Annotated in this window: 224 protein-coding genes (2 of these 224 cut by a window edge); 100 read left to right on the forward strand and 124 right to left on the reverse strand. The window is 57.7% G+C overall.

Annotated features, from left to right (window positions below):
• Nucleotides 1-540, forward strand: the 3' portion of a protein-coding gene (locus JIF53_RS10220; protein WP_114435461.1) for a glutathione S-transferase family protein. It extends 129 nt beyond the left edge of the window; only the last 540 of its 669 coding nucleotides appear in the window; its start codon lies off the left edge, out of view; its stop codon occupies nucleotides 538-540.
• A gap of 24 nt (nucleotides 541-564) precedes the next feature.
• Here the strand turns inward: JIF53_RS10220 and JIF53_RS10225 are convergent, their stop codons facing one another.
• The 4 genes from JIF53_RS10225 to JIF53_RS10240 all read right to left on the reverse strand — a co-directional run bounded on the left by JIF53_RS10225 (nucleotide 565) and on the right by JIF53_RS10240 (nucleotide 3,801).
• On the reverse strand, nucleotides 565-1,020 hold the full coding sequence (locus tag JIF53_RS10225) for a GatB/YqeY domain-containing protein (protein ID WP_011786390.1): 456 nt from the start codon (nucleotides 1,018-1,020) through the stop codon (nucleotides 565-567).
• Nucleotides 1,021-1,102: 82 nt separating this feature from the next.
• Complete coding sequence (locus JIF53_RS10230) at nucleotides 1,103-1,840, reverse strand: ZIP family metal transporter (protein WP_023009196.1); 738 nt, start codon at nucleotides 1,838-1,840, stop codon at nucleotides 1,103-1,105.
• Between the two features lie 26 nt (nucleotides 1,841-1,866).
• On the reverse strand, nucleotides 1,867-2,322 hold the full coding sequence (locus tag JIF53_RS10235) for a DUF4112 domain-containing protein (RefSeq protein ID WP_199452407.1): 456 nt from the start codon (nucleotides 2,320-2,322) through the stop codon (nucleotides 1,867-1,869).
• Between the two features lie 57 nt (nucleotides 2,323-2,379).
• Entirely contained in the window at nucleotides 2,380-3,801 is a 1,422-nt protein-coding gene (locus tag JIF53_RS10240; RefSeq protein ID WP_031211335.1) for a PLP-dependent aminotransferase family protein, read from the reverse strand.
• Nucleotides 3,802-4,049: 248 nt separating this feature from the next.
• Between JIF53_RS10240 and JIF53_RS10245 the strand changes: the two genes are divergently transcribed.
• Complete coding sequence (locus JIF53_RS10245; protein WP_286715653.1) at nucleotides 4,050-4,505, forward strand: pyridoxamine 5'-phosphate oxidase family protein; 456 nt, start codon at nucleotides 4,050-4,052, stop codon at nucleotides 4,503-4,505.
• A gap of 74 nt (nucleotides 4,506-4,579) precedes the next feature.
• Entirely contained in the window at nucleotides 4,580-5,032 is a 453-nt protein-coding gene (locus tag JIF53_RS10250) for an MgtC/SapB family protein (protein WP_011786395.1), read from the forward strand.
• A gap of 19 nt (nucleotides 5,033-5,051) precedes the next feature.
• Here JIF53_RS10250 and JIF53_RS10255 read toward each other — a convergent pair whose 3' ends face one another.
• Nucleotides 5,052-6,212: an AI-2E family transporter gene (locus JIF53_RS10255; RefSeq protein ID WP_023011206.1), complete on the reverse strand. Its 1,161-nt coding sequence runs from the start codon at nucleotides 6,210-6,212 to the stop codon at nucleotides 5,052-5,054.
• Nucleotides 6,213-6,571: 359 nt separating this feature from the next.
• Here JIF53_RS10255 and JIF53_RS10260 point away from each other — a divergent pair, with 359 nt between their 5' ends.
• Complete coding sequence (locus JIF53_RS10260) at nucleotides 6,572-6,778, forward strand: cold-shock protein (RefSeq protein WP_011786397.1); 207 nt, start codon at nucleotides 6,572-6,574, stop codon at nucleotides 6,776-6,778.
• 100 nt (nucleotides 6,779-6,878) lie between these two features.
• Here JIF53_RS10260 and JIF53_RS10265 read toward each other — a convergent pair whose 3' ends face one another.
• The 6 genes from JIF53_RS10265 to JIF53_RS10290 all read right to left on the reverse strand — a co-directional run bounded on the left by JIF53_RS10265 (nucleotide 6,879) and on the right by JIF53_RS10290 (nucleotide 12,357).
• Nucleotides 6,879-7,040 (reverse strand): hypothetical protein, encoded by a 162-nt coding sequence (locus JIF53_RS10265; RefSeq protein WP_023008498.1) that lies wholly within the window; start codon nucleotides 7,038-7,040, stop codon nucleotides 6,879-6,881.
• A 97-nt stretch (nucleotides 7,041-7,137) separates the two neighbouring features.
• Nucleotides 7,138-8,049, reverse strand: a complete 912-nt coding sequence (locus JIF53_RS10270) for a bifunctional transcriptional activator/DNA repair enzyme AdaA (protein ID WP_199452408.1) — start codon at nucleotides 8,047-8,049, stop codon at nucleotides 7,138-7,140.
• A 116-nt stretch (nucleotides 8,050-8,165) separates the two neighbouring features.
• Entirely contained in the window at nucleotides 8,166-8,594 is a 429-nt protein-coding gene (locus JIF53_RS10275) for a hypothetical protein (protein WP_023008500.1), read from the reverse strand.
• Nucleotides 8,595-8,616: 22 nt separating this feature from the next.
• Nucleotides 8,617-9,555: a DUF4124 domain-containing protein gene (locus tag JIF53_RS10280; protein ID WP_023008501.1), complete on the reverse strand. Its 939-nt coding sequence runs from the start codon at nucleotides 9,553-9,555 to the stop codon at nucleotides 8,617-8,619.
• A gap of 106 nt (nucleotides 9,556-9,661) precedes the next feature.
• Nucleotides 9,662-11,419 carry a DEAD/DEAH box helicase gene (locus JIF53_RS10285; RefSeq protein WP_199452409.1) on the reverse strand — a complete coding sequence of 586 codons (1,758 nt, stop codon included), beginning with the start codon at nucleotides 11,417-11,419 and terminating at the stop codon, nucleotides 9,662-9,664.
• 62 nt (nucleotides 11,420-11,481) lie between these two features.
• On the reverse strand, nucleotides 11,482-12,357 hold the full coding sequence (locus JIF53_RS10290) for a metal-dependent hydrolase (RefSeq protein WP_199452410.1): 876 nt from the start codon (nucleotides 12,355-12,357) through the stop codon (nucleotides 11,482-11,484).
• A gap of 181 nt (nucleotides 12,358-12,538) precedes the next feature.
• Here JIF53_RS10290 and JIF53_RS10295 point away from each other — a divergent pair, with 181 nt between their 5' ends.
• Nucleotides 12,539-12,817: a YebG family protein gene (locus tag JIF53_RS10295; protein WP_022992826.1), complete on the forward strand. Its 279-nt coding sequence runs from the start codon at nucleotides 12,539-12,541 to the stop codon at nucleotides 12,815-12,817.
• Between the two features lie 73 nt (nucleotides 12,818-12,890).
• On the opposite strand, the gene JIF53_RS10300 is transcribed toward JIF53_RS10295, so the two are convergent.
• Entirely contained in the window at nucleotides 12,891-13,283 is a 393-nt protein-coding gene (locus JIF53_RS10300; RefSeq protein WP_199452411.1) for a hypothetical protein, read from the reverse strand.
• Nucleotides 13,284-13,299: 16 nt separating this feature from the next.
• Nucleotides 13,300-14,655 carry a hypothetical protein gene (locus tag JIF53_RS10305; RefSeq protein ID WP_199452412.1) on the reverse strand — a complete coding sequence of 452 codons (1,356 nt, stop codon included), beginning with the start codon at nucleotides 14,653-14,655 and terminating at the stop codon, nucleotides 13,300-13,302.
• Between the two features lie 143 nt (nucleotides 14,656-14,798).
• On the opposite strand from JIF53_RS10305, the gene JIF53_RS10310 reads away from it, so the two are divergent.
• A complete protein-coding gene (locus JIF53_RS10310; protein WP_199452413.1) occupies nucleotides 14,799-15,410 on the forward strand; it encodes a DUF938 domain-containing protein in 612 nt (203 codons plus the stop codon).
• 48 nt (nucleotides 15,411-15,458) lie between these two features.
• Here the strand turns inward: JIF53_RS10310 and JIF53_RS10315 are convergent, their stop codons facing one another.
• Both JIF53_RS10315 and JIF53_RS19640 read right to left on the reverse strand, forming a co-directional pair.
• Complete coding sequence (locus tag JIF53_RS10315; RefSeq protein ID WP_022992830.1) at nucleotides 15,459-15,797, reverse strand: thioredoxin family protein; 339 nt, start codon at nucleotides 15,795-15,797, stop codon at nucleotides 15,459-15,461.
• Entirely contained in the window at nucleotides 15,797-16,429 is a 633-nt protein-coding gene (locus tag JIF53_RS19640) for a DUF1294 domain-containing protein (protein ID WP_022992831.1), read from the reverse strand. The genes JIF53_RS10315 and JIF53_RS19640 overlap by 1 nt, the downstream gene beginning before the upstream one ends.
• Nucleotides 16,430-16,543: 114 nt before the next feature.
• Here JIF53_RS19640 and JIF53_RS10325 point away from each other — a divergent pair, with 114 nt between their 5' ends.
• From JIF53_RS10325 to JIF53_RS10345, 5 genes are all read left to right on the forward strand, one after another.
• Nucleotides 16,544-16,888 carry a PBPRA1643 family SWIM/SEC-C metal-binding motif protein gene (locus JIF53_RS10325; protein ID WP_023008505.1) on the forward strand — a complete coding sequence of 115 codons (345 nt, stop codon included), beginning with the start codon at nucleotides 16,544-16,546 and terminating at the stop codon, nucleotides 16,886-16,888.
• Nucleotides 16,889-16,916: 28 nt separating this feature from the next.
• Entirely contained in the window at nucleotides 16,917-17,351 is a 435-nt protein-coding gene (locus JIF53_RS10330; RefSeq protein WP_023008506.1) for a DUF3010 family protein, read from the forward strand.
• 69 nt (nucleotides 17,352-17,420) lie between these two features.
• On the forward strand, nucleotides 17,421-17,744 hold the full coding sequence (locus JIF53_RS10335) for a type II toxin-antitoxin system RelE/ParE family toxin (protein ID WP_022992834.1): 324 nt from the start codon (nucleotides 17,421-17,423) through the stop codon (nucleotides 17,742-17,744).
• Complete coding sequence (locus tag JIF53_RS10340; RefSeq protein WP_022992835.1) at nucleotides 17,741-18,034, forward strand: helix-turn-helix domain-containing protein; 294 nt, start codon at nucleotides 17,741-17,743, stop codon at nucleotides 18,032-18,034. Before JIF53_RS10335 ends, JIF53_RS10340 begins: the two co-directional genes overlap by 4 nt.
• Nucleotides 18,035-18,098: 64 nt before the next feature.
• Complete coding sequence (locus tag JIF53_RS10345; protein WP_199452414.1) at nucleotides 18,099-18,656, forward strand: nucleoside 2-deoxyribosyltransferase; 558 nt, start codon at nucleotides 18,099-18,101, stop codon at nucleotides 18,654-18,656.
• A 350-nt stretch (nucleotides 18,657-19,006) separates the two neighbouring features.
• On the opposite strand, the gene JIF53_RS10350 is transcribed toward JIF53_RS10345, so the two are convergent.
• Together JIF53_RS10350 and JIF53_RS10355 are read right to left on the reverse strand one after the other, a co-directional pair.
• Nucleotides 19,007-19,441, reverse strand: coding sequence for a carboxymuconolactone decarboxylase family protein (locus tag JIF53_RS10350; RefSeq protein WP_199452415.1), 435 nt, complete (start codon nucleotides 19,439-19,441; stop codon nucleotides 19,007-19,009).
• Complete coding sequence (locus JIF53_RS10355) at nucleotides 19,438-20,421, reverse strand: aldo/keto reductase (RefSeq protein WP_022993462.1); 984 nt, start codon at nucleotides 20,419-20,421, stop codon at nucleotides 19,438-19,440. The genes JIF53_RS10350 and JIF53_RS10355 overlap by 4 nt, the downstream gene beginning before the upstream one ends.
• Before the next feature lie 46 nt (nucleotides 20,422-20,467).
• Here JIF53_RS10355 and JIF53_RS10360 point away from each other — a divergent pair, with 46 nt between their 5' ends.
• Complete coding sequence (locus JIF53_RS10360) at nucleotides 20,468-21,409, forward strand: LysR family transcriptional regulator (RefSeq protein ID WP_199452416.1); 942 nt, start codon at nucleotides 20,468-20,470, stop codon at nucleotides 21,407-21,409.
• Nucleotides 21,410-21,487: 78 nt separating this feature from the next.
• Here the strand turns inward: JIF53_RS10360 and JIF53_RS10365 are convergent, their stop codons facing one another.
• The 6 genes from JIF53_RS10365 to trxC all read right to left on the reverse strand — a co-directional run bounded on the left by JIF53_RS10365 (nucleotide 21,488) and on the right by trxC (nucleotide 26,239).
• Nucleotides 21,488-22,114 (reverse strand): ankyrin repeat domain-containing protein, encoded by a 627-nt coding sequence (locus JIF53_RS10365; protein ID WP_199452417.1) that lies wholly within the window; start codon nucleotides 22,112-22,114, stop codon nucleotides 21,488-21,490.
• 419 nt (nucleotides 22,115-22,533) lie between these two features.
• Nucleotides 22,534-24,027: a type VI secretion system PAAR protein gene (locus tag JIF53_RS10370; RefSeq protein WP_199452418.1), complete on the reverse strand. Its 1,494-nt coding sequence runs from the start codon at nucleotides 24,025-24,027 to the stop codon at nucleotides 22,534-22,536.
• A 369-nt stretch (nucleotides 24,028-24,396) separates the two neighbouring features.
• Nucleotides 24,397-24,726: a hypothetical protein gene (locus JIF53_RS10375; RefSeq protein WP_199452419.1), complete on the reverse strand. Its 330-nt coding sequence runs from the start codon at nucleotides 24,724-24,726 to the stop codon at nucleotides 24,397-24,399.
• A gap of 441 nt (nucleotides 24,727-25,167) precedes the next feature.
• Entirely contained in the window at nucleotides 25,168-25,434 is a 267-nt protein-coding gene (locus JIF53_RS10380; RefSeq protein WP_076657156.1) for a DksA/TraR family C4-type zinc finger protein, read from the reverse strand.
• Between the two features lie 34 nt (nucleotides 25,435-25,468).
• The gene (locus tag JIF53_RS10385) at nucleotides 25,469-25,771 is read right to left on the reverse strand and encodes a hypothetical protein (protein ID WP_199452420.1); all 303 of its coding nucleotides are present in this window, start codon (nucleotides 25,769-25,771) and stop codon (nucleotides 25,469-25,471) included.
• Between the two features lie 27 nt (nucleotides 25,772-25,798).
• Entirely contained in the window at nucleotides 25,799-26,239 is a 441-nt protein-coding gene (gene trxC / locus JIF53_RS10390; RefSeq protein WP_199452421.1) for a thioredoxin TrxC, read from the reverse strand.
• 554 nt (nucleotides 26,240-26,793) lie between these two features.
• Between trxC and JIF53_RS10395 the strand changes: the two genes are divergently transcribed.
• Entirely contained in the window at nucleotides 26,794-27,702 is a 909-nt protein-coding gene (locus JIF53_RS10395; RefSeq protein ID WP_323127169.1) for a bestrophin family protein, read from the forward strand.
• 11 nt (nucleotides 27,703-27,713) lie between these two features.
• Here the strand turns inward: JIF53_RS10395 and JIF53_RS10400 are convergent, their stop codons facing one another.
• Together JIF53_RS10400 and JIF53_RS10405 are read right to left on the reverse strand one after the other, a co-directional pair.
• A complete protein-coding gene (locus tag JIF53_RS10400) occupies nucleotides 27,714-28,091 on the reverse strand; it encodes a thiol-disulfide oxidoreductase DCC family protein (protein ID WP_199452423.1) in 378 nt (125 codons plus the stop codon).
• Between the two features lie 37 nt (nucleotides 28,092-28,128).
• The gene (locus tag JIF53_RS10405) at nucleotides 28,129-28,644 is read right to left on the reverse strand and encodes a hypothetical protein (RefSeq protein ID WP_228285521.1); all 516 of its coding nucleotides are present in this window, start codon (nucleotides 28,642-28,644) and stop codon (nucleotides 28,129-28,131) included.
• Between the two features lie 215 nt (nucleotides 28,645-28,859).
• Here JIF53_RS10405 and JIF53_RS19440 point away from each other — a divergent pair, with 215 nt between their 5' ends.
• A complete protein-coding gene (locus JIF53_RS19440; RefSeq protein WP_323127173.1) occupies nucleotides 28,860-29,099 on the forward strand; it encodes a hypothetical protein in 240 nt (79 codons plus the stop codon).
• A gap of 162 nt (nucleotides 29,100-29,261) precedes the next feature.
• On the opposite strand, the gene JIF53_RS10415 is transcribed toward JIF53_RS19440, so the two are convergent.
• The 19 genes from JIF53_RS10415 to urtA form a co-directional block, all read right to left on the reverse strand.
• Nucleotides 29,262-30,146 carry a hypothetical protein gene (locus JIF53_RS10415; protein ID WP_199452424.1) on the reverse strand — a complete coding sequence of 295 codons (885 nt, stop codon included), beginning with the start codon at nucleotides 30,144-30,146 and terminating at the stop codon, nucleotides 29,262-29,264.
• Between the two features lie 596 nt (nucleotides 30,147-30,742).
• Nucleotides 30,743-31,630 (reverse strand): Kiwa anti-phage protein KwaB-like domain-containing protein, encoded by an 888-nt coding sequence (locus tag JIF53_RS10420; RefSeq protein ID WP_199452425.1) that lies wholly within the window; start codon nucleotides 31,628-31,630, stop codon nucleotides 30,743-30,745.
• A 569-nt stretch (nucleotides 31,631-32,199) separates the two neighbouring features.
• Entirely contained in the window at nucleotides 32,200-33,330 is a 1,131-nt protein-coding gene (locus JIF53_RS10425) for a macro domain-containing protein (RefSeq protein ID WP_199452426.1), read from the reverse strand.
• Nucleotides 33,324-34,667 (reverse strand): DarT ssDNA thymidine ADP-ribosyltransferase family protein, encoded by a 1,344-nt coding sequence (locus JIF53_RS10430; RefSeq protein WP_199452427.1) that lies wholly within the window; start codon nucleotides 34,665-34,667, stop codon nucleotides 33,324-33,326. The genes JIF53_RS10425 and JIF53_RS10430 overlap by 7 nt, the downstream gene beginning before the upstream one ends.
• Nucleotides 34,668-34,712: 45 nt before the next feature.
• Nucleotides 34,713-35,726, reverse strand: a complete 1,014-nt coding sequence (locus JIF53_RS10435) for a 5'-nucleotidase (RefSeq protein WP_199452428.1) — start codon at nucleotides 35,724-35,726, stop codon at nucleotides 34,713-34,715.
• Between the two features lie 184 nt (nucleotides 35,727-35,910).
• Nucleotides 35,911-36,708, reverse strand: coding sequence for a nuclease-related domain-containing protein (locus JIF53_RS10440; protein ID WP_199452429.1), 798 nt, complete (start codon nucleotides 36,706-36,708; stop codon nucleotides 35,911-35,913).
• A gap of 161 nt (nucleotides 36,709-36,869) precedes the next feature.
• A complete protein-coding gene (locus JIF53_RS10445) occupies nucleotides 36,870-37,445 on the reverse strand; it encodes a HupE/UreJ family protein (protein ID WP_199452430.1) in 576 nt (191 codons plus the stop codon).
• A gap of 43 nt (nucleotides 37,446-37,488) precedes the next feature.
• Nucleotides 37,489-38,127, reverse strand: coding sequence for an urease accessory protein UreG (gene ureG / locus JIF53_RS10450; protein ID WP_011786432.1), 639 nt, complete (start codon nucleotides 38,125-38,127; stop codon nucleotides 37,489-37,491).
• Nucleotides 38,128-38,152: 25 nt separating this feature from the next.
• Nucleotides 38,153-38,881: an urease accessory UreF family protein gene (locus JIF53_RS10455; protein ID WP_036193865.1), complete on the reverse strand. Its 729-nt coding sequence runs from the start codon at nucleotides 38,879-38,881 to the stop codon at nucleotides 38,153-38,155.
• Nucleotides 38,853-39,416 (reverse strand): urease accessory protein UreE, encoded by a 564-nt coding sequence (gene ureE, locus JIF53_RS10460; RefSeq protein WP_014422373.1) that lies wholly within the window; start codon nucleotides 39,414-39,416, stop codon nucleotides 38,853-38,855. The genes JIF53_RS10455 and ureE overlap by 29 nt, the downstream gene beginning before the upstream one ends.
• Before the next feature lie 62 nt (nucleotides 39,417-39,478).
• On the reverse strand, nucleotides 39,479-41,182 hold the full coding sequence (gene ureC, locus JIF53_RS10465) for an urease subunit alpha (protein ID WP_199452431.1): 1,704 nt from the start codon (nucleotides 41,180-41,182) through the stop codon (nucleotides 39,479-39,481).
• Nucleotides 41,179-41,496 carry an urease subunit beta gene (locus tag JIF53_RS10470; RefSeq protein ID WP_199452432.1) on the reverse strand — a complete coding sequence of 106 codons (318 nt, stop codon included), beginning with the start codon at nucleotides 41,494-41,496 and terminating at the stop codon, nucleotides 41,179-41,181. The genes ureC and JIF53_RS10470 overlap by 4 nt, the downstream gene beginning before the upstream one ends.
• A gap of 10 nt (nucleotides 41,497-41,506) precedes the next feature.
• Nucleotides 41,507-41,809 (reverse strand): urease subunit gamma, encoded by a 303-nt coding sequence (gene ureA / locus JIF53_RS10475; protein ID WP_022992779.1) that lies wholly within the window; start codon nucleotides 41,807-41,809, stop codon nucleotides 41,507-41,509.
• A gap of 25 nt (nucleotides 41,810-41,834) precedes the next feature.
• Nucleotides 41,835-42,731, reverse strand: coding sequence for an urease accessory protein UreD (locus JIF53_RS10480; protein ID WP_199452433.1), 897 nt, complete (start codon nucleotides 42,729-42,731; stop codon nucleotides 41,835-41,837).
• Complete coding sequence (urtE, locus tag JIF53_RS10485; protein ID WP_199452434.1) at nucleotides 42,728-43,426, reverse strand: urea ABC transporter ATP-binding subunit UrtE; 699 nt, start codon at nucleotides 43,424-43,426, stop codon at nucleotides 42,728-42,730. Before urtE ends, JIF53_RS10480 begins: the two co-directional genes overlap by 4 nt.
• Complete coding sequence (gene urtD / locus JIF53_RS10490; protein ID WP_014422380.1) at nucleotides 43,426-44,250, reverse strand: urea ABC transporter ATP-binding protein UrtD; 825 nt, start codon at nucleotides 44,248-44,250, stop codon at nucleotides 43,426-43,428. Before urtD ends, urtE begins: the two co-directional genes overlap by 1 nt.
• Nucleotides 44,247-45,380 carry an urea ABC transporter permease subunit UrtC gene (gene urtC, locus JIF53_RS10495; protein WP_023008524.1) on the reverse strand — a complete coding sequence of 378 codons (1,134 nt, stop codon included), beginning with the start codon at nucleotides 45,378-45,380 and terminating at the stop codon, nucleotides 44,247-44,249. The genes urtD and urtC overlap by 4 nt, the downstream gene beginning before the upstream one ends.
• A gap of 3 nt (nucleotides 45,381-45,383) precedes the next feature.
• Nucleotides 45,384-46,988 (reverse strand): urea ABC transporter permease subunit UrtB, encoded by a 1,605-nt coding sequence (urtB, locus tag JIF53_RS10500; protein ID WP_199452435.1) that lies wholly within the window; start codon nucleotides 46,986-46,988, stop codon nucleotides 45,384-45,386.
• Nucleotides 46,989-47,066: 78 nt separating this feature from the next.
• The gene (urtA, locus tag JIF53_RS10505; protein WP_199452436.1) at nucleotides 47,067-48,380 is read right to left on the reverse strand and encodes an urea ABC transporter substrate-binding protein; all 1,314 of its coding nucleotides are present in this window, start codon (nucleotides 48,378-48,380) and stop codon (nucleotides 47,067-47,069) included.
• A gap of 704 nt (nucleotides 48,381-49,084) precedes the next feature.
• Here urtA and JIF53_RS10510 point away from each other — a divergent pair.
• Nucleotides 49,085-49,360, forward strand: a complete 276-nt coding sequence (locus tag JIF53_RS10510) for a ComEA family DNA-binding protein (RefSeq protein WP_199452437.1) — start codon at nucleotides 49,085-49,087, stop codon at nucleotides 49,358-49,360.
• 100 nt (nucleotides 49,361-49,460) lie between these two features.
• The gene (locus JIF53_RS10515) at nucleotides 49,461-50,405 is read left to right on the forward strand and encodes a DMT family transporter (protein ID WP_199452438.1); all 945 of its coding nucleotides are present in this window, start codon (nucleotides 49,461-49,463) and stop codon (nucleotides 50,403-50,405) included.
• A 27-nt stretch (nucleotides 50,406-50,432) separates the two neighbouring features.
• On the opposite strand, the gene gloA is transcribed toward JIF53_RS10515, so the two are convergent.
• Nucleotides 50,433-50,981 carry a lactoylglutathione lyase gene (gene gloA / locus JIF53_RS10520; RefSeq protein WP_199452439.1) on the reverse strand — a complete coding sequence of 183 codons (549 nt, stop codon included), beginning with the start codon at nucleotides 50,979-50,981 and terminating at the stop codon, nucleotides 50,433-50,435.
• A gap of 153 nt (nucleotides 50,982-51,134) precedes the next feature.
• Between gloA and JIF53_RS10525 the strand changes: the two genes are divergently transcribed.
• The 5 genes from JIF53_RS10525 to JIF53_RS10545 all read left to right on the forward strand — a co-directional run bounded on the left by JIF53_RS10525 (nucleotide 51,135) and on the right by JIF53_RS10545 (nucleotide 57,381).
• Nucleotides 51,135-51,791 (forward strand): GntR family transcriptional regulator, encoded by a 657-nt coding sequence (locus JIF53_RS10525; RefSeq protein ID WP_199452440.1) that lies wholly within the window; start codon nucleotides 51,135-51,137, stop codon nucleotides 51,789-51,791.
• Nucleotides 51,792-51,978: 187 nt separating this feature from the next.
• Entirely contained in the window at nucleotides 51,979-52,995 is a 1,017-nt protein-coding gene (locus JIF53_RS10530) for a DUF6160 family protein (protein WP_199452441.1), read from the forward strand.
• Between the two features lie 64 nt (nucleotides 52,996-53,059).
• Complete coding sequence (locus tag JIF53_RS10535; RefSeq protein ID WP_199452442.1) at nucleotides 53,060-54,118, forward strand: lysylphosphatidylglycerol synthase transmembrane domain-containing protein; 1,059 nt, start codon at nucleotides 53,060-53,062, stop codon at nucleotides 54,116-54,118.
• Nucleotides 54,115-56,346, forward strand: coding sequence for a glycosyltransferase (locus tag JIF53_RS10540; RefSeq protein WP_199452443.1), 2,232 nt, complete (start codon nucleotides 54,115-54,117; stop codon nucleotides 56,344-56,346). The genes JIF53_RS10535 and JIF53_RS10540 overlap by 4 nt, the downstream gene beginning before the upstream one ends.
• A gap of 87 nt (nucleotides 56,347-56,433) precedes the next feature.
• Complete coding sequence (locus JIF53_RS10545; protein ID WP_199452444.1) at nucleotides 56,434-57,381, forward strand: YbgA family protein; 948 nt, start codon at nucleotides 56,434-56,436, stop codon at nucleotides 57,379-57,381.
• Nucleotides 57,382-57,447: 66 nt separating this feature from the next.
• On the opposite strand, the gene JIF53_RS10550 is transcribed toward JIF53_RS10545, so the two are convergent.
• The 3 genes from JIF53_RS10550 to JIF53_RS10560 all read right to left on the reverse strand — a co-directional run bounded on the left by JIF53_RS10550 (nucleotide 57,448) and on the right by JIF53_RS10560 (nucleotide 60,073).
• Nucleotides 57,448-58,179 (reverse strand): DUF481 domain-containing protein, encoded by a 732-nt coding sequence (locus tag JIF53_RS10550; RefSeq protein WP_199452445.1) that lies wholly within the window; start codon nucleotides 58,177-58,179, stop codon nucleotides 57,448-57,450.
• Between the two features lie 23 nt (nucleotides 58,180-58,202).
• Complete coding sequence (locus JIF53_RS10555; protein ID WP_199452446.1) at nucleotides 58,203-59,222, reverse strand: rhodanese-related sulfurtransferase; 1,020 nt, start codon at nucleotides 59,220-59,222, stop codon at nucleotides 58,203-58,205.
• A gap of 122 nt (nucleotides 59,223-59,344) precedes the next feature.
• Entirely contained in the window at nucleotides 59,345-60,073 is a 729-nt protein-coding gene (locus tag JIF53_RS10560; RefSeq protein ID WP_011786455.1) for a DsbA family protein, read from the reverse strand.
• Nucleotides 60,074-60,196: 123 nt separating this feature from the next.
• Between JIF53_RS10560 and JIF53_RS10565 the strand changes: the two genes are divergently transcribed.
• The gene (locus JIF53_RS10565; protein WP_199452447.1) at nucleotides 60,197-61,162 is read left to right on the forward strand and encodes an NAD(P)H-dependent flavin oxidoreductase; all 966 of its coding nucleotides are present in this window, start codon (nucleotides 60,197-60,199) and stop codon (nucleotides 61,160-61,162) included.
• Here JIF53_RS10565 and JIF53_RS10570 read toward each other — a convergent pair.
• From JIF53_RS10570 to JIF53_RS10600, 7 genes are all read right to left on the reverse strand, one after another.
• Complete coding sequence (locus JIF53_RS10570) at nucleotides 61,145-61,738, reverse strand: ACP phosphodiesterase (protein WP_199452448.1); 594 nt, start codon at nucleotides 61,736-61,738, stop codon at nucleotides 61,145-61,147. The genes JIF53_RS10565 and JIF53_RS10570 overlap by 18 nt on opposite strands.
• 3 nt (nucleotides 61,739-61,741) lie before the next feature.
• Nucleotides 61,742-63,244, reverse strand: coding sequence for a DUF5666 domain-containing protein (locus JIF53_RS10575; protein ID WP_199452449.1), 1,503 nt, complete (start codon nucleotides 63,242-63,244; stop codon nucleotides 61,742-61,744).
• 39 nt (nucleotides 63,245-63,283) lie between these two features.
• Nucleotides 63,284-63,685 (reverse strand): hypothetical protein, encoded by a 402-nt coding sequence (locus tag JIF53_RS10580; protein ID WP_014422396.1) that lies wholly within the window; start codon nucleotides 63,683-63,685, stop codon nucleotides 63,284-63,286.
• Complete coding sequence (locus JIF53_RS10585) at nucleotides 63,682-64,527, reverse strand: DUF6502 family protein (protein WP_023008538.1); 846 nt, start codon at nucleotides 64,525-64,527, stop codon at nucleotides 63,682-63,684. Before JIF53_RS10585 ends, JIF53_RS10580 begins: the two co-directional genes overlap by 4 nt.
• 79 nt (nucleotides 64,528-64,606) lie before the next feature.
• Nucleotides 64,607-66,037: a DUF5666 domain-containing protein gene (locus JIF53_RS10590; protein ID WP_199452450.1), complete on the reverse strand. Its 1,431-nt coding sequence runs from the start codon at nucleotides 66,035-66,037 to the stop codon at nucleotides 64,607-64,609.
• Nucleotides 66,038-66,240: 203 nt separating this feature from the next.
• Nucleotides 66,241-66,585: a chaperone modulator CbpM gene (locus tag JIF53_RS10595; protein WP_199452451.1), complete on the reverse strand. Its 345-nt coding sequence runs from the start codon at nucleotides 66,583-66,585 to the stop codon at nucleotides 66,241-66,243.
• An 11-nt stretch (nucleotides 66,586-66,596) separates the two neighbouring features.
• Nucleotides 66,597-67,556, reverse strand: a complete 960-nt coding sequence (locus JIF53_RS10600) for a DnaJ C-terminal domain-containing protein (RefSeq protein ID WP_199452452.1) — start codon at nucleotides 67,554-67,556, stop codon at nucleotides 66,597-66,599.
• 255 nt (nucleotides 67,557-67,811) lie between these two features.
• Between JIF53_RS10600 and JIF53_RS10605 the strand changes: the two genes are divergently transcribed.
• From JIF53_RS10605 to JIF53_RS10630, 6 genes are all read left to right on the forward strand, one after another.
• Nucleotides 67,812-68,585 (forward strand): SGNH/GDSL hydrolase family protein, encoded by a 774-nt coding sequence (locus JIF53_RS10605; RefSeq protein ID WP_228285522.1) that lies wholly within the window; start codon nucleotides 67,812-67,814, stop codon nucleotides 68,583-68,585.
• A 68-nt stretch (nucleotides 68,586-68,653) separates the two neighbouring features.
• A complete protein-coding gene (locus JIF53_RS10610) occupies nucleotides 68,654-69,676 on the forward strand; it encodes a hypothetical protein (RefSeq protein WP_199452453.1) in 1,023 nt (340 codons plus the stop codon).
• Nucleotides 69,677-69,766: 90 nt separating this feature from the next.
• Nucleotides 69,767-70,453: a DUF3348 family protein gene (locus tag JIF53_RS10615; RefSeq protein ID WP_199452454.1), complete on the forward strand. Its 687-nt coding sequence runs from the start codon at nucleotides 69,767-69,769 to the stop codon at nucleotides 70,451-70,453.
• A complete protein-coding gene (locus tag JIF53_RS10620) occupies nucleotides 70,450-72,522 on the forward strand; it encodes a DUF802 domain-containing protein (RefSeq protein ID WP_199452455.1) in 2,073 nt (690 codons plus the stop codon). The genes JIF53_RS10615 and JIF53_RS10620 overlap by 4 nt, the downstream gene beginning before the upstream one ends.
• Entirely contained in the window at nucleotides 72,522-73,175 is a 654-nt protein-coding gene (locus JIF53_RS10625; RefSeq protein WP_199452456.1) for an OmpA family protein, read from the forward strand. The genes JIF53_RS10620 and JIF53_RS10625 overlap by 1 nt, the downstream gene beginning before the upstream one ends.
• A 2-nt stretch (nucleotides 73,176-73,177) precedes the next feature.
• Nucleotides 73,178-73,792 (forward strand): DUF2894 domain-containing protein, encoded by a 615-nt coding sequence (locus JIF53_RS10630; protein ID WP_199452457.1) that lies wholly within the window; start codon nucleotides 73,178-73,180, stop codon nucleotides 73,790-73,792.
• A 43-nt stretch (nucleotides 73,793-73,835) separates the two neighbouring features.
• Here JIF53_RS10630 and JIF53_RS10635 read toward each other — a convergent pair whose 3' ends face one another.
• The 10 genes from JIF53_RS10635 to tkt form a co-directional block, all read right to left on the reverse strand.
• A complete protein-coding gene (locus JIF53_RS10635; RefSeq protein ID WP_072676485.1) occupies nucleotides 73,836-74,789 on the reverse strand; it encodes a transglutaminase family protein in 954 nt (317 codons plus the stop codon).
• Nucleotides 74,790-74,799: 10 nt separating this feature from the next.
• The gene (locus JIF53_RS10640) at nucleotides 74,800-77,304 is read right to left on the reverse strand and encodes a circularly permuted type 2 ATP-grasp protein (protein WP_199452458.1); all 2,505 of its coding nucleotides are present in this window, start codon (nucleotides 77,302-77,304) and stop codon (nucleotides 74,800-74,802) included.
• Nucleotides 77,305-77,393: 89 nt separating this feature from the next.
• Nucleotides 77,394-80,696: a DUF2126 domain-containing protein gene (locus JIF53_RS10645; RefSeq protein WP_199452459.1), complete on the reverse strand. Its 3,303-nt coding sequence runs from the start codon at nucleotides 80,694-80,696 to the stop codon at nucleotides 77,394-77,396.
• 35 nt (nucleotides 80,697-80,731) lie between these two features.
• Entirely contained in the window at nucleotides 80,732-81,670 is a 939-nt protein-coding gene (locus JIF53_RS10650; protein WP_072676482.1) for an alpha-E domain-containing protein, read from the reverse strand.
• Between the two features lies 1 nt (nucleotide 81,671).
• Nucleotides 81,672-83,132, reverse strand: coding sequence for a circularly permuted type 2 ATP-grasp protein (locus JIF53_RS10655; protein WP_011786477.1), 1,461 nt, complete (start codon nucleotides 83,130-83,132; stop codon nucleotides 81,672-81,674).
• A gap of 14 nt (nucleotides 83,133-83,146) precedes the next feature.
• A complete protein-coding gene (locus JIF53_RS10660; protein WP_199452460.1) occupies nucleotides 83,147-84,196 on the reverse strand; it encodes a zinc-binding metallopeptidase family protein in 1,050 nt (349 codons plus the stop codon).
• A gap of 231 nt (nucleotides 84,197-84,427) precedes the next feature.
• Nucleotides 84,428-85,492, reverse strand: coding sequence for a class II fructose-bisphosphate aldolase (gene fba / locus JIF53_RS10665; protein ID WP_199452461.1), 1,065 nt, complete (start codon nucleotides 85,490-85,492; stop codon nucleotides 84,428-84,430).
• Between the two features lie 66 nt (nucleotides 85,493-85,558).
• Nucleotides 85,559-86,719: a phosphoglycerate kinase gene (locus JIF53_RS10670; RefSeq protein WP_023008549.1), complete on the reverse strand. Its 1,161-nt coding sequence runs from the start codon at nucleotides 86,717-86,719 to the stop codon at nucleotides 85,559-85,561.
• Nucleotides 86,720-86,810: 91 nt separating this feature from the next.
• Nucleotides 86,811-87,839: a type I glyceraldehyde-3-phosphate dehydrogenase gene (locus JIF53_RS10675; RefSeq protein WP_199452462.1), complete on the reverse strand. Its 1,029-nt coding sequence runs from the start codon at nucleotides 87,837-87,839 to the stop codon at nucleotides 86,811-86,813.
• Nucleotides 87,839-89,839 carry a transketolase gene (tkt, locus tag JIF53_RS10680; RefSeq protein WP_199452463.1) on the reverse strand — a complete coding sequence of 667 codons (2,001 nt, stop codon included), beginning with the start codon at nucleotides 89,837-89,839 and terminating at the stop codon, nucleotides 87,839-87,841. Before tkt ends, JIF53_RS10675 begins: the two co-directional genes overlap by 1 nt.
• 236 nt (nucleotides 89,840-90,075) lie before the next feature.
• Between tkt and JIF53_RS10685 the strand changes: the two genes are divergently transcribed.
• The 7 genes from JIF53_RS10685 (at nucleotide 90,076) to JIF53_RS10715 (ending at nucleotide 97,228) form a co-directional block, all read left to right on the forward strand.
• The gene (locus JIF53_RS10685; protein WP_141067290.1) at nucleotides 90,076-91,077 is read left to right on the forward strand and encodes a metalloregulator ArsR/SmtB family transcription factor; all 1,002 of its coding nucleotides are present in this window, start codon (nucleotides 90,076-90,078) and stop codon (nucleotides 91,075-91,077) included.
• Between the two features lie 143 nt (nucleotides 91,078-91,220).
• Entirely contained in the window at nucleotides 91,221-92,411 is a 1,191-nt protein-coding gene (gene metK, locus JIF53_RS10690; RefSeq protein WP_199452464.1) for a methionine adenosyltransferase, read from the forward strand.
• A 73-nt stretch (nucleotides 92,412-92,484) separates the two neighbouring features.
• Nucleotides 92,485-93,879, forward strand: a complete 1,395-nt coding sequence (gene ahcY, locus JIF53_RS10695) for an adenosylhomocysteinase (RefSeq protein ID WP_199452465.1) — start codon at nucleotides 92,485-92,487, stop codon at nucleotides 93,877-93,879.
• Nucleotides 93,880-93,891: 12 nt separating this feature from the next.
• On the forward strand, nucleotides 93,892-94,761 hold the full coding sequence (gene metF / locus JIF53_RS10700) for a methylenetetrahydrofolate reductase [NAD(P)H] (protein WP_199452466.1): 870 nt from the start codon (nucleotides 93,892-93,894) through the stop codon (nucleotides 94,759-94,761).
• A 205-nt stretch (nucleotides 94,762-94,966) separates the two neighbouring features.
• On the forward strand, nucleotides 94,967-95,725 hold the full coding sequence (locus JIF53_RS10705; protein WP_023008554.1) for a transporter substrate-binding domain-containing protein: 759 nt from the start codon (nucleotides 94,967-94,969) through the stop codon (nucleotides 95,723-95,725).
• Between the two features lie 29 nt (nucleotides 95,726-95,754).
• Complete coding sequence (locus JIF53_RS10710; RefSeq protein WP_011786488.1) at nucleotides 95,755-96,468, forward strand: amino acid ABC transporter permease; 714 nt, start codon at nucleotides 95,755-95,757, stop codon at nucleotides 96,466-96,468.
• 13 nt (nucleotides 96,469-96,481) lie between these two features.
• A complete protein-coding gene (locus tag JIF53_RS10715) occupies nucleotides 96,482-97,228 on the forward strand; it encodes an amino acid ABC transporter ATP-binding protein (RefSeq protein WP_011786489.1) in 747 nt (248 codons plus the stop codon).
• 9 nt (nucleotides 97,229-97,237) lie between these two features.
• On the opposite strand, the gene JIF53_RS10720 is transcribed toward JIF53_RS10715, so the two are convergent.
• On the reverse strand, nucleotides 97,238-97,726 hold the full coding sequence (locus JIF53_RS10720) for a DUF2505 domain-containing protein (RefSeq protein WP_011786490.1): 489 nt from the start codon (nucleotides 97,724-97,726) through the stop codon (nucleotides 97,238-97,240).
• Between the two features lie 200 nt (nucleotides 97,727-97,926).
• Here JIF53_RS10720 and JIF53_RS10725 point away from each other — a divergent pair, with 200 nt between their 5' ends.
• The 4 genes from JIF53_RS10725 (at nucleotide 97,927) to JIF53_RS10740 (ending at nucleotide 102,544) form a co-directional block, all read left to right on the forward strand.
• Nucleotides 97,927-99,276: an adenosylmethionine--8-amino-7-oxononanoate transaminase gene (locus JIF53_RS10725; RefSeq protein ID WP_199452467.1), complete on the forward strand. Its 1,350-nt coding sequence runs from the start codon at nucleotides 97,927-97,929 to the stop codon at nucleotides 99,274-99,276.
• Between the two features lie 11 nt (nucleotides 99,277-99,287).
• Complete coding sequence (locus tag JIF53_RS10730; RefSeq protein ID WP_199452468.1) at nucleotides 99,288-100,022, forward strand: 16S rRNA (uracil(1498)-N(3))-methyltransferase; 735 nt, start codon at nucleotides 99,288-99,290, stop codon at nucleotides 100,020-100,022.
• Nucleotides 100,023-100,174: 152 nt separating this feature from the next.
• Complete coding sequence (locus JIF53_RS10735) at nucleotides 100,175-101,404, forward strand: DUF445 domain-containing protein (protein ID WP_199452469.1); 1,230 nt, start codon at nucleotides 100,175-100,177, stop codon at nucleotides 101,402-101,404.
• 90 nt (nucleotides 101,405-101,494) lie between these two features.
• The gene (locus JIF53_RS10740) at nucleotides 101,495-102,544 is read left to right on the forward strand and encodes an HDOD domain-containing protein (protein WP_199452470.1); all 1,050 of its coding nucleotides are present in this window, start codon (nucleotides 101,495-101,497) and stop codon (nucleotides 102,542-102,544) included.
• Here the strand turns inward: JIF53_RS10740 and JIF53_RS10745 are convergent.
• Together JIF53_RS10745 and JIF53_RS10750 are read right to left on the reverse strand one after the other, a co-directional pair.
• Nucleotides 102,527-103,882, reverse strand: a complete 1,356-nt coding sequence (locus JIF53_RS10745) for a YihY/virulence factor BrkB family protein (protein WP_199452471.1) — start codon at nucleotides 103,880-103,882, stop codon at nucleotides 102,527-102,529. The two genes, JIF53_RS10740 and JIF53_RS10745, sit on opposite strands and share 18 nt — an antisense overlap.
• A 125-nt stretch (nucleotides 103,883-104,007) precedes the next feature.
• Nucleotides 104,008-104,943 carry a D-2-hydroxyacid dehydrogenase gene (locus JIF53_RS10750; protein WP_199452472.1) on the reverse strand — a complete coding sequence of 312 codons (936 nt, stop codon included), beginning with the start codon at nucleotides 104,941-104,943 and terminating at the stop codon, nucleotides 104,008-104,010.
• Between the two features lie 74 nt (nucleotides 104,944-105,017).
• Between JIF53_RS10750 and tmpT the strand changes: the two genes are divergently transcribed.
• The 4 genes from tmpT to JIF53_RS10770 all read left to right on the forward strand — a co-directional run bounded on the left by tmpT (nucleotide 105,018) and on the right by JIF53_RS10770 (nucleotide 110,742).
• The gene (gene tmpT / locus JIF53_RS10755; RefSeq protein ID WP_011786497.1) at nucleotides 105,018-105,677 is read left to right on the forward strand and encodes a thiopurine S-methyltransferase; all 660 of its coding nucleotides are present in this window, start codon (nucleotides 105,018-105,020) and stop codon (nucleotides 105,675-105,677) included.
• 270 nt (nucleotides 105,678-105,947) lie between these two features.
• The gene (locus JIF53_RS10760; protein WP_011786498.1) at nucleotides 105,948-107,870 is read left to right on the forward strand and encodes a PrkA family serine protein kinase; all 1,923 of its coding nucleotides are present in this window, start codon (nucleotides 105,948-105,950) and stop codon (nucleotides 107,868-107,870) included.
• Nucleotides 107,871-107,890: 20 nt separating this feature from the next.
• Nucleotides 107,891-109,186 carry a YeaH/YhbH family protein gene (locus JIF53_RS10765; RefSeq protein ID WP_023008560.1) on the forward strand — a complete coding sequence of 432 codons (1,296 nt, stop codon included), beginning with the start codon at nucleotides 107,891-107,893 and terminating at the stop codon, nucleotides 109,184-109,186.
• Complete coding sequence (locus tag JIF53_RS10770; RefSeq protein WP_023012225.1) at nucleotides 109,183-110,742, forward strand: SpoVR family protein; 1,560 nt, start codon at nucleotides 109,183-109,185, stop codon at nucleotides 110,740-110,742. The genes JIF53_RS10765 and JIF53_RS10770 overlap by 4 nt, the downstream gene beginning before the upstream one ends.
• Here JIF53_RS10770 and JIF53_RS10775 read toward each other — a convergent pair.
• Genes JIF53_RS10775 through JIF53_RS10785 form a run of 3 tightly spaced genes read right to left on the reverse strand, consistent with a single transcriptional unit; the run spans nucleotide 110,709 to nucleotide 113,127 of the window.
• Nucleotides 110,709-112,070: a sensor histidine kinase gene (locus tag JIF53_RS10775; protein ID WP_199452473.1), complete on the reverse strand. Its 1,362-nt coding sequence runs from the start codon at nucleotides 112,068-112,070 to the stop codon at nucleotides 110,709-110,711. The genes JIF53_RS10770 and JIF53_RS10775 overlap by 34 nt on opposite strands.
• Nucleotides 112,070-112,741 carry a response regulator transcription factor gene (locus JIF53_RS10780; protein ID WP_023012227.1) on the reverse strand — a complete coding sequence of 224 codons (672 nt, stop codon included), beginning with the start codon at nucleotides 112,739-112,741 and terminating at the stop codon, nucleotides 112,070-112,072. Before JIF53_RS10780 ends, JIF53_RS10775 begins: the two co-directional genes overlap by 1 nt.
• Complete coding sequence (locus tag JIF53_RS10785; RefSeq protein WP_051995655.1) at nucleotides 112,741-113,127, reverse strand: PepSY domain-containing protein; 387 nt, start codon at nucleotides 113,125-113,127, stop codon at nucleotides 112,741-112,743. Before JIF53_RS10785 ends, JIF53_RS10780 begins: the two co-directional genes overlap by 1 nt.
• Nucleotides 113,128-113,276: 149 nt before the next feature.
• On the opposite strand from JIF53_RS10785, the gene JIF53_RS10790 reads away from it, so the two are divergent.
• Nucleotides 113,277-113,741 (forward strand): hypothetical protein, encoded by a 465-nt coding sequence (locus tag JIF53_RS10790; RefSeq protein WP_014422430.1) that lies wholly within the window; start codon nucleotides 113,277-113,279, stop codon nucleotides 113,739-113,741.
• Nucleotides 113,742-113,793: 52 nt separating this feature from the next.
• Here the strand turns inward: JIF53_RS10790 and JIF53_RS10795 are convergent, their stop codons facing one another.
• The 4 genes from JIF53_RS10795 to JIF53_RS10810 all read right to left on the reverse strand — a co-directional run bounded on the left by JIF53_RS10795 (nucleotide 113,794) and on the right by JIF53_RS10810 (nucleotide 117,261).
• Complete coding sequence (locus JIF53_RS10795; protein WP_153740678.1) at nucleotides 113,794-115,152, reverse strand: TrpB-like pyridoxal phosphate-dependent enzyme; 1,359 nt, start codon at nucleotides 115,150-115,152, stop codon at nucleotides 113,794-113,796.
• A 101-nt stretch (nucleotides 115,153-115,253) separates the two neighbouring features.
• Entirely contained in the window at nucleotides 115,254-115,991 is a 738-nt protein-coding gene (locus tag JIF53_RS10800; RefSeq protein ID WP_022990872.1) for an LrgB family protein, read from the reverse strand.
• Nucleotides 115,984-116,364, reverse strand: coding sequence for a CidA/LrgA family protein (locus tag JIF53_RS10805; RefSeq protein WP_011786507.1), 381 nt, complete (start codon nucleotides 116,362-116,364; stop codon nucleotides 115,984-115,986). Before JIF53_RS10805 ends, JIF53_RS10800 begins: the two co-directional genes overlap by 8 nt.
• A gap of 3 nt (nucleotides 116,365-116,367) precedes the next feature.
• Nucleotides 116,368-117,261, reverse strand: coding sequence for a bile acid:sodium symporter family protein (locus JIF53_RS10810; protein ID WP_153740677.1), 894 nt, complete (start codon nucleotides 117,259-117,261; stop codon nucleotides 116,368-116,370).
• A gap of 215 nt (nucleotides 117,262-117,476) precedes the next feature.
• Here JIF53_RS10810 and JIF53_RS10815 point away from each other — a divergent pair, with 215 nt between their 5' ends.
• Nucleotides 117,477-118,901 (forward strand): WS/DGAT/MGAT family O-acyltransferase, encoded by a 1,425-nt coding sequence (locus tag JIF53_RS10815; RefSeq protein ID WP_153740676.1) that lies wholly within the window; start codon nucleotides 117,477-117,479, stop codon nucleotides 118,899-118,901.
• Nucleotides 118,902-118,913: 12 nt separating this feature from the next.
• Here JIF53_RS10815 and JIF53_RS10820 read toward each other — a convergent pair whose 3' ends face one another.
• Nucleotides 118,914-119,537, reverse strand: coding sequence for a TetR family transcriptional regulator (locus JIF53_RS10820; RefSeq protein ID WP_153740675.1), 624 nt, complete (start codon nucleotides 119,535-119,537; stop codon nucleotides 118,914-118,916).
• A gap of 195 nt (nucleotides 119,538-119,732) precedes the next feature.
• On the opposite strand from JIF53_RS10820, the gene JIF53_RS10825 reads away from it, so the two are divergent.
• Together JIF53_RS10825 and JIF53_RS10830 are read left to right on the forward strand one after the other, a co-directional pair.
• On the forward strand, nucleotides 119,733-120,839 hold the full coding sequence (locus JIF53_RS10825; protein WP_153740674.1) for a ferredoxin reductase: 1,107 nt from the start codon (nucleotides 119,733-119,735) through the stop codon (nucleotides 120,837-120,839).
• Between the two features lie 45 nt (nucleotides 120,840-120,884).
• Nucleotides 120,885-121,958 carry a fatty acid desaturase family protein gene (locus JIF53_RS10830; RefSeq protein ID WP_014422438.1) on the forward strand — a complete coding sequence of 358 codons (1,074 nt, stop codon included), beginning with the start codon at nucleotides 120,885-120,887 and terminating at the stop codon, nucleotides 121,956-121,958.
• Nucleotides 121,959-122,027: 69 nt separating this feature from the next.
• On the opposite strand, the gene JIF53_RS10835 is transcribed toward JIF53_RS10830, so the two are convergent.
• Together JIF53_RS10835 and JIF53_RS10840 are read right to left on the reverse strand one after the other, a co-directional pair.
• The gene (locus JIF53_RS10835) at nucleotides 122,028-122,465 is read right to left on the reverse strand and encodes an RrF2 family transcriptional regulator (RefSeq protein ID WP_011786513.1); all 438 of its coding nucleotides are present in this window, start codon (nucleotides 122,463-122,465) and stop codon (nucleotides 122,028-122,030) included.
• Between the two features lie 27 nt (nucleotides 122,466-122,492).
• Complete coding sequence (locus JIF53_RS10840; RefSeq protein WP_023012234.1) at nucleotides 122,493-122,885, reverse strand: YbaN family protein; 393 nt, start codon at nucleotides 122,883-122,885, stop codon at nucleotides 122,493-122,495.
• A gap of 466 nt (nucleotides 122,886-123,351) precedes the next feature.
• Here JIF53_RS10840 and moaA point away from each other — a divergent pair, with 466 nt between their 5' ends.
• Entirely contained in the window at nucleotides 123,352-124,344 is a 993-nt protein-coding gene (gene moaA / locus JIF53_RS10845) for a GTP 3',8-cyclase MoaA (RefSeq protein WP_023008571.1), read from the forward strand.
• 219 nt (nucleotides 124,345-124,563) lie between these two features.
• Here moaA and JIF53_RS10850 read toward each other — a convergent pair whose 3' ends face one another.
• The 14 genes from JIF53_RS10850 to JIF53_RS10915 form a co-directional block, all read right to left on the reverse strand.
• A complete protein-coding gene (locus tag JIF53_RS10850; RefSeq protein WP_199452474.1) occupies nucleotides 124,564-125,169 on the reverse strand; it encodes a nitrous oxide reductase accessory protein NosL in 606 nt (201 codons plus the stop codon).
• 22 nt (nucleotides 125,170-125,191) lie between these two features.
• Complete coding sequence (locus tag JIF53_RS10855) at nucleotides 125,192-126,022, reverse strand: ABC transporter permease (protein ID WP_011786517.1); 831 nt, start codon at nucleotides 126,020-126,022, stop codon at nucleotides 125,192-125,194.
• Entirely contained in the window at nucleotides 126,019-126,951 is a 933-nt protein-coding gene (locus JIF53_RS10860) for an ABC transporter ATP-binding protein (protein ID WP_199452475.1), read from the reverse strand. The genes JIF53_RS10855 and JIF53_RS10860 overlap by 4 nt, the downstream gene beginning before the upstream one ends.
• Entirely contained in the window at nucleotides 126,948-128,216 is a 1,269-nt protein-coding gene (locus tag JIF53_RS10865; protein ID WP_199452476.1) for a nitrous oxide reductase family maturation protein NosD, read from the reverse strand. The genes JIF53_RS10860 and JIF53_RS10865 overlap by 4 nt, the downstream gene beginning before the upstream one ends.
• A gap of 71 nt (nucleotides 128,217-128,287) precedes the next feature.
• Nucleotides 128,288-130,183 (reverse strand): TAT-dependent nitrous-oxide reductase, encoded by a 1,896-nt coding sequence (nosZ, locus tag JIF53_RS10870; RefSeq protein ID WP_199452477.1) that lies wholly within the window; start codon nucleotides 130,181-130,183, stop codon nucleotides 128,288-128,290.
• An 82-nt stretch (nucleotides 130,184-130,265) separates the two neighbouring features.
• Entirely contained in the window at nucleotides 130,266-132,371 is a 2,106-nt protein-coding gene (nosR, locus tag JIF53_RS10875; protein ID WP_199452525.1) for a transcriptional regulator NosR, read from the reverse strand.
• A 143-nt stretch (nucleotides 132,372-132,514) separates the two neighbouring features.
• Nucleotides 132,515-132,916, reverse strand: a complete 402-nt coding sequence (locus JIF53_RS10880) for a ribonucleotide reductase subunit alpha (protein WP_199452478.1) — start codon at nucleotides 132,914-132,916, stop codon at nucleotides 132,515-132,517.
• Between the two features lie 56 nt (nucleotides 132,917-132,972).
• A complete protein-coding gene (locus tag JIF53_RS10885) occupies nucleotides 132,973-133,722 on the reverse strand; it encodes a Crp/Fnr family transcriptional regulator (protein WP_014422450.1) in 750 nt (249 codons plus the stop codon).
• Nucleotides 133,723-133,874: 152 nt separating this feature from the next.
• Complete coding sequence (locus JIF53_RS10890) at nucleotides 133,875-134,681, reverse strand: peptidylprolyl isomerase (RefSeq protein ID WP_199452479.1); 807 nt, start codon at nucleotides 134,679-134,681, stop codon at nucleotides 133,875-133,877.
• Nucleotides 134,682-134,746: 65 nt separating this feature from the next.
• Nucleotides 134,747-135,427 (reverse strand): respiratory nitrate reductase subunit gamma, encoded by a 681-nt coding sequence (narI, locus tag JIF53_RS10895; RefSeq protein ID WP_011786525.1) that lies wholly within the window; start codon nucleotides 135,425-135,427, stop codon nucleotides 134,747-134,749.
• Nucleotides 135,428-135,446: 19 nt separating this feature from the next.
• On the reverse strand, nucleotides 135,447-136,187 hold the full coding sequence (narJ, locus tag JIF53_RS10900; RefSeq protein ID WP_183576818.1) for a nitrate reductase molybdenum cofactor assembly chaperone: 741 nt from the start codon (nucleotides 136,185-136,187) through the stop codon (nucleotides 135,447-135,449).
• 10 nt (nucleotides 136,188-136,197) lie between these two features.
• Nucleotides 136,198-137,775 carry a nitrate reductase subunit beta gene (gene narH, locus JIF53_RS10905; RefSeq protein WP_199452480.1) on the reverse strand — a complete coding sequence of 526 codons (1,578 nt, stop codon included), beginning with the start codon at nucleotides 137,773-137,775 and terminating at the stop codon, nucleotides 136,198-136,200.
• The gene (locus JIF53_RS10910; protein WP_199452481.1) at nucleotides 137,772-141,515 is read right to left on the reverse strand and encodes a nitrate reductase subunit alpha; all 3,744 of its coding nucleotides are present in this window, start codon (nucleotides 141,513-141,515) and stop codon (nucleotides 137,772-137,774) included. Before JIF53_RS10910 ends, narH begins: the two co-directional genes overlap by 4 nt.
• Before the next feature lie 130 nt (nucleotides 141,516-141,645).
• Nucleotides 141,646-142,905, reverse strand: coding sequence for an MFS transporter (locus JIF53_RS10915; protein WP_022990853.1), 1,260 nt, complete (start codon nucleotides 142,903-142,905; stop codon nucleotides 141,646-141,648).
• A gap of 182 nt (nucleotides 142,906-143,087) precedes the next feature.
• Between JIF53_RS10915 and JIF53_RS10920 the strand changes: the two genes are divergently transcribed.
• From JIF53_RS10920 to ubiT, 3 genes are all read left to right on the forward strand, one after another.
• Nucleotides 143,088-144,944 (forward strand): histidine kinase, encoded by a 1,857-nt coding sequence (locus JIF53_RS10920; protein ID WP_153740662.1) that lies wholly within the window; start codon nucleotides 143,088-143,090, stop codon nucleotides 144,942-144,944.
• 28 nt (nucleotides 144,945-144,972) lie between these two features.
• Nucleotides 144,973-145,632, forward strand: a complete 660-nt coding sequence (gene narL / locus JIF53_RS10925) for a two-component system response regulator NarL (RefSeq protein ID WP_011786531.1) — start codon at nucleotides 144,973-144,975, stop codon at nucleotides 145,630-145,632.
• Between the two features lie 90 nt (nucleotides 145,633-145,722).
• On the forward strand, nucleotides 145,723-146,268 hold the full coding sequence (gene ubiT / locus JIF53_RS10930) for a ubiquinone anaerobic biosynthesis accessory factor UbiT (protein WP_194841901.1): 546 nt from the start codon (nucleotides 145,723-145,725) through the stop codon (nucleotides 146,266-146,268).
• Here the strand turns inward: ubiT and JIF53_RS10935 are convergent.
• From JIF53_RS10935 to ubiU, 5 genes are all read right to left on the reverse strand, one after another.
• Nucleotides 146,243-148,231 (reverse strand): putative bifunctional diguanylate cyclase/phosphodiesterase, encoded by a 1,989-nt coding sequence (locus tag JIF53_RS10935; protein WP_199452482.1) that lies wholly within the window; start codon nucleotides 148,229-148,231, stop codon nucleotides 146,243-146,245. The two genes, ubiT and JIF53_RS10935, sit on opposite strands and share 26 nt — an antisense overlap.
• Before the next feature lie 88 nt (nucleotides 148,232-148,319).
• The gene (locus JIF53_RS10940; RefSeq protein WP_153740660.1) at nucleotides 148,320-148,682 is read right to left on the reverse strand and encodes a DUF488 domain-containing protein; all 363 of its coding nucleotides are present in this window, start codon (nucleotides 148,680-148,682) and stop codon (nucleotides 148,320-148,322) included.
• 83 nt (nucleotides 148,683-148,765) lie between these two features.
• On the reverse strand, nucleotides 148,766-150,097 hold the full coding sequence (locus JIF53_RS10945) for a ferric reductase-like transmembrane domain-containing protein (protein WP_199452483.1): 1,332 nt from the start codon (nucleotides 150,095-150,097) through the stop codon (nucleotides 148,766-148,768).
• A gap of 90 nt (nucleotides 150,098-150,187) precedes the next feature.
• Nucleotides 150,188-151,087, reverse strand: a complete 900-nt coding sequence (locus tag JIF53_RS10950; protein ID WP_199452484.1) for a U32 family peptidase — start codon at nucleotides 151,085-151,087, stop codon at nucleotides 150,188-150,190.
• 13 nt (nucleotides 151,088-151,100) lie between these two features.
• Nucleotides 151,101-152,096, reverse strand: coding sequence for a ubiquinone anaerobic biosynthesis protein UbiU (gene ubiU, locus JIF53_RS10955; RefSeq protein WP_199452485.1), 996 nt, complete (start codon nucleotides 152,094-152,096; stop codon nucleotides 151,101-151,103).
• Nucleotides 152,097-152,379: 283 nt separating this feature from the next.
• Between ubiU and JIF53_RS10960 the strand changes: the two genes are divergently transcribed.
• Nucleotides 152,380-154,398 carry a methyl-accepting chemotaxis protein gene (locus JIF53_RS10960; RefSeq protein WP_199452486.1) on the forward strand — a complete coding sequence of 673 codons (2,019 nt, stop codon included), beginning with the start codon at nucleotides 152,380-152,382 and terminating at the stop codon, nucleotides 154,396-154,398.
• A gap of 76 nt (nucleotides 154,399-154,474) precedes the next feature.
• Here the strand turns inward: JIF53_RS10960 and hemN are convergent, their stop codons facing one another.
• Nucleotides 154,475-155,884, reverse strand: a complete 1,410-nt coding sequence (gene hemN, locus JIF53_RS10965; RefSeq protein ID WP_153740655.1) for an oxygen-independent coproporphyrinogen III oxidase — start codon at nucleotides 155,882-155,884, stop codon at nucleotides 154,475-154,477.
• Nucleotides 155,885-156,061: 177 nt separating this feature from the next.
• Here hemN and JIF53_RS10970 point away from each other — a divergent pair, with 177 nt between their 5' ends.
• On the forward strand, nucleotides 156,062-157,594 hold the full coding sequence (locus JIF53_RS10970) for a cryptochrome/photolyase family protein (RefSeq protein WP_153740654.1): 1,533 nt from the start codon (nucleotides 156,062-156,064) through the stop codon (nucleotides 157,592-157,594).
• 89 nt (nucleotides 157,595-157,683) lie between these two features.
• Nucleotides 157,684-158,940 carry a hypothetical protein gene (locus JIF53_RS10975; RefSeq protein WP_153740653.1) on the forward strand — a complete coding sequence of 419 codons (1,257 nt, stop codon included), beginning with the start codon at nucleotides 157,684-157,686 and terminating at the stop codon, nucleotides 158,938-158,940.
• Between the two features lie 16 nt (nucleotides 158,941-158,956).
• Here JIF53_RS10975 and JIF53_RS10980 read toward each other — a convergent pair whose 3' ends face one another.
• Entirely contained in the window at nucleotides 158,957-160,645 is a 1,689-nt protein-coding gene (locus JIF53_RS10980) for an HAD family hydrolase (RefSeq protein ID WP_199452487.1), read from the reverse strand.
• A gap of 68 nt (nucleotides 160,646-160,713) precedes the next feature.
• On the opposite strand from JIF53_RS10980, the gene JIF53_RS10985 reads away from it, so the two are divergent.
• Together JIF53_RS10985 and JIF53_RS10990 are read left to right on the forward strand one after the other, a co-directional pair.
• Nucleotides 160,714-160,854, forward strand: coding sequence for a DUF2256 domain-containing protein (locus JIF53_RS10985; RefSeq protein ID WP_011786546.1), 141 nt, complete (start codon nucleotides 160,714-160,716; stop codon nucleotides 160,852-160,854).
• Nucleotides 160,854-162,371, forward strand: coding sequence for an FAD-binding domain-containing protein (locus tag JIF53_RS10990; RefSeq protein ID WP_199452488.1), 1,518 nt, complete (start codon nucleotides 160,854-160,856; stop codon nucleotides 162,369-162,371). The genes JIF53_RS10985 and JIF53_RS10990 overlap by 1 nt, the downstream gene beginning before the upstream one ends.
• Nucleotides 162,372-162,389: 18 nt before the next feature.
• On the opposite strand, the gene JIF53_RS10995 is transcribed toward JIF53_RS10990, so the two are convergent.
• Nucleotides 162,390-162,851 carry a universal stress protein gene (locus tag JIF53_RS10995; RefSeq protein WP_023008590.1) on the reverse strand — a complete coding sequence of 154 codons (462 nt, stop codon included), beginning with the start codon at nucleotides 162,849-162,851 and terminating at the stop codon, nucleotides 162,390-162,392.
• Nucleotides 162,823-164,442: a BCCT family transporter gene (locus tag JIF53_RS11000; RefSeq protein WP_199452489.1), complete on the reverse strand. Its 1,620-nt coding sequence runs from the start codon at nucleotides 164,440-164,442 to the stop codon at nucleotides 162,823-162,825. Before JIF53_RS11000 ends, JIF53_RS10995 begins: the two co-directional genes overlap by 29 nt.
• 104 nt (nucleotides 164,443-164,546) lie before the next feature.
• On the opposite strand from JIF53_RS11000, the gene cadR reads away from it, so the two are divergent.
• Nucleotides 164,547-165,011: a Cd(II)/Pb(II)-responsive transcriptional regulator gene (gene cadR / locus JIF53_RS11005; protein ID WP_041655025.1), complete on the forward strand. Its 465-nt coding sequence runs from the start codon at nucleotides 164,547-164,549 to the stop codon at nucleotides 165,009-165,011.
• A gap of 64 nt (nucleotides 165,012-165,075) precedes the next feature.
• A complete protein-coding gene (locus tag JIF53_RS11010) occupies nucleotides 165,076-165,717 on the forward strand; it encodes a cation transporter (protein WP_022990837.1) in 642 nt (213 codons plus the stop codon).
• A gap of 5 nt (nucleotides 165,718-165,722) precedes the next feature.
• Here the strand turns inward: JIF53_RS11010 and JIF53_RS11015 are convergent, their stop codons facing one another.
• On the reverse strand, nucleotides 165,723-166,184 hold the full coding sequence (locus tag JIF53_RS11015) for a DUF6174 domain-containing protein (protein WP_011786552.1): 462 nt from the start codon (nucleotides 166,182-166,184) through the stop codon (nucleotides 165,723-165,725).
• A complete protein-coding gene (locus JIF53_RS11020; protein WP_153740645.1) occupies nucleotides 166,169-168,316 on the reverse strand; it encodes a M12 family metallo-peptidase in 2,148 nt (715 codons plus the stop codon). The genes JIF53_RS11015 and JIF53_RS11020 overlap by 16 nt, the downstream gene beginning before the upstream one ends.
• A gap of 154 nt (nucleotides 168,317-168,470) precedes the next feature.
• Here JIF53_RS11020 and rrtA point away from each other — a divergent pair, with 154 nt between their 5' ends.
• Nucleotides 168,471-169,010 (forward strand): rhombosortase, encoded by a 540-nt coding sequence (gene rrtA, locus JIF53_RS11025; protein WP_194841899.1) that lies wholly within the window; start codon nucleotides 168,471-168,473, stop codon nucleotides 169,008-169,010.
• On the opposite strand, the gene JIF53_RS11030 is transcribed toward rrtA, so the two are convergent.
• Nucleotides 168,970-169,896, reverse strand: a complete 927-nt coding sequence (locus JIF53_RS11030; RefSeq protein WP_153740643.1) for an AEC family transporter — start codon at nucleotides 169,894-169,896, stop codon at nucleotides 168,970-168,972. The genes rrtA and JIF53_RS11030 overlap by 41 nt on opposite strands.
• Nucleotides 169,897-170,086: 190 nt before the next feature.
• On the opposite strand from JIF53_RS11030, the gene JIF53_RS11035 reads away from it, so the two are divergent.
• The 6 genes from JIF53_RS11035 (at nucleotide 170,087) to JIF53_RS11060 (ending at nucleotide 175,653) form a co-directional block, all read left to right on the forward strand.
• A complete protein-coding gene (locus JIF53_RS11035) occupies nucleotides 170,087-170,536 on the forward strand; it encodes a c-type cytochrome (protein ID WP_022990832.1) in 450 nt (149 codons plus the stop codon).
• A 10-nt stretch (nucleotides 170,537-170,546) separates the two neighbouring features.
• Nucleotides 170,547-171,962: a cbb3-type cytochrome c oxidase subunit I gene (locus tag JIF53_RS11040; protein WP_199452491.1), complete on the forward strand. Its 1,416-nt coding sequence runs from the start codon at nucleotides 170,547-170,549 to the stop codon at nucleotides 171,960-171,962.
• Nucleotides 171,963-172,023: 61 nt separating this feature from the next.
• Nucleotides 172,024-172,974: a 4Fe-4S binding protein gene (locus tag JIF53_RS11045; protein WP_153740641.1), complete on the forward strand. Its 951-nt coding sequence runs from the start codon at nucleotides 172,024-172,026 to the stop codon at nucleotides 172,972-172,974.
• Nucleotides 172,975-172,990: 16 nt separating this feature from the next.
• The gene (locus JIF53_RS11050) at nucleotides 172,991-174,814 is read left to right on the forward strand and encodes a nitric oxide reductase activation protein NorD (RefSeq protein ID WP_153740640.1); all 1,824 of its coding nucleotides are present in this window, start codon (nucleotides 172,991-172,993) and stop codon (nucleotides 174,812-174,814) included.
• An 11-nt stretch (nucleotides 174,815-174,825) separates the two neighbouring features.
• On the forward strand, nucleotides 174,826-175,401 hold the full coding sequence (locus JIF53_RS11055) for a cytochrome c oxidase subunit 3 (protein ID WP_153740639.1): 576 nt from the start codon (nucleotides 174,826-174,828) through the stop codon (nucleotides 175,399-175,401).
• A gap of 12 nt (nucleotides 175,402-175,413) precedes the next feature.
• On the forward strand, nucleotides 175,414-175,653 hold the full coding sequence (locus JIF53_RS11060; protein ID WP_011786561.1) for a cytochrome C oxidase subunit IV family protein: 240 nt from the start codon (nucleotides 175,414-175,416) through the stop codon (nucleotides 175,651-175,653).
• A gap of 168 nt (nucleotides 175,654-175,821) precedes the next feature.
• Here the strand turns inward: JIF53_RS11060 and JIF53_RS11065 are convergent, their stop codons facing one another.
• From JIF53_RS11065 to JIF53_RS11085, 5 genes are read right to left on the reverse strand one after another with little or no spacing between them, the layout of a single operon-like run.
• Nucleotides 175,822-176,133 (reverse strand): hypothetical protein, encoded by a 312-nt coding sequence (locus tag JIF53_RS11065; protein ID WP_227548881.1) that lies wholly within the window; start codon nucleotides 176,131-176,133, stop codon nucleotides 175,822-175,824.
• 34 nt (nucleotides 176,134-176,167) lie between these two features.
• Nucleotides 176,168-176,950 carry a CbbQ/NirQ/NorQ/GpvN family protein gene (locus tag JIF53_RS11070; RefSeq protein ID WP_153740637.1) on the reverse strand — a complete coding sequence of 261 codons (783 nt, stop codon included), beginning with the start codon at nucleotides 176,948-176,950 and terminating at the stop codon, nucleotides 176,168-176,170.
• Nucleotides 176,951-176,963: 13 nt separating this feature from the next.
• On the reverse strand, nucleotides 176,964-177,677 hold the full coding sequence (locus JIF53_RS11075) for a PhnD/SsuA/transferrin family substrate-binding protein (protein WP_227548880.1): 714 nt from the start codon (nucleotides 177,675-177,677) through the stop codon (nucleotides 176,964-176,966).
• Between the two features lie 31 nt (nucleotides 177,678-177,708).
• A complete protein-coding gene (locus JIF53_RS11080; RefSeq protein ID WP_153740635.1) occupies nucleotides 177,709-178,911 on the reverse strand; it encodes a cytochrome D1 domain-containing protein in 1,203 nt (400 codons plus the stop codon).
• Between the two features lie 16 nt (nucleotides 178,912-178,927).
• Nucleotides 178,928-179,293 (reverse strand): c-type cytochrome, encoded by a 366-nt coding sequence (locus JIF53_RS11085; protein WP_153740634.1) that lies wholly within the window; start codon nucleotides 179,291-179,293, stop codon nucleotides 178,928-178,930.
• A gap of 222 nt (nucleotides 179,294-179,515) precedes the next feature.
• On the opposite strand from JIF53_RS11085, the gene JIF53_RS11090 reads away from it, so the two are divergent.
• The 9 genes from JIF53_RS11090 to JIF53_RS11130 all read left to right on the forward strand — a co-directional run bounded on the left by JIF53_RS11090 (nucleotide 179,516) and on the right by JIF53_RS11130 (nucleotide 187,831).
• Nucleotides 179,516-181,240 carry a nitrite reductase gene (locus tag JIF53_RS11090; protein WP_114434501.1) on the forward strand — a complete coding sequence of 575 codons (1,725 nt, stop codon included), beginning with the start codon at nucleotides 179,516-179,518 and terminating at the stop codon, nucleotides 181,238-181,240.
• A 29-nt stretch (nucleotides 181,241-181,269) separates the two neighbouring features.
• Complete coding sequence (locus JIF53_RS11095; protein WP_011786568.1) at nucleotides 181,270-181,734, forward strand: AsnC family transcriptional regulator; 465 nt, start codon at nucleotides 181,270-181,272, stop codon at nucleotides 181,732-181,734.
• Complete coding sequence (locus JIF53_RS11100; protein WP_199452492.1) at nucleotides 181,731-182,267, forward strand: AsnC family protein; 537 nt, start codon at nucleotides 181,731-181,733, stop codon at nucleotides 182,265-182,267. The genes JIF53_RS11095 and JIF53_RS11100 overlap by 4 nt, the downstream gene beginning before the upstream one ends.
• A 22-nt stretch (nucleotides 182,268-182,289) precedes the next feature.
• Entirely contained in the window at nucleotides 182,290-182,751 is a 462-nt protein-coding gene (locus tag JIF53_RS11105; protein WP_014422490.1) for an Lrp/AsnC family transcriptional regulator, read from the forward strand.
• On the forward strand, nucleotides 182,726-183,247 hold the full coding sequence (locus JIF53_RS11110; RefSeq protein ID WP_199452493.1) for an Lrp/AsnC family transcriptional regulator: 522 nt from the start codon (nucleotides 182,726-182,728) through the stop codon (nucleotides 183,245-183,247). The genes JIF53_RS11105 and JIF53_RS11110 overlap by 26 nt, the downstream gene beginning before the upstream one ends.
• 133 nt (nucleotides 183,248-183,380) lie before the next feature.
• Entirely contained in the window at nucleotides 183,381-184,580 is a 1,200-nt protein-coding gene (gene nirJ / locus JIF53_RS11115; RefSeq protein WP_199452494.1) for a heme d1 biosynthesis radical SAM protein NirJ, read from the forward strand.
• A 10-nt stretch (nucleotides 184,581-184,590) separates the two neighbouring features.
• Nucleotides 184,591-185,451 (forward strand): uroporphyrinogen-III C-methyltransferase, encoded by an 861-nt coding sequence (gene cobA, locus JIF53_RS11120; RefSeq protein WP_022990816.1) that lies wholly within the window; start codon nucleotides 184,591-184,593, stop codon nucleotides 185,449-185,451.
• A 38-nt stretch (nucleotides 185,452-185,489) separates the two neighbouring features.
• Entirely contained in the window at nucleotides 185,490-187,004 is a 1,515-nt protein-coding gene (locus JIF53_RS11125; protein ID WP_199452495.1) for a cytochrome D1 domain-containing protein, read from the forward strand.
• 113 nt (nucleotides 187,005-187,117) lie between these two features.
• Nucleotides 187,118-187,831 carry a Crp/Fnr family transcriptional regulator gene (locus JIF53_RS11130; RefSeq protein ID WP_153740626.1) on the forward strand — a complete coding sequence of 238 codons (714 nt, stop codon included), beginning with the start codon at nucleotides 187,118-187,120 and terminating at the stop codon, nucleotides 187,829-187,831.
• A gap of 55 nt (nucleotides 187,832-187,886) precedes the next feature.
• Here the strand turns inward: JIF53_RS11130 and wrbA are convergent, their stop codons facing one another.
• The gene (wrbA, locus tag JIF53_RS11135) at nucleotides 187,887-188,486 is read right to left on the reverse strand and encodes an NAD(P)H:quinone oxidoreductase (RefSeq protein WP_011786576.1); all 600 of its coding nucleotides are present in this window, start codon (nucleotides 188,484-188,486) and stop codon (nucleotides 187,887-187,889) included.
• 208 nt (nucleotides 188,487-188,694) lie between these two features.
• Here wrbA and trhA point away from each other — a divergent pair, with 208 nt between their 5' ends.
• From trhA to JIF53_RS11150, 3 genes are all read left to right on the forward strand, one after another.
• Nucleotides 188,695-189,354: a PAQR family membrane homeostasis protein TrhA gene (gene trhA, locus JIF53_RS11140; RefSeq protein WP_199452496.1), complete on the forward strand. Its 660-nt coding sequence runs from the start codon at nucleotides 188,695-188,697 to the stop codon at nucleotides 189,352-189,354.
• A 95-nt stretch (nucleotides 189,355-189,449) separates the two neighbouring features.
• Nucleotides 189,450-190,589: an NnrS family protein gene (locus JIF53_RS11145; RefSeq protein ID WP_323127170.1), complete on the forward strand. Its 1,140-nt coding sequence runs from the start codon at nucleotides 189,450-189,452 to the stop codon at nucleotides 190,587-190,589.
• Nucleotides 190,590-190,858: 269 nt separating this feature from the next.
• On the forward strand, nucleotides 190,859-192,451 hold the full coding sequence (locus JIF53_RS11150) for an antiporter (protein WP_199452497.1): 1,593 nt from the start codon (nucleotides 190,859-190,861) through the stop codon (nucleotides 192,449-192,451).
• 82 nt (nucleotides 192,452-192,533) lie between these two features.
• Here the strand turns inward: JIF53_RS11150 and JIF53_RS11155 are convergent, their stop codons facing one another.
• From JIF53_RS11155 to JIF53_RS11165, 3 genes are all read right to left on the reverse strand, one after another.
• The gene (locus JIF53_RS11155; protein WP_199452498.1) at nucleotides 192,534-193,160 is read right to left on the reverse strand and encodes an ankyrin repeat domain-containing protein; all 627 of its coding nucleotides are present in this window, start codon (nucleotides 193,158-193,160) and stop codon (nucleotides 192,534-192,536) included.
• Between the two features lie 102 nt (nucleotides 193,161-193,262).
• On the reverse strand, nucleotides 193,263-194,768 hold the full coding sequence (locus tag JIF53_RS11160) for an MFS transporter (protein WP_153741695.1): 1,506 nt from the start codon (nucleotides 194,766-194,768) through the stop codon (nucleotides 193,263-193,265).
• A 46-nt stretch (nucleotides 194,769-194,814) separates the two neighbouring features.
• Nucleotides 194,815-195,276 carry a universal stress protein gene (locus JIF53_RS11165; protein WP_199452499.1) on the reverse strand — a complete coding sequence of 154 codons (462 nt, stop codon included), beginning with the start codon at nucleotides 195,274-195,276 and terminating at the stop codon, nucleotides 194,815-194,817.
• Between the two features lie 271 nt (nucleotides 195,277-195,547).
• Between JIF53_RS11165 and JIF53_RS11170 the strand changes: the two genes are divergently transcribed.
• The 3 genes from JIF53_RS11170 to JIF53_RS11180 all read left to right on the forward strand — a co-directional run bounded on the left by JIF53_RS11170 (nucleotide 195,548) and on the right by JIF53_RS11180 (nucleotide 198,352).
• On the forward strand, nucleotides 195,548-196,906 hold the full coding sequence (locus JIF53_RS11170) for an MFS transporter (RefSeq protein WP_199452500.1): 1,359 nt from the start codon (nucleotides 195,548-195,550) through the stop codon (nucleotides 196,904-196,906).
• 88 nt (nucleotides 196,907-196,994) lie between these two features.
• Entirely contained in the window at nucleotides 196,995-197,453 is a 459-nt protein-coding gene (locus JIF53_RS11175) for an EVE domain-containing protein (protein ID WP_011786584.1), read from the forward strand.
• Between the two features lie 77 nt (nucleotides 197,454-197,530).
• Nucleotides 197,531-198,352 carry an ion transporter gene (locus JIF53_RS11180; RefSeq protein ID WP_014422504.1) on the forward strand — a complete coding sequence of 274 codons (822 nt, stop codon included), beginning with the start codon at nucleotides 197,531-197,533 and terminating at the stop codon, nucleotides 198,350-198,352.
• 1 nt (nucleotide 198,353) lies between these two features.
• Here JIF53_RS11180 and JIF53_RS11185 read toward each other — a convergent pair whose 3' ends face one another.
• Nucleotides 198,354-198,725 (reverse strand): SirB2 family protein, encoded by a 372-nt coding sequence (locus tag JIF53_RS11185; protein ID WP_199452501.1) that lies wholly within the window; start codon nucleotides 198,723-198,725, stop codon nucleotides 198,354-198,356.
• A gap of 123 nt (nucleotides 198,726-198,848) precedes the next feature.
• Between JIF53_RS11185 and JIF53_RS11190 the strand changes: the two genes are divergently transcribed.
• A complete protein-coding gene (locus JIF53_RS11190; RefSeq protein ID WP_011786587.1) occupies nucleotides 198,849-200,033 on the forward strand; it encodes an NnrS family protein in 1,185 nt (394 codons plus the stop codon).
• Between the two features lie 72 nt (nucleotides 200,034-200,105).
• Here JIF53_RS11190 and JIF53_RS11195 read toward each other — a convergent pair whose 3' ends face one another.
• Nucleotides 200,106-200,621 (reverse strand): SRPBCC family protein, encoded by a 516-nt coding sequence (locus tag JIF53_RS11195; protein ID WP_199452502.1) that lies wholly within the window; start codon nucleotides 200,619-200,621, stop codon nucleotides 200,106-200,108.
• A gap of 201 nt (nucleotides 200,622-200,822) precedes the next feature.
• On the opposite strand from JIF53_RS11195, the gene fabA reads away from it, so the two are divergent.
• Both fabA and fabB read left to right on the forward strand, forming a co-directional pair.
• The gene (gene fabA, locus JIF53_RS11200; protein WP_011786589.1) at nucleotides 200,823-201,332 is read left to right on the forward strand and encodes a bifunctional 3-hydroxydecanoyl-ACP dehydratase/trans-2-decenoyl-ACP isomerase; all 510 of its coding nucleotides are present in this window, start codon (nucleotides 200,823-200,825) and stop codon (nucleotides 201,330-201,332) included.
• A gap of 11 nt (nucleotides 201,333-201,343) precedes the next feature.
• Nucleotides 201,344-202,555, forward strand: a complete 1,212-nt coding sequence (fabB, locus tag JIF53_RS11205) for a beta-ketoacyl-ACP synthase I (RefSeq protein WP_014422508.1) — start codon at nucleotides 201,344-201,346, stop codon at nucleotides 202,553-202,555.
• Here the strand turns inward: fabB and JIF53_RS11210 are convergent, their stop codons facing one another.
• Nucleotides 202,556-202,912 (reverse strand): helix-turn-helix domain-containing protein, encoded by a 357-nt coding sequence (locus tag JIF53_RS11210; protein ID WP_023008621.1) that lies wholly within the window; start codon nucleotides 202,910-202,912, stop codon nucleotides 202,556-202,558.
• A gap of 188 nt (nucleotides 202,913-203,100) precedes the next feature.
• On the opposite strand from JIF53_RS11210, the gene yegQ reads away from it, so the two are divergent.
• The 8 genes from yegQ to JIF53_RS11250 all read left to right on the forward strand — a co-directional run bounded on the left by yegQ (nucleotide 203,101) and on the right by JIF53_RS11250 (nucleotide 211,099).
• Entirely contained in the window at nucleotides 203,101-204,423 is a 1,323-nt protein-coding gene (gene yegQ / locus JIF53_RS11215; protein ID WP_199452503.1) for a tRNA 5-hydroxyuridine modification protein YegQ, read from the forward strand.
• A 303-nt stretch (nucleotides 204,424-204,726) separates the two neighbouring features.
• Complete coding sequence (sufB, locus tag JIF53_RS11220; protein WP_011786593.1) at nucleotides 204,727-206,175, forward strand: Fe-S cluster assembly protein SufB; 1,449 nt, start codon at nucleotides 204,727-204,729, stop codon at nucleotides 206,173-206,175.
• Nucleotides 206,176-206,384: 209 nt separating this feature from the next.
• A complete protein-coding gene (gene sufC / locus JIF53_RS11225; protein ID WP_153741703.1) occupies nucleotides 206,385-207,146 on the forward strand; it encodes a Fe-S cluster assembly ATPase SufC in 762 nt (253 codons plus the stop codon).
• Between the two features lie 15 nt (nucleotides 207,147-207,161).
• Nucleotides 207,162-208,448 carry a Fe-S cluster assembly protein SufD gene (gene sufD / locus JIF53_RS11230; RefSeq protein WP_153741704.1) on the forward strand — a complete coding sequence of 429 codons (1,287 nt, stop codon included), beginning with the start codon at nucleotides 207,162-207,164 and terminating at the stop codon, nucleotides 208,446-208,448.
• A 5-nt stretch (nucleotides 208,449-208,453) separates the two neighbouring features.
• Nucleotides 208,454-209,707: an aminotransferase class V-fold PLP-dependent enzyme gene (locus JIF53_RS11235; RefSeq protein WP_153741705.1), complete on the forward strand. Its 1,254-nt coding sequence runs from the start codon at nucleotides 208,454-208,456 to the stop codon at nucleotides 209,705-209,707.
• Between the two features lie 12 nt (nucleotides 209,708-209,719).
• Complete coding sequence (locus tag JIF53_RS11240) at nucleotides 209,720-210,076, forward strand: HesB/IscA family protein (protein ID WP_153741706.1); 357 nt, start codon at nucleotides 209,720-209,722, stop codon at nucleotides 210,074-210,076.
• A 25-nt stretch (nucleotides 210,077-210,101) separates the two neighbouring features.
• Entirely contained in the window at nucleotides 210,102-210,644 is a 543-nt protein-coding gene (gene sufT / locus JIF53_RS11245; RefSeq protein ID WP_022990808.1) for a putative Fe-S cluster assembly protein SufT, read from the forward strand.
• Nucleotides 210,641-211,099: a SufE family protein gene (locus JIF53_RS11250; RefSeq protein WP_011786599.1), complete on the forward strand. Its 459-nt coding sequence runs from the start codon at nucleotides 210,641-210,643 to the stop codon at nucleotides 211,097-211,099. Before sufT ends, JIF53_RS11250 begins: the two co-directional genes overlap by 4 nt.
• A 3-nt stretch (nucleotides 211,100-211,102) precedes the next feature.
• Here JIF53_RS11250 and JIF53_RS11255 read toward each other — a convergent pair whose 3' ends face one another.
• Both JIF53_RS11255 and JIF53_RS11260 read right to left on the reverse strand, forming a co-directional pair.
• Nucleotides 211,103-212,314: a flagellar assembly protein T N-terminal domain-containing protein gene (locus JIF53_RS11255; protein ID WP_153741707.1), complete on the reverse strand. Its 1,212-nt coding sequence runs from the start codon at nucleotides 212,312-212,314 to the stop codon at nucleotides 211,103-211,105.
• 55 nt (nucleotides 212,315-212,369) lie between these two features.
• Nucleotides 212,370-212,906: an LPP20 family lipoprotein gene (locus tag JIF53_RS11260; RefSeq protein ID WP_031210035.1), complete on the reverse strand. Its 537-nt coding sequence runs from the start codon at nucleotides 212,904-212,906 to the stop codon at nucleotides 212,370-212,372.
• Nucleotides 212,907-213,157: 251 nt separating this feature from the next.
• Between JIF53_RS11260 and traF the strand changes: the two genes are divergently transcribed.
• The 5 genes from traF (at nucleotide 213,158) to trmL (ending at nucleotide 218,195) form a co-directional block, all read left to right on the forward strand.
• Complete coding sequence (gene traF, locus JIF53_RS11265; RefSeq protein WP_227549001.1) at nucleotides 213,158-214,411, forward strand: conjugal transfer protein TraF; 1,254 nt, start codon at nucleotides 213,158-213,160, stop codon at nucleotides 214,409-214,411.
• Between the two features lie 140 nt (nucleotides 214,412-214,551).
• Entirely contained in the window at nucleotides 214,552-215,673 is a 1,122-nt protein-coding gene (locus tag JIF53_RS11270) for a multifunctional CCA tRNA nucleotidyl transferase/2'3'-cyclic phosphodiesterase/2'nucleotidase/phosphatase (protein WP_153741708.1), read from the forward strand.
• 13 nt (nucleotides 215,674-215,686) lie between these two features.
• Nucleotides 215,687-216,427, forward strand: coding sequence for a pteridine reductase (locus JIF53_RS11275; protein ID WP_153741709.1), 741 nt, complete (start codon nucleotides 215,687-215,689; stop codon nucleotides 216,425-216,427).
• Nucleotides 216,428-216,552: 125 nt separating this feature from the next.
• Nucleotides 216,553-217,731: an acetyl-CoA C-acetyltransferase gene (locus JIF53_RS11280; RefSeq protein ID WP_153741710.1), complete on the forward strand. Its 1,179-nt coding sequence runs from the start codon at nucleotides 216,553-216,555 to the stop codon at nucleotides 217,729-217,731.
• A complete protein-coding gene (trmL, locus tag JIF53_RS11285; RefSeq protein ID WP_022990802.1) occupies nucleotides 217,731-218,195 on the forward strand; it encodes a tRNA (uridine(34)/cytosine(34)/5-carboxymethylaminomethyluridine(34)-2'-O)-methyltransferase TrmL in 465 nt (154 codons plus the stop codon). Before JIF53_RS11280 ends, trmL begins: the two co-directional genes overlap by 1 nt.
• A 66-nt stretch (nucleotides 218,196-218,261) precedes the next feature.
• Here trmL and secB read toward each other — a convergent pair whose 3' ends face one another.
• Complete coding sequence (gene secB, locus JIF53_RS11290; RefSeq protein WP_011786606.1) at nucleotides 218,262-218,759, reverse strand: protein-export chaperone SecB; 498 nt, start codon at nucleotides 218,757-218,759, stop codon at nucleotides 218,262-218,264.
• Between the two features lie 132 nt (nucleotides 218,760-218,891).
• The gene (locus JIF53_RS11295; protein ID WP_023008631.1) at nucleotides 218,892-219,308 is read right to left on the reverse strand and encodes a rhodanese-like domain-containing protein; all 417 of its coding nucleotides are present in this window, start codon (nucleotides 219,306-219,308) and stop codon (nucleotides 218,892-218,894) included.
• Nucleotides 219,309-219,508: 200 nt separating this feature from the next.
• Between JIF53_RS11295 and gpmM the strand changes: the two genes are divergently transcribed.
• The 4 genes from gpmM to JIF53_RS11315 all read left to right on the forward strand — a co-directional run bounded on the left by gpmM (nucleotide 219,509) and on the right by JIF53_RS11315 (nucleotide 224,519).
• Nucleotides 219,509-221,056: a 2,3-bisphosphoglycerate-independent phosphoglycerate mutase gene (gpmM, locus tag JIF53_RS11300; protein ID WP_022990801.1), complete on the forward strand. Its 1,548-nt coding sequence runs from the start codon at nucleotides 219,509-219,511 to the stop codon at nucleotides 221,054-221,056.
• A 56-nt stretch (nucleotides 221,057-221,112) separates the two neighbouring features.
• The gene (locus tag JIF53_RS11305; protein ID WP_153741722.1) at nucleotides 221,113-222,213 is read left to right on the forward strand and encodes a murein hydrolase activator EnvC family protein; all 1,101 of its coding nucleotides are present in this window, start codon (nucleotides 221,113-221,115) and stop codon (nucleotides 222,211-222,213) included.
• 84 nt (nucleotides 222,214-222,297) lie between these two features.
• Nucleotides 222,298-223,704 (forward strand): S41 family peptidase, encoded by a 1,407-nt coding sequence (locus tag JIF53_RS11310; RefSeq protein WP_153741711.1) that lies wholly within the window; start codon nucleotides 222,298-222,300, stop codon nucleotides 223,702-223,704.
• Nucleotides 223,701-224,519, forward strand: coding sequence for a divergent polysaccharide deacetylase family protein (locus JIF53_RS11315; protein WP_153741712.1), 819 nt, complete (start codon nucleotides 223,701-223,703; stop codon nucleotides 224,517-224,519). The genes JIF53_RS11310 and JIF53_RS11315 overlap by 4 nt, the downstream gene beginning before the upstream one ends.
• On the opposite strand, the gene hisF is transcribed toward JIF53_RS11315, so the two are convergent.
• The 4 genes in view from hisF to hisB are tightly spaced (at most 27 nt apart) and all read right to left on the reverse strand, a layout consistent with a single transcriptional unit that may run on beyond the window.
• Nucleotides 224,516-225,289, reverse strand: a complete 774-nt coding sequence (gene hisF, locus JIF53_RS11320) for an imidazole glycerol phosphate synthase subunit HisF (protein ID WP_153741713.1) — start codon at nucleotides 225,287-225,289, stop codon at nucleotides 224,516-224,518. The genes JIF53_RS11315 and hisF overlap by 4 nt on opposite strands.
• A gap of 9 nt (nucleotides 225,290-225,298) precedes the next feature.
• Nucleotides 225,299-226,036, reverse strand: a complete 738-nt coding sequence (gene hisA, locus JIF53_RS11325; protein ID WP_153741714.1) for a 1-(5-phosphoribosyl)-5-[(5-phosphoribosylamino)methylideneamino]imidazole-4-carboxamide isomerase — start codon at nucleotides 226,034-226,036, stop codon at nucleotides 225,299-225,301.
• A complete protein-coding gene (gene hisH, locus JIF53_RS11330) occupies nucleotides 226,030-226,671 on the reverse strand; it encodes an imidazole glycerol phosphate synthase subunit HisH (protein ID WP_153741715.1) in 642 nt (213 codons plus the stop codon). The genes hisA and hisH overlap by 7 nt, the downstream gene beginning before the upstream one ends.
• Before the next feature lie 27 nt (nucleotides 226,672-226,698).
• Nucleotides 226,699-227,015: the 3' portion of an imidazoleglycerol-phosphate dehydratase HisB gene (hisB, locus tag JIF53_RS11335; RefSeq protein ID WP_011786615.1), read on the reverse strand. The gene runs 277 nt beyond the window's last position; the window shows 317 of its 594 coding nt (coding positions 278-594); its start codon lies beyond the right edge, outside the window; it ends in the stop codon at nucleotides 226,699-226,701.

Consider the following 227,015-nt stretch of genomic DNA (forward strand, 5'->3'; position numbering starts at 1 on the left):
CTCAAGAAGGTGCACCCGCTCGGAAAGTCGCCGGTCATCACCGACGGAAATCTGGTGGTTGCCGAATCCGGTGCCATCATCGAATATCTGGCGCACACCTATGGTAAAGACACCATGCTGCCCGAAGCCGGAGGCCAACAGTGGCTGGATTACACCTACTGGATGCACTATGCCGAGGGCTCACTGATGCCACCGCTGGTCATGCGCCTGGTGTTTGAAAAGGTGAAGACCAGCCCAATGCCGTTCTTTATCAAGCCGATCGCCAAAGGAATTTCGGACAAAACCAACCAGATTTTTATCGGCCCGATGATCAAGACCCACCTGGACTTCGTGGAGTCACAACTGGCCAAAAACACCTGGTTTCTTGGGGAACAGCTGAGTGCGGCGGATATCCAGATGAGCTTTCCTCTGGAGGCGTCCGTCGCCAGGGGCATCGTTGGTAACGACAGGCCAAACATCAAGGCATGGGTAGCGCGGGTGCATGCGCGCCCCGCGTACCAGAGAGCACTGGAGAAAGGTGGAGACTACGACTTCGCCTGACCAGGCCGCGGTCCCAGCGCTGGCTTAGCCCGCCAGCGCAGCTCGAACTTTCTTGCTCAGATGCCCCATATCCACCCGGCCGAGCACCTGAGGCTTGAGTTCATTCATCACGTTTCCCATGTCCTGCATACCGGAGGCTCCCGTCGCGTTAATGGTTTCGCGGATAAGCGCATCCAGATCGTCCTCAGACAGCGCGGCAGGCATAAACTCCTCGATGATCACCATCTCCGAGCGCTCTTTGTCTGCCAGTTCGCCCCGGCCTGCGTCATCATATTGTGCAGCGGCGTCCCGGCGCTGTTTCAACATCTTGTCCAGCACCTTCAGAACATCGTCATCAGTGAGTTCCCGGCGCTCGTCGACCTCAATCTGCTTCACCGCAGCCTGAGCCATACGTAGCGTCACCAGGCGATCTTTGTCCTTGCTCCGCATTGCGTCCTTGACTGCGCTGGAAAGTTTTTCCTTAAGTGATGTATCCGCCACGGTTAATCTCCTGTTCTGGGAAAATAAAAAGTAAACAACGCATAAAGGACAGAATGATAGCCAAACTACGCCGGAACGTCCCCTATCCGGATAACGCCACCTCTCCCATCACCCCAAGCAGGAAGCCCGCAAGCGCCCCCAATGGTGGCGCCCAGTGTTTTTTCAGGCGTACCTGAGGCGCTATGTCCTGGAAAATGATGTAGAGAATACCCCCTGCCGCAAACAGCATGATGCCGGATACCACACTCGGGGCATCCGACAGCAGAAAGTAACCAAGGGCACCGGCCACCGGCCCAAGCAACGCCATCAGCGCCAGGGCACCCACAATCTTCAATCCTCGATAATGGGTCGCGTCCACCAGTTCCCGATAGGAGTTAAAGCCCTCGGGAATATTCTGCAACGCAATGATGCCGGCCAGCAGAATTCCGCCCTCACTGGACACCGAGAAAGTGGCGCCGAGGGCCATGGCTTCCGGCACAAAATCCGAAAGCATGGCCACCAACTGGCTCGCCGGTGTGCCGTTGGCAGCCAGCCATCGATCCAGAAGCATAAAGCTGATACCGCCTCCGGCAAAACAGACAACGATGCCCACCATGGACAAGTTAGCCGTCCCTTCTGGCACCAGTACCAGCGCAACAGCCGCCAGCAGCGCGCCACCGCCAAACGCGATCACACTGTGCCGCACCTCGGTTTCCAGCCAGCGCGGGTGAATACGCTCCACCGATGCCAGTGCTGCGCCCACAGGCATTGCAAGACCGGCCATCAATGTCAGTAGTAGTATCTGCATAAGGCCATTGGCCTGAAGTGCGTCCAGCATCATGCTCTATCCATAGTCAGTTCGGGTGTTCAAAGAATGAGTGACAAACCACCGGTTATCACCGCAAACAGGATCGACAAGCCAATCAGCGTTCCCCAGGGGAACGGCGGTGGCGGTGGTTCAATCGCCAATTGCTTCTCAAGATAGTTTCTCAGCAGTCTGGTATTGCGAGTATTCGCCTTATACACGGCATCAAAGGCATCTCCCACCACCGGCAACAGGCCACCCAGGAAATCGATGACCATATTTCTGAGCATTCTTAACTTCACAGCCTTGCTGGCGCCCGCCCGTTGCGCTTCTACCAGCACATAGCCCGACAGGATCAGGCCAGCCATATCACCAACCACCGGTAACAGCCCGATGATGGCCTCTATGCCAATCCGGAACCTGGTAAATGGAAGGCCGATGTTGCTGTCCATGAGGCGACTGAACCGGTCAAGACGATTCAGAATGGCGCGCTGTCTCGCCTCGGATGGTGTTGTCATGCTGCTTCCCTTTGCTATTCCGACGGATTTTGAGTCAATTACAAGCTGCGGTTACATTCAGGTTAACGCGCTTCTGAGGATGCTGACGCAATCCTCCATTTCCCGCTCACTGGCACTGGCAAACCCCATGACCAGACCGGATGATGCGGTATCTCCGATGTAGTGCGCACTCAAGGGCGTGCTGCCAAAGCCTTGTTTCCTCAGCCATCCACTCAAGGCTGAGTCATCAAACCGGCCTTCAAGCACCAGATGCATACCCGCACTCTCGGCCACAGGGTGCACCAGATCCCCGAGTTTCCTCTGCACCGCGTCCTGGAAGTACTGCCACTTGTCCCGATACAACTGACGCATCCGGCGAACGTGTCGAACGAACTGGCCACTCTCCATAAACTCGGCAATAGTGGCCTGAATCAGCAAGGGCGTTTCGCCACCACCGACCTGTTTGGCCCAGAGCACCGGCTCCACTACTTCCTCCGGAAGAACGACATATCCCACTCTTAATGCCGGCAGCAGCGTTTTGCTGAAACTTCCCACGTACAGTACCGGCGCATTGTCGAACATACCCTGCACCGCCGCAAACGGCTTGTTGAAGAAATGAAATTCGCTGTCATAGTCGTCTTCCACTATCCAGCAATCGTTCTGCCGAGCCCACTGCACCAGGGCCATCCGTTGGGAGAGGTCCAGAATCCCCCCCATGGGATATTGATGGGTGGGGGTGCAGAACAGCAACCTGGCGGAGCCCAGATGTGGCAACGCGGTCACATCAAGAACCTGATTTTTCAGGGGAATGGGCACCAACGGATTGCCAAGGCGCCCCAACGCATTGCGGGCACCTCGATAGCCCGGATTCTCGCATAGGACACGATCGCCGGGACTCAGAAACACATCCGCCAGCAACGACAAGGCCTGCTGCGCACCATTGGTGATCACAATCTGATCGGCATGGCAACGCACGCCACGCGACGTTCGGAGGTAGTTCGCAATGGCCGTCCGCAGCGGCAGGTAGCCCTGAGTGCTGTCATAACCGCGAAGCCCCCGCCGGCTTTCCTGATGGTGCAGCACGCGGTTCCAGGCGTTGACGGGAAAGGCGTCCAGATCCGGCAGGCCGGGCTGAAATGGCAAGCAGGCATCTTCCGCTCTGCGGGGAGTCCCACGCACCCTGTCTGGCAGTGAAGGCAGTCGGAAACTCCCGCCAGAGGGTATTTTCAATTTTTTCCCAGCCGGTTCGATAGCCGACCCGATATCCTCGTGAACGAATACTCCCCTACCTGCATGGCTCTGAAGGAAGCCTTCTGCTTTCAACTGATCGTAGACCGCATTCACTGTGTTCCGACTGACGCCAAGATCCTCCGCCATTTGGCGACTGGACGGCAACCGGTATCCCGGAGGATAGCGTTGAGCCAGAATCCGATCAGCCAACTGTCGATAGAGCTGAAGCTGCAGAGATTGGTCAGCATCAAACCGAATATCATCAATCACAACCACTGGTCCTATAAAAAACACAATCTGGGTCTTTTGAGGGTATCAGAAGTGACGTGAAATAGAACGCAACTGTCCAATCCACAGCCTTGAGGACCACCGAATGAATCAGCCAAATACTCAACAAGCCTCACCTCTCACGTCCTGCCCAAGGAGCACCGTGAGGCGGGCCACCAAAAGAGCCTCGGTGAACCGCCAGGTTGCCTATACGCTGATTTGACCGACTCAAAACCGCGCACCTGGGCTTTGTGGAGGACGGCGAGCCCCGCATCATCCCGATTACCGCCTGGCGAATGGATGACCACCTGTACGTTCACACTCTTAATGGAGGCCGGTTGTCAAAACGCCTCGGCTCGGGCCAACTCCTTTGCATCTCGTTTGCCGTCACCAATGAATGGGTTTTGACCAAGTCTGCGTACCACCACAGCGCCAACTACGAATCTCTGGTGTTGTTCGGCTGCGCACAGCTCGTGGAAGACTCTGCAGAATTCGACGCCGCATTCCGGGCCATCATCAACCAGATTGAGCCAGGACGTTGGGAGCAGGTACGGGCACCGAACCAGAAGGAGCGCCGGGCAACCGCGCTGTTCCGGATACCGATTGAGGAAGGCTCATTCAAGAGCCGGACCGGTGGCCCCAACGAAGATCCCGAGGATATGGAATTGCCAATATGGCACGGAACCGTGCCGGCAGTAACCTCATAAAAGGACGATCCCGGCCTTACCTGCTAATCTGCGTGAGCAGATACAAACAAAACTGAAAGACCAGGAGACGATCTGTGCTGGAAAGCGAAATCCCCTTAATGGACATGGTCATTCGACTGCTTATGGCGGCTGGCCTGGCACTGGTGCTTGGGCTTGAACGTGAACTACGAGGGAAGCCAGCGGGACTGCGATCGCACATGCTCGTCTCCGTGGGGGCATCCGCATTCATCATGATGGGCATGCACATTTTGCTCGCCACGGCGGAAGGCGACCCTTCCGCCCGAATTGACCCCACACGCATTGTCGAAGGCGTGATTGGCGGCATTGGCTTTCTGGGCGCCGGCAGTATCATCCAGAGCCGCGGCAATGTTCAGGGCATTACCACGGGAGCCTCCATCTGGGTATCCGGCGCCATTGGCGTAGCCTGCGGCCTTGGCACCCTGGCCCTTGCCAGCATGGTGACGGTGCTTTCATTGATTATCGTGGTCGTGCTTGGCCGATTCGAGCGAGAAGTCATCAAGGATTGAAGCTGTGGTCACACCCGAATCATTTACCCAACAACTCTCCTACCGGACGAAAGTTCACCACATAATCGCACACGGATTTTGCGATCATGAGAATGGGCGTAGCCACAATCAAGCCCACTGGCCCCCACAACCAACCCCAGAACAACAACCCGATAAAAATGGCGACGGCATTCAAACTGGAGACGTAACTCGTCAGCCACGGCATCAGCAGATTCCCCTGAATACTGGTGATGACCAGCGATGTAAGCGCAACAATCACGGCAGTATTGAGCTCGCCGAACTGCAGAAATGCGGCCACCCCAGAGCCGACCAGAACCAGGAAAGGCCCCAGATACGGCACACCACTGGCAATACCAGCCACCACGCCCCACAAAGCCGCTTGCTCAACTCCTAATAGCAGGAATGCCAGCCAGGTGAGAATGCCGACAAAAAGCGCACTGATGACCATGACAAAAAGGAACCGGCGTACCTGGTGATGCAGCTCGTTCATAATTCGTGCCGCCTTGCGCATACGCCGGAACGACGGGCCGGATATTCTAACGATCTTACGCCGGTATAGCTTGCCGACGGAAAGCAGGAAAAACACCAGTAGAAGCACAGAAAACATCTGGGAAATAAGAACTATTGTGGCCGGCGAATTGCGGATGACATAGTCACGAACGTCCATCGGCTCATCCACCACCCGTACGGGTGTCACGCCGGCCTGAACAGCCGGTTCCTCCTGGCTTTTCTCGGCGGTTTCCTCAATCTGCTTGGCGGCAATCTGGGCTTTTTCCATGATGCTTTCTTCATCCTCGGACGCAGACGCATCTTCACGCTGAAGCTCCTTGATGGCCTGGGGAATCTTGTCCAGCATGGCCATGGCTTCCTGCTTGAGTGGCACACTTGCCGCCGCCAGAATCGCTATCAGTGCGCAAAGAACCAGAGCTGCACCCAATGGACGGGGTATGTGAATCCGATCCAGTGTCGCCACCAACGGATCCAGGGCGTAACTGATCAGAACTGCGACCACAAGCGGCAGCAGAACAGGCTGGGCCCAGTCGATAAAATACAGGGAGGCGATGCTGGTCAGCACAATCAACGACATGCTGCGGATATTGATGGCTTCAATCAGGGCCGTTGTTGAGTCCTGTTCGCCAGAACCCGACCCGACACCCGGGCTTTCCTCGTTGTGACTCATAACCGCAGCTATGCCTCATATCAGATCCATGATTGAGTAGAGTGTAGCCCCCAAGATGGCAACTAATGGTTACGATATTTTATGGCAAGGTTTAAGATCGATGGCAAACTCGAGAAATAATTCCAGAAATAGGTATTTTCCCGTTTCTGAAAACTTTTCTATGCAACGCCTGTTATTTAGCGTACTGTCTATTTCGTTGGAAAGATTTAGCAAAGCATTTCACGAATAAGACCTTTTGTGTTGTCAAACCTACTGTCCTGTTTTTGATCCTGCGCGTTTTTTGTTTCCCGCCTATCGCTGATTAGAGGTCACAACGACCTGCTGACGGCAACCAATTGATTAAAATCAGGATAATGATTATGTCTACTATCAAAGGCAACGTTAAGTTCTTCAATGAAGCAAAAGGTTTTGGCTTTATTACTCGTGAAAACGGCGCAGACGTTTTCGTTCATTACAGCTCGATTCAGGGTGGCGGATTCAAAACTCTGGCCGAAGGCCAGGAAGTGGAATTCACCGTGACTGAAGGCCAGAAAGGCCCGCAAGCTGAGAACGTTATTGGCCTGTAACTAACGGCCAATACGTAAAAAAGGCAGCCTCGGCTGCCTTTTTTATTGCTCAGATCCGGCCAGATTTATGTTCCCCAGCCCATCCCGCTATCGAAAACTCTTAATTACTCTTCAGATTAATCTGTTTAGGGCCGGCAGCAGTTAATTGTGCGCTTTTACCTTTAACCACATATTCAACACGCCCACCGGACTTTAAAAAGGCAGCTGTCTGCTCTTCAATCTCAGCAGACGTTAAAACAGCTTTTACGACTTTCTTGCTCATGATATTTCCCCGGTTCGCTATTGGCTTATTCGCCAATATAAGTGCTCCAGTATAACTGAAACAGGAAAAAATTGCTGTCGGAGCATTTTGGGATCGTTTATTCCCTCGTCACACTTCTCCGCTCTGCCTCCAACAACGCCCGCTTTCGCTCCAATCCCCAGCGATAACCGCCAAGCCCGCCATCGCCCCGCAATACACGATGGCAGGGAATCAACACACCAATCCGGTTCTTGCCACAAGCTGACGCCACGGCCCGCACCGCCCTGGGCTTGTCGATCTTCGCGGCCACCTCGCTGTAGCTCAGGACATCGCCCTCGCGGATACTCAACAGAAACTGCCAGACTTTTACCTGAAACGCGGTGCCTCGCATATCCAACGGCAAATCCGGCCGTGGGGCTCCCGCACTGATATGCTGATCCAGGGCTTCCATCCAGGCATCAAGTTCCGGGGCGTTCCGGGCTGGTGAGGCGGTCAGCTCAGCCTTAGGAAATTCCGACCTCAATCGGCCCACCAGCGACGCTTCATCGTCACCGAATTCCACAAAGCAAACACCCCTATCCGTGGCCGCCATCATCATCAGCCCCAGTGCGGTGGTTCGGCCGGCATAGACGATGACTTCACCCGCACCACCGGCCCGATAGGTCCTGGGCGGCATACCGATGCTACGGTTCGCTTCACCGTAGACACGACTTACCGAACCAAACCCGGAGGCGAATATCGCGTCCGTCACTTTACGCCCGTCTTTCAGGGATTGCTTGAAGCGCCGCATACGGACGGCATCCTGATAGGCTTTTGGAGAGACACCAAACGCCGCCTTGAACTGTTTCTGTAAACGGGACGGTGACAGAGCGGCCACCTTCGCCAGGCTCGAGAGCGTGAGTGCTTCATCGGCGTGCATCTCGATGTGCTGTGCCACCCTGACCAGCCTGGCTACCCGTGCACTCTCCCCTGCCGCAGAGTCGCCGACGCCTGTCGTCCAATCGCTATCCTGTTCCGGGGAGCGGGACATCTCATCACCCTTTTAATCATGGTCGTAGCGATGAGTAAAACCGACTTCGACAATGGTTTCCATCCGATTGTTGCCGCCATTGGTTTTCGGTTCTGCCCCCCTGACAATGGCAGGCCCTAGCTCGAGACGGTTTGACACACTCCCAAAGCCTGCGCCTTCACGTACTCACAAAACGCCTCGACATCCGGGTTGTGGAATTCGTCCGAGATAAACTCGCTGGGAATCAGCCCCTCATCCCAGCGCGTTGCCACCAGTGTCACCTCAGGGGTGGCGTCATCGTCTGAATAAATGCGGACCACTGCCGTGGTTTGATGAATGTACAGGTCCCGGAGTGGTCGGCTGCAACGCAGGCTGTCCGCAGGCTGATCGGCATGACACTGATACCCCGAGCCGGTGAAGAAATCGCGGGCAACCGACAACAGCTCCCCTGCTTCCTGCCCGGCAGACGAGGATAGATGAATGGAACGGGGCACGTCCCCGATCACGTTGGTGCAACCCGACAGCGCAAGTACTCCGGCAATCACCAATGATTTGAAAACCTTCACAACAACGCCCCCGCCTAAAGTGTCAGAACGCAAACCGCACCGAGCCCTCACCCTGGGCATGCAGCCAGCGTCGCCAGTCCAGGCCCAGCATGTTGACCCCGCCGATGTAGTTGTCGTCTACCAGGTAATACGAGAGTGTGCGGTCACCTCGGTTGAAGTTATGCATCAGCCGCACCAGAAAACTGCGGCGCGTGGGCTTGGCAAGCAGGAAATAGACAAACTGGCCAGCCTGGGCACGCACGCTGCCGCTACCAGACATATCGGAGTGTCGCCACTTATTGCTGGGCAGTTTCAGGAATTGGTCGATGCCGGTTAACCGCCCCTGCTCACGGGCTTTAGCGACAATCCATCGGTTTTCCGGGTGGCTCTCGAAATACAAGCCGGAATCATCCCGTTCCAGCATCTCCATCTGCTCGGCAAGCCCCTCGTTCAACCAGGCGGGAGCATAGGGGACGATGGTATCGACAACCGCATGACTGACCTCATGCTTGATGGTTCTGAAGGTGCGTTCCCTGTCCTCCTGAATATAAACCACGATCTGATGCTCAGATGGCATGTACAAACCGTAGGATGCAACCGCCCAGCCCCTGTCCCGTTGAATCAGGTAGTTCCGGTAACTGACCATATCCTTGAAAATCAGAATATTAACCGGCACCGTCCGGTACATATCGAAAGACAGCACGCGGTCGAAAAACTCGTAAACATGGTTCACGCCATCGACAATCTGCTGGTTTTCCTCGGCAGTCAGCTCCAGATCGACCGTTTCAATGCGGATATCAAAACGCGACCACTTCGAGGCCCTGGGCTTCACGTTAACCACTTCCTGCTTAACGCTATGGTCCTGGCGGTCGCTGAAGTGCACCTTGCCGTGCTCATCTACCCATTTGTAGATCTTGGCATGCCCTAACCCCGCTACAAGCAGGAGCAGCACGAGCACTGTGGTTCGAAGGGTTACCGACATGATCCGAGTAAACACCGCTTGAAAGCTGACGAGAGATTATGTCCGAATCATACAGGGCGATAGACCAGATGGCATCCAATGCGCCACCCGAGCATCGTTTAGCCAGTCAATACGCCTTACGATACTGCCCCTGATAATCAAAAACCCGCTCCTGCACCTGCCAGTAGCGCTTCTGCTTGCGAGCAATCACGAAATCCGGCGCGGGTAACAGTACCTGCATCTCCAGCACCTCATTTGCCCGGGCAAAGACTTTCGGAGCCTGACCATTGGCAAATCGTCGTCCAAACAGCTTGTTGAACACGGCTCGCTGGGCGGGCTTGCTGAAATCAAACGACTCCCGGAGTTCCTCCCCGTCTTCTCCGTGGTAAGTGATCCGAAGTTTTTGGCCTTCTACGGCAAGCGAAACCCCGGCGCAACGGATGACCATGGCATCCTTAAGCTTCAGGGCATCCCGCAGTTGATCATCCGGGTCGATAATGGCCTGGTGGCAGTGCCCGCAGTTGCGGGCAGCGATGTCGTTCTCAGCGCCACAATGTGGGCACTCCTTGAAGCGGAACCGGTAGTCACATTGCTGTGGCCGCCCTCGGTCATCGTCAGCAGGCTCCAGCAGGCCCTGGCACCGGCGGCCATAATGCTCAACGACACGCCCGTCGCTGTCGGTTTTGCCCCAGAAGATGTTGGCAAAACCGCAGCCCGGGCAGAACACCTGCACCGGTTCACTGTCGGGGTTGGGCTTCGGCTCCCCAACTTCCGGATGATGCAGATTGACATGATTGCCAGCGTAATCAATCACCAGGCAATCCCGTTTCCCCTCATCCAACCGCAAGCCTCGGCCGACAATCTGCTGATACAGGCTTACAGACTGAGTAGGCCGCAAGATGGCGATCAGGTCCACATGGGGGGCATCAAACCCGGTCGTCAGCACAGACACATTCACCAGGTACTTCAACTGCCGTTGTTTGAAGCGCTGGATCAGCTGGTCGCGATCTCGCAGATCAGTCGCGCCGGTCACCAGGGCGGTTTCCTGCTCGGGCAAGTACCCGGCAATTTCCTGCGCGTGCTGCACTGTCGCCGCGAAAATCATCACCCCCTGGCGCTCGGCCGCCATCTCCATCACCTGTTCGATGATGGCACGTGTCACCCGCTGATGTTTGCTCAACAATTGGTTGACGTCTTTCTCGGCGTATTCGCCAAAACGGTCCTGCGTCAGCGTGGAGAAATCGTATTGGGCCACGGCGGCGTTAACCAATTCAGGCCGGGTGAGGTAACCACGGTTGATCATGTAGCTCAGGGGCAATTCGTAGATGCAGTGCCGGAAAGGCTTGTCCTGTTCGTCATCAGAACCACGAACAAAACCCCGGTAGTGGTAACGATAGATCCATCCCATGGCCAGGCGGTAGGGAGTGGCGGTGAGCCCAAGCACCTTCAGGGAGTCATTCTGCTGCCGTAAAAGCTCAATGATCCGCTGGTACTGGCTGGTTTCCTCGCCACTCACCCGGTGGCACTCATCGATAATAACCAGCGAGTATTCATCCCGGAACTGGTCCAGATTCGCCGCCACCGACTGCACGCTGGCAAAGGTCACCTGATGGTGGTTCTCCTTGCGCTTTAGCCCGGCCGCAAAGATTCCCCCCGACAAACCATAACTCTGATACTTGGCGTGATTCTGCTCCACCAGTTCCTTCACATGAGTCAGCACCAGGATCTTTCGGCGCGCAAGGCGAGCCAGCTCGGCAATCACCAGGCTCTTACCGGCACCGGTCGGCAGCACAATGACCGCAGATTCATCCGATTTACGGAAGTGGTTCAGCGTGGCGTCGACCGCTTCCTGTTGGTAAGGCCGCAGCGTGAAAGGCGCATTCATCTTGCCGGACTTAGATCCTCAACCCAGTGAAAAGTCCGACATGGTAGCAAATGTGTTAGGCGTCACGCGGCCTTTTTCATCACCGGAGCGAGCCACTTCCGTTTGGCTTTCTCCACCAGATCACGGGCATCGTGATTCCATGGATGAAAGCCGGGGCTGTAGTACTTGAAGTAAGAGGGCAGGAGTTTGCGGAATACACCTGGCTTGCCCCACATGTAATTGAGACCGTTCGCCCAGGATTTCAGATTGAACAACTGGCCGTCCTCTTTCATCAGTTGAATCAGATGAATACCGCTGGAGACTGGAAACAGCACGCTCACCACCATCATCTCGGTCAACCGGACAAACTCGCTGCCTCCGATGGTCTTATACACGTCGAACGCCACGGCTTTATGCTCGGATTCCTCAATCGCGTGCCAGGCCCAGATGGGGGCCATACGCGGGTCCATCTCTTCCAGAGCGTCATATTTCAGGAGGAATTCCTCTGCCATCAGTGCCGTGAAATGCTCCACCGCCACCGTATGGGCCAATTGGCGCTCCGGGCTCAGCCGCTTGCGCAGCACATTCATCAGCCACATCACCTCGCGCTCAAGGCGTTTGAGGTTGATGCCGCGCGCCTGCATGTATCCGTTCAGGGCCTCGTGCTCTTTTGAGTGGTGCGCCTCCTGGCCGATGAACGCTCGCACTGCCGCCTTCAGTTCCGGGTCTGTAATCTCTTTCTGATAATGGCGCACGGAGTCGATAAAAAACCGCTCACCGGGCGGAAAACTCGCCGACAAGGCCGCCAGCAACAGCGTTTTGGCCGGATCGCTATCCCACCAGTACTTGGGCACATCTTCCGCCAGATCAAAATCCGGCTGACGGACTTCGGGAAGGGGCGCCTTGGTCTTGGGAGGCGGCGTGGGTTGAGTACCGGCTATGGTTGTTCTGGCGTTCATTTCAGGACTCCGGAGCTGATGTCTGACAATCCATCATACGGGGGCCAGGTCCGGCGCTGGAACAGCAAAAGAGGACAGGATGACGCAGCAAAATACTGTATAAATATACACTATTCGTGATAAGCTGTGATTTCATTAACGGTCTTACCAACCATCATTACCCCGGAGGCGATGGCATACCATGGGCGTAAAAGCACTCTACTATTCCGAGAGGGACGGACTGGACATGGCACTGAAAAACCCGGACAAAATGTTGTTTTCGTCCAAAGCAGAAGCCGATGCCCGGGACAAGGTTCTTGAACTGTCCGAAGAGATTACCACCTTCCTGCAACGTAAGGTCGGCGGCCTGTCTGAAGAGCTGGCAGAACAGTGCGCCCTGGCCATTGCGGAAGAAAAAGAATTGTTCACCAAGGCACTGAAAAAGCCGGAACTGCTGAACGAAACCGTCGAGGCCGAGTAACCCCCGCCCTTGGTCAGAGATGTTGAACGCCCTGGCCGTGAAGGTGGCCATGGGCGATCATGCTCGAAGACACTTAGTCAGGCTCATGATCCTGAATATCGAAGTGCCGTGATCGCACGGAACTCACCTCCACATGAATGTGGCGGCTGTTCAGGCCAAAATCGGACACCGCTTGCCTCACGGCATTCCGGATTTCAGCAAAGGCCCGGGCCTCGTCTTCCGGTAGCACCATCAGCATGACGGCGAACACGGACTCCTTGTGAACCTCGCCATCGTATTCGCCTTTGAAGGCATGGCCATCTTCAGCCCAGTAACCGGCGAGCCAGGAACTATCCAGCCCCCCCATCACCGTCGCCCCCCCAAACTTCCGGGAAAGCTGCCGAGCGATCTGCTCACTCGCCCGAGGGATCTGTCCCGGTTCTGCTGACAGAATTACAAGAAAACGAATTCTTTCACTGCCCGACATGGCAAACTCCTTTTCATCAACGCTTGGCGAGATAGATGTAGAACGAGATCAGCACAAGAATGGTCGTCGACAGCGCAATGGAACCATCCGGCTGGAGCCACTCAAACACATCCAGCACTCCGGGAATATCATCACGGTCCAGGCTCCGGGAAGCAGTCGTCAACGAAATAAACAGATCAATAACGGCAACGCCACCGATACCGACAAGAATCAATTCAACCGAACGATCAAGCTGGCTTTTTCGTGCCTCCAGCAGGCGGGAGATCTTGGAGCGAATCAAGCTCGTGCGCTCCAGGGAACCCTCAATCAGCTCGCCGAGATTCCAGGCCGCATACGCAGCTCTGACCACCTTGGCTCGCTCAGCCTGAACCCCGATGATGGCCTCATTGAATTCAAGGCGAGTGAATTCCAGATGGTCCAAGGTCTTCGTAATGTCGGCCATCAGCCGATGCAAATCTTTACTGCGGTGTCGCGAGCCCGCAAAGTCGTTAAGCTCCGAATAACTGGACTTCAGGATACCGCCGTATATCGACAACACGGCATTGTAAAGCTGGCAGACGGACAGGCCGCGCAGCCAGTTGTCCGCCTGAGCCTCGGCATCGTCCGCAACCGCCAGGATGTTGCCCGAGCCCACAAACTGTCTGGCCTCCAACAAAGCCTCCGTTGATCCGGTATACGACGCCCAAAGTCGCAGACTGTCTCCAAGCGGACCGTTCAGGGTGCTCGGAGGCGTCACCACGTATCGCCCTGTCCACAGCACATAGGTGTCTGGCGCTTCCGGCGAATCGAACGAAACATCCCGAAACACCGTAAGCTTCTTCGGATCTCGAAGGTACGAGACCGCGCCGGAGGCTTTGTATCGCCTGCTCTTGCGGAATCCGAGTGCGTACTGGTGAAACGCCGGGTATACCGCGTGCTCATAGACCCGTTTGGCCAGATTGGAAAGCGCGCCGTCCAGGCTATGCCCTCGGAGCAGATCACCAAGGCCAGATTCGCTGGTTTCAAAGGCCACATCCAGCTGGAGCAAGGCGACTGTGTCATCGTAAAGGTACAAACGACAGCACTCGATCGCACCTCCGTTGTTGACCAATAGTTGGCTGATATCAGAAGGCAAAGACACGTCACCCATCGCAACCGAGTAACATGCGAAGGGTTGGAAGAACGCTGGCAGGTTATCGTGCTCAAGCGTCCCGTAGCCATTGGCCCACGGCCATTCAAAGCTACTGAGGGTGTCGGTTTCAGCTAACAGATTGACCAATCCGCCGGCACTGGAGCCAGCCTCCGCCATCTGTTTCAGGGTATCCGCAGCGCGACGCTCGCTGTCTGCACTAATGGGCGATCGCACCGGCGACAGCGTTCGCACTTTTAGCATGTTGGATTTCCTATGGTTTATTTTCAGAGATTCGTCAGACATAAAACGTCCCGCAGTTTACCCTTGAATGCCACGCTTTGGTAAAACCAGTCATCGCCGACCACGCAACATGCTGTGTGCCACCCTGAAGAAGGAGAGCTCAAATGAACACCCCCTTGCCTTACTCCCAGGCCTGCGAAAACAACAAAGCCCCCATTCTGGAAAAACTGCGTGACGTCTTTATGGCACCAGGTACCGTCCTGGAAATAGGAACCGGCACCGGCCAGCACGCCGAGCACTTCGCTGCGGCTCTGCCACACCTGAAATGGCAGCCCACCGACCACCCCAGAGCGGCGCACCTGGCCGTTGCCCGACTGCAACAGGCCGCCTTGCCCAACGTCCTCCCAATCCTTGAGCTGGACGTAAACCAAATGCCATGGCCTGTGTCCGCCTGTCGATGGGCATTCTCAGCAAACACAGCTCACATCATGGCCTGGGAGGAAGTTGAAAAGATGTTTCAAGGTGTCGGCGCCTGCCTTCAAAAAGACGGTGCGTTCTGCCTGTACGGACCGTTCAAGCATAAGGGCGGGTACACCAGCGAGAGCAACAAGGCGTTTGATCAGTCGCTGAAATCCCAAGCACCCCACATGGGCATCCGAGATATTGAAGCCCTGTCTGAGCTGGCCGAGGCCGTTGGCCTGCAACTCCGGGACGATTTTGCAATGCCCGCCAATAATGAACTGCTGGTGTTTGTTAGGGGCATCTGCGAGCCGTAGCCAATCCGCACAGCGAGATTTGGGTCCTGCCACGAGTACAGAGAGGGCTCAGCACTCGATCAAAAGCCCATATGGCCGTTCAAGAGCTACCCGCACCTCGCCGATTGAAAACACCCTGGCGAATTCCGCAAATCGCTGCCCCTCAAACCATAACTGCACCACCGGCAGCGAGAAAATACCCTGAGCCGCACACAGCGCACCGGCTGATGCCTGGCAATCAATGTAGGCAGTAACCAGCTTCGGGAATTGTTCACTGGAAAGGCGCTCCAGTTGGGGCTTGATAGCCTGGCAGACGCCACAACTTGCCCCGCCATATAGCAGCAGCACCGCAGGGTTGGACTGCAGCAATGTTGAGAGCTCGTCGTCCGAGCAGACGTTTTGCATCATCAAAACCTTAGAAGCATAACCGGCCTGATCTCCAGGGCCTGCCTGACGAACTCGGCGCCCGGCCACAGTAACAACCAGCAAAGCACTGCGAGATTGAGGACGACATTGAACCAGAAAGACACCTGGTACGAGGTCTTTCGGGTTTTATGACGAAAGAATTGCTGGCCCACCAGTGCCCCCGGCCAACCGCACAGGAGTTCAAACAGATGCAACCGCCCCTCAGGGACACGCCTCTTGCCGCTCTCAGCTGCCCCCTTGTCGACGGCATACATCAAGAAGGTCACTACACTCATTACGCCATAGGCCGCCGGCAACAGCACTGGCACATAACCCTGAACGTACAACACAGAAACCGCCCCTGCGACTGCAGCGGCAATCAACAGAGCAAACCAAACGCCCGTGGCGACCGCTACGCTGTGTCTCGCCACGCCAGCGTACTGGAAACTGGACGCCCTCAGCCGCCCCTTCTCATCTTTTGTCTGTGCGTAGACCACCTTGCGGCTGGCCGAGGGCCTGCCCCGGCCCTGATAGGCGCTGATGTGGGCAAACAGACGCTCGCCACCTTTCTCTGGCGTGATAAAACCGAAACCCTTGGCGTCGTTCCATGAGGTGAGTAAGCCTTTTTGATTCACGTGGTGCTTCCTTGATTAGTCTTTTCCGATTTTCCCTATATCACTGTTTCCGCAAGCGTGCTAAAAGATTGCGCCCGGCCGTCGCCTGGGTATTCTCTCCTTCAGGATATCAGCATGTCAGATAAATTTTTCTATAAAGGTCGGCAAGATGCCCGCCAGCACCACACGGCTTACGGCGGCTTTCAGACAAACGCCAGCCAAAAGAGCGGCAGCAAGAAGTACCCACTAACGCTGGTGGTTACCAGTGAAGCACGCAGGAAAGAAGTTGAGGCCCAGGTGGCCGCGGCGAAGCTTCACGCAACCATCTCCGTTGATACCCGCGAAGGCGCCGTTGAATCCGTCAACGAGCTCACGGCTATCCTGAATAAAACGGGAACAGTCACCACAGCAAAATCTCCCTCCCGCAACGACGCCTGCACTTGCGGTAGCGGACTCAAATTCAAGAAATGCTGCGGCTGAGAGTAACCGGGGCATAGGGGGCATTATTATGATTGTATGCGGAGTAGAACTGACCGGCAGCGATGCGGTGGTGTGTATGCTGAATATGGACCGGGGCCAATTCAACCTGCCCGACTGCAAAGTACGCAAACTGTCGCTACCGAAAAACCACAGCCGGGACGACCTGAAAACGTTTCAGGCCACCTTTGCGGAGTTGATGGCCGAATACGGAGTGGCCACGGTCGCGATAAAAGAGCGGATGCAAAAAGGCAAGTTTGCCGGTGGCGCCATCAGCTTCAAAATGGAAGCCGCCATCCAGTTGATTGCCGACTCTGAGCTGAACGTGACCCTGGTGCCTCCGGCCCTGATCAAATCCACCCTGGCGTCCAACCCCGTGCCCATCACCTTTGCCGACACAGGCCTGAAAGTCTTCCAGGAAAATGCTTTTATTACCGCCTATGTGGCACAGCTTCAGGCTCGTTGAGGCGGCTATCAAGATAGTGTTCAAGCTCAGAGTTATCGTATATGATAACAAAAAGGCAAAGGAGCACCCATGGATTGGGAGATTGAATTCTACGACTCAGTAGGCGAAGAGTTGGCTAAGATGCCGCCAAAGATTCAGGCCAGAATGATTCGGCTGATGGAATTGATGGAGAAGCACGGGGCCAACCTTGGAGAGCCGCACACAAAGTCTTTAGGTGGTGAGCTGTTTGAAATCCGAGCAAAAGCCAAAGAAGGAATAGGTAGAGGAATCTTCTGCTACATGCAGGGCAAACGGATCATCATCCTGCACGTGTTTGTAAAAAAGGATCAAAAGATACCGAAGAAAGACCTAGAGCTCGCGAAAGAGCGTTTAAAGGAGGTCAAAAAATCATGAATTTCAAACAGTTCAGACAAAAGGCACTCGAAAATCCGGAAGTTCACCAGGAGTACGATGCCCTCCAGGAAGAATTCAGCCTGATCGACCAGTTGATCGCAATGAGGACTAAAGCAGGCCTTACTCAGGAAGACGTTGCGAAAAAGCTCGGAACCAACAAAAGCAACATCTCGAGGCTTGAGAGAGGCCGTAGCAACCCAAGCTGGGGAACGCTCAACAAATACGCAGCAGCCTGTGGCTTTCGGGTAAAACTGGAAGCAATTGAATACGACCCAGCCTCTCAGCATTGATCGCCAGTCCAATACGGTTTGGATTTGGGCAATTGCCAGGACTGAAGCAGGAAACGACTTCGCCATGACAAAACCCAAACGCATCTACCTGGCCGGCCCGGAGGTGTTTTTCCCACACGAAGAACACAACACTATCGTCGCCGAGAAAAAGCGCCTGCTGCGCGAAGCCGGCTATGAAGGCATAGACCCACTGGACACCGCCCTGACGTTTTCCGACGAGGAAGCGAAACCGGCGCGCGGCCACCGGATCTACCAGGCCAACCGCGAACTGATGGACAGTTGCGACGCCGTCATTGCCAACCTCACCCCCTTCCGAGGCATCAGTGCGGACCCGGGCACGGTGTTCGAAGTCGGCTACATTATCGGCCAGGGCAAAGCTGCATTCGGATTCACAATGGACCGCAGGCACTACCGTGAACGCGCGGGCGCAGCCGATCGGGATGAACTGGGCCACAGCATTGAAGACTTCGAGATGAGCGACAACCTGATGATTGAATGTGGCCTCCAGGAGTCCGGTGGCCAGCTACTCGTGGCAGAACAGCCCGGCGAACACCGGTTTTTCTCGGCTGAACTGTTCCGCCGTTGTGTTCAGGCGCTGATAGACTACTCCAACTCCAGGTAATACTCACTCGCTACCGCCAAGTTCTGCCTGAGTAATCTGATATATTTCCGGACTCTAGGCTTCCCAAAACGCTGCAAGCTCAACCACCTTAAAGCCGTGGCAGTCCCTCTCCGGCATATCACTGGGCAAGTTCGGGGCCGCCCCCTGCTCCAGCAAGGCGCGATAGAGCTGTTCCGCTCCTTGTGCGGTCGAAGTAAGCGCAGCCGGTAGAATATCTATTGTCGATAGCCTAGACCGGGTTGTTCCCAATATCGGAGAGCAATCCAATCGGTGCCAATTCCGCAGTGACAATTGTGAAGCTACCAATACCAAGTGCGGTCACGGCAACCCAATCACGCCAGGTTGTGGTTCTAGCGTACATTTTTCTCACCTCCCTGCGTTGCGCCATGAGACTGTGTGCCCAACCGGTCTTCCTTGAAGGCCAATTTTGCCGCTGTAATGGCATTCATTGCGGCAGGAATTCCCGCATATACAGCAACTTGGAGGACAATCTCGACAATTTCCTCTTGCGTCACTCCAATATGCAGCGCTGCGCGCATATGAAACTCCAATTGGCCTGGTGCCGTGCCTACGGCAGACAACATGGCGACAGTGAGCATCTCTCGTGTTCTAAGTGATAACCCCTCACGCGCCACTACATCAGCAAAGGAAAACCCGAGAAGTATTTCTACAGCCTCGCTGTGAAACTCATCAAGGCTTGCGGCAACCTTTCCCGGCGCGGCCGGGTCGAGTGATTCGAGTAGATTTAAAGCTTGAGTGCGGCGATCAGAGCCTGGAGAACTCATACATTCACCCCCTTCATGCCTTCCTCGCTGTAACGCTCACCCACTACTGGCAGTGACTCAGTGGCGGTTTCGAGCTCCCGCTGCTCCGCTACGGTAAGACTGACATCTGCTGCTGCGACATTCTCTTCTAGGTAGCGCAACTGCTTGGTACCAGGGATTGGAACGATATCGTCCCCTTGGGCTAACAGCCACGCCAATGAGAGCTGAGCTGGCGTGCACCCTTTAAGCTTGGCTTTTTCAGCTATAACATCGGCAATTCGGCGGTTCGCGCCGATTGCTCTTTCCGCAAACCGTGGGAGGTGAGCACGAAAGTCGTTATGATCGAACTCTCCAGGGTCTTGAAATCGCCCTGTCAGAAAACCTCGGCCCAGGGGGGAGTATGGAACAAAACCAATACCCAACTCACGGCATGTCGGCAGAACATCGCGCTCTACCTCTCGAGCCCAAAGTGAATACTCAGTCTGAATAGCGGTAATCGGGTGCACCGCATGAGCCCTTCGTAAGGTTTCAGCGCTCACTTCACAAAGACCAATACGGGCGATTTTCCCTGATTGAATGAGCTTCTCAAGCCCGCCAATCGTCTCCTCTATTGGCTCCTCCGGATTGACGCGATGCACGTAATACAGATCGATTTGCTCAATTCCTAACCTACGAAGAGAGGCTTCGCATGCCCTGCGCGCATAGTCGGAACCGTTCTTCAAGCTCCGCTTATATTCGCCAGGATTACGCACAATGCCGAACTTAGTCGCGACGTGAACAGGCGCCTTACTACCGGCTAGAAATCGACCGATAAGCTCCTCATTGTGGTGCGGCCCATACATGTCGGCGGTGTCGAAAAAGTCAACGCCGAGCTCCACCGCCCTTTCCATTACACGCAACGACTCACTGTCATCACGGGGCCCATAGAACTCGCTCATCCCCATGCACCCTAATCCGATCGATGAAACGGAGAAGCCTGTTCCAAGCACTCGTTTTTCCATGTCTGACTCCTTGATGTCTAGAACTAAATCGTGACAGACTCGAAAAATGGAAAATACAAACAAATTTGGCAAAAGGATTTCCATTATCGGAAACGAGATGCCGAGGGGCATGGTTTGGGATGACACCCGCGCCTTTCTGGCAGTGGCCCGTTGCGGCACGCTAAGCGCCGCAGCCCAGAACTTGAATGTAGGCATTGCGACACTTTCACGTCGCATCGAGCGGCTTGAGTCGGCACTAAAACTTCCGCTTTTCGTACGTCAGCAATCGGGATACGAGTTAACTGAGGACGGTGCTGAGTTGATAGAAAAGGCCGAAGCCTTGGAGGCTGCAGCGCACGCGTTTGCCGTAGGCGCAGACACCCAAGCGCAGATGAGTGGCCACGTGCGTCTGGCTACAGCGGAAAATGTCGCCACCGAACTCATACTGCCGGAACTCCCGGCATTTCGAGCCCAATACCCCGATCTGTTGGTTGAGCTGGTTACAGACATATCAACCGCCAACCTGCATCGACGCGATGCGGATTTAGCATTGCGAATGGTGCGGCCAGAAAGGGGCAACGTCACACTTCGTGCTCTTGGCACCTTGGGGTATGGACTCTACTGCAGCACGTCCTATGAGCTAAGACGTGAGAGCAACCCGGACCTAGGTTACTACGATACGGATGATTTCATTACCTGGGGGGAAATGTACTCACATTTGCCTGCCGCTCAGTGGATAGAGCGGATCTTGCGTGGAAGAAGACCCGCCCTGACAACCACTTCACTAGCCACCCAGGTGGCCGCAGCAAAGGCAGGGCTTGGGCTCGCACTGTTGCCACATTTCATCGCTCGGAACTCAGGACTCGTTTGTGTCGACACCGATCTTGGAGTCGATCAGCCTATCTATCTCGTCATACAAACCGACTTGGCAAAGTCTAGACGAATCAGGGCCCTGGCAGACTTTCTAATAGACGTGGTGGCCAGAAACAGTGAGCGCTTGGGCGGGTAACGTATGCCTCCATTTCTTCTAGCTACACGCAGATCTATTTCAGCGCTGCGCTGATCGTCGACTCGCATTCAAAGTAGCTCACTCGCTGCCGCCAAGTACTACCCGAATAACCTGATACATTTCCGGATTCCGGGCCTCCAAAAACACCGCAAACTCAAACGCATTGAAGCCATGGTAGTCCTTCTCCTGCATATCAATTGGCAGGTTCGGGTCCGCCCCCAGCTCCAGCAAGGCGTGAAGGTAGTCCACATTGGCATAGAGTACGGCCTCATGCACCGGCGTCAGCCCGTTGTAATAGCCATTCACCGGCTCTCCCCGTGCCGCAAAATGCCGAAGCAACCCATAGCCTCGGCGCGTCATGATCGAGTCAGGTTCGTGCGTATCCAGCGTAGTGCCCACAAAATTAACCAGAGGCTGAGAACAACCGTCCATCGCGGTCATCGCTTTACCACAGCGCTCATAAGGCCAATCGAAATTTGTCAGAAGCCAGTAGGCAACGGCAGGCCGGATCGCCAGGCTGTTGAAATCCGAAGGGCTCCAGGGCACTTCTTCGGGATCAAGAATCGCTATGACGGATAACCCCCAGGCATCGGAGCCAAACGCCCAGGTGCGATAAAACATCGGATATAACGTCAGGGCAATCACCAAGGCCCCTCCGCAAAGCGTCAGTGCCTTTTTGTGACTCAGGAAATATTTAATCAGCACGCTATTCATCCTTGAGGAAGTCAACAATGCCGACAGATGCTCCTCACAAGAGCAAGCCGACAATTAACAACACTGCAACGCAACCATACAAAAGCAACGGAGGCACTACCGCCCACAGGGTCATTCGCAAAGGCAATTGTGTGGATACATCACCAATTTTCGCCGCTGAGCGATTAAGCCGGCTTGATGGTACTGACCGAAGAACAAGAAACGTAAATACATAGCCGCTTCTCATTAATCGGCCCAGAGGGTCGTTGCCCCAGATTTTCCGGTGTTCCAGTGCAGAGGTTCCAGGGCGAGAAATTCTTTCCTCGATTGTCGACACTCGAGAGAAGGCCAACGTTAGCATGATGCATAGTGAAACCAATCCCAAAACAAGCGCTCCAGCCCCGATGAATGCAGCTGTTATCTGGAGCGTGTCATTCATCTATCGTTACCTCGTAAATTACTTCACCAACATCTTCACCGATGCCTCCAACTACTGCCCCGCCGGCGAAACCGCCAACACCCGCCATTATGATTCCGCATGCGATACCACCTGGGCCTGCTGTCGCAAGCCCTATGGCCCCACAAACTAATGGTCCAGCAAATGCACCCGCGCTGCCACCAATGGCAGAACCAGATAGTCGACCACCTTCGACGTACTTAACGCGCCTGCATTCAGACGCTTGTCCTGCTGTGCACGCCGCATGAATTTTCATTCCCGAAGCAGCAACATCGAGCCCAATCGAGAGATAGCCAACACCCTTTGCATACTTGGCGCCCGCCGCAACCCGCTCAAAATTGGTGGCGTATCCGGGTATGTCACCCACCCCAGCCTTATTCCAGTGATTAACAATACTTTTCGACGACAACCCCAGCGCTCGTTTCAGCTTGGCATCGTCATCCAGCGACATTCCCCGGCGGGCAATGCTTCCCAAAGCAAAATCCAGTTCCTTGAAAAGCGCCCGCCGTTTCTCGAAGAACTCCGAATGGTTTAGATGGCCGTGTTTGCGGTAACTCTCCTGATGAAGACGCTCAATGTTCCTCAACGTCTTCTCAATACTGCTGATCTGCTTCGACACCATCACGGCGCCTGCACCCAGCCCCGCCGAACCCGTTGAGGTAATGGCTTCCAACAAGTCATAATACTTAACGAGGAACTCCGCCTCGTCCTGCTTCAGCGACCTCACCTGAGCATTTACGCTAGCAGCCACCTCCATCAATTCGGCTTCTTTCTGGGTGCATTCCGTGCTCTCAGGGTCGCCCAATACAATCATCTCACCGGGCAACACCTGTGCGCCAAGATCCGGATTCAACCAGTCAAAGCTATTTGGTTTTGCCGAGGCATCGCCGTACAGAGCGCTCAACAATTCTGTTTTGCTCATGGGTGCCTGAACGACATGGAAGCCCGGCTCTATCTCGGGCTCTGGCTGACCATTAGTTGGAGTTGAAGTCACACCTGGCCCAGTCATACTGGATGCTACCGGCCCACCTGCCACAGGATTACTCGCACCACTCCCGGAACCATTGGTCCTTGGTGATGCAGGAATAGCGCTGCCAGAGTGAGTAGCAGGAGGTGCCGCCCGTGAAGCGATCTTTGACGGCGCGGGTGAGATCCCTGAAAACGGCGCAGGCGAATGGCTATCACCAATCACAACGCTACCAGTGCCGATCGTGACACCACCACAAGAGATTGCACTGCCAGTCACAGCGGCTGGAATGCCATTAATCAGTACCGTTGCAGAACCCGCAGCAATAGCACGAGGATGAGGAGGGTGCTTTGGTTTGGAGTGTGGCGAGAGAGGGTCGCCAACGCGGGCGACGGGCTTGCCATCAATCAACACATCGGGTGAGCCGGCAATCACCGGAGTGGGAGGGAATCCTTGGTGGTCTGTTCCCAAGTCACCCAACAGCACAACTTTCTTGCTCATTCCTGAATCCTTCTATCCTTGAAGATTTACGCAGACTTCCCTGGGCCGCCGTCAATGGCAACCAACCAAGACATGGTAAACAAAGCCGAATGATTTCCCAAGCATAGCCGGGCGCTCAATAACCATAACGTGATATCAATACGCCGAGGGGGCCAAGGATTGTCGTCGGTAGCAGCTTAAGGATTAACCGGTTTTACCACTAACTTTACTCACAAAAGCTGTGGATAACTGTGTTGGAAACCTCGGATTAAACACTCTCAAGCCCCGTGTCGCGGGGGCTCGGGAAACTTGATGCAAAAATGGACGATGCGCAGTTAGGCACACTGCCCCAGCGCAGACGCGTTACATTTCGTCAGCAACACAAGTGTCTCAGCAGTTACCCTTTTTCGCCTGGCCCGGTGGGCAGAAATGGCCGCGAGACTTCCGGTAAGACCCACGATCATCGTCATACCGACGGCGATCATAATCATAATCGCGATCGTGTTCCCTTTGGTCCCGGGTAGTCACGGCCGTTCCCGCTGCCGCACCGACAGCACCGCCAAGAATCGCTCCGTCTCTGCCACCCACCTCGTTGCCGATGGCGGCCCCCAGTGCGCCGCCAATACCTCCACCCAGCGCGGCTTCGGCGGTATCACCCGCAACGGCACCCAACGAGGTGGCACTCAGAGACAGAAAAACGAGCAGTGATTTCATATTCATGATGTAAATCCCATGGTTCAGGTGGTCTGACTTGTCCTGTATCGCGGGTGGGAGACCCTGTTCTCATCGCCCCACCAGGCACCTGTCAGTTTTGAACCATTCGAGAATAACAGAGTCACACGAGAAGCCACCCCTTACATTTTATTTATACTTCAACAGGTTACAAATCCTTAACAGCTGGCTTCCGGGTTCAGATGCACGATCAGCGGCTAGACTGGGCAGACCGGAGGCGGCAACGTCGGCCTGATTCCTGAACAGCTTTATCACGAACTTTACTCACAAAAGCTGTGGATAACTGTGTTGGAAACCTAGGGTTAACCAGGCGACAACCTTGCGCCACGGGGGCTCAGGAAAGTTGATGCAAAAACCGACGATAGCAATGAATCTGCCATAAACAGGGCGCCGAAACTCAATAGGAAACGATAGACCCCATCATCGTACTCACCTCAACTGGCTATCCTTACTGCCCCGCCGATTAAAACCGCGTGATGTCGATTGCTGCTTCTCAAGCGCAGACTGGCAGGCAATACAAAGCCGAACACCCGGAATTGCCTTACGGCGAGCTTCGGGAATCGCCCGGCCACACTCGTCACAATAGAGCGCACTCTCACCGCTACCAAGCTGACTCCGTGCCCTTTGCACTTCATCTTCAATACTCGCATCTATCTGATCCTGAACAGCGCCGTCCCGTGACCATCCACCAGCCATAGCGTTCTCCGATCATCAATTGAATTGATTCAGCCTAGGGCACAAGAGGGTAGGCCGCCCTCACCTGCCTCATCACAATCCTGGCATCTTCCGGTTTCAAACCCTGCTTTCGCAACTGCGGCATCACCATCGCGCCCACAGCCTTACACCGAGATTGATCAATGCCGTACTTTTGGAACACATCGGCAATGGCCTGCGGTTGGGCATCCGGATTGGTTTTTAGCAGCTTGCCAATGTCGATGGCACAGGCCTGCTCTTCAGGGGCAGTGTTCTGTTTACTACGCCAGATCAGGACAGCCACGATGGCGGCGAAAACACCGATGATCAGAAACTTCATGGCAAGGCACCTTTGTCCCGGCTTTTCCTAGCGAATACCCTGCGCTTGCAGCCACTGACTGATCTGGGCCTGATTCATGGCGCCACTCTGGCGCGCCACCTCCCGGCCGTTCTGGAACAGAATCAGGGTCGGTATGCTGCGAATCGCAAACTGACCGGCCGGCCCGGGGGCTTGTTCCGTATTCAGCTTGGCAAAGCGCACTTTCCCGCGCCAGGCCTTCGCGGCCTGCTCGAACTGGGGCGCCATCATTTTGCACGGGCCACACCAACTGGCCCAGAAGTCCACTAACACAGGCAGATCGCTGCGCCCGGTGTGGGTAGCAAAGGTCTGCTCCGTTAGCTCCAGAACCTGATCCGGCCAAAGCGGTTGTTTGCAGGCGCCACAATTGCCGCCGGAGGACAACTTGTCGACCGGTACGCGATTCACTTTGTGGCAATGGGGACATACCAGGTGTCGAACGTCAGTCATGATGAACGGGCCTCTGATTGGCTGATGGTAGAAATAATCGGGGCAGGAGAAGAGAAATCAAGCTGCACGAAAAATCGCATCCCACGAACACGCATCAACCGCTTTCCGCTACTATCAAAGTAAGTCGGTGTCAGAGGCTCAAGCACCATAGTACTGTCGATAAAACAATCGGAATTTACAGCCCCCGCGCCAAGCGGTCTCAATGTGTCTCGGTTTTCCGAAGTTTTTTTATAGGAATGTGCCCCAAACTATTAGGTTGCATTCCAAATAAACAATCAGAGGGAATCTTGATGACACAGATTATCGAACAGTTTCTCGAAGTTTCGAGCACTTACCTGCTATCACCCTGCGACAGTGACTGCTGCCACAAATCCGCCGCCTGAACTGGTTGCCCCTGAAGCCACAGGGTAATGCCAGGCAACGGCCAGAGTGCTGCCCCCTCGCTTAAAAAAGCTTACCCCCTTGTGTAACGAGTGGGTTCTCCGTAAAAAGGCATAGGAATCACAGCGGCCAACCCTCAGGCAAGGCCATCATCCATCCCAGGAGTGTTAACCGTGATTGTTCGCGAGCGCCCCGGCCCACTCCGGCTGTTGCTGGCCTGGAAAGGGTCTGTTGTCCCCCACATTCTGCCGCACATTCTGCTTACGGGAATGTTTGCAGCCGCCGTTACCTGGGTTTCGCGCCACCACTACCTCGACGGCATGGTCGACTACACACTTCTGCCGTTCACGATCATGGGCATCGCCCTGTCCATCTTTTTAAGCGTGCGCAACACCGCCACCTACGACCGCTGGTGGGAAGCCAGAAAACACTGGGGGCATATGGTGTACGAATTTCGCAGCCTGGCGCGGACTGGCACCATTTACCTGAGCCCGGAGCGACGCCGGGAGCTTCTGACCCGATGCCTTGCTCACGCTCACCTGCTGCGCGGCCAGTTGCGGGGAGAAGATGTACGGTCTGATCTGCCCGGGTCACTGGCGCCCGAACTCATTGACCAGGCCCTGAGCACACGCAACCCCGCCGCCTTCATGCTGCACCGGGCCGGAGACGTACTCGCCGAAGCCCACAAGGCGGGCGATCTGGATTCTGTAGCAACCGCGGCCGTAGACCAGCACCTTCATGGCCTCGCGGGCATTCAGGCGGCCTCGGAACGCATTGCCCTCACCCCGCTGCCCTTTGCCTACACCCTGCTGGCTCACCGCACGGCGTATGTGTTCTGCCACCTGCTCCCGTTCGGTCTGGTAGGCGTCGCAGGCTGGTTTACGCCGGTGTTCACCGCCATCGTGGCCTACACGTTTTTCGGGCTGGATCGCCTGTCTGAACAGCTTGAGTTTCCCTTTGGCCGACACACCAACGACCTGCCGCTGGATGCCATCTGCCGCATTCATGAAATCAGTGTTGCCGAAGCCCTGGGCTACCCGGCACCCGAACCGCTGCAGCCGGTCAAATACCAGTTGCAGTAAGGGCCCGGCGGTTACAACGGCATGCGCCCGGTTCGCTCCAGCCGCTCGCTCACCCATTTGTGATACAGCTTTGCCAGCGCTGGCCGAATTACCGGCAAGCCAATCAGCCAGGCAAGCGGTTTCAGCAGCCAGACCCGCGACATCAACAGAATATAGGCATCCAGTTCCCGGTGGATGTTGCCCTGGCCATCTTCCACATGGAGCTCCTGAAGCGCGGCTTTCGGGTCTATACCACGTTCCTCCAACTCCTCATCACGGCCGGTGATATCCACCCACTCCACCGATTCGCCGGTCCTGCCCGCGAGTCGTTCATAAAGCCTGCGATCCTTGACACAGCTTGGGCAGGCGCCATCGTAGTACACGCGAAGCTGATCGCCTGGTGCCCTCATCGCTATCCCCCCTGTTTGCATCGCATTCATCTGATGACTACACGATAAAGCACTGCGTGGCTCCCGTTAACCCTTCGGATCTCAGGCATAACCCGCGAGAGGCTGTACCATCGCCCTGAAATTCCAGGCGCGTATCGATCATTGTCTCGCTCGCATGCTTTTCGATTGCCAGGAGCCTGATCAGCAGGCCGTTCTGCATCATGTTCGGAGCCGAGGCCGCCGCGTGTTCCAGGTTTGCACGACGGTAGACCATATCGGCAATAGCCAGGAAAAAGGTCTGTACCGCGATGCCCCCAAGAGCATTACTCGCAGCCAACTCCGGGTGCCCGCGGTAGGCTGCTGTTACCGAGAGCACCGAACCACTGAGGGACGTCGCTGCCCCCAGAAGCACGGCTCCAGCGGTCGCCTCACCCAGCCCGGTCCGGTCGGCGAGCTGGTCGACCACACGTGTGATGCGTGTGCCCGCAATCGCAATGACCAGCGCACAGACGCTGAAAACCACGATGCTCTGTGACAGCGTCCAGCTGTCCAGATCCATGATCGGCAATGTCATCCTCCCGTTGCCTCTGAAGCCTACCGCGCAGCCAACGCGAAACGCGCGACAGCGGACCGTGCGAGTGGCCGGGCAGATAAGCGTCGCTATTGTGAAACAAGCCCGCTTCACGCCCATAGTGGCGACAACCAGTGCAAACGTACAACCCCATGGCTTGGGTATCCCATGCCCATTAGCACTGTCACGGTCGCGGATCTGGCTCTCTCGCCCCAGCCATCACAGCGGCCCACAACGCCCAAACCGGCGCTCCCCGGTTCTTTGCCCAGATTCTGTTTTCTGCGGCCAGTGAGGGCGACCACTTTGTGGGTGGCAGAGAGCACACCGCGCCTGAGGTCTATGAGCAAGGATTGGTGCGGGAGGGCAGAAGCAACGAGATCAAACCGGCGCTGATGAGCCAGATACTTCAAGAAATCGCACAAATCGTGGACATCTCAGCTGAAGATGTCTGGATCTAACTGCAGGACATTCCGGCCACCCAGATGATCGAGTTTGGGCGTTTTTTGCCAGCGCCGGACGATGAAGCTGAGCGGCAAAAAGGGAATGACCCCGGAAAAGCAGGCCAGCTTACCTAAATAACCGCATTAATAGATCTGTCCCGGTTTTCATTGCACAATTTTTTAGAATTCTATTTGTCCCTGAGACGGCGGACGTATTACCTCGTAAACTTTTTCAATTTCGTAGTGGCAATGCACTATCTCTTGGTCATAGCCATAAGAGGTTTCTTCGTAAAGCAGTACTCGGAGTGCGTCACCTGGACGGACATCAATTGCGCGCTTTTGAAAGTCATAGAGCCAGTCCGTGTGTGAGATCTTTGCATCAATCGAGTGCCCAGCGTATTGGAAAGACCACATCGATTTCCCGAGGTAATCCGGCTTTTTAACCTTAACAACCTGTCTCGAAGAGTGCTTTACCACTTCTTTCGTAAGCACGTCCCGGACAATCTCGCTAGATATTTCCAGATCCCGGTTAAATGAAATTTTCTGGCCGTCGTATTCATAGGCCGCAGAATCATTATTCTCAAGGTGACCAAGGCTTTCCTGAATGGAGCGGACGTCTGACAAAAGGACATCGGCGCGAGGCGCGCCATACGCCGGTAACTGTTTAATATCTGTATCTTCCGCAATCTTCGCTATTTCTTCTTCAAGATCTCTGACGTTTTCTCGGTTTACAGTATCGTCTTGATCATTTAGCCATTTTAAAATTGCGTACTTTGCGCGAAGAAGGAAGTGCCCTAAAACCTTTTTCCACTCACCATCTTTAAGCGCCTCATCAGGTACACCCGCGATCAGATCGCGGAACCGCGCTTTTAGCGACCCCGTCTCAACTTCGTCCAGAACCAAGGAAGTATTCAGGGCTACGTCAAACGAACTCAGAAGGTGCTTATCTAGAGATTCAAACGCTTCTATGAGGTCGGACATCGTCCGAAAAACTCTAGTGGGATCACCGCTCCCGCGTTCAAAATCAATAGTAACTTCAAACGCATTTTCTTTATTGGTATCCATCCCACCCCCTCAGTAATGTCTTCTCGCGCAAATCTTTTCGGAAATTTCGCAATCGAAAAGCGGTGAAGAAATTTTCCGGCAACAGAGTATTTTTATTATTTGCCAACTTTTAAAATTGTTGCATGAACCCCCATGTAGGCGTAACTACCCAAGAGCCAATATTTTAGATCTTCACTCAGCTTGTCGTTCTTTGACTTAACTTCAACGAATCGAATCTAATCTAATCTAATCGTCATTGTGAACCAAAAAATCTGGCCATCCGCAAAAATTACCCCAATAATCCATAGACAGCTAATTAATCGCCTTCTTTAGGTTTTCCAGACCTAGCACACGAATTACATCTTTCGCTTTCAAAACGTCGCTATCACGGGGCGCCCAAAGATATTGCCTTAAGTTATAGCTATGACCGAGCCAATAATCGAAAAGCCATTCAATATCGCCTAATTCACCTATGTGCCAACTTACCAATTCTTTTTGTCTTTCGTAGTACGAATTGCTTCCAAAATCCTCTGGAAGGATGGTAGATATAAGAGTTATCGATGCGTGTCCATTGAAGTGGGGGAAGTCCACGGTCCTGTTGACGCACTTATTAACCACTAGGAGCGATCTTCCACGACTCGCTTGGAATTAGTGACAAAATGTGTTTTCGATAGAGGCGACTTGTAATAGTCCTCATCCAAGAATCTTAAGAGCATTTTAAGATCTGACTTGTTATCAGGAACACATATTACTTCATTGCCATCTTCATCAACTGTCTCAAAAGGAATGCCGAAATCAATAGCGACTGCCCTAATTTCATGAAGAGGAACATTTTGTAAAATTCCACTTTGTTGAACCAAAGAGATTTTTCTTCTCACCCATGAGTCCGCGAGGGCGATGAAATCGTCGGAATCCACAGACTGCATAACGTCAATTTGAAGGAAATCAACAACATCAGTATCCGTGGCTTCTTTGTAATACTCACTGAGGTCGAACATTTGCCGCGTAGAGTGAAAGCTGTAGAACTTTAATTTTCCTGCCTCCAAAGTTGCGGTAAGTTTATGATCGACTGTGAGCCCTATACCTTCTATTTTCTTGTAAACATTATTGGCATGAAAAATTGAAAGACCGTTCGTTGAAATTATTTTTCTTCTGTCGAAGTTCTGGAGCAATATTTTAATAGTTCCATTCTGCGTTCGGTAACCAGTAAATAGAGCTTTTATGTCAAGAAAGAAGTCTTCAGTAGGGTCTACAGGATCCACTCCCAAGGGGTTCTCTACTGCTCGGGCAAGTCCATCAATATCATCGTAATCATTAATGTATAAAACTTCCCCCACATCTGGCTTGTACTTCCCGTCAAACTCGAACTCTTCAGCCGCTTCATCAAAACTCTCTTCCTGACTTTTAATATAATCAGAAAGCTCAGCTTGAACCGAGTTTGACAGTTCAAATTTAACAATTCGACGAGCCGGATCGTTTGTCAACCCAAAAAGGCTTAAAGGCATCCTCTACTCCATTAGCATAGCACTAGATAGCTTCATCACCCGAGTCACGTTACTAGGGCTTCGTATGATTCTTCTTGTTATCAACGTATAGACCATTCCATCGTTCGACTCCACCTTATAAAACCTAAACTTAAACAAATAAAGTATTGGGTGCGAGGGAATATTTGAAACGAACCACGCGACAACAAATATAAGACCAACCGTAATGGCAGCCATTAAGAAATTAATTTCCGCAATCTTCATAACAATTGGTGAAGCATAGCTCCCCAAAAAAACTAGCAGGTAATAATCCGCCGATTCCACCTTTTTTGCAGAAAAATTTACTCTTTGCGACTCCTTTCTAACCAAAGCAAGTATCAGAAAGGGCAACACTATCCCAATAATCGAAATTATTGACAGCTGAATAACCAAGGAGTCTAACTTTCCAATAGCGTAATACCTAACCCCTGCCAAAATCAGAAGGGTTGGCGAAAAAGAGGATACAAACAATATCGTTTTCAACCAATTCCTCATAACATTCATCCCTGGTTAACGCTGCGTTGCACCGGCTTGTCCGGTGCAACGCATTTTTAGGGCTTGATCTCGGGTTTAAAATCACCACCAAATAGCTTTACCGGTTTTGCATTTATACTAATAGCCGCGACATAATCTTCGTCCTGAAGTGTTTCGTACTTGACAAAATATGAATGGGCTTCTTGTTTTAAGATAACACTTCTTTGTTTTTCGAGCCATTTAAGCCTATCTGTTGTAAACACAACTGATTTACAGATAAACATCCGACTCAGGACCGAGGGCATATATTCCCTTTTATCGAATTCTTTAAACGGGTCACCTACTGAAAGAACAGATGCAGTTCCCTCCCTCCCTTTGTTACGCATTTTCTTGGCCGAAATAGAAATACCGCTCGGCAAAAAAACTCCAGTTTCAATCCCTTGCTTCATAGCAAACGAAGCCATTCGTTTATCAAATGCAGAGCCACCAAACAAAATGCTATAATTATTTATAAAACCATAATGTATTAACTTATCGACTACAGCCTTTTCTTCTTCGCTAGGTTTTGTGCTTGATATTATAGCAATATCGAATTCTGTAATTATATCCCCAAGGACCCAGAGATCCTTTTCCGTATAACGCTTTAACCCAAGTGGATAAAGCCTTTCATTTTTCCTCACAACTTTGATGCCAAGATTTTCAAGTTCAGATAACTTTTCAGGAGTCATTGACACCTTTTCACCCGCTTTCTTGGAGGCTTCTGGTTCAAATACAAGAATACGGTTTGACTTTCCTTCAAGATATTTTATGATTAGCCGCTTAACTCTTCTCCAGTCTAATCCTCCATGCCCACAGCCAAGTGCAGGCAATGTTATCGTCAAACCCTGTTTGTCCTCTAAATATTTTGACAACCAAATAAGACCATTCTCAACATACTCATATTCAGAAGGGTTGCGCCAATGGTTCTTTGTAGGGAAGTTAATAATCTCAAGCCCTTTTGAAAACATATCACCTTGTTTCCAAACACTGGGCTTTCCAGGAGCTATTTCCTTTTCCTTGCATTGCCGCACATACTCTTTGAACATCTCAGGGTATTTATTCTTGAAAGCTAGTGCTACACCCGCGCCCATGACCCCCACACAGTTAACCGTGTTTACTCGAATGTCTGCATCAAAATCAAAGAAATCTCCTTTAACAAACTCTAGCATGCGTCATTACACCCTATGGCCTGAAGAGCTTTAGATTTCAAAGCCTCAATCGATCGGTTATGGGACATCACCCAAAATGGGTTAATTGAGTTCATATCTGCCTTAGCAATGGCCACGAGCATATTAAGGTCATTTTCATCTTCAATCACATCAAACAACTGATTTTCGTTACGCCCTCTTGCAACGATATCGCCAATCAGATCATCGTACGTCACTAAAATCACAATTTTTCGTATAGCATCCTTACTAAGCCCACCAATATCTTCAGTAAGGATTCGCTTTAGCATAGGCAAGGACTTCACCGCATGATCATTGTCAGCTTTAGTCATTCCATCTTGACCCCATCGAGATTTCGGACCTTTCCCTATGTCGTGCAAATACGCTGACAAAAGAACAATATCTTTGTCTTCCTCAGATAGCTCATTGTATTCAAAAAACTGATCGAGTCCACCAGCCACCTTTCTGCTATGTGTACCAACATCATCCTTATGCGGTCCGTAGCTGGCCCTTAATCCATCAATGTCATCAAGTTCTTTTATCGATGAGAAGTTATTTGATATCGCGTCTAGTACAGCTCTAATGTTTTCATACTTCGTCGGTCCATTAGTGTTATTGCATATATCTACAATCGTATTGTCCACATTATTCTTTAAAATTCTTGGGCCAGTTACGATCGATTGTCTACCGCCTTCATAAAAGTTTGTATAATAGTGATCTGTATCGTATTTAATGGCAGGGGGCTGCGTGGCTTTGGCTGTAAATATCTTTTCCACTTCCTCCTTTATCCGCTCATTCCATACGACAATGTAAGAAATTTCCGAAATTTTGATTTCGCCTGGAATGAGTAATTCTGCCATTTTTTGATGACGATATTCATCGGATGGGCATCCCCACTTTTTATCATCAATTGCATCCCAGTTTAAAGAATTCAGCATATGTACCGCTGATAAATCGTAGAAATTTGGCGGGACATCAGTGTTTGCAGAAGCATCTGCGAATACAACCCCCGCTTTTTTCTCAATGATTTCGATGGGAATTGCAAAGTATATCAGTAGAGGCTGGTCTACATTTTTCTTATTGATCACGCCGAGTTGCATCGGAGTTTTTTTCGAAAAATAGAACGGCACGTAATCGTGAACGCAACTTCCTTCCGAGCACGGCACAAGCATAGCACTTCGTCTGCCTTGTATCCCATACTCGGCTATATTTTCGTGAGAGATACCCCGCTCGTTCTTTAGATTTGTACACAACAATCCACTTTCAATGATCGATTCAAGGTTGTCAATCAAAGTAAAATGATATGCATATCTTCCTTTTAGATTCTGCGGGATGCTCATACCTTTATCCTTGAAAATTCAATTTCCGATTAGAGCCCTAACGCTTCAATCAGCCGACGCGTTATCGGTAGGCTGCATTGATTTATTAGCCTTTTTTTCTTCGAAGATTTTCCTTAACGGCGAATCACTTGGATACAACACCTTTGCGCTGGGGACATCTAGAGCTGCTGTATCCAAATGTGAATCCTGATCATCAAAGAAAATATGTGGCTTAAATGCCTTTAAGAATCGACTCTTCTGCAACCCTCCAAGAAAGAAAGCTTGATCTATATATACGTTCCATGCCCGTATAGTGTTTATTACTCTCATTTCAGCGGGGCTATTCCTTGCTGTCATGATCGCCAGTCGGACCGGAGAGTACTCGATTCTTCCAGGTAATCGCTCTTGGATTTTAGAAAGTTTTCTCAACAAGTTTGCGTGTGGGCCTTCTTGCAGAGGAACCTCTTTTTGAAGATCTTCGGTTTCCCAAAATTTGTCGAGCCCTTCCGTCTGATTGATAAGCTCACTTTCCTCACTAAACAAAACCGCATCAGCATCGAAGGCAAACCTTACTTGATCGTCTCTTAACTCTTGTGAGGAGCTTGGCGGCTCTCTTACAATTGCCCCAGCACATACTTTACTGTCAACCACGCTTTGCGCATCTGACTCATCGGTGGTGAGGAACAAATCGACATAAAATGCTTCTAAATAGTCCGAACTTGGCTCCCCTGCAGTGAAGGCTGATCGCGTGATCGCTAGTCCTCGCCTTCTTATTTCCTTGAGAACCCTGAACCCTGTTTCTGGACTATTTTTTGAGATGACAACTACCTCTACGATGGGGTCTTTATCACCTTCAGCTTGGTGCTTATTCAAACCTAGCAACGCTTTAACTAAAGGCATCCCGGTGCCGTCTTGTAAAGGCTCATCCTCATGCTGGAGCATGTACTCTCGGTATTCAATAATCGCAGTTTCTGGATCTTCCGCCTTCTTTTCTCTGAATACTCTATCAGCCTCCGAGAGATCGAACAGTGCCGTCGCTGAAATTCCGATAACTAACGTTTCTGATAAATCAATTGGCATGTATATTCCTTTCTGAAGGTCTACAGGGCTAACAGTGATTAGATGGTGCGCTTCGTTGCTGCGATCATTTGAGCGTCAATAAAAGCTCAGACCCAAAACTCAGACTTCGCCAACCAAAGCTTTTAAATCAATGTGCTACGCTGTTCCGAAACTCTGATAGCCCCGTAATCATTTGACAGCGTCATTACTGCAATAACGAAGCACCAATCATCCCTCGGCACTTGGGAAATGCCTTACAGCCAAAAAACTCCTTCCCAACATTTTCTCCACGCTTCACCGTGCGTTTTACCATCTCACCCTGGCACTTCGGGCACCGTGGCTCACCGTTTTTCTTCGCCGCAATTTCCGTCACATGCGCCACGTGCTGCCGGTGATTTCTGAACGTAGCTGCCAGCCGCCCGGATTCAATGGCTTCAATCGCCTTCTGAACCTCAGCATTCGACAGCCGCTGCTCGGTTTGGGCTTTGATAAAGCGAATGTATCCACCACCGTAAGTGACGTTGTCCGGCATCGGCGTTTTGAAAGTTGAATCCCCCACAAACACCACAAGCGAAATTACTTGCTCATCGCCGAGGCCCAACAGGCTTTGCAGTGTCTTCACATGCTTGTAGTTCTGGTGCAGCGGGTTCTGGAATTTCTGCGAGTGCTTAAAGATCTTCTGCGTCCAATACCGCTGTTTTGCGTTACCGAAGATCCAGCCCTTCATATTCTTGGTTTCCACCACAAACACGCCATACCGGGAGACAATGATGTGGTCGATCTGGGTGGTGCCGTCTTCTGTGGGCAAGGTAACGTTTTTGATGAGGTGGTAACGGGTTTTATCAAGAAACAGCTTTGCGGCGAGGTTTACCATGGCTTCGCCGGCTTTGCCTTTGAACCAGGGTGTTCTCAGAATGGGCAACAGGATGAACAGCGGTACGAAATACCAGACTTGATTCGGTAGAGAGTTCAGGAGGGTGTTGAATAGCTGGCCGAAGTCCATCGGTTTTCCTTAACAGCTGCCAATCCGTTTCTTATAACTACACACTAACCTAATCTTCAGTAGACTTCCTATACCGTCAAGGTCAAATTTTGTAAACCATATATTGAAAAAGCCGCGCGGTTTCCCGGGCGGCTTTTTCGTTTCTGCAGGGAATTACAGAATCAGGCAGCAGCCAGGTAAGCCCCCGCCACAGCCAGCACTCCCCCAATCCCCCGACTAAACCGGCTATCCGCCCTCAGCATCAAACTACCCAGTCCACGCCCAACCAGCGTGATGGCCAGCGTGGCGATGGAGAAGCCGGCCAGGTAGGCCGCCAGCGTAGCGCCTTCGGGCATTTCGGCACCGTGGGCGAAGCCGTGGAACAGCATGAAGGCACCAACCAGAGTGCCACCCACAGCCGTCGGCAGTTTGGCCAGGGTGGCAATCAGGATGCCAGCTACCAGTACCGAGAAGGTGATGCCGGTTTCCACGCCCGGCAGGCTCAGGCCACCCCAGGCGAGGGCGGCGCCGAATACCATGCCGCCGATGACGAAGGCGGGGGTGGCGTTTTTCATGAGTTTGCCCTGGCGCACGCTCCAGAAGCCGATGGCGGCCATGGCCAGCAGGTGGTCCAGGCCCAGCATGGGGTGCAGCAGGCCGCTGGTGAAGCCACCTTCGGTGTGGCCGGGGTGGGCCATGGCGGTAGCAGAGGCGGTCAGCAGCGCAGCGGTGGCGAGAAGTTTTGAAGTCAGTTTCATGGTGTTGCTCCTGGTGGTTCTTTAATCGTATTGGTTCGTTTGCTCAGGCCATTTCGGCCAGTTTTTCGGGACGCCTTTCCGGCAGCATGCCGCGCTCCAGAATGAAGCTGATGATGGTGTCCAGCCCTACCCCGTCGTACAGGTTGGTGAACACGAAGGGGCGTTCGCCGCGCATTTTTTTGCTGTCCCGTTCCATCACATCCAGGGAGGCGTGTACCTGTTCGGCAATGTCGATCTTGTTGATGATCAGCAGGTCGGATTTGGTGATGCCGGGGCCGCCTTTGCGGGGGATCTTGTCGCCGGCGGACACGTCGATCACGTACAGGGTGAGGTCGCTCAGTTCCGGGCTGAAAGTGGCGGAGAGGTTGTCGCCGCCGGATTCCACCAACACCAGTTCCAGGCCCGGGTGACGGCTTTGCAGGTCGTCGATGGCGGCCAGGTTCATGGAAGCATCCTCGCGAATGGCGGTATGCGGGCAGCCGCCGGTTTCCACGCCCAAGATGCGGTCTGCGGCCAGGGCTTCGTGGCGCAGCAGGAAGTCGGCGTCTTCCCGGGTGTAGATGTCGTTGGTGACCACGGCGATGTCGTAGTGGTCCCGCAGGGCGGTGCATAGCTGACGCAGCAATGCGGTTTTACCAGACCCGACCGGGCCGCCGACGCCTACTCTCAGACAATGTGTCATGGCTGTATCTCCTTGATGTTTTTATTCAGCTTCTGAAAAGCCGTGAATACTGGGTTTCATGCAGGGCACTGCCGAGCGCGAGGCCCGGCAGGATGGGCCCGAGTTCGTGGTCTTGCCGTGCCAGCGCCTGGTCGGTGGTAATCACCAGTGCCGGGCGCAGTTGTTCGATAATCCGTTGGGCGGCGGTGTGGCCCAGGGGCAAGGCTTTGCAGGCCACCGCCAGCTGGTTTTCCAGCCAGGCCCAGGCAAAGCCGAGCAGGGTTTGCCGCACCGGCACCCGACGTACCTGTGCGGCCCAGGCAAACAGGGTGATGTAGCCGGGCTCGGCCGGAATCAGGGTTTGCTCCGGCAACAGGTTGAGGTTGCCCAGCAGGGTTTTCAGGGCGCCGCCCAGCCGGGTGTCTTCGTCGCTCAGTTCGGCGGTTTCCCGGGTGGCGTGCAGCCACTGGTTCCAGTGCGCGATGGTGGCGCCGTCGTCGTTCGCCCAGGCGATTTGCAGCCGGGCCAGTAAGGGCAACTCACACCGGCTGAGGCCGTCGTCCAGCACGCCTTCAATCCACTGGGCCAGTTCTGCTTCGTTGTTCACCCAGCCCAGCTCAAAGGCACTTTCCAGGCCCTGTGACCAGGCAAAGGCGCCGATGGGCAACGCCGGGCTGACCAGCTGCATCAGCCCCAGCAGGGCCAGGTCGCCGCCGGGTTCGCCCTCACCCGCCATGGCTGCCGGCTCAGTGGGTGTGTTTGTGGCCGTGAGCATGGGTATGTCCAGCAGCGTGAGTGTGGTCATGGCTTTCACCGTGCGAGTGCGCGTGGGAATGGCCATGGCTATGACCGTGCGAATGGCCCTGGCCGGCCTGGTTATAGGCTCCGGGTTCCGGGTCGAAGGTGGCGGTGTGGTGCACCACGGTGGCGCCCAGGCGTTCGGCCAGTTCTTCCAGTACGTGATCGGGCGGGAAGCGCACGAAGGCGCCCTGCTCGTCTTCACCAATCGCCAGGGTGACGTGGCGGTTGCCCAGGTGGTAACACAAGCGGGCCAGCGGCAGGCCGGTTTCTACGCGGGCGGTGACCACCGGCTCTTCCGCGGCGCGAATGCGGATGATCTCGCCGGATTTCGCTTCCAGCAGGTCGCCGTCTCTCAGCACCGGGCCACGGTCCAGAAACAGGCCCACGTCCAGGTTGGTTTCGGTGGTGGCCCGCAGGCGGCCGCGAATGCGCAGTTCGTAGGGCAGCACCAGGTTGTCGTGGATTTCGCTGGCGTCTACGTGGGTGATGCGTTTAGTCAGTTCCAACATCCGTTCGTTCCTCTCAGAACAGCCTTGAGCTGTGTTGATTAAGCAGCCTTGAGCTGTATTGACTAAAAAAGGTGATAGCGCTGGGCCAGGGGCAGTTCGGTGGCCGGCTCGCAGGTGAGCAGTTCGCCGTCGGCGTGCACTTCGTAGGTTTGCGGGTCTACGGTCAGGTGCGGGCAGGCGTCGTTCAGTTTCATGTGCTGCTTGCGCACGTCCCGCACGCCTTTGCAGGCGGAGAGCGGGCTGTCCAGGCCCAGTTCTTCACCAATATTGGCGTCCAGCGCGGCCTGGCTGACGAAGGTCAGGCGGGTGGCACTGGCCGCCTTGCCGAAGGCGCCGAACATGGGGCGGTAATGCACTGGCTGCGGTGTGGGGATAGAGGCATTGGGGTCGCCCATGGGGGCGGCGGCAATCATCCCGCCCTTGAGGATGCAGGCAGGCTTTACGCCGAAAAACGCCGGGCTCCACAGCACCAGATCCGCCAGTTTGCCCACTTCCACCGAGCCCACATCATGGGCAATGCCGTGGGTGATGGCGGAGTTGATGGTGTACTTGGCGATGTAGCGTTTGGCGCGGAAGTTGTCGGCGCCGCGTTCCTGGTCTTCCGGCAGCAGGCCGCGCTGCACTTTCATCTTGTGGGCGGTTTGCCAGGTTCGGCAGATTACCTCGCCCACCCGGCCCATGGCCTGGGAGTCGGAGGAGATCATGGAGATCACGCCCATGTCGTGCAGGATGTCTTCCGCCGCGATGGTTTCCCGGCGGATGCGGGAATCGGCGAAGGCCACGTCTTCCGGGATGTTCGGGTCCAGGTGGTGGCACACCATCAGCATGTCCAGGTGTTCGTCGATGGTGTTTACGGTGTAGGGCCGGGTCGGGTTGGTGGACGACGGCAGTACATAGTCTTTGGAGCAGGCGGTAATGATGTCCGGGGCGTGGCCGCCGCCGGCGCCTTCGGTGTGGAAGGTGTGAATGCAGCGGCCTTTGAAGGCGGCTAGCGTGTCTTCCACAAAGCCGGATTCGTTCAGGGTGTCGGTGTGAATGGCCACCTGAATGTCGTATTGGTCGGCCACGGTCAGGCAGTTGTCGATGCTGGCCGGGGTGGTGCCCCAGTCTTCGTGCAGTTTGAGGCCGATCACGCCGGCTTTGATCTGCTGTTCCAGCGCTTCCGGCAGGCTGGCGTTGCCCTTGCCCAGGAAGCCGATGTTCATGGGCAGGCTGTCCACGGCCTGCAGCATCTTGCCGATGTGCCAGGGGCCGGGCGTGCAGGTGGTGGCGTTGGTGCCGGTGGCCGGGCCGGTGCCGCCGCCGAGCATGGTGGTCACGCCGCTCATCAGGGCTTCTTCCACCTGCTGGGGGCAGATGAAGTGGATGTGGGGGTCGATACCGCCGGCGGTGAGGATTTTGCCTTCGCCGGCGATGATCTCGGTGCCGGGGCCGATGACGATGGTCACGTCTGGCTGGGTGTCCGGGTTGCCGGCTTTGCCTATGGCGGCGATGCGGCCTTTCTGGATGCCCACGTCGGCTTTGACGATGCCCCACCAGTCGAGGATTAGGGCGTTGGTGATGACGGTGTCCATCACGGCGTCGTCGCAGCGCTGGCTCTGGCCCATACCGTCGCGGATGACTTTACCGCCGCCGAATTTCACTTCGTCGCCGTAGTGGGTGTGGTCTTCTTCTACTTCTATCCACAACTCGGTGTCGCCCAGGCGGACGCGATCCCCGACGGTCGGGCCGTACATGTCGGCGTAGGCTTGTCTGCTGATTTTCATTTTGTGTCCTCCAACGGGCCCATCACTTCCGCCCGGAAGCCATAAATTTCGCGCGTTCCGGCAAACGGAATCAGTGTCACGGACCGGGTCTGGCCGGGCTCGAAACGAATGGCGGTGCCGGCGGCCACGTCCAGGCGATAGCCGCGGGCCTTGGTGCGGTCGAAGTCCAGGGCGGGGTTGGCTTCGGCGAAGTGGTAGTGGGAGCCGATTTGCACCGGGCGGTCGCCGGTGTTGCCGACGTCCAGCTGGATGCGTTCGCGGCCGGCGCAGAGTTCAATGTCGCCGTCTTTGAGTTGGTATTCACCGGGGGTCATGGCGCGCTCCTCAAACAATCGGGTTGTGGACGGTGACCAGTTTGGTGCCGTCCGGGAAGGTGGCTTCCACCTGGACTTCGTGCACCATGTCAGCCACGCCGTCCATCACGTCTTCGCGGGTGAGGATTTCGGTGCCGGCGCTCATCAGTTCGGCCACGGTGCGGCCTTCGCGGGCGCCTTCCATGATTTCGGCGCTGATCAGGGCCACCGCTTCGGGGTAGTTCAGTTTCAGGCCTTTGGCTTTGCGGCGTTCGGCCAGCAGGGCGGCGGTGAACAGCAGCAGCTTGTCTTTGTCTCTGGGGGTGAGTTCCATGGATGACTCCGTTGTCTCTTATGCGTCAGGTAAGCCAGATTCTGGGTGTGTGGGCCGGTACGCTGGCGAGCAAGGGGCGCAGCAGGTGCCAGGCCTGTTCGCACAGGGCCCAGGCTTCGTTGCGTTCGGTACCCAGGTAGCGCAGGAGCAGCACGCCCCGGCGCCGGGTGACGGCCCAGCGGTTATGGTCTGGTAACTGTGCTCTCAGCACATCGATGGCGGCACCTTCGTCGTCCAGGCCTACCGCCCAGAGCGTGGCCTGTACAGTGGCGCCACCCTGGCCCCAGGGGCCGTTGAACCGGCGGTGTTTCGGGTCCAGCAGCTGGCGCTCCAGCCACAGCGGCTGGCCGTCCAGGCTTAAATGGAAACGCTGTTCCAGTTCGCCGGTGGCAAACGGCAGGTCGCTGGCCGGGCGGCCCAGCGCGAGCACTTCCCAGCCCAGGGTTCGGGCGCCGGTTGCCAGTTCAATGGTGGTGGTTTGCAAACCACGGGAGCCGTCGAAGGCGATGGTTTCCTGGGGCAGGTATTCCAGGATCGCGTCTTTGGCTACCTGCAACCGGGTGTGCTGGCCCCAGGCCACGCCATGGCTGTCGGCCTTGTACAGTTTCGCCGCGGCCGGGGTGGTCAGAAGCGCGTGGCCACCTTCGGCCACAGAGGCTTCGATGCGCAGTTCGTCGCCGCTCACCAGGCCACCCGGGGGATGCAGCAGGTACACATGGCAGCAGCCGGTTTTGCCTTCCGGGTAGAAGGGGCGCTGCACCCGCAGTGGACCATGGTGGCGCCGGCGCACCAACCGGGTTACCGGCGCAGGTTCGCTCTCGGTACGTGCCTCAAAGCCCAGTTCCAGGGCCGCCGCCCAGCGCCGTTCTGTGTCGAAACGGTGGCCGGAGGCGTGGCGGTCGATGGCTTGGTAGGCGGTCATACGGTCAGGTGCTGTTTGATGAGTTCATCGGTCAGCCCGGTAATATCGCCTTCCGCCACACGCCGGCCCCGGTCGACGATGGCGAAGCGGTCGGCGTATTTGCGGGCAAACGGCAGTTTCTGTTCCACCAGCAGCACGGTCAGGCCGTCTTCTTCAATCAGCCGGCGAATCACCTCGCCAATCTGGGCCACGATGTTAGGCTGGATGCCCTCCCCCGGCTCGTCGAGGATCAGCAGGCGCGGCTCAATCACCAGCGCCCGGCCAATGGCCAGCTGTTGCTGTTGGCCGCCGGAGAGGTCGCCGCCCCGGCGGTGTTTCATTTCTTTCAGCACCGGGAACAGCTCATAAATGCGCTCGGGGATTTGCTTGCTGCCATCGGCCCGCACCGCCAGGCCGGTGCGCAGGTTTTCCTCCACGGTCAGCAGCGGGAAGATCTGCCGGCCCTGGGGCACGTAGCCGATGCCCAGGCGGGAGCGGTCTTCGATTTTCTTTTTGGTGAGTTCCACATCCCGGGCAAACTCGATGGAGCCGCTTTTCACGATTTCCTCGCCCATGATGCATTTCATCAGTGTGGTCTTGCCCACGCCGTTGCGGCCCATCACGCAGGTACACTGGCCCTGGGGCACGTCCAGCTCCAGGTCCCAGAGGGTGTGGCTTTCGCCGTAGAACTGGTTGAGCTTTTCAATCTTGAGCATCAGGCCTCCTCCCCCAGATACACCTTGATCACGTCCGGGTCGTTGGAGACCTGGTCCATGGTGCCTTCGGCCAGCACGCTGCCCTGGTGCAGTACGGTGACTTTACGGGCGATGGAGCGCACGAAGCCCATGTCGTGTTCCACCACTACCACGGACTGTTTGCCCGCGAGACTGGTGAGCAGTTCAGCGGTGCGTTCCATTTCCTGTTCGGTCATGCCGGCCACGGGCTCGTCCACCAGCAGCAGCCGGGGTTTCTGCATCAGCAGCATGCCGATCTCCAGCCACTGTTTCTGACCGTGGGAGAGGATGCCGGCGGGCTTGTCGCGCAGCGCCTGCAAACCGATCATTTCCAGGATTTCGTCAATCCGGTCCCGGTATTCCGCGGTCATGATGGCAGTCAGGGTGGGCAGGATGCGTTTGTCGGCGGCCATGGCCAGTTCGAGGTTTTCGAACACAGTCAAAGCCTCGAACACGGTGGGCTTCTGGAACTTGCGCCCAATGCCCAGGGTGGCAATGTCCGGCTCGTTCATGCGCAGCAGGTTGTGGCGGCTGCCAAACCACACCGAGCCGGTATCGGGCCGGGTTTTACCGGTGATGATGTCCATCATGGTGGTTTTACCCGCCCCGTTGGGGCCGATGATGCAGCGCAGCTCGCCGTCGTCGATGGTGAGGTTGAGGTTGTTGATGGCCTTGAAGCCATCGAAGCTCACGCTCACGTCTTCCATGTACAGGATCGGGCCGTGGCGCACGTCAACCGGCGAGGCCACGGGGGTGAGAAACTCAAATACCTGATCCCGGTTGGCAAGTTGTTCAAAGATGCTCATGCGGTGGCCTCCTGAGCGCCGGGTTGGTCATCGTCTTTCTGGCGGCGTTTCTGCAACAGCCCGGCAATGCCCTTGGGCAGGAACACCGTCACCAGCACGAACAGCGCGCCCAGGGCGAACAGCCAGGCGTCCGGCATGATGCCGGTGAACACGGTCTTGGCGTAGTTCACCAGCAAGGCGCCGATAACCGCGCCATACAGGGTGGCGCGGCCACCGAGGGCAACCCACACCACGATTTCGATGGAGAACAGCGGCGAGAATTCGCTGGGGTTGATAATGCCCACCTGGGGCACGTACAACGCGCCGGCCACACCCGCCAGCATGGCGGAGACCACGAACACGAACAGCTGCACCCGTTCCACCCGGTAGCCGAGGAACCGGGTACGGGCTTCAGCGTCGCGGCAGGCCACGCTGACCCGGCCCAGCTTGCTGGTCACAATGGCACGGCACACGACATAGCCCACCGCCAGCGCGATGCCGGTTGCCAGGAACAGGCCAAGCCGGGTGGCATCGCTGCGCAGGTCGAAGCCGAGGATGTCTTTGAAGTCGGTCAGGCCGTTGTTGCCACCGAAGCCCATTTCGTTACGGAAGAAGGCCAGCATCAACGCAAAGGTCAGCGCCTGGGTGATGATGGACAGGTACACGCCGGTTACCCGGGAGCGGAAAGCCAGGAAGCCGAACACCAGCGCCAACAGGCCCGGGGCCAGCAGCACCATGATGAAGGCGAACCAGGCCATGTCGAAGCCCTGCCAGTACCAGGGCAGCTCCTGCCAGTTCAGGAACACCATGAAGTCTGGCAATACAGGATCGCCATACACGCCGCGATCACCAATCTGGCGCATCAGGTACATGCCCATGGCGTAGCCGCCGAGGGCAAAGAAGGCGCCGTGGCCCAGGCTGAGAATGCCCAGGTAACCCCACACCAGGTCCACTGCCACCGCCAGCAGCGCGTAACAGAGGTATTTGCCCAGCAGGGTAACGGTGTAGGCGCTTACGTGCAGGGCACTGTCTTCCGGCATAAACAGGTGCAGGAAGGTAACCACCACCAGGGCGGCGAACAGCACACCGAGGAAAAGCTGGGTGGAACGCTCCTGGAAGGGCCGGAGCAGCCAGGTTTGTGATGTCGCCATAACTCAGCCCTCCGCCGCACGGCCTTTCTGCGGGAATAGCCCGCGTGGCCGCTTTTGAATAAACAGGATGATCAGCACCAGCACCATGATTTTGGCGAGGACCGCCCCCGCCCAGGGTTCCAGCAGCTGGTTGATGGTGCCCAGGGAAAGCCCGGCAATGAGGGTGCCCCAGAGATTGCCCACGCCACCGAACACCACCACCATGAACGAATCGATGATGTAGTTCTGGCCCAGGTTGGGGCCGACGTTGGTGATCTGCGACAGGGCCACGCCCGCCAGCCCGGCCACGCCGGAGCCCAGGGCGAAGGTCATGATGTCCACTTTGGTGGCTTTGATGCCCATGGAGCGGGCCATGGCGCGGTTCTGGGTAACAGCACGGACTTCCAGCCCCAGGCGGGTCTTGCGCATGATCAGCATCAGCCCGGCGAATACCACCAGGGCAAAGCCGATCACGTACAGGCGATTCAGGGTGAGCGACAACGCCTCGTTCACCATGATCGAGCCGCTCATCCACTCGGGCGTGACCACGGTGCGGTTGAGGGGGGAAATCACCGTACGCACCAGTTGCTGAAGAATCAGGCTGATACCGAAGGTGGCCAGCAGGGTTTCCAGCGGGCGGCCTTTCAGGTACTGGATAACGCTGCGCTCAATGGCGATGCCCGCCAGCGCCGCCACCAGGAAACCGGCCGGGATGGACAGGATCAGGGCCAGGCCGGGCTGGCCCGGGAACAGCTGCTGCATGCCCCAGGTGGTGTAGGCCCCGAGCATGATCAGCTCGCCATGGGCCATGTTGATCACGCCCATCACACCAAACGTGATGGCCAGGCCAATGGCGGCCAGCACCAGTACCGAGCCGAGGGACAGGCCAAAATACAGGGTCTCGGCAGCGCGGTTGAGTTTCAGTTTCTGTTCAATGCTGGCCAGGGCTTCCTCGGCCGCAGCCGCCAGCGCGGGGTCATCGCTGTTCACAGCATTATTCAGGGCGGCACGCACGGTCGGGTTCAGGCTGCCGGACAAAGTGGCAACCGCCTCAACATCGCCCTGCTCCACCTGGTAAATGGCCAGGGCATTGGTGAGCATGTCACGCACCCGCTCGTTGTCTTCCACCTGCAGGCGGGCCTGCAACCGGGTTGCCAGGGCTTCATTTACCTCACCCAGCAGGTTGCGGGCGGCCGCCAGGCGTTGGCCGGGGTCGGCCACGGTCAGGTCGATCACCGAGAGGATGCCCTCGATGTCGGCCCGCAGGGCGTTGTTTACCCGCAGGCTTTGCAGATCCCGGCGCGACATTTCACCCAGGTCTTCGCCGGTCAGCGCGTCGGCGATCTGCCAGTTACGGCCCCGGTTATTAACCACAATTACCAGGACACCGGTGTCTTCAATCATCGCGAGTTTGCCGTCACGAACGGCTTCCAGCCAGCCCCGGGCGCGTTCATCGCCAGTTTCGGAGAGGGCTTTGAGTAAGTCGGTTTTTTCAGCTTGTCCTGCTTCTACGAGCCGTTTCAGCAGCGCTTCGGGCGCATTCGTCTGCGCCTGGGCATTCGCCAGTGTGGCCCCTAGGGCCAGACAGACAGCCAATGCCATCCTGGCGAGCAATCGGTGAATGCTCATGATTCATTCCTGTTGGCTTGGGAATTCGGGAGCGGTGCCGGGCAGGCTCAGGCCTGCCCGGCTGTGCCCGGTTGGAACTTAGTTAGAGGCCACGTCAGCCGAGCCACCACCGCACTTGCCGGTGACCACGTTGAAGTTGCCGCAGCGCAGAGGCGCTCGCCAGTCACTGATCAGGTCCTTGGAACCTGGCAGGAAGTCAGACCAGGCATCGCCAGCCACGGTAGACGGGGTTTCCCAGACCACGGAGAACTGGCCGTTGTCCTGGATCTCGCCAATCAGCACCGGCTTGGTGATGTGATGGTTCGGCATCATGGTGGAGTATCCGCCGGTAAGGTTCGGTACGCTCACACCGATGATGGCGTCTTTCACTTCATCCACGTCGGTGGTGCCGGCTTTCTTCACCGCTTCAACGTACATGTTGAAACCGATGTAGTGGGCTTCCATCGGGTCGTTGGTGACGGCGGCATCGTCGCCCTTGTAGGCAACCCAGGCGTCGATGAAGTCGTAGTTGGCGTCGTTATCCACGCTCATGAAGTAGTTCCAGGCAGCCAGGTGGCCAACCAGCGGAGCGGTGTCGATGCCGGAGAGTTCCTGTTCACCCACGGAGAACGCAACCACGGGAATGTCGGTGGCGGAAATGCCCTGGTTGCCCAGTTCACGGTAGAAGGGCACGTTGGCGTCGCCGTTGATGGTGGAGACCACGGCGGTCTTCTTGCCGGCGCTGCCGAATTTCTTGATGTCAGACACGATGGTCTGCCAGTCAGAGTGGCCGAAAGGCGTGTAGTTGATCATGATGTCGCCGGCGGCCACACCTTTGTCTTTCAGGTAGGTTTCCAGAATCTTGTTGGTGGTGCGTGGGTAAACGTAGTCGGTGCCGGCCAGCACCCAGCGCTCAACACCCAGATCGTTCATCAGGTAATCAACCGCTGGAATCGCCTGCTGGTTGGGGGCCGCACCGGTGTAGAACACGTTTTCAGATGATTCCTCACCCTCATACTGAACCGGGTAGAACAACAGGCCGTTCAGTTCCTCAACCACTGGCAGTACGGATTTACGGGACACAGAGGTCCAGTTACCGAAGATCACGTCGACCTTTTCTTTCTCCAGCAGCTCACGGGCTTTCTCCGCGAACAGCGGCCAGTTGGAAGCCGGGTCAACCACCACCGGCTCCAGCTGGCGGCCAAGTACGCCACCGGCGGCGTTCTGCTTTTCAATCAGCATCAGCATGGTGTCTTTCAGCGCGGTTTCACTGATGGCCATGGTGCCGGACAGGGAATGGAGAATACCCACCTTGATGGGGTCTTCGGCGGCAAACGCGGTATTGATGGAACCGAAAGAGACAGACAGCGCCAATGCAGAGAGGCCCAGTTTCACGTGTTTTTTGATGCTCATGTTGTGCGTCCTTTTCGTTGGGTTATGAGTCGTCAAACGCAAACAGCCAATTGCATCCGCCGTTCCAACAACTAGAAAAGCACAAATAAAACATCATGTTAGACAACAAAAAACATGCCCGAACCGGCTCTGCAATGAATTGGTGCGCCGTTTCAGGCCCCAATCCGGTGCTTCGGCCAACCCGCCGCACCAAATTGGTGCGCGACATCTAAAGCCCACTGCACCATCTGGTAGCGCCCTGATTTTCAGGCAACAAATTGCCCGCAAAACGCCCTGAAAACAATGAATTCAGGTTCACCGCAAAACTCACAGCTCTGTGGGATATCTCGCACAAACCATCTGGCGGATGTCCGATTTTGCGAAATTTCATCCTCCGTAGAATGGTCACTGTCAGGGATGACAAGCCAGCACGGACGTTGGCTCACGGATGAGAACTCCACGGATTCGGAGTTGCCCGATGGATAAGGGCTACAGGGATGACTGCAAGGATGAAGTGCTCAGGATGATGCGCAGCCTGATGGATCAGGCAGGGGTCAGCCACGGAATTTGGGGACTACACGGACAGTAGTCCCTTTCCGTGCACTAAATCGCTTTCGTACCCGCCTTGCCCTTTTTGTTCTGCACCGTTTCGAATCACCAATAGTCTCAATGGTTTGTCGCGCCTGACTGTTCATAACAACGTTATTACACTCAGGAGTTCTCCGATGAAACCAACCTCATTTCTGGCCACCCTTGTTCTGTTTTTCAGCCTGATCTCCGGCTCCGCTGCCTTTGCCAGCGAGCAGCCCGCCGTGAACATCAACACCGCCGATGTAGCCACTCTGGCTTCTCTGAGCGGCGTGGGTGAGAGCAAGGCCCAGGCTATTATTGAATACCGCGAAGCCAACGGCCCCTTCGACAGCATTGAGGCACTGGCCGATGTGAAGGGTATTGGTGCGCGTACGGTTGAAAAGAATGCCGACCGCCTCACCGTGAAATAAGCCCCGGGGCAGCCTCGCTGCCCCTCCCCTTTCCCCTATGGCGCGACGCCACTGCCACTGCTAACCTTGCCCGCTTGTTTCTCCAACCCGGCAGTTTGTGATGATTCACGGAGCACTTCTTATTGCCCTGGCCTCTTTGCTGTGGGCCACAACGGGGATTGTTGCCAAGTTTCTGTTCAACGGTACGGAACTGGAGGCCATCACCCTCGGTTTTTTACGCCTGGTGGTTGCGCTGCCATTCTTCTGGCTATTGATGCGGCGCGAGCAACGGCAGCTGGTGGCCCGAAACCCCGGCCAGACGGTACCCGGCAGCTCTTTGCGTTCTCTCAGCGGCAAGGCCATGATCACCCTAACCGCCCTGGGGCTGTTCCAGGCGTTTTACCAGGGCAGCTATCTGCTGGCCGTAGACCTGACCGGGGCCGGCATTGCCACCCTGATATCCCTGTGCCTGCCACCGGTTCTGGTGGCGATTCTGGCTGCCCCACTACTGGGCGAGAAACCTGGGCTGCTGACCGTACTGGCCGCCGTTGCTGCGATTCTGGGCACGGGTATGCTGGTGGTCAGTGACATGGACACAGCCGGCACCCTGCGGCTGGCCGGCATTCTGATGGCACTGCTGGCGGCGGCGGTATACACCGGCTTCACCCTCACCAGCCGCTACAACTCAACGGGCACACCGGTGTTTACCACCGCCTTTATCTGCTTTGGTACCGCCGCACTGCTGCTGTTGCCGGTGGTGGCCTTGAGTGGCGGCTTTGCAGGGCTGGAAACCATGGGGTTAAAGCACTGGCTGATGGTGTTGTACATCGGTGTGGTGCCCACCTGCATTGGCTATTTGCTGTTCTTTACCGGGATGAAAACCACGCCGGCGACGGTATCCAGCATTGTGGTGGTGCTCGAACCTTTGTTTATTGCCTTGCTGGCCTGGCTGATTCTGGGAGAGGAACTGGGGCCGATTGGTGTTGCCGGCGCGTTCATACTGACGGTGGCGGTGATTGTCGCCTCGCGCTATGGCAAGGCGCCCGGCGCCAGCCAGGAAAGCTGAACGCCGGGGTCAGGAACAGCTGGAGGATCAGCTGTCCTTGCGCTGTTTTTCCAGCATGTCCGGCTGCAGGATCTCAATCCAGTAGCCGTCCGGGTCTTTGATGAAGGCCAGGCCTTTCATTTTGCCGTCGTCCGGTTTTTTCACGAATTCCACGCCCAGCTTTTCGAAGCGCTCACAGGCAGCGTAGACATCGGGCACGGCAATGCCGATATGGCCGAAGCCCTGGGGCTCACCATTGCCGTTGTGGTAGGCAAAGTCGGCATCGTCTTCGGTGCCCCAGTTATGGGTAAGCTCCAGCATCGCTTCCCGGCCAAAGGTGTAGGTAGTCCGGTGGCCATCATCGTTTGGCACAAACTGAGCCTGCTTGTCGTCCAGGTAGCCCAGGAAGTAGAGCGTAAACTTCATCTCCGGGAAATCCAGCTTGCGAACCAGGCGCATGCCCAGTACCCGGGTGTAGAAGTCCATCGAACGCTCGGGCTCCTTGATGCGCATCATGGTCTGGTTAAAGACATAGCCTTCGGTTTCGGGAACGGGGTCATCGTACAGGCCCGGGGCCTGCTCAAAATGCTTGGGCATGTTGGTTTCCCTTATGTTTGGAGGATTCAAGCCATATACCTGCGTGCTACACAGGCAGATTTCAAGGTAGTGACCGGCATTACTCCGGCTGTGCTACACTCCCGCCGTTACCAGTTTGTCTAACAACCCGACAGTGAGCAGACAGAGCCCTCTATGGACTTTCAGGTGCCCAATACTCTGGCAGAACAGATTGCCAATTTCCTGGCCGAGCGCATCATGACCGGGCAGATCCGCCCCGGAGAGCGCATTCAGGAAGCCACGCTGGCCAACGAACTGAAAGTCAGCCGGGCCTCGGTTAAAGAAGCGCTCTACACTCTGGAGCGCTGGCACCTGGTGGAAATCACACCAAGGAAAGGCGCTTCAGCAACCCAGCTGAATGCTGAATACGCGTCGGAGCTCTACGACGTCTATATGCATTTGCTGATGATGCTGGCTTCGCGCCTGTGCGAGCGCTGGCAGGAGGCTGACAAAGACCGTTTACTGGTTGCGGTATCGCAGGTGGTCGAACGGATAAAAGAACCCCAACCCAATATCACCCGGGTGGTGGAAGCCAGCTTTAACGTGATGGAAGCTTGCTGCCAGGTCGTCGCCAACCCCTACCTGACCGAAGCGCTGTCCAACTTCAAACCTGCCGTGAGCCGAGCCTATTACCTTGGAGCAGACCGATACCGTAAGGGCCTTGCAACCACCAGTACGTTTTTCTCGGAGTTGCCCCAGGCGGTGTTGGCGAGGGATGCGACCAAAGCCACTGAGCTGATCCGAGGCTTCGCCGAGCATCAGAAAAACCTCATCCGCCAGGCACTGGATTGAAGCACCAGTCACGACCGTTCAGGTTGTGACCAGCCTCACAGATCACCCCCGCCTTCAGGCTTAAAGTAACAATGTGTAACTTTTAACGACCGCAGCTCTGGTTGTGTTGTCCCTGCGGCTGATCAGCACACGTCAGGTGTTCTGAATCAATCAATAACAACAAATCGTCGAACGAACCGGGGCCAACATGTCTTTTCTCATTCCTGAGGCCAGAAAATCCCTCGCCTGCCTGAGTCTGATGGCCGGCGCCTCATTAGCCTTGCCTGCCATGGCCGAATTCCAGCCGCTGGATGACACAACCCTGGCGGGTGTGACTGGCCAGGCCGGTGTAACCATTGAACTGGAAACCAAGCTCAATATTGATCACCTGATCTGGACCGATGAAGGCTCCCTGGGAATCAACGGCCTGAGATTGTCCGGCCAGAACGATACCGTGCTGGACAACATGAAGCTGACGATTGATATCGCGGGCAGTGGCGAGGTTCTGGAGCACGGTTTCTCCGAGATAGCACGCCGCGCCGACGCCGGTCTGCTCGATACCAGCAATCCCGATGTCGCGGACGCGCTGGCGAAATACTCGGTTGGCGGCAGTTTCGGCAAACAGTTCGACAGCGGCGACCTGGTGATCCATCTGGGGGCCAGCGATTACGGCGACCCCACCAGCCTGACCGATTACCTGCAGGCGGTGGATTTCGAACTGGCTATCGACAGCATCACCACCACCGGCAGTGAAGGCAGCGCCAGTTTATTCTCAAACATCCTGCTGCAGGGCTACATCGGCCCCACCGATCTGGTTATCCGCAATAACGGCGGCGCCACGCGCACCCTGGCCAACGGCAACGTGGTGTCCGGCTCGGAACTGCAGCTCGATACCCACTTCGAGATCAGCAACGGCAGCCTGAACTGGGACGCGGCCGACGTGATCCTGCTGTTCAACTTCGCCGCCGTTGGCATTGAAGGGCTACAGATTCATAACCGCCGTGGCGCGGATACCCTGGGGCACTTTGGTATGGCCCATGCCAAGGCTAACCTGTCCCGGGGCACCAGTGCCGCTTCTGGCAAAGAAGGCCTTTCTGTACACGATGTGGAATTCCGGGCTGATATCGACATGCCGGTATTCCGCATGGGTGACACCAGCATCGGCTCGGTTCAGTTCACAGACTTTGCCATCACCAACACCACCCTGATGGTGTACGGCCACTGAGCCAAACTGGACAAGCACTGCCCTGCACAGGGTACACTGCCCGCCACCAACAGACGGGCAGAGCATGACCAACAGCACTGACAGCAACTACCAGAAACGGACTTCCTGGCGACGGCTTACGGCCTTCGCCCTGTTGTTTGTGGCCATGACCGGCGCCGGCCTGTATGCGGTCTACGACCGCTTCGCCGGCCGCAGTTTCCAGTTCGACGATCGCCTGCTTTCTCCCACTCTGCTGTTGCCGGTCGCGGCCCTGCTGCTGATCTACTTCATGGCCGATGGTCTGCGCCTGCACTACACCCTCAAGGCGCTGGGGCACCGGCTGCCATTGCGCAAGATCTTCCGGCTGGTGTTCATTAATCTGTTTTTCTCCAACGTAACGCCCATGGCCACCGGGGGCGGGTTTGCCCAGATCTGGTACCTCACCCGCCATGGGGTGCCGGTGGCCCGGGCCACGGCAGCCACCACTATCCGCACGGTACTCGCAGTGGCGTTCATTTTCTCACTGACACCGGTCTTTCTATTGAGCCTGGAGGCCCTGGACGGCGGCATCTGGTCATCCGGTATCGGCACCGCACTGGCGGTGTTTGTGTCGCTCTATCTGGGGTTCTTCGCCGTGCTGCTGTTCCGGACACGCTGGATGATCCTGCCGTTGAGCGCTCTTGTCGCAGGCCTGCGCAAGGCACATCTGATCAACCACCGCCGGCACGACCGCTGGCAGTTCAAATTACGGCGGGAAATGCTGCGGTTTGCCCTGTGTTTCAGCGAATACCTCCGTGGCGCGCCACGGGACGTACTGCTGTCGGTAGTGTTCACCGCCGTGTTCCTGCTCAGCCTGTTCAGTTTTCCCGCCCTGCTGATTCAAGGCCTGGGCTATGAGGTGGATTACCTGACCACTCTGGGCTTGCTGGTGGTGACCACCTTCATCATGTATTTCTCCCCCACCCCCGGGGCCTCCGGCATATCGGAAGGCGTGTTCGGCAGTTTCTTCCGGGATATCCTGTCGGGCAATCACCTGGTGCTGGTCACTATTGCCTGGCGTTTTCTCACTATCTACCTGGGCATGCTCATCGGTTTGCTGGTGATGCAGAGGGAACTGATCAAAAGCCACCGGAGGCCGGAATGATCCGTCGTAACCCGCTTAAACTGCTGTTCTATCTGTGCCTGGCCATTGTGGTGGCGCTGGTGGGCTACAAGGTGTACCTGAATTTCTTCAAACAGGACTTTGAGGCCCTGCACAGCGAGCAGGTTGAACGCATCCACCAACGCACTCCGCCAGGCTCCGGTATCCGTTTTGCGGTGGTGGGCAACATCAACAATTCCGTGGGCATCTTCGAGCGCCGGTTTATCCCGACCCTGAATCAGGCCGGTGTGGACTTTCTGGTGTCGTCCGGCAATGCCGTGAGCGGCGGTGGCGAGGATAAATACCGGGCACTGTATGGCACCCTGAGCCACCTGGACATTCCCTATCTGCTCACCTTCGGCCCGCACGAATACGAGAATTTTGGCAGTTTCCGGTTTTATGATCATTTCGGGCCCCATTTCTACAGTGTGCGGGCCGGTAATACCCGGCTGATCTTCCTGGACAGCACCGGGAAAACACCCTGGCGCTGGCAGATGCGCTGGCTCCGGGACCTTCTGGCCCACGACACCAGCAACGCCCACATCCTGTTTATTGGCCACCCGCTTCTGCAACCGGAAACCCCAGCCCTGTTCGACGATGAAGACGACTACCTGCAACCTCCCGCCTTCCGGGAGGAGCTGCTGCAGCTGATTCGGGAGCAAGGCATCGACCTGGTGTTTTCGGCCAACCTGTCGCTCTTTGACGAGCAAGTGGTGGATGGCACGCCCTACATCACCACCGGGGGTGCCGGCGGGCTGGTGCTGAATACGGAGGATAGCTTCTACCACTACGTGGACGTACGGGTCTCTCCAGACGGCGACGTCAGCTACCAGATGGAGCGTCTGGAAGTGGGCCAGCATCCGGTCTGGAAGCGCCTGGAGAGCTTCTGGTTCTTCGTGTATTCCCTGTTCTACACCGGCTATCTGAACTTCATCCTGATCGTCTCGGTGTTTTTGGCGCTGACCATCAAGCTTTACCAGGTTATCTTCATCGGCAAGGATTACTACCCGGATTACGACCTGGACCCCACCCCGTGGCTCGAAAAGCCGTTGCGGGTCACCATGTTCACCAACAACTATCTGCCTTTCATTGGCGGGGTTCCGATTTCCATTGAACGGCTGCGCCGTGGCCTGGAACATCTGGGAGATAGCACCCAGATTGTCGCGCCCCGGTATCGCGACCAGCCCAGTCATGAGGATGCGGTAGTTCGGGTACCATCACTGCTGGCCATGGGCGAGAAACGGGAATTCCGTCTGGCCAATATTTTCCTGGCCCGTATCCGCAAGCAGGTGCGGGGCTTCCGGCCGGATGTGATTCACCTGCATCATCCGTTCTGGCTGGGTAGCCTGGGGCTGTTTATGGCCCGTCAGCTGCGCATCCCGGCCATCTATACCTACCACACCCGTCTGGAGCACTACGCTCACTTTGTCCCCCTGCCCGGGATGCTGTTCCGGAACCTGATTTCCCACGCTCTGATCAAACGCTTTGCCAACCGCTGCGATGGCGTGATCGTGCCGACTTACTCCACCGAGGAATACCTGCGGATGATCGGGGTGACCACACCCACCTTCGTACAACCCACTGGTATCGAGTACGAGCGTTTCCAGGCTGTGAAGCCCGCAGATGTGGAGACACTCCGGAAAAAACTGGCGCTGAGCAACGAGAAGGTCTTTATCAGCGTGGCCCGGCTTTCCAACGAAAAGAACATCGACTTCATGATCGAAGCCATCGACCGGCTGCGGCAGGAAAGCGACGTGCCGTTCCGGTTTCTGATGATTGGCGATGGCCACCAGAGGGACCGGCTACAGAAGAAAATTGACAGCCTGGAGCTGGGCTCTCACTTTACCCTGGTGGGCGCGGTTCAGCCGGAGGAGATGGCGCTCTGGTACAACCTTGGCGATGCCTTCCTGTTCGCCTCCAAATCCGAGACCCAGGGTATGGTGATTCTGGAAGCCATGTCTGCCGGGCTGCCGGTCGTGGCGGTTCGCTCCAGCGGTATTGAAGATGTGGTTCGGGACGGCCTGAACGGCTACAAGACTCCGGAGAACCAGGCCCGCTGGATTGAGAAAGCCCAACGGCTGCTTGAGGACGACAAACTGCGCACCGAGCTGTCGGACAAAGCCCGGGCCTTTGCCGAGGATTATTCCATCGAGCAATTTGCCAGGGATGTCCGGGGCATTTACGCGACCAGCCTGGCTGCCCGGGAGAAACGTAACAAAACGTCTTCATGAGTACCTTGGGTGCATTGCTCTGATCGGTTTACACTGAATGGACGTAAGCGGTATCAGTAACGTCACTTTTGTGTATTGGAGAAGCCTGTGAGCGGTATACCGGTTGGCATCAGCACTTGCCTGTTGGGCAAGGAAGTTCGGCACGACGGCGGCCATAAACATTCCCGATACTGCACCCAGGTGCTGTCTAAGCATTTCGAGTTCTGTTCTATCTGCCCGGAGCTGGAAGCGGGCCTTGGCGTGCCCCGCCCGGCCATTCACCTGCGCGAGCACGAAGACGGGCTGCACCTGATTGAAAGCAAAGGCACCAAAGACCACACACAACCCATGCAGGACTTCATCCAGCAGATTTTGCCCTCCCTGGAGAATCTGCGCGGCTATATCCTGATGGCGAAATCGCCCAGTTGCGGTATGGAACGCATCAAGATTCACAACGCCGAAGGCAGTTTCATGCACAGGGATGGCCGCGGCATGTTCGCCGAGGCGCTGATGAAAGCCTACCCGCTGATGCCGGTGGAAGAGGAAGGCCGCCTGCACGATGACATGCTGCGGGAAAACTTCATTGAACGGGTATTTGCCTACGACGACTGGATGCAGAACGTGGCAGGCGAAAACCTGACCAAGCAGGCGCTGATTGATTTCCACACCCGCCACAAGTTCACGCTGCTGGCTCATTCAGAAAAGATCTACCGGCAACTGGGCCCGATGCTGGGCGACCTCAAATCCGAACCTCTGGAACAGATTGCCGACCGCTATATCCATCAGTTCATGGAAGCCATGACCCAACGGGTAAGCCGTGGCTCGCATGTGAATGCCATGCAGCATCTGCTGGGTTTTCTGAAAGAAGGCATGTCGGCCGAGGAAAAAACCGTTCTGCTGGAGCAGATCGAAGCCTATCGGCGTGGTGAGATACCTCTGGTGGTGCCCATGACGCTGCTGCGCCTGGCCCAACGCAAGGAACCGGTAGACTACCTGCACTCCCAGAAATACCTGACGCCCTACCCGGACGAACTGGGCCTTAGAAATAACGTGTAACCCCAAAAACAAACGGGGCAGAGGATTATTCCCCTGCCCCGTATTTGTTTGTGGCTACCGGGTGTGTCAGAACCCGTACAGCAAAGACAACGAGGTTTCTGTGTCAGTCTTGTCGGTACCGGCGGGCGCATCGGATACATGCTTTACCCGGAACGCCGCTTTCATCGACAGCGACCCCACGATACTGGTCTGCAGGGCCGTTTCGGACTGGCTGATGGTGTTGTTCTCATCCAGTCCAATTTCGGTACTGAGCTTCTGCCGGAACAGGGCGGTGTCGGATAAGGCGTAGTCGAAATGGGCGGCTAATCTTGCGATCGCTTCCTTTTCGGCGTCGTCGCCATCGTCATTCACCTCTTCAAGCTTGTTATACCGATAACCCAGACCCGCCGAAAGGTCGAGGAACGATCGCTCTCCCACCTGCCAGACGCGGTTTCCGTAACCAGTGCTCAAGGTAGACTCGAATTCGTAACCGGAGAAACGATCGTCTTCCCAGGAACCTCTGACAAACCAGTATTGTTGCTCATCGAACTTGTAGTCGGATTCCAGCGCAACCTGATACTCCTCTGCCGTGGTTTCTTCATCGGCTTCAGTGTACCGGGAACTGAACTCGCCGGTATTCCGCCACATCGTTGTCTCATGTTTGAGAGCCAGCCGACCATTCACCTTGGTTTCTTCGGTGTTGCCAGAGGTCAGCAAAATGCCAAGTTCAGCTTCACCTTCGACGTTGCCGCTTTCCTGGGCCCAGACCACGGGGGCCACCACCAGGCAGGCAACCGCCAGGGGTTTTCTGATCAACATACTATCTCCTTACTCAGGGGCTGTTAATTCACAGCAGACTTACGCTGCTTTTCCCCCTCCAGACTCCTGCGCGCCTGTGCTTCCCGTTCGGCCTTCTTGCGGGCCTTTCGCTCAGCAATAATGCGTGCGGCCTCGCCGCCGACGTGTTCTTCTCCCCGCTCTCGGGCCAGGCGCATCTGGCGCTCACGCTCCTTGAAACGGGCTTTCTGTTCTTCGGTCAGGCTGTCGATGCACTGGTGGCAACTGACACCCTGTTCGTATTCCGGGCGCTGCTTGTCGGCCTCGGTAATCGGCCGGCGACAGGCGTGGCACTGGTCGTATTCGCCACGTTCCAGGTTGTGATTCACCGTTACCCGATCGTCAAATACGAAACACTCACCCTGCCACAGACTCTGCTCCTGGGGAACCTCTTCCAGGTACTTCAGGATGCCGCCCTTGAGGTGATACACCTCTTCGAAGCCCTGCTCTTTCAGATAAGCCGTAGACTTCTCGCAGCGGATACCGCCGGTGCAGAACATGGCGACTTTCTTGTGCTTCTGCGGGTCGAGGTTCTGCTTCACATAGTCGGGAAACTCGCGGAAGGTGTCAGTGGCCGGATTGACGGCGTTTTTGAAAGTGCCGATCTCGACTTCGTACTGGTTACGGGTGTCGACCAGGACAACGTCCGGATCAGAGATCAGGTCGTTCCATTGTTGCGGCTCCACGTAGGTGCCGACAATCCGTTTGGGATCGATGCCGTCGACGCCCATGGTGACGATTTCTTTCTTGAGTTTGACCTTGGTGCGCTTGAACGGCTGGATGTCGACGAAGGATTCTTTGTAGTCGATGCCGTTGAAACGGTCGTCTTTGCCAATCCACGCTTTCACAGCGTCGATGCCTTTCCGGCTGCCGGCGATGGTTCCGTTGATGCCTTCGCGGGCCAGCAACAGGGTGCCGTGCACGCCTTTTTCCAGCATCAGGTTCAGCAAGGGCTGGCGTAGGTCTTTGTAATCATTGAGGACTGCGAACTTGTAGAGCGCGCAGACGACGATTTCGTTGCTCATGGTATTCTCCTGCGGGCCGGATCGTAAATCCGGAGCATGATTTGATATTTGTCACGGCCAGTGGGCGCGAGGGGGCAAAGTTTAATCAACCAGGCCCCCGATGCAAGTTGCGGATGGCCGCATTACTCCGCTTTGGCCAACTCCCGCTCTACAACCGCCGACAACTGGCCCCAGCCGGGCCGGGTCAACTGGATGTTGTCGACCATCACCGTGGGTGTGCTGGCGACCCGGAGCTGGACAGCCACTTGCAGGCTCTGTTCGACAGCTTCCCGGTGCAGTTCGGTTTCCATGCAACGACGGAAGCGGCGTTCTTCCAGGCCGAGGTCATTGGCGTAGCGGGTGAAGGTGGCCGTCGGATCGTTGGAGCCACTCCAGTCCAACTGGGAACCGTAGAGTTTGTCGTGCATGGCCCAGTACTGGTCCTGATCACCCGCACAACGGGCGGCCAAGGCGGCGGGCATGGCGTTCTGGTGCTGGCGCAGAGGCAGGTCGAAATAGACGAAACGGACTTTACCGGACTCCACATATTCTTTCTTGAGGCGCTGGCTGGCTTCGGCGAAGCGGGCACAGGCCGGGCACTGGTAGTCGGCGAACTCGCGGACGACAACCGGCGCGTCTTCGTTGCCAACGGAGACACCGTACTGGTCAACAATGGCGGGAAATTCGTCGGCGTTGGGGGCCGCCACGGGAAGTGCCTCGGAGCTGGGTGCCGGTGGTTTGGTGACGAAATACAGGCCGGCAATGACGGCCACCCCAATCACCAGTGACAGGACGATGATCAGTGATTTGCGGCCCTGCGTGTTGCGTGGCGAGGGGGCGCCGGTCTGCTTACGTCGTTTTGCTTCACCCATGACGGGCTCCTTGTCTGGAGGTTAATTACACACTATCTCAGAAAACCGGTTTCGCGGCTCTGCGGGAACAGGCTAAGATCCCCCATAGCTTGAGAAAGTTCCAATAAAAATCAAGGACTCAACATGCCAATTCCCGCACAGCTCCAAAATCAGCTTCGTCTTCCGTTAATTGCCGCCCCCATGTTTCTGATTTCCTCACCCCGCCTGGCCCTTGCCTGTTGCAAAGCCGGCATCGTGGGCAGTTTTCCAGCCCTGAACCAGCGCAGCAGTGAGGGTTTCGAGCAATGGCTGGTGCAGATGAATGACGAGCTGGCGCAATGGCAAGCGCAGCAACCAAGCGCGACAACCGCGCCCTATGCCGTGAATCTGGTGGTTCACCGCACCAACCCGCGCTGGCAAGCGGATCTGGAGCTTTGTGTAAAACACCAGGTGCCAATTGTCATTACCTCCCTGGGCGCGGCCAGTCAGGTGGTGGAAGCCGTGCACAGCTACGGTGGGCTGGTGTTCCACGATGTCACCAATCAGAAACACGCCCGCAAGGCGGCAGAAGCCGGGGTGGATGGCATCATTGCGGTCAGCGCCGGCGCCGGTGGCCATGCCGGTACCACCAACCCGTTTGTACTGGTGCATGAAATCCGTGAGGTGTTCGATGGCACCATTTTGCTGGCCGGCGGTTTGTCCCACGGAGAGGATCTGTTGGCAGCCCAGGCGCTGGGGGCAAATCTGGCCTATATGGGCACACGGTTTATCAATACCGAGGAATCCGAGGCAGAGGATGCCTATCGGAACATGATCATCGAAGCCGTATCAGCGGATATCATCCATACCCCGGCGGTGTCCGGTGTACCGGCCAGTTTTATGCGCCAGAGTCTGGAGGCCGCTGGCTTTGATATGCAGAAGCTGAACCAGGCCGGCGATGTGAATTACGGCGAGAAGCTCAAGCCCATGGACGATGAGGCCAAGGCCTGGAAGACCGTCTGGTCCGCCGGCCAGGGCGTGAGCCAGATTCATGATGTGGTGTCGGTTGAAGCATTGGTTCAGCGCCTGGAAGCGGAGTATCAGCAGGCCCGTTCACGCCTGATGGGGTGATTCCGGATAGCGGTTGGCGAAGGCCTGAAGTTCAGGGAAGAAGGCCAGAAAATGGCCTTCCAGTTCGGCTTCGTTGTCCCGAATTTCGTCGATGATGCCGGTAAACCGGTTGGCAAAGCGGATCCGGCCGGCCACGCGGTCGAGGGCATAACCGATGTTATCCAGATCCTGATAGGCGCCAAACCAGTCGTGTTCGACCATGCGGCGGGTCACCACCGCCATGTTGTCGGGCATCAGCGCCTGGTGGCTTTGCAGTTCCCGGTATACGGTCCGGATGAAGGTATCTTTATCCCAGTCGCTGAACTGTTCCCAGTGCCGGAGCAGAAAGTGGTCGTAGAGGATATCCAGAGCCACGCCGGCAAAGCGCCGGCGCTCCCTTGAGAACAGGCTTTTACTGGCCAGCACCTGCGGATGCTGATCGGTGAATACATCAACCGCCAGGTGGTGCCGCACGCCTGCAAGCACCGGCGACGGCACATGATCCCAGTCCAGCCCCCGGGTGAAATCCCCGAGAATACTGCCCACTCTCGCCTCCGGTGAGTCCGGTGCGAGGAAGGTGTGGGCGAGGTGGTTCATGGCTCAGTCTTCGCTTTCCAGTTCGATTTCATCGGCCACGAAGTTGCCCGGTGTTGGCTCACGATACTCTACTTCAAGTACCGGCCGCTGCCCGGCATCGAAGGCATCAATCAACTCGTCGCGGCTGGTGCCTTCAAACTGGGTATTTATCGTGGTTTGCACATCAATTCCCAGTACCGTGAACACAGTCCCCTGCACGTGCGTGAGCTGACCCTGGCTTTCATATTCACGATCCGCCGCTGGCCCATTGTCTTCCTCATTGCGCTCAACCTTTATCGCTTCAAGCACAACGCCAGAGCCGGACTGCCGCTCAATCCCTTCCACTTCCAACTGATAACTGCCGTTCAGGTCCGCCAGTTTCAGGCGCAGATCGCTGTCATCGTCGGTGATGATCGTCCGTGGAGTGAGCTGCACCAACACACCACCAACCCGGAAGGTCTGGTCGTTGAAGTTGAGCGTGTTGACGTCGAGGACACCGTCTACTGACGCGTTGCCCTCCCGAGCTTCAATTTCTTCAGCCAGTACGGAGCCATTGTCCTGGAAATCCCCCTCAACCTGTATCAGCATGCCGGCAGTCAGATCCGAGGCCGACAAGCCATCATCAAACTCGGTGTTATCGTCGACAAAGACGATCAGGCCGTTGATGTGGAAGGATCGGTCCGATGCGTTGTAGTCGGTGCTCACAGGGCCTGAAAACTCAATGTCATCGCCGGAGCCTCGACGGTAGCGACGGGTTTCGCCTTCGTCGATTTCCCGGGCAATCAATACGCCATTGGAGATCGTACCTTCGGCCTCCACCAGCAGAAGATCGGCCAGATCGGCTTCCGTCAGCGACCCGGCGAACGCGCTGTCAGTGTAAGAGACCGACTGCCCGTTAATGCTGAACTGATTCAGATTCAGCTGCAATGAACCCTCGTCGATGCGGCCTTCAATCTCTACGTTGGTTTCGTCCTGCGTCATCAAACCAATGTGGCTTGCCCGGTACCGGCCGTTGGGGTCCGGCTCACGCCAGCCACTGATGCGCACGAAAGCGCCGTCTGCCAGGGTTTCAAGCGCAATGTCCTTGAACACCGTCTGCTGGTCGGCAACCACAGTCTGTCCGTAGATGGTGAACTGCACCGATTCGACCATACCGTCGGCATCCAGGGTCTGGGTCAGATTGGCGACAAGACCACGGAAGGTATCGTCGTACTCGACCGACTCCGCATTCCCCCGGCCATCAACCCGCCACTCGCCTTCGATCCTCAGGATCATGCCTTCCTGTAACTGGTCTTCACGCTCAATGCCGTCATCACTGCTGACGCGACCATCCGTCTCAAACTTCACGCCATTGACGAAGACACTGCCGAAACCGGAAACCGGCCCAACGCTGGAGCCAGTGCCTCGGATGCCGCCGTCGGCAACGTCGACACCACCGCCACCACCGCCGCAGGCACTCAACACGCCGAGTGCGATCGGTGCGGCGGCCAGTTTCAGCATTCTGTGAAGCGTTACTGCTCTGAACATTATTCTCTCCTGCAGGCCATCCGGGCCCGCCACTGATTGTCAGCTGTCGTTGTGGCGTCGTCGTAGCTTGTCGATGTCAACAAAATCATCGTAATTGCCCAGGCTCAGTGAACCGGTAGCACCCCAGGGAGCATAAGCGCTTCTCTTTAACAGAACGTGACCGCTCTCCAGGGTTTCCACAATGCCCTTTCGAAGCAGTTCCGCAAGCACGACAGAAGGCACCAGGTTTGGGTTGGCAATTTGCACCAGGTCAACAAAGGAATGGGGTTCATGGGGCGTTGCAAGCACCACCCTCGGGTGGTTCTGCTCATCCAGGAAATGCTCGGAACTCAGCCAGTATCTCACCACCTGACGGGCGCCCGGTGAAAGCAGCATGCTGACCAGTTCGGTGGTTTGCCAGCGCGGGGGCTGTCCGGTCGGGACATTAAGAGCCATCATCATTCGTCTCCGCTCTTGTTCGTCTGAACCGGCTCTTCAAAATAGAAAATGCTGACGCCGGTCCGTACCGATTCGCCGCCCTCCTGGCCGGATACTCCCCGGTCGTGAGGCCCTAACCAGCTGTCCAGATCTTCCAGCAGGGCCTGGGACTGCCTTGCGGCTTGTTCACGCCACGCAGTAATCACCTCTGGTGGTATTTCATTATAGGTCAGGGTGCGCTGGAACAGCGGCTCACGCCCGACATCCCGACTCACCAGATTGTGATCAATAGTGGCTACAAGATCAGATACGTCCTCTCCGAAGATCTGGAGCATTTCTTCGCTGTCTCCGGCCGGCACATACGCCCGCTGTTTCAGGATCAGGAACCCATTATCCGGCTCAACCGCGACTACCCCCACCCGCTGGAGCTCATCCAGTACCGCTCTGGGAGTCATATCGCCACTGTATTTTCGAACCAGCTCACTGAAGCTCCCGGCGCCCTCGAATGCCAGCACCGCGGGCTGTCCATTCGCAGCCTGATAGGTCTCATCGTGCACCCATCCGGACACCACACGCGAAGCGCGATTGGCATGAGAGGTTCGTTCGCTGACCGGGCTTTGCCCCGCCAATATCTCTCGTTGTTTTCGCACTTCTTTGCGGGTCAGGCCTGTCATCACTGCCGCTCTGGAATCGGTTGGTTTGCGGCGCCCGTCAGAGAAATCCTCCAACGCAGCCTCCACATACGCCCTTTTCACCAGCTCAGAGAATTCGCCGAACGGTACGCCATTGCGCAACAGCAGTCTGGCCATGGGGCGCAAAATGCGGAACAGCGCTTGGTGCAGGGGATTGGATTTGGCATCAGTCATGTTTGGGATTGTATTCCCATCTTGCCCCGGAAAACCAGACACAGGTTGCGGTATCCCCCGCAACCTGTGTCCTTCAACCTCAGTTTTCGGGGTTTGCGGTCAACACATACTCTCCGCCGATGGTCTGGTCGTACTCAACCTCGGCTTCATCACCAACCTGAAGACCCGCAACGCTGAAGTCATTCAGCAGGATTTCCAGATTCATCACGGTCAGTGACGTATCAGAAATGGCATCGATTCTGGCCTCCAGCTCAAAGTTATCATCTTCGTCGCTGTCTTCCCGCTCAATGGTGAAGGCTTCGAGGTAATCAGTACGCTGACGACCTTCCACCTCGACATAGTCCCCAACGCTGAAGGCGTTGATGTCATCAACCCGATTACGCAGGTCGTTATCACTGTCATCATCGTCGATCAGGGTATTTGCGGTGAGTTGAACGCGAACGCCACTGACCACCAGCAATTCACTGTCCAGATCGATCTCCTGGATGATGCCGTCCAGTTCCGCATCGCCTTCCTGGCCTTCCACTTCTTCCGCCAGCAGGGTGTTGTTGCGGAAATCACCCTCGACTTTCACGAACACGCCATCCTGGAGGCTGCCCTCGCTGATGTCGTCAAACTCGGTCTCAGCGTTTAGCTGCACCAGAACGCCATTAATCCGGAAGGTGCGGGCAGACGCATCGAAATCGTAGATATCACCGGAAATTTCAACGTCGTCGTTATCGTCAAACAGGTCGTCCTCATCATCAATTTCTTCGGCGAGCAGGACATCGCCGTCTGCGTTGAGCTGACCTTCCACTTCAACCGCGAGCCCGTTCTCCAGTTGGTCCAGACTGAAATCGTCATCCGCGACCGCGCTGGTGTAATCCACTGTAAAACCGTTGATGGTGAAGGTATGCAACTGCGCATCCAGGTTCTGGACCACGCCTTCAAGTTCAGCCTCATTCACATCGTCAAAATCCGAGCCCAGCAGACGAGCACCCACGAAGCTGGCCCGGAAGCTGCCGTCATCCAGCCGCCAGCCGCTTACCCGAACCCGATAGTTGGCAGGCGCCGCCGCAAGCTCAACCGGTGTGGCTCCGCGGAATACCGTCTGGTTGTTAAGCACAACCACCTGCCCCAGCAACTCCAGCTGTCCGGTGCTGGCAGTGGCATCCCAGGTTGCCGCAACCAGCGGCCCCCTCAGGGTGTCGTCATAGAACACAGCGTCGGCCTGGCCCTGGCCCCGCTCGTCCCAGCCACCTTTGATTTTCAGCACCATGCCTTTTTCAAGCTGGCCCTCACGCTCAATGCCGTCGTCACTGCTAACGCTGCCATCGGTCGCAAACCGGGTTCCGTTGACATACACGCTACCAAAACCGGTCACCGCACCAACACTGGTGCCCTCGGCATTGCCACTCGCACCTACTGAACCGGAGGAGCCGGAGCCACCGCCACCACAGGCGGCCAGACCGCCGGCCAAGGTACCAACCAGAACCAACTTGATCGCTTTTGAAAGTCCGTTGCGCTTCATCTTCCTTCTCCCGACTGATTTGACAGAATCCGGCGCATTTTTCAGCGCCACAATAATTGGGATATTTTTCCCAAACAATTAAATGGGAAAATAATCCCAAATTTTCAATTTGTCCAGCCGGAAAAGATGACAATTTCGTGAATCGTTTCTGGAAACGTGTCCGGGAGCTGAACCAGGCATTCAGCCCCCGGGACAAAATACCGCTACTCGCCCATCAGTTGACGAATGCGTTGGTTCAGGCGGTCCACCTCCCGCCGCATGTCCTGCACTTCGTCCAGCAGCTCCAGCGACATGGCCAGCCCGGGCAGGTTGAGTTTGAGATCCCGCTGCAGGCGCAGCGCTTTCTGCAGGCGACTCAGTGCGGCCACGTCAAATTTCCACTGGCGCACTTCCGGCACCTCGTCCAGTGGCGCGATGACTCCATAGTCCACCAGTTTGATCACAAACTCTGCATGACAGTCCCCGCGTTCGCAGATTTCCCGAAGCGAGAAGGTGCTGCCATCGGTGTCGGTGACTTCCACCATCAGAATCCGGTCTTTGCTCGTCATGTTCGCCTCCCTCACACGTGCAGCTTGCTGCGCGGATTAAAGCCTTTCTCCAGCTCAGCCAGCTTCTCGTAGAGTGCTTCGGCTTCCGCCGTGTGCTGTTCGGGCATGGCCACTTGCAGTACCACAATCTGGTCGCCCGGGTGTTTGCCCGGAAAGCCTTTGCCCTTGAGCCGGAGTTTGCGCCCGCTGGTGGTCCCCTTCGGCACCTTCACATTCACCTTTCCGGTCACCGTTGGCACTGTGACCGTTGCCCCCAGGGCGGCTTCCCACGGCGAAATCGGCACGGTAACCAGCACATCCCGGCCCTCAACACTGAAGTGAGGGTGGGGCGCCAGTTCCACTTCGATAAACAGATCGCCAGGCTCACCTCCACCAATTCCGGGTGCGCCCTGGCCCTTCAGCCGGATATGCTGCCCTTCCCGCATGCCCGCAGGGATTTTTACTTTCAGGGTTTTCTGGCGTGGTATCAGGCGGCCATGGTCATCCGGTTCATGAACCGTGAACGACACCTGTTTCTCGCAACCGTTAAAAGCTTCTTCAAGAAACAGGGCCAGCCGGGCATGCACATCCTCGCCCCGCATTCTCATGCTCTGGTGAAAACCGCCACCCCCGAAGCCTCCACGCCGGCCACCGCCGAAGATTTCCTCAAAAAAATCACTGAACTGGCGAGCGTCGGCCTCGGTGTATCCTCCACCGCCAAAGCCGGAGGCACTCTGCCAGCCCGGTGGCGGCTGGAATGAGCCATCGGCGCGGGCACCGTACTTGCGCAACTGGTCGTACTCGGCCCGTTTCTCGGGGTCTTTGAGCACTTCATAGGCTTCGCCCACATCTTTAAAACGGTCGCTCGCGTCGGCCTCTTTGCTGACATCCGGGTGGTACTTCCGCGCCAGCTTACGGTAGGCCTTCTTGATCTCCTCGGGTGTGGCAGACTCACTCACACCGAGGACGGCGTAATAGTCTTTAAAATCCATGGCGCTCCTCGCATCTGACCAAAGAGGTTTCTCTGATTACCTATAGTTGACGCTGATGGAAAAAATACAAGCCGTGGCTGAGCGACATTTGAGGCAGGTCAAGCAGTGAGATGCGGTTCACAATGACCGCCAGATGGCCGGATCTGACAACCGCGAAGCCCCTTCTCCCATTCTGCAAACCGGCGCCTGTGGACGATATTGAATAGGCAGTACCCATAGACGGACCGTCTATCCCTTACACAAGGAGTTCAAACAATGACAACTAATGAACACCGTTCGTTCCTGCCCGGGTTCCTGGGCAAAACCTTCAAGCCAGCCATGGCGCTGGGCGCGGCCCTGCTGTTTACCGGCTGCAGTGAGCTCGGCTATCTGCTCAGCAACGACAAGGTCACCGACGCCGACAACGACCAGGTGGTTTTCGTTGGTGATTCCATCTTTGCCCTCTCCGGTGAAATCCAGAATCAGCTGGAGGCCAAAGCCGGCGAGACCTTCCGGCGCTACACGGTCTCCGGTGCAGAGCTGTCCGGTGAGCTGATTGCCCCGTCTATTCCCAATCAGTTCCGGGAAGCGGTCACAGACAACCCGGATATCAAAACCATTGTCGGTGATGCCGGCGGGAATGACATTCTGATTCCCGCGATTGCCTTCAACTCCAACAACTGCAAAACACCCTGGTGGCGCTTCGGGCGCCTGAGTCAGCAATGCCGGGATTTCATCGATGATATCTATGTGGAAGGCGTCGATTTCCTGAACGAGATGGCGGAAGCCGGCGTTCAGAACGGCATTCTGACCGGCTACTACTACACCAAGAACGGCCTGTTCCGGCTGGACGACATGAAAGAGGCAGTCGACTACGGTAATGCCACACTGGCCCGGGCCTGCGAGAACTCGGTACTGGACTGCACGTTTGTGGATCCGCGCTGGGTGATCAACGACCGGGACATCATCTTTGATGGTATCCACCCGGCGGATAGTGGATCGAAAAAGATCGCTGATCTGATCTGGCCGAAACTGCAACCGCTTCTCTGAAGCCCCAGCGTCCCGGCCGAGCATCGGCCGGGACCACATTCTGCAATACCACTGGCAGGACAGCTGCAATGAAACCACTCAATTCCGTATTGGCGCTCGGTGCCCTGGCCTTAGTGATTGCGGGCGGTTTTCATTACTGGCCCGAGTCATCAAAGCCGGCGGCTATGCAAGCACCCAATGGTTCCACCCCCTCGCGTGCGGCAGCGACGCCCACCACCGAGCCAACCCAAAGCGGCGACCAACGCGTTGTTGAACTGGCCGTTAAGTACCTGGAACTGTACGGCGACACCATCACCGAGCCGGCCACCCAGGCACGTCTGTATAACGAACGCCGAAACCTGTTGGCGCGTTATCCGGATTCCGGTGACGAGCTTTTCCAGTCCGCCATCATCACGGCCTTTCCGGAACTGGCCGACAGCATTTTCGCGTTATTGGCTAAGCTGGACCTGTACAACCGATGGCTCGACAATCACGAGCTTCGTTTACAGGGGTTGCCGGACATGGAACGCTACGCCGAGCTCTGGCAGCAACGCGAAGCGATTTTCGGCCCCCTGGCAAGCCAGATCTGGGCCGAGGAGCAGAACCCGGTGGAAGCCAAATCGGACCATTTCCAGCAGACTCTGGCGCGGCTGGACCAGGCCAACCAGATGCCACTGACCGAACTGGCTCACCAGCTACAAACCACCGCAGACGAACTCTATGGTGCCGATCTGGCCCGGCAACTGGCGGGTTCCGGTGCGACCAGCCACGCCCTGTTCTCCATGGACAGCGTTCAACAGCAACTCGCCAGCCTGCCGGCAGACAAACGCCAGCAAGCCATCAACGATCTGCGCCGCCAGATAGGCTACTCCGAAGAGGCCATTCGCCAGTTGGCCGAGGAAGACCAGCGCCGGGAGGAAAAATGGCAGAAAGGCAAAGCCTACATGGCCGAAAGACGAGCCTTACAGAACCGCCTGAACGGTGAGCAACTGGAAGCCGCGTTAACGGACCTTCGCCAGGAGCATTTCGGGTTTTCTGCCCCGACCATCGAGCGGGAGGAAGAAGAGGGATTTTTCCGGTTTGAACGTGAACGTCGCTACGGGCTGAATTAGCAACTTTCCCTACGGTCATTATGTTTCATCGGTCTTAGCCAGTAGAATAGCGTCCTTTTCTACCAAACGGCCCGGTCAATCAGTAAACCAATGACCCAGCAAAACCGTGCCCCAATAGGGCCCCGAAATGCACTGCTAGATCAACTGTCCCGATCCGGGGCATTTGCTGCGCCTGAGCAACTTCCCTGCTTTGGTGAGCGACTGAGCCGGCTGTTCGGCCTGGGCGACACCATGACCCTGGATGCGGCCATTGGTTATCGGGCGAAACAGCCAGGCACGCCTCAGGGCGCCACGGTAGAGCGGTTAACCGAGGAGCTGGCGACAATACGCAGGGCACTGGTTCAGCGTATTCGCGGGTTTGGCTCAGATCTGGAGTTTGATGGTGAACCCGAGCTTGAAGCCGCTCTCAATGCCTGGCTCGCACTCCAACGCAAAGTGGCGGCCAACAGCCGTCAGTTGCGGGACAAGGTTCAAAAATCGATGAAAGATCAGGGCCCGAAGCTGGCTCACCTGGCCGAATTGGACGCGGTGTTTGATCAAACGATGGCCGGGTATACCGCACAGTGTTTTTCCCATATTCCCAAGGTACTTGAACAACGATTCGAGCACCGATCGACCACCCCGGAGCAAAGCCCTACCCCGGCCACAACGGCCGACTGGTTCCACCGTTACTGCGAGGAAGCGCAGTCTTTGTTACTCGCTGAACTGGATGTTCGGCTGGAACCGGTTCTGGGTTTGCTGGAGGCTTGCCACAAAGAGGTTAACAACACCCCATGAGTAAACTGTTCTTTACCCTGGCGTTTGCCATCGGCCTGGCCGTGGTAGCCTGGATTGGTGCCGGATTTGTCGGTTCCGACCTGCTGGCGCTGGCGTTTACCGGGCTGATTGGCGCCGTTTACTGTCTCGGCTTTGGCGAACTGGTGAATTTCCGCCGACAGACCCGCGAACTGAACGCACAGGTTCATCAGTTACCTGAAAGCCAGGAGCAGGTTAACCACTGGCTTGGCACACTGCCCGCCCCGATGCAGTTCCCGGTGCAACGGCGAATCGAGGGCCATGCCGCCGCATTACCCGGCCCGCAACTGACACCCTACCTGACCGGCCTGCTGGTGATGCTGGGCCTGCTGGGCACCTTTGCGGGCATGATTGTGACCCTTGGCGGCGCCGCCTCGGCCCTGGATAACAGCACCGAACTGAGCGCTATTCGCAGCGCACTGGCCGCTCCGATTGCCGGTTTGAGTCTCGCCTTCGGCACCTCCATTGCCGGCGTCGCCGCCTCCGCCATGCTGGGGCTGGCCTCTACCCTGAGCCGCCGGGACCGGTTGCAGGCGTCCCGCACCCTGGATAGTACGCTGCGAGACAAGCTGCATCATCTATCTACAGATCATCAACGCCACCAGGCGTTTCAGGCACTGGAAAGCCAGGCCAAAGCCCTGCCCGAAATGGCCTCGGCCATGGAACGCATGACGGCGCGCATGGAGCAACTTGGCCAGCAACTGGAACAGTCCCTGACTCACAACCAGCAGGAATTCCACAGCACGGTCGGCCGCCACTATCAGACCCTGGCCGACTCCGTAGCCAACTCCCTGACAACGGCATTGGACAACACTGCAAAGCAGGCGTCAGAGCGGATTGAGCCCATAGTTGTCCAGGCCCTGGAGCAACTTCAGAAGGATGCTCACGGCCTGCAACAAAGCTGGGCAGATAATGCCCGTGAACAACTCACGGAATTGATCTCCGGGTTTCAGGCAGTTACCACGGAGGCGGGCGAACGCTGGCAGCAGAATCTGATTGCACAACAGGCCCAGAACCAGGAGACGTTGGCGACCCTCTCAGAGCAGAACGAACAAAGTCAAAGCCAGTTGCAGGAACAACTCCACACCTGGCTTGGCGCCATCAACGACCAGCACCAAACCTGGCTCAAGGAACAACAGCAACAACTGGTACAGAGCTGTGAACGCCTGAACAATGCCGGAGCTGAGGTGTCGCAACACTGGCAGGCCGGTCTGGCCCGACAGCAGGCTCAAAGTGACGACATGCTGGCAGCGTTCAATGAGGCGCTGACTCAATACCAAAGCCATTTCCAGACCAGCAGCACCGGGTTGATTGAGCAGCAACAGGCCGGGCTGGCGGAACTGCTCAGCACCGTTGGCGCTCAGCTCGATCAACTCCGGGAACAGGAAAGCGAACGAGCCCGGGCTGCAAACGAGCGAATGGAACAACTGGAAGCCACAGCAGCACGCCACCTGAGTGAGCTGGGCACTGCACTGGAAGCGCCCATGACCCGCCTGATTGAGACGGCTTCGGAAACACCGAAGGCCGCCGCCGAGGTGATCCGACAGCTGCAGTCGGAAATCGCCCGCAACAGCGAGCGGGAAAACGAGCTGCTGGAGGAACGCCAGCGACTGGTTCAGGAGCTGGACACCCTGCTGGAGAACCAGCGCAGCACCGCTGACAGTCAGCGGGAGGCGGTGGATACGCTGATCCGCGGCGCCGGCGAAACCCTGACCGGCATCAGCGAACGCTTCAACACCCTGATTCAGGAACAAAGCCAGCAACTGGGCAAACTGGGCGACGACATCACCGGCAGCAGCCAGGAAGTCGGCGCCCTGAGCGATGCCTTCGCGCAGGCCATTGAGCTATTCAGCCAGTCCAACCAGCAGGTCGTCGCCAGCCTGGCGGATATCCAGAAGGCGCTGGATAACGCCGGCACCCGCCACGATGAACAGCTGGCCTACTACGTGGCCCAGGCCCGCGAGGTAATCGACCTCAGCGTCAGCGCCCAGAAGGACGTCATCGATGCCGCCGCGGCACTGCGCCGCGCAGAACCCAGCGAGGCTGGCTGATGGAACAGCTGGAAGGGGGCGAACAGCAATCGGCACCGGTCTGGGCCATCTTCTCGGACTTGATGGCTGCTTTGGTGGGTATTCTGGCGCTGATTCTGGTGTGGGTGATCGGCATTCAGCTGGAACTGAGCCAGTCCCTGGCCGAGGAGATCGAGAAACGGGAGGCGGAAGAACAGCGCAGGATCGCCCTGGAGCAGGCACTGGAGGACCCGCTCACCAAGGGGCTGGTGACTTTCCGGGATGGCCGCATCGGCATCAGCGGCAACGTGCTGTTCGAGCTGAATTCAGACCAGTTGCAGGCCGAAGGTGAAGAAGTGCTGGAATCGCTGATTCGACCGTTACAGGCCTACCTGGAACAGCACGACGAGCTGCTGATGGTGAGTGGCTTCACCGACGACTTGCCGATGCATCCGGGCAATCGTTATCAGGACAACTGGGGTCTGTCGGCCCAGCGGGCCCTGACGGTTACCCGAACCCTCACAGAGCTGGGCTTGCCCAATGACCGGGTATTCGCTGCCGCCTTTGGTCCTCACCACCCGGCAGTGCCCAACGTCGATGCGGAATCCCGGGCCCAGAACCGGCGGGTGGAAATCAGTACCGTGCCACGGGCGCCTTCGTCGGCTGAGGATACTGAAACCGAGGAAGGTGATTGACCATGAGCGAAGCCCCCGGCCCCTCCTTGCTGGAAAGCTTGAGGCAAAACGGCGCCGATCAGAATGACCCGGTTCGGTTCCGCTATCTGGAGTCTTTCGAGCGAAGACTGCGCTCAAAGGGGCTGCATAAGGGAACGACGCACTGGCGGAAGTTGGAACAGGCGATATCGGACTATCAGGCAAGGCTGGACAGTGCCGGGCAGCGCGATGAGCCCACACCCGATGTCGGCGGCAATTCGCCTCTTTCCGGGTTGCTGGACCAGCTAAATGAAACCCCAGAGGCATCGGTTGAAGCGCCGCTGTCGGTTCTGGAACAACGGGTATTCGGACAGTCGCCACAAGAGCCGCCAAAGGCACATCCAGCCTCAGCACCCAATAACCCGCGCCCCCTGAAAGCCATGATCAGAGCCCAGGCGAACCAGGGCCATCACTTTATTGCCGAGCGAATTCGACACGCCATAGAAAGCACTCCGAAAGAAGCGGGGCCGATGAACGCGCATCGGTTGGTAAGCCGGGCTATTGCTGAAATGCAGACGTTGTCACCGGAGTATCTGACACGATTTGCTCGTTACACCGATACGTTGTTGACGTTGGAGCGGCTGGCGAGAAAGGGCTAGACAATGCTTTGTTTTAGCCCCGGCAGTGAATGACGGCCTCAACTCAGGGAGAGAGTTCTTCCAGGTAGGTTTCTCCATCTCCGTATAGCGAGGCAAACTCCTCCTCCGGAACAACGGTCACGGCAATCTCCGGTTCATGGTCACCACCGCCCAGCAACACGCCCCGCATCGGCGTTATATCGGAGAAGTCTCGCCCCCAGCCGAGGGTAATGTGCTCCAGATCGGGCCTCAGCGCGTTGGTGGGGTCCAACTCCAGCCAACCGAAATCCGGCACGAACACCGCTACCCAGGCATGGGTGGCATCGGCACCGACCAGCCGCTCCTTTCCTTCCGGCGGGTGAGTCAGGATATAACCACTCATGTAACGGGCCGCCAGTCCCACCGAACGCAGGCAGGCGATCATAATATGGGAGAAATCCTGGCAGACCCCACGACGGGCCTTGAACGCCTGCTCCACCGGGGTGAAGGTTTCGGTCGCCGTCGCATCGAAGCGGAAGTCGCGATGGATCATCCGCATCAGGGCATCCGCTGCTTCCACCAGGGGGCGTCCGGGGAGAAATGCCTCGCGTGCATAAGCGGCGTACTGGGAATCGATGGGTACGTTGGTGGACACAAACCGGAACGCCGTGGCTTCGAGATGTTCCGGCGAAAACGTCCGGTCCGCCCGATACCGCAGGCTGTCACGCACGCTTTCCCAGGGTACTTTTGCCGCAGTTGCCGACGGTTTCGGTCGATCGCGCAGCTCCACCCAGAGCTCGCTGATGATCTCCAGATAGTCGTGATCACCAGTGAAATGAATCTTGGTAATCCGGTTGCCAAAGCAGTCCAGGAAGGAACGACGTGCCGATGGGTCCGGTGAGATCGCCAGGTGATGCTCAAGATTCCGCTGCCAGGGCAGCGCTCGTGGCGTCAGCCTGAGCAGGTGATGAGACTCACCCACCACCTGATCGTAGTGGTAGAGGGTCTCATGACGCACATGGTAACGGACAAATGTCATGACAGGCGCCTTAATCCGCTTTCACCGGCCGGTCGGAATACCGGGTGTGAATAAAACACTGCCGTTGGATTTCATCCGATACACGATAGGCTTCTGACCGGATATCACACAAGAGCTCTGCCAGAGCTTCGCAGGCCTGATCCGGGTGCTTGCGCTCAAACGGGTGCAGATCCAACCCTTGTAAACGACGCAGGGAGTCATTCAGATCCGGGGAAAACAGCTGTCCGGTTTTCTGACCCATTTCGGGTAAATCCTTCTGCAACTGGCGCAACTGGAACATCACAGAATGGGGGTTGCTCGCGTCGATCACAATGGTGTGAAGCACCCCCAGAAGCTCTGGCGTCCGGCGATATCGGGTCCGGTAGGTCACTTCCGAGTTTGCCACTTCCAGCAGCCACTCCAGCATGGCGTTACGACTGAAGCGGTCACTGAACAGCGGCACACAAATCAGGGTGCACAGATTGGCCAACCGCTCCAGGCGCCGCCCGATCACCAGGAAAACCCAACTGGCGTCCCGCGTGATGTCATCCATGGCAAATCCAGCCAGTGAGATGCAATCCAGCAACACCAGATTCAACGCCCGGATTGATTGTTCTGGCGTCGCCGGCGCCGGACTGAGAGATTTCCCCACTCGGTTGAGTGTGTGCCAGTTGTCTGTGGACAACCGATCCCGGACCTGGCTGGCATTGAACAGCAAGGCCTGGATGATCGACGCAATCGACCCCGGGGATTCCTGGTCACTTACTGCTCTCAGCAAAGCCTCGGGGAGAGGCTCGGGTACGACATCTTTTTCCGGCTCAGGAAGCGTGCCGAACTGCTCGGCCGCCTGCTGGAGCCCAAGCAGAGCCTCCTCGCTGGCCTGATCGTGCCCCGACAAACGGTTGAACGCCGCCCTCAGCAAGCGAGCCGTGCCTTCCGCCCGCTCAGAATGCCGGCCCATCCAGAACAGATTTTCGCCCACACGGGACGGCGTATCCCGCTCGCCATCCAGCAAGTCGGAAACCTGCAACCGTTTCTTGATCAGCGATTTGGATGGCGCGGTGTAACGCGACTGTACCCAGGTATCCTTCGACAACCCGCCCCGCTGCATGGAGATGACCTCCACGCCCTCATCCATGGCGACACGGGTCAATCCACCGGGCATCACCCGCCAGCCGGAGGGCGTAGCCGCCGCGAACAGGCGCAGGCCAATAGACCGGGTTGCCAGCGGCTGATTCTGATCACCCTTCCAGACCGGGGCCTGAGAAAGGTGAACCAACTCCTGCCCGACAAAAGCATGGGGGTGGGCATTCATCTTCTTGATCAGTGCGGTCCGCTCTGCCCCCTTCATCTGATAACCGAACACCGGCTCCATGCGCATACTCGCAAATGCCGGTTTGATGACCAGTTCATCGAGGTGCTCAATGACATAGTCCAACGCGGGTTTCTCACCACACCACCAGGAGGCCACTGACGGCATAGCCAGAGGTGAACCCAGCAGTTTTTTTGAAATCTCCGGCAGAAAACCGAACAGGGCCGCACTTTCGAGAACGCCGGAGCCCAGGGCGTTTGCCATCAGCACTTTGCCGGCTCGCACAGCACCCAGCAAGCCCGGGATACCCAGCACGGAATCGGCCCGGAGTTCCAGCGGATCACAAAAGCCATCATCGAGCCGGCGATAGATGGCATGCACACGACGCAGGCCCTGAAGTGTTTTCAGGTAGACGGTGTCATCGCGCACGGTCAGATCCTGACCTTCCACCAGCGGCAACCCGAGGTAGCGGGCAAGAAATACATGTTCGAAATAGGTTTCGTTAAAACGGCCCGGGGTCAGAAGCACACACAACGCGGTCTCATTTCGCGCCGGAGACATGCTCGCAAGACTGTTCTGGAACCCCTGGAAGAATTCCGCCAGGTTGGTCACTGGCAGGTTGTGGAAGGGCGCGGGGAACGCCCGGGAAATGACCAACCGGTTTTGCAGGGCGTAACCCGCCCCCGAAGGGGCCTGGGTCCTGTCCGCCATCACCCACCAGCCGCCATCCGGCGCCCGCGCCAGATCCACCGCATAAAGGTGAAGGAAGCGGCCACTCACTGGCTGTATGCCCTGGCAGGGCCATTGAAAACCAGCCTGACCGTAAACCAAGGCCGGCGGCATCAAGCCCTCTTTGAGCAACGCCTGTTCGCCATACAGATCGCCCAGAACGCTATCCAGCAGTTCAGCTCGCTGGGCGACCGCTTTCGAAAGCCATTGCCACTCATCCGCGCCCAGAACCAGCGGCAGCAGATCGACTTCCCAGGGCCGGGTATCGCCACGGGGATCCTCGTAGACGTTGTAGGTTACCCCGTCTTCGGCAATCGCGCTGGAAACCGCCTGAGCCCTGAGATTGAGACCGGCAACCGATTCAAGGTTCAACTGTTGCAACAACGTCCGCCAATGGGGCTTTGGCCCGGAACCCAGGGAACCAAGCTCATCAAACCGATCCGGCACCGGATGGTACTGGCGGAGGATGTCCGTTACTGCGCGCTGCTTCGCCACCGTGAATTCGGGCTCCGTTAGTCAATGAGCTGGAAGCATAGCCGCTTTCCAGCCCCCTGAGCCAGTATCAAACGGTAAGTTCACACATATTATTTGTGATACCGCAAATCCAGGGTGAACGGGAACTCCCGGTGCTCCGGCACCGGCCGCAGGGGTTGCTGGCCTGAGCTGTGCCCCATCCGGAAGAAACGCGCCATACGGCGGCCTTCAGCCTCGAACGAATTCACCGGCAGCGTCTCGAAATTCCGGCCACCGGGATGGGTCACGTGATACTCACACCCGCCCAGACTGCGTTCGTTCCAGGTGTCCACGATATCAAACACCAGCGGCCCATCCACCCCGATGGTCGGGTGCATGCACTGCGACGGCTGCCAGGCCCGGTAACGGACCCCGGCGACCGACTCGCCCACCATGCCGGTAGGCTGAAGTGGCAGAGGCACCTGATTGCAGGTGATCTGGTAACGATCCGGCGCAGCGCCGCGCACCTTCACCTGCAAACGCTCCAGGGAGGAATCCACATAACGGGCAGTGCCACCAATTGCACCGTGCTCACCGGTGACGTGCCAGGGCTCCAGGGCCGAGCGCAGCTCAAGGGTGATGCCCTTGACCTTGTAATCGCCGATCCGGGGGAACCGGAACTCGAAATGGGGCGCAAACCACTCGCTCTCCAGCGGGTAACCACGGGCCTTCATATCGTCGATCACGTCTTGGAAGTCCTGCCAGACATAGTGGGGCAGCAGGAAACGGTCGTGCAGTTCGGTGCCCCAGCGCACCAGCCCTGGCGGCTTGTAGGGTTGCTCCCAGAAGCGTGCCACCAGCGCGCGCAACAGCAGCTGCTGGGTCAGGCTCATGCGGGCATGGGGCGGCATCTCGAAGGCACGCAGCTCCAGCAAACCGTGACGCCCACCGGGGCCATCCGGGGAATAGAGCTTGTCGATACAGAACTCGGCTCGATGGGTATTACCGGTTACGTCGGTGAGCAGATCCCGGAGCAACCGGTCCACCACCCAGGGCGCGACTTTCTTGCCCACCGGGCAGAGCCGCTCCATCTCCTTGAAGGCCAACTCCATTTCGAACACGTGGTCGTTACGGGCCTCGTCAATCCTGGGGGCCTGGGAGCTGGGGCCGATGAACAGGCCAGAGAACAGGTAGGACAGACTGGGATGGTTGTGCCAGTAGCTGATCAGGCTGCGCAACAGATCCGGGCGCCGCAGGAACGGAGAGTCCTCGGCCTTTTGCGAACCCAGCACAAAATGGTTGCCGCCACCGGTGCCGGTATGGCGGCCGTCCATCATGAACTTCTCGGAAGTGAGTCGGCATTCGTAGGCGTCTGCGTAAAGCGTCTCGGTCTGCTCGACCAGTTCGTCCCAGGTCTTGACCGGCTGCACATTCACTTCGATCACCCCCGGGTCCGGCGTGATGCGGAAATGACTCAACCGTGGGTCGGAGGGCGGCTCATAGCCTTCCAGCAAGACCGGTTGCTTGAGCTCTGCGGCGGTTTTCTCAATGGCCGCGACCAGCGCAAGATAGGGCTCAAGCTCCGCCAGCGGCGGCATGAAAACGCGAAGGATGCCATCCCGGGGCTCCACACAAAGGGCCGTTCGGACAATCTCGGGTGCCGACTTGCCTTTGGCAGGTGGCTCCAGCTCCGAAGACGGCTGGCCAGCCTGGCTATGGCTGTTCCATTGACGAATCTGTTCGCTGACAGGCAAGGGCCCGCGAGGGGCAAACGGGTCCTGTTCGTGGATCCAGGGGTAATCGGCTTCTTCCACCCAGGGCTGGCTGTCCAGCGGCAGCCGGTGGCCCATGGGTGAGCCGCCCGGAATCAGATAGCAGCGCTCGCTGCGCAGGAACCAGGGTCCGGTCTCCCAGGCCTTCTCCTTTTCGGAAACACGCAGTGGCAGCACGTAGCCGACGGGCTCATCCAGACCCCGGCTGAAAATCTGCTGCAGCTGCTTCCGTTCCAGGGCATTGTCGAGTTTGGCATCAAAGGGATCGACGTTGACCGGCAGCCGTCGTTCCCGCCACAGGTAATAAAAGGCATCCTCGAACCCCGGGAACACGTGCTTTTCATCGACACCCAGTTCCTTCGCCAGGGCTGCCAAAAACCGGTGAGCATCTTCCGGGCTTGCCTTGCCTTCCGTGCGTTCGTCCGCCAGCCACCGTTCATCCTGCCAGATTGGCTCACCATCCTTGCGCCAGAAGCAGTTCAGTGACCACCGCGGCAACGGCTCGCCCGGGTACCACTTGCCCTGGCCGAAGTGCACCAGGCCACCGGCACCATAGCGGTCCCGCATCCGGTGGTAGAGCTCAATGGCCTTTTTCCGCTTGGTGGGGCCCATAGCCTCGGTGTTCCACTCCGGCTCATCACGGTCGTGATTGGCCACGAAGGTGGGTTCACCGCCCTGGGTCAGGCGCACATCCAGCTCGGTCAGTCGCTGATCCACCTCATGGCCAAGATCCACAATGCGTTGCCACTGCTCCTCGGTGTAGGGTTTGGTCACCCGCGGCGCTTCCCAGATGCGCTGGACGCCCATCTGATGCTCGAATTCGACCTCGCAGTCTTCCACCATGCCGGAAATGGGAGCCGCCGAGGACGGATCCGGGCTGCAGGCCAGCGGAATATGCCCTTCACCGGCAAACAGGCCAGACGTCGGGTCCAGTCCCACCCAACCGGCGCCGGGCAGGAAGACCTCGCACCAGGCGTGCAGGTCAGTGAAGTCTTCCTCCGCGCCCGAGGGGCCATCCAGTGCTTTCAGGTCCGCCTTGAGCTGAATCAGGTAACCGGAGACGAACCGCGCCGCCAGCCCAAGGTGCCGAAGCGTCTGGACCAGCAGCCAGGTGGAATCCCGACAGGATCCGGAGCCTTTTTTCAGGGTCTCTTCCGGCGTCTGCACGCCCGGCTCCATCCGGATCAGATAATCAATCCGGTTGGCTAGCCGCTGGTTTACGCCCACCAAGAAATCGACGCTGGGCGTTTCCTTGCGGTCTATGGTGGCCATCCATTTACGGAATTCCGGTGTTTCCGGCAATTTCTGCAAGTAAGGCGCCAGCTCCGCCGTCTGCCATTCCTCATACTCGAAGGGAATGGTCTCCGCCCGGGGTTCCAGGAAGAAATCGAACGGGTTGATCACCGCCATCTCGGCAACCAGGTCCACCGTGATCTTCAGCTCGTCCGTCTTTTCCGGAAATACCAGCCGGGCCAGATAATTGGCCTGCGGATCCTGTTGCCAGTTCAGAAAGTAACCTTCCGGCTCAACCTTCAGTGAGTAACTGAGAATTCGGGTTCGCGCATGTGGACAGGGGCGCAAACGAACAATCTGAGGGCCCAGGGTAATCGGGCGCTCGTAGCGATAATGGGTGGTATGACTCAGGGCAACGTGAATCGACATGGAACCTATCTCGCAGGCGAATAGTGTTGGGAGTTTCAGGCTGTCTCGTAGACAGGAAACCAGGTCTCTGCAATGTCGTCGTGAAGTTCACCGATGTCCAGCTGCAGGTTCTCCAGGAACAGGATCACGTCCTCCTTGCGGATTAACGCATCCACGTCGCCTTCACGGGTGTGACGGACTGCCTGCAGTGCCGTGCGCAGCGGAATTTCGTTCCTGGGCAGGCGACCGAGAGCACCGGCCACTTCGCTGAGACTGTGTAGCACCGAGCGCGGGAAGGGTTCGTTCTGCAACAGGAAGCGAATCACCAGAGGCCCGCTGACCTTGCGCCGCACGTTGTGGCGGTACATCTGGAAGGCACTCTGGTAGCGCAGAACGCTCGTCCACAATAACCCGCCGTAGGTTTCCGTGCCGTCCCAGCCATCGAGGAACTGCAGAGCTCCCACTTCAATCTGACGGGTGGCCATGTCGGCCCGCTCAAGGTTGCGACCCACCCGGATGAAGTCGTAGCCCTCGTCGTGACTCATACACCCGGCCAGCAAACCATTGAGCATCTGGCAGCGGCCGACGATCTCGTTCAGGAAATCGTATCGCGCGCGTTTCCCCACCCCCTGGTCGATGTACTCCTGGATGTAACGATATAGTTCATTGATGACTTCCCAGGCGTCGGTCGGTACCTGGTCCCGCGTGGTGCGAACATTCTCCCGGGCAGCCTTGATGCAGGAGGCGATGGAGCTCGGATTGTAACTGTCAGCCATCAGAAACTTCACACAGTTGCGCTCATCGGCCTTCTGGTGGTGCTGGTCAAACAAAGCTCCCATGCCCGTCACCGCCACCAGTCCCTTCCAGGACAGCTGGGTCTCCCGGGGCATATCCAGTGCCAGGGAATTGAAAGCCATGATCATCCGGGCGTTGTTCTCGGCCCGCTCAAGGTATCGGGCCATCCAGTACAGTCTTTCCGCTACACGTGACAGCACATCAATTCTCCTCGTCCACGATCCAGGTATCCTTGCTTCCACCGCCCTGGGAAGAATTCACCACCAGGGAGCCCTTGCGCATCGCCACCCGCGTGAGCCCGCCGGCGGTAACGTAGGTTCGCACGCCCTGCAGCACGAAGGGCCGAAGATCCAGGTGTCGGGGCGCCAGGCCCTCGTCGCACAAAGTTGGGGCCACAGAGAGACTCAGTGTGGGCTGGGCGATGTAGTTGCGTGGGTTCTTCTTGATCAGACGGGCAAATTCGGTGCGCTGCTTCTTGGTGGAATGCGGCCCCACCAGCATGCCGTAACCACCGGACTCATTCGCCGGTTTCACCACCAGCTCGTCCAGGTGCTCGAGTACATACTCCTGGTCCTGTTTGTTCACGCACATATAGGTGGGCACGTTGGGGATGATCGGCTCCTCATCGAGGTAATAGCGGATCATGTCCGGCACGAAGGCGTAGATCACCTTGTCATCGGCCACACCGGCACCGGGCGCATTGGCCAGGCCAACCTTGCCATTGCGCCAGGCTCGCATCAGGCCCGGCACGCCCAGGGTAGAGTCTGCCCGAAAGACTTCCGGGTCCAGAAAGTCGTCATCAATGCGCCGGTAGATCACGTCCACGCGCTCCAGGCCCTCTACTGTGCGCATGTACACGCAGTCGTCTTCACCAACGACCAGATCAGCCCCCTCCACCAGCTCGGCCCCCATGCGCTGCGCCAGGAACGAGTGCTCGAAATAGGCCGAATTGAAAATCCCCGGGGTGAGTACTGCAATTCTTGGATGATCCTGGGGCCTTGGAGAAATCGACGCCAGCATGTCGAACAGCTGGTTGGTGTAGTCATCCACCGGCAGGATACTGTTGTTGTCGAACAGTTCCGGGAACACCCGCTTGGTCAGTTGGCGATTCTCCAGCATGTAGGAAACACCGGAAGGAACCCGCAGGTTGTCCTCAAGAACATAGACCTTTCCGTCCTTGTCCCTCACCAGATCCGATCCGCAAATGTGGGCCCAGACCCCCAGTGGCGGCGTAAAACCACGGCACTGCTCGCGGAAGTTTTTGGAGTTGGCGAACACGTACTTGGGAATGACCTTGTCTTTGACGATATTCTGGTCGTTGTAGATATCGTTAATGAACATGTTGAGGGCCGTCAGGCGCTGGGCCAGCCCTTGTTCAATGTTTTCCCACTCCCGGAGCGAGATCACCCGGGGAATGATATCGAAAGGCCAGGCCCGGTCGATATTCTCGCCCTCGCTGTAGATGGTGAAACTGATCCCCATCTCCAGTATCGCCAGTTCGGCAGCCTGCTGGCGCGCCTGGATCTCCTCGGACCCGAGATTGCCCAAGTAGTCGGTAATCGCCGTCGCGGCTCGTCTGGGCTTCCCTTTGGCAGCGATCAGCTCATCGTAGAAGTCGTTGGGATCGTAGTTTTTCCAGTCAATCGCTTTGTTCTTTTTCATTCGGGATCCTTTCATTAACGTCCGTGAGCGATCTGGTGCACCAGACGGAGCTTCTCCACCACCGCAGGCGCCAGCACAAAGGGGTAGGCGTCGTCGTGCCCCATGCTTCGGTTCAGGCTGTTGAGCGCAAGCGTCAAAGGCAACCAATGCCTGATCAGCGCATCGAAATCACCGGTCTGGCAGGGGTCGAAGGCAGGGCTTGTTTCCTCGGGCTGCAAGGTATTCACACGCAGACCGAGCTGCCAGGCGGTTTCCAATGTATCCACCATATGCAAATAATGTGCCCAGGTCTCTGCCCAGTCCTCCCAGGCATGGCTGCTGGCATAGGCGCTGATGTATCGGCTTTGCCAGTCAGAGGACGGGCCGTATTGGTAATGCTGGTCCAGCGCTTGCCTGTAGTCCCTGGTCTCATCACCAAAAAGGTCCCGGAATTTGCCAAGCCACGGGCTACTCCGGACAAGCAGATCCCAGTAATAGTGTCCGGACTCATGGCGAAAATGCCCTAAAACAGTGCGATACGGCTCGGCCATCTGGTTGCGCATCCGCTCGCGTTCCACCGGGTCTGCTTCGGCAATGTTGATGGTAATGACGCCATTGGCATGGCCCGTCGTTACTTTTTCACGCTCGTCAAACATAGCCGGCTGATCGGCCAGAAAATCGAATGCCAGCCCAAGCTGATCTTCGTTCCGGGGTTCGCACGGGAGTCCCAGGCGCAAGACGGAATACACAAGCCGCCGTTTCTCTTTTTCGAGACGACGCCAGAGGTCATTGTTCTTCTCGATGCTGAGATCCGGAATGGTGCGATTGAGGCGACAGGCAACACAGAAGGTATGCGGATCGGTATTGGGGATCAGCCAGTTACAGGCTCGCTGATTCTGATAGTTGTCACACAACCGGTAGATATCACCACGTGCGACCGTCGCCCAGGTGTTATCGCCTTCCGGCTCGATCGCCAGCAAATCCATGACATCCGGGGCAAAGCCCAGGTCAGCTCCGCAATGGGTACAGCGACTGTTTTCAAAATAAAGCAGGTTGGCACATCGACCGCAGTGGAACAGCTTCATTGGAAGGCATCCTTGGCCATTAAAGGCAAGAGCATGCTTTCAAGTATTGGCCATCCAGGCCAAAACGCAAAAAACTGCCGTTAAGCAATAGCAATCTTAGGAGCGACAACCCTTGCCGTCGGCATCCTGTTCTTTGTTGCAGCGATAAGTGCGGGGATCAACACGGACGATGGGTTTTCAGCTCACCCATCAGAAAAAAGCCCCCGAAGGGCGGGGGCTTCAAGACGGGGCTTACTTGACCTTCGGGTCCAGATCGCCAGCCGCATAACGTTCGAACATCTGTTCGAGGTTCAGCGGCTTGATCTTGCTGGCCTGGCCGGCACAGCCGAAGGCTTCGTAGCGGGCGACACAGATATCGGTCATGGCAACCATGGTGGCCTTGAGGAATTTGCGCGGGTCAAATTCCGCCGGGTTCTGGGCCATGAAGCGACGAACCGCACCGGTAGAGGCCAGGCGCAGGTCGGTGTCGATGTTGACCTTGCGCACGCCGTGCTTGATACCTTCGACGATTTCTTCCACCGGTACACCGTAGGTTTCCGGGATCTCGCCACCGAATTCGTTGATCACTTTCAGCCACTCCTGAGGTACGGAGCTGGAGCCGTGCATCACCAGGTGGGTGTCCGGGATGCGGGCGTGGATGGCTTTGATCTGGTCGATGGCCAGGATGTCACCTGTGGGCGGACGGGTGAACTTGTAGGCGCCGTGGCTGGTGCCGATGGCAATGGCCAGGGCGTCGACCTGGGTTTTCTGGACGAAGTCGGCGGCTTCTTCGGGATCGGTCAGCATCTGGCTGTGGTCCAGGGTGCCTTCGGCGCCAATGCCGTCTTCTTCGCCGGCCTGGCCGGTTTCGAGGGAGCCCAGGCAGCCCAGTTCACCTTCTACGGAGACACCACAGGCGTGGGCCATTTCAACGGTGCGACGGGTAACATCTACGTTGTATTCGTAGCTGGTCGGGGTTTTGCCGTCTTCACCCAGGGAGCCGTCCATCATCACGGAGCTGAAGCCGAGCTGGATGGAGCGCTGGCACACGGCCGGGCTGGTGCCGTGGTCCTGGTGCATGACCACCGGGATGTGTGGCCATTCTTCGATGGCGGCCAGGATCAGGTGGCGCAGGAACGGCGCACCGGCGTATTTGCGGGCACCGGCGGAGGCCTGGACAATCACCGGGGAGTCGGTTTTGTCGGCGGCTTCCATGATGGCGCGCATTTGTTCGAGGTTGTTTACGTTAAAGGCTGGCACACCGTAACCATGCTCGGCGGCGTGGTCCAGAAGTTGCCGCAGCGAAATCAGGGCCATGGGTTGTCTCCTTCGTTGACGTTTTGAGGTTTGAATTCTGTTCGTTTTGGATTTTGGAGTGGCGTCTTAATTACCACGCTCTTCCAGCACGGCTACTGCCGGCAGGGTTTTGCCTTCCACGAATTCGAGGAACGCGCCACCGCCGGTGGAGATGTAGGAGATCTTGTCAGCTACGCCGTATTTGTCAACGGCTGCGACGGTGTCGCCGCCGCCGGCCAGGGAGAAGGCGTCGCTTTCGGCGATGGCCTGGGCGAGTGCCTTGGTGCCGTTGCCGAACTGGTCGAATTCGAACACGCCAACCGGGCCGTTCCACAGGATGGTTTTGGCGTTTTTCAGCAGTTCAGCGAACTGGCCGGCGGTTTCCGGGCCGACGTCGAGGATCATGTCGTCGTCGCTGACGTCGGAGATGTTTTTGGTCGTCGCCGTGGCGGTTTCAGCGAATTCGCTGGCGACCACCACGTCAACCGGCAGCGGGATTTCCACCCGGCTGGCGATGTCTTTGGCGGTGTCGACCAGGTCGTGTTCGCACAGGGACTTGCCTACCGGGTGGCCGGCTGCGGCCAGGAAGGTGTTGGCGATGCCGCCGCCGACGATGATCTGGTCACACACTTTTTCCAGTGCGTTGAGGACGTCCAGTTTGGTGGAGACTTTGGAGCCGCCAACGATGGCCACCACTGGCTTGGTCGGGTTGTCGAGGGCCTTGCCGAGGGCGTCGAGTTCGGCTGCCAGCAGCGGGCCGGCGCAGGCTTCGGGAGCGAACTTCGCCACACCGTGGGTGGAGGCCTGGGCGCGGTGGGCGGTGCCGAAGGCGTCCATCACGTAGACATCGCACAGGGCGGCGTATTGCTTGGCGAGGTCTTCGTTGTCTTTCTTTTCGCCCTTATTGAAGCGAACGTTTTCGAACAGTACGACTTCGCCGTCGGCCACTTCAACGCCGTCAAGGTAATCCTTGATCAGGCGGACTTCCTGGCCCAGCAGGGTGCTCAGGTGCTCGGCTACGGGCTTCATGGAGGAGGCTTCGTCGTACACGCCTTCTTCCGGGCGGCCCAGGTGGGACATCAGCATGACTTTGGCACCGGCGTCTTTGGCGGCCTTGATGGTGGGCAGCGAGGCGCGGATGCGGGCGTCGCTGGATACTTTGCCGTCTTTGACCGGGACGTTCAGGTCTTCACGAATCAGAACCCGCTTGCCGGCGAGGTTCAGGTCAGTCATTTTCTTGATGGCCATAATCAGGTTCCGTAGTTATGGGTTCAAAGGTGCAAATTTTAAGCCTAAGGCTGGAGCCTGACTCCCTTCGGGATCAGCCCCACATTATTCTTCAGGTTTTGCTCAACCAGGTTCTGCTGACATCCAGCATGCGATTGGCAAAGCCCCACTCATTGTCAAACCAGCACAACACTTTCACCATGGTGCCGCCGGTGACTCGGGTCTGCCCGCCGTCGACCACGCCGGAATGGGAATCATGGTTGAAGTCAGAACTGGCCAGCAGTTCATCGGTATAGCCGAGGATACCCTTCAATGAGCCTGCGGATGCACTGCACAGCAACTGATTCACTGTGGCTATGTCGGTCGGCTCACCCACGTTAACCACCATGTCTATAGCAGAGACATTCAGCGTTGGCACGCGCATGGCAACCGAGCTGAAACGGCCTTCCATATGAGGCAACAAGCGCTCGATACCGCGGGCCAGGCCAGTGTCTACGGGCACAATATTGTGCAGGGCACTTCGGGTACGGCGCAGGTCCTGATGGTGGTAGGCATCGATGACCGGCTGGTCGTTCATGGCGGCGTGAATCGTGGTGGTACTGCCCTGCTCTACGCCAAAGGCATCGTCCAGGACCTTGATGACCGGTACCAGGCAGTTGGTGGTGCAGGAGCCGGCAGCTACGATCACGTCCTGACCGTTCAGGTCCCCGTCGTTAATGCCGAAGACCACCGTGCGGTCGACATCCGGATCGCCCGGCTGGGAAAACAGCAGACGCTGGGCACCGGCTTCAATATGCTTTTCCGCCGTGGCCCGGTCAGAATAGGCGCCGGAGCATTCCAGCACCAGATCCACATCCAGCAGTCGCCAGGGCAGTTCCTCGGGTTCAGGGTGGCGCAATACGCGGATGCGGTCGCCGTTCACAACCAGGTTATCGCCATCCACGGCCACCTCACCGTGAAACCGCCCGTGGGTGGAGTCGTATTTGGTGAGATGGGCAATGGTGTCGATATCCGACAACTCGTTGATCGCGACCACCTGCAGATGGTCGCGATAGCCGTTTTCATAAAGGGCCCGCAACACGCACTGGCCGATGCGACCGTACCCGTTGATGGCAATGCGAAACGGCGTTGAGTTGGTCATCAGGCGTCCAGCAGTTCGTCAGCCACTTCCAGGATATTGTCGACGGTAAAGCCGAACTCCTTGAACAGCTCGCCGGCCGGCGCGGACTCACCAAAGGTGGTCATGCCTACGATGCGACCGTCCAGGCCCACGTACTTGTACCAGTAATCCGCAATGCTCGCTTCAATGGCGATGCGGTTGGTGACTTCCAGCGGCAGCACCTGCTGTTTGTACTCAGCGCTCTGGGCATCGAATACGTCGGTAGACGGCATGGACACAACACGCACCGCTTTACCCTGTTCACGCAGCTTGGCAGCAGCGTCCTGGGCCAGGCCCACTTCACCGCCTGTTGCGATCAGGATCAGCTCCGGCGTGCCTTCGCTGTCAGACAGGATGTAACCACCTTTGGCAACATTCGCCAGTTGTTCGGCATCACGCTGCTGGTGCGGCAGACCCTGACGGGAGAAGACCATGGCGGTCGGGCCATCCTTGCGCTCCAGCGCCGCTTTCCAGGCCACCGCGGATTCCACGGTATCGGCCGGGCGCCAGGTGCTCATGTTCGGGGTGGTGCGCAGGCTGGCCAGCTGTTCGATGGGCTGGTGGGTTGGGCCGTCTTCGCCCAGGCCAATGGAGTCGTGAGTGAAGACAAAGATCGAGCGCTGCTTCATCAGGGCGGCCATGCGCACGGCGTTACGGCAGTATTCCATGAAGATCAGGAAGGTGGCGCCGTAAGGCACAAAGCCGCCGTGCAGGGCGATACCGTTCATGATGGCCGCCATGCCGAATTCACGCACACCGTAATAGATGTAGTTGCCGGAGGCGTCTTCCTTGGTCACGCCTTTACAGCCCGACCAGATAGTCAGGTTGGAACCGGCCAGGTCGGCAGAGCCACCCATCAGTTCCGGCAGCAGCGGGCCGTAGGCGTTCAGGGAATTCTGGGACGCCTTACGGGAGGCAACGTTCTCGCCCTTGTCCTGGCATTCCTGGATATAGGCCTGGGCTTTTTCGGCGAAGTCTGCCGGCAGATCACCCGCCATGCGCCGTTTGAACTCGGCGGCCAGTTCCGGCTCGGCCTTCTCATAGGCCGCAAATTTCTCTTCCCAGGCACTCTGTGCAGCCTGGCCTTTTTCTTTGGCATCCCACGCGGCGTAGATGTCAGACGGAACCTCGAACGGGCCATGCTGCCAGCCCAGGGCTTCGCGGGTCAGTGCGATTTCGTCATCACCCAGCGGGGCCCCGTGGCAATCTTCCTTGCCCTGCTTGTTGGGGGAGCCAAAACCGATGATGGTTTTGCAGCAGATCAGCGTTGGCTGCTCAGTGTTGGCGCGGGCCTGCTCAACGGCGGCGCGGATGGCGTCGGCATCGTGGCCGTCTACATCCGGAATTACCTGCCAGCCGTAAGACTCGAAACGCTGCGGGGTATTGTCGGTGAACCAGCCTTCCACTTCACCATCGATGGAGATGCCATTGTCGTCGTAGAAGAACACCAGCTTGCCCAGACCCAGGGTACCGGCCAGGGACGCTACTTCATGGGAGATACCTTCCATCAGGCAGCCGTCGCCCAGGAATGCGTAGGTATAGTGGTCAACAATGTCGTGGCCCGGGCGGTTGAACTGCGCCGCCAGGGACTTCTCCGCCAGCGCGAAACCAACAGCGTTGGCAATGCCCTGCCCCAGCGGGCCGGTGGTGGTCTCGATGCCCGGGGTATAACCGTATTCTGGATGGCCTGGTGTCTTGGAGTGCAGCTGACGGAAGTTCTTCAGGTCATCAATGCTGACGTCGTACCCGCTCAGGTGCAGCAGGGAATACTGCAGCATGGAGCCATGGCCGTTAGACAGCACGAAGCGGTCACGGTTGGCCCAGTGCGGGTTAGCCGGGTTGTGGCTGAGGTAATCGTTCCACAGCACCTCGGCGATATCCGCCATACCCATGGGCGCACCCGGGTGGCCGGACTTGGCTTTCTGAACCGCATCCATGCTCAGCGCGCGAATGGCGTTGGCGAGATCTTTACGGGACGGCATTGACAATTCTCCAGTGTTTTTCAGGAAAAGACTTCAAGCTGCAAATACTGCTCAAAAAGAAGGCGCGTATTTTCGCCGATTAGGGTATGCCGGGGCAAATCCATATGTAGTGGTTTTCCGATGAAGCCGGCACAAAATCACCAAACCGACTGATTTCACAGAACTCATAAATCTATATCAAAAAATTTTGATATGGCTATTGATCGACCAACAGAACGCCCCTACACTTGCCAACCATGACCTCACTCAATGCACATGCGAACGAATTGTCCTCTGTGGACGTACTGGCCCCGATCTTCAAGGCGAGCGGTGACCCACTGCGCCTGGAAATCCTGCGGGTGCTGCGGCGGGATACCTTCGGTGTGCTGGAGCTGAGCCAGATGTTCGACATGCGCCAGTCTGGCATGAGCCATCACCTGAAGGTGATGCACAAGGCCGGCTTGCTGGAGCCCCAGCGGGAAGGCAATGCCATTTTCTATCGTCGTCCGCTGAATCTGGACAGTGACAAACTGGCCGACCAGGCAATCCGCCAGATTTTCGAAACCGTCGACAGGGTCGCATTGCCCCGGCATCTGGACGAAAAGATTGAAGCCATACGAGAGCAGCGAGCGGGACAGTCCCAGGCCTTTTTCTCCCGACACTCCGAACAATTCCGGGAACAGCAGGAACTGATTGCAGCCTTTGACCTGTACGCCGAGCCTACCGCGGAACTGATTCGCAAGCGTGCAGCGAGGCAGTCATGGCAGAGCGTTCTGGAAATCGGACCGGGTGAAGGCGGGTTCCTGCCGGTACTGTCGGAGCTGTTCCAGCATGTAGTGGGCCTGGACAACAGCAAAGACATGCTGGCCAAGGCAACACGCACCTGCATTGAGGAACACCTGAATAACGTCGACCTGATCGAAGGCGTGACCGATACCCTGCTGGCACGGGGCGACGCCTTTGACCTGATCGTAGCCAACATGGTGCTGCACCACGTACCCAGCCCGGCGGACATTTTTCTGGACGCCGCCGCCCTGATGAACAGTGGCGGTTGTCTGGTCGTCAGTGATCTGTGCAGTCACGACCAGGACTGGGCCAAGGAAAACTGCGGCGACCTGTGGCTGGGCTTCGAGCCGGAAGAACTGACTTCCTGGGCGGCCGACGCCGGGCTGACCGCGGGCGAACAGCTGTTTATAGGCCTGCGCAACGGGTTCCAGGTACAGGTAAGAGAATTCTGGAAGAGTACGGAAGCGGCGTAACCAATCGCCGCCACAGGAATATCAAAAACTTTTGATATGGGTGTAGGTAGTTTTACGTATGCCCTGACAACAACCAAGGCAGCCGGTAGGTCGAACAGGACGGAGCCGGTACGAATTTGCAATCGCTCAAGAGGAGCACACCTATGTCTGACTACAACATCTTCACCTCCGAATCGGTCTCCGAAGGCCATCCGGACAAACTGGCCGACCAGATTTCTGATGCGGTACTGGACGCCATCCTGACCGACGATCCGCACGCACGCGTGGCCTGCGAAACCATGGTCAAGACCGGCGTGGCCATCGTCGGCGGTGAAATCACCACCAGCGCCTGGGTCGATCTGGAAGACCTGGTTCGCGGTGTGATCAAAGACATCGGCTACACCTCCTCTGAAGTAGGCTACGACGGCGACACCTGTGGTGTGATCAACATCATCGGCAAACAGTCCGTCGACATCGCCCAGGGCGTTGACCGCCAGAAGCCGGAAGACCAGGGCGCAGGCGACCAGGGACTGATGTTCGGCTACGCCAGCAACGAAACCGACGTGCTGATGCCGGCGCCGATCACCTTCTCCCACCGCCTGGTTCAGCGCCAGGCCGAGGCCCGCAAGAGCGGCCTGCTGCCGTGGCTGCGCCCGGACGCCAAGAGCCAGGTCACCTGCCGCTACGAAAACGGCCAGGTGGTGGGTATCGACGCCGTGGTTCTCTCTACCCAGCACGATCCCGACGTTACCCAGGCCGACCTGAAAGAAGCGGTGATGGAGCTGATCGTCAAGCACACCCTGCCGGCTGAACTGCTGCACAAAGACACCCAGTTCCACATCAACCCGACCGGAAAGTTCGTGATCGGCGGCCCGGTAGGCGACTGCGGCCTGACCGGCCGCAAAATCATCGTAGACACCTACGGCGGCATGGCACGTCACGGTGGCGGCGCCTTCTCCGGCAAAGACCCCTCCAAGGTTGACCGTTCCGCTGCCTATGCCGGCCGTTACGTGGCCAAGAACATCGTAGCCGCCGGTCTGGCCGAGAAATGTGAGATTCAGGTGTCCTACGCCATCGGCGTAGCCCAGCCGACCTCCATTTCTTTGAACACCTTCGGCACTGGCAAGATCAGCGACGACAAGATCATCGACCTGGTACGCGCGCACTTCGACCTGCGCCCGTACGCGATCACCAACATGCTCGACCTGCTGCACCCGATGTACCGGGCCACAGCAGCCTACGGCCACTTCGGCCGTGATCCGTACGAGATGACCGTTGGCGGCAAGACCTTCACCGCGTTCCCGTGGGAGAAGACCGACCGTGCGGCCGCCCTGAAAGACGCTGCCGGCATCTGAACAGACCATTCCGGATAACTGGGCGTATTCCATTTCACCGAATACGCCCAAACCAAACTGACAGGAGAACACCATGAGCACTCCGGCAGAAAAACTGAACAATTTCGACGACTACAAAGTCCGCGACATCACCCTCGCCGACTGGGGCCGCAAGGAAATCAAAATCGCCGAAGGCGAAATGCCCGCCCTGATGAAACTGCGCGAGAAATACAAAGCCGAGCAGCCGCTGAAAGGCGCCAACATCATGGGCTGCATCCACATGACCATCCAGACCGCCGTGCTGATCGAAACCCTGGTGGAGCTGGGCGCCAACGTTCGCTGGTCATCGTGCAACATCTTCTCCACACAGGATCAGGCCGCCGCAGCCATCGCAGCGCAAGGCATTCCCGTGTTTGCCTGGAAAGGTGAGACTGACGAAGAATACGACTGGTGCCTGCACAAAACCGTGGGCGCAGACGTAGACGGCTGGGAGCCGAACATGATCCTGGACGACGGCGGCGACCTGACCGAGCTGCTGCACAAGGAATACCCGCAGGTGATTGCCAAGTGCCACGGTGTTACTGAAGAAACCACCACCGGCGTGCACCGTCTGCAGGAAATGCTGCGTGACGGCACCCTGAAGATCCCGGCCATCAACGTTAACGACTCGGTCACCAAGTCCAAGAACGACAACAAGTACGGCTGCCGCCACAGCCTGAACGACGCTATCAAGCGCGCCACCGACCACCTGCTGTCCGGCAAGAAAGCGCTGGTGATCGGTTACGGCGATGTGGGCAAGGGTTCTGCGCTGTCCCTGCGCCAGGAAGGCATGATCGCCAAAGTCACCGAAGCCGACCCGATCTGCGCCATGCAGGCTTGCATGGACGGTTTTGAAGTGGTGTCTCCATACATCGACGGCATCAACACCGGCACCGAGCAAGGCATCAACACCGACCTGCTGGGCACCACTGACCTGCTGGTAACCACCACTGGTAACGTCAACGTGTGTGACGCGAACATGCTGAAAGCCCTGAAGAACGGCGCCGTGGTGTGCAACATCGGCCACTTCGATAATGAAATCGATACCGCCTACATGCGCAAGAACTGGGAGTGGGACGAGGTCAAGCCGCAGGTGCACGTGATCTACCGCGACAAGGCCAGCAACGACCACCTGATCCTGCTGTCGGAAGGCCGCCTGGTGAACCTGGGCAACGCCACCGGTCACCCGTCCCGCATCATGGACGGCTCCTTTGCCAACCAGGTGCTGGCGCAGATGTATCTGTTCGAGCGCAAGTTTGCCGACCTGCCGGAAGATTCCAAGGCCAAGGGCGTTTACGTACAGGTTCTGCCCAAGCAGCTGGACGAGGAAGTGGCCCGCGCCATGGTGGAAGGCTTTGGTGGCGTGATCACCAAGATGACTCCAGACCAGGCGAAATACATCGGTGTACCGGTCGAAGGCCCGTACAAGCCGGAAAGCTACAGGTACTAATCGGACACAAACATGGAATCCCAGAAGCAATTCAAACGCCGCTTCAGTTTCGAGTTTTTCCCGCCCAAGACCGATCAGGGCAAGGAGAAGCTGCAAGCGGTGCGTAACCAGCTGGCCGAGGTGAACCCGGATTTCTTCTCGGTCACCTTCGGAGCGGGCGGTTCCACCCGGGACCGCACCATCGAGACGGTGCTGAACCTGCACCAGCAGGGCATCTCCACGGCACCGCACCTCTCCTGCGTGGGCGGTACCCGGGAAGAAATCGGTGAGCTGCTGGATGTGTATAAAGAGAACGGCATCAACCGGATCGTTGCCCTGCGTGGCGATATGCCATCGGGCATGGGCGCTTCCGGTGAACTGCGTTACGCCAACGAACTGGTGGAATTTATCCGGCAGCACAGCGGCGATCACTTCAATCTGGAAGTGGCCGCTTACCCGGAGTTTCACCCTCAGGCCCGCAACGCCGAAGATGACCTGAAGAACTTCGCACGGAAAGTACAGGCCGGTGCCAACAGCGCCATCACCCAGTACTTCTTTAATGCCGACAGCTACTTCTACTTCATCGACCGTCTGGAGCAGATGGGTGTCACCATTCCGGTGGTGCCGGGCATCATGCCCATCGTCAACTTCTCCAGCCTGGTGCGGTTCTCGGACATGTGCGGCGCGGAGATCCCGCGCTGGATCCGCAAGCAGTTGGAAGCCTACGGTGACGACACCGACAGCATCCGCAAGTTCGGTGAGGAAGTGGTCACTGAAATGTGCCAAAAACTGCTCAAGGCCGGGGCTCCAGGGTTGCACTTCTATACTCTGAACCAGGCTGAACCCAGCCTTTCCATCTGGAAGAATCTGGGCATCAGCGACCGGGAGAAAATCGCGTTCTGACACGCCTTCCCGACCGCTACAGAGAGGGGCTCCGGCCCCTCTTTCCTTTCATAACCGCCTGATTTCCTGCAAATCCTGTCTCCATAGTCTAAACTGTATCTGATGCATCCCCATCAACGCTCCCTGTGATGCACGGCCACAAAGAGTGCTTTCACAGACTGCCTTACCGGGCAGACGGGGCATAAAAAAACAGAAAGGAGAAAGCATGAGCACGAAATGGCTGAAAACACTGGGTGCTGGTCTGGCACTGTCTGTAGCCGCAACCTCAGTCAGCGCAGAGACCCTGCGCGTGGTCACCGACCCAAGCTTCGTCCCGTTTGAAATGATGGACCAGGAAACCGGAGAAATGATCGGTTTCGATATGGAGATCATTGCCGAAGTCGCCGAACGTGCAGGCTTTGATTACGACCTCAACACCATGGATTTCAACGGCATTATCCCGGCCCTGCAAACCGGCAACGTGGATATTGCCATCGCCGGCATCACCATTACCGATGAGCGCGAGGAAATCGTCGACTTCTCCGATCCTTACTACGATTCCGGTCTGCGCATCCTGGTGAGCCAGAACAACGGCGACGTTGATGAAATGTCGGACCTGGAAGGCATGAAAGTGGGCACCAAGATTGGTAGCACCAGCTATGACTTCCTGATGAAGAGCCTGGACGACAACGACGGTGTAACGCCGTACCCCGGCAGCTCCGACATGTACATGGCGCTGATGTCCGGTGCCGTTGATGCGGTTTTCTACGATGCCCCAAACGTTGGCTACTTCGCCAGCACCCGAGGCAAAGGCAAGGTCAAGACCGTCGGCCCCCTGTATGAAGGCCAGCAGTACGGTATTGCCCTGAAGAACGGCAGCAAATGGGTCGGCCCGGTTAACGAGGCCCTGGCAGAAATCAAGGAAGACGGCACCTACAAGACCATTTATGAAAAATGGTTCGGCCCCATGCCTGAAGACAAATAACCCGCCACTCGAACCGGCCGGGGCACACAATGCCCTGGCCGATTCCTCCCAACCCAACGGAGAAACACACTGTGGAATTCCAGTTTCAGTTTGACTGGCAGGCGGCCATCAATTCCATTCCCTACCTGGCCAAGGGTATTCCCTACACCCTGATGATTTCCTTCGGTGGCCTGGCCATCGGTTTTGTTCTGGGCATCGTGTTCGGCCTGCTCAGCATCAACAAGAATTGGTTCTTGCGCTGGCCCGCCACTGCCTACATCGAGATTTTCCGCGGCACCCCCATCCTGGTACAGGTGCTGTTTATCTTCTACGGCCTGCCCGACCTGGTTGGCGGCCCGATCGACCCGCTGACAGCCGGTATTGCCGCGATCGCCCTAAACTCCGGTGCCTATATCTCCGAAGTCGTCCGTGGTGGCGTGCAGTCCATTGACAAAGGCCAGACCGAAGCCGGTCTGTCTCTGGGCCTGTCACGCTCCCAGACTTTCTGGAACATTGTCTGGCCCCAGGCCTTCCGACGCATGATTCCGCCCTTGGGCAACCAGGCCATCGTCAGCATCAAGGACACCTCACTGTTCTCGGTCATCGGCGTGGGCGAACTGGTACGCCAGGGCCAGGTGTACATTGCCAATACCTTCACCGCGTTCGAGGTGTATTTTGTGGTGGCCATCATGTACCTGGCCATTACGCTGTCCCTGTCACTGATCCTGCGGCTGCTTGAGCGCCGTGGTGTAGCGTCTGCCTGAAGGAGCCCGAGCAATGACACAGATTGTAAAAATGAAGGGCATGAACAAATACTTCGGCAAACTGCATGTCCTCAAGGATATCGACCTGACCGTGGAACAGGGCGAAGTGGTGGTGATCATCGGCGCCAGTGGCTCCGGCAAATCCACCCTGATTCGTTGCGTGAATGGCCTGGAAGAATACGAATCCGGGTCGCTTGAGGTGGATAACCACCCTCTGGCCCCGAAAGGCGGGAATCAGAACAGCCTGGCGGAAATCCGCAAGGAAGTGGGCATGGTGTTCCAGCAGTTCAACCTGTTCCCGCACCTGACGGTGAAAAAGAACATCATGCTGGCGCCCATGAAGGTGAAAAGAACGGCCGAAGTGGTTGCCAACGCCACCGCCGAACGCCTGCTGGAACGTGTAGGCATCGGCAACCAGGCCGATAAATACCCCAGCCAGCTATCCGGCGGCCAGCAACAGCGGGTGGCCATCGCCCGGGCTCTGGCCATGGAACCCAGGCTGATGCTGTTCGACGAACCCACGTCAGCGCTGGACCCGGAAATGATCGGGGAAGTGCTGGATGTCATGCGGGAGCTGGCCCGAGAAGGTATGACCATGATGGTCGTCACCCATGAAATGGGCTTCGCCCGCGAGGTGGCCGACCGGGTGATCTACATTCACGAAGGCCAGATTGTCGAGGAAGGCAAACCCGACGAGGTGTTCGATAACCCTCAGAATGAGCGCACCCAGGCATTCCTGTCCCGGGTACTGGCTCACTGACCCTCGCGTTTAAAGCAACTGGCGGATGACGTCATACTCACGTTCAATCTTGGCGTGGGAGTCATCCGCCAGAAACTTCGCAATCTTCCGGCCCAGAAACGGCACCTCGCATAGCACCGAAAGGCTCACGTAGTTGATACAACGGTCGCCGTTGCCCAACAGCCGCATCGCGCCCTTGATCTTCGCCGGCACGCCGTCAATACGCACCCGAAACTCGCAGTGCCACTCGTCGTCGTCCTTGCGGAACCAGTGCTCTTCCTGCCGCACCCGGTTCCATTCCCGGTGGAAACCGGAAAGCACACCCGGCACCGGTGCCGAGGCGGTCATTTCCCGCTCGATCACCAGTTTGGCCGACATTTCGTCCTTTTTCAGCTCGGTCACCCTGAGATTGCGGGCGCCCAACTGCTCGTTTTTGTTACGTATGTGCGCCTCATCGAAGAAACGCTCGATCACCTGATCAAGCCCCCGCTCGTAGGGGTGCTCCAGATTGAGTTCCATGATTACCTCCGAACCTGTCTTACCCCTATTGTTGCGGTCGCCCGGCGTGGCAACATTGGCCGGGCGGGCAAGCAAACCGGGCAAGCAAGCCAGACCGATTGGTTCACATTCTGGCGCTGTTAAGCGATGGCCCGGGCAAGTATCATGTGAGGATTTTAACGAACCGAACAAAACCGTCCGGGAGCTGACAGGAGACAACAATGCGCAATGCCGATCTGGTCGCACGGGATCTCAAATCCGTGTGGCACCCGTGCACCCAGATGAAAGACCACGAGACCCTGCCCCTGATCCCCATCAAACGGGGCGAAGGTGTCTGGCTGGAGGACTTTGAGGGCAACCGCTACATCGACGCCGTCAGCTCCTGGTGGGTTAACCTGTTCGGCCACGCCAATCCGCGCATCAACTCTGCCATTCAGGAACAGATCGGCCAGCTCGAACATGTGATTCTGGCCGGATTCAGCCATGAGCCAGTAGTTAATCTGTCGGAGCGGCTGATCGAGGTAACACCGGAAGGCCTGAACAAGTGTTTCTATGCTGACAATGGTTCCTCGGCCATCGAAGCCGCTCTGAAGATGAGTTACCACTACTGGAAAAACCACGGCAAACCGGGCAAGAAGAACTTCGTTAACCTCAGCAACAGCTACCATGGCGAAACCCTGGGCGCGCTGGCCCTGGGCGACGTGGCCCTGTACAAGGACACCTACCAGCCGCTGCTGATGGAAGTGCTGACCGCCCCCTCACCGGACGCCTACAACAAAGAGCCGGGCGAAACCGATGAAGAGTACGCGCTGCGCCAGTTCGAGGCCATGGACAAACTGCTGGCCGAGAAACACGACGAAATCTGCGCTGTGGTGGTGGAGCCGTTGATCCAGTGCGCCGGCGGCATGCGCATGCACCACCCGATTTACCACACCAAACTGCGGGAAGCTTGCGACCATTACGGGGTGCACCTGATCGCGGACGAAATTGCCGTCGGCTTTGGCCGCACCGGTACTCTGTTCGCCTGCGAACAGTCCGGCATCACCCCGGATTTCATGTGCCTGTCCAAGGGCCTGACCGCTGGTTACCTGCCGTTGTCCGTGGTGCTCACCACCGACACCGTCTACAACGCCTTCTACGACGACTACGAAACCATGCGAGCCTTTCTGCACAGCCACAGCTACACCGGCAACCCCATTGGCTGCGCCGTCGCCCTCGCCACGCTCGACATCTTCCGGGATGAGAACGTCATCGAAAACAACCGCCAGCTGGCCCGCTGTATGGCCGAGTCCGTTGCCCATCTGGCCGACCACCCGAACGTGGGCGACATCCGCCAGCACGGCATGACCATGGCCATTGAAATGGTCAAAGACAAAGCCAGCAAAACCCCGTTCCCCTGGCAGGAACGCCGCGGCATCAGAGTGTATAAGCATTCACTCACCCGCCAGGCCCTGCTGCGCCCCCTGGGTAACGTGCTGTACTTCATGCCGCCCTACGTGATCACCGAAGAACAGATTCGCCATCTGGCTCAGGTGGCCACCGAAGGCATCGAAATCGCGGTCAAGGACTGAGAACCGCCGCCATGAGAATCCCGCGTATCTTCACCGACAGCCCCCTGGCTGTCGGCAGCCAGTGCCAGCTGGACGACAACGCCGCCAACCACGTAGGCAGGGTCCTGCGCATGCAGGCAGGCCAGGCACTTCTGCTCTTCAACGGTGATGGTCATGACTATCACGCCACCATTACCGAAGCCGGAAAGAAACACGTGCTGGTGGCAGTCACGGAAGCCGCTGAAAACGAAACAGAATCGCCCCTCAGAGTAGTACTGGCACAGACCCTGTCCAAGGGCGACCGCATGGACTACGCCGTACAAAAAGCAGTGGAAATGGGCGTGAGCGAAATCGTGCCGCTGACCACCGAACGCTGCGACGTCAAACTCAAAGGCGACCGGGAAGACAAGCGTCTTCGCCACTGGCAACAGGTTGCCATCAGCGCCGCCGAACAGTGCGGCCGTGCCAGGGTTCCGGAAATACAGCCGGTTATGACCGTGCAACAGTGGCTGGAACACGCCCGGGCCTGTGACTTGCGCCTGGTGCTACACCATCGCACCGAACGGTCCCTGAACACCCTCGAAAAGCCCTCCAGCATCGCCCTGATGATCGGCCCCGAAGGCGGCCTGACCGCTGAAGAAATTGCCCTGGCAGAAAGCCGCGGCTTTCTGCCTGTTGCCCTCGGCCCCCGCGTACTGCGTACCGAAACCGCACCGGTTGCCGCCATCGCCCTGTGCCAGTGGCTCTGGGGGGATATCGGCGCCTGAGACAGCCGGGTGACTATTCATGGCGTCACGTCCTGGCATCCCAGTCATTGACAGAGCTGTCGGTGCACAACATTATCTTGTCTGACAAAAAGTGGGCGGGAATGCCACCTTGTATGGGCGCCTGCACCCAAGAAAACAATTAAGAGCCCAGGATGATAAACCTACTTACCAATCCGGAATTTTGGCAATACCTCAGCATCCCCGTGATCGCCGCCCTCATCGGCTGGAGCACCAACTGGCTCGCCATCAAAATGACCTTCTACCCTCTGGAGTTCATCGGCAAGCCACCGCTTCTGGGCTGGCAGGGCATTATCCCCTCCAAAGCCCGCAAAATGGCCGCCAAAAGCGTGGATGCCACCATCGCCAAAATCGGTACCGTTCAGGAGATCTTCGAACAGATCGACCCAAAAGTCCTGGCCGCCCACATCATCTACACCGTCGACCCACGCATTGAGGAATATGTCGACGAACTCATGCTGCGGGAATACCCCACCTTCTGGGAAAACCTGCCCGCCTCGGCCCGAAAAATGGTCTATGACCGGGTACGCAAATCCACCCCGCAACTGGTCGACAACCTGGTTGAAGACATCTCCGACAACATTGAAGACCTGCTCGACATCAAAGGCATGGTCATCGAGCGCCTGGCACGGGATAAAAAGCTGCTCAACCGGATATTTCTGGAGTGCGGTGACGTGGAGTTCCGCTTCATCATCAATTCCGGCCTCTACTTCGGCTTTCTGTTCGGCATCATCCAGATGGGCGTGTGGTACCTGTACCCGGCCATCTGGGTACTGCCCCTGTTTGGCCTGCTGGTGGGCTGGGCCACCAACTGGATTGCACTGAATGTGATCTTCCGGCCCCTGCACGAACACAAGGTCGGCCCGCTGCGAATCCAGGGCCTGTTCCTCAAGCGCCAGCCGGAAGTGGCGGAATCCTTCTGTCATATCGTGACCCACGAGATACTGACCGTGGGCAACATCATCAACGCCATCCTCGAAGGGCCCAAAGGTGACCGCGCCCGCAACATGGTAAAAAAACACATCAAACCGCTGGTGGATGAAACCGCAGGCATGGGCAAGGCCCTGACCCAGATGGCATTCGGCCCCACCGGCTTTGCCACCCTGAAAAACCAGGTGGGCGAAAAGGCCATCGCCATATCCCAGAGCTCCTTCAACAACCCCGTGTTCGAACGAGACCGGGCCCGGGCGGTGGAGTCCATTATGGTGGAGCGGATGAATGCCCTGTCCTCGGAAGAATTCCAGGATCTGCTGCGCCCGTGCTTCCAGGAAGACGAGATCAAACTGATTCTGGTGGGCGCCTTCCTGGGTCTGGTGGCCGGTGTGTGCCAACTGGTCTTTGTCTTTGGCGAGTCCTTTTCCTGATCGTTGTCAGGGCTGTGCAGGGTTGCATTACGCTACTATACTGGCCAGATAACCAGTCCATTCTTTATACACGCTATCCGGAGGCAAAGGATGCCGGGCTTTTTTTCCTGGATATCAGGCCTGTTCAACAGCACTCAACCCGTTCCGCAGGCTGCGTCCGAAACCCGCCTCTTTAATCCTTCCAGTACCAGCCAGCCAAGCCAGAGCAACGATGAAGGCGACATCGTCGGCCAGCTGGAAGACCACCTGTTTAGTTGGTTGCTGGATGTGGAACCCGCGCGCCTTCGTGCCAGCACAGACAGCGGTGAAAAGGACCTGGCCGAACTGGAACGGCGCCTGCAAATGAACGAGATGGAAGAGCTGCCCCGGAAACCTGGCAGCTTGCCCATGTTGATGCGAGCACTGTCCAATGAAGCCACCGAACGCAAAGAGCTAACCCGCATCATTCTGAGTGACCCGTCACTGACCGACCAGTTGCTCCAGGTGGCCAACAGCCCCTACTTCCGCCCGAGTGAACACGTCATAGAATCCGTTGACCAGGCGGTGTTCGTGCTGGGTGTGGACGGCATCCGGAACGTGATTGCTGCAGCGGTTATGCGGCCTATGATGGCGGCCCGAAACAGCCGCGAGGCACTCTTCGCCCAACGATCCTGGCGCTGGGGCCTGACCTGCGCCCGAGCGGCGGAAATGATTGCCAAGATTCACCGGGACGACACCAGCGCCCACTTCATGGTTGGCCTGCTGCCTGCATTGGCGTACATCACCATTCGCAGGGAACTGGGGCGTATCTACCGCACCAGGGGCTCTGGCAGTGAACCGGAGCCGGCGTTACTGAGATTGGCCCTGGCCCGCTATCAGTGGGCCACCTGCCAGTTACTGGCCAATGTCTGGAATCTGCCCCCCAAATACCATGCCTGGCTGTTATCGGCGGAACGGCCGGCGCCACGGCAGGCCCACTCCGCACTGACCGACGGCCTGCTTCTGGGCACCCGGGAAGTGCTGCGCCATGCCCGCCAGAGGAACCTGTCGGAAGAAAATCTGATTCGTATTGTGCACCTTTCCCCGGAGCAACTGGGCAGGGTACGTACGGTATTGCTCAGAATGCTCCAGGAAGGCAAAAGTTCACAGGTTCGGACCTGACTCCGGTGCTTTGACAATAGCCGCACCGGGCGGTGTAGCGGCATTCAGCAGGCTGGCAAAGCTGACATCGTCACTGGTGGGCGCAAGATCGATCAGTTCCCTCGGCATGGCCCCGGCAGGCAGGCGATCCACCACCCGGTCTTCGTCCTTGCGCACGGCCCGCAGCACGCTGCCGACCGTAATCAGATCCAGTGTTCGCCCTGGAACCAGCTGATCGCCATCTCGTCCCGCCAGATTCAGCAATCCGGCGCGGATCAGCTTGTCGCTGATCTTGCGGGTGACTTCGCCGGGGATCCGCAACTGCTGCTCCAGAGACTCCTGCTGAGGCGCCGGTTCACCGCAGCTGAACGGCTTGGCCACCATCCACATCAGGGCAAGCCCTACCCGCTCCTGCAATTCCGGCGCAAGCTGGACATTGCGGCGCTTGGCCACGGCCCCCGGGTTCTGCAGATAGAACGCCAGGCTGGCACCGAGCAGCAGAATCATCCAGTTCAGATAGGTCCAGATCAGCAGAATGATACCGACCGCAAAACCGGAGTAGATGGCCGCATACTTGGCCGAGCCGGCCACGAACGAGGCAAACAGCATGCCGCCAGCCTGCCAGGAAACGCCGGCCACCAGCCCGGCGATAAACGCGTAGCGCAGCTTCACCCGGGTGTTAGGGATAAAGATATAAACAAAGGTGAACGCGCCCACCACCAGGAAAAACGGTGTAAATCGACTGGCAAGGACAATCAGCGAACCAAACGGCTCGATGGCCATAAGATTCTGCGCGATTTCTGAAGAGAATATGGTGGCGGTTACCCCGATAGCCGAAACCATCAACAAAGGGCCGACCATGATGACGCTCAGATAGTTACTGAAACGCTGTGCCATGGAGCGCATTTCCGGCACCCGCCAGATCATGTTGAACGAGCGCTCGATTTTCTGAACCAGGGAAATGACGGTGTACACCAACAAGGCCAGACCCACCGAGCCCAACACACCGACTTTCATATTATCGACAAAGCCCAGGATTCGCTCAGCCACCTCCACACCCTGTGGGCCCATCGGCTGGAAGAACTGGTACAGGAATGGCTCCATGCGCTGGTGCACACCCAGCGCTTTCAGCACGGAAAAGCTCAGGGCGAGCAACGGCACAATGCTGAGCAACGTGGTGTAAACCAGGCTCATGGCGTGCAGTGTCAGCTGACCACTGATCACATCGCGGATCAGGGCATAAGCCGAGCGCCCGGATTTATACAGCCAGGTCCAGGGCCAGGTCTGCGGTGGGTTGGAATTGGACAGTATCCAGTCTTCAGCAGCCTGCAGCCGCTCTTTCATCTGGGTGGAAGCCACGTAACATCCTGCTTGTCAGTGTTTCTTCAAGCTTATCAGGCAGCTGTCAGTAAACAACCCGGAAACCGGGTATTTGTTGTACACCCGGACAAATCCTCCTGACGGCGGGCTTCCTTCACCCGACTTCAGGTAACCGACGCCAGATTGCGCGCCGTAATCTCCACAATTCGCTGTCGCGCCTCCTGGCTCGCCCAGGCAGAGTGTGGGGTCAGAATCAGATTGGGAACATTGTCTGCCAGCAGCGGGTTACCATTGCGGGGAGGTTCTTCGGTCAACACATCAAAGCCTGCACCGGCAATGTCGCCATTCCGCAAGGCGTCAGCCAAAGCCGATTCATCAACCAAGCCGCCTCTACTGGTGTTGATCAGCAGTGCCGACGACTTCATTAAACCCAGTTCCCGGGCGCCAATCATGTTGCGGGTTTCTTCTGTCAGCAGGCAGTGCAGTGATAGCACGTCAGCCTGCACCAACAGTTCATCCAGCGGAATTCGAGGGTAGCCATCCACCTCGCCAGGCTCTTGGCCGGGCCGGCAGCCGAGGACGATGTTCATGCCAAACGCCTTTGCCCGTTCCGCCACACCCTGGCCAAGATCGCCGTAGCCGACAATGCCCAGAGTTTTGCCTTCCAGCTCCATAATCGGGTAGTCCATCAGGCAGAACATATCGCTTTTGGCCCACTGGCCGTTGCGGGCATCCCGGTTGTAATCCAGCAGCCGGGTGGCCAGTGCCAGGATGAGTGCCATGGTGTGCTGGGCAACGGTGGAACGGCCATAGTTGGTAACGTTCATTACCTTGATGTCGTGGGCCTTGGCGGCTTCCAGATCGATGTTATTGAGGCCGGTTGCCACCACCGCGATGGTTTTCAGTTCCGGGCAGGCTTCAAAATGTTCACGGCCCAGCACAACCTTGTTAACCAGCACCGTATCAAAGCCCTGAATCCTTTGAATCACCTGCTCGGGGTTGGTGCGCGGGTGGCAGGTCAGTCCACCGGTCATGTTTTCAATGGGGCTCAGATCCACATCCTCGCCCAGCGTTGCGGCATCCAGAAAAACGGCTTTCATACTTTTCTCCTGACTCATCGACCCCACAGATTAAGGTAGACTGAGGAAAACGATCAATCTCCGGGAGGCTACCCATGGAACACGAATTCTGGCACGAACGCTGGGCAAAAGACCAAATCGGCTTCCACGAAGGCACGGTTAATCAGTACCTGCATGACCACTGGCCCGAACTGGCAGGCAACGGCACCGACGCCGTGTTCGTTCCCCTGTGCGGCAAAGCCCATGACATGTGGTGGCTGCACGATCGCGGGCATCCGATTATCGGTGTGGAGTTAAGCGAGGTTGCCTGCAAGGACTTTTTCGAGGAAGCGCAGGAGAAAGCCAGCGTTCACCCGGGCGAACCCTTTACCACCTTCCGCCATGACGATCTTCAAATCTGGTGTGGGGATTATTTCCAGCTGGTGCCGGACGACCTCAAACACATTCGCCTGGTGTACGACCGGGCTGCCCTGATCGCCCTGCCCCCGGAAATGCGCAAGAGCTATGTCAATCATCTCACCGCTATTATTCCGGACGACACCAGAATCCTGCTGATCACGCTGGATTACGACAGTTCGGAAATGCAGGGCCCTCCGTTCAACGTTACCGACGACGAAGTGTTCAGGCTCTACGGTGAGGATTATGAGATCAATCAGGTGCTGAAACGGGACATGGCCCGTGACAACCCGTTTGCCAAACGCCGGGGCCTGAGAAACGGCGCCACAGAGAGTGTTTTTACCCTCGTCAAGAAATAACCTTAGATCATGGGCGGTAAGTCCCTGGTGTCCCGTCTGGCTTACCGCCCGAAACATAATTTAATGAACCTAATTTGACTGCCCACTGTCCAACCCTCGAACTCTGAACTAAGCTCAGAATAAGCAGGCCGGAAACCTCCGGATAACGTATACCTGCTTAACACCATCCCATTCATTCCATTACCAGAGACACCGCCGGGACAGGCGGCGAAACAGCGACGGGGACATTGCGTGAACTTATAACAGGCAAGAGTAAGCGAGGGGCCATCTATGAGCATTCTGCAGCACTTCAAAGACCGGTATGAACAGACTCAGGAGGAGGAATACTCCCTTGAGGAATACCTGGAGATCTGCAAAAAGGACCCAACGGCATACGCCACCGCCGCGGAGCGGATGTTGATTGCCATCGGCGAACCAGAACTGATCGATACCTCCCGTGACCCCCGCCTGTCACGCATCTTCTCGAACAAAGTCATCAAGCGTTACCCCGAATTTGACGAGTTTTACGGCATGGAAGATGCCGTCGAAAACATCGTTTCGTTCTTCCGCCACGCAGCCCAGGGTCTGGAGGAGAAGAAGCAGATTCTCTACCTGCTCGGCCCCGTTGGCGGCGGTAAGTCTTCCCTGGCCGAGAAACTCAAGGCCCTGATGCAGAAGGTCCCCTTCTACGCCATCAAAGGCTCTCCGGTAAACGAAAGCCCGCTAGGCCTGTTCGACCCGGCCGAGGATGGCCCGATTCTGGAAGAGGAATACGGCATTCCCGGCCGCTACCTGAAAAACATCATGTCACCCTGGGCAGTCAAACGCCTGCATGAGTTTGGCGGCGACATCAGCCAGTTCCGGGTGGTTAAACGTTACCCCTCGGTGCTGGACCAGATCGGTGTATCCAAGACCGAGCCGGGCGACGACAACAACCAGGACATCTCGGCCCTGGTGGGCAAGGTCAACATCCGCATGCTGGAAGACTATTCCCAGGATGATCCGGATGCCTACAGCTTCAGCGGCGGCCTGTGCAAAGCCAACCAGGGGCTGATGGAGTTTGTGGAAATGTTCAAGGCACCGATCAAGGTGCTGCATCCGCTACTGACGGCCACCCAGGAAGGCAACTACAACACCACCGAGGGCATGGGCTCGGTGCCCTTCGACGGCGTGATCCTGGCCCACTCCAATGAATCCGAGTGGCAGACGTTCCGCAACAACAAGCACAACGAAGCCTTCCTGGACCGGGTGTACATCGTCAAGGTGCCCTACTGTGTGCGGGTCACTGAGGAGATTGAAATCTATCGCAAGCTGCTGAAGCACAGCTCACTGTCCGGAGCGCCCTGCGCACCCGACACTCTTGATATGCTGGCCCAGTTCTCGGTGCTGTCGCGGATCAAGGAGCCGGAAAATTCCAGCATCTTCTCCAAAATGAAGGTATACGACGGCCAGAGCATCAAGGACACCGACCCCAAGGCCAAGTCCATCCAGGAGTACCGGGATGCTGCCGGGGTGATGGAAGGCATGGACGGTCTGTCTACCCGCTTTGCCTTCAAGATCCTGTCAAAGGTATTCAATTTCGACACCACCGAGATTGCCGCCAACCCTGTGCACCTGCTCTATGTGCTGGAAAAGCAGATCGAACAGGAACAGTTCCAGCCGGAGTTGCAGGAAAAATACCTGCGCTTCATAAAGGAATACCTGGCGCCCCACTACGTCCAGTTTATTGGCAAGGAAATCCAGACGGCTTATCTGGAAAGCTACAGCGAGTACGGCCAGAACCTGTTCGACCGCTATGTCACCTATGCCGATTTCTGGATTCAGGATCAAGAGTTCCGGGACCCGGAAACCGGCGAGATTCTGGACCGTTCCTCCATCAACGATGAGCTGGAGAAAATCGAAAAACCGGCGGGCATATCCAACCCGAAGGACTTCCGCAACGAAGTGGTCAACTTTGTGCTGCGGGCCCGGGCCAACAACGGCGGCAAGAATCCGTCCTGGCTCAGCTACGAGAAGCTGCGCAGCGTGATCGAGAAGAAGATGTTCTCGAACACCGAAGACCTGTTGCCGGTGATTTCCTTCAATCCGAAGGCCAGCCAGGAAGACCAGAAGAAGCACAAGCAGTTTGTGGAACGCATGGTTGACCGTGGGTACACCGAGAAACAGGTTCGCTTGCTCGCCGAGTGGTACCTGCGCGTCCGGAAATCCCATTAACGGCCAGCGGGAGCAGTACCATGGGTATGACCCACATTGTTGACCGGCGCCTGAACGGCAAGAACAAGAGCGCAGTGAACCGGGAACGGTTCCTGCGCCGTTACCGCCACCACATCAAGAAGGCGGTGTCGGATGCCGTGCAGAAGCGCTCCATCACCGATATCGAACGGGGCGAGAAAGTAAGCATCCCCGCCCGGGATATTGACGAGCCCATATTCCACCACGGCCACGGTGGCCGGCGCGAGGTGGTGCACCCCGGCAATCAGGAATGGGTGGCCGGGGACACCATCCCCAAACCCGAGAGCGGCGGTGGCCAGGGCCAGGGGCAAGGCCAGGCCAGCCCGGACGGAGAAGGCATGGATGAGTTCGCCTTCCAGATTACCCAGGAAGAGTTTCTCGACTTCCTGTTCGACGATCTGGAGCTGCCCAATCTGGCCCGGAAAAAACTCAAGGACACCGAAGCCTTCAGTTATGTACGCTCGGGCTTCACCACCCAGGGCGTGCCCGCCAAGCTGGATGTAGTGCGTTCCCTTCGGGGCGCCCACGCCCGGCGTCTGGGCCTGGGCGGCGCGCGCAAGAAAAAGATCCGGGACCTGGAAAAACAGCTCGAGGCGCTGAAAAGCGCACCGAATGATCTCGATCCGGCCTTCAGCCATGAAGACCAGATCAAGGTGCTGGAAGAGGAAATCGCGCGGCTGAAAGCCAACGTCAAACGCATTCCTTTCATTGACGAGATCGACCTGCGCTACAGGCAACACCTGAAGCAGCCCAAACCCGCCACCAGTGCGGTGATGTTCTGCCTGATGGATGTATCCGGTTCCATGACCCAGATGCACAAGGACATCGCCAAACGCTTCTTTATCCTGCTGTATCTGTTCCTGAAGAAGAACTACAAGAAAATCGAAGTGGTGTTTATCCGCCACCACACCAGCGCCAAGGAAGTGGACGAAGAAGAGTTCTTCTACAGCCGGGAAACCGGGGGCACCATTGTCTCCAGTGCTCTGAAACTGATGCACCGGATTGTCGAAGCCCGATACTCGCCGGCGGAATGGAATATCTATGCCGCCCAGGCGTCCGACGGCGACAACTGGAACGATGACTCCCCCATCTGCGGCAAGCTGCTGTCTGAGCGGATTCTGCCGCTGGTGCAGTACTACTCCTACATCGAAATCACGCCCCAGGATCACCAGATGCTCTGGTACGAATACGAGAAAATCATGGAGCAGTTTCCCCAGAGCTTCGCCATGCAGCAGATTGCCGATCCTGGCGACATTTACCCGGTCTTCCGACAGTTGTTCGAGAGGAAAGCGGCATGAGCAGCCTGATTGATCGCCCGAACGCACCGGAGAGCGAACAACCCAAGGCAGGTAAGCCCATTTCCACCAGTTCGGAATGGACCTTCGAACTGATCCAGAAATACGATGAGGAAATTGCCAAATGCGCCGCCGAGTTTGGACTGGACACTTACCCGAACCAGATTGAAGTGATTACCGCCGAGCAGATGATGGATGCCTACAGCTCCGTCGGCATGCCAGTGGGCTATCATCACTGGTCCTTCGGCAAGCAGTTCCTGCAAACCTCCAAGGGCTATCAGCGGGGCCAGATGGGGCTGGCCTATGAGATTGTGATCAATTCCAATCCCTGTATCGCCTACCTGATGGAAGAGAACACCCTGCCCATGCAGGCCCTGGTGATTGCCCACGCCAGCTATGGCCACAACTCGTTCTTCAAGGGCAATTATCTGTTCCGCACCTGGACAGACGCCAGTGCCATCATCGATTACCTGGTGTTTGCCCGGCATTATGTGTCGGAGTGCGAGGAGCGACACGGCGTGGATGCCGTGGAAGAAATTCTCGACTCCTGCCACGCACTGATGAACTACGGCGTTGACCGCTACAAGCGCCCTGCCCCGATTTCAGCCGCCGAGGAGGCCCGCCGGCAGAAGGAGCGGGAAGAATACGAACAACGCCGCATCAACGATCTGTGGCGAACCATCCCCAAAGCAGAGGACGACGGGGACCCGATTCGCCGCAGGCCCCGATATCCGGAGGAGCCTCAGGAAAACCTGTTGTACTTCATCGAGAAAAACGCGCCTTTGCTGGAAACCTGGCAGCGGGAACTGGTGCGCATCGTGCGCAAGCTGGCCCAGTATTTCTATCCACAACGCCAGACCCAGGTAATGAACGAAGGCTGGGCCACGTTCTGGCACTACACGCTGTTGCACCGGTTGTACGACAAGGGGCTGGTGAACGATGGCTTCATGCTGGAATTTCTGCAAAGCCACTCCGCCGTGGTATACCAGCCACCCTTCAACAGCCCATGGTATTCCGGCCTGAACCCCTACACCCTGGGTTTCTCCATCTTCACCGATCTTCGACGCATCTGTGAAAACCCTACCAATGAGGACCGGGAATGGTTCCCGGACATCGCCGGTACAGACTGGCTGGAAACCCTGCATTTCGCCATGCACAACTTCAAGGACGAGAGCTTTATCCAGCAGTTCCTGTCACCGAAGGTGATGCGTGACCTGAAGCTGTTCGCCATCGAAAGCGACGATCGGGAAGACCACTACACCGTCACCGCCATTCACGATGAGCCCGGTTATCGCGCGCTGCGGGAAAAGCTGGCCCGCCAATACAACCTCAGTTACCGGGAGCCGAACATTCAGGTATGGAGTGTGGATATTCGCGGTGATCGTTCGCTAACCCTGCGCCACATCCCGGTAGACCGAGTGCCACTGGGCCAGGAAACCGACGAAGTGCTGCGGCACGTACACCGGCTATGGGGCTTTGATGTGCATCTGGAGAGCGTGGATGAAGGCACCCTGGTGGAAGAGCATCACTGCCCGCCGCGGGCCTTGGACGATGAGTGAGATGGAAAGCGCACGCTGGCCTGTAACCCTCCGAGGGGAGATCGGGCCAGGGTCAGCGTGCCGCCATACAGTTCAGCCAGCTCTTTGACGATCGCCAGGCCCAGACCGGAACCGGACCGGGTTTCATCCAGCCGGGTGCCCCGTGTCAGAGCCTGCTCGATATCGGTGTCAGACAGGCCAGGGCCGTCATCCTCCACCATCAGCGCCAGACCATCCGGCAAGCCTTCTACCCGAAACTTTACCTGACTCTCCGCCCAGTTGATGGCATTTTCCAGCAGGTTGCCCGCAATTTCCTGTAAATCCTGTTGTTCAAGCCGAACCGCGCCCGTATCGCCCAGGTCGCTTTCGAGGGTAACGCCACGGCGTTGCGCGAGAGTATTGAGTGCCGACAGCACCGGCGCCAGGGTTTCACCAAGATCCACACGCCCCAGGGCGGCCGGTCCGGCCGCTGAAGCCCTGGCCAGATGATGGCGCACGGCGTCATCGATGCGGCTCAGTTCGGTACGGAAAGCGGTTCTCTGCACCGACGGCAAACGATCACTCAGGGTGGTAAGCACAGATACCGGCGTTTTCAGGGCATGGGCCAGATTGCCCGCAGCCGTGCGCCCACGCTCAATCAGTATCTGATCCCGTTCAAGCACCTGATTCATGGCCTCGGAGAGCCGCGCAAGTTCTTCGGGCAGATCACTGGTCAGTGAACGGGTCTGGCCGGACTCCATGGCCCGGAGATCCCGCTCCAGACGCCGAAGCGGTGCCAGGCCCCAGCGGATCTGCAACCCGATCATCACCAGTAACAGCGTACCGAGCGTGGTCAGCGAAACCACCAGCAATCGGTTGAAGCGCGCAACCTGGGCATCCAGCTCCGCCTGGTCGGCCGCGACAGACACCGATAACCAGCCTTCGAAAGCCGGTAACTGGACATCCCGCTCCACTATCCGAAGTGTCTGGCCGCGCGGCCCCGGGGCCTGGGCCCAGTCCGGCCCCCGGCCACTGATCTGTGGCAGTCGCTGGTCCCACAATGACCGGGAGGTGATCACCCGCCCGCTGTTGTCGTTGACCTGCCAGTACCAGCCGGAATACACCCGCTCGAAGCGCGGTTCACCCAGTTGCGGGCCGGGGGTCAATTCACCGGTCTGAGGGTCAGACTCAATGCCGGCAATGACCACATTCAGGAACGATAACAGGCGCTCATCAAAGGACTGGCTCAGCGTCTGGCGAAAGTTCCAGGCCAATACGGTACCGGCCAGCGGCAACACCACCAGGACCAATACCAGGGCAGACACCAGCATCCGCAGCGCCACCGGCCAGCGGCGCAGACGTGTCAGCATCAGGATGGTTCTCCGTGACCGTTCATACGGTAGCCCTGGCCACGGATGGTCTCGATAGCCTGGGCGCCGAGTTTGCGCCGCAACCGGCTGACCTGGACATCGATAACATTGGAATCCGGCTCCTGGTCGCCGTCATAGACATGTTCGGACAACTCGGTGCGGGACACGATTCTGGGCGCTGCGTGGATCAGATGCGATAACAGCCGGAACTCCTGAGCCGTGAGTGAAACCGGCATACCTGCCCGGGTCACCTGCCCGGCGTGGGTATCCAGCGCAATGTCACCCACGGTAATCACCGGGTGGGCGTGGCCGTGGGACCGGCGCACCAGGGCCCGCAGGCGGAACAGGATTTCAGCCGTTTCAAAGGGCTTGGTGACATAGTCATCGGCACCGGCAGAGAACCCCGCGGCTTTATCGGACCAGCGCTCCCGGGCGGTCAGAATCAGCACCGGCAGATCAATACCCCGCTCCCGCCAACCGGCCAGCCACTGGGTGCCATTGCCATCCGGCAAGCCCAGGTCCAGTACCACCGCATCGTAACGTTCGGTGCTCACCAGAAAGTCGGCCGTGCGGCCTTCCCCGGCAACTTCCACCAGCAGTCCGGCATCCCGCAAGCTACCGGCCAGCCCTTGTGCCAGCGCGGCATCGTCCTCCACCAGAAGAATTTTCATCAGCGTTTCATGCCCTGGATATTCCTGCCCTCTATCTCCAGAACCTCTCCGGTCCGGGCATTGATCTCAAACTCCACCACCTGGCCTTCCGGGCCCAACAACTCGATCTCGTAGAGGATCTCACCATCGTCTTTCTCGATATCCACATCGATCACGTCTCCGCGCCAGTCGCGGGCAAGGCTGTCCAGGATTTCGCTCAGGGGTTTGATACGGCCGGCCTCAACCTCGTGGTGCAGGCGCCGCCAGTCGTCGTCATCATCGGCACAGGCCACCTGGGCAAACGGCAGCGCGCCCACCGCAAACAGAGTCAGCAACAACACCCGGAACACCCGGCGTGAAAACCGGTCTTCGGGTAGCAGCGATGAATGTAAACGAGGTCTGGTCATGGTGTTTATGGTGACAAAAGCCAGATGAACGAATCATGAATGAGCCTATCACGATGCTGAAAGCCCTGCCCCGTTAATCTGGGCTCAAGCTGGTAGCCAACCGGGCAGAACCGGCAGTTTTTCAAACACAGACAAGCTAGGAGAACACCATGAAAAAGACTCTGACCATCGCGCTGATCAGCGGCCTTGTCGCAGCCCCCGCAGCCTTCGCCAAAGGCAGCTTTGACGATGCGGACCGCATGCTTCAGGTTGGTAACAACTACGGTATCAGCCATTTCCAGAGCATCGAATTTGACGACGACCATGATAATGAAATCGAGCTCGAAGGCTGGATGGGCCAGGACTGGTTCGTGGAACTGGACCTGAACGGCAACGGCGACATCGACCGGGAGCAGCGCCGCAAAGCCAAAGGCGAGATCTACGGTGTGAGCGCGGACGATGTGCGCTCTTATCTGAAAGCCGCTCAGCAGCAGGGAATGGCCACTATTGAGGAACTAAAGGTCAACCGCAATGGCGATATTGAAGTGGAAGGCGATGATGAAAACGGTGCGGAACTGGAATTGAAGTTCCGGATCGGAAGCCTGGAGCCATTGAAGATCGAAAGGGACAAGTGAGCAGGAAGCCGCAACCCGGTCAGGCACAGTGCCTGACCGGGGGCAAGTTCAATCAGACGCTGACCGAGGGCAGCCCCGACAACGCCATAGCCAGCTCCTGCTCGCCGTACTCATGGTCGCTCAGTTCACCGGCAAAATACGAGGTATAGGCCGCCATATCGAAATGCCCGTGACCACAAAGGTTGAACAGGATCACCTCCTCCTTGCCCTCGCGCTTGCACCGCAACGCCTCGTCAATCGCACCCTTCACGGCATGATTGGCTTCAGGGGCCGGTACGATCCCTTCGTTGCGCGCAAACAGGACACCCGCCTCAAAGCACTCGCGCTGAGTGTAGGAAACAGCATCGAACAGTCCCAGCTCCTTGGCGTGCGACACCATCGGAGCCATGCCGTGATAGCGCAGGCCGCCAGCATGGAACCCCGGCGGTGTAAAACCTGAACCCAGGGTATGCATCTTGGTGAGTGGTGTCATTTGTGCCGTATCGCCGTAGTCATAGGCGTATTTACCCCGGGTCAACGTCGGACACGCTGAAGGTTCAACCGCGAGAATCCGGGACTTCTCCCCGCCTCTCAACGCATGGCCCATGAACGGGAACGCAATACCCGCGAAATTAGAGCCGCCACCGGTGCACCCAACGATCACGTCTGGCCAGCAATCGGCCATCTCCATCTGTTTCATGGACTCCAGGCCGATTACGGTCTGATGCAACAGGACATGGTTCAGCACGGAACCCAGAGCATATTTGGTGTGCGGATCCTGAACGGCCAGCTCCACCGCCTCGGAAATCGCAATACCGAGACTGCCGGTGTGGTCGGGGTTTTCCCCCAGCACCCGACGACCAAACTCCGTCATTTCTGATGGTGAAGCCACGCAGTTAGCCCCGTAGGTCTCCATCACCGCACGGCGATAGGGCTTCTGGTTGTAGGACACGCGAACCTGGAACACGGTCACATCAATGTCGAACAGGGAGCCTGCAAACGACAGCGAGGTCCCCCACTGACCAGCACCAGTTTCTGTCGTCAGACGCCGAATACCGGCCTCCCGGTTAAAAAAGGCCTGAGGAATCGCGGAATTGGGTTTATGACTGCCCGCAGGACTACCACCCTCGTACTTGTAGAAGATCTTGGCCGGGGTGCCCAGGGCTTTTTCCAGCCGATGCGCCCGAAACATGGGCGCCGGCCGCCACATCCGATAAACATCGCGAACGGGCTCCGGAATCTCCACTTCCCGTTCCGTAGTCATTTCCTGTTCAATCAGCGACGCAGGAAACAATGGCTCCAGATCCGTTGGACCGACCGGCTGCTTTGTTCCCGGGTGGAGGACGGCCGGCAGGGGTTCGGGGAAATCCGCCTGCAGGTTGTACCAATACCTGGGCATCTGTTCTTCGTCGAGCAAGAACTTGGTTTGCATGATGTTAAGACCCTGATGTTGTGCCAATGATTGGCTGAGCATAGCCATTCCAGACAGACATAAAAAGAGTGTAATGCGGCACGCCGGAAAGAACTGCGCGTTTACATGGGCAACCAGTTTTCCAGCATGTCCACCAGCCAGGGCACGAGCAGCGCCGTGGCGAATGCCGAAAGCGCCATGGCCAGGCCTGAAAACGCGCCCATCTGGGAACTGACCTGGAATGCCCGGGCGGTACCAATACCATGGGCCGCCACGCCCATGGCAATCCCTTTTGCGGTGTCATCTTTCACGCGCAACCATTCAAACAGTTTGGTGCCCAGCACCGCACCGGTAATTCCGGTCAACACCACCAGCACCGCCGTGAGCGACGGCAAACCACCAATCTTCTCGGAAATACCCATGGCCACCGGTGCCGTTGCCGATTTAGGCGCCAGCGACATCTGGATTTCCAGGGAACCCCCCAACAACCTTGCCAGGCCCACCGAACTGCCAGCAGCAATAACCACCCCGCTGATCAACGATATCGCGACCGGCAACCAGAGTTGACGGAGCCGTCGAAACTGCTGATACAGAGGAACCGCCAGTGCCACCGTTGCCGGCCCCAGCAGAAAATGCACGAACTGACCGCCCTCAAAGTAATCGCTGTATGAGGTGCCCGTTGCCAACAACAGGAGAATCAGCATCGCCACCGAAGTAACGACGGGATTGGCCAGCGGGTTGGAATGTGTTTTCAGATAGAGTCGGTAGGCCAGCCCGTAGGCCACCAGAGTAATGGTCAGCCCTAGCAGTGGCGACGCCGACAGGTAGACCCAGATGTCGCGCAAACCCGGTTCATTCATGCTGCCCACCTTGTTCTGAAACGGAACGGACAAACCAGCGCGTCGTCAGTTGCATAATCAACGCCGTGGCAACCATGGTGATCACCGTGCTCAGAAACAGAGCCAGGGTGATCGGCAGCCACTCATCCGCTATACGCCCGAAATGCGTCATCATCCCCACGCCCGCAGGCACGAATAGCAGAGACAGATGGCTCAGTAACGCGCTGGAGGCTTCGCTCAGGGAATCCGGGGCACTACCTCGGATCATCAAGGTAACGAACAGCATGACCATGCCAAGCACCGGCCCCGGGATCGGCAGCCCGAGAAGTCGTACCAGAATCTCGCCTGTCAGTTGATAAACCAGCAGTAACGTCACACCGTTCAGAAACTTCATCAATCAGGCTTCCCCAGCTGCATGTGCCACGTAGCTTTTGGGAATCACCTTCCGGCCATACATTGCCAGCAGGAAGCCAATGGGGAACATAAGCACACCGTAAACGGCAGCGGGAATCGACATGGTGCTGGACTCCAGCAACGTGAGGGTGACCATCAAACCAATGGTGCCGTTCTTCACACCGAGCTCCACTGCCACCGCCAGGGATTCCCGCTGGGTCAGTCCGGCCACCCTGCCCGCCAGCAGGCCCAGGGCGATACCGGCGACATTGAGGGCAATAGTGGAGGGGCCTGCCTGTTTGAGCAGATCCCACATCTGGTCCCGAACGCCATAGAGCAACGCCACAATCAGCACCGCCAGCACGATGCCACCAAAGATGCTGACCAGGCTCTCGGCCTTGCGCGCAAGCTCCGGCTTGCGGGTTCGCACCAGCATGCCAATGGCCACCGGCAGCAGAACAATAACCACCAGCATGGCAATGGTCTTGCCCACCGGCAGCGAGATGTTCTCTTCCGTGCCCATGAAATGCTGCAGCGCCATGTTGGTAAACAGTGGCAGGGTAAGAATGGTGATCAGGCTGGCGGAGACCGTCAGCACGATGGAAAGCGCAATATTACCCCGGGCCAGAAGCACAAACAGGTTAGATGTGGTACCCCCGGGGCAGGCCGCAATGATCACCAGCCCAACGGCAATGGCCGGCGACACGCCGAACAGCCAGGCCAGCCCGAACGCCACCACCGGCATCAGGAGAATCTGGGCGAAGGTGCCCACAATCATGCCCTTCGGATACACCGCCACCTGGCGGAAATCCCTCAGGGTAAGGGTCATACCGATACCGATCATGATAATGAACAACGCGATCGGCAAACCTGCCGAGATCAGCGGGCTGGATTCCACAAAGCCTCCGAATATTTTTGTTATCAGTTTCTATGGCCGTAGAAATTAGCACACGAACCTTGTCACCGGGAGCATGGGTTCGCGACATTATGTAACCGTTAAACCCTGCAAAAAGATGGGAGCCCAATCCCGGTTTTGATCGTGTGCACCTGCGGATATCAGTATACTTGCAGGAAACAACCAAAACACAAATGACTGGCGGAGAATGACAAGGAATGAAACGTCTCGGAACCCTGGATGCCTCCTGGCTGGCGGTTGAATCTGAAGACACCCCGATGCATGTGGGTACGCTTCAGATTTTCTCACTGCCTGAAGGCGCACCAGAAACCTTCCTGCGTGACATGGTCACTCGAATGAAAGAAGCCGGCGATGTGGCACCACCCTGGGGATACAAACTGGCCTGGTCCGGTTTCCTCGGGCGTGTGATCGCCCCGGCCTGGAAAGTCGATAAGGATATCGATCTGGATTATCACGTACGGCACTCAGCCCTGCCCCGCCCCGGCGGTGAGCGCGAACTGGGTATTCTGGTATCCCGGCTGCACTCTAATCCCCTGGATTTTTCCCGGCCGCTGTGGGAATGCCACGTTATTGAAGGCCTGGAAAACAACCGGTTCGCCCTTTACACCAAAATGCACCACTCGATGATTGACGGCATCAGTGGCGTACGGCTGATGCAAAGGGTACTCACCACCGATCCCGAACGCTGCAATATGCCACCGCCCTGGACGGTACGCCCACACCAACGCCGTGGTGCAAAAACCGACAAAGAGGCCAGCGTGCCCGCAGCGGTTTCCCAGGCCATGGACGCTCTGAAGCTCCAGGCAGACATGGCCCCCAGGCTGTGGCAGGCCGGCAATCGCCTGGTGCATTCGGTTCGACACCCGGAAGACGGACTGACCGCGCCCTTCACAGGCCCGGTTTCGGTGCTCAATCACCGGGTTACCGCGCAGCGACGTTTCGCCACCCAACATTATCAACTGGACCGGCTGAAAAACCTGGCCCATGCTTCCGGCGGTTCCCTTAATGACATCGTGCTTTACCTGTGTGGCACAGCATTGCGTCGCTTTCTGGCCGAGCAGAACAATCTGCCCGACACCCCGCTGACGGCTGGTATACCGGTGAATATCCGGCCGGCAGACGACGAGGGTACGGGCACCCAGATCAGCTTCATGATTGCCTCGCTGGCCACCGACGAAGCTGACCCATTGAACCGCCTGCAACAGATCAAAACCTCGACCCGACGGGCCAAGGAGCACCTGCAGAAACTTCCCAAAAGTGCCCTGACCCAGTACACCATGCTGCTGATGTCACCCTACATTCTGCAGTTGATGTCAGGTCTCGGAGGGAGGATGCGGCCGGTTTTCAACGTGACCATTTCCAACGTGCCCGGCCCGGAAGGCACGCTGTATTATGAAGGTGCCCGGCTTGAGGCCATGTATCCGGTATCGCTGATTGCTCACGGCGGCGCACTGAACATCACCTGCCTGAGCTATGCCGGATCGCTGAATTTCGGTTTTACCGGCTGTCGGGATACGCTGCCGAGCATGCAGAAACTGGCGGTTTATACCGGTGAGGCTCTGGATGAGCTGGAATCGCTGATACTGCCGCCGAAGAAGAAGCGCGCCCGAACCCGCAAGTAACCCAGGACGGGGTCAGTCGCTTTGCCAGTGACCAGCCCCGACAAAAATCATCTGCAGGAATCGGGTGGTGCGTTTTCGCACCTGGCCGATCTGATAATCGTCGTCTTCGGAAATGCTGAGCAGATCGGTCAGACTGAAGGCGACGGTGCGCACCACCAGATCACAGGTCAACTCCAGATCGGCATCGCTCAGGTGTTCCATGAGCCGGAGCCGGCGTAAGTCATTGGCCAGTTCGCTGGCAAAAAACCGCATCTCGCTGCGAATCCCTTCCTGAACGGCCCGGCTCTCGCCTGCCAGCCCCTGAGCCATAAACAGAAAAAAACTGCGGTTGGCCTGGGCATGGGCCACAAAGATACCCACCGATTCCTCAATCAACTTGTCGGCCTGCAACACGTTGGCCCGGGCCTCCCTCATCATCCGCCTGAGGACCAGCCCGAGCTCGTCCACCAGCTGCAAACCCAGGTCGTCCATGCTGCGAAAGTGACGGTAGAACGACGTTGGCACCACGCCGGCCTGCCGGGTCACTTCCCGAATACCCAGGCTGGCAAAGTGTCGCCCCTTGCCCACCAGAGTCAGCGCTGCGTTCATCAGCTTCTCTCGGGTTTCGCCGGGCCTGCGTTTCGTTCTGTCTGCCATGGTCTTCCTATCACGATTGTTGCGGTAACAAGTGTACACATCTGACGGAAGAAAAGTCCGCAAAACTTGTCATTTCGAGCCAACGAAGCGCCCCCCTGATTGTTACGACAACCCTCACTGTGTACAGTCGTACACATAAGTGAACAAGTGTACACATCGTTACCAACGATCAGGTACAAACCTTGGAGAAAATATATGTTGGCAAAAATGAACCAGACCCGCGCCATGCACTGGCTTGGCCGACAGCTACTGAACCGAAGCAACCCTGCCAGTTATTTTGATCCACTGGCGGAGGCCATCAATCCCATGTGGATACAAGCGTACACACCTGCACGGGTAGAGCGCATTCTGGTCGAGACTCACGACACCAAGACTTTTGTGCTCCGGCCTGCCAGCCGATGGAGTGGCTTTCATGCCGGCCAGCACGTGAACATCTGTGTAGATATTGATGGTGTGCGACGCCAGCGCACCTTCAGTCTGTCCAGCTCCCCCCTGCTCTGGCAGAACGACGGCGTGGTCACACTGACCATCAAACGCCTGCCAGGAGGGCTGGTGACCAACTGGCTGCATGATCAGTTGGAAGAAGGCGCGGTACTGGGCCTGACCGAAGCCTTTGGCGACTTTCTGATGCCAGCCATGCCCAAACCGGTGCTGTTTATTGCCGGGGGCAGCGGCATTACGCCGATTCTAAGCCTGCTGGAGACCATGGCGGCAGAGCACTTCCGGGCACCGGTCACGCTGCTCTACTTTGTTCGCACTCAGGAGGACGTGATCGCCAGTGAAAAACTGGAAGCACTGGCGGCAAGATACTCGGCACTCTCGGTACGTATTATATGCACCCACGAAACCGACGAGCCGCGCTACCTCAACGACGCCGACCTGGATTCCGTGCCCGGTCTGAAGGCCCGCGAGGTCTATCTGTGCGGACCGGGCGGGCTGATGGATCTCGCCAATGACCTGCTTTACCAGCGCGGTCTCGGCGAAGAACAGATTCACTGTACGTTTTTCGCCCCTCCGGTTTCCTCCCCTCTGGGTGATGAAACACTCGGCGGCGAGGTGAGTTTTGCCCGCGCGGACCTCAATGTGGACTCTTCCGGCGATGCCACACTGCTGGAGATCGCAGAAGCCGCGGGCCTCAAACCTCAATACGGCTGCCGCATGGGCATTTGCCACCAATGCAGTTGCCGAAAAACCAGCGGCACCGTGATTAACCGGCTGACGGGTAAAGCTTCCGGTCCCGGAGAGGAAAGCGTTCAACTCTGCATTTCCGTACCCCGTGGCCCGGTGACTCTGGAAGCCTGACACACAGAATTCGAGCGCGGCCTCATACAGCCGCAAGGAGACCTTATGATCAAACTTGATGAACAACAGCTCAACGAGCTTCAGAAAGATCTGGATACAGTACGCGATGAAGTATTGGCCGATCTTGGCGAGCGGGATGCCCGCTACATTCGCAAGATCGTTCGCCTGCACCGCGCCCTTGAAGTCGGCGGCCGGGTGATGATGCCCTTCGGCTTTATTCCGCCGGTGTTTGTGGCGGCAACGGCCACCCTCGGCGTGGCCAAGATTCTGGAGAATATGGAAATTGGCCACAACGTGATGCATGGCCAGTACGACTGGATGAACGATCCCACCCTCAACTCACAGACCTACGAGTGGGATACGGTGTGCACCAGTGAATCCTGGCGCCGGACTCACAATTACGAGCACCACACCTACACCAACATCATCGGCAAAGACCGGGACTACGGTTATGCGGTGCTACGCCTGAGCGACGAAGAGCCCTGGAAACCCTGGCACACGTTGCAGTTCATCAACTACATCTTGCTGAGCGTGTTCTTTCAGTGGGGTGTAGGTTTACATGAACTGGAAACCGAGAAGCTACGTCGCCGGGAGATTTCCTGGCGCGAGAAAGTGCCGTTCCTGAAAGACTTTTTCCGTAAAGGCGGCCGCCAGGCATTCAAGGATTATGTCTTCTTTCCATTGCTGACTCTACCAGTGGCCCCTATCGTGCTGGCCGGCAACGTCGGGGCTAACCTGATCCGGAACCTCTGGGCCTCAACGGTGATTTTCTGCGGTCACTTCACTCAGGACGCAGAAACCTTTACAGAGCGGGAATGCGAAGGTGAGAGCAAGGGCCACTGGTATCTGCGCCAGCTTACCGGCTCTTCCAACTTCACGGGTGGCCGCTGGCTGCACATTCTGAGTGGACACCTGAGCTATCAGATCGAGCATCACGTGTTTCCGGATCTCCCAGCGCACCGCTATCCTGAGATTTCCGAGCGGGTGCAGGAAATCTGTCGCAAACACGGCATTCACTACAACACGGGCTCATTTATGAGCCAGTATAAAACTGTGTTGCAGAGAGTCCTGCGATATTCACTGCCGGAACGGAGATCCGCCAACCCCGTAAACGTATAACTCTGGATACTCGTTTGAAGCCTGGGAGGTCTGACGCACTGCAAATACAGCAGTGCGTCAGTTCAGCAATCAAGCAATCTGGAGCAGTCGCAACAGCTGTGGTCGGTGGTGGTCCTGAATCACGTCGGCGAGCGTGTATCGATCAAGCACCTCAAGGAAGGCTTTCAGGGCTTCACCAAACATGGATTTAAGTCCGCATACCGGAGTGATCTTGCAGGCATTTTTGGAGGAAAAACACTCCACGATACTGAGGTCCTGCTCGGTTTCACGCACCAGGATTCCGATATTGATATCCTGCGGCGCCATATGCAGCCTCATCCCGCCCTTCTTGCCACGGATAGTCTCGATGTAGCCTTTCTTGTTGAGTTGGTGAACCACCTTCATCAGATGATTCTTGGAGATGTCGTAGCTGTCGGCAATTTCCTGAATGGTCGCCAGACGATCACCCTCTGCAGCCAGATAGATCAGCACTCTGAGTGAGTAATCGGTATAACGGGTGATGTGCATTCATGACTCCAAAATGACCGAAAAACATCAGTAGGATGGCCGGCTCAGCATATAGCCGGCAACACCCAGTAAAAACAGCCCCGAGACAGCCAGTACCAGAACCGGCGATCCAAGCCAGACCAGCATGCTCCAGCTCAGCCCCATCATGGCAAAGGCCAGCAACTTGGCTTTGCGTGGAATGGCACGCCGGGCGCGCCATTCTTCAATCGCCGGGCCGAACGTCGGGTGCTCTTCCAACCACCGGGCAAAGGCCGGGGAACTCTTGCTGGCGAAAAAGGCCGCGAGAATAACAAAAGGGGTTGTTGGCAAAAGCGGCAAAACCACACCCGCTGCCGCCAACCCCACACTCATATACGCAAGAATCCGGAAACCGGTTTTACCTGGCTGTGCGCCCATGGCGTGGGCCTCTTGACCGTTCATAACTGCATCTATTCTACCGTGATTCAGTGCACAGGTCTTCCCAGTTTACTGAGGAACGCCAAGCGGGCGACATACGCGATTTTCACCCCGACTGCGAAGATTAACGTTCCCATGTGGGCGAGTATCTGAACCGCGATTGGCAATCTGGCCGCTAGAGGATATGCCAAAGCAACGGTTAACAGTAATCCGAGCACACTGACCAGAACACCCGCATTAGCGCGAGCGAGCCATTTCTCGTAGAACCACATAGCAGTCTCCCAGGCTTTTGATGGGTATTAAACTGACAACACCATTGCGATTGGTGTCGCTCCACTTTTTAACATATATTTTATTTAAATGTTATAGAGGAAGACCGATGGCTTTGCAAGGTCGCGGGAGATACTCCCCGAGGGGTATCGGAATCCGCCGCGCGCTTTGCCATACTTGCCCTAAACTCATGGTGATATTGCAACAGGACCTGGCTTCAATGCCCCAGACCCGACTGACAGACCGCTTTGGCCGCACAGTAAACTATGTTCGCCTGTCGGTGACCGACCGCTGTGACTTCCGCTGCGTGTATTGCATGGCGGAAGACATGACCTTTCTCCCGCGCCAACAGGTATTGACGCTTGAAGAGATCGCCCGGCTGGCACGGAACTTTGTTGCTCTGGGCACGGAGAAGATCCGGCTGACAGGCGGAGAGCCTCTGGTGCGCCGCGATATCCTGGAGCTGGTACGCGAAGTCGGCACTTATGGCCTCCGTGACTTCGCCATGACCACCAACGGCAGTCAGTTGCCCACCATGGCGGAATCATTGCGCAAGGCCGGTTTGCAGCGTCTCAATATCAGTCTGGATTCTCTGGACGCTGACAAATTCCGCGCCATTACCCGCACCGGTAATCTCAGCCAGGTTCTGGATGGCATTGATGCTGCCCGGGACGCCGGTTTCCGTGGTATCAAGTTGAATACGGTGGTGATGAAAGGCCGCAACGACGAGGAGATTCCGGAGCTGATTGAGTTTGCCCGTCAAAAGCAGGTGGACATCAGCTTTATCGAGGAGATGCCGCTCGGGGAGATTTCAGAGCATGACCGTGGTTTGGCGCTGTGCACCAGTGAGGAGGTGCGCGACATTATCCGCAGGCACCATGAGCTGATTCCGGCAACTGAGGATTCCGGCGGCCCAGCGCGTTATTTCCGGATGCCGGACAGCGAGGTTCGCGTCGGGTTCATTTCGCCGCATTCCCACAATTTCTGTTCGACCTGCAATCGGGTTCGGGTGACGGTGGAGGGGCGGCTGCTGCTGTGCCTGGGCAATGAGCATTCAGTGGATCTTCGCCGGGTGTTGCGGGGGCATCCGGTGACGGATGACAAGCTGCAGGAGGCGATCATCAAGGCCATGGATCTGAAGCCGGAGCGGCATCATTTTTCCAGCAATGGGGATGTGCAGATTCTTCGGTTTATGAATATGACTGGCGGCTGACCTGGCCTGCCAGCTTCGGAGTTGGAGCGGGTGAGGATAGGTTTTCCAAAAAACGCTCCTTACGGCACTTCCCTGTGTCGCTTCTGCTCCGCCATCCCTGGCTCCGCAAATTTTTGGAAAACCTACCCTCACCCACTCTCTCAATCTTTGGAGATATAGTCTCTGAAGACCTGTAATTCGAGCATAAGACCTTGCGACCTTGGTTTTAGGGTAGCCACTTCAATGGCCCGCGCCATGGCTACTGTGATCATCAGCCATACCAGCTTCATCTGCATCGTGCATACCAGCCATATCATCCATCCCGCTCATATCGTGCATCGTCATACCATTATTCAGATGCTCCAGCGTGACGTCGGCAAACGCCAGTACGTTGCCGCCATGCTCGGCCGCGAAGTCTGTGGCGTCGGTTTTGTTGGCGAACGAGGCCAGGGTTGGGCCCATGGCACCGTTGAGGTTTGAGCCGACCACGTAGAAGGCCTCGCGGGCGTCGATCAGGTGGGTGTCATCCGGGCTGTCCCAGTGGCTTTCGGCCATGTTGTGGACATAGAGGGTGTGATCCCGGTTTTCGTTTTCCGGCTGCAGGAACCAGGCGAACATGTCTTTGGTGGAGCAGAATTTCCGGATGTTCTGTTCTCGCTCGGTAAAGGCCTGGCCTTTTGGGCCCGGGAAGTTGGTGATGACCATGCCGCAGACATGGCATTCGTCGCCGGATTCAAAGTGTACCGGGTCGGGTTTTTCAACGATCTCGGGTTCATCTCCGGAGCAGCCGGCCAGGAGAGTGGCTGTGAAAGCAGCGATGAGCCATTTGGTTGCTGGGTTTGCCATGTTTGTATGTCTCCGGTCAGGGTCAGATTCGTCGGTTTTTGAACAGTAACAGTGCGCCGGCCAGGGGTATGGCACACCACAGGATCAGGCCCAGCCAGAGGCCCGCCGCGCCGATGGGCAGGTCTGTACCCAGGCTGAGTACGCCGCTGAGTTGACCGCTGTCGCCGAAGGCAACGATGTTGAGCAAGCGGTAGATGTCAGTGGGGTTGAGCATCAGCAGCCAGGGCAGCAGTTCGGGATTCAGTTTGCCTTCGCTGGCCACCAGGGTGCCCAGCAGCATCAGGTCGAAGATCAGTACAAAGAAGAACCAGATGGCCAGGGCCAGTCCGGCAGCGACCGGTTTCTCGCTGACCCGGACACTCACCAGGTAGGCCAGTGCGATAAAGCCCCAGCCCAGCAAAACCGTGGAGCCCACAAAACGCCCCATGGCCACTGCCAGGGCGGCAATGGCAACATCTTCCACCAACACGGCAATGGCAATACCAGCCACACCGAAGCCGATGATGGTGGCCAGCGCCAGGGTCAGGCCGTGGCCGAGGAATTTACCCAGCAGTAACTGGCTTTTACTGAGGGGGTAGGTCATCAGCAGCAACAGGGTGCCGCCCTCTTCTTCCCCCACGATGGCGTCGTATGCCAACAGCAACGCTATGAGCGGAATCAGGAAGATACCCAGGCTGGCCAGGCTGGCAATGGTCGCGGGTGTGGAGGCGTAGCCAACCTGCCCGGAGGCGGCGGCACCGAACCAGGCGATGCCCAGTGCCAGGGTGGCGAACACCAGGGAGATGGCAACCAGCCAGCGGTTGCGGAAGCTGTCGCTCAGTTCCTTACGGGCGATGGTCCAGATGGCGTTCATTGGTTTCCTCCCCGGTGAGCCAGACCACCCGAGCCGATAAAGTGCACGTAGATGTCTTCGAGGCTGGGTTGATGGATGCCCAGGTCTGCCACTTCGCCGGAGGCCATCAGGGTCTTGATCAGTTCCATTTTCTCCTGGGGTCTCACGTCTACCCGCAATCGCCCGTTTTCACTTTTCATCATCAATCCGGCACGCTGCTCGGCCTGGTCAATGGCTTTTTCCAACGCCGACAGGCTCGTGGCAGGCTGCAGGGTCAGGGTGACCGGCATGTTCGCCTGTCGCCGCAGCGACGGCAGGTCTCCAGACGCTTTCAGGGCGCCTTCGGTCAGAATCGCCGCGCGATCGATGTAAGGTTCGACCCCCGGCAGTACATGCGAACAGAGCACGATTCCGGCCCCCTCATCCCGAAGCTGGCGCAGCAAACGGTACAGATCCGCCGTTGCAACCGGGTCCAGGCCGACGGTGGGTTCATCCAGCATCAACAGCCTGGGCTTGCCGAGCAGGGCCTGAGCCAGGCCAAGACGCTGACGCATGCCTTTGGAATAGGTTTTGGTGCGGGCGTCCATGGCGTCTCCCAGGCCCACTTGCTCCAACAGTTCAGGCACCTGCTTCAGCGGTGCGCCTTTGAGGCGGGCAAAGTGGCTGAGAATCTCCCGGCCGGTCAGCTGCGGGTAGAACATCACGTTCTCCGGCAGGTAGCCGATGTGCTGGGTTACCTGGGGATCGCCAGCCGAGCCTTCCAGCACGGAAACCTTGCCCTCGGTGGGCTGCATCAGGCCCAGGATAAGCTTGATCGAGGTGGTTTTACCCGCGCCGTTGTGGCCGAACAGGCCCAGAATTTCCCCCGGCTCCAGCCGAAGATCTACCCCGTGCAGCACCGTGGCCTTGTCGTAACGGTGGCTGACGTTCTCCAGTCGAAAACAGTTCATCGGATCTCCGATTGCAGGTGGTCGGGAATTCGCATCAAGGGGTGGGGGTCGCTCACTCCGGCAGACTTCACTACCGGGAAAGCATCCTGCACCCAACGCAGGGTATCCACCGCCGGGCTGAACATCAGTACCTTGGCCTCCGGATATTTCCACAGCAGCCGATCGACGTTGTCGTTCGGCTCATAGGGCACATCACCCAGGCCGTCCTGATTTCGATCCCAGCCCAGATAATCACTCCAGTAGTTGCCCTTGCCATCCTCGGCCCAGGACTGGGTGCGGGTGGCCACATACTTCACCTGGCGCTGGTTTTCCACAAAGGCGTTGTTGAACACCTGGTTTTCCTCGGAACCCGCAGTGAGATGAATACCGATATTGCTGTGGCCGAAATAATTGCCTTCGAAGGTGTTGTACAGCGAGTTGTAGATAAACACCGCTTTACCCTCGGCACCGGAAATGATCACTCCGGCACTCTGACCCTGGGACACTCCGGTGACCACGTTATTGCGCAACTCGGAGTTGGTGATGAAGTTCATCAGAATGCCGTAGTTCTCGTCATTCTCGGAACGATTATTGAATACCTTCAGGTACTTGCTCTGCATCAACGCATACCCGGTACGCGTACCCCGCGTGACGTTGTTTTCCAACAGGTTATGCATCGAATACATGTAATGAATGCCGTACCGGAGGTCACTCATCACATTGCCGCGAATGGTATTTCGGTTCGCGGTCTCTATGTAAATGGCATCGCGGGTCTGGCTGATATCGTTGCCTTCAATCAGCGCACCCGTGGTATTGAACAGGTGAATACCGTTGCCCCGATCCTGGGACCGCAGGCTGACATCACCCCGAATATGGTTGTTGCTTACGGTCACATTGGGCGTTGCATCCAGCCAAACCCCGAATGCAGGCCCCTGCAACCGATTGTTGCTGACCACCGCACCCTCGGCCTCCCGGGCGACGAATATGCCCGCATCCAGCTGGTTCAGATCCTTGCCCCAGTTGCGTACCTGGCAACCGGTAAAGGTGACTTTTTCCGCAAGAATCTCCACCGCATTGCCCTGCCCGCCGCCATCAATCACCGTTTCCGGTGCGCAGGCCACAGTAACGCCCGGCACCCTGACAGCCAGCGGCGACAATGTTTCCGGGGGAAGCTGGAACGAAGAACCCGGCTCAAGAGCGTCCAGATCCTGTTGAAGATCCGCCGTGGCGGTCAGCGCAAACAGAGCGACTGACAGGGCCACTCCATAACGCAAAGTTTGATACATCAATAGATCTCGAGATAGTGATAAGCAATCAGGAGCCCCGAAAGCGGGGCCCCTGATCAGCGCCTATACGATCAGGCTTTCTCAACCAGCATCCGCCCGCCCATCTCCATATGGAGGGCATGACAGAACCAGTTGCAGTAGTACCAGTAAACCCCTGGTTTACCTGCCGTAAAGGTCACGGAAGCGGTCTGCTGCGGACTGATCTCCATGCTCACGCCATGGTTTACCATACAGAAACCGTGGGTCACATCCTCAACCATATCCAGGTTAGTGACATATACGGTTACCTCGTCACCTTCCTTCACCTTGAACTCGGTCATACCGTACTGCGGCGCAACGGAGGTCATGTAAACACGCACCTTGTTGCCGTCACGGATCACCTTGTTGTCGGATTCCAGAGTCACACCGTCCTTCTCAGCCTGGGCACGACAGCTGGCGAAGTACGGGTCGTTGCGCTCGTAGATCTTCTTGGTCTTGATCTGGTCACGACGTACCAGGATACAGTCGTGCGGCTCGGCATAGGTAGGGCCATCGTGAACCAGTTTCATTTCCTCGCCGGAAATATCGATCAGCTGGTCGTTCTCCGGATGGAGCGGGCCAACCGGCAGGAAACGGTCCTTGGAGAACTTGGACAGAACCACCAGCCATTTGCCATCGGCATCGCGGGATTCGGTCAGCGAAGCGTGGTTATGGCCCGGCTGATACTGTACGTCCAGCTTCTGGCGGATGTAGTTCACCTTGTCGCCATTATAGTGCTTGATGGCATCGGCAATGTTCCATTTGCACACCTGGCTGTCGATAAACAGCGTGGTATAAGCATTGCCGCGGCCGTCGAAGGTAGTGTGCAGGGGCCCGAGACCCAGCTCCGGCTCGGCAACGATGGTGTCCCGCAGTTCGATCTTGTCTTCGAACAGGTCGTCCAGTTTATCAATGGCAATCACGGATACTGTTGGTGACAGCTTGCCGTTGGCAATGAAGTACTTGCCATCCGGAGAGGTGTTCAGACCGTGCGGGTTCTTCGGCACCGGAATATAGCGGGTGAACTCGGATTTTCCGCGGCCGTCGACAACCGGCACCTTCGAATCGCCGATGGTCTTGAAGTTACCAGCTTTTACCGCTGCAGCAATGCGCTCCACATTGAATACAACCACCCAGTCGCGGTCGTTGCGCATGGTGCCCGCAAGGTCTACTGCACGCTCTGAGTTGTAGCAGGTAGAAGCAGCATACTTGCCGGTGTAGTCGGCATCGGTGTTATCCAGGTTACCGTCAACGATGACCTGCCAGGCCACATCCATGGTTTCCGCGTCGATGGCGGTGAACATGGTGTAGCTGTTCTCCAGGCTGAAATCCGTGCCGTCGTTGGGCTGCGGGATGACGAACTCGGCATTACAGAACACGTAGTTGGTCTTGGGTACTTTCTGCAGGCGCAGACCGTGGATGGCCTGTACGTTCGGAATGTGGGTAATCTTGTCCGTCTTCATGATGTCCAGACGGATACGCGCAACCCGGGTGTTGGCCTTGTCGTTGATGAACAGGTACTTGCCATCGTAGCGACCATCAGTCATGGAAACGTGGGGGTGGTGGCAGTCGCCATTCAGGTACTGCTGGTCACCGCCCAGGATTTCCTTACTTTCGTTGGTAATGCCCCAGCCGGTTGCGGAATCCACGTTGAACACCGGAATACGCATCAGTTCACGCATGGAGGGCACACCCAGCACGCGCACTTCGCCCTGGTGACCACCACTCCAGAAACCGTAGTACTCATCCAGTTCGCCCGGGGCGATGTGAGCCTTGTTGCGGGCTTCTTCAGCAGCCGCAGCCCAGGTCTCACGGGACATGACCGAGGTGCCCAGACCGGTTGCACCAGCGACACCTGCCAGCGCAGCCGCACCCATAAAGCGACGACGGCTCAGACCACCTTCGGAAACCTCCGGCGTGTCCTTGGTCAGATCATCTCTTTTTTTCATAGCATCCAACTCCGTTATTGGTTATGGCGGTTATTGCTTCTCATGGCTTTCCGGGGCCTTATGGTTGGCTCCTCGGGACTACTCAGTTCACCTGCACCACCGGAATTTCCTCAGGGTGGCCGGGTGCGTTATGACCACGGCGCTTACCACGGCGCTTCACGATCAGCGGCGGGCACTTGTGGTCATCGAAATAGGTCATCTGACAATCCAGGCAGTAGTGACATTCCATGTAGTTGATGTGTCCATCCGGATGGATAGCCTGGACTTCGCATTCCTTGTCGCAGAGACGGCAGGGGTTACCGCATTCCTTGCGACGTTTGAGCCAGTCAAACACCCGCAGTTTGGTGGGCAACGCCAGGGCGGCACCCAGCGGGCACAGGTAGCGGCAGTACACCTTGCGGGTGAAGATATTGACCACCAGCAACAGCACGGCGTAGGTCACGAATGGCCAGGTGCGGTCAAAGTGCAGGGTTATGGCGGTCTTGAACGGCTCCACTTCCGCCATGCGCTCGGCGGTGGCCATGGATTCCAGGGAGATACCAAACAGCACCAGTAGAATGATGTACTTGATAGCCCAAAGGCGCTCGTGCCAGGCAAAAGGCACGGTGTACTGAGGTACCTTCAATTTACGGGCGATTTCGTTGATCAACTCCTGCAGGGCCCCGAATGGGCACAGCCAGCCGCAATACACCGCCCGTCCCCAGAGCAGGACGATGCCGGCCACCACGGCCCAGAGCACAAACATGATCGGGTCGATCAGGAAGGTTTCCCATTTGAAACCGCTGATCAGGCTGTTCACGAAGGTCAGCACGTTCACAATGGAAAGCTGACCCAGGGCGTACCAGCCAATGAAGAACAGGGTGTATGTCAGGAAGCCGTGGCGAATCCAGCGCATCATCTTCGGCTTCTGTACCAGCCAGTCCTGGAAGAACAGGATGAACAGCAGCACAGCGATACCAAGCCCCAGCACGGTAATCTGGAACTGCTTCTGGTACCACACCTGAATCCACAGCGGCTGGGTTTCAAGCCACTCTTCCTCGGTCAGAACCGGTTCCGGGCGGGTGTAGTACTGGTCTGGTAACTGGTACTCCAGAGGGAACACCTGGAATTCACTGTCCAGCGGACCGGTCTGGCGCTTGACCGTCAGTTCCAGCGTCCAGGGCGCGCCAGGGTCGAAGTTGTACTGCTGGCGCACAATAAAGATCGCCATTTCCGAAAACTCGGGCATGCCCCCGGCGTAGACATCGCTGAGCCGGTGGAAATCGAGATCCCGGAAGTTGAAGGTGTCGCCAAACTGGCGGATCTGCACCCGGTCAAAAATCCCGCCCCGTACGTAGCCGGAACCTTTAAAGGAGTATTCACCGTTGGCCATCACCGCGATGGCATGTTCCCCGTCCTGGAGTTCAGACATCAGCCACTGGTATTGATTTTCACCCAGAAGGTTGCGGCCAATGGTCGGCGCATCCAGATGAGCAGCATAGAGCTCGATCAGGATGTCATCGCGTTCGTCCGCGTCTGCGGTTTCGATACCCTCGGCGGGGGTGCCCACAAACGAGTCGTCGACCTGCCCTTTGGTCAGCATCAGACGGCGAATGGAACCATCACCGGTCAACTCCTGCCAGGACTTTTCCTGAAACTGTTCCATGTTCACGTTGGCCATGGGCGGCCGGTTGCTTTCGCCACCTTCAATCAGGCCGATTTCAACCCCCACACGGTGGGCGGTACGCATGATGACTTCGTTGATGACCATCACGGTGACCGTGGCACCGGACAGGCCATCCACCGCCACCTTGCGCTCGGTAGACGTGCCACCAACGGTCACCCGCTGGTCGGCTTTCAGACCGGTGTACTGGTCGGTGAACTCATGCATCTTGCTCTCGGGAATACCCACCAGCAGGATCGGTTCATCATGATGTATGACTTTCGCGGCGCGAATTTCGCCAGTGGTGTCAAGTACCACCATGGCGTTCAGGGGCTTGCCGGAATAGGCGGGGGTCTGGACAAAATCCAGGGACTGGTAGGCGTAGCCTATAAGTTCGTCACCTGCATACACTTCCTGAACGGCACGATTGCCGTCCATGGGCTGGAGTTCTGTGGCGTTCGGAAAGGCTTTTTCGATGACCTGGCGCCCGGCGGGGGGGCTGTATTCTGAGACAGGCTGGGCGCATACCAGAGCGGCTGCGAACATCAACAATACAGACAGCGCAGAGCGGATTACGTTTGTCACTACAACTCCCAGGATCCAATGGACTACAGCAAGGGTGGTTCAAATTTGAGGAAAATCAAATACCTCTATAGGAATAGGCCGTGGTACCGGCAATCAGCCAAGGCTTACCCCAGACTGATTGCCTCACCCGAGCGGTTGAGTGGCAGGTAGTTACCCAAATGGCCCATGCGGATGCTCTCCACCATCATGGTCATGGGTTGCTGGGCTTCGTCGCTGGAAGGTGCAATGCCGCCACGGCCGGACATGGCCGCAACAAAGACCATGTCCCAATCCTGACCCGTGGTCCGAGATTCCTCCGCCAGCAGGTCAAAATACGGCGCTTCATCGGGGGTTTTATCGACACAGATCACCGGTGTCAGCGCCCCACCCTCGCCTCGTTCAAAGGCCGCGCGTTCGGCAGCCGAGGCGTCGTCTGGCAGCTCCGCCTTGCAGAATACAAACAGGAAGCGCTGGGGCTCCGGTTCTTTCCTGCTAGCTTGAACAAGGTCCTGGTAACTGCTGATCATGTCTATCCCCTGCTATTCGAGGCTTTAAAAAAACCGGACCCTGAGGCCCGGGGAGGCTATTGGCTGATCGCGATCAGCCGCTGAGGGTCGGAAATAAAGAGCTTGCTGCGATTCACTCTGATCAAACCATTGGATTTGAGATCTGCCAGTATTCTGGAGAAAGTCTCGGGCTGCATGGCCAGGCGTGAAGCCACCAGGCATTTGGGCAACGGCAACTCGACTTCGCCACCTTCCTCCGCGCCGTTCGGCAGCAAATCAATGAGGTAACGAATCAAACGATCCCGGGCATTCTGGACAGTCATGATCTCAAGATCGTGGAATCTGGACACCGCACGCATGGCGTAGTGGCTCAGGGCCGCCTGGGCATACTCGGGATTCCGATCCAGCAATTCCCGATAAGCTTTAACCGGGATCATGAGCACTTCGCTGGACTTCAGGGCCTCTGCGTAGCATGCATACCTGGGCGGATTGGCATAAATCATGACTTCGGCAAAACAGTCCCCGGGTGCAATACTGTCAAGGGTTCGGTCTACGCCGGAGGAATCCAGGCGATACAGACGCAGACGGCCTGAAATCACAAAGAAGAAGTGATGAGCCGGCATATCCTGACGGTAGAGCAGCTGGTGGTGACCGAGTCTCAGCCGGCGCGATTGCTGGATCAGACTATCGAGGTCTTTCGGGCGCAGATTGCAGAACAGGGCATGGCTGCGAAGCGCTTCCAGGCTGTCTTCTTCATCAAGTGGTTTGTTGATGGCGACAAGCACCGGCTTGGTATATCGCTGTTCAGCAGTTTGTGTCATGGCCATGGTTGTACCCTCTCTGCATATTCATGCATTCAAAATCTTATTTTAAATACTAGAAGGATACTGATGAAAAATCGCTCCCCCGATGGGGGTATCCTTGCGGTTATTCCTGGGTAATTGACTTAGCTCAATTATTCGCTTTGCTAACCAAGCAGTCACTGCATCAAGGGTGAATCCGGCAGCTCCAGATCGACGCCCTCCACACCGGTTTCCGCAGCCAACACCTGGAGATATTGCCGGAATGCCCGGCGGGTCACGCTTTCGCTCAGGTACTGGCGAATCTGGGGTTTTACATGTTCATAAGGCAGCAGTTCGCCGTTGATTCGCTGGTCTACTCGAACGATGTGCCAGCCATAGCGGCTTTCGATCAGCTCGGGATGGAGGCCTTCGTTCAGGCTCAGGACCGGGCGTTCGAATTCTTCGACGGTCTGGCCTTTGCTGATCTGGCCGAGGCTGCCGCCCTGGTGCCGGGATTCGCAGGCGGAATATTGTTTAGCCAATTCGTTGAACTGCGAGCGGCCGTCCAGGAGGGCAGACAGCAGCTGTCGGCCAGCTTCTTCCTGACGCATGCGCTCTTCAATATCATCCGGAGCGGCAGCCAGCAATATGTGGCTAACGGCCATGATGGTAGGGCTGCAGAAGCGGCCGGGATTGGCGGCGTAGAAGCGTTCGCAGTCCTGTTCGCTCGGGTCTGGCACTTTGAGCTCGAGTTCCAGCACCCGGGCTATCCGGTCTTCTTCGTCTACGATGCTGTCCAGGTTCAGGCGGCTGGCCTGTTGCAGTAACAATTCACGGATGGCAAGGCTTCTGGCTGCTTCGTGCCAGGCTTCCGCCAGCTCTTCCGCGGGATGGTGCTGCATTTCCCGGGCGATGTCGTCTTCGTGGATGAGAGTCTCACCCACATAGACCGGCGGGAACTGGTTTCTGGGTTTGCCGGCTTCGCCGGTTGGGATCAGTTGCATGGTGCGACTCTCCGTCAATCAGTTTGCCAGCCACCCTCCCGGAAAGAGAGGGTGGCTGTATCCGTTCAGGCGCGCTTGCGAACCACCTGGTACTTCCGCCCGAAATACTCCACTGGCACGCTAAGCATGTGCACCAGTCGGGTGAACGGGAAGAGTACGAAGATGGTCAGGCCCAGGAAGATGTGGGCCTTGTAGATCCAGTGCACGTCGGCAATGTAGGCGGCGATGCCAGATCCTTCCAGGGTGAACACGCCCTGGGCCCAGGCGGAGAATTTGAGCATAGTGCTGCCGTCGAGGTGGCCCATGGTGGGCAGGATGGTGAGCATCCCGAGGACCAGCTGAACCACCAGAATGATGATGATCATGTTGTCAGCGAAGGTGCTGCTGGCCTGAACCCGCGGGTCGGTCATACGACGCCAGGCGAGCATGCCGCCACCGATGATGGCCATGACGCCGGCGATACCGCCCACCAGGATCGCCATCACCTGTTTCTGCCCCGGAGTGATGATCCACTCGTAGGCCCAGTGCGGAGTAAGCAGACCCACCAGGTGGCCGAAGAAGATCACCAGTACGCCGACGTGGAACAGCACGCTGGCCATCACCATGTTTTTCTTGCGCAGCATCTGGCTGGAATGGGCTTTCCAGGTGAACTGGCCATGGTCATAACGCGCCCAGGTACCGACAAACAGTACCAGCAGGGCGATGTAGGGATAGATTCCGAACAAGAGTGTGTTGATATAGGACATTGTCTTTTCCTCCTGCGCCTCAGGCGCGCCCTGCCGGACGGGGCGTTGCGTCCGTCATCAGCTGATCACTCAGGTGAATGGTCTGGGTCTGTTCCAGTTCGCGGCGGCGCTGTCCAACCACGCCACCGGTGCCACAGGAGCTGCCCTGGTCATCCACAAATTTCACCATTTCCTCTTCCCAGACCTTGTCCAGTGCTTCGGGGGTGTCGTCGCGCTCTTCCGAGGCAACGAGCTGCGCCAGTTCCTGGCGGTCGGCCTTGCGGCCGGACAACACCAGCAGGGAATCCATCGCAACGTGGTAGAGGCTTTCACGCTGGTACAGGCGCTCTCCAAGCAACCCCAGAATGTGGTGAATATCCTCCAGCCAGTTCAGGATTTCCTCCCAGGGGCGGGTGGAGAGGTATTCCAGGAACAGCGGCAGGTAATCCGGCAGTTCTTTGGCATCAATTTCCAGGCCGTTGGCCCGGTATTGCTCCATCAGGTCGACCATGGCCTGGCCGCGGTCGCGGGATTCGCCATGCACGTGCTCGAACAGCAGCAGGGAGGTGGCCCTGCCCCGGTCGAAGGTGCCCACGTAGGCTTCCTGAAGATCCATCAGGTCACCATCGCAAAGGCGATCAATACAGGTCAGCAGTTGTTCCTTGTTTTGCCGCGGCAGCCGGCTGTCCTCCAGGACAGCGGCGACCAGGGCGTCTTTGGATTGCTGCAGTTCTTCGGTGGGGTACTCCAGTACCCGCGCCAGTACTTTCAAAAGTTGCATCGCGGCCTCCTCAGTCCTGCAGCTGCTTCGGGTCAACCTGCTTCACGGTCGCCAGCTTGCTGACCATGCTGGTGGTCTGCTTCTTGCCGCCGAACAGGCTGAAATCGCTGTCACCACCGTTGCAGCCATCGCCGAAGCTGAAGCCACAACCGCCGCGCTCGCCATAAGCGGTCGCATCCGGGAAGGCTTCCTTGGCCAGCTCACGATGACTGGTGGGAATCACGAAACGGTCTTCGTAGTTGGCGATGGCCAGGTAGCGGTACATCTCATCGGCCTGGGCCTTGGTCAGACCACACGCTTCCAGGGCTCGCAGGTCTTCCTTGCCTTCCACGGTTTCGGCGCGCTTGTATAAACGCATGGCCATGATCCGCTTCAGGGCCAGTACGATGGGCTTCTCATCACCGGCGGTCAGCAGGTTCGCCAGGTACTTGACCGGGATCCGCAGGCTCTCGATCTTCGGCAGTACGCCGTCGAACTCAACCTTGCCGGCTTCTGCCGCAGACTGGATCGGGCTCAGGGGCGGCACGTACCAGACCATCGGCAGGGTGCGGTATTCCGGGTGCAGCGGCAGGGCCAGCTTCCAGTCCACCGCCATCTTGTAGACCGGACTCTGCTGGGCAGCTTCGATGACGTTCATCGGGATGCCGTCTTTCTTCGCCTGTTCGATCACTTTCGGGTCGAACGGGTCCAGGAAGATTTCCAGCTGCTTCTCGTACAGCTCGTGCTCGCCCGGGGTGCTGGCTACTTCTTCGATGCGGTCTGCGTCATACAGCAGCACACCCAGGTAGCGGATCCGGCCTACGCAGGTCTCGGAGCACACGGTGGGCATGCCGGCTTCGATACGCGGATAGCAGAAGATGCACTTCTCGGATTTGCCGGTTTTCCAGTTGAAGTAGATCTTCTTGTACGGGCAGCCGGAGACACACATCCGCCAGCCGCGGCACTTGTCCTGGTCGATCAGAACAATGCCGTCTTCTTCCCGCTTGTAGATGGCACCGCTCGGGCAGCTGGCAACACACGCCGGGTTCAGGCAGTGCTCGCACAGGCGCGGCAGGTACATCATGAAGGTGTTTTCGAACTGGCCGTAGATATCCGCCTGCACCTGGTCAAAGTTCTTGTCCTTGCGACGTTTGGCAAACTCGGTGCCCAGGATTTCTTCCCAGTTCGGACCCCATTCGATCTTCTTCATGCGCTGGCCGGAGATCAGCGAGCGTGGCCGGGCAATGGGCTGGTGCTTGCTGTCGCCGGCGGTGTGCAGGTGCTGGTAGTCGAAGTCGAACGGCTCGTAGTAGTCGTCGATTTCGGGCAGGTCCGGGTTGGCGAAGATGTTCGCCAGCACCCGGAAACGACCGCCGATGCGCGGGCGGATCTTGCCGTTGCTGTCGCGCATCCAGCCGCCCTTCCACTTGTCCTGGTTCTCCCACTCTTTCGGGTAACCAATACCGGGCTTGGTTTCGACGTTGTTGAACCAGGCGTACTCCATGCCTTCCCGGCTGGTCCAGACGTTCTTACAGGTGACGGAACAGGTGTGGCAACCAATGCACTTGTCCAGGTTCAGCACCATGCCGACTTGGGAACGGATTTTCATTTCACTGCCTCCTGTACATCGTCGTTGCCTTCGCCATCGAGCCAGTCGACGTTCTTCATTTTGCGGACCACCACGAACTCGTCGCGGTTGGAACCGACGGTGCCGTAGTAGTTAAAGCCGTAGGAGTACTGGGCATAGCCACCGATCATGTGGGTCGGTTTCGGGCACACCCGGGTGACCGAGTTGTGGATACCGCCCCGGGTGCCGGTGACTTCCGAGCCCGGAATGTTCACGATCCGCTCCTGGGCGTGGTACATCATCACCATGCCCGGCATCACCCGCTGGCTCACCACCGCCCGGGCGGCGATAGCGCCGTTGGCGTTGAACAGCTCGATCCAGTCGTTGTCTGCCACCCCGATCTCTTTGGCGTCGTCTTCACTGAGCCAGACAATCGGGCCACCGCGAGAGAGAGTCAGCATCAGCAGGTTGTCGCTGTAGGTGCTGTGGATGCCCCACTTCTGGTGCGGCGTGATCCAGTTCAGTGCCTTCTCCGGGTTGCCGTTGGGCTTGGCACCGAGCATCGGCGCGGCCGCCTTGGTGTTGATCGGCGGGCGGTATACCAGCAGGCTTTCACCGAAGGCCCGCATCCACTCGTGATCCTGGTAGAACTGCTGACGACCGGTCAGGGTGCGCCAGGGGATCAGCTCATGGACGTTGGTGTAGCCGGCGTTGTAGGACACGTGTTCGTCTTCCAGGCCCGACCAGGTCGGGCTGGAGATGATCTTGCGCGGCTGCGCCACGATGTCCCGGAAGCGGATTTTTTCCTCTTCCTTGTTGGTCGCCAGGTGGGTGTGATCCAGCCCGGTGATGTCGGACAGCGCCGCCCAGGCCTTGACCGCAACCTGGCCGTTGGTTTCCGGCGCCAGGGTGAGGATCACTTCCGCCGCGTCGATGGCGGATTCGATCTTCGGCCGGCCGGCGTTGGCGCCCTCGCTGTGGGTGTAGTTCAGGTCACCGAGGAACTTCACTTCCTTCTCGGTGTTCCAGTTGATGCCTTTGCCACCGTTGCCCAGCTTGTCCATCAACGGCCCAAGCGAGGTGAAGCGGGCGTAGGTGTTGGGGTAGTCGCGCTCGACGGTGATGAAGTTGGGCGCGGTCTTGCCCGGAATCAGGTCGCACTCGCCCTTCTTCCAGTCCTTGACGTCAAACGGCTGCCCCAGTTCGGCCGGCGCGTCGTGCAGCAGCGGCAGGGTCACCACGTCCTTCTCCACGCCCAGGTGGCCTTCGGCCGCCTTGGAGAAGGCTTTGGCAATGCCTTTGTAGATTTCCCAGTCGCTGCGGGCTTCCCAGGCCGGGTCGGTGGCGGCGGTCAGCGGGTGGATGAACGGGTGCATGTCCGAGGTGTTGAGGTCGTTTTTCTCGTACCAGGTGGCCGTCGGCAGCACGATGTCGGAATACAGGCAGGTGGTGGACATGCGGAAGTCCAGCGTCACCAGCAGATCGAGTTTGCCTTCCGGGGCCTGGTCGTGCCACTTCACCTCTTGCGGTTTGGCGCCACCTTCCTGGCCCAGATCCTTGCCCTGCAAGCCGCTCTTGGTACCCAGCAGGTACTTGAGCATGTACTCATGGCCCTTGCCGGAAGAACCCAGCAGGTTCGAACGCCAGATGAACATGTTGCGCGGGTGGTTCTGGGGCGCTTCCGGGTCTTCGCTGGCGAACGCCAGGGTGCCGTCTTTCAGCGACTTGGCGACGTACTCCGCCACCTCCATGCCGGCCTTTTCCGCCTCGGCGGCGATGGTCAGCGGGTTGCGGTTGAGCTGCGGTGCCGACGGCAGCCAGCCCATGCGCTCGGCCCGCACGTTGTAGTCGATCAGGCTGCCACCAAACTTGGACTTGTCGGCCAGCGGCGACAGGATCTCATCCACGCCAAGTTTCTCGTAGCGCCACTGACCCGAGTGGGCGTAGAAGAACGAGGTGGAGTTCATGTGCCGGGGCGGACGCTGCCAGTCCAGCGCGAACGCCAGCGGCTGCCAGCCGGTCTGCGGGCGCAGTTTCTCCTGGCCGACGTAGTGGCTCCAGCCACCGCCGCTCTGCCCAATGCAGCCACACATGATGAGCATGTTGATCAGGCCCCGGTAGTTCATGTCCATGTGGTACCAGTGGTTCATACCGGCACCGACAATCACCATCGAGCGGCCCTTGGTCTTGTCCGCATTGTCGGCGAACTCGCGGGCGATGCGGATCACCTTCTCGGCGGGGACGCCGGTGATCTTCTCCTGCCAGGCCGGGGTGTAAGGCTTGACCTGATCGTAGGAAGTGGCGCCATCGTCGTCTCCCAGGCCCCGACTGATGCCGTAGTTGGCCACCATCAGGTCGAACACGGTTACCACCCGACCTTCGGAACCGTCCGCCAGTTTGACGGTGCGGGCACCCAGCTTGTGGGTCAGGGTGTCGCTGACTTCCACGTGGTTGTAGTGGTCGTGTTCAATGCCGCCAAAGTACGGGAAGGCCACATCCACCACGTCGTCGTGGTTCTCGACCAGCGACAGCTGCAGGTTGACGTCGTTGCCTTTGGCCTGCTGTTTCAGGTTCCATTTGCCCTTCTCACCCCAGCGGTAACCGATGGAGCCGTTGGGCGCGGTCAGCTCGCCGGTGGCCCCGTCGATGGCGATGGTTTTCCACTCGGGGTTGTTCTCTTCCCCAAGGCCGTCGACCAGGTCGCTGGCACGCAGGAAACGGCCGGGCACGTACCGGCCATCGTCGCGCTGCTCGAGCATGACCAGGTAGGGCATGTCGGTGTACCGGCGCACGTAGTCGGTGAAGTAGTCGCTGGGCTTGTCAACGTGGAATTCCTTCAGGATCACGTGGCCCATGGCCATGCCCAGGGCGGCGTCGGTGCCCTGCTTCGGATTCAGCCACTCGTCGGACAGTTTGGAGACTTCGGCGTAGTCCGGAGTGATGGCGACGGTCTTGGTGCCCTTGTAGCGGACTTCGGTGAAGAAGTGAGCGTCGGGAGTCCGGGTCTGGGGCACGTTGGAGCCCCAGGCAATGATGTAGCCGGAGTTGTACCAGTCGGCGGACTCGGGCACGTCGGTCTGCTCACCCCAGGTCTGCGGCGATGCCGGCGGCAGGTCGCAGTACCAGTCGTAGAAACTCATGCACACGCCACCGATCATCGACAGGTAGCGGCTGCCGGCGGCGTAGGACACCATCGACATGGCGGGAATCGGAGAGAAACCGATGATGCGGTCCGGACCTACTTTCTTGGCGGTGTAGACGTTGGCGGCACCGATCAGCTCGTTGACTTCGTCCCAACTGGAACGGACGAAACCGCCCATGCCCCGGCGGGGCTTGTATTCGGCGGTTTTCTTCGGGTCTTCGACAATCGAGGCCCAGGCCTCGACCGGATCGCTGTGCTGAGCCTTGGCCTGACGCCAGAGCTTCAGCAGGTGCTTGCGCATCAGCGGGTACTTGAGCCGGTTGGCGCTGTACATGTACCAGGAGTAGCTGGCGCCCCGGGGGCAACCGCGGGGCTCGTGGTTGGGCAGATCCGGGCGGGTGCGGGGGTAATCGGTCTGCTGGGTTTCCCAGGTGACCAAGCCATTCTTGACGTAGATTTTCCAGCTGCAGGAGCCGGTGCAGTTGACGCCGTGGGTGGAGCGCACGATCTTGTCGTGCTGCCAGCGCTGACGGTAGCCGTCTTCCCAGTCCCGGCTCACGTCGTGGGTTTCGCCGTGGTCGTTGGCGAAGGGTTCGCGCTTCTTCCTGAAGTAGTTCAGTTTGTCGATCAAATGACTCATGGTCTCTCTCTCCATCAACCCGTTTGCCGGATCGTTGTTCCGAATGGAGACCATTGTGTGGGATCAAACCCCTGAAATCTGCGTGGTTACTACCACATAACCCGGGTGTACCACCCTGTGGGTAGGCGACCTATAACCCGGGTTGGAGAAGCATCTTTCGCTCCTCTCTGCGGGCATGTCGGGAGAAAAGCAGCAGGCTGACACTCAGCAACAGGAAGAGAATCATGAATACGGCCGTACGCACGCCCAGCCACAGGTTCAAGCCACCAAACGCAACTGGCAGGACAAACGCAACGGCACAGGCGCTGACCAGCAATACACCGGCAAACAGGGACGCTTCCTGTCGGTTGGCCAGAATCACCATACGCTGAAGGGACCCCATAGCAGTGCCCATGGCCACCCCCAGAATCACGACCAACGTGCTTTCAAGGACAACAGGCAGAGCGAACTCCACAACCAGCTCCTCTTCCACGCCGGTAATGAACAAAGTCATGGGGGGATAAGACAGCACCACGAGTGCCATCAGACAACCCGCCAGTGCCCGCGTCGCAACCCGGGCGGAACCGAAATGATCGGACAAGCCTCCGCCGGCCACCTGAGCTACCGCACCGGGAATGACAAACCATTGCGCCAGGCGGGCCCCGGAATCCAGCGTAAGACCATACTGGCCTGAGAGGAAATCCGGAAGCCACAACGCCAGCGCAAAGAAACTGCCGGCAACCACACCGAAATACAAACACAGGGGTAGATTCCGACCCTGCCGGATCACCCCGAGAATTTCTCTGGCTGATCGTTCACGGCTTTCGTCTTCTTCACCCGTGGCGTCGGTCAGCATAATCAACAGCGCGATCACCAGAAGCAGGGTAATGAGGTAGGCCAGAGGTACGCCCTGCCAGGAGAACGCCTCATGGAACAGCGGCACCAGATAATAGTTGAAACCCGCTCCGGTTACCCCGGAGCCAAAAACCCCGAGCACGAGACCCAGCCGCCTGGGCTGGCAATGGCTGACCACAAACTGCAGACCGGCGCCGTAGAAGCCGCCCGCCAGCCCCAGTCCGGCGGCGGCAATAAGGTAGCCAATGTAGGTGTTTGTCAGCAGCAGTATCCCCATGCACACAGCAAGACCGCACAGACACAACAGCATGACTTCACGGGCACCATATCGCTGCGCCGCAAGCCCGGCCGGAATCGCAAGTATGGCGCTGACCGCCATGGGCATGGCCAGAAGAACCCCAAACTGCAAACTGCTCAGACCCAGGTCGGCTCGGAGATGCACGCCGGCAACCGCAAACAGTGTCCAGCAACCGGCAGCCACCACAAAGCCGGTCAGCGCCAACGGCAACACTACTGCCAGAGATGCTAACCTCTCTTCATCCCGTTCCGATTGCATTACACGCTCCCTGAATCCCATTCTTTAGTCTCGACTTTTGCCTGAACACGGGTCAAAGGCTATGATGGGTTATAAACCATTGGGGTAATTGACTATCCTCAAGGAGGTATCACGACGGCGCGTTTTCCACGATAATTTTGCTGCCTGTCACTATCCACATCCCTCGAGCCTTGAAGCTATCCATGACCTCCAGAAGCCCGCTAGTAAATCGACTGGCTGTTGTTATCGGCGCCATCGTGCTGACGGCCATTGTCAGCATGGCCACCACTCTGGCTGTGTCCAACAGCATTGAGGGCAATGCCACTGCTATCAACCTTGCCGGTTCACTGCGTATGGGAGCATTCCAACTGGCGGCAAGATCGGCCTCTGAAGATCCCGTAGAAAACACTGACACCCTTGATCAACGCATTGAGGAGTACGAGGACAGGCTCAGGGATCCCGCCATCATCCGTTCCATTCCCCGCACCGATGATCATCCCCTCGTCGAACAATATAAAACCGTGGAATACGGCTGGGCCAATCAGCTCAGGCCGTCACTGGAGAGCCACCAGACTGGCGCCCCTCTATCCGCCGAAATGATCACGACAGTGGAGAGCTACACGGTAGAAGTGGATCGCTTGGTCTCCATGCTGGAACAACGCACCGAGGCCAGAATCGACCTGCTGCACCTTATCCAGATCATCAGCATGGTGTTCTCGGTATTGATTGTTCTCGCCCTGTTTCTGGACCTCAAAAACCGCATTCTCCGGCCGCTGCGGAAACTGGTGGGCATTGCCACCGCCGTGGGCGAACAGGATTTCAGCCACAAAGCCGATCTCAAAGGCTCCGATGAGCTGGCACAACTGGGCCAGGCCTTTGACCAGATGACCAGTGAACTGGCGCTGACCTACTACGAGCTTGAAAGCCGGGCCAGGCAGAAAACCGAGGAACTTGAAATCAGCCATGCGGCTCTGCAAGTAATGCACTCCGCCAGCCGAGGGCTGTTCGCCAATCATGATCTGTGCAGTGGCGCCATCCCGATGCTGCAGGATCTGGAGCAGTTGCTGGGCATCGGTCCCATCCGCCTGTTCCTGCATGACAAGGAATCGGCAGAACCGGTGGAGGCCATTACCACTGCCACACCCAAACGCCCCTTCTATTGCCGGGATCACCATTGCAATGCCTGTCTGGTAACCCCCGAGGTCTATGATGAGATGCCGCTGGAAAATAATGATGGCCGGCGGCTGTTGCTGCCAATCCGAACTCCCGGGCAGTTGCTGGGCACACTGGAGGTCTGGTATCCGGCTGAAAAAGGATTACCGGAGACCTCGCGCCGCCTGCTGGAGACCCTGACCGACCAGTTGGCAACTGCCATTTTCCTGGAAAAACAGATCACCGAAGAACAACAGCTGACGCTGGCAGAAGAACGCACGGTGATTGCCCGGGAGCTACACGATTCCCTGGCACAATCGCTCTCGTACCTGAAAATGCAGGTGACCCGTCTGCGCCGGCTGAACATTGATGGCGAGCAGAAGCCCATCCACGATGACATCCTGGATGAACTGAGCACTGGCCTGAACAGCGCCTACCGCCAGCTGCGGGAACTACTGGCCACCTTCCGGCTGAAACTGGATACGCCTGATCTGGCGACTGCCCTGCGTAAAACCATCGACGAATTCTCAGAGCGCCTCGGTAAACCGGTAGCGTTTGAATACAACCTGCCGCCCCAGACGCTGTCGCCCAATGAGGAAATCCACACCCTGCAGATCATTCGTGAAGGGCTGGCCAATGCCGTCAAACACGCCGATGCCACTGACATAGCTGTAAAAGTAGTGTTCGATTCACCACAAGTGCGGGCCAGCATACAGGACAATGGCAGGGGATTACCGGGTGGCGACCAGCCCGTGAACCACTATGGCCTGATTATCATGCAGGACCGTGCCCGCACACTCGGCGGCAAGGTCAATGTGCGAAACAGGGATGAAGGCGGCGTGGAAGTCGCGCTAACATTCGTACCCAAGAGCCGCAACCTGATTCCAACGGAAACTACGCCGGCCTGAGCCGAGCGCAGGACAAAAGAGAGAAACAATGTCTGAGACACCCGCAAGCATTCTGTTGATCGACGACCACCCGCTGCTGCGCCAGGGCATCAAACAGCTGATCGGCATGGAAGACGACATGGAAGTGATCGGCGAAGCCAGCAATGCCGCCGATGGCATCCGTCTGGCCACCGAGCTGGAGCCGGACCTGATCCTGATGGACCTGAACATGCCGGAAATGGACGGCATCGAAGCCCTGAGAAAGCTCAGGGAACAGAATGTCAGCTCGCGCATCGTTATGTTTACTGTCTCAGACCAGGAAGACGATGTGGTCGCGGCATTGCGGGCGGGCGCCGACGGTTACCTGCTCAAGGACATGGAGCCCGAGGACATGATCGCCCAGTTGCACCAGGCGGCGGTGGGCAAGATGGTGATCAGTGACCGCCTCACGACCCTGCTGGCTGAAGCCCTGCGTTCCAACAAACCGCAGCAGACCAGCCGTCCCGACTTCGACAGCCTGACGCCGCGGGAGAAAGATATTCTCCGGCTGATTGCCGAAGGCCTGTCCAACAAGATGATCGGGCGTAAACTCGACATCAGTGACGGCACTGTCAAGGTCCACGTCAAGCACCTGCTGAAAAAGCTGAACCTGCGCTCGCGGGTGGAAGTCGCCGTCTGGGCGGTCGAGGAAGGCTTGCACAAGGGCTGACTGTTCATTCCCCTGAGTTATATCAAATCCGTTTATTGCGGTTTGAGGTAGGCTCTCCCTGTCTGTTTCATGATTTCAGGAGAGCCTGCCATGCTGCCTACCCTGCCCAGTTTCGGCAAATTGCCCACACCACCCGGGTTCGCGCAGCTGCAACGCCTGAGCAATCAACTCCAGCACAATCCCCTTGCGGGCCAGACCCTAGCCGTGATCCGGGAGTATGCCCCGTCACCGGTGCCACTCCTGAACGGCATTGATCAGCGAATGCCCGTCGCCCTGAAACAACTGGCAGCGGAAGCGCCCCTCAACCGGCTTTTCTCGGACGCCATTGCAGAAGGTGAATTCGACGATTTCGAGGGCCGTCGAATCCGCCTCGAAATCAATGGCGGCCAGCCAGGCATTACCCTCGGTTATTGGGCCGGGCGCCTGCGGGTGCTGAACGGTCCTGGTGAAGCCACTATCCGGGGGTCCGTTGGTGCATTCCGTACATTGGCGGAACGAAAGCAAGACCCCGATCAGTTGTTCTTCCAGCGCCGGCTGGTTATCGAGGGGGATACTGAACTGGGGCTGGCCCTGAAAAACCTGCTCGACAGCCTGGACTGGCATCTGCGGCTCAGGGATTTTCTGAAACCCTGGTAAGCGCCCATTCCGGGAACGTTCTCCAACGGTTAATCCAGGCAGGGATCAGGGGCGCTTCAATGGGCGGAGACATGGCAAATCCCTGAGCGCATTCGCACCCGAGGCTCAGCAGAATCTCACCTTGCCTGACACTTTCCACGCCCTCCGCAACCACCTGCTTCCCGAAAACCCGCGACAGACCGATCACCCCCTGAAGAATTGACAGGTTTTCACTGTCATCCTCAATGCCGGATACAAACTCCCGATCGATTTTCAGAGTATCGACAGGAAGGCGCTTGAGATAAGACAACGATGAGTAGCCAGTACCAAAGTCATCCAGGGAGAAGGTCACCCCAAGCTCACGGCAATCCGCAATGGTCTGTACGGCTTTGTCCAAATCCCCAAGTGCAGCGGTTTCCAGGATTTCCAGATCTAGCCTGACAGGGTCAACCCCCGGAAAGCCAGACAGGATTTTTTGCAGGTGCCCGGCAAAGTGATCAGACTGAAGATGGTTAGCGGCGATGTTAACGCTGACATTGACCCTGACACCCTCTTGCTCCCAGCGCTGTATCTGCAGCAGCGAGTTTCTCAACACCCATTCACCAACCTGAATATTCAGCGTGTGATGCTCAATCGCCGGCAGGAAGTAACTCGGAGGGAGCAGCCCTTCCCGGGGATGTTGCCACCGGATCAGCGCTTCAACGCCCAAAACCTCTCCAGTCCGGAGATTAACCTTGGGTTGAAAATAAAGCCGGAACTCATCCTGGTTGAGCCCCCTGCGGATGTCCTCCAGTAACAACTGACGGGCTCGATACTGGCTCCGCTCGCCGGCATCAAGATACAGCCAGCCACTGCGCATCTCGTGTTTTGCCCGATACAGGGTATTATCCGCCTGCCTCAGCAAGCTGTCTGCGTCCTCAACGGCGCCATCCGGAAACAGGACAACACCAGCCGTAAACCCCGCAGAAACCTCAACACCGTCGAGTTCAAAAGGCTGACTGGCCGTCAAACGCAGAGCTTCCAGCCGCGACTCGGCTTGGCTGGCATCCGGCAGCAACAATGCAAACTCATCACCACCTGTTCGCGCCAGGCAGGCATCCGCCGGGATCGCATCCAGCCACCGCCGGGACAGCAAGCCGAGCATTCGGTCTGCCGCATCTTCTCCCAGACAGTCGTTGAGATCCTTGAAATTATCAAGATCAATAGACACCAGGGCTGCCGAGTTCTCAGCTCTCACTTCATCTGCAAGGTATTCACGAACTCGTCGGACGATGCCGTTTCGGTTCCAGAGGCCGGTCAAGGCATCGGTATAAGCGAGCGTTTCCAGATGGTGCTGATATTCTCGGGCTTGTTCTTCCAGGGCCTGATTCAGCCTTTCATGCTGTATTCGGGACAGCTCGTCTTCGGCCCTCAAGCGGGCCATTTTCTCCCGCATTAACTGAATCGTGCTTGATGAAAGCTTTCCGTAAATTTCCAGCAGCGCGTTGACCAGCACCGAGGCGGAACCGCTCAGCTCTGCATCGACCCGGTTTTTTGCCTCACTGACTTCCAGGCCTTGCTGAACCAACTCAACCGTCAGAGCCATTCGGCGATCTGATTCGAGGATATGGAAGGCTAACCAGCGTGTGAGGAAGTCAAACAGTCTGGTTAACACCTCTTCCTGAGGTTCGCGGCTGTTGCGCAGCTCCTCAACCTGCGCAAAAAACATCTGGTGTGACTCGCGGTGGCTTTTCGCCATCGCTGCTTCACTGAGGGTTTTGTTCCAGATCGCTTCCTCGTATTCAAAATGAAACGCCGCGTAGGTGAGCAACTCATCAAGAATCTGATCGGGCGTTAACTCGGAGGTATCCGATGCAAAGTGCCACGCCAGTCGATTCAGGATATTGACCAGCACCTTGTGCTGTTGATCAATATCATCAATGCCGGTCTCGAAATTCCGGTTCCAGGGGAAGATTTCGAAGGCATTCGGCACATTATTGGTCACAGAAGGACTCCCAAAACGGCAACCACCGTCTTGAGCATAGTTCAACTGCCAATAAATGTAGTTGTTTTAAATCAGAGAGCGGGCTGCCTCAGAGCTGGTCGCTCAACGCAAAATCCCGCAACGCCACCGCATTATTATGGTCGGTATCTTTGGCGGCAAATACCAGCGTGACGCGTTTGTGCTCTTTGAGGATCTGCCGGAACAAATCCAGGTCCTCTGCGGCCCCATCAGACTTGAGCTCTTTGAAGTAGCGGTCTCGAAACCCGGGCCATCTGTCCGGGTCATGGCCGAACCACTTCCGCAATTCTGTAGATGGCGCAAGCCCTTTCAGCCAATGGGCAATGTCTGCGTCTTCTTTGGCAACGCCCCTGGGCCAGATGCGATCCACCAGAATACGCGGGCCATCTGAGCGGGCAGCGTGGTCGTAGGCTCGTTTCAGGCGGATGTCCATAGAAACCTCCCAACCGGCTAATGGTGTCCTTGAGCCTAGCCTTCACCCCCTATGAATTCAAAACCCGCCATGACATAACGCATTTACCGCATCTCAAAAAACTCCCGATGCATCCGCCGGGCAGGCAGGCCCCATCTGCGGAATTCGTTGAACAGGGTCCGGGCCATGCCCAACGGGCCGCAGAACCACAGGCTGGCGCCTTGCCAATCCGGCACCGCATCGCGAATTTCCTCCGGTGTCAGTCGGCCTTCGGTACGACTGCATCGAATAACCAGGTTAACGCCCGCTGCTTCGGCATCCGCCCGCAGCTTTGTCAGAGCCTCCTCGCTGACATCGGCAGTGGGGTGGAACAGGTAGATAGTACGATTATCCGGTTTGCTGGCCAGGCGCCCCATCCGGGCAATAAACGGAGTAATGCCGATGCCCGCGCCTACCCAGATCTGAGTGCGGCAATCATCTTCAAAATCAAAACCGCCATAGGGCCCCTCCAGTGTAACCGGCATGCCCTCGCAGATCCGGTGGCTGGCCCGGCGGGTATGGTCCCCCAGTTCCTTGACCACGAATTTCAGACACCGGGTTTCCGGGTTCCAGTCTGAAGCAATGGTATAAGGGTGAGGGCCCTCCGCAGCATCCGACGTAATAAAGGCGAACTGCCCGGGGTTATGGACGGACCAGCCCTGCTCGACCCTTACCAGAAACTCGAAAACTCTCAGCTCCGGATATCGGGTTACCGAAACCACCTCCCCCGGCACCTTCCGGACCTTGCCCGGCCAGCCAAGCAGCAGTAAAACCGCTGCGATACTGCCGGCGACAACAGCGAACTGGGTCAGCCAGCCAATCGGCGCTGCCCAATAATCAAACTTCATCAGGATAAAGCTGTGCCAGGCCAGGGGCAGAAAGACCACCGCCAGCAGTTTGTGTGTTATACGAAACAGGTGATAAGGAAAGGCTTTTACCAATGCCAGCACAATCAATACGGCCGCGGCGTAGAAAGCCCATTCTCCCAGGGTTTCTGCCAGCCCCCGCTGCCCCCTGAACCAGGCTTCCAGGCCGGCGAGTTGCTGTCCGGCCCCTTTGCCGGCCGGCTTCTCCAGCCAGCCCCAGCCCACCATCCACGTGGTGCCCTTGGCCCACCACCAATGCAACGTAGCCAGCACCAGTGAACCAATGCCCAGCCATTTGTGCAGCCGGTACACCTTGTCCAGGCCACCAACCCAACGCTCCAGAGACCGGAGACGCAGTGCCAGTACCAACGCAACCGCCATCATCACTACGGCCAGAATGCCGGAAAACTGCACAAACACAGAGCGGAACGGAAAGTAAGCGAAGGGGGAAACCCACAGGCTGTCGGAAACAAACCACAGGACGCCGACCAAAGCAGTCAGACCCCAGAAAAATAGCGGGACGCGAGCCATAACAATAAACCCCAATGCAGTTTGAGTACCCTAGCAAGCTACTCCTGGTACATCGGCTATCTATTGACCTCAATCAACGCTCAACGGGCTTTACACAGACTTTACGATCAGATCCATTCCCGGCTTGCCGTACCAGTACCCGTTACATGGCGGGGCCTCCACCAGCTGCAGCGGGTCGGCGACCAGCACTTCCCCCCGGCGCACCTGATCAAAGCGTTTGACCACTTGTTCCATCCCTTGATGCTCCGGGCTCAGTCGCACGGTACTGACACCCATACGCTCCATCTCCGGTAGTTCCCTCATCAGGTCGTAGCGCGAGCCGGAGAGCGTGGAAATGCCATTGATCCGGAACAGTTCCTGGCTTTCCCTGGAACGCAGTTCCATGCCACCTGGATGCTCCAGGCAACGGAATTCGCAGTTGTCTTTAGGCAGGTTGTAATGACGGGCAGTGAAACAGCGAGACGACCAGGCCAATGGCAGGAAGCCCCAGGAGAATACCTCGGCGGGCAGATCCAGGCCGTCGGCCTTCAGCTCCCGGATCAGCTGCTCCAGGGTTTCCTTGCCCAGTTCCACCGGCAGGTTCCAGCCCTGCAGACCCTGTCTGGCGAGGATCTTCAGGGTGGCCGAGTTGTAGATGTTCATGGACGGGCCGGTAACAAACGGAATCTTGTTGCGGATCGCCACCTGCAGGGCACTCTGGTCGTTGGCCTCCACCAAAAACTCATCCTGTTCGCAAAACCGACGAAGTCGCCGCAGATCCGCTTCGGATTCGATCAGCGTCAATGTGGAAAGCACCACGTTCTTGCCACAAGCCTTCAGATCCCGGGCCAGGTCGAGCCAGTCATCGGGCTTCAGTTCCCGGCGGCGGGAGCACACCACTTCGCCAAGATAGATGGTATCTACTGGCCACTCCGCAGCGTTAGCGTAGAAATCGAATACGGACTGCTTGGTCCAGAACCACAGAATCGGGCCAAGAGAGAGTTTCATCATAGCGGGCAAAACCTTATTTCCACTTGCGATGGTAGGCCCCGATGGTGGTCAGGCCACCTTCGGAAAGACCGGCGAGGGTGCTGTTCCAGGCACTGTCTACAGCAAAGCTGTCAGGGGTGGCCTGAACCCGGTCCAGGGCCTGGCGCCAGGTTCGGGCAACATCTGCAATGTAGGCCGGGCTGCGCTGGCGGCCCTCGATTTTTACTGCGCTGATACCCAGCCCCTTCAATTCCGGCAGAAGATCCAAGGTATTCAGGCTTACCGGCTCTTCGATGGCATGGTACACGCTGCCCTCCACTTCAAACCGGCCCTTGCACAGGGTTGGGTAACCGGCGGATTCACCGGGGCCATAGCGATCAATGAGCACTTCATTCAGGCGGGATTCCAGCCCCTGAGAGGTTTCCTGCCAACGCACCGCCTTGGCCGGTGAACAGGCACCCCGGGTGTTGGGGGATTCATCCGTGAGGTAAGAAGACAGGTAGCAGCGACCCTCCGCCATAATGCACAGACTGCCGAAGGCAAAAACTTCCAGCTCCACTGGGCTATGCTTGGCCACACCCCGAACCTGATCCAGAGACAGCACGCGCGGCAGTACTGCCCGGCGGATATCGAAGTTGTCCTTGTAGAACGACAGGGCCTCATGGCTGGTGGCAGAACCCTGAACCGACAAATGCCGGGGGATATCCGGGTGCCTGTTTGCAGCGTAATCCAGCAGTCCCATATCGGCCAGGATAATGGCATCCACTCCAAGGCCGGCGGCACGATCCACCGCGGCTTTCCAGTGTTCCCAGCCATCGGGTTGCGGATAGGTATTAATGGCGCAGAACACACGGCTGCCTTTTGAATGGGCATACTCAATGCCCTCGGCTGCACGCTTGTCGTTGAAGTTCAGGCCAGCAAACTGGCGGGCGTTGGTACTGTCCCGAAAGCCGAAATAGACCGCATCGGCTCCATTGTCCACGGCGGTTTTAAGGGCGGGAAGGCTACCAGCCGGGCATACAAGTTCCATGGTTTTCTCCGCTGAGCACGTTGCCGTGCACCTTACCGGTCAGCGACTTAGCCCACCTTGACCTTTGTCAGCGGATTGACCGAAACAGGGAACCTACCCATTTGGTAGTACTCTACGCATTGGCACTTATCAGCCCTGAACCCCCCTTAAAACCAAAGCATTAACTATTCATTACAAGCACTTACACACGGAAATCTACCCCTTCAGGTACCCCAAGGCGCTAATGGTCTGAACTGCTACACTTGCCCACAATGGAACCCATTCTCAATGATGAGGCCCTCCCATGACTCTTATCAACAACCTCTCCATGCGAGGCAAGCTGATTACTCTGGTTCTTCCGGCTCTCCTGGTCATCAGTTTCTTTGCGCTCCAGAGCATCTTCCGTAGTGTGGATGATCGGGAAAACATGCAACAGCTTCAAACCATGGTTCAGCTGGCTGAGCTTGGAGACCCTCTTGTCGAGGCATTACAAAAAGAACGCGGCCGTTCAGCCGTATTTCTCTCCAGCAGCCGGGAATCGGATGGCGAACGTGAAGCGGCCCGCACCCTGCAGTCCCAGCGACAGGACACCGACAGGAACCTCGCAGCCTACCGTGCAGGCATCAAAGCACTGGCCGAAGTTGCCAGCTTCGACAGCACCATTCAGGCCAGTCTGGACAGATTTCAGCGAGACATTGGCAGTCTTTCAGGCCTGCGCCGTGACATCGATGACAGGACGATGGCCGGGGCCGAGTCGGGCAGCCGCTACACTGCCCTGATTATGGAAGTCATCAATCGTCTTCCCCTGATGGTTCGCCGGGCATCTGAGCCCGAGCTTGCCCGGCAGATCAATGCCTACCTTGCCCTTGCCGAAGCTGCCGAAATGGCAGGCCGTGAACGGGCTGCAGGGGCGTCACTGTTGCGCAGCGGCGACTTCGACTTGCCTGCGGTTGGGCAAATAGCAGCCCTGTCAGGGCGTCAGCAAGCGTATTTCCAGACCGCAATCGCCATGCTGAGTGCAAATTCGGATATCCGTGGTCGGATTGAGTCATTTCCCGAAACCGCCGAGCACCGAAAAATGCTGGATCAGCGAGATATGCTCCTGAGCAGCCCCTCCGGTATGTACGGCCTGGAAGCCAGTGACTGGTTTTCAGCCTCTACCAACCGCATCCAGGCCATTAACGGCATCCGCACTGATATGCTCTCCCAGGTCGAAGCGCTGGCCACTGCGGGCGTGAATGCCGCCAGAAGCAATCTGATCTGGGCATCGGCCATTGCCGCGACGTCAATCGTTCTGGTGGTTCTGTTAATGACCGTGATTATTCGAGCCATTCATCAGCAGGTGAATCAGCTGCTGGAAGGTGTTCGAAACGCCATGGACAACAAGGACCTGTCGCAGGCGATTCCGGTCTCCAGCAAGGACGAGACGGGCACCATAGCCGAGGCAATCAATGAACTGTTTGGCCGTTTTAGCGAGGCTTTGCTGCAAATCGACAAGGCAAGCGTACAGCTGGCCACAGCCACCGAGGAAACCAGCTCAACCGCGGGCCAGAATTCCTCACAGATCAAGAACCAGCAACAACAGATTGAGCAGGTGGCCGCTGCCACCGAAGAAATGTCGGCAACTTCAGAGGAGATTTCTCACAACACCCAGCAGGTGGCGGACGCCTCCAGCCGGGCTATGGAGAAAAGCCAGACCGGCGAGAAGGTGCTGCGCACCAGTGTCTCCCAGATCCGGGAACTGGCGAAGTCAGTACAAGACGTCAACCAGGTTATCGAAGAACTGGAACAACGCAGCACGACCATCAGCGATGTGGTTGATGTTATCCGGAAAGTGGCCGACCAGACCAATCTGCTGGCGTTGAATGCAGCGATCGAAGCCGCCCGGGCGGGCGAGCACGGACGAGGCTTTGCGGTAGTGGCGGATGAGGTTCGCACACTGGCGCAGCAAACCCATGAATCCACTACCCAGATTGAAGATATCATCAACGGCTTCAAGACCATCACCGACAACGCCAGCCGTTCAATTATCACCAGCCACAAACTGGCCGACCAGACCAGCGCGCAAGCCTCGGAGATGGAACAGACCTTTGCTGACATTCTGATGGACGTGAACAGCATTTCCGATATGGCGACCCAGATTGCCACTGCGTCGGAACAGCAGGTTGCCGTCACGCGCGAACTGGCGGGTAATATGGAATCTGTCAGCGAAGCTGCCCTCCTGACCCTGACCGGCTCCCAGGAAATCACCGAGGTCACCCAGGAGCAGGCGCGGCTGGCCCGACAGCTACAGGATCTGGCCAATGAGTTCAAAGTGGCCTGATCAGAAAACCCTCCACGACAACGCAAGAGGGCTGCCATGTGGCAGCCCTCTTGCGTTTGTGCTCATTGTTCTCCAGTCAGATAATTCTGGAGAACCGCTGGCTCGCCCCTTCCTTGCGGTACAGATCGAAGATCTGGCAAATGGCCCGGATCAGTAGGCGACCGGCTGGCTGAACCTGCAGCAAAGAACCGGAATCCGCAATCAACTCGTCCTGAATCATCGGCTTCAGGCGGTTTATTTCATCCGCGAAATAGCGGTCAAAATCTTCATTCCACTGTTCGGCAAACTGCTTGCGGTCCAGTCGGAACTGGCAGATCAGCTGCCCGATCACCCAGCGGCGGATGCGGTCGTCGCGGGTCAGGCCCACGCCACGAATAATCGCCAGTTGGCCAGCATCAATGGACGCCTCCCAGGACGGCAGGTCGTGGTTGTTCTGGAAGTAGGCGTCGTCGGTCTGGCCGATGGCGGAGACACCCAGGGACACCAGGTCACAATCCGAGTGAGTGGTGTATCCCTGGAAGTTCCGATGCAGGCGGCCTTCGCGCTGGGCCACCGCCAGGCTGTCGTCCGGCTTGGCGAAGTGGTCCATGCCGATGTATTCGTAGCCAGCTTCCAGCAAACGATTGATGGTGTTGTGCAGGATGGTCAGTTTCTGCTGCGGACTGGGCAGAGTATCGGCCTGAATCCGTGTTTGCGGATAGAAACGGTCCGGCAGATGCGCGTAACTGAACACCGAAAGCCGGTCCGGCGACATCTCGATCACCGATTCCAGGGTTTCGGCAAAGCTTTCCGGAGTCTGGTACGGCAGGCCGTAGATCAGGTCCAGGTTGATGGAGCGGAAGCCGATGTGGCGCGCTTCGTTCAATACCGACTCAGTCATGTCCCGGGGCTGGATACGGTTCACCGCTTTCTGCACTTCCGGATTCACATCCTGCACGCCCAGGCTGATACGGTTGAAGCCCAGCTCCCAGAGGGTGGACAGGGTATCTTCGTCCACTTCCCGGGGATCGATTTCGACACTGTAGTCCCGGTCGTCGCCGGACTGCAGGTTAAACAGCTCACCGTAACCGGCCATCAGGTGCTGCATCACATCCCTGGGCAGGAAGGTAGGTGTACCACCACCCCAGTGCAGCTGCTTGACCGGGCGGTCGGCACCGAACAGTTTCGACTGGATGGCCGCTTCTTTCAGTACCCGCTCCACATAGGGCATGGCCTTGTCGCGCTTCTTGGTGATCACCTTGTTGCAGGCGCAGTAGTAGCAAAGGTGCGCACAGAACGGCAGGTGAGTATACAGCGAGATGGGCCCGCCAGCGGCCTTGCTGCGGCCAGCCGCCTTGACCATGTCTTCAATGGAATAGTTCGGGGTGAACTCCACCGCTGTTGGATAGGATGTGTAGCGAGGTCCGCTCAGATCATAACGGCGGATGAGCGCCTCATCCCAGATAAAAGCGGGCAGATTGTTTGCTGTAGCGGTATCAGAAGCCATAGTAAAACTCTAACGTCGAATAGGATCGGCATGCCGGAAAGCGCGCATTATGCCTGACCGGCGGCTGGCACGATTTGATGCGAATCAGCTGAGTGTACCAGCATACCCAATGAACCACCCTTGCGCCCATGGCGTATTCTGCCTACCTCTAAAGGATAAACTCAGCCGGAGCCCGTCATGGCCAATCTCATCCTGATCCTGGGTGATCAGCTCAGCCACCGTCTCTCTGCCCTTGAGGGTGCAGACAAGGACAACGACCTGGTCGTGATGGCCGAGGTCCACAGTGAAGCCAGCTACACCAACCATCACAAGAAGAAGCTGGTGTTCATTTTCAGCGCCATGCGGCACTTTGCCGATGCACTGGAGGAGGATGGCTGGCGGGTTCACTATCAGCGCTATCACCCGGACAATCCGGCACAGTCTATTGAACAGGTAATAGCGGAGCTGGTGCGGAAATACCAACCGGAGCGAGTCATTACTACAGAATGTGGTGAGTGGCGTTTACACGAACAGATCAGCCGCTGGCACAAAACACTGGGCATCCCCGTGGAAATCCGGCCGGATACCCGCTTCGTGTGCGCCATTAACGAGTTCGCCCGCTGGGCCTACGGCAAAAAGCAGCTGCGCATGGAATTCTTCTACCGGGAGATGCGCAAGAAAACCGGCCTGTTGATGACGCCAGATGGCCAGCCGGAAGGTGGCCACTGGAACTTTGACGCCGATAACCGCAAGAAATGGACCGGCAAGCCGCCTGCTCCGACTCCGTTCCGGGAGGAGCCGGATACCATCACCACCGAAGTGATCGAACTGGTGAACGAGCACTTTTCGGAACATTTCGGCACCACGGATGATTTCCATTATGCCGTTACCGCCGAACAGGCCCGCCAGGCGCTTGCCCATTTTATCGACTTTGCCCTGCCCTGCTTCGGCGACTACCAGGATGCCATGTCAGACAACGAAGACTGGCTGTTCCACTCCATTCTGTCGCCCTACCTGAATACCGGGCTGCTGGAGCCCATGGAGGTCTGCGAAGAAGCGGTACGGGCCTGGCACGCCGGCCGGGCACCGCTGAATGCGGTGGAAGGTTTTGTCCGCCAGGTCATCGGCTGGCGGGAATTCGTGCGCGGCATCTACTGGCTGCTGATGCCCGGTTACGCCCGGGAAAACCGCCTGGGCAATACTCGGGAGCTGCCCTGGTTCTACTGGTCCGGCGATACAAAGATGCGCTGCATGCATAAAGCCATCGATGCCACGGCCCGCAACGCCTATGCCCACCACATCCAGCGACTGATGGTCACCGGTAACTTTGCCCTTCTGGCCGGGGTGAAACCGGAAGCCATCTGTGACTGGTACCTGGCAGTGTATATCGACGCCTTCGACTGGGTGGAACTGCCCAACACCCTGGGCATGGTGATGCACGCCGATGGCGGCTACCTCGGCTCCAAGCCTTACGCCGCCAGCGGCAAATACATCCAGCGCATGTCTGACCATTGCCAGAACTGTCACTACCGGGTGCAGGACGCTACCGGAGACCGCGCCTGCCCGTTCAACAGCCTGTACTGGCACTTCATTGACCGGCACCGGGAGGATTTTGCCAACAATCCACGAATGACCATGATGTACCGGAACTGGGACAAGCAGAAGCCAGAACGGCGGGAAGCCCTGCGGGCAAGGGCAGACTGGGTTCTGGCCAATATCGAAACACTGTGATCCGACTACGCCGAATGAGGTACGGAAAAGCGGGATTATGACTGCTATGCTCTTACCATTGTCAGCAATCTGGACGCTTGAGTGCGCAGATGGATACCCGCAGCCTGATTATCGGATTGAGCCTTGTTATGGCCTCACTGAGCGTGAGGGCAGACCACCATGGCTTCAGCCTTTATACCTTTCTGGCGCCGCCTTACCAGTATGCGGAACCCCAGATTCCAGTGGTTACCGGTGAAACCACGGAAACCATCCGCTGCGCCCTGGACAAGTCCGGATTTCAGGCCAGGATCAGTCTGATGCCGCAAAGCCGGGCCCGTTACTCGTTGGAACGCAACCTGGTGGACGGCTACTATGCCGTCGGGCCGTCCGAGGAACTGGACCAATCCGCCGTTCGCTCGCACCCGGTCGCCCTGGAGAAATGGCACTGGTTTTTCACCGCTGAAGCCAAACCGGACCCCGGCACTGCAAGAATTGGCGTGGTCGGTGGCAGCAATGAAGCCCTCTGGCTGGAAAACAATGACCTGAAACCCTTTATCACGGTCACCGGGGCTGAGCAGCTTCCGGCACTGCTGGTTCGAAAGCGGATTGATCTCGCCCTGATGGATCAGCGTGCCATGAAATACCTGCAGAACCAGAAATCCGGGGTAGATTGGTCACTGAATTCTGATTTTGTTCGGTATGCGCCTTTGCACCTGTATGTGAGCTCTCGCTTTTCTGCGGACCACCCTCGCTTCCTGTCCGGATTTAACGCACACCTTGCCGGCTGTGAAATGCCCAGTATGCAATTGTCCGAACAGGAAGCGTCTGAGGTTCAGGGGCTGGCGCAAGCACTGATGGCTGATCTCTCCGGCAACATCAATCTGACCAATGCCATCTACCAGGGGCCGACCTATGACAACCTGACCGATATCCTGACCAAGGACACGCTCTGGCAAGCGCTGGCACCCCACCATCCGACACCGCTGGCTGGCGAAATACTTGAGCTGCCGGCTTCCCGGGCAATGACAGCCTGGCAGGCCAGCCACTCGCCACTCGTTACCGAGGTACTGCTGACCGACAAAGCCGGGGCGCTGGTCGCCATGAGCCGCCTGTCCTCAGACTACTGGCAGGGCGACGAGCCCAAGGTTCAGGAAATCGCCCTTGAAACCGACCGAGGCGTTGAGAGAAAGCGCGACATGTGGATTTCGCCGATTCGCTACGATGCCTCCACCGCCCGTTTCCAGGTGATGGTCAGCTTTCCGGTGCCGCTGAATAAACTCAACAACGGACTCGAAGGCGTGCTGGTACTCGGGCTCGACATCGAACACGCTCTTCACAATCCCCCCGCCCCCGGCTCGGCAGAATAACCAACATCTTCCAGAGTCAGGGAGGCCCGACTTCGCAGGCCAGCACCAGAGCCCAGAACTCGGAGAAATCGTTAACCACTACATCCGGTTTGTCCGGGTGTTTGTGAGTACCGGGAAAAATCCGGTTCAGCCACGGCAAATCCCACTGGGCGCCGTTGAAGAACACCGCGCTCATACCGGCCCGTTTGGCCGCAATGATGTCAGTGGTAGAGTCGCCCACGTACCACACACTGGGGTCCGGTGGGTAATCCAGCTTCTGCACTGCCAGCAGCAATTGATCCGGGTGGGGTTTGCGCAGCGGGGTATCATCACCACACACGTTAACGTCAAACAGGTGTGTCCAGCCGGTATCTTCCACCGCCGCCAGTTCGTGCTCGAAAAACTCCCGGTCGCGGTTGGTGATCACGCCCACCAGGATACCCAGCTTGCGCAGCCCTTCCAGCATTTCCCGCACCCTGGGCTCGAAGGCTTTCACGGTGCCGTAGTGATTCCGGTAGTGATGATTAAAGGCTTTGTGGGCAATCTGCTTGGCGTCCTGATCCTCACCGAACAGCACTTCAAAAATATCGGTGCGGGAGATTTTTCGATCAGCCTTTACCTTGGGATGCAGTTTGGCGAACTCTCGCACGTATGCCACCAGGCGGGCATCTTCCGGGGTTTTGCTGTCTTCCGGCGCCACCATCCGGTCCATCAACCCCAGCTTGTGGAAATCCGGCAGCATGTCATCCACCGCGTGGTACATGGCATCGAGCGTGTCCACCAGAGTGGCGTGCCAGTCGAACAGGATCACCGCCGGGCGAATCAGTTTCACCACCGCCGGGTGCCAGTCCGGCTCAATGCGGGGTTCCGGCCGCTCTGGTGCCGGGAAGGGTTTCGGGCGCACCTCTGCCGGGCTGGCGACAAACGCTTCGGAATGCTCACGTTCCAGCAGGGCGAGTAAATCCATCAGATCTTCAAAGCTGTCGAGAACAGCGGTCGGGGCGTCTCGCTTGGTGAACCAGCTGCTGACCCGGTCGGGCTCCCAACAGGCACCGTTGTAGAACACTCCAGCCACACCGGCATGGTGTGCGGTAAGCATGTCCACATAACTGTCCCCGATATACCAGGCGTGTTCATCCGTTTGGATCGACAGCTTTTCCAGCGCTTTGAGGATAACCTCCGGATCCGGCTTGTATTCAGTGACGTCATCAGCACACACGGTGGCATCGAACAAATGCAGCCAGCGGCCCTCGTCGACAATCTGCAGTTCCCGGTCCAGGAACTCCCGGTTGCGGTTGGTGCACACCGCCAGCTTGATACCCAGGGCTTTCAGTGCTGACAGATACTCATAAGCGCCCGGCTGAAACGGTTTGACCTGGCCGAAGTACTTCCGGTAAGCCTGATTGTAGGCTTTATGCGCGATCAGCTTGGGAGCCTTGTTCTCACCAAAGATGGCGTTGAAAATATCCGTTCGGGAGACCCGGCGCTCAGCCAGAATCCGCGGGTGCAATCGGCGGTAGATTCGGATGTAACGCACCAGCCGCGCGTCGTCTTCGGTGCGGCACTGGTCTTCAGGCAGCAACTGCTCCACGAGGCCCAGCTCTTCCAGTTGCGGTAACATCTCCTCCATGGCGCTGAACATGGCATCATGGGTGTCCACCAGGGTACCGTGCCAGTCGAAGATCAGGACCGAGGGTGGCAGGATGTTGTCGTCGAATCGGGACATGGCAAAACCTCTGGAAGCTCAGTCACGTATATCCACACACCTCTTTCAGTTAAACCCATAAACCGCCCATGCACAAAAAACCGCACTTACCTGAGAAAATCTGCCCGGCCTGCCATCGCCCTTTCACCTGGCGCAAGAAGTGGGCAAAGGACTGGGACCAGGTGAAATACTGCAGTGAGCGTTGCCGGCGCAATCGGGGGCCGCACTGATGGCAGTCGTGGTCTGGTTCAAACGGGATTTACGGGTGGAGGATCACGGCCCGCTGTGCGCCGCTGTGCAATCCGGGCAGCCGGTGATTCCCTTGTATGTGGTGGAGCAGGAATACTGGCAGCAACCGGACACCTCCCGCCGGCAGTGGCAGTTCGTTGCGGAGTCTCTCGAATCCTTGCGCAAACAGTTAAAACGCTTGGGCAGTGATCTGCTGATTGCTCACGGGGAGGTCATCAGAACCCTGGATGACCTGAAACAGCAGTACGGCATCACACAGGTGTTCTGCCATCAGGAAACCGGCGGGGACTGGACCTTTCAACGGGATAAAGCGGTGATTGCCTGGTGCCAGAGCCAGCAGATTGAGTTCCGCGAATGGCAGGGCTTTGGTGTCGTTCGGCGACTGGTCAACCGGGACGACTGGGACCAGCACTGGAACCGGATCATCAAAAGCACACGCCTGCCTGCACCCGAAGGGATTCGTTCGCCGGATACCTCCGGCTGGCCGCAGAGCTTACCCGCACCCGCCCAGCTTAACGGTGGCCCATGCCCGGATCGTCAGGCCGGCGGCAGCGAACGGGCCATTGCCCTGCTGGATTCGTTTCTGGAACGGCGGTGCGTGGGTTATCAGTACAACATGTCCTCACCGCTTACCGCACCTCGCGCCTGCTCACGGCTCAGCCCTCACCTGGCCTGGGGCACCATCAGCCTACGCGATGTCTATCAGCAGTCAAAAGAGACCGGAGACCACCGCAACACTCTGCCTCGCAAGAAGAAAAGCCTCACCAGCTTTCGCTCAAGGCTGCACTGGCATTGCCACTTTATCCAGAAGCTGGAGGATGAACCGGAACTGGAATTCCGTGCCATGCATCGGGAACTGGAGCACCTGAAAACCGGACCAAACAACAGCGAGCGACTGCATCGCTGGCAGGAGGGCCAGACCGGCTGGCCGCTGGTGGATGCCTGCATGCGCAGCCTGGAGCACACCGGTTGGATTAACTTCCGCATGCGGGCCATGCTGATGGCGGTGGCCAGTTATCAGCTTTGGCTGCACTGGCGGGACCCGGCACTGCACCTGGCTCGCCTGTTTACCGATTTCGAGCCCGGCATTCACTATCCCCAGGCCCAGATGCAATCGGGGCTCACCGGCATCAACGCCCTGCGCATTTACAACCCGGTGTTGCAGAGCCAGAAACTGGATCCGGAAGGTGAGTTCATCCGCCGCTGGATACCGGAGCTGGCCGGCGTCCCGGCGGAAATGATCCACACCCCATGGCTGATGACGCCGGCCCAGAAGCAGCGCTTTGGCGGCAATACCTATATTTCACCAGTCTGTGATCATGAGCAGGCAGCACGGGTGGCTCGCAAGGCTGTCGGAGAGTTCAGGAAGCAGCAAGTGAGCCAGACAGAGACGGACCGGGTTCTCAACCGTCATGGCAGTCGAAAGGGGCCGGCACAGAACCGGCCCAGGACTGGCAGCCAGGACTCTGAACCGTCATCACAGCTCCCTCTTTTTTGATTCCAATGAACAAGGACCTTACTCGCTCTCTACAGGTCCGTCGCTCTCGTTTTTCTCCATACTGGGAAGCACCAGCACCGCACAAGGGGCATTGACCGACACATACTCCACCGTTGCCTTGCGCAACGGCCAGTGGCTGCCACCGCCACGGGAGACCAGAATCATCAGGTCTGCACACAGCTGGCCGGCCAGTGCCACCAGTTTCTCACCGGCCGAACCGGCCACCACGTGCAGGATCGCCTCCCGGTTCAGGGGCAGGTATTTCCGGGCCAGCAGATCCAGGTGGTGCCGCACCTGTTCTTCTTTGTCTTCCGGTGCTTCTTCGGTGACGTGAGGAAAGAAACCGCTGCCACCCGGGTTGAAGACACTGGCCAGGTGCAACTCGCCCCCCTCCTCCAGAAGATTCAGGGCCGCTTCCAGTGCACGCTTGCCCTCCCCGTCGTCTTTCGGATCAATCGCGATCAGCAGCTTCCGGTACATAACCTTTCTCCTGTTTGGGTTCAGAATCGGCTTCCACTTCCGGGAAGGCGCGGCCTCGCACCAGCTCATCCACACTGTAGCCGCGATAATCGGCGTGCAGAGCGCGATAGAGGGACACCGCCATAAAAATCAGCAGAATACAGAACGGTAAACCAAGTGAAGTGATCACGTTCTGCAGAGCATCTAGCCCGCCGGCAAGCAACAGAGTGGCCGCAATTACCCCCTGGGCCGCCGCCCAGAAAATCCGTTGGCGAATCAGCGAAGGCTGGTCGTCCCGGCGTGTCAGCATATCAATCACCAGGGAGGCGGAGTCCGATGACGTGGTAAAGAAAATGACAATAATGACCACACTCAGAGCAGAAGCCGCCTCCGCCAGCGGAAAAACATCAAGAAACGCAAAGATGGCCACCGACGGATCCCTCTGCACCTGATCCGCCAGTGCCACCAGGCCATTCATCTCAACGTTGATGGCAGAGAGACCAAAGATGCCGAACCACACCAGCGTAAACGCGGTTGGCGCAAACAGTACGCCGGCTACGAACTCCCGAATGGTTCGCCCACGGGAAATCCGGGCAATGAAAATACCCACATAGGGCGCCCAGGAAATCGTCCAGGCCCAGTAGAACAACGTCCAGTTGCGTTGCCAGTCCGACTCGCGAAAGGTTTCTGTCCAGAACGCCAGCCAGGGCAAGGCATCAAAATAATCACCCACGCTCTGAACCATACCTTCGGCAATAAACACGGTAGGGCCCACCGCAAATACAAACAGCAGCAAGACAATCGCCAGCAGAATATTCACCTGGGACAGCCGCCGAACTCCTTTGTCCAGACCTAGCGCTACCGAGGTCGCTGCAATGCTGGCAATAACCGTGATCAGCAGAACCTGAACCCAGCCCGCGGAAGGAACACCGAACAGGTAATTCAGTCCACTGTTCAGCTGCAACGTGCCCAGCCCGAGCGACGTCGCCACCCCGAACAGCGTGCCCAACACCGCGATAACGTCCACCGCCCAGCCCCATGGACCAAAGGTGCGCTCACCAAGAATCGGGTAGAACAGGCTGCTGATACGCATGGGAAGGCTGTGGCGATAGGAGAAATAACCAATGGCCAGCCCCGGCATGGCAAAGATGGTCCAGGTGTGAAGGCCGAAATGATAGAGGGCAATGGTCATGGCGTCGGTAGCGGCCTGCTCGGTGCCGCCCTGCACACCATCAAATGGCGGATTGGCAAAGTGGGACACCGGCTCAGCCACCCCCCAGAACATGAGGATAGTGCCAATGCCGGCAGCAAACAGCATGGTGAACCAGGTGAGATTCGAGTAGTCCGGCCGACTGTCATCCGCCCCAAGGCGGATGCTGCCGTAGCGACTGAGCGCCAGACCAAGAAGAAAAATCAGAAGCGAAGACACCGCCAGGATATAGAACCAGCCCAGGTTACGGGCCACCCATCCGGTCAACTGCCCGAAACTGCTGGCCACAGCCTGGTCAAAAGGAATCGCCAAAGCCACAAACAGCGCGGCTATAGCAGCTGAACTAAAGAACACTCCGGGTATTGTCTGCAAGCCCAGCCGGTGTTGCAGGCGCTCCAGCACAGTCGCCTCCTCATTCCATGAAACCACCGCGCCACTGTACCATAGTGACAGTATCGTCTTCGGGCTGAGAGTTGACCGATGTCAGGCATTCAAGGGAATACATCATGAAAATTGGAGAGTTGTCCCGGCAGGCCGGTGTTCCGGTAGAAACTATCCGTTATTTTGAAAAAATCGGGCTGATGGCCAAGCCAGAGCGCGGCGAAAACGGATATCGCTATTATCGTCAGGAACACCTCGACCGCCTCCTGTTCATCCGGCGCTGCCGCAATCTGGACATGGCGCAGGACGAGATTCGTGAACTCATCCGGCTGGCTGAAAAACCCACTGCCGATTGCTCAGACGTCAATGCTCTGCTGGCTCGACACCTGTCACATGTGCGGGCCAGGCTCAACGAACTGAAAAGCCTGGAACAGATGCTGGTCAACCTACAGAACGCCTGTTCAGACCCGCGGACCATCCGGGAATGTGGGATTCTGGGCGGGCTCAGCGACGAATTGGCCACCCTCCCGGAACCCACCGCATCGGATAACCATGTACCAGGCACTCATGGATCAGGCCATCATGATTAGCAGGTGTTGACCCTGTAGCAACTACAGGGTTTTTAATGGAGACACTTAAACATTGGAGGTCTCTATGGCGTGTTCCTGTTCTGCACCTGAACCCAAAACTCCCGCTCCGGGGTTCCGAAAAGCGCTTTGGCTGGCGCTGTGGGTGAATCTGGTGATGTTTCTGGTGGAAGGCTTCGCCAGCCTGCAATCCGGGTCCGTTTCCCTGATGGCCGATGCCATCGATTTCTTTGGCGACAGCGCCAACTATCTGCTTTCTCTGAGCGTTCTGGGAATGGGGATGCTCTGGCGCGGGCGGGCGGCTATGGTAAAAGGTCTGACCATGGCCGTGTTCGGACTGGTGGTCTGGGGCCGGGCCGTCTGGGTACTGCAAAGCGGCATCACGCCCGAGCCACTGACCATGGGCATGGTGGGGCTGCTGGCGCTTGCCGCCAATGTCTTTGTTGCCGTGATGCTGTTCCGGTTCCGGGACGGTGACTCAGACATGCGCTCGGTCTGGCTTTGCAGCCGCAACGACGCTATCGGCAATATGGCCGTTATGGCCGCCGCACTGGGCGTGTTCGGCACCGGCAGTGCCTGGCCAGATCTGATCGTCGCAGCCATCATGGGTACGCTGGCCGTCACCGCCGGAGTTAGCGTGGTTCGCCATGCCCGCGCCGATATCAATGACGCGAAGCGTGACGCACAATTGCAGGCCAGCGAGACCTGAGTCCCTCAGAAAGGCTGGAAATCCGATAGACGGTAGGAGAATTCATCGTCTGCGATGAATGGGCTACCGTCCACTTCCAGCCGTACCGGGAACCCATAGCGTTGATCGTACTCAGCGACCAGGGTTTCTGCACTGTGCCGGGCTTTATCAATAACACCCAACAAACCATCAATGGTCAGGCGCCTGGGGTCCAGAATATCCGGATGGTTGATCGGCTGTTCCAAACCTTCAACATCGATCACCGTTCCCTCGCGCACAGTCACTCGCATGGGCTGGAGCAGGTCGGGAGGGCAGAAACAGGTTTGCCACACCGTAACCTCGTAACTGTCGATACCATGGGCTTGCCAAACGGCCTGAGCCTGTTGAAAATCCAGCACCGGGGTATTGTCTTTGCCGGCGCCGGCGCAACCCGCCGCCAGCAATGACACCACCAGCACCAGGCCTGTGCAGGTTATCTGACGTTCCACCACCGCCTCCTTCTGACGATCACGGCCGTCAGAGCAACCAGCAACCACCCCGCGCCCAGGCTGCCACCGCCACCGGATGAATCGCCACCCTGGTCTTCGTCGGTCGAGGTTTCCTCGAGCTCCGGCATGATTGCCGGAACCGTCTCACTGCTGGCAAACTGACCACCGTTGATAGCAACCAGTCGGTATTCGTAGGTATATCCCGCCACCGGTGTCTCATCGACATAGCTCTCGGTACCGTAAGGAGCCGTTGCCAGCAACTGCCACGGGGTATATTCAGTTCCTGTACGGCGACGTTCAATCCGATATCCGGTCTGAGGACCAGCATTCTCGGTCCAGGCCAGCAGCACACGGCCCGCCTCGGCCACAGCGGTCAGCCCCTCGGGAGCAACAGGGGCGTTGTTCCAGCTTATGCTCGCTGAATTGCCGGGCAATGAACGCACGCCCTCCAGCACGGCCACCACGCGATACGCATACTCACCGGTCGCGATCAAAGACGCATCGCGGTACTGATTCGTGCCCGCCGACAAGGTCACAGGCAGGTCGGAATAGGCGGTCTCGCCAGGGGCCATACGTTGCACAACATAGCCAGCTTCTGTGGTCTCGCTTGGTTGCCATCGCAGAAACGCACTCCGGGCCTCCGGTGTCACCACCAGGTCACCAGGAGCCGCAACCGCGGTGGGCGCGACCTCAAAACGGCTTTCCAGCGTATTGTTGGCCGGCTGCAAATCCAGTACTTCACCACTCAAGCTGATCAGGGAGACCCGTTGATTCAGGGTCAGATTGGCTTCGGTACCTGAATATGCCTGAATCGCGAGCTGGTGTCCCTGAGCATCGGGGATAAGATCGGAACAGCTATAGGACCGGGATGAGATCTCGCAAGGCACACTGTCAACGGTGACCATCTCCAGCCGGGTGTCTGTGCCCGTCAGTTCGCCCGTGACTTCCAATCGATCTGCATTTTCGGAAGCGCTCTGATAGCCAATATCAAAAAAGGCCTGGAACTGGCTCTGTCCCGGTATCCTCTCAGGATTTGTGGTTACCGCCGTGAGCATGGTATCGGCCGGAAAATTGAAACACTGTTCCAGCGCCGGTTGCTGGTTAATGGTATTGATCAGATTGGTTTCAGAACACGACGAAAACCGGGTCGCATCCGGGTTTGCCCAGGGGCTCATGATGAATCCGGTCGAACAGCTGTTCTGCTGCTCATCATGATTGGCACCGAAATTATGACCGAGCTCATGGGCAACGACGACAGCGGTCAACACGTTGGAGTCAAACGCGTTGGTAACACCGGTACCATACCCGCTGTTACTACAGAGGCTACCTACCCAGGCCAGCCCGGCCGTACTTCCATCGAAATCCCTTCCGCTCACCAGGTGCAACAGGGCGCGCCGATTCTGCTGAAACGGCAGACTGCCGCCGGCCACCTGCGCGCGCACATCATCCAATAGTTCATCCGCTGAAGTGGATGTGGTGAAGGTATTCGTCTTCAGGAAAGTAAGACTCAGGGTATCCAGCGCAATACCGAACTGCTCGAAATAGAACCCTTCCACCAGATTCAGAATGCTGACAGCCCGATCCTGGAAGTCGTCGGGGAAACGTTGCTGGAATTCGAGATCGAAAACCACCTCCAGCTCCAGCAACAGACAGGCTCCTTCTACCCGGCTGTCACAGAGGCTGTCGTAGCTCGCAGACACCGCCTGCGCCATCATTGGCGTAAGAACACGATCAGGAGCAATAACGGCACTGCTGTGTACATGGTCAACACCGCAGCTGGGAGCGACATCAAACCCAAAGCTCTTAGTGACCAACTGCTGACTGTCCTGCCGGCCACCAATCACATGCATACGCCCAAACAGGTAGGCCATACCTTCCCAGCCATTCTGCAGGCGAGACACCCTTACCCAGCTGTCCGGGTCGACTGCCACCTTACCCTGAAAGTGGCGGCCCAAGGCGAGTGCCTGGTGCGCCCCCAGGGCTGAGACCAGCCGATTATTGGCTTGCAGCTCAACTTCGTAATCCTGGCCATCTATCCACAAATCCAGCGACTCCGAAGCGCTGGCATGAATTGAGAACAACAACAGCCAGACATGAACCAGTATCGGGAAAAGGTACAGCAAACGTCTCACGGGCGAATCCTTTTCTGTTAAGGCAATTGGAATTCGCGCAAACTAATAGGCTTGGCAGGGCGAGACCAGCCCGAACCAGTAACAATCTGCATTTATGAGAGACATGTCCCGCATGAGGGTTCGAGTGGTTAACAGGTCGGCACTCTTGTTATGCATGGTGCTTGTATTTTCATTTTTTCTTCCACCTCAATTGTTGCAGTGGCAACCGGACACAATCACATCCGGCCAGTGGTGGCGCTTGTTTACGGGTCACCTGGTTCACCTGAACGTGAACCATCTCCTGTTGAATCTGGCAGGCGTGCTTATTCTCGCTCTTCTGTTCCCACGCTTCCTGCCTGTCGGCAGGTTACTCTGGATCACACTGCTGATGGCCGCAGCGATCTCCCTGGGACTATTGTCGCTCCGGCCAGACCTGGCCAGCTATCGAGGATTCTCCGGCTGTATCCACGGCCTGGCCGCAATTCTGGCAATGAGAGAGCTGAAAACGGATCGCTGGCTTTCCATCACTCTGCTTGCAGCACTGTCCGTGAAACTTGTTTTGGAAGGTTTTGAACTGGCCGGTTCCCAGACCACGGCCCTGATTGGAGGACCGGTAATCTGGGAGGCCCATGCACTGGGTTTCGCTTCCGGACTGCTGATTGCCGGAGCCGGCTTTATCCGGCGCCGAACGCCAAAGCAATCATCACTGGAATAAAACCGAGGGCAAACAAGGTACTGAGCAACGTAGTACCCGCTGCCTGCCTGGGTGAGGCCTCCAGCAAAGTCGCAATCACCACGGTATTGGCGGCAATCGGTGTGATGGAAATCAGGAATATGGCCTGATGCACTGCCGGCTCGTAAATTCCCAGAAGCGCTGAATCAACCCACCAGAACACAATAGCCACCAATGGCCAGATCACGAACTTTCCGAAAAATGCCAGGGCAGTGAATCGGGGGTTGCCGGCCAATCCCCGAAAGCTGGTAATGCCCATGCCGATAATCATCATCCCGAGAATACTGTAGGCGCCGCGCAGATTATCGAACAGGGGCATAAAGACGTCAGGAATGGAGGCTCCGGAAAGGTTGAGTACAACCGCAGCCAGGAAAGCATAGACAGAAGGCAGGCGCGCCACCCTGAGCAGCGCATCCTGAATGCTGTATTTACCCCGGGCGGCGAGATAAAACCCGACAGAATTCTCGAACAGGGTCGTTCCCAGCATACAGACAATGTAGAGCGCCAGGCCTTCCTCTCCAAACAGCAACAGCGCCACCGGAATTCCGAAATATCCTGTATTGCCAGTTCCCACTGACAGTGGAATCACCGCCGCGCTGCCATCCGAAAGCAGCTTTCGGGCAATGGCCATATGACTCAGGGCAATCACGCTACAGAAACCGAACACCAGGGCGGGCAACAGGATCACCTCGGCGCTGAGCGGCGCCGCCATCACGCCCGAAAACACCACAGACGGCGTCACGATATACAGCATGATGCCGGCAATGTGCCGACCGCTGGCCTCCAGAAAACGACCGGCAATCCAGCCCAGTGCCACCGTAACGTAAAGCGGAAGGAGTTTGAGCAGCAGGGCCAGGGCGGCAGACATGATCTCTCCGGGCGTAAAACCTTGAAAATACAACCAGCGGGGCAGTCTACCACCTACCCATCAAGAGGTAACTCCCCAGCGCAATAGAGAAACCCGGGATCATCTTTGATAATCATCAATAGCATTAGGGATGCATCTTTATATCCTAGTGGGGCAGTCAGGTATTCGTAACAACCAAGGAGAGAGACCAATGGCCGAGCGCTTTACCAAAAGCATGGCCAGGAACATATATCTGGGGGGAAGTGCCTTCTTCGTCCTGCTGTTCCTGGCCCTGACTTTTGACACTCAGCTGCGTGCTATGCCCGAGCGGGATAACCGCGACGAGCTCACCGAACAGGTGGTGCGCGGCAAACATCTGTGGGAAGAGAACAACTGTGTCGGTTGTCATTCCATCATGGGCGAAGGCGCTTACTTCGCTCCCGAACTGGCCAACGTGTTTGACCGCCGTGGCGGCGGTGATACTGAGGTCTTCAAGGCATACATGAAAGCCTGGATGAACGCCATGCCCACGAATATTCCGGGCCGGCGCCAGATGCCGGATTTCAATCTGAGTGATTCCGAGATCGAAGACCTGGCCGCTTTCCTGGAGTGGACATCCAAGATCGACGACAACGGTTGGCCACCCAACATCGAGGGGTAAGGGAGCAGATATGAAATACGAATCTCAAAGGGTCGCCATGCCCTACTTCATCTTTGCCCTGATTCTGTTTGCCGGCCAGATTGTGTTCGGCCTGATTCTGGGTCTCCAGTACGTTGTCGGTGATTTCCTGTTTCCGGAAATCCCTTTCAACGTTGCGCGGATGGTGCATACCAACCTGCTGATTGTCTGGCTGCTCTTCGGCTTCATGGGCGCCACCTACTACATGGTTCCGGAAGAAGCCCAGACCGAACTGCACAGCCCCCTGCTGGCGTGGATTCTGTTCTGGGTGTTCGCGGCAGCCGGCACGCTGACCATCCTGGGCTACCTGTTTGTGGACTACGCGACCTTGGCAGAAGTCACCATGAACAAGTTGCTACCCACCATGGGCCGGGAGTTCCTGGAGCAACCCACGATAACCAAGATCGGTATCGCCGTGGTCGTGGTGGCGTTCCTCTATAACATCGCCATGACCGCGCTGAAAGGCCGCAAGACCGTGGTCAACATCGTGCTGATCACCGGCCTGGTAGGCCTGGCCGTATTGTGGCTGTTCTCCTTCTACAACCCCGGTAACCTGGCCACCGACAAGTACTTCTGGTGGTTTGTGGTCCACCTGTGGGTAGAAGGCGTGTGGGAACTGATCATGGGTGCCATCCTGGCCTATGTGTTAATCAAGCTCACCGGTGTAGACCGCGAAGTGATCGAGAAGTGGCTGTACGTGATCATCGCCATGGCGCTGATTACCGGCATCATCGGTACCGGGCACCACTTCTTCTGGATCGGGCCGCCCGAATACTGGCTCTGGCTGGGTTCTGTGTTCTCTGCACTGGAACCGCTTCCGTTCTTCATGATGGTGGTCTTCGCCTTCAACATGATCAACCGTCGCCGACGCAACCACCCGAACAAGGCCGCCATGCTGTGGGCCATGGGTACAACCGTCATGGCATTCCTGGGCGCTGGCGTGTGGGGCTTCCTGCACACTCTGGCTCCGGTGAACTGGTACACCCATGGTAGCCAGATTACCGCAGCCCACGGCCACATGGCCTTCTATGGCGCCTACGTAATGATTGTACTGACCATCATTTCCTACGCCATGCCAATCATGCGCGGTCGCCCCTACGGCAACAGCAATACCGCCCAGATTGTGGAAATGTGGGGCTTCTGGCTGATGACCATCTCCATGGTGTTCATCACCCTGTTCCTGACCGCTGCCGGCGTCCTGCAGGTTTGGCTGCAGCGTCTTCCGGAAAGCGGTGAAGCGCTGTCCTTCATGGCAGGCCAGGATCAGATCGCCCTTTTCTACTGGATGCGATTTGTCGCCGGTGCCTTCTTCATGGCCGGTCTGGTGGTGTACTTCGGTAGCTTCTTCATCAAGGGCGAAGCCAGCCCGGCTGAGGAAGTCCGTGGTCCTGCCACGGCAGACGCCTGATAAAGTCTGATCGCCGGGGCCTTCGGGCCCCGGCACATTCCCGAAACCCTGGACAACCTCTGTGCATGCGCAAGCCGTCAACCCGAAAGACACCCTCCAGCAGAAGCGCCTGATTACCCGCAGCGCCTTCTTCCTGCTGTTTTTGCTTGCGCCCGTACTCAATATTTTCCGTTACGACCTGACCGAAACCCGCTTCATACTGCTGGGCTTTCCCCTGTCGTTTAACCTGAATCTGGACTGGGTCGCCCAGAGCACTCCCGCCGAGGTGGCTGGCCAGATCCTGTTCTGGTTTGTCTTGCCCATTCTGGTGCTGGTGCCTCTGGTTCTGTGGATTGCCTTCAGGTGGGGCCGCCTGTATTGCGGCTGGCTGTGCCCCCACTTCTCCGTGGTAGAAACCATCAACGACCTGATGACCCGCATTACCGGCCGCCCAACCCTCTGGGAAGCCCTGAAAAAAGGCAGCACAGGCAAGGCCATTCACTGGGCCGGCCTTACTCTGGTGTGCGCCCTGATCGGTTTTTCCTGGGCCCTGGCATTACTTTCATATCTGCTGCCACCGATGGCCCTGTATACCGATCTGGTGACAGGCCAGCTTGGGCTGTATCCCGGCATTTTCCTGGCGGTAGCAACCGCTGTTTTTACCTTCGATTTCCTGTTTGCCCGGCACCTGTTCTGCAAATATGGCTGCGCCGTGGGGCTGGTACAAAGCATCGCCTGGATGACCAACGGCAAGGGCCGGGTGGTTACCTTCGATACCAAACGCGCTGCCGCGTGCCGGGACTGTACCAAAGCCTGCGACGAAGCCTGTCCCATGCGCCTGCCCACCCGCAGCCATAAGCGGGCGAAATTCAGCTGTACCCAGTGCCTGCAGTGCGTGAGCGCCTGCCGGGAAGTACAGAAAGACAACCCCGAAGGCTCCCTGCTGACCTGGGAGCCCGGCGAACCTGGCAAACAGACGGTGCTGATTCCCGTGCGCCAGGTGGAATCCACCCCGCGACAATCACGGGCCTGAACGACGAGGACACGAGATGGAAGAGTGGGTCGGACTGAAATGGCACGACTACGTAACCCGCCAGGCCATGGGCGAATTCCCCGAGTATGCCGTGCATCTGAAAGACGAAGCCCGCACACTCGGTGTCATGTTCCGGGCCATGGGCGGAGACCCTGCTCTGAGTCTGGTGACTGCTGAGCCCCGGCATTTCCAGATTCGCCGGCGATTCCTGCAAAAGCTGGCCGGCACCCACCGCAAATTTGAACTGGCCTGGCGCGATGAAGAAAGCCTGCGCCTGCCAGACAGACTGGCCCTGTTCCCGTCCCGCAAGGTGAACCGGGAGCTGTACCTGTGGCTGGCAGCCCTCGCGTCGCTCGGCGAAATTCACCACCACAGCTGGCTGCAAGGCAATCAGGCCATGGTGCAGGAACTGCTGAGCCGCTGGCCGGGCCTGGAGCCCATGTACCAGCGGCTGGTAAAACACACGCTGCAATGGCGTCCGGAACCAGACAGCCTTCGTGGCAACGAAGCCAGGCGCGAGGCCGCCATTCGCCAGGCCCTGATTCACCCGGGCAGCGTAGACGACCTGCCAGAAGCCCTGACCGACCCCTGGCCGGTGGTGCTCTGGCTGTATCCGGTACTGGGCCGGGGCAAACTCAAAGGCCAGATCATTGGCGACGACAACACCATGTCCAAATCCGGCGGCCTGGCCAAAAAACGCAAACGCCGCCGCGCCGAACGGGTGGATGCTTTCGATAAAGACCAGGGGCTGATGCTGTTCCGGCTGGAAAGCCTGTTTTCCTGGTCTGAATTCATTCCCATCGACCGCGCCGGCGACGACAGCGAAGAGGAAGACGCCGATGCCGTGGCGGACGACATGGACATGATCTCCGTGTCCCAGGACCGGCGCGAAGCCTCCTCCGCAATCAAGTTCGACCTGGACCTGCCCTCGGAAGAAAATGACGACCTGCATTTGGGCCCGGGCATTCATCTGCCGGAATGGGACTGGCGCCGCCAGGATTACCGGGCAAAATTCTGCTGCCTGCAGCCACTGCTCAGCAAAGACGCCACGCCGTCGCCGCTGCCAGAGCACCTGAATCGCTCCGCCAGGACCCTGCGTCGCCAGTTCAGTGCGCTGAAACCTCTGCGCCAGTGGGAACGCCGGCAGCTGGAAGGGGAAGAGCTGGACCTGGACGCATGCCTGGAACGCATGGTGCAGCACAAACGCGGCATTGGCGAAGTGGATCAGAAGCTGTTCCGCCAGTGCAAGCAGAACCAGCGGGACCTCGCCTGCCTGGTGCTTACGGATATTTCGCTGTCGACCGATACCTACATCAATAACCACCAGCGGGTGATCGACATCGCCCGGGACGGCCTGCAACTGCTGAGCGAAGCTCTCACCGCCAGCCGCGATCCGTTCGCCCTGTTTGCCTTCTCCTCCAGGCGGCGGGACCACATTCGCTTCCACCACATCAAGAGTTTCGACGAGCCATACAACGACACCACAAGAGGCCGTATCCAGGCCCTGGAACCGGGCTACTACACCCGTATGGGCGCCGCCATCCGTCAGTCCATAAAACTGCTACAGACCCGGCCAGAGCACCAGAAAATCTTACTTCTGCTGACCGACGGCAAACCCAACGACCTGGACCTGTACGAAGGTCGCTACGGCGTGGAAGACACCCGCATGGCCGTGCAGGAAGCCCACAAGGCCGGGCTGACCCCGTTCTGCGTGACCATCGACGAAGAAGCCAACGAATACCTGCCCTACGTGTTCGGCAGCAGCAACTTCGTGGTCATCAAAGACCCGACCCAACTGCCCGGCCAGCTACCCAAGCTGTACATGAACCTGACCCGTTAACGGAGACTGTCATGGCTGACGTACAAGCCGCCCACAGGCGGCACCTGCCCGGCGACATCGCGGTATGGTTTTTCATCTTTGCGGAACTGGCCGTGTTCGGCATTCTGTTTATCGGCTATGGCGTGGCCCGAAGCCTGGACCCGGCCACCTTCTCCGCCGGCAAGGAGGCCCTACATCCCTGGACCGGACTGATCAACACCGTTGGCCTGATCACCGCCAGCTACCTGGTCGCCCTGTCCGTTCATCGCCTGCGCAACCGGAAAACCGGCACAACCGCCCTGCTCTGGGCCGCCATCGCGGCGTCGTCCATTTACACCTTCGGCAAGCTCTACGAATACGCGGACCTCTACGCCAACGGCTACAACCTGGGCACCGACACCTTCTTCATGTTCTATTTCTTCCTGACGTTCTTCCACTTCATGCACGTGGTGCTGGGCCAGATCATCCTCGTGGTGCTGGCGGTAAAGGTGAAAAAAGGCGACTACAACGGCGACGACATGAACGGCATGGAGTCCGGCGCCTCCTACTGGCACATGGTCGACCTGGTGTGGCTGGTGCTGTTCCCGATGCTCTATGTCCTGGCCTGAGGAGACTTTCTGATGCTAGTGGTCTATATCGCGCTGATGATCTGTACGATGACGCCAGTTTTGGCCTTGCAGGCCGGTGCGGACATGTCGGTTTTGGTCTGGCTGGTGTTTGGGCTGGTGATCGTAAAAGCGGTTTTACTCGTTGATCACTTTATGGAAATGAAACATGCCCCCTGGGGCTGGCGTATGGCAGCTCAGGGCTGGGCGGTTGTCGTTGTCTCGGTTCTGGCAGGAATTCACCTGGCAGGCTAATAGCACGCGCCGCGGAATCCCGTGAGAAGGATCGAACGGCGGGGTCGGGTAGGTCCTTCCAAAAATTTGTGGAGCCATGGATGGCGGAACAGAAGCGCCACATGGATGTGCCGCAAGGAGCGTTTTTTGGAAGGACCTACCCGACCCTGCCTTGCACCAAGCCTCAAGTTACAACAATCGCCGCGGAAACATAGGCGGCTTGTTGCCGATTGCCTGAGCCAGGGAAATCATTCCCCAGAGTACGAACGACGTGTGCAGCACCACTGCCCAGACGATTGCGTAAGTCCAGAACAAACCGGTGTTGCCGTAAATAAACCAGCAAACAGCAACCCCCGAACTGATCAGCATAGCTCCCAGTATCGACATATAAACCGCCGCCTTGCTATGGGCCCGCCGCAACGCATGCGCATCACCGGATTTCATGGCAATCGTCAGTAACACAACGAAGCCGATAATTGGCAACGCCAGCAGGTTCAGCAAATACCAGATAACCGGAGCAATCGCCCCGGGCGGTTCAGTCTTCGGACTGCCCGAATACGGCATACACCACCTCCATCAGTGCATTCACAGTCACCGCATCATCCGACAGCGGCTCAATCATCCCGGCCCGGCAGGCCTCGATGTGGGGCATACCGGATGCGATCAGGTATGCGGTGTGAATCAGCAGGCGAGTCGACGCTGCTTCTTCCAGGTCGTGGTCTTTCAACTTACGCAACGAGGTTGCCAGCCCCACCAGCTGCTTCGCCAGGTCGGCATCGCAACCGGACTCCTCCTGCACGATGGTCTGCTCCACATCCGGCGTCGGGTAATCGAAGCTCATGGAGACGAACCGCTGCCGGGTACTGGGCTTCATGCCCTTCAGCAGGCTCTGGTAACCCGGATTGTAGGACACCACCAGCATGAATCCGGGGGCGGCTTTCAGCAGCTCTCCGGTGCGCTCGATGGGTAACTCCCGGCGGTCGTCCGCCAGCGGGTGCAGTACCACCGTGGTATCCTTTCGTGCTTCCACCACCTCATCAAGGTAGCAGATTCCGCCTTCCCGTACCGCCCGGGTCAGGGGGCCGTCCTGCCAGTAGGTGCCGTCGGGGCCGATCAGGTGGCGGCCAACCAGGTCAGAGGCGGTAAGGTCGTCGTGGCAGGCCACGGTGTAGACCGGTCGACCTAGTTTTTCCGCCATGTAGCGGACAAAGCGGGTTTTGCCACAGCCGGTGGGGCCTTTGATCAGTACCGGCAGGCCGTTGTCGGCAGCGGCGGTGAACAGTTCGACTTCGTTGCCGGCGGGTTGGTAGAAGGTCATAAACAGCTTCCTTTTAAGGCTGGGAATCGGGTGTGGCAAAGCCGTGCACCCATTCCGGAAAAAGATTGAATATCTGGCGATCGTCGCTGCGCTTCAGTTCTAGCAATGCCCTCAGGCACGGCTGTAATCCGGGGTTCGTGGTGTCGGTACCGGCATACCAGCCAGCACCTGAAACGGGCTCTCCCTGCCAGGTAATGGCCAGGCCCTGGGACTCCAGAAACGGCGTGACCAGCCCGAGTTCCGAGACCGCCGCATGGGTGTTGTTGTGTAGCAACAATCCCAGGGCAGAGCTGAAATCACCGGCCTCGTAACGCTGGCCCCGTTTCGGCCTTACGCCCTCGGCAGCTAGGGCCTTCAGTGCAAGCCGCCCGGAAAGCGGGTCGGTTCCTGCTACCAAGGATACATCCCGCCCTTCCAGCTCCCCCAGTGTTCTCACACCGGCGGTTTTCCGGGTTACCCAGACCGGAACGGGATCTTGGCCATCGGCGTTTACAGCCCTCAGTTTGAGCCTGTCTGCCGGGCCATCCTGCCGGTACACCAGGTCACTCTCGCCCTGCCCCTCACCCTCAACGGCCTGATTGAATACCAGCTCCGCCTTGCAGTCCTGTGTGTCGAGATAACGCTGCAGCCGGTAACCGGCGACGGTGACAGACCTGGCTTCAGTGTGTACTTCAAGTCGCACCGGCCCGGAAAACTGGCCGGCGCTGACGGCGCTGGTGCAAAGCACGAATAACCAACCGCCAGCGGTAACCCTCACCTCACAAGCCTAGCTGATGCGCCCGGTTGGTGAAGAAGATGCCGGACGGCTTCTGTGCCGGCAGGGTAGCCACTTCGTCCAGGGTTCGGGTGTTATAGACAGTCACCCGATCACTGTCCCGGGAAGACACCCACACTTCCTCGCCACGCGGAGTGAATTCCATGTGCAGCACAGACTTACCCGGCTCCAGGGTACGAATAATTTCCCGGGTGCGGGAATCAATCACCTGTACCACATCGTTCTTTGGGTGGGCAAAGCTGACCCAGATCTGGCGGTTATCTGGACTGGCCATCACAAACACCGGCTGGCCCTGCACCGGAATGCGTTGCACCATGCTCCAGTCTTCCATATCCGCCACCAGTACCTCATGGCGACCGACCGCCGGCACAAAGGCATAACCGTCGGCGATGGCCCAGCCTTCCAGGTGCGGCATCTTGTACACCGGCAGGCGCTGCTCGCCCTTACCGTAATCTGGCAGGATGGTCTGAGCGCCCTGTTCCGGCTCCCACAGATCCATCATCGACAAGCCATCTTCGCCGAACAGGCCGGCAATATAGAAGCGGCCATCGGGAGTGATCAGCGCGTCATAGGGTTCTTTGCCAGCCTGATAGCGGTTTATGCCGGGCGGATTGCTGTACATATCCACGGTCCAGATTTCACCGGCCTCGAACAGGCTGAACACAAACTGGTTGCCCGGGGCATCCACCAGGCCCACGGTTTTGGACTGCTCCTGTTCACCCTGAGCATTGGTGTAGAACGCGGGAATTTCAGCCACGGTATCCAGAGTTTCGCTGTCGAAAATGTTCACACCGCCGGGCTCGTAATTGGATACGGCCACATAGCGACCGTCCTGAGAGATCGCTCCACCGATGCTGTTACCAGACTGAATGACCCGATCGGTCACCGCACGGGTGAGCAAGTCAACCTTGGTGAGCCCGCCATCACGACCAAACACATAGCCGTAGCGGGCATCCCGCGAGTACACCACCGACGCATGGGACAGATCCCCCAGCCCTTCCACCCGGCCCAGGATTTCATGTTCGGAGTGATCTACCACCAGCACCGAGCCGGTGGCCCTTTCAATAATCAACCCCAGATCTCCGGTCCCCCTCAGTTCCGCAGATTCTGATGAAACAAGGGACTGGCAACCGGTGACAACGGTTGTGGCAATGGTCAGTACAAATGGCGCAAGCAGACGTTTCATCGGCGATCCTTAAGGCTCAACGGGTTCGGGAAACATCGGATTCCGGGGCAATCAATGCCCCCGATTTCAGTTGACGACTGATCCAGGTGATTTCCTGTTCGGTCAGCAGGGCTTTCCAGGGTGGCATCGCCGTACCGGGAACGCCCTCACGAATGATGGCGGCAATGGCTGCCTCTGGCAGGGTTTCGATATCCTCAGGCCGTAAGGGCGGGCCGAGGCCGCCTTTCAGTTTCAGACCATGGCAGGAACCACAATCCTGAATGACAAAATTGGCAAGCTCTGCCTCGGTTTCCGGTGCCCCGGCAACAGCGCCTGCCGACAGCATCAGGGCGGTAGCCAATATACCCACTTGCCAGCAAACGCCCAGTGCGGACCGTTTCATCAGCGCTCTCCTGAAGGATCACAGCCATGCTGCAATCCCAACAATTTCATGACCTTGATATTGATTAAATTTGTTGCAGGTATCCAGTGATCTTTGGGCATACGCCGCCTACCACCTGCGAGGTACTCTCTTGAAAACCAGCATCTTTCTGACATTAATCAAGGTTCATAAGCCATAACAAGAGAAACCTAGGAGTACTCTTGAACCCAAGGAGAGAACCTGATGAGAGTAACCAAACTGATGATCAAGCCGCTGGCACTGGCAGTGGCCATTACGTCGTTGGGCGTAATGAACGCACAGGCCGCCCCGAAAGACCCTGACAAGTCCACCATGGCCTATGAAGGCACCCCCAGTGCGGTAGATGCGGAATCTGCCAAAATCGTTCGCTCCCCCGGCGCACCCGATCTGACCGATGCAGAATTCGAGAAAGCGAAGCAGATCTACTTCCAGCGTTGCGCCGGCTGTCACGGCGTTCTGCGTAAAGGCGCCACCGGTAAACCGCTGACTCCGGATATCACCCAGGAGCGCGGTATCGACTACCTCAAGGCGTTTATCAGTTACGGCTCCCCGGCCGGTATGCCGAACTGGCTGACGTCCGGTGACTTCGATGAAGAAACCGTGGAACTGATGGCCAAGTACATCATGCACGAACCGCCACAGCCTCCCGAATTCAGCCTGGCTGACATGAAGGAAACCTGGGAAGTGATCGTGCCACCTGAGGATCGCCCCAAGAAACAGATGAACGATCTGGACCTGGAAAACCTGTTCAGCGTCACCCTGCGTGATGCAGGCCAGATTGCCCTGATTGACGGTGATTCCAAGGAAGTCGTGAAGATCATCGACACCGGCTACGCGGTGCACATCTCACGGATGTCGGCTTCCGGCCGCTACGTGCTGGTTATCGGTCGTGACGCCCTGATCAATATGATCGATCTGTGGATGGAAGAACCGCAGACCGTCGCCAAGATCAAGGTCGGCATGGAAGCGCGCTCTGTCGAAACCTCCAAGTACAAAGGCTGGGAAGACAAGCTCGCCATTGCCGGCACCTACTGGCCACCGCAGTTCGTGATCATGGACGGCGACACCCTGGAGCCGAAAAAGATTGTGAGCACCCGGGGCATGACCGTGAGCACCCAGGAATACCATCCTGAGCCACGGGTAGCTGCCATTGTCGCCTCCCACGCCCATCCGGAATTCATCGTCAACGTGAAAGAAACCGGCAAGATCATGCTGGTGAACTACGAAGACATGGAGAACATGAACATCACCTCCATTGATGCAGCGGAATACCTGCACGATGGCGGCTGGGATGCCAGCATGCGTTACTTCCTGACGGCGGCCAACAACTCCAACAAGATTGCGGTTGTGGATGCCCAGGATCGTAACCTGGAGGCGATTGTTGATGTTGGCAAGATTCCGCACCCGGGACGTGGTGCCAACTTCGTTGACCCCGAACATGGTCCTGTCTGGGCGACCTCTCACCTGGGTGATCAGACCATCCAGATGATCGGTACCGACCCGGAAGGCCATCCAGACAAAGCCTGGAAGGTGGTTCGCACGGTGGATGGCCAGGGTGGTGGCTCACTGTTCGTGAAGACCCATCCGAAGTCCAAGAACCTGTGGGTAGACACCGCCCTGAACCCGGCGGAAGCCGTAAGCCAGAGCGTAGCCGTCTTCGACATCAACAACTTTGATGCCGGCTATGACGTGCTGCCAATTGCCGACTGGGCAGAGCTGGGCGAGGGTCCCAAGCGTGTGGTACAGCCGGAATACAACAAGGCGGGCGATGAAGTGTGGTTCTCTGTCTGGAACACCCAGGACAAGAAATCCGCCATTGTTGTAGTCGACGACAAGACACGCAAGCTGAAGAAGGTGATCAAGGGCGACTACATGGTCACCCCGACCGGTAAGTTCAACACTTACAACACCCAGCACGACGTGTACTGATCCCGGCCCCGGCCCGGAGGAGCAACCTGATGAGACTGGATGCGGCAGACAGACAACTGATCGACAGTTACCAGCGTAACCTGCCGGTCTGCGAACGCCCCTACGAGGAAATGGCCCGGACACTGGGCCTGACCGAGGAAGAGGTTATCCAGAGATTGTCTGCCCTGCAGGAACAGCAGGTGCTCAGCCGGGTCGGCCCGGTGTTTGAACACAGTCAGGCGGGCGCCAGCCTGCTGGCTGCCGTGGCCGCGCCAGAAGAACAAATGGATCTGGTGGCGGCCCGGATCAACCGTGCCCCGGGCGTGAATCATAACTACGCCCGGGAGCACACCTACAACCTCTGGTTCGTGATGACCGCTCCGGATGAAGACACTCTGGAGGAACGGCTGGACGAGCTGGAACACCAGTTGAAGCTGCCGATGCTGAGACTGCCAATGGTCGAGGGTTACCATATCGACCTGGGCTTTGACATCGACTGGGAGGCATTACCATGAACCTGCCAGTCACCGGCCCGAACTACAGCTATCTGTTTGATACCGAATCCATGAGTGCCTGGGGCCTGCTGAGGTTACGCGAGCAACTGGAAAACGGCCTGCCCCTGACACCTCGCCCCTATCAGACCCTGGCCGAACGCACCGGGCTGTCCGAACAACAGGTTATGAACGCTGTCAGCCAGTGGCAACAGCAGGGGCTGATCAAACGCCTGGGGCTGGTGGTCAAGCACCGCACCCTGGGCTATCGCGCCAACGCTATGGTGGTCTGGAACGTGCCGGACGACCGGGTTTCAACACTGGGCGAGGCCATGGCAGCCGCCGCCTGTGTCACCCTCTGTTATCAGCGCCCAAGACGCCTGCCAGACTGGCCCTACAACCTGTTCTGCATGATCCATGGTGTCAGTCGCGAACGGGTTCTAAATCAGCTTGCAGGCCTGATTGAGCAACATGAGCTGAGCGATGTGGACCATGCCATCCTGTTCAGCAATAAAGCCTACCTGCAGCGCGGAGGCCGTTATGTCAGCAATTGCTGAGCGTTCAAAGCCATCAGACCACATGCCTGTACTACCCGAATTCACGCCCCTGGAGCGTGCCATCATCAACCGCCTGCAATACGGCCTGCCACTTACGCGAACCCCCTACAAAGACGTGGCCGATGAATTGGGTGTATCAGAAGTAACTCTGCTGAAGCACCTCCAGGCATTGCTGGACAACGGGACCCTGACTCGTTTTGGCCCCATGTTTCATGCTGGCGAAATGGGCGGCGGCCTGACGCTCGCGGCCATGCGCATTCCGGATGAAGATTTCGCCAATGTGACCGAGCAGGTGAACAGCTTCCCCGAGGTAGCCCACAACTACCGCCGCGAGCATGAGTTGAACATGTGGTTTGTTCTGGCCACGGAAACACCGGAAGGCATTGACGAAACCATCAAGCGGATTGAGTTACTTACGGGCTACCCGGTCTACAACATGCCCAAGGAGCAGGAGTTCCATGTCCACCTTCACTTTGAAGTCTGACCCGGTGCTGAGTAACCGGGATCGTGAACTCATCGTTGCCACCCAATCCGGATTACCGCTGGTTTCCGACCCTTGGGCCGAACTGGGAAAACAGCTCGACATGCCCGCAGACGAGGTGCTGTCACGTTTTCAACGAATGCAGGAAGCCGGGGTCATCCGGAGAGTCGCGGCGGTACCGGATCACTACAAACTCGGGTACCGGTTCAATGGCATGACCGTATGGGATGTCCGGGATGATGCAATCGCCGAACTCGGCGAGAAAGTCGGCTGCCTGCCCTTTGTCAGCCACTGCTACCGCCGACCAAGACACCTGCCCTACTGGAGCTTCAACCTCTTTGCCATGGTGCATGGGATCAGCCGCGAGGAAGTCGAGCACAAGGCAGCCCAAATCCGCGAGGTACTCGGCGACGCCTGCACCGGACACACCATCCTGTACAGTTCCGCCATCCTGAAAAAAACAGGATTACGACTGAAAAAACAAACAGATAGGCAGTAGCACGTACCTCCTGAAGTACTCCATCAAAGGTATGGATACCCAGCGCCCGCAGGGGGATAGTTAGAAGGGCAGAGAGCCGGTAAAGGCCCGCCCGGAGAGGCAAGAAAGCCACTCCCGATGAGAGAGAAAAACTATGTTTCGCATGACCCGCTACATCAAGAGCCTGATGAACCCGGTACCGGTGCGCCCGGTCCCCAAGCCCAGCGGCCCGGTGGTAATCTGGAACCTGATCCGCCGTTGCAACCTCACCTGCAAGCACTGCTATTCGATTTCAGCGGACATCGACTTCAAGGGCGAACTCACCACCCAGGAAGTCTACAAGGTGATGGACGACCTGAAAGCCTTCGGCGTACCGGTACTCATCCTCTCTGGCGGTGAACCGCTGATGCGCCCGGACATCTTTGATATTTCCCATCGGGCCAAAGCCATGGGCTTCTATGTGGGCCTGTCCACCAATGGCACCCTGATTACCGAAGACAACATCGGCAAAATCGCCGACGTGGGCTACGACTACGTGGGCATAAGCATCGACGGCCTGGAAGCCACCCACGACGAATTCCGCCAGAAAAAAGGCGCCTTCAAAGAGTCCATGCACGCCGTAGCCCTGTGCAAGCAAGCCGGCATCAAGGTGGGCCTGCGCTTCACCCTGACCCAGGATAACTACCCGGAACTGCCGGCCATGCTGGAGATGCTGGACGAGCACCAGATCGACAAGTTCTACCTGTCTCACCTGAACTACTCCGGCCGGGGCGGCCGCAACAAGAAGCGGGATGCCTGGTACGACATGACCCGCGATGCCATGAACCTGCTGTTCAACCACTGCCACGACGAACTCAAGCGCGGTATCGAGCGGGAGTACGTCACCGGCAACAACGATGCTGATGGTCCCTTCCTGATTGAGTGGGCCAAAGAGCATTACCCGGACCAGGTCGACGCCCTCACCCAGCGGCTGACCAACTGGGGCGGCAACTCCTCCGGCGTGAATATCTCCAATATCGACAACCTCGGCGTGGTGCATCCGGACACCTTCTGGTGGGATCACAACCTGGGCAACGTGCGGGAAACCCCGTTTTCGAATATCTGGTCGGAAACCACCGATCCGCTGATGCAGGGCTTCCGCCAGCATCCGCGCCCGGTAAAAGGGCGCTGCGCGGACTGCAAATACCTGAATATCTGCAACGGCAACACCCGGGTACGGGCTTACAACGTGTCTGGCGACTTCTGGGAGGAAGATCCGGGCTGCTATCTCACCAACGAGGAAATCGGGGTAGTTGATAACACCCCCCGACGGGTCGCCGCTCCGGTGATCGAAATCCCGGTTCACAATCTTTAAGGAACGCGCCATGACCACAAACCCGCGAAAAAAATGCCTGGTGGAGTTCCAGCTTGCGGAACAACCTCTGCGGCCGGGAGAAGTTGCTATTGTCGGTGCCGGGCCGGGTGACCCCGGGTTACTCACGCTGCGCGCGCTGATGCTGATTCAGCAGGCCGATGCCGTTGTTTATGATCGCCTGGTTTCCCCGCAAATCATGGAACTGGTGAACCCCCGTGCTGAACGCATTCATGTGGGCAAGGCCAGCGGGTGCCACTACGTACCCCAGGAAGAAACCAACGAACTGCTGGTGCAACTGGCCATGAAACAGCGGCGGGTAGTGCGCCTGAAAGGCGGCGATCCATATATTTTTGGCCGCGGCGGAGAAGAAGCCGAGTTCCTGGTGGACAATGACATCGATTTCCAGGTGGTGCCTGGCATTACCTCTGCTGCGGGCTGCGCCTCTTACTGCGGCATTCCGCTGACCCACCGGGATTATTCCCAGAGCGTGACCTTCGTCACCGGTCACCGTAAGGCTGACCAGACTCTGGAACTCAACTGGCCGGTACTGGCCGCACCAGGGCAGACCCGGGTGTTCTACATGGGCCTGCACAATGCACCGACCATTGTTCGCGAACTGACGGCCCACGGCCTTTCAGAAAACTGCCCGGTGGCTCTGGTGGAGCGCGGCACCACACCACTGCAACACATGACGGTCACCACCCTGAAAGATCTGGTAGACACCATTGACCGGGAAGATTTCCAGCCACCCACCCTGATTATTGTGGGCGAGGTGGTGCAACTGGCGGACAAGCTGGCCCGCCCGGCTCAGGCAGGATGGAACAGCGCCCTGACCGAGCCTGCCGTCACAGCCGGCCAACGGCCCGCCTGAACGCAAAACGCTATCTGACCAACCGGGAGCTGTAGCTGGTGAACCTGAACCAAGCCCGAGCAAACCTGAACACAATCCTGCTGATCGCCGGCGCCCTGATAACAGGCCCGGCCCTGGCCGAACAGGCCAATAACCACAGCACAGAGACTCTCTACCTGCAGCAATGCGCAGCCTGCCACGGCCCGGACAGGCTGGGCGGCATGGGCCCGGCGTTGCTGCCGGAGAACCTCGGCCGGCTGAAAAAAGCCGAGGCCGAACAGGTCATCCGGGAGGGGCGACCGGCCACTCAGATGGCAGGCTATAAAACCATCCTCAACGACCAGCAGATCGCGGCGCTGACCGACTTCATCTATCAGCCCCCGAGCCATGAGCTGAAATGGGGCGAGGCGGAAATCCGCAGCAGCCGGCAGGTCAGCCACCCCCAGGGCTCACTGCCGGATGAGCCAGTGTTTGAGGCGGACCTGATGAATCTGTTCCTGGTGGTGGAAATTGGTGATCACCATGTCACCCTGCTCGATGGCGACAAGATGGAGCCCATTCACCGGTTTCCCAGCCGCTTTGCCCTGCACGGCGGGCCGAAGTACAGCCCGGACGGTCGTTATGTGTACTTCGGCTCCCGGGATGGCTGGATTACCAAATACGATATCTACAACCTGAAAGTGGTGGCCGAAGTTCGCGCCGGCATCAACATGCGCAACATCGCAGTTTCCGCTGACGGCAACTATGTGCTGGCAGCAAACTACCTGCCCCACTCCATGGTGTTGTTCGACGCCGCCAATCTGGAGATGCTGGATTTTATCCCCGTTGAAAACGATGCCGGCGACAGCTCTCGAGTAAGCGCCGTCTACGCCGCGCCACCCAGAAGCAGCTTTATCGCTGCCCTGAAAGACATTCCCGAAGCCTGGGAAATCACCGTCGAAAACCGCAAGGCAAAGGTGCGCCGAATGGCCACCGACACCCTGCTGGACGACTTCTTCTTCGACCCGGGCTACCAGCACCTGATCGGCGCGGCCCGCGACGGCAAGCACGGCGTGGTGATCGACCTGGATACCGGTAAAACCACCGCCGAACTGCCGCTGCCTGGCATGCCTCACCTGGGTTCCGGCATTACCTGGGAGTACCAAGGCCGCCGGGTAATGGCTACCCCGCACTTCCGGGCCGGCGCGATCTCCATTATCGACATGGACACCTGGGAGGTGATCAAGACGCTGAAAACCGAAGGCCCGGGGTTCTTCATGCGCAGCCACGAAAATTCCCGCTACGCCTGGGCAGATGTGTTCTTCGGCCCCAACGCTGACAAGGTGCACATTATCGACAAGCAGACCCTGGAGATCGTCAAAACGCTTCAGCCGGAGCCGGGAAAAGTGGCCGCGCACGTGGAATTCGACCGCCATGGCGAGAAACTGCTGCTGAGCATCTGGGACAAGGATGGCGCCGTCATTGTCTATGACGCAGATACCCTGGAAGAGGAAAAACGCATTCCGATGAACAAGCCATCCGGCAAGTACAACGTCTGGAACAAGATTAACTACGAGGAAGGCACCAGTCACTAGTATCCAGTCTGGCCTTATCGACTGAGTAACACAGGCTTAATTGTTTAAGTCATTTCGGATATAGCTTTTATGGTAGGATAATTGACCTAAGCTAATGCAGCCGGGGTCAAGATATGAACAGCAGTTTCAGGCCGCCCGTGGCCTCCGCACCATGTCTGCTGGGTAGCGACAGTGATGATCTGATTCACTACAGTGTCGCACCCGCCGAAGTGGCACTCCTGAATGGCCTGAGCCACGCCTTCGGTATCTGCCTGAACGAAAATCGGGATAACCCGGAGGCCCGGTTTCTCAATCATCTTGCCAGCCTGTTTCAGCAACAACGGGTAGACCCGGATACCCCGCTGGAAAAGCACGACCGCCCCTGGGCCAATGTCTATCTGGTTCAGTACGGCATCCTCCGGTTATTCCGGGAATCCCCGGCCGGCAAGGTCGCCGTCCACCATTTCTTTTCCGAAGGTGACCTGATCTGGCCAGTCTTTGGTCGCAGCCGTACCGTTAGAAACACCTTATGCCTGACCAGCGTTCTGCCTGCCACTCTGTGGGTGGCCGATTTTGCGGCTTTTCGCTCGGCCATCCAAAGCTACGGTGATGGCCAATGGCACAAGTTTGCCCTCGTACTGACAGAGGAAATCGCAGAGCTGACCAGCATGCGGGAGTACCGCAAACACACCATGTCGGCCCGGGAACGGTATCAGCTGCTGCTGGAGGAGTATCCGGAGCTGATCAAGCGGGTGCCAGACAACCAGCTTGCTTCCTGGCTGGGCGTGGTGCCAGCCACTTTCTCCCGGCTGAAAACCGCCTTTGCCAATCAGGATAAAGCCCCATAAAAAAAGCGGCGGAACTTCGTCCGCCGCCAAAACCTGAGTTAGCTTCCTGGTGCAATTATCCGTGCAGCTTGATCGCCAGCTCAGCCACGTGCTTGCCCTGAAAACGGGCAATGGCCAGCTCTTTTTCGCTTGGCTGCCGGCTGCCGTCACCGCCCGCAATGGTCGAGGCGCCATAGGGCGTACCGCCATTCACTTCTGAAATATCGAAAAACTCCGGTATGCCGTAACCCAGCGGCACCAACACCATGCCGTGATGAGCAAGAGTGGTCCAGAACGAGGTAATCGTTTGTTCCTGGCCACCGCCGGTGCCGGTAGAAGTGAAGACACTGCCGACCTTGCCATGCAGTTTGCCCTCAGCCCAGAGGCCGCCGGTCTGGTCCAGGAATGTACGCATCTGGCCCGCCATGTTGCCGAAACGGGTCGGGGTACCAAAGATAATAGCGTCGTAGTCCGCCAGTTCCTTCGGGTCCGCCACCGGGGCGCCCTGATCAGCCTTGCCACCGGCATTCAGAAAGGCTTCATCGGCCATGGTCTCCGGAACACGCTTAACAACAACATCGGCTCCGTCAACACCGCGAGCGCCTTCGGCCACGGTATTGGCCATGGTCTCAATGTGACCGTACATGGAGTAATAAAGAACAAGAACTTTCGCCATCGCAACAATCTCCTGTGTATGCATTCAATTGTTCAAAGCCTAACGGCTCTGACCGCAAGACAAAAACGGAAGATTTCCGGCAGGTCTTTCAGTTTTTCTGAATGAAGTCACAAAATGTTCACGCGCCATAATTTGCGTACACTTGTACGCTGAAATACCCTATACTTTCGTTGAATCGCAATTTCCCCATAAGGCAATTATCCAAACCATGACGCACAGCCAGCCAGATTCCGTTCATCACAGGATAGAAGAGTGGATTAACAGCGCCACCCACGGTATTGGAGCCCTGCTGAGTGTGGTAGGAACGGTAGCCCTGATCGCAGGCGCCAGCCAACTGGGGGATGTCTGGAAGATTGTCAGTTTCAGCGTATTCGGTGCCTCACTGATTCTGTTGTACATGGCGTCCGCGCTCTACCACGGCGCCCGCCATCCGCGCCTGAAAACGGCCTTCAAGACCCTGGATCACTGCGCCATTTTCCTGCTGATTGCCGGTACCTACACACCTTTTCTGCTGGTCAACATGCGTGGCACCACCGGCTGGACCCTGTTTGCCGTCATCTGGTCCCTAGCGCTGACCGGCGTGGTACTGAAGGTGATCTTCAAAAACCGCTTCAAGCTCGCACGGGTAGGTATCTACATTGCCATGGGCTGGCTGATCACCTTCGCGTCATCCGACCTGGTGGCCAACCTCAGTGAAACGGCCCTGCAACTGACCATCGCCGGCGGCATTGTCTATACCGCCGGCGTTGCGTTTTACCTGGCCGACCGCATTCCTTACATGCACGCGATCTGGCACCTGTTCGTGATTGGCGGCAGCGCCTGCCATTTCAGCGCTATCTATTACGGGGTTCTTCCTCATTCCGTCTGAATGCGTGGCCGTCACGCACCGTTCGCAAAGCATTGACCACAACCCATCCAACGTTGACACTCCGACTCAGTCGACTCATTACTCCGGATGACATTGTGGCACGCTCAACACAACCCAATATGCACAGCTTTTGGCTGTTTTTCCCGGCGGCCTCACTCTGGGCCGCTACGGTGGTTCCATTGTCCATCTACGCAGCGCTATCCGGCTATGGGTGGCCCCCGGGGCTGATTGGTGCTGGCCATGGCCATGAGCTGATTTTTGGTTTCGCACTGGCATTGATCGCCGGTTACACACTCGGGCCGCAACCCCGGCGCGCCCTCGTTCTGCTCTTTGGGCTCTGGTTAGCGGCCCGGCTTGCCTGGCTGCTGGCACCCGAAACACTCTTCGCACAGTCACTCAGCCCGGCTTTTGCACTGCTGCTGGCATGGTATGTGGTGCCACGGTTTCAGGCGGCCAAGAAATGGCGCAACAAAATTGCCGGCCCGCTGATTCTCGTGCTCTGCCTGATGGCTTTGGTCTACTTTCTGACACAAGCCGGCCTGCCTTTGCCAGACACCCGCCGCCTGCTGCAAACCACCATCCTGGGCCTGCTATTACTGATGACTTTTATGGGCGGAAGGATTATTGCGCCGGCCGTGGCCGGCACGCTGGAAAAGCGGGGCATCCCCCTGGAAGCCAGGGTACAACCGCACATAGAAGGAGCACTGCTGGTCGTCCTGCCGATCGCCATGACGTTAATGCTGTTCAGTGCCACCGAACAGCTGGCCGGACTTCTTCTTGTCTCAGCCAGTGCGCTGGTGGTTATCCGGATTGTCCGCTGGAAGCTCTGGCACTGCAGTAACCGGCCCGACCTGCTGGTGCTGGCCCTTGGCTATATGTGGCTGGCCATCGGCTCGGCGTTCGCAGGCACGCACCTGCTGGCCGGACGGCCGGTTCTTCCCGCGCTGCACCTGATTGTTGTCGGAGCGCTGGGGACACTCTCGGGGAGCGTGATGCTTCGACTGGTCTGGCAGCGGGCGCGCCGGACATTTCCGCCAGCATGGCAGGTTATCGCTATCGCGATACTGGTGGCAGCCGCCACCATAAGCCGCTACCTGGCGGGGGCCACGCCTTACTCCCAACCTGAACTTCTTTGGTTCTCTTCCGGCTGCTGGGCTCTGACCTTTGCAGGCGTCGCCGGTCAGGTAATGGCCCTATATCCGCTTACGCAAAAAACCCGGCACGGCCCGCCATAGCCACCGGAAATGATTGGCTACCTCTACTGCGCCAACTCGAAAAGCAGCTACTACCTACGGCATACCACCAACATAACTTTATGTTTTAAAAGGTTTTTAAAAGCGACCAAGCCTTTCAGAAAAAGAGCCGAATTGCGAGATCATCTTACCGACAACCTTCCTTGATATTTATCAGGATTGAAACACCCGCCTCGTTTGCAAAATGAGTCCAACGCCGTGACAGCCACTGATTCCGGTGGCTCCGGGTCAAAGAAACGAGGAGCTTAACCATGGCAAAAACCAACGCCGACATTGAACACTGGGATGTCGAAAGTGAGGAGTTCTGGGAGCGGGAGGGCAAGAAAGTCGCCTCCCGCAACCTGTGGATTTCCATCCCCAGCCTGCTGATGGGATTCGCCATCTGGCTGATGTGGGGAATGATCACCACCCAGATGAAAAACCTGGGGTTTTCTTTCACCGTTGAACAGCTGTTCACACTTACGGCCATTGCCGGCCTGTCCGGTGCAACCCTGCGAATTCCGGCCTCGTTCATGATCAAGATTGCCGGCGGTCGCAATACCGTTTTTCTGACCACCGCATTGCTGATGATCCCGGCGTTCGGCACCGGTGTCGCCCTGATGAATCCAGACACACCGTTCATCGTGTTCCAGGCGCTGGCGCTGCTGTCCGGTATTGGCGGCGGTAACTTTGCCTGCTCCATGAGCAACATCAGCGCGTTTTATCCGAAGAGCAAACAGGGGTACGGTCTCGGCATGAACGCCGGCCTGGGTAACTTCGGCGTGACCACCATGCAGATTCTGATTCCACTGGTAATGACCGTTGGCGTGTTCGGCGCTGTTGCCGGTGATCCCATGCAACTGCAAAGCCCCAGTGGCACCCTGATCGGCCGTATTGAGGCCGGCACCGACACCTGGATCCAGAACGCCGGCTTCATCTGGCTGGTCTTTCTGATTCCGCTGGCCTTCGCGGGCTGGTTCGGCATGAACAACCTCAAGGTGGTGACTCCCAATCCTGGCAGCCCGATATCGGCATTCGGCAAAATACTTGGCCTCTATGGCGTTGGTCTGCTGACCTCTATCGCCGGCGTCTGGGCTCTGTCAGTCATGAATATGTGGCTGGCCCTGCCCATCACCATTGTGCTGACCGTGGCGCTGCTCAGACTGATCCCAGGTGACATCAAGCCCAACATCAAGAACCAGTTTGCCATCTTCAGCAACAAGCACACCTGGTCCATGACCGTGCTTTACATTCTGACTTTCGGTTCTTTCATCGGCTTTTCTGCCGCCCTGCCGCTGTCCATCAGCGTCATCTTCGGCAACATGATGGAAGTGGGAGCGGATGGCGCCATGGCCCGTGTGGTCAACCCGGATGCACCCAGCGCTCTGACCTGGGCCTGGATGGGGCCATTCGTCGGCGCCCTGATTCGTCCGGTCGGCGGCTGGATTTCCGACAAGATGGGCGGCTCCATCGTTACCCAGATCATCTCCGTGGTGATGGTCGTCGCCTCGGTCGCCACCGGCTACGTCATGATGCTGGCCTACAACTCAACTGATCCGAACAGCTATTTTGCCCTGTTCCTGATCCTGTTCATTGTGATGTTCGCCGCCAGCGGTATTGGCAATGGCTCCACCTTCCGCAGCATTGGTTTTATCTTCAACCAGCAGCAGAAGGGCCCGGTACTGGGCTGGACCTCAGCAATCGCCGCTTACGGCGCCTTCATCGCCCCTCGCGTGATGGGCCAGGAGATCCAGGCCGGCACGCCAGAAGTGGCCATGTACGGGTTCGCAGTGTTCTATGCGGTGTGTCTGGTGGTTAACTGGTGGTTCTACCTGCGCAAGAACGCCTACATCAAGAATCCGTAACAGCAAGAATCCAAGCGTTAGACCTCTGCTCGCCGGCCCCACAAGGGCCGGCTTTTTTATGGCGGCAGGGAACTGCCAACGATCAGCGCTTCTCCGCGGCTTCGGGCTCACAACCCAGAGCAGTGAGCACCTGCTGCATGGGCTCCCCCTCCCCGGCACTTGCCTCCAGCGCCAGATCCCTGGCGCTCTTGTTCGATTTATTAACCAGCTCCGGATCTGCACCGGCAGAGAGCAGCAACCGAACCAGTTCCGGATTGCGGTTGCGCACAGCCATCATCAGCGCAGTCTGCCCGTTTTCGTATTCCCGGATGTCAGGATCGGCACCTCTGGTCAGTAGCAGGCGTACAGCCTCCGGACGGCTGGCAATCACCGCCCCCATCAGAGCCGTATAGCCGGTTTTTTCCGTATGGTTTATATCCGCGCCATGATCCAGCAAGAAGGCAAGAATATCCGTATGACCACGGGAGGCAGCCCTCATCATGGCCGTCCACTTGCAGTCGTCCCCTGCGTCAACCCGGGCCCCACGCTCGACCAGCTCGGCAACCCGGTCAGTCTCGCCCTCTTCCGCCGCCACAATCAGGGGAGTTCTACCCCTGCTATCACGGGCTTCCAGATCCTCGCCTTCGCCCAGGAGCTGCCAGAATCCGAGTAACAGGGCCAGCGCCAACATCGCCCCCATCAGCCCGGACCAGCGTTCCCAGAACCCCATGACCTCTCTCCTGTTGCGACCACTTTCCTCCGAGCATACAAAAAACCCGCCGGGATTGCTCCGCGGCGGGTTGTCACAGCTCCCGTTGTAAAGGGAACGTTTTTACCGTGCTGTCTGGCCCGCCAACCGGTGGCGCTCCTCTTCTTCGATCTGCAGATCGACAGAAGACACGTGGTATTCCTCAGAGAAGCCGCTCTCGGGTTCCTTCAGCCACATAATGCACAGTATCCAGCTAACAAAGGCTCCAGCGGCGATGATGAAGAAGAACTGGGTCGGGGTGACAAAAGTGAAGATGGTCAGGTAGACCACCGCACCGACGTTGCCATAGGCACCAGCCATACCAGATATCTGGCCGGTCAGGCGACGCTTGATAGAGGGGATGATGCCAAAGGTGGCGCCTTCTGCACCCTGTACGAAGAAGGACGTGAACACAGTGATCGCCACTGCCACAATCAACGGCCAGTTGGAATTCAGTAGCCCCATAAGACCGAATCCTACCGCAATACCGAACATGTAGCTGAGCATCACGAAACGGCGGTTCCCCATGCGGTCAGATACCAGGCCGCCCATCGGACGGGCCATCAGGTTCACGAAGGCGAAAGATGCCGCAATCAGCCCGGCTGCCGTTGCGCTCAGACTCCAGGTCTCTTCGAAGAACATTGGCAGCATGGAGACCACAGCGAGTTCCGCGCCAAAGTTAGCGAAGTAGGTGCTGTTCAGGGCAGCCACACTGTTGAACGGGTATTTGTCGTCCTCAGGCACGCCTTTCTTCAGGATGGGGACGTTTACCCGCAGTATCTGAACAATCTGATAGCAGACAATGGCGAAGATCACCGCGTAACAGATAGCAGCCCCGGTGGCAGACAGGTACCCCATGTTCTGGATACGCCACACCAGAATAGCCAATACCCCGACCAAAGGAATGGTCCACAGGATCAGCTTGACCATATCACCCCAGGTGCTGACTTCCAGTGCCACGGCCTTACGGGGTTTACGATGCACGGTACCAGCAGGGCCGTCGGTAATCGCGAACCAGTAGTAGACGCCGTAGGCCGCCATCACGATGGCACTCTGGGCGATGGCCCAGCGCCAGCCGTCTTCACCGCCGTACATGGTAATGGCAATGGTCGGCAGTGACATGGCAGCCGCCGCAGAACCAAAGTTGCCCCAGCCCGCATAAAAGCCTTCTGCAAAGCCAATGTCCTTGGGTTTGAACCACATGGCCGTCATATGAATACCAACCACAAAGCTGGCACCAATGGAGCTCAGTACCAGGCGGCTGACCAGCAACTGAGCCATGGTGTTACCAAAAGCAAACACCAGCGCCGGTATGGCCATCACCACCATCAACACCGAAAACACCCTACGTGGACCGAAGCGGTCCAGCGCCATACCCACGATAATGCGGGCGGGAATCGTCAGCGCCACGTTACAGATGGCAAACAGGCGCAGGTCGTCCTTGGTCAGCCAGTCCACGCTTTTGAGCATGCTGGACGCCAGTGGCGCCATGTTGAACCAGACATAGAATGTAATAAAGAAGGCAATCCAGGTCAGGTGTAGTGCCCTGATTTCAGGATTGCGGACGCGGAATACGTCAGCGACTTTCATTTCAGCCTCCCGGGGCTAAGACAATGGAAACAGGTAATCCCGGCCATCAAAGGCTGGGCAGAATCAGAAGTGGGCACTGGATCCGGCGAGCCAGGAAGGAGCTGACGCTGCCAAACGTCATGTAATCCAGTTCGTCCACGAAATAGGTCAATGATCGGGCAATGAAGCCGCCGTCAGGCTCATGACTGTGGCGGGCGATGACCAGCATGTCTGGCCGTACCTTTTTCTCGGCGGCGAACAGCAGGCTCTTGCGGGCGTCGCCTTCCAGCATCAGGCTCTCGGCACTCACCTGCTCGCTTTCGCACAGTTCCAGAGCTTCTTTCAGATGCTGTTTCAGCTCGCCAACTTCTTCCTGAAACAGGTCTTCATTGCCGGAGGTGATGTCGCGTGGGTTTTCTGCCACCGCAACCAGCGTGATTTTTGGCTCCAGCCGCCGAAACATGGTGATGGTCTGGGCCAGCGCCAGTTTCGCGTTTCGGGAACCGTCGTAGGCAATCATGATGTTCATGTGGCTCTCCCGGTATCACACCCCCAAGACGGAGGCATTCGAGTTGATATCGGTCAGCATTACCCCATAGCACCCAGCCGCCATAATTGATCTTGATCAAGCCTGAACCCACGTACCCCACCAGAGAAAGCCCCGGAATATCACCTTTCCCGGGATAGTGACCATTGACCTACCCCCTTTGCACCCAGCAGGAGGTACCTCCAATGCGCCGGCCCGAAAATTCGGCTTTTTGGTATGGTTTCAGAGGAGTATTTTCCGGCCAGGAGAGACCATGACGAGCATGCCCGCCAAAGCTCAGCAATATCGGGCGCTGGGCCTTTCGACCTTCGCCTTCACCCTGTGTTTTGCCGTCTGGACCATCTTTTCCATCATCGGCATTCGCATCAGTGAAGAGCTGGCGCTGTCCGACACCCAGCTGGGATTGCTGATGGCCACGCCGATTCTTACCGGCTCCATCAGCCGTTTATTCCTGGGCATCTGGACCGACCGTTATGGCGGGCGCTGGGTGTTCGGCATCCTGATGCTGACCACCGCGGCCTGTGTTTACCTGCTGACCTTTGCTACGACCTACGCCATGATGCTGGTCGGGGCCCTCGGAGTGGGCCTGGCGGGCGGCGCTTTCATAGTCGGGGTGGCCTATACCGCAGCCTGGTTTGAACCGGCTAAACAGGGCACCGCACTGGGGATTTTCGGCGCCGGCAACGTCGGTTCTGCCGTGACCAACTTCGGCGCCCCGTTTCTGTTGGTGGCCTTCGGCTGGGAGAAAACCGCGCAGATATACGCCACGGTGCTGGCCATCATGGGCATTGCCTTCCTGTTACTGGCAAAAACCGACCCGCTGGCCGAACAACGCCGCAGCGCCGAACAGAAATCGTTTGCCGAACAGATGGCACCGCTCCGGGAACTTCGGGTGTGGCGCTTTGCCCTGTACTATTTTTTTGTGTTCGGCGCCTTTGTTGCCCTGGCGCTCTGGCTTCCCCATTACCTGATCGGCGTTTATGGCCTGGACATCAAAACCGCCGGCATGATCGCCGCGCTCTATACCATCCCGGCATCCCTGTTCCGCGTCCTCGGGGGCTGGCTGTCGGACCGCTTCGGCGCCCGACGAGTGATGTACTGGACATTCATTGCCTCGGTAGTCTGTACCTTCCTACTCAGTTATCCGCCCACCCGCTATGTGGTGCATGGCATCGAGGGAGATATCAATTTCACGCTGGCCATGAGCCTGCCCATGTTCGTGGTGCTCACCTTTATCCTCGGTTTTTTCATGTCGCTCGGTAAGGCGGCCGTCTACAAACACATTCCGGTGTACTACCCGATGCATGTGGGGGCCGTCGGCGGCGTGGTAGGAATGATCGGGGGCATCGGTGGTTTCATCCTGCCACTCACCTTTGGTGTGCTGAACGACATAACCGGCATCTGGCAAAGCTGCTTCATGCTGATGTTCGCCATTGTGGCAGCAGCCCTGGCCTGGATGCACTACGCCATCCGCAAAGCGGAACGGGTGGAATGGGCGGCCCAGACCGAGCAGACCGATCTGCCGGAACTGGCCTCCCCGCAGCTGTTCTATCCCATGAACCGTCATCCGGTAGCAGATGCCGCCATGCGGAACTCCGACCAACACGGGTAAATGCCCCGGCCACCGTTTCGTGCTTTATGCCCCGCCTGCGGGGCTTTTTTGTATACTGGCCCGACAATGATCGAGTGGAGTCCCGCTGGTGGCAAAATGGCTGGTTAAAACCGAACCCTCTGAATGCGGCATTGATGATTTTGCCCGTCAGCCTGAGGGTGTTATTCCCTGGGATGGTGTGCGCAATTACCAGGCCCGCAACTTCCTGGCGCAGATGCAGGAGGGAGATCTCGTCTTTATCTATCACTCCAGCTGCAAGCGCATAGGCATTGCCGGTATTGTTCGCGTAGTGAAATCCGCCTACCCGGACCCAAGCCAGTTCAACCCGGAGTCTCCCTACTACGACCCGAAAAGCACCGCAGAAAAACCTCGCTGGCAAGCGGTCGACCTGCAGTTTGAACGGAAATTGCCGGCGTTGATCCCCCTGGACTCACTCAAAGCCATGCCAGAGCTCAGTGAACTGGCTCTGGTACGCAGAGGCAGCCGACTCTCGGTCATGCCGGTCAGCGATGCCGAGTGGCAGCAAATCCTCCACCTGGTCGATTAAACTCAGATCACAGGCCTACCACCACCGGCTCCGTAGCTTTAGAATTGCCGCGTTTCAATTCTCCCGGAGCCGTCGAGATGTCCATGGACATGAATCCCGCCAGCAGCTTTGCCCAGCTCAAGCGCATTGAATCGAGCAAGGTGTTCCAGACTGTTGTTATCGCCATCATCATTCTGTCTGCCCTGACCATCGGCGCCAAAACCTATGATCTGCCACCATTGGTGGAACAGAGCCTGTCGGTGATGGACAACGCCATCACCCTGTTCTTTCTGGTGGAAATCCTGTTCCGGTTCGCCGCCTGCCCACTCAAACGCCGCTTTCTCATGGATGGCTGGAACCTGTTCGACACCATCGTGGTGATCGGCAGCCTGATCCCTCTGGACAATTCCGAGGCGGTATTGCTGGGCCGGTTACTGCGCGTATTCCGGGTGCTTCGACTGGTATCAGTGGTGCCCGAGCTGCGCTTTCTGATCAACTCGTTACTGAAAGCTATTCCGCGCATGGGCTACATTGCCCTGCTGATGTTCATCATCTTCTACATCTACGCTGCCATGGGCTCCATGTTCTTCGCCAGCGTTGACGAAACACTCTGGGGCGATGTCGCCATCGCCATGCTCACACTGTTCCGGGTTGCCACCTTTGAGGACTGGACCGACGTGATGTATGCCACCATGGAAGACTATCCCATGAGCTGGTTGTACTACCTGACCTTTATCTTCCTGACGGCCTTTGTGTTCCTGAACATGATGATCGGGGCGATACTGGAGGTAATGAGCGAGGAGCAGAACGCCAAACAGGCCCAGAAGGCCCACGATGAGCGGGATGAGATTGCCCGTCAGCTCCGGGCTGTACAGGAACAGCTGCAGGAACTGACGAAGCAGGTCAGCGAGAAACGCTGATTCAGAATGGCTTGGCCATGGCCAGATGGAAAATAGCCGTCACCTGCACCAGGGCAAGTACCGCCGCCACAATGCGTGCGGGCTTGCCCACAGTGGTTTTCAGCGCAAACACCCCGGCAATGATGTAACCGAACAACAACACGATCTTGGTGATCAGCCAACCGGGCATGGCAGAGGCATAACCGGCCACAAACACCAGCGCAATGGCCGCGACCAGAAGGATGGTGTCATTGATGTGGGGAATGAACCGTAGCGGCGTCTGGCGCCAGCCTGGTCGCCCGACCGCATCAAGCAGTAGCCGCAGGGCAAACAGCGTGATGGTTAGGTAGGCGGTGGTCATGTGCAGGTGCTTCAGGATAATGTACGACGTCATGGAAGTTCCTTTGTTAACAAACGGGTTGCGGCCATTGTACGCAAACTACCCCCAAGCAGGTATGGTTAATACAGGCGCGAAGGTTTAACATATACCCAGAATACATGTATATGGGAGACATCTATGCAGGCCATACCGACTTCCCCTGAACGGGCGTCTGCCAGCCTCAGCCAACTCTTTTCCTATCCTTTCCGGATTTTTTTCCTTTCCATGACGGTACTGGCCATTGTTGCCATCCCGGTATGGGTCCTGGAAGTCACCGGCGTGGTTCAACTGCCACTGGCCCTGCCCGCCCTGTTCTGGCACCAGCATGAAATGCTGTTCGGATTTTTGTCTGCCGCCATCGCAGGCTTTCTGCTCACCGCCGTGTGCGTCTGGACCCAGACCAACCGAACCCACGGTGCACTGCTTGCAGGTCTCTGGAGCGTTTGGCTGGCCGGTCGCCTGTTGCTGGCCTTTGGTGGCAACCTGCCGGACTGGCTGGTACAGGGCGTAAATCTGGCGTTCCTGCCCCTGGTGATGATCGATGCCGGCTGGCGAGTGTGGAAAGCCCGCCAGAAGCGGCAGCTGATGATTCTGCTTGTCCTCGGGCTGCTCTGGCTGATGCAGATCGGCTTTGTTACCCGCCTGAATATGGCGTTCAGCTACGGAGCACTGATCATGGCCATGGCGCTGATCAGCATCATCGGAGGCCGGATTACCCCTGCGTTCTCAGCCGGATGGCTTCGCCAGCGTGGCGGCAATGCCGAGGCAGTCAGGATGATTCCGGCACTGGATATGGCGGCACTGTTCTCCATGATCCTGCTGATGGCATCCCTGGTGACGGGCTGGCAAACCGTCACCGCCGTCATTGCGGTGGTTGCTGCATCGTTGATGCTGGTGCGCCTGTATAACTGGAAAGGCTGGCTGGTGCGCAAAGATCCCTTGCTCTGGATTCTGCACCTGTCCATTCTCTGGGTGCCGGTTGCACTGATTCTGCTGGCAGGCTCTTTGGTGGCCGGATGGCCAACCAATGCCTGGAGCCATGCCGCCGGTACCGGCGCCATCGCCTGCCTGATTCTGGGCGTGATTGCTCGCGTGTCACTGGGCCACACCGGCCGCCCGCTGGTGCTGCCAAAGGGCATGGTCCTGGCGTTCGTGGCCATCCAGCTCGCTGCGGTTATTCGGGTATTGACCGCCTTCAACCTGATTCCCTGGCACCCCGGCATTGGCACCAGCACCCTGCTGTGGATGCTGGCCTATGGCCTGTTCCTGGTGCGTTACACCGGCATTCTGGCCAGCCCCCGGCCAGACGGGCGCGAAGGCTGATCCAGTGCCAGATACGAAAAGGCCGGCTCGGGGCGTAACCGAGCCGGCCTTTCTGTTTTCGGCGGCAGGACTTCAGGCCGCCATTTTCTCTTTCAGCAGCTTTTCAAAATGGGATCGGGCCGCACGGAACCGGGCTGCCGGAAAGTGAATGCTGATGCCCTCCAGTGCTGCCATCAGCATTTCCAGATGGGCATCCCAACCGGCGCAGGCAATAGGCACCACCTCATCGTCCGGCAACGACAGCGTCAGGCAAAGCCGGGTACAGACTCCTTCCCGCAGTAATTCCCAGGTCAGCGGCCGCTCAGGGGCATCTCCGGAACTCCAGGAGTAGGACAACAGCCGGTGAGGCCGGCAGGCGGTAATGGTACAGTCGATGGGCATGCCACTGTTGCCAAAATCCAGCTGAACCCGGCCACCTTCACGAGCCTCCAGAGACCCGGCAGCCAACCAGTTGGCCAAATGCACCGAATCGGTCAGCATATTCCAGACAGCCTCCGGAGGATGTTCCAGCAACCGTTCCAGGTGTACCAATACCCGGCCCGCCTCGAACCGGATTTGTCCATCGATGAACTCCTCATCCGCAGACATAGGCCCTCCCTAATATGGCGAACTTCACAGATTCGACGAAAGTATCAAACCGGACAAAAGATAGCCTTGATGACCATCAACCGGCTCTGACTGCGGGTCCGGGGAACTTCTGGGCGGTAATCATCCACTAAAGGTCAATAGCCGTTCACAGAACAGGCGCTAAAGTAGAAGAAATCATTTTGCAACAGAGACACAGGCAACATGTATCCTGATCACTTTGACAAAGAAGACCTGATCCGCTGCGGCCACGGCCAGCTGTTCCCCGGCGCCATGCGCCTGCCCATCGACGAAATGTTGATGGTCGACCGTATTACCCACATCGGAGCCGATGACGGCGAATATGGCAAAGGCAGCCTGGTGGCCGAACTGGACATCAACCCGGATCTCTGGTTTTTCAAAGTGCATTTTGAGGGCGACCCGGTGATGCCTGGATGCCTGGGCCTGGACGCCATGTGGCAGCTAGTCGGCTTTTTCCTGGCCTGGAGTGGCGGCGAAGGCAAGGGTCGCGCCCTGGGCGCTGGTGAGGTGAAGTTTTTCGGACAGGTTTTGCCGGAAAACAAAAAGGTCACCTACTATCTGGATATCAAGCGGTTGATTCGCCGCAAACTGACCATGGCCATTGCGGATGCCCGCATGGAAGTGGACGGGCGGGAAATCTACACCGCCAAAGACCTTCGGGTCGGCCTGTTCACATCGACTGATGACTTTTAGGAGTTAGCACAATGCGTCGCGTTGTAGTTACCGGCATGGGGATTGTCTCCAGCCTTGGAACCAACCAGAAAGAAGTGGCCCAGTCGCTTCGCGAATCCCGCTCCGGCATTGCCTTCAGCGAAGAAGCCCGGGATAACGGCCTGCGCAGCCACGTTGCAGGCAAGATCGATCTGAACCTGTCAGAACTCATCGACCGCAAAATCTGGCGTTTCATGAGCCCAGCGGCGGGTTACTGCTACCTGGCGGCGAAAGAGGCCATTGAGCAGGCTGGCCTGACCGACGAGCAACTGCGCGCCAACACCACCGGCGCCGTGTTCGGTACCGGCGGCGCTTCTACCGTCGAACTGCTGGACGCCATCGATACTCACCGAGACAAAGGCCTTCGCCGGGTGGGCCCGTACCGGGTACCCCGCACCATGGGTAGTGCCATCAACGCCTCCATCACCACCGCCTTTGGTATCACCGGTATCAACTACGGCATCACCTCTGCCTGCGCCACCAGCGCCCACTGCATCGGCCACGCCGCTGATCAGATCGCCCTGGGCCGCCAGGACGTAATGCTGGCCGGTGGCGGTGAAGACATCCACTGGACCCTGAGCCTGATGTTCGATGCCATGGGCGCGCTGTCCACCAAGTACAACGACACGCCGGAACAGGCCTCGCGCACCTACGATGCAGACCGTGACGGTTTCGTGATTTCCGGTGGCGGCGGCACGCTGATACTGGAATCCCTGGAACACGCCGAAGCCCGCGGTGCCACCATCCTGGCAGAACTGGTCGGCTTTGGTGCCACCTCCGACGGCGCCGACATGGTGGCTCCCAGCGGTGAAGGCGCCATTCGATGCATGAAGCAGGCCATGGCCAACATCGACGGCGAGATCAACTACATCAACACCCACGGCACCAGCACGCCGGCGGGTGATGTAACCGAACTGAAAGCGCTCAAGGAAACCTTTGGCGACAAGATCCCGCCACTGAGCTCCACCAAACCTCTGTGTGGCCACGCACTGGGTGCCGCAGGCGTACATGAGGCCATTTACAGCCTGATCATGCAGCGGGAGAGCTTTATTGCCCCGTCCGCCAACATCCAGACCCTGGACGAAGGCGCCGAAGGCTACCCGATCGTGCGTGAACGCATGGACAACCAGAATCTGAACCTGGTAATGAGCAACAGCTTCGGCTTTGGCGGCACCAACGCCACCCTGATCTTCAAGAAAGTCTGATCAGGACAAGCGAAGCGAGCGGTATTCAGCCGGCGGCGTTCCCATCCAGCGCTTGAACGCCCGGCTGAATGCGCTCAATTCCGAAAATCCGAGCTGCTCGGCAATTTCCACTAGCGGCTTGGATTTATCCTTCATATAGGTAATCGCCTGCTCCCGACGAACCTGCTCCAGCAGAGCCGCAAACGTCAGCCCCTCCTGGCGCAACTTCTTGTGCAACGTATACCGGCTCATATTCAACTGCCCGGCCACCGTCTCGACACCGACTTTCCCTCGCTCCAACTGAATCCGGATCAGCTTGCTGACCCGCATACTCAGCGAACGCTTTGAATTTTCAGGCCTTAATGGCTCTGATGCCATGCTGGTTCCTCCTGCCTATCGTCCTGGCCCAAACTGCCAACTCCATCAGCGTACACATGTTAGCCGAAATCAATCAATACGACCTTTGAGCAAGATCAATGGCGCAGTGGATTATTTGCGGCACAATGCCCGCTTTCAGAATGCCCTACCTGCATCCATCTGCTTTTCAGTTGATACCCGGAGACACCATGACCACCCCGGAACTGCTTGCTCCCGCCGGCACCCCCGAACATCTAGAAACCGCCTTCGCCTATGGCGCAGATGCCGTCTATGCCGGCCAGCCGAGATATTCGCTGAGAGTAAGGAACAACAGTTTCAAAGACGTTGCAGCCCTGGGCGCCGGCATTGAACGAGCACACGAACTGGGAAAACAGTTCTATCTGGTCTCCAACATTGCACCCCATAACAATAAAGTGCGCAGCTACCTGAGAGACCTGGAGCCGGTCATTGAACAGAAACCCGACGCCCTGATCATGTCTGACCCCGGCCTCATCATGCTGGTAAGGGAGAAATGGCCGGATCAGCCCATCCACCTGTCGGTTCAGGCCAACGCTGTCAACTGGGCCACCGTGGAATTCTGGCGCCGCCAGGGCATCAGCCGAGTGATCCTGTCCCGGGAACTGGGCCTGGAGGAAATCCGCGAAATCCGCGAAAAAGTCCCCGCGATGGAACTGGAAGTGTTTGTACACGGCGCCCTGTGCATGGCCTACTCCGGCCGCTGCTTGCTGTCTGGCTACATGAACCATCGAGACGCCAACCAGGGCGCCTGCACCAACGCCTGCCGCTGGAACTATAAAGAAGTCCAGCACAGCCATGACCAGACCGGCGATCTGATCGCCACCTCTGCAGATGCGGTGGAAACCTGCGAGCCCAAAGAAATCCTGCTGGAAGAACCCAATCGCCCCGGCGGCTTCATCCCGGCCTACGAAGACGAACACGGCACCTACATCATGAACTCCAAAGACCTGCGCGCCGTCCAGCACGTAGCGGAACTGGTCAAGATGGGCGTTCACTCTCTGAAAATCGAAGGTCGCACCAAAAGCACCTACTATGTAGCCCGCACCACCCAGGTATACCGGAAAGCCATCGACGACGCTCTCGCCGGCAAACCCTTCGACATGCACATGATGGACGAACTCGAAGCCCTCTCGAACCGCGGCTACACCGAAGGCTTCCTGCGCCGGCACGTGCCCCAGGAATACCAGACCTACGAACAGGGCTCCTCGTATCTCGGCACCCAGCAGGTGGTAGGCACCATTGCCGACGCGGATGACCGGTGGCTCACCATCGACGTAAAAAATAAATTTGCCCCCGGCGACCAGCTGGAGCTCATCACCCCGGCCGGCAACCTGCGATTCTCTGCCAACACGATGGAAAACCGCCACGGCGAGGCCATGGAGTGCGCACCAGGCAGCGGCCACATCGTCAAAATTCCTAAACCCGCGAACGTGCCGGAAAAACTGGACTTCACCTATCTGACCAAGATTTTTCCCGAAAACGCCGGCCGTTAAACTCGAGTGGGCGATCTGTACGCCCCCCTTAGTGCCCCAAAGGCCGATTAAGGTATAATCCCTACACAACCGATTTAATACCTGACTATTTTACTCTGGTATTGTATAATCGCTCGCCAGAAGCAACGGGAAACCGGCCAGCAGCCCCTCCCGTCATCCAAAAACCGATTGCAGGGCGTACTCACGGAGAGAGCGACCACTGCGACACCAGCAAATCGAATACACCCATCCGCCAGCCCAATAGGGGCTGCCGATGACACAAAGGGCGCAAGCCCTGGATGAGAGAATTACGGAGCGACGATCATGGCGACCACCGACAACGAGGTGAAAGAGCTGATCAAACGGGAATACGAACACGGTTTCGTGACTGAAATCGAAGCCGACACGTTCGAACCCGGCCTGAACGAAGACGTCATTGCCCGCCTTTCCGCCATAAAGAAAGAGCCGGAATGGATGCTGGAATGGCGCCTCAAAGCCTATCGTCGCTGGCTGGAAATGGAAGAGCCGAACTGGGCTCATGTCGGCTACCCGAAAGTCGACTACAACTCGATTTCCTATTATTCCGCGCCCAAGCGCAAAGAGGATATGCCGCAAAGCCTGGATGAAGTGGATCCGGAGCTGCTGAAAACCTACGAAAAGCTGGGCATTCCCCTGCACGAGCGCGAAAAGCTTGCCGGCGTTGCCGTGGACGCAGTATTCGACTCGGTTTCCGTAGCCACCACCTTCAAAGAGCCGCTGGCCAAGGCCGGCGTGATCTTCTGCTCTATTTCCGAAGCCGTCCGCGACTATCCGGAACTGGTCCAGAAATACCTGGGCACCGTGGTACCCCACGGCGACAACTTCTTTGCGGGCCTGAATTCGGCGGTGTTTTCTGACGGCACCTTTGTGTACGTACCCAAGGGTGTGCGCTGCCCTATGGAGCTGTCCACCTACTTCCGCATCAACGCCGCCAACACCGGTCAGTTCGAACGCACCCTGATTATCGCCGACGAAGGCAGCTACGTAAGCTACCTGGAAGGCTGTACCGCACCGATGCGCGACGAGAACCAGCTGCACGCGGCTGTGGTTGAACTGGTGGCATTGGACGATGCCCAGATCAAATATTCCACCGTACAGAACTGGTACCCGGGCGACGAAAACGGCAAGGGCGGCATCTATAACTTTGTGACCAAGCGCGGCGCCTGCATTGGCAAGAACTCCAAGATTTCCTGGACCCAGGTGGAAACCGGCTCCGCCGTCACCTGGAAGTACCCGAGCTGTGTACTGCGCGGTGAGAACAGCGTTGGCGAGTTCTACTCTGTCGCGCTGACGCATAATTACCAGCAGGCCGATACCGGCACCAAGATGATCCACCTGGGCAAGAATACCCGCAGCACCATCATCTCCAAGGGTATTTCCGCCGGCAAGAGCTCCAATGCTTACCGCGGCCTGGTGAAATTCGGCCCCGGTGCAGAAGGCGCGCGTAACTTTACCCAGTGTGATTCGCTGCTGATCGGCGACCGCTGCGGCGCGCACACCTTCCCGTACATCGAGAGCAAGAACAAGTCGGCGATCGTGGAACACGAGGCGACCACTTCCAAGGTCAGCGACGAGCAAATGTTCCTGTGCCGCCAGCGCGGTATCGACCCGGAGCAGGCAGTGTCCATGATTGTGAACGGCTTCTGTAAAGAGGTGTTCAAGGAGCTGCCGATGGAGTTTGCGGTTGAAGCTGGCAAGCTGCTGGAAGTCAGCCTTGAAGGGTCCGTTGGTTAAACGCTATGCCCCGCTGGCCTCGGAGGAGGCCAGCGAGCGGGGGAGCTTTCCGGGATACGCTGTGAATACATCCCTGTACGCTCGACAAAATCATCCCTGATTTTGACGATCCCGGAAAGCTCCCCCGCTCACTGTCCCGAACGTTTTCAGGGGCATCAAAGGGTACGAATTTATAGATCGAAATTCAGGATATAGAGAGACATCTACAAATGCTGAGTATCAAAAACCTGCACGCCTCCGTTGAGGGCAAAGAAATCCTCAAGGGCATTAACCTGGAGATCAAGGCCGGGGAAGTTCACGCCATCATGGGCCCGAACGGTTCCGGTAAGAGTACCCTGTCACAGGTTCTGGCAGGCAACGACGCATTTGAAGTCACCAAGGGCGAAGTCACCCTGAACGGAGACAACCTCCTGGATCTGGAAACCGAAGAACGCGCCCGCGAAGGCATCTTCCTGGCCTTCCAGTACCCGGTGGAAATCCCGGGCGTGAGCAACCTGCAGTTCCTGCGCACCGCCGTCAACGCCATGCGCAAGCACAAGGGCCAGGATGAGATGAACGCTGCTGAGTTCATGAAGCTGGCCAAGGAAGTTTCCAAACAGGTAGACCTGGACCCGGCCTTCCTGAAACGCGGCGTGAACGAAGGCTTCTCCGGTGGCGAGAAGAAACGTAACGAGATCATGCAGGCCCTGCTGCTGCAGCCGAAACTGGCCATTCTGGATGAAACCGATTCCGGCCTGGACATCGACGCCCTGAAAGTGGTTTCCGATGGCGTGAATGCTCTGCGCTCGGAAGACCGCGCCATTCTGATGGTCACTCACTACCAGCGCCTGCTGAACCACATTGTTCCGGATTATGTGCACGTACTGGCTGGTGGCAAGATCATCAAGTCGGGCGGTCGTGAACTGGCCCTGGAACTGGAAGAGAAAGGTTACGGCTGGCTGGGCATTAAAGACGACGACACCAGCAACTGATCAGGAGGCCGTGGAATGAAATCTGTACCCATGCTTTCCAGCGCCTTCCTGCACCCGGCCGGGGAATCCCTGCCGGAGCCGTTGCTGGCGCTGCGCAAGGAACGGGCCAGCGCGCTGGTGGATATGCCGCTGCCTACTCGCAAGACCGAGAACTGGAAGTACTCCAGCAAGTACCTGAAGCTGGCCGACGATATGGCCATTTCCCTGCCGGCCGAAGGCAAGACCGGCAACAGTCTCGCTGTGCCAGGCTACAAAGTGGTTTTCATCAACGGCGTGATGATTCCTGAAGCCAGCGAGTATCCGGATCTCGACGGTATCGAGATCCTGAGCTTCAACGATCTCGCTAACGGCGAAGCTGAAGCCCTGTCTGCAAAGCTCGGCAGCACCCTGAATCACGATCAGGCTCAGTTTGCCCGCCTGAACGGGGCGCGCTTCGAAGATGGCCTGTTCATTCGCCTGAAACCCGGCGCGGTGCTGGATCAGCCGCTATTCATCATCCATGAGACCAGCGCTGACGCCAGCGGCTCCGCCTATCCACGTATCTACGTGGAAGCCGGCGCCAACAGCCAGCTGACCCTGGTAGAGGAGTACACCTCCAGTGGTGAAGCATCCGCCTTGGTCAGCACAGTAACCGAATTCAGTCTGGCCGATGGCGCCAACGTCACCAGCATCCGCCTGAACATGGAAGGCGAGAATGTTCAGCACATTGGCGCTACCGGGGTACTGCAACAACGCAGCTCGCGCTTCGAGAGCCATTGCGTTGGTTTTGGCGGCCCCCTGCGCCGGCACGATCTGCAGGTGCGACTGGAAGGCGAAGGCGCGGAAACCAAACTCAATGGTGTGGTGGTTACTCAGGGCAAACAGCACTACGACAACCACACGTCCATTGACCATGTCGCGGCCCACTGCAACAGCGAAGAGACCTATCGCAATATTGCTGCGGACCAGTCCCATGCTGTGTTCAACGGCCGGATTCATATCCACCAGGACGCCCAGAAGTCCAACGCGGATATGAACAACAAGAACCTGCTGCTGTCCAACGGGGCAGAGATTGATACCAAACCGGAACTGGAAATCTACGCCGACGATGTGAAGTGCGCGCACGGCGCCACCATCGGCCAGCTGGACGAAACCTCCGTGTTCTACCTGGTATCGCGCGGGATCGGTCGCCGGCAGGCCAATGTTCTGCTCACCATGGCGTTTATTAACGAGCTGGTGCAACAGATTCCGGTGGAAGCCGTGCGAGAAACCGCCCAGGCGCGGTTGAGTGATTTCTTTGAGCAAACCTTTCAGGAGGCCTGAGGGGCATGACTGATCTGTCCGTGGCAAACAACACCCAGTCGATGGCGTTTGATGTACAAGCCATTCGCCGCGACTTCCCGATTCTCCATCAGGAGATCAACGGGAAGCCTCTGGTGTATCTGGACAACGGTGCATCGGCGCAGAAGCCACAGGCCGTGCTGGATGCCATGGATCGCTATTACCGCGAGATGCACTCCAACGTGCACCGTGGCGCCCATACCCTGGGTGATCGTGCGACCGCCGCCTTTGAGGGCGCCCGGGAAACCGTGCGCGAATTCCTGAATGCGCCCAGCACCCGCGAAATCATCTGGACCCGTGGCACCACCGAAGCCATCAACCTGGTAGCCAATGGCCTGGCCCCACGCCTGAAAGCCGGCGATGAGATTCTGGTCAGCCACATGGAACACCATGCCAACATTGTGCCCTGGCAGATGGTGGCCGAGCGTACCGGCGCCAGGGTTGTGCCCATTCAGGTGACACCGCAAGGCGAGCTGGATCTGGATTCGTTCAACAGCCTGCTGAACGAGCGCACCCGGGTGCTGGCGATCACCCACGTGTCCAACGTGCTGGGCACCGTCAACCCGATTGCGCCCCTGATCGAACAGGCGAAAAAACAAGGTGTACTGACCCTGGTGGACGGCGCCCAGGCGGTGCCCCACTTCCAGCCGGACGTTCAGGCTCTAGGCTGTGATTTCTATGCATTCTCTTCCCACAAGCTGTTCGGGCCCACGGGCATTGGCGTGCTTTATGGCCGCGCCGAACTGCTGGAAGAAATGCCACCTTACCAGGGCGGTGGCGAAATGATTGAGCGGGTATCGTTCGAACGAACCACCTGGAATGTGCTGCCCTACAAATTCGAGGCTGGCACCCCGGCTATTGCCGAGGCGGTAGGCCTGAGCGCCGCTATCGACTATCTGAATTCTCTGGACAGAAAGGCCATGGAAGCTGCAGAGAATGGCTTGCTGCGCCAGGCCAATGAACTGGTCGAAACCGTACCAGGCATGGAGATTATCGGCACCGCGAAGCAGAAAGTACCGGTGATGTCGTTCAAGATTGCCGGCCTGCACCCGAGCGACATCGGCACCCTGCTGGACCAGCAGGGCATTGCCATCCGCACCGGCCACCATTGCGCCATGCCATTGATGGATTTCTACGGAGTACCCGGTACAGCCAGGGCTTCGTTTGCGTTCTACAATACGCTGGAAGAGGTCGAGAAACTGTTTACCGGCCTGCAAAAGATCCAGCGCCTGTTTGCCTGAGGAGGTGGAAACATGACAGCCGAAGTCTTCACCCCAAGCGATGTGAACGTGACCATGACCCCGACGGCGGTCAAACACGTTCGCAAACAACTGGACAAGAAACCGGAAGCCAAAGGCATTCGCCTGGCCATCAGAAAAAGTGGCTGTTCCGGTTTCAAGTACGAAACCCAGTGGGTAGAAACACCGGAATCCGATGACCGTATTTTTACCATCGACGGCGTGGATGTGTTCGTAAAGCAGGAACACCTGCCACTGGTGAACGGCATCGAAATCGACTTTGTCACCGAGGGTGTGAACTCCCTGTTCCGCTTCCGCAACCCCAACGCCACCGCTGAGTGCGGCTGTGGTGAAAGCTTCACGGTGGCGTAAAGCACAAAGATAGGACTGATCAAACATGCAAGAACGCGAAGTCGTCCTGACCAAACGCGAAGTGGAAGCCCGCCTGGTACCTGCCGGAACGGAAATCATGATTCCGTCAGACACCTTTGTGACCATTACCCAATCCCTCGGCGGCAGCTTCACCGTGGCGGTCAACGGCAATCTTGCCCGCATTGAAGGCCACGACGCCGATGCCCTGGGCAAGCAGCCGCTGGAAAGCAGCTTCGAGACCCCGGAAGACGGCACCATCAACGAAAACCAGGTATGGGAAGCGCTGCGTAACTGCTACGACCCGGAAATCCCGGTGGACGTAGTCAACCTCGGCCTGATTTACGAATGCCGGATTGAGAACGGCACAGAAGACGGCAATCACGTTTACATCAAAATGACCCTGACCGCAGCTGGCTGCGGCATGGGCCCGGTGATCACCGACGATGTGAAGCGAAAGGTGGAGCATGTACCCAATGTGGACAAGGTAACCGTTGAGCTGACCTTTGATCCGCCCTGGAACAACGATATGCTCACCGACGAAGCCAAACTCGAACTGGGAATGCTATGACCGCCAGCAAGGAACAATTTCTGAACAACCCCCTGGGCAAAGACACTACCCTTGAAGACGTTCTGGATGCGTTTGAGTTTCTGGACGACTGGGAAGAACGCTACGCCTACATCATCGATCTGGGCAAACAGCTGCCAGGTTTTCCCGATGATGAGCGGGTTGAAGAAAATTACGTACACGGCTGTCAGAGTCAGGTGTGGCTGATTCACCTGTACGATGAGGACAGCGGCAAACTGTTCCTGCTGATCGATTCCGATGCCATGATTGTGCGCGGCCTGGCCGCTATCATTCTGGTGGCTCTGAACGGCAAGACGCCGCGAGAGCTGCTGGCCACCGATATTGATGAGCTGTTCGAGCAGCTGGATCTGTTCCGCCATATCTCCCCCACCCGGGGCAACGGCCTGCGGGCCATGGTCGGCAAGATCCGGGATATTGCGGCGGCCGAAGCCGCCTGAGACTTACCAGATAATGGCCAGGTCATCGCGCTGAACGTTGATCAGGCCACCTTCCGTGGGGATTCGCCCGTTACTGAAATCCGGATGCACGTTGTCCAGTGTCAGCGTCACCCCGGTATCGGACAGCTCAGGCGTACCATCCAGTGAATCGAAGTATCGCTGGCTGCGGTACAGATTGAGCTCATCCCCCGGTCGCAGGCCCGCCGTTGCGCCGGAGGCAAGAGTCACCCGGTTGCCATCCACACGGGTTATCCGAGCCATGAATGGCTGACAGGCCAGAGCATTATTGACGGCGGCGGTCATCTCGGCAATGACACCTTCAACCGCCTGCCCCCACTCGGAACCTTCAAAGCCCGCCGATGCAAAACCTCCGGTACCACTGCCATCCGGCTGCCAACGTGCCGAGGTTTCAAACCGCTGCCGGAAGACCGGAGAACCGCTGAAGCCATCAAACACCATCACTTCGGCCTCAAACCGGCGCGAAGTGTCGGCCATCCCGATACCTCGCTGCATGCGATCCAGAATTGAGCTGCCCCAGGCGCCGGGGTCGGCCAGGCCAATATCCCGAATCACACCTGCCACCACAAACTGCGCCCCCAGTTCCCGGGCCAGCTGAACCACATTCGTCAGCTGATTGCTGGCCGGGTTTTTCTGAGACGTGGGCGCATCCGGCAGGTTGCTGAACAGCTGTAACGATGTCGCCCCCAGCACCTGCAATTGCCCCTGTTGTTGCAAGCGAGCCACCAGCTCCCGCGGCAATTGTTCGCCGGCGTCATCCAGGGCCGCACCGCCACCCTGCTCCGGACGGGTGATCGGGAACGCGGTTACCGCCACCCGTTTACGCAAACCGGATGCCTGCCCCGCCTTGCAGCTGCCAGCCTTGCCTTTGGCATCCGACATCTCTGCCCGGACAATCACCCTCAGCAGATTGCCACTTCGGTACTCATCCACGATCGTGGCATTGCGAACCTGGGCCATGGCCGACAGCTCGGTATGAGAGCCCACAAGCTGACCGTTCTCCATGGTGTCCCGGGTGCTGACCCTGGCCTGATATTGCAGCGCAAGGTCGCGCATCGCGGCCTGACGCGCCTCAGTGCGGGCCTGATCCAGATTATTCTCCCGGATATTGGCATGCCCCACGCCTTCAAGGACCACGCCTTGGGCAAGGCCGGTACACAAGCTCAGCACCCAGAACAGAAGCATTGATCTCATCATGGCAATTCAACCCACCGGAACGATACCGGTTCAATCACGGCGTTCATCAACAGACCTAATCCAGGTAGTACAGTGAATCTGTGCGACGAGCCTCAACATCCCCTACACGATCATTCCGTCTGGGCATGGGAATGGCACAGACATCCTGCACCTGATCGTCCGCCACCTTCGCCACACATTCCCGAAACCTTGGCTCCAGGCGCAGCTCCATCACCGTTTCCACCACGCCATCGCTATGCTCATTCACCGCCACCATCCGGGCGCCGCGAATGTAGCTGTCCACATAGGTGCGGAAACTGTCGTTCTGCAGAACGAAGTCATTCACCGTGGAACTGCCGTAGATCACGGTACCGTAGACCCGCTCTGCCAGATTCCGGTAGGCATCCAGCTGTGAAGCCCTTCGAGCCAGTAACCGCTTGCGGGTATTGACCCGGTCGGCCTGAACATTCTCATAAGTACCAAAACCACTGACCCGAACCGTAATGGGCTCAAAGGTTTCGGTCCTGGCCTGATCGTTCCGGTAGCTGCCTACCGGCGCACAGGCGGCCACGGCAAATGCCAGAACAGGAACAAGGATCCAGCGCAACGTCATTATCTTGTCTCCGGAAAACACTTTCACCAGAACCATGAAAGAATCACGCCAGATTCGACAACTCAATGATCTTTGGACGGTTTCGATTATTCGGCGCAACTCCATGGCCATGCCGGCGGCAAAAAGCTGCCTTTGTTTACACATACAGAACAAACCGTTACCGGTTGTGCGCTGTGTCACGAAATAAACTGGTCTAACCTTTCAGACACTTAATGATTTGTTCATGCAATAAAACCAATTCAGGACCGCCCATGAAAGCAAACCGCCTCAGCAAACTGTCCCTGGCCATCGGCCTGTCTGTTGCCACCACGTCTGCACTGGCAAGCCCGCAAGCCTTTATGTCTGCCCGCTCCTTCGCCATGGGCGGAACCGGCGTCGCCGTTGCCCACCCCTCTGCTGCACCGAGTGCCAACCCGGCCATGATGGCTGCTGAACAGCACGACTGGGCAGACGATTTCGGTCTGATGCTGCCGTCTGTGAATGCGCGTGCGGCCGATGAGGAAGAGGTGATTGATCAGGTTGATGATATCCAGGACCAAATCGAGCAGTTTGAGGACCTGAAGTTTTCCAATCAAGCCGATGCCCAGGCCAAAGCACGGCAACTCGTAGACAACCTGGAAGCCTTTGACCGCGACACCATGCGTGCCAATGCAGGCTTGGGACTTGGCCTTGCTATCCCCTCAAACTCCTTGTCCTTTGGCTTCTTCGCCAACGCCAATCTGACAGCGACTGTGCGCGGTGAACTGGACGAAAACGACCTTGACCTTCTAAATGACATCGCTAATGGCGTTCGCCCGCCCGCCACTACAGATCTTGATACAGAGCTGAACTCACGCGGCAGAATCCTGGCCTCTGCAGTAGCAGAAGCCGGCATCAGCATCGCTCACTCGTTTATGCTTTCTAATGGCAACGCATTGCAGCTTGGTGTCTCCCCCAAATACGTGCAACTACAAACCTTCCAGTACACCGAAGAAATCTCAGACTTCGAGGATGATGATTTCGACAGTGACGAATACGAAACTGACAAAAGCGGCTTCAACCTGGACATCGGTGCTGCTTATGCCTTCGGTGCTGAAAACCAGTGGAACGCCGGCGTCGTCGTCAAAAACCTGATCCCGATGGAACTGGATTCGGCCCAGAATCATCCGAGCGAAGAAAAATACACCCTCGAACTCAACCCGATGGTCACCGCAGGTATCGCCCACAAGAGCGACTACCACGTAATCACGGCAGAAGTGGACCTGACCAAGAAAGAAGCCTTCGGGTATGAAGACGATACCCAGTGGCTGGCCCTGGGCGCGGAATTCGACGCCTGGCGTTACGCCCAGCTGCGCGCAGGTGTTCGCCACAACCTGGCCAGTAACGACGACAACGACGGCATCGAGGAAGACACTCAGTTCACCGCAGGTCTCGGCCTGAACATCATTGGTGTTCGCGTGGATATCGGCGCCCTGTACAGCAGCGCCGATGTCGGCGCAGCCCTGGAACTCGGCACCTCCTTCTAAGCCGACGCCCCCGGCCGCAAAAGCCCGGTCTGCCCTGCGCAGCCCGGGCTTTCTTATTTCACGCTGCCTGTTTGCCTCTGGCCGGTCGTGGCCGGATAATCCCCGTTACCCATTCATGGCAATCAGGAACAAACCGCATTATGCAAACCTATCTGGTGGGCGGCGCTGTCCGCGACAAGCTGCTCGGCCTGGGCGTTAAAGACCGGGACTGGGTAGTGGTTGGTGCCACCCCGGAAGACATGCTCCAGCGAGGCTTCAAACAGGTAGGGGCGGATTTTCCGGTTTTCCTGCATCCGGACACCGGCGAGGAATACGCCCTGGCCCGGACCGAGCGCAAGCAGGGGCGCGGGTACCACGGGTTCAGCGTTTACAGTGCACCGGATGTCTCCCTGGAAGACGATCTTCGCCGCCGTGACCTGACCATCAACGCCATGGCAGAAACCGAGAACGGCGACCTGGTGGACCCGTTCAACGGCCATGCCGACCTGGAACAGAAAAAGCTTCGGCATGTGTCTGAAGCCTTCGCCGAAGATCCCCTGCGCATCCTTCGCACCGCCCGCTTCGCCGCGCGCCTGCAGCCACTCGGGTTCAGCATCTGCCGGGAGACCATGGCGCTGATGCGGGAGATGGTCGCCAGCGGCGAACTCGGGGATCTGGTGCCAGAGCGGGTATGGCAGGAAATCCAAAGGGCATTGCATGAACAGGCTCCCGGCGTGTTCTTCGATGTGCTTCGGGAGCTTGACGCCCTGAAGGTGCTGATCCCGGAATTGGTCGATGAGCTGGGTTTCCGCCAGGGTCTCAGCGCCCTGCAGTGCATCCACCGCAAACAGGGTTCCACCGCCCAGCATTACGCCGCCTTGCTCAGTGGTGTGCCCGAGCCAGACGCCATTGCCAGGGCTAAAGCCATGAAAAGCCCCAACGACTGCCGGGATCTGACCCACCTGGTCTGTCTGTTCATGGCTCGGTTGAACGACGCCTCGCCTGAAGCCCGGCTAACACCGGAACGGGCAATGGAACTTCTGGACAAAGCCGATTTCTGGCGAAGGCCCGATCGTTTCGGCGTTTTGCTGGGCACCCTCGCCTGCACCCTCCAGGACGAACGCGCCCACGTGGTTCAGCAACTGGAACTGGCCGCACGCAGGGCCCAGAGCGTAACCCCTCACCCGTTCCTGCAAAGAGGCATTCACGGCAAAGCCCTGGGCGAGGCAATCCAGAACGAGCGGCTGGCCCGTATTACTGAGGCACTGAACTCACACGAATAAGGAAAGACACCCCATGCCCTATCCCGTCGCCCTGATCACTGGCGCAGCCCACCGCCTGGGTGCCCACACAGCAGAAACCCTGCACGCTCGCGGCTGGAATGTTGTGATCCATTACCGAGGCCGGGAACAGCAGGCCCGGGCACTGGCCGACAAGCTGAACCAGCAGCGCCCGGCATCCGCCGTGTGTTACCACGCGGATCTCGCCGACATGAACCAGCTCCGGCAACTGGCGGAACAGGCCTGTGCACACTGGGGGCAGTTGGATGCGCTGGTCAATAACGCTTCCGTGTTTTACCCCAACCCCACCGAAGATACCTCCGAACAGGACTGGGACACGATACTGGGCGCCAACCTGAAAGCCCCCTTCTTCCTGCTTCAGCAATGCTTGCCTGCGCTAAAAGCGGCCTCCGGCAGTGTGGTCAACATGATCGACATCTACAGTGAGAAACCACTGAAGGACCACCCCCTTTACTGCGCCAGCAAGGCGGGGCTGGCAGCACTAACCCGCTCCTGGGCCAAAGATCTGGCGCCGGATGTTCGGGTAAATGGCGTGTCCCCAGGCGCCATCCTCTGGCCGGAAGGCGAATCAGCCGTGGACGCAGCCCACCAGCAGGCCATTCTCGATAAAACGCCCCTGGCCCGCACCGGTAACCCGGCCGACATTGCCGGCGCCATTGCCTACCTGGTATGCGACGCGCCGTTTATCACCGGCCAGATACTGTCGGTGGATGGCGGCCGCAGCCTGAATATGTGATCACCCGCACCAGAACAACCCCGACCTTCGTTGTTTTGGCCGGCAAGCGCTTTGCCGCTACAATGCCTGCCATTCTTATAAACGGGCGCCACCCAACCAGGTGCCCAGATTAACGGAGAGTTCTCATGCGTGATGTTGTTATTGTTGCCGCCAAACGTACCGCCATCGGCAGCTTCGGTGGTGGTCTGTCCAGCCTGCGTGCAGACCAGCTGGGTACGGCCGTGATCAAGGCCGTGATGGAAGAAACCGGTGTCGCCGGCGACCAGATCAATGAGGTTATCCTCGGCCAGGTACTCACCGCTGGCTGCGGCCAGAACCCGGCCCGACAGTCTGCCATTAATGCTGGCCTGCCAGCTTCCGTGCCCGCCATCACCATCAACAAGGTCTGTGGCTCCGGCCTGAAAGCCGTGCACATGGCGGTTCAGGCCATCCAGTGCGGAGATGCCGAGATGATTCTGGCCGGCGGTCAGGAAAGCATGAGCCAGGCGCCCCACGTTCTGCCCAACAGCCGCAACGGCCAGCGCATGGGCAACTGGAGCATGATCGACACCATGATCACCGACGGACTGTGGGACGCCTTCAACGATTACCACATGGGTATCACGGCTGAAAACATCGTTGAGAAATACGGCATCACCCGGGACGAGCAGGATGCCTTTGCCGCCGCATCCCAGCAAAAAGCCGTCGCTGCGCAAAAAGCCGGCTACTTTGACGGCCAGATTGTCCCTGTCACCATTCCCCAGCGCAAAGGCGATCCACTGGTGGTGGACAAGGATGAGTGCCCCCGCGACGGCGTCACTGGCGACAGCCTGGGCAAACTGCGCCCGGCCTTCAAGAAAGACGGCTCGGTAACTGCCGGCAACGCTTCCTCCCTGAACGACGGCGCTGCCGTGGTGATGGTGTGCAGCGCAGACAAGGCGAAAGAGCTGGGCCTGACCCCGCTGGCAACCATCAAAGCCCACGCCAGTGCCGGCGTGGACCCTACCATCATGGGCACCGGCCCGATTCCGGCCAGCCAGCGCTGCCTGGAGCGGGCGGGCTGGACTGTTGACGACCTGGACCTGATCGAAGCCAACGAGGCCTTCGCCGCCCAGGCAATTTCCGTTAATCGGGACCTGGGCTGGGACACCGCCAAGGTAAACGTGAACGGCGGCGCCATTGCCCTGGGCCACCCGATTGGCGCTTCCGGTTGCCGTATTCTGGTCAGCCTGCTGCACGAAATGACCCGCCGCGATGCCAAGAAAGGTCTGGCCACGCTGTGTATTGGCGGTGGTATGGGTGTGGCCCTGGCCGTTGAGCGCTGATGCTGCACGTGGTCCTGTACGAGCCGGAGATACCGCCGAACACCGGCAATATCATCCGGCTCTGCGCCAACACCGGCTGCCAGCTGCACCTGATTGAACCCCTGGGATTCTCCCTTGAGGACAAGCAGATGCGGCGTGCCGGGCTGGATTACAGCGAATACGCTACGGTAAAGATCCATCCGGATTACGACAGCTTTCTGGCCACCGAGCAGCCTTCGCGGCTGTTCGGTCTCACCACCAAAGGAAGTCGCCATTACCACGAGGTAGTGTTTCGGGACGGTGACTACCTGATGTTCGGGCCGGAAACCCGGGGCCTGCCGGAAGACGTGCGCAACGGGCTACCCGCCGAACACCGTCTTCGGGTACCCATGCGTCCGGAAAGCCGCAGCCTCAACCTTTCCAATACCGCCGCCCTGGTGGTTTATGAGGCCTGGCGGCAACTTGGGTTTGAGGGCTCGATCTGACCAATCCCGGGTAATCACCCACAAAAAAACCGGCCGAAGCCGGTTTTTTTCGTTGAGCAGCAGCGCTTAGTGAGTCTGCTCTTCCTTGGCTTCACCCGCCGCTTCTTCCTGCTTGCGCTTGAGCGCCTGGGCATAGATCGCGTCGAAGTTAACCGGAGCCAGCATCAGGGCCGGGAAGCTGCCCTTGTTCACAATGCCGTCAATTGCTTCGCGGGCATAGGGGAACAGGATGGTCGGGCAGTAGGCGCCGAGCATCTGGCCAAGCTGCGGGCCTTCAATGCCGGAGATCATGAATACGCCGCCCTGCTGGATTTCGACGATGTACGCCACCTTCTCACCCACCTTGGCAGTCACTGTCAGGGACAGAACCACTTCGTACTGGTTGTCGCTGATCTTGTTGTGAGAGGTGTTCAGATCCAGGTTTACCTGGGGCTTCCACTGCTCCTGGAAAACCAGCGGAGAGTTGGGGGATTCAAAAGACAGGTCCTTCACATAGATGCGCTGAAGGGCAAACTGTGGTTGGTTCTGGTTCTCGTTGCCTGCGGCTTGCTGATTCTCAGCCATGATCAGTCCTTTCGTTTCCGTATTATGGGGCCAGGCCCGTTGTTATGTCGTCGTCTGCCGGAACAGTCTACTGCCAGGTTCCGAATGGTAATGTGAAACAGTGCGTCAGATCGCCACTCAGATCAAGCCCTGTTACTTTTTCACCAGGGGCAGATTGCTGGCCTTCCAGTCGGTAATACCACCGTTCAGGCGCACCACATTACTGAAGCCCTCGGCATTGAGCTGCTTGACCGCCATGGCGGCGTGCTGGCCCATCTTGTCGACAACGATAATCTGTTTTTCCTTGTGCTTGCTCAGCTCATTAACGCGGCTTTTGAGACTATTAAGCGGAATATTCACCGAGCCGGTAATGCGGCCTTCGTTGAAGTCTTTGCGATCGCGGATGTCCAACACCACCGCTTCATCCTTGTTGATCAGCGTAACCGCGCCCTGGGCCGAGATCTTGGCACCACCCCGGCGCGATTCCAGCACGATGATGGCCAGCAGGAACGCCACAAACAGCGACACCAGAATGTAGTGATTAACAACAAATTCAAACAAGCGGTCCATGAAACTACCCTGACAATTGGTTTGGCCGGATTATACACACCCACACCGGCTCACAGAAGGCAGTCGCCCCGCCATGATAGCGCCAGCACATCGTGATCATGAGCAATGCTTCAGCGAACGCGCGTGGTCTGAGTAAATGAAAACGGTTACAATCTGCCCCACTCAAATTCTGTTCTTTTTGCAACCAAGCGGACGACACGATGACCGAGACGCGCAAGCCCACTGCACTGATAATTCTCGACGGCTGGGGCCACCGTGACCCGGCGGAAGACAATGCCATTTCCAACGCCAACACCCCGTTCTGGGACAGGATCTGGCATAACCAGCCGAAAACCCTGATCAACACCTCAGGGATGTTTGTTGGCCTGCCCCAGGGCCAGATGGGTAACTCCGAAGTGGGCCATATGAATCTCGGCGCCGGCCGCGTGGTGTATCAGAGCCTGACGCGCATCGACAAAGATCTCGAAGATGGCGATTTCCAGAAGAATGAGGCCCTTTGCAACGCCATCGACAAGGCTGTTGCCAATGACAAGGCCGTACACCTGATGGGCCTGCTGTCTCCGGGCGGCGTCCACAGCCATGAAGATCATATTCTGGCGGCCGCTGAGCTGGCTGCAGCCCGTGGCGCCAAAGAAGTTTACATCCATGCCTTCCTGGATGGCCGTGACATGCCACCACGCAGTGCCCGCCCTTCTCTGGAAAAAGCCGCCGCGAAAATGAAAAGCCTGGGCGTTGGCCGGGTAGCCACCATCGTTGGCCGGTATTTTGCCATGGACCGGGACAACCGCTGGGATCGCGTGGAAGCGGCCTATAACGCCATGACCCTGGGCGAAGCCGAGTTCATCAGCGACGACCCGGTGGCGGCACTGGAACAGGCCTATGAGCGTGGCGAGAACGACGAATTCGTGAAGCCGACCCACATCCGGGCCGATGGCGAGCCCGAGGGCATCATCAATGACGGCGACGCCGTGCTGTTCATGAACTTCCGTGCCGACCGCGCCCGGGAAATGACCCGCACCTTCGTAGAGCAAGACTTCGACGGTTTCGACCGACGCAAGCACCCGGAACTGGCAGATTTCGTGATGCTCACCGAATATGCCGCTGACATCAAAACCTCCTGCGCCTACCCGCCCGAGCAACTGGCCAACGGCCTGGGCGAGTACATGGCGAAGCAAGGTAAAACCCAGCTGCGCATTGCAGAGACCGAGAAATACGCCCACGTGACCTTCTTCTTCAATGGCGGCCTGGAAACTCCCTTTGAAGGTGAAGATCGCATTCTGGTGCCGTCTCCCAAGGTGGCCACCTACGACCTGCAGCCGGAAATGAGCGCACCTGAGGTTACCGACAAACTGGTTGAAGCCATCAAGAGCGGCAAGTACGACCTGATCGTCTGCAACTACGCCAACGGCGATATGGTTGGCCACACCGGCAAGCTGGACGCCGCCATCAAGGCCGCCGAGTGCCTGGACCAGTGTGTGCAGCGTGTGGTGGAGGCCCTGGATGAAGTGGGTGGCGAAGCCTTGATTACCGCCGACCACGGCAACTGTGAGCAGATGACCGACCCCAACTCCGGCCAGGTACACACCTCCCACACCATTGGCCCTGTGCCTCTGGTTTACACCGGCCACCGCAAGGTGAACCTCCGGGACGACGGCAGCCTGTGCGATATCGCACCGACGCTGCTGGCCCTGATGGATACCGAAAAGCCTGCGGAAATGACCGGGCACAGCCTGGTCGAGTTCGACTGATCGCTCCGCCGGTAAAGGTGTTGCGTAAACTGACCGTCCTGGTGCTGGCCCTCACATTGGGGGCTGCACCTTTGGGCGCCCAGCAGGATGTGACCCCCGAACAGGTCGAGGCGCTGAAGGAGCGTATCGCTGACATCGACCGCTGGCTGGCCGATGCCGAAGAAGACCGGTCAACCCTTGAACAGCAACTGGCGGCCACCGAGCGCAAAATCAGCACCCTGACCCGGGAACGCCGTACCCTTCGGCAGCAGGCCCGGGAACAGCAGGAGCGCCTTGCCGAGCTTCGCGCCCAGGAAAGCGAGCTGGCCAATACCCTCGAACAGCAACGGGAAAACCTGAAACTACAGATCCGGGCAGCCTGGATGGAAGGCGACGCGCCGGCTCTGAAAGTATTGTTGAACGAGATTGAGCCCGGCGAAGTTGCCCGCACCCTCACCTACTACGAATACCTGAGCAAGAATACCGTCTCCCGCCTGGAAGCGTTCCAGCGCAGCCTTCAGGAACTGAAAGCCGCCCGCGCCGCCGTTCAGGCCACCCGCACCGAACTGGCCAAGACCGAAGCCGATCTGGAACAGCGCCAGCAGCAACTGACCCAGAGCCGGCAGGATCGGGCCAGAACACTGGCCGCCCTGAATGACGACATCCAGAACCGCCGTAGCGAGCGCCAATCCCTGGAAGCCGATCGCCAGCGCCTGGAGCAATTGCTGAAAGAGGTGCAGCAGGCCATTGCCAGCATTCCGGCCCCGAACGAATCCAGTCCGTTCAAATCCCGCCGCGACAAGCTGCCCTGGCCCGCAAAAGGGCGGGTAGTCAGCAATTACGGCGCCATGTACGCAGATGGCAAACTGCGCCGTAACGGCATTCTGATGAATACCGCCGAAGAGGCAGAGATCAAGGCCGTGCACTATGGCCGGGTGGTATTTGCCAACTGGCTGCGTGGATTCGGGCTGATCACCATCATTGATCACGGCGATGGCTACATGACCCTCTACGGCCACAGCAGCAGCTTGTTCACAACCCCCGGTGACTGGGTGCGCCCGGGCGAGACCATTGCCCTGGCCGGACGCACCGGCGGCACCGAAGACCCGGCCGTGTATTTCGAGGTACGTAGCAACGGCAAACCCGTGAACCCAAGGAGCTGGCTGGGCAAGCCATAACAGGGCTGACAAACGGCGTTGCGGGCGCCATACTGTCCGGGTCAGGAACCAGTCCAACTATTGGAAACAAAACAGGATATGTGAATGAAACGGGCCAGAAGTACACTCAAGACCTCGCCATTGCGCACCATGATTCTTGCCACCTGTTGTTTCACAGCCCCCGGACTGGCCCTGGCACAGGATCAGGACGCTCAGACCCAGCAGATTCTGGATTCCATTCAGAGCGGCGAGCGGGTTGAACTGAAACTGCCAGACCCGGAAGAACAACTGCCGCTGGAAGACCTGCGCAAGTTCACCGAAGTGTTCAGCCGCATCAAAGACGCCTACGTGGAAGATGTCTCCGACACTCAACTGCTCGAGAGCGCCATCAAAGGCATGTTGTCCGACCTGGACCCACACTCTACCTACCTGGCCCCCAAGGATTACGAGGAACTGGAGGAAAGCACCTCCGGAGAATTCGGTGGTCTTGGCATTGAAGTCGGGATGGAGAACGGCTTTGTCAAAGTCATCTCCCCCATCGACGACACCCCGGCCCAGAAAGCGGGCGTTCAAGCTGGCGACCTGATCATCAAGCTGGACGAAAAGCCGGTGAAGGGAATGTCGCTGGAAGAAGCCGTTAACCTGATGCGCGGCAAGCCCGGCACGGTGCTTACTCTGACCATCATGCGCGAGGGCGAAAGTGCGCCTATCGAGATTGATGTCACCCGGGATGTGATCAAAGTCACCAGCGTTAAATCCCGGATGATCGATAACGGCTACGGCTATGTCCGTGTCACGCAATTCCAGGCCGAGACTGGCCGGCAGTTCCTGAAAGCCCTCAGCGATCTGGAAGACGAACACGGCAACGATCTGGACGGCCTGATCATTGACCTTCGCAACAACCCCGGCGGTGTGTTGCAAGCTGCCGTAGAGACCGCGGATGCCCTGTTGGACGAAGGCCTGATTGTTTACACCGAAGGCCGTATCCAGAGTTCACGCCTGCGCTTCAGTGCCAAGCCCGGCGACGTCATGGCTGGCACACCTATTGTCGTGCTAATCAACGGTGGCTCTGCTTCCGCGTCGGAAATCCTTGCCGGCGCGCTCCAGGACCATGAACGTGCCGTGGTGATGGGCACCCAGTCCTTCGGCAAGGGCAGTGTCCAGACGGTCATACCGCTGGACGAGACCCACGCCATCAAAATGACCACAGCCCGTTATTTCACGCCGGATGGTCGCTCCATCCAGGCTACCGGCATCAAGCCGGACATCGAGGTGCGCCCGGCGGAATTGAAAGAACTCGACAGCAGACCATTCTTCACCGAAGCCGACCTGAGCGGTCATCTTGAAGGGGAGAATGAGGAGGAGGCCCGCAAGGCCAGAGAACAGGCTGCGGAAGCACAGGCTTCTGCGGCCGACCGGGACTATCAGCTGCGGTCGGCCCTGAACCTGCTGAAAGGCTTGCACATCCTTAACCGGAAGAACAACAGCAAGCCGCAGGAAAACGCCCAGTGACTTTACGTTCTACCCTCGCGCTGCTGGCGCTTCTGGCCATCAGCCCTGTCGCTGCGTTTGCGTCAGGGCCGGGTGAACCCCAGCAGCCCACCATTGCCATCATTATTGATGACATGGGCCACAATCGGTACGAGGGCGAGCGACTGGCAAAGCTTGACCAGCCCCTGACACTGGCCTTCCTGCCTTACCGGCGCCACACAGTTCCCTTGGCGAAGCTGGCCCACGCCCAATCCAAGGAAATCATGTTGCACGCCCCGATGGCCAACACCCGCAACTTCGGTCTCGGCCCGGGCGGACTGACACCGGATATGGACGAGCCGACCATCACCACCACCCTGCGCCGGGCACTGCAGTCCATTCCCTTTGTCAGCGGTGTGAACAATCACATGGGCAGCCTGCTTACTCAGCAACTGGAACCGATGGATTGGGTAATGAAAGAGCTGGACCGCTACCCGGTGTATTTCGTCGACAGCCGCACCATTGCCAATTCCATCGCCGGCAGTGTGGCCGATGCCTACAACATCCCGAGCCTGACGCGCGATGTGTTTCTCGATCACGAACAGACGGAAGAGTTTGTCGACAAACAGTTCAAACTGCTGATTCAGACCGCCAGGGAGAAAGGCACGGCAATCGGTATCGGACACCCGCACAAGGTCACCGTGGATTATCTGGAGAAGCACCTGCCGATGCTGGATGAACAGGGCATTGCCATCGCCACGGTCAGTGGCATCTGGGCCATGCGCAACGGTAATCGGGAGATGTTTGCGGAAGGGGAAAAGCAGGCCATCCGGCCTGCCTATGCACGCAGCAATTAATCGCGGACTTCGATGCCCTGAGCCTTCATAAAGGCTTTGGCTTCAGGAATGGTGTGCTGACCGAAGTGGAAGATGGATGCCGCCAGAACCGCGTCTGCGCCACCCTGGGTAACGCCATCGGCCAGATGCTGAAGCTCACCTACGCCACCTGAGGCAATCACCGGCACGGCCACCGCATCGCTGATGGCACGGGTCAGGCCCAGATCAAAGCCGATCTTGGTGCCATCACGATCCATACTGGTCAGCAGCAACTCCCCTGCCCCCAGCTCAACCATTTTCTTCGCCCACTCTACGGCATCCAGCCCGGTTGGCTTGCGACCACCGTGGGTAAAAATCTCCCAGCGCGGCTCCTCGCCCTCTGCGCTCACGCGCTTGGCATCAATGGCGACGACAATGCATTGCCGGCCAAAACGCTCCGCTGCCTCCCGCACAAACTCGGGATTAAAGACTGCGGCCGTATTGATGGAGACCTTGTCGGCTCCGGCATTGAGCAGTTTGCGGATATCATCGACGGTGCGCACGCCACCGCCCACGGTCAGCGGGATGAACACTTCCGCCGCCATGCGCTCTACCGTTTCGTAGGTGGTGTCGCGGCTTTCGCTGCTGGCCGTGATGTCCAGGAAAGTGATCTCGTCCGCGCCCTGCTCATTGTAGCGACGGGCCACTTCCACCGGGTCGCCGGCGTCGCGGATATCGACAAAATTCACGCCTTTAACCACACGGCCTTTGTCGACGTCCAGACAGGGGATGATGCGTTTTGCCAATGCCATTGTCAGTCCTCAGTTTTTCAGGCTGTCGCAATAGGCTTGCGCTTCCGCCACATCCAGAGTGCCTTCGTAGATGGCGCGGCCGGTGATAGCACCGATGACACCTGTGTCGGCAACGGTGGCCAGGCGCTTGAGGTCGTCCATGTTGGTAACGCCGCCAGACGCAATCACCGGGATGCCACCTTCCTCTGCCAGCTTGGCGGTGGCTTCGACGTTCACGCCCTGCATCATGCCGTCACGGGCGATGTCGGTGTACACAATGGAGGACACGCCGTCGTTGGCGAAGCGCTTGGCAAGGTCTACTGCCATGACTTCGGAGACTTCGGCCCAGCCGTCGGTGGCGACGCGGCCGTCTTTGGCGTCCAGGCCGACGATGATGTGGCCGGGGAATTCCTTGCACATTTCGGTGACGAATTCAGGCTCTTTAACCGCCTTGGTGCCGATGATGACCCACTGCACACCGGCCTTCAGATAGGCTTCAATAGTTTCCGCCGAGCGGATGCCGCCGCCGATCTGTATGGGCAGATTCGGGTATTTCACTGCCATCGCCTTTACGATTTCACCGTTTACCGGTTCGCCGGCGAAGGCGCCATTAAGGTCAACCAGGTGCAGGCGGCGGGCGCCGGCGTCGACCCACTTGGTGGCCATGTCGACGGGGTCGTCACCGAATACGGTAGAGTCTTCCATGCGGCCCTGACGCAGTCTTACGCATTTGCCGTCTTTCAGATCGATAGCGGGGATAATCAGCATTTTCCGGTCCAGTTCGTAAAGTTTTCCAGCAACTGCAGCCCCGCCCGGGCACTTTTCTCCGGGTGGAACTGCACTGCAAAGATGTTGTCTCTCGCTACCGCTGCCGCCAGGTCGACACCATAATGAGTGCGGCCGGCCATGTCGACGTTGCCTTCGGCTTCGGCGTAGTAGCTGTGTACAAAGTAGAAGCGGTCGCCGTCCGGGATGTTGTGCCAGAGCGGGTGGTCCTGGGTTTGGTACACCTGGTTCCAGCCCATGTGGGGCACTTTCAGGCGTTCGCCGTTTTCGGTGAGGTTGTCACCGAAGTAGCGGACTTCGGACGGGAACAGGCCAATACCTTCCACACCGCCGTTTTCTTCGCTGCGGGCCATCAGAGCCTGCATGCCAACGCAGATGCCGAGGAACGGCCGGTCCTGGGAGACGTCTTTAACGAGCTCAACCACGCCCAAACGGTGCATTTCGGCCATGCAGTCGCGGATGGCGCCTACACCGGGCAGAATCACCCGGTCAGCTTCACGGATTTTGGCGGCATCGTCTGTAACCAGTACGGTGCAGTCCGGGGCCACGTGCTCTACGGCTTTGCGGGCGGAATGCAGGTTGCCCATGCCGTAGTCGATGATGGCGACGGTCTTCATGGTGTGTCTGTTCCTTTCGGTGACCGGTTACAGGGCGCCTTTGGTGGACGGGGTGATACCCGCCATGCGCTCGTCCATTTCAATCGCCATGCGCAGTGCGCGGCCGAAGGCTTTGAACACGGTTTCGATCTGGTGATGGGTGTTCTTGCCCTTCAGGTTGTCGATGTGCAGGGTCACCATGGAGTGATTCACAAAGCCCTGGAAGAACTCTGCGAACAGGTCGACGTCAAACCCGCCCACGCTGGCGCGGGTGTAGGGTACGTCCATGAGCAAACCGGGGCGGCCGGACAGGTCGATGACCACGCGTGACAGGGCTTCATCCAGGGGCACATAGGCGTGGCCAT

The sequence above is a fragment of the Marinobacter sp. bablab_jr008 genome, from assembly GCF_016464145.1.
Lineage (GTDB): Bacteria > Pseudomonadota > Gammaproteobacteria > Pseudomonadales > Oleiphilaceae > Marinobacter > Marinobacter nauticus.

Bases quoted from the DNA above. Each gene is read 5' to 3' on its own strand.
- JIF53_RS10230 (WP_023009196.1), bottom strand. From the start codon at position 1,840: ATGATGCTGGACGCACTTCAGGCCAATGGCCTTATGCAGATACTACTA.
- JIF53_RS10235 (WP_199452407.1), bottom strand. From the start codon at position 2,322: ATGACAACACCATCCGAGGCGAGACAGCGCGCCATTCTGAATCGTCTT.
- JIF53_RS10255 (WP_023011206.1), bottom strand. From the start codon at position 6,212: ATGAGTCACAACGAGGAAAGCCCGGGTGTCGGGTCGGGTTCTGGCGAA.
- JIF53_RS10260 (WP_011786397.1), top strand. From the start codon at position 6,572: ATGTCTACTATCAAAGGCAACGTTAAGTTCTTCAATGAAGCAAAAGGT.
- JIF53_RS10265 (WP_023008498.1), bottom strand. From the start codon at position 7,040: ATGAGCAAGAAAGTCGTAAAAGCTGTTTTAACGTCTGCTGAGATTGAA.
- JIF53_RS10270 (WP_199452408.1), bottom strand. From the start codon at position 8,049: ATGTCCCGCTCCCCGGAACAGGATAGCGATTGGACGACAGGCGTCGGC.
- JIF53_RS10280 (WP_023008501.1), bottom strand. From the start codon at position 9,555: ATGTCGGTAACCCTTCGAACCACAGTGCTCGTGCTGCTCCTGCTTGTA.
- JIF53_RS10285 (WP_199452409.1), bottom strand. From the start codon at position 11,419: ATGAATGCGCCTTTCACGCTGCGGCCTTACCAACAGGAAGCGGTCGAC.
- JIF53_RS10290 (WP_199452410.1), bottom strand. From the start codon at position 12,357: ATGAACGCCAGAACAACCATAGCCGGTACTCAACCCACGCCGCCTCCC.
- JIF53_RS10295 (WP_022992826.1), top strand. From the start codon at position 12,539: ATGGGCGTAAAAGCACTCTACTATTCCGAGAGGGACGGACTGGACATG.
- JIF53_RS10300 (WP_199452411.1), bottom strand. From the start codon at position 13,283: ATGTCGGGCAGTGAAAGAATTCGTTTTCTTGTAATTCTGTCAGCAGAA.
- JIF53_RS10305 (WP_199452412.1), bottom strand. From the start codon at position 14,655: ATGCTAAAAGTGCGAACGCTGTCGCCGGTGCGATCGCCCATTAGTGCA.
- JIF53_RS10310 (WP_199452413.1), top strand. From the start codon at position 14,799: ATGAACACCCCCTTGCCTTACTCCCAGGCCTGCGAAAACAACAAAGCC.
- JIF53_RS10315 (WP_022992830.1), bottom strand. From the start codon at position 15,797: ATGATGCAAAACGTCTGCTCGGACGACGAGCTCTCAACATTGCTGCAG.
- JIF53_RS10325 (WP_023008505.1), top strand. From the start codon at position 16,544: ATGTCAGATAAATTTTTCTATAAAGGTCGGCAAGATGCCCGCCAGCAC.
- JIF53_RS10330 (WP_023008506.1), top strand. From the start codon at position 16,917: ATGATTGTATGCGGAGTAGAACTGACCGGCAGCGATGCGGTGGTGTGT.
- JIF53_RS10335 (WP_022992834.1), top strand. From the start codon at position 17,421: ATGGATTGGGAGATTGAATTCTACGACTCAGTAGGCGAAGAGTTGGCT.
- JIF53_RS10340 (WP_022992835.1), top strand. From the start codon at position 17,741: ATGAATTTCAAACAGTTCAGACAAAAGGCACTCGAAAATCCGGAAGTT.
- JIF53_RS10345 (WP_199452414.1), top strand. From the start codon at position 18,099: ATGACAAAACCCAAACGCATCTACCTGGCCGGCCCGGAGGTGTTTTTC.
- JIF53_RS10350 (WP_199452415.1), bottom strand. From the start codon at position 19,441: ATGAGTTCTCCAGGCTCTGATCGCCGCACTCAAGCTTTAAATCTACTC.
- JIF53_RS10355 (WP_022993462.1), bottom strand. From the start codon at position 20,421: ATGGAAAAACGAGTGCTTGGAACAGGCTTCTCCGTTTCATCGATCGGA.
- JIF53_RS10360 (WP_199452416.1), top strand. From the start codon at position 20,468: ATGGAAAATACAAACAAATTTGGCAAAAGGATTTCCATTATCGGAAAC.
- JIF53_RS10370 (WP_199452418.1), bottom strand. From the start codon at position 24,027: ATGAGCAAGAAAGTTGTGCTGTTGGGTGACTTGGGAACAGACCACCAA.
- JIF53_RS10375 (WP_199452419.1), bottom strand. From the start codon at position 24,726: ATGAATATGAAATCACTGCTCGTTTTTCTGTCTCTGAGTGCCACCTCG.
- JIF53_RS10380 (WP_076657156.1), bottom strand. From the start codon at position 25,434: ATGGCTGGTGGATGGTCACGGGACGGCGCTGTTCAGGATCAGATAGAT.
- JIF53_RS10385 (WP_199452420.1), bottom strand. From the start codon at position 25,771: ATGAAGTTTCTGATCATCGGTGTTTTCGCCGCCATCGTGGCTGTCCTG.
- trxC (WP_199452421.1), bottom strand. From the start codon at position 26,239: ATGACTGACGTTCGACACCTGGTATGTCCCCATTGCCACAAAGTGAAT.
- JIF53_RS10400 (WP_199452423.1), bottom strand. From the start codon at position 28,091: ATGAGGGCACCAGGCGATCAGCTTCGCGTGTACTACGATGGCGCCTGC.
- JIF53_RS10405 (WP_228285521.1), bottom strand. From the start codon at position 28,644: ATGACATTGCCGATCATGGATCTGGACAGCTGGACGCTGTCACAGAGC.
- JIF53_RS10415 (WP_199452424.1), bottom strand. From the start codon at position 30,146: ATGGATACCAATAAAGAAAATGCGTTTGAAGTTACTATTGATTTTGAA.
- JIF53_RS10420 (WP_199452425.1), bottom strand. From the start codon at position 31,630: ATGCCTTTAAGCCTTTTTGGGTTGACAAACGATCCGGCTCGTCGAATT.
- JIF53_RS10425 (WP_199452426.1), bottom strand. From the start codon at position 33,330: ATGCTAGAGTTTGTTAAAGGAGATTTCTTTGATTTTGATGCAGACATT.
- JIF53_RS10430 (WP_199452427.1), bottom strand. From the start codon at position 34,667: ATGAGCATCCCGCAGAATCTAAAAGGAAGATATGCATATCATTTTACT.
- JIF53_RS10435 (WP_199452428.1), bottom strand. From the start codon at position 35,726: ATGCCAATTGATTTATCAGAAACGTTAGTTATCGGAATTTCAGCGACG.
- JIF53_RS10440 (WP_199452429.1), bottom strand. From the start codon at position 36,708: ATGGACTTCGGCCAGCTATTCAACACCCTCCTGAACTCTCTACCGAAT.
- JIF53_RS10445 (WP_199452430.1), bottom strand. From the start codon at position 37,445: ATGAAACTGACTTCAAAACTTCTCGCCACCGCTGCGCTGCTGACCGCC.
- ureG (WP_011786432.1), bottom strand. From the start codon at position 38,127: ATGACACATTGTCTGAGAGTAGGCGTCGGCGGCCCGGTCGGGTCTGGT.
- JIF53_RS10455 (WP_036193865.1), bottom strand. From the start codon at position 38,881: ATGCTCACGGCCACAAACACACCCACTGAGCCGGCAGCCATGGCGGGT.
- ureE (WP_014422373.1), bottom strand. From the start codon at position 39,416: ATGTTGGAACTGACTAAACGCATCACCCACGTAGACGCCAGCGAAATC.
- ureC (WP_199452431.1), bottom strand. From the start codon at position 41,182: ATGAAAATCAGCAGACAAGCCTACGCCGACATGTACGGCCCGACCGTC.
- JIF53_RS10470 (WP_199452432.1), bottom strand. From the start codon at position 41,496: ATGACCCCCGGTGAATACCAACTCAAAGACGGCGACATTGAACTCTGC.
- ureA (WP_022992779.1), bottom strand. From the start codon at position 41,809: ATGGAACTCACCCCCAGAGACAAAGACAAGCTGCTGCTGTTCACCGCC.
- JIF53_RS10480 (WP_199452433.1), bottom strand. From the start codon at position 42,731: ATGACCGCCTACCAAGCCATCGACCGCCACGCCTCCGGCCACCGTTTC.
- urtE (WP_199452434.1), bottom strand. From the start codon at position 43,426: ATGCTCAAGATTGAAAAGCTCAACCAGTTCTACGGCGAAAGCCACACC.
- urtD (WP_014422380.1), bottom strand. From the start codon at position 44,250: ATGAGCATCTTTGAACAACTTGCCAACCGGGATCAGGTATTTGAGTTT.
- urtC (WP_023008524.1), bottom strand. From the start codon at position 45,380: ATGGCGACATCACAAACCTGGCTGCTCCGGCCCTTCCAGGAGCGTTCC.
- urtB (WP_199452435.1), bottom strand. From the start codon at position 46,988: ATGAGCATTCACCGATTGCTCGCCAGGATGGCATTGGCTGTCTGTCTG.
- urtA (WP_199452436.1), bottom strand. From the start codon at position 48,380: ATGAGCATCAAAAAACACGTGAAACTGGGCCTCTCTGCATTGGCGCTG.
- JIF53_RS10510 (WP_199452437.1), top strand. From the start codon at position 49,085: ATGAAACCAACCTCATTTCTGGCCACCCTTGTTCTGTTTTTCAGCCTG.
- JIF53_RS10515 (WP_199452438.1), top strand. From the start codon at position 49,461: ATGATTCACGGAGCACTTCTTATTGCCCTGGCCTCTTTGCTGTGGGCC.
- gloA (WP_199452439.1), bottom strand. From the start codon at position 50,981: ATGCCCAAGCATTTTGAGCAGGCCCCGGGCCTGTACGATGACCCCGTT.
- JIF53_RS10525 (WP_199452440.1), top strand. From the start codon at position 51,135: ATGGACTTTCAGGTGCCCAATACTCTGGCAGAACAGATTGCCAATTTC.
- JIF53_RS10530 (WP_199452441.1), top strand. From the start codon at position 51,979: ATGTCTTTTCTCATTCCTGAGGCCAGAAAATCCCTCGCCTGCCTGAGT.
- JIF53_RS10535 (WP_199452442.1), top strand. From the start codon at position 53,060: ATGACCAACAGCACTGACAGCAACTACCAGAAACGGACTTCCTGGCGA.
- JIF53_RS10540 (WP_199452443.1), top strand. From the start codon at position 54,115: ATGATCCGTCGTAACCCGCTTAAACTGCTGTTCTATCTGTGCCTGGCC.
- JIF53_RS10550 (WP_199452445.1), bottom strand. From the start codon at position 58,179: ATGTTGATCAGAAAACCCCTGGCGGTTGCCTGCCTGGTGGTGGCCCCC.
- JIF53_RS10555 (WP_199452446.1), bottom strand. From the start codon at position 59,222: ATGAGCAACGAAATCGTCGTCTGCGCGCTCTACAAGTTCGCAGTCCTC.
- JIF53_RS10560 (WP_011786455.1), bottom strand. From the start codon at position 60,073: ATGGGTGAAGCAAAACGACGTAAGCAGACCGGCGCCCCCTCGCCACGC.
- JIF53_RS10565 (WP_199452447.1), top strand. From the start codon at position 60,197: ATGCCAATTCCCGCACAGCTCCAAAATCAGCTTCGTCTTCCGTTAATT.
- JIF53_RS10570 (WP_199452448.1), bottom strand. From the start codon at position 61,738: ATGAACCACCTCGCCCACACCTTCCTCGCACCGGACTCACCGGAGGCG.
- JIF53_RS10575 (WP_199452449.1), bottom strand. From the start codon at position 63,244: ATGTTCAGAGCAGTAACGCTTCACAGAATGCTGAAACTGGCCGCCGCA.
- JIF53_RS10580 (WP_014422396.1), bottom strand. From the start codon at position 63,685: ATGATGATGGCTCTTAATGTCCCGACCGGACAGCCCCCGCGCTGGCAA.
- JIF53_RS10585 (WP_023008538.1), bottom strand. From the start codon at position 64,527: ATGACTGATGCCAAATCCAATCCCCTGCACCAAGCGCTGTTCCGCATT.
- JIF53_RS10590 (WP_199452450.1), bottom strand. From the start codon at position 66,037: ATGAAGCGCAACGGACTTTCAAAAGCGATCAAGTTGGTTCTGGTTGGT.
- JIF53_RS10595 (WP_199452451.1), bottom strand. From the start codon at position 66,585: ATGACGAGCAAAGACCGGATTCTGATGGTGGAAGTCACCGACACCGAT.
- JIF53_RS10600 (WP_199452452.1), bottom strand. From the start codon at position 67,556: ATGGATTTTAAAGACTATTACGCCGTCCTCGGTGTGAGTGAGTCTGCC.
- JIF53_RS10605 (WP_228285522.1), top strand. From the start codon at position 67,812: ATGACAACTAATGAACACCGTTCGTTCCTGCCCGGGTTCCTGGGCAAA.
- JIF53_RS10610 (WP_199452453.1), top strand. From the start codon at position 68,654: ATGAAACCACTCAATTCCGTATTGGCGCTCGGTGCCCTGGCCTTAGTG.
- JIF53_RS10615 (WP_199452454.1), top strand. From the start codon at position 69,767: ATGACCCAGCAAAACCGTGCCCCAATAGGGCCCCGAAATGCACTGCTA.
- JIF53_RS10620 (WP_199452455.1), top strand. From the start codon at position 70,450: ATGAGTAAACTGTTCTTTACCCTGGCGTTTGCCATCGGCCTGGCCGTG.
- JIF53_RS10625 (WP_199452456.1), top strand. From the start codon at position 72,522: ATGGAACAGCTGGAAGGGGGCGAACAGCAATCGGCACCGGTCTGGGCC.
- JIF53_RS10630 (WP_199452457.1), top strand. From the start codon at position 73,178: ATGAGCGAAGCCCCCGGCCCCTCCTTGCTGGAAAGCTTGAGGCAAAAC.
- JIF53_RS10635 (WP_072676485.1), bottom strand. From the start codon at position 74,789: ATGACATTTGTCCGTTACCATGTGCGTCATGAGACCCTCTACCACTAC.
- JIF53_RS10645 (WP_199452459.1), bottom strand. From the start codon at position 80,696: ATGTCGATTCACGTTGCCCTGAGTCATACCACCCATTATCGCTACGAG.
- JIF53_RS10655 (WP_011786477.1), bottom strand. From the start codon at position 83,132: ATGAAAAAGAACAAAGCGATTGACTGGAAAAACTACGATCCCAACGAC.
- JIF53_RS10660 (WP_199452460.1), bottom strand. From the start codon at position 84,196: ATGAAGCTGTTCCACTGCGGTCGATGTGCCAACCTGCTTTATTTTGAA.
- fba (WP_199452461.1), bottom strand. From the start codon at position 85,492: ATGGCCCTGATTTCGCTGCGGCAACTTCTGGACCACGCCGCCGAGCAT.
- JIF53_RS10670 (WP_023008549.1), bottom strand. From the start codon at position 86,719: ATGGCCATCAAGAAAATGACTGACCTGAACCTCGCCGGCAAGCGGGTT.
- JIF53_RS10675 (WP_199452462.1), bottom strand. From the start codon at position 87,839: ATGACCAACTCAACGCCGTTTCGCATTGCCATCAACGGGTACGGTCGC.
- tkt (WP_199452463.1), bottom strand. From the start codon at position 89,839: ATGCCGTCCCGTAAAGATCTCGCCAACGCCATTCGCGCGCTGAGCATG.
- JIF53_RS10685 (WP_141067290.1), top strand. From the start codon at position 90,076: ATGACCTCACTCAATGCACATGCGAACGAATTGTCCTCTGTGGACGTA.
- metK (WP_199452464.1), top strand. From the start codon at position 91,221: ATGTCTGACTACAACATCTTCACCTCCGAATCGGTCTCCGAAGGCCAT.
- ahcY (WP_199452465.1), top strand. From the start codon at position 92,485: ATGAGCACTCCGGCAGAAAAACTGAACAATTTCGACGACTACAAAGTC.
- metF (WP_199452466.1), top strand. From the start codon at position 93,892: ATGGAATCCCAGAAGCAATTCAAACGCCGCTTCAGTTTCGAGTTTTTC.
- JIF53_RS10705 (WP_023008554.1), top strand. From the start codon at position 94,967: ATGAGCACGAAATGGCTGAAAACACTGGGTGCTGGTCTGGCACTGTCT.
- JIF53_RS10710 (WP_011786488.1), top strand. From the start codon at position 95,755: ATGCCCTGGCCGATTCCTCCCAACCCAACGGAGAAACACACTGTGGAA.
- JIF53_RS10715 (WP_011786489.1), top strand. From the start codon at position 96,482: ATGACACAGATTGTAAAAATGAAGGGCATGAACAAATACTTCGGCAAA.
- JIF53_RS10720 (WP_011786490.1), bottom strand. From the start codon at position 97,726: ATGGAACTCAATCTGGAGCACCCCTACGAGCGGGGGCTTGATCAGGTG.
- JIF53_RS10725 (WP_199452467.1), top strand. From the start codon at position 97,927: ATGCGCAATGCCGATCTGGTCGCACGGGATCTCAAATCCGTGTGGCAC.
- JIF53_RS10730 (WP_199452468.1), top strand. From the start codon at position 99,288: ATGAGAATCCCGCGTATCTTCACCGACAGCCCCCTGGCTGTCGGCAGC.
- JIF53_RS10735 (WP_199452469.1), top strand. From the start codon at position 100,175: ATGATAAACCTACTTACCAATCCGGAATTTTGGCAATACCTCAGCATC.
- JIF53_RS10740 (WP_199452470.1), top strand. From the start codon at position 101,495: ATGCCGGGCTTTTTTTCCTGGATATCAGGCCTGTTCAACAGCACTCAA.
- JIF53_RS10750 (WP_199452472.1), bottom strand. From the start codon at position 104,943: ATGAAAGCCGTTTTTCTGGATGCCGCAACGCTGGGCGAGGATGTGGAT.
- tmpT (WP_011786497.1), top strand. From the start codon at position 105,018: ATGGAACACGAATTCTGGCACGAACGCTGGGCAAAAGACCAAATCGGC.
- JIF53_RS10760 (WP_011786498.1), top strand. From the start codon at position 105,948: ATGAGCATTCTGCAGCACTTCAAAGACCGGTATGAACAGACTCAGGAG.
- JIF53_RS10765 (WP_023008560.1), top strand. From the start codon at position 107,891: ATGGGTATGACCCACATTGTTGACCGGCGCCTGAACGGCAAGAACAAG.
- JIF53_RS10770 (WP_023012225.1), top strand. From the start codon at position 109,183: ATGAGCAGCCTGATTGATCGCCCGAACGCACCGGAGAGCGAACAACCC.
- JIF53_RS10775 (WP_199452473.1), bottom strand. From the start codon at position 112,070: ATGCTGACACGTCTGCGCCGCTGGCCGGTGGCGCTGCGGATGCTGGTG.
- JIF53_RS10780 (WP_023012227.1), bottom strand. From the start codon at position 112,741: ATGAAAATTCTTCTGGTGGAGGACGATGCCGCGCTGGCACAAGGGCTG.
- JIF53_RS10785 (WP_051995655.1), bottom strand. From the start codon at position 113,127: ATGACCAGACCTCGTTTACATTCATCGCTGCTACCCGAAGACCGGTTT.
- JIF53_RS10790 (WP_014422430.1), top strand. From the start codon at position 113,277: ATGAAAAAGACTCTGACCATCGCGCTGATCAGCGGCCTTGTCGCAGCC.
- JIF53_RS10795 (WP_153740678.1), bottom strand. From the start codon at position 115,152: ATGCAAACCAAGTTCTTGCTCGACGAAGAACAGATGCCCAGGTATTGG.
- JIF53_RS10800 (WP_022990872.1), bottom strand. From the start codon at position 115,991: ATGAATGAACCGGGTTTGCGCGACATCTGGGTCTACCTGTCGGCGTCG.
- JIF53_RS10805 (WP_011786507.1), bottom strand. From the start codon at position 116,364: ATGAAGTTTCTGAACGGTGTGACGTTACTGCTGGTTTATCAACTGACA.
- JIF53_RS10815 (WP_153740676.1), top strand. From the start codon at position 117,477: ATGAAACGTCTCGGAACCCTGGATGCCTCCTGGCTGGCGGTTGAATCT.
- JIF53_RS10820 (WP_153740675.1), bottom strand. From the start codon at position 119,537: ATGGCAGACAGAACGAAACGCAGGCCCGGCGAAACCCGAGAGAAGCTG.
- JIF53_RS10825 (WP_153740674.1), top strand. From the start codon at position 119,733: ATGTTGGCAAAAATGAACCAGACCCGCGCCATGCACTGGCTTGGCCGA.
- JIF53_RS10830 (WP_014422438.1), top strand. From the start codon at position 120,885: ATGATCAAACTTGATGAACAACAGCTCAACGAGCTTCAGAAAGATCTG.
- JIF53_RS10835 (WP_011786513.1), bottom strand. From the start codon at position 122,465: ATGCACATCACCCGTTATACCGATTACTCACTCAGAGTGCTGATCTAT.
- JIF53_RS10840 (WP_023012234.1), bottom strand. From the start codon at position 122,885: ATGAACGGTCAAGAGGCCCACGCCATGGGCGCACAGCCAGGTAAAACC.
- moaA (WP_023008571.1), top strand. From the start codon at position 123,352: ATGCCCCAGACCCGACTGACAGACCGCTTTGGCCGCACAGTAAACTAT.
- JIF53_RS10850 (WP_199452474.1), bottom strand. From the start codon at position 125,169: ATGGCAAACCCAGCAACCAAATGGCTCATCGCTGCTTTCACAGCCACT.
- JIF53_RS10855 (WP_011786517.1), bottom strand. From the start codon at position 126,022: ATGAACGCCATCTGGACCATCGCCCGTAAGGAACTGAGCGACAGCTTC.
- JIF53_RS10860 (WP_199452475.1), bottom strand. From the start codon at position 126,951: ATGAACTGTTTTCGACTGGAGAACGTCAGCCACCGTTACGACAAGGCC.
- JIF53_RS10865 (WP_199452476.1), bottom strand. From the start codon at position 128,216: ATGTATCAAACTTTGCGTTATGGAGTGGCCCTGTCAGTCGCTCTGTTT.
- nosZ (WP_199452477.1), bottom strand. From the start codon at position 130,183: ATGAAAAAAAGAGATGATCTGACCAAGGACACGCCGGAGGTTTCCGAA.
- nosR (WP_199452525.1), bottom strand. From the start codon at position 132,371: ATGTTCGCAGCCGCTCTGGTATGCGCCCAGCCTGTCTCAGAATACAGC.
- JIF53_RS10880 (WP_199452478.1), bottom strand. From the start codon at position 132,916: ATGATCAGCAGTTACCAGGACCTTGTTCAAGCTAGCAGGAAAGAACCG.
- JIF53_RS10885 (WP_014422450.1), bottom strand. From the start codon at position 133,722: ATGGCCATGACACAAACTGCTGAACAGCGATATACCAAGCCGGTGCTT.
- JIF53_RS10890 (WP_199452479.1), bottom strand. From the start codon at position 134,681: ATGCAACTGATCCCAACCGGCGAAGCCGGCAAACCCAGAAACCAGTTC.
- narI (WP_011786525.1), bottom strand. From the start codon at position 135,427: ATGTCCTATATCAACACACTCTTGTTCGGAATCTATCCCTACATCGCC.
- narJ (WP_183576818.1), bottom strand. From the start codon at position 136,187: ATGCAACTTTTGAAAGTACTGGCGCGGGTACTGGAGTACCCCACCGAA.
- narH (WP_199452480.1), bottom strand. From the start codon at position 137,775: ATGAAAATCCGTTCCCAAGTCGGCATGGTGCTGAACCTGGACAAGTGC.
- JIF53_RS10910 (WP_199452481.1), bottom strand. From the start codon at position 141,515: ATGAGTCATTTGATCGACAAACTGAACTACTTCAGGAAGAAGCGCGAA.
- JIF53_RS10915 (WP_022990853.1), bottom strand. From the start codon at position 142,905: ATGCAATCGGAACGGGATGAAGAGAGGTTAGCATCTCTGGCAGTAGTG.
- JIF53_RS10920 (WP_153740662.1), top strand. From the start codon at position 143,088: ATGACCTCCAGAAGCCCGCTAGTAAATCGACTGGCTGTTGTTATCGGC.
- narL (WP_011786531.1), top strand. From the start codon at position 144,973: ATGTCTGAGACACCCGCAAGCATTCTGTTGATCGACGACCACCCGCTG.
- ubiT (WP_194841901.1), top strand. From the start codon at position 145,723: ATGCTGCCTACCCTGCCCAGTTTCGGCAAATTGCCCACACCACCCGGG.
- JIF53_RS10940 (WP_153740660.1), bottom strand. From the start codon at position 148,682: ATGGACATCCGCCTGAAACGAGCCTACGACCACGCTGCCCGCTCAGAT.
- JIF53_RS10945 (WP_199452483.1), bottom strand. From the start codon at position 150,097: ATGGCTCGCGTCCCGCTATTTTTCTGGGGTCTGACTGCTTTGGTCGGC.
- JIF53_RS10950 (WP_199452484.1), bottom strand. From the start codon at position 151,087: ATGATGAAACTCTCTCTTGGCCCGATTCTGTGGTTCTGGACCAAGCAG.
- ubiU (WP_199452485.1), bottom strand. From the start codon at position 152,096: ATGGAACTTGTATGCCCGGCTGGTAGCCTTCCCGCCCTTAAAACCGCC.
- JIF53_RS10960 (WP_199452486.1), top strand. From the start codon at position 152,380: ATGACTCTTATCAACAACCTCTCCATGCGAGGCAAGCTGATTACTCTG.
- hemN (WP_153740655.1), bottom strand. From the start codon at position 155,884: ATGGCTTCTGATACCGCTACAGCAAACAATCTGCCCGCTTTTATCTGG.
- JIF53_RS10970 (WP_153740654.1), top strand. From the start codon at position 156,062: ATGGCCAATCTCATCCTGATCCTGGGTGATCAGCTCAGCCACCGTCTC.
- JIF53_RS10975 (WP_153740653.1), top strand. From the start codon at position 157,684: ATGGATACCCGCAGCCTGATTATCGGATTGAGCCTTGTTATGGCCTCA.
- JIF53_RS10980 (WP_199452487.1), bottom strand. From the start codon at position 160,645: ATGTCCCGATTCGACGACAACATCCTGCCACCCTCGGTCCTGATCTTC.
- JIF53_RS10985 (WP_011786546.1), top strand. From the start codon at position 160,714: ATGCACAAAAAACCGCACTTACCTGAGAAAATCTGCCCGGCCTGCCAT.
- JIF53_RS10990 (WP_199452488.1), top strand. From the start codon at position 160,854: ATGGCAGTCGTGGTCTGGTTCAAACGGGATTTACGGGTGGAGGATCAC.
- JIF53_RS10995 (WP_023008590.1), bottom strand. From the start codon at position 162,851: ATGTACCGGAAGCTGCTGATCGCGATTGATCCGAAAGACGACGGGGAG.
- cadR (WP_041655025.1), top strand. From the start codon at position 164,547: ATGAAAATTGGAGAGTTGTCCCGGCAGGCCGGTGTTCCGGTAGAAACT.
- JIF53_RS11010 (WP_022990837.1), top strand. From the start codon at position 165,076: ATGGCGTGTTCCTGTTCTGCACCTGAACCCAAAACTCCCGCTCCGGGG.
- rrtA (WP_194841899.1), top strand. From the start codon at position 168,471: ATGGTGCTTGTATTTTCATTTTTTCTTCCACCTCAATTGTTGCAGTGG.
- JIF53_RS11030 (WP_153740643.1), bottom strand. From the start codon at position 169,896: ATGTCTGCCGCCCTGGCCCTGCTGCTCAAACTCCTTCCGCTTTACGTT.
- JIF53_RS11035 (WP_022990832.1), top strand. From the start codon at position 170,087: ATGGCCGAGCGCTTTACCAAAAGCATGGCCAGGAACATATATCTGGGG.
- JIF53_RS11040 (WP_199452491.1), top strand. From the start codon at position 170,547: ATGAAATACGAATCTCAAAGGGTCGCCATGCCCTACTTCATCTTTGCC.
- JIF53_RS11050 (WP_153740640.1), top strand. From the start codon at position 172,991: ATGGAAGAGTGGGTCGGACTGAAATGGCACGACTACGTAACCCGCCAG.
- JIF53_RS11055 (WP_153740639.1), top strand. From the start codon at position 174,826: ATGGCTGACGTACAAGCCGCCCACAGGCGGCACCTGCCCGGCGACATC.
- JIF53_RS11060 (WP_011786561.1), top strand. From the start codon at position 175,414: ATGCTAGTGGTCTATATCGCGCTGATGATCTGTACGATGACGCCAGTT.
- JIF53_RS11070 (WP_153740637.1), bottom strand. From the start codon at position 176,950: ATGACCTTCTACCAACCCGCCGGCAACGAAGTCGAACTGTTCACCGCC.
- JIF53_RS11080 (WP_153740635.1), bottom strand. From the start codon at position 178,911: ATGAAACGTCTGCTTGCGCCATTTGTACTGACCATTGCCACAACCGTT.
- JIF53_RS11085 (WP_153740634.1), bottom strand. From the start codon at position 179,293: ATGAAACGGTCCGCACTGGGCGTTTGCTGGCAAGTGGGTATATTGGCT.
- JIF53_RS11090 (WP_114434501.1), top strand. From the start codon at position 179,516: ATGAGAGTAACCAAACTGATGATCAAGCCGCTGGCACTGGCAGTGGCC.
- JIF53_RS11095 (WP_011786568.1), top strand. From the start codon at position 181,270: ATGAGACTGGATGCGGCAGACAGACAACTGATCGACAGTTACCAGCGT.
- JIF53_RS11100 (WP_199452492.1), top strand. From the start codon at position 181,731: ATGAACCTGCCAGTCACCGGCCCGAACTACAGCTATCTGTTTGATACC.
- JIF53_RS11105 (WP_014422490.1), top strand. From the start codon at position 182,290: ATGCCTGTACTACCCGAATTCACGCCCCTGGAGCGTGCCATCATCAAC.
- JIF53_RS11110 (WP_199452493.1), top strand. From the start codon at position 182,726: ATGTCCACCTTCACTTTGAAGTCTGACCCGGTGCTGAGTAACCGGGAT.
- nirJ (WP_199452494.1), top strand. From the start codon at position 183,381: ATGTTTCGCATGACCCGCTACATCAAGAGCCTGATGAACCCGGTACCG.
- cobA (WP_022990816.1), top strand. From the start codon at position 184,591: ATGACCACAAACCCGCGAAAAAAATGCCTGGTGGAGTTCCAGCTTGCG.
- JIF53_RS11130 (WP_153740626.1), top strand. From the start codon at position 187,118: ATGAACAGCAGTTTCAGGCCGCCCGTGGCCTCCGCACCATGTCTGCTG.
- wrbA (WP_011786576.1), bottom strand. From the start codon at position 188,486: ATGGCGAAAGTTCTTGTTCTTTATTACTCCATGTACGGTCACATTGAG.
- trhA (WP_199452496.1), top strand. From the start codon at position 188,695: ATGACGCACAGCCAGCCAGATTCCGTTCATCACAGGATAGAAGAGTGG.
- JIF53_RS11150 (WP_199452497.1), top strand. From the start codon at position 190,859: ATGGCAAAAACCAACGCCGACATTGAACACTGGGATGTCGAAAGTGAG.
- JIF53_RS11155 (WP_199452498.1), bottom strand. From the start codon at position 193,160: ATGGGGTTCTGGGAACGCTGGTCCGGGCTGATGGGGGCGATGTTGGCG.
- JIF53_RS11160 (WP_153741695.1), bottom strand. From the start codon at position 194,768: ATGAAAGTCGCTGACGTATTCCGCGTCCGCAATCCTGAAATCAGGGCA.
- JIF53_RS11165 (WP_199452499.1), bottom strand. From the start codon at position 195,276: ATGAACATCATGATTGCCTACGACGGTTCCCGAAACGCGAAACTGGCG.
- JIF53_RS11170 (WP_199452500.1), top strand. From the start codon at position 195,548: ATGACGAGCATGCCCGCCAAAGCTCAGCAATATCGGGCGCTGGGCCTT.
- JIF53_RS11180 (WP_014422504.1), top strand. From the start codon at position 197,531: ATGTCCATGGACATGAATCCCGCCAGCAGCTTTGCCCAGCTCAAGCGC.
- JIF53_RS11185 (WP_199452501.1), bottom strand. From the start codon at position 198,725: ATGACGTCGTACATTATCCTGAAGCACCTGCACATGACCACCGCCTAC.
- JIF53_RS11190 (WP_011786587.1), top strand. From the start codon at position 198,849: ATGCAGGCCATACCGACTTCCCCTGAACGGGCGTCTGCCAGCCTCAGC.
- JIF53_RS11195 (WP_199452502.1), bottom strand. From the start codon at position 200,621: ATGTCTGCGGATGAGGAGTTCATCGATGGACAAATCCGGTTCGAGGCG.
- fabA (WP_011786589.1), top strand. From the start codon at position 200,823: ATGTATCCTGATCACTTTGACAAAGAAGACCTGATCCGCTGCGGCCAC.
- fabB (WP_014422508.1), top strand. From the start codon at position 201,344: ATGCGTCGCGTTGTAGTTACCGGCATGGGGATTGTCTCCAGCCTTGGA.
- JIF53_RS11210 (WP_023008621.1), bottom strand. From the start codon at position 202,912: ATGGCATCAGAGCCATTAAGGCCTGAAAATTCAAAGCGTTCGCTGAGT.
- yegQ (WP_199452503.1), top strand. From the start codon at position 203,101: ATGACCACCCCGGAACTGCTTGCTCCCGCCGGCACCCCCGAACATCTA.
- sufB (WP_011786593.1), top strand. From the start codon at position 204,727: ATGGCGACCACCGACAACGAGGTGAAAGAGCTGATCAAACGGGAATAC.
- sufC (WP_153741703.1), top strand. From the start codon at position 206,385: ATGCTGAGTATCAAAAACCTGCACGCCTCCGTTGAGGGCAAAGAAATC.
- sufD (WP_153741704.1), top strand. From the start codon at position 207,162: ATGAAATCTGTACCCATGCTTTCCAGCGCCTTCCTGCACCCGGCCGGG.
- JIF53_RS11235 (WP_153741705.1), top strand. From the start codon at position 208,454: ATGACTGATCTGTCCGTGGCAAACAACACCCAGTCGATGGCGTTTGAT.
- JIF53_RS11240 (WP_153741706.1), top strand. From the start codon at position 209,720: ATGACAGCCGAAGTCTTCACCCCAAGCGATGTGAACGTGACCATGACC.
- sufT (WP_022990808.1), top strand. From the start codon at position 210,102: ATGCAAGAACGCGAAGTCGTCCTGACCAAACGCGAAGTGGAAGCCCGC.
- JIF53_RS11250 (WP_011786599.1), top strand. From the start codon at position 210,641: ATGACCGCCAGCAAGGAACAATTTCTGAACAACCCCCTGGGCAAAGAC.
- JIF53_RS11255 (WP_153741707.1), bottom strand. From the start codon at position 212,314: ATGATGAGATCAATGCTTCTGTTCTGGGTGCTGAGCTTGTGTACCGGC.
- JIF53_RS11260 (WP_031210035.1), bottom strand. From the start codon at position 212,906: ATGACGTTGCGCTGGATCCTTGTTCCTGTTCTGGCATTTGCCGTGGCC.
- traF (WP_227549001.1), top strand. From the start codon at position 213,158: ATGAAAGCAAACCGCCTCAGCAAACTGTCCCTGGCCATCGGCCTGTCT.
- JIF53_RS11270 (WP_153741708.1), top strand. From the start codon at position 214,552: ATGCAAACCTATCTGGTGGGCGGCGCTGTCCGCGACAAGCTGCTCGGC.
- JIF53_RS11275 (WP_153741709.1), top strand. From the start codon at position 215,687: ATGCCCTATCCCGTCGCCCTGATCACTGGCGCAGCCCACCGCCTGGGT.
- JIF53_RS11280 (WP_153741710.1), top strand. From the start codon at position 216,553: ATGCGTGATGTTGTTATTGTTGCCGCCAAACGTACCGCCATCGGCAGC.
- trmL (WP_022990802.1), top strand. From the start codon at position 217,731: ATGCTGCACGTGGTCCTGTACGAGCCGGAGATACCGCCGAACACCGGC.
- secB (WP_011786606.1), bottom strand. From the start codon at position 218,759: ATGGCTGAGAATCAGCAAGCCGCAGGCAACGAGAACCAGAACCAACCA.
- JIF53_RS11295 (WP_023008631.1), bottom strand. From the start codon at position 219,308: ATGGACCGCTTGTTTGAATTTGTTGTTAATCACTACATTCTGGTGTCG.
- gpmM (WP_022990801.1), top strand. From the start codon at position 219,509: ATGACCGAGACGCGCAAGCCCACTGCACTGATAATTCTCGACGGCTGG.
- JIF53_RS11310 (WP_153741711.1), top strand. From the start codon at position 222,298: ATGAAACGGGCCAGAAGTACACTCAAGACCTCGCCATTGCGCACCATG.
- hisF (WP_153741713.1), bottom strand. From the start codon at position 225,289: ATGGCATTGGCAAAACGCATCATCCCCTGTCTGGACGTCGACAAAGGC.
- hisA (WP_153741714.1), bottom strand. From the start codon at position 226,036: ATGCTGATTATCCCCGCTATCGATCTGAAAGACGGCAAATGCGTAAGA.
- hisH (WP_153741715.1), bottom strand. From the start codon at position 226,671: ATGAAGACCGTCGCCATCATCGACTACGGCATGGGCAACCTGCATTCC.